Annotated in this window: 210 protein-coding genes, 9 tRNA genes, 1 other RNA gene and 3 pseudogenes (2 of these 223 running past the window's edge); 84 read left to right on the top strand and 139 right to left on the bottom strand. The window is 46.0% G+C overall.

Translation table 11 applies throughout. The features are described from left to right. Positions 1-1,181 carry the 3' portion of an aminoacyl-histidine dipeptidase gene (locus SDEN_RS05265; RefSeq protein ID WP_011495463.1) on the top strand. 280 nt of this gene lie to the left of the window's left edge, so the window shows 1,181 of its 1,461 coding nt (coding positions 281-1,461); its start codon lies off the left edge, out of view; the stop codon is at positions 1,179-1,181. A 177-nt stretch (positions 1,182-1,358) separates the two neighbouring features. Here SDEN_RS05265 and rpsO read toward each other — a convergent pair whose 3' ends face one another. From rpsO to rlmE, 14 genes are all read right to left on the bottom strand, one after another. Continuing rightward, entirely contained in the window at positions 1,359-1,628 is a 270-nt protein-coding gene (gene rpsO / locus SDEN_RS05260; protein ID WP_011495462.1) for a 30S ribosomal protein S15, read from the bottom strand. A gap of 161 nt (positions 1,629-1,789) precedes the next feature. Beyond that, positions 1,790-2,743 carry a tRNA pseudouridine(55) synthase TruB gene (truB, locus tag SDEN_RS05255; RefSeq protein ID WP_011495461.1) on the bottom strand — a complete coding sequence of 318 codons (954 nt, stop codon included), beginning with the start codon at positions 2,741-2,743 and terminating at the stop codon, positions 1,790-1,792. Then, positions 2,743-3,171, bottom strand: a complete 429-nt coding sequence (gene rbfA / locus SDEN_RS05250) for a 30S ribosome-binding factor RbfA (protein WP_011495460.1) — start codon at positions 3,169-3,171, stop codon at positions 2,743-2,745. The genes truB and rbfA overlap by 1 nt, the downstream gene beginning before the upstream one ends. Positions 3,172-3,242: 71 nt before the next feature. Continuing rightward, positions 3,243-5,897, bottom strand: a complete 2,655-nt coding sequence (infB, locus tag SDEN_RS05245; RefSeq protein WP_011495459.1) for a translation initiation factor IF-2 — start codon at positions 5,895-5,897, stop codon at positions 3,243-3,245. A gap of 25 nt (positions 5,898-5,922) precedes the next feature. After that, entirely contained in the window at positions 5,923-7,422 is a 1,500-nt protein-coding gene (gene nusA, locus SDEN_RS05240) for a transcription termination factor NusA (protein ID WP_011495458.1), read from the bottom strand. Positions 7,423-7,451: 29 nt separating this feature from the next. Beyond that, entirely contained in the window at positions 7,452-7,907 is a 456-nt protein-coding gene (gene rimP, locus SDEN_RS05235; RefSeq protein ID WP_011495457.1) for a ribosome maturation factor RimP, read from the bottom strand. 171 nt (positions 7,908-8,078) lie between these two features. Then, positions 8,079-8,155: transfer RNA gene (locus tag SDEN_RS05230), tRNA-Met, on the bottom strand. Positions 8,156-8,236: 81 nt separating this feature from the next. After that, a tRNA-Leu gene (locus tag SDEN_RS05225) sits at positions 8,237-8,323 on the bottom strand. Positions 8,324-8,332: 9 nt separating this feature from the next. Continuing rightward, positions 8,333-8,665 (bottom strand): preprotein translocase subunit SecG, encoded by a 333-nt coding sequence (secG, locus tag SDEN_RS05220; protein ID WP_011495456.1) that lies wholly within the window; start codon positions 8,663-8,665, stop codon positions 8,333-8,335. Positions 8,666-8,668: 3 nt separating this feature from the next. Then, positions 8,669-9,451, bottom strand: a complete 783-nt coding sequence (gene tpiA, locus SDEN_RS05215) for a triose-phosphate isomerase (protein WP_011495455.1) — start codon at positions 9,449-9,451, stop codon at positions 8,669-8,671. A gap of 171 nt (positions 9,452-9,622) precedes the next feature. Continuing rightward, positions 9,623-10,960, bottom strand: a complete 1,338-nt coding sequence (gene glmM / locus SDEN_RS05210; protein ID WP_011495454.1) for a phosphoglucosamine mutase — start codon at positions 10,958-10,960, stop codon at positions 9,623-9,625. 92 nt (positions 10,961-11,052) lie between these two features. Next, entirely contained in the window at positions 11,053-11,901 is an 849-nt protein-coding gene (gene folP / locus SDEN_RS05205; protein WP_011495453.1) for a dihydropteroate synthase, read from the bottom strand. Positions 11,902-12,002: 101 nt separating this feature from the next. Continuing rightward, positions 12,003-13,973: an ATP-dependent zinc metalloprotease FtsH gene (gene ftsH / locus SDEN_RS05200; protein WP_011495452.1), complete on the bottom strand. Its 1,971-nt coding sequence runs from the start codon at positions 13,971-13,973 to the stop codon at positions 12,003-12,005. A 45-nt stretch (positions 13,974-14,018) separates the two neighbouring features. After that, positions 14,019-14,648, bottom strand: a complete 630-nt coding sequence (gene rlmE / locus SDEN_RS05195; protein ID WP_011495451.1) for a 23S rRNA (uridine(2552)-2'-O)-methyltransferase RlmE — start codon at positions 14,646-14,648, stop codon at positions 14,019-14,021. A 90-nt stretch (positions 14,649-14,738) separates the two neighbouring features. Here rlmE and yhbY point away from each other — a divergent pair, with 90 nt between their 5' ends. Further along, a complete protein-coding gene (gene yhbY, locus SDEN_RS05190) occupies positions 14,739-15,038 on the top strand; it encodes a ribosome assembly RNA-binding protein YhbY (protein WP_011495450.1) in 300 nt (99 codons plus the stop codon). 150 nt (positions 15,039-15,188) lie between these two features. On the opposite strand, the gene greA is transcribed toward yhbY, so the two are convergent. The 20 genes from greA to SDEN_RS05090 form a co-directional block, all read right to left on the bottom strand. Beyond that, a complete protein-coding gene (greA, locus tag SDEN_RS05185) occupies positions 15,189-15,665 on the bottom strand; it encodes a transcription elongation factor GreA (RefSeq protein WP_011495449.1) in 477 nt (158 codons plus the stop codon). A 261-nt stretch (positions 15,666-15,926) separates the two neighbouring features. Continuing rightward, the gene (carB, locus tag SDEN_RS05180) at positions 15,927-19,154 is read right to left on the bottom strand and encodes a carbamoyl-phosphate synthase large subunit (RefSeq protein ID WP_011495448.1); all 3,228 of its coding nucleotides are present in this window, start codon (positions 19,152-19,154) and stop codon (positions 15,927-15,929) included. Between the two features lie 27 nt (positions 19,155-19,181). Beyond that, positions 19,182-20,339, bottom strand: a complete 1,158-nt coding sequence (gene carA / locus SDEN_RS05175; RefSeq protein ID WP_086022095.1) for a glutamine-hydrolyzing carbamoyl-phosphate synthase small subunit — start codon at positions 20,337-20,339, stop codon at positions 19,182-19,184. Positions 20,340-20,506: 167 nt separating this feature from the next. Beyond that, positions 20,507-21,319: a 4-hydroxy-tetrahydrodipicolinate reductase gene (gene dapB, locus SDEN_RS05170; RefSeq protein ID WP_011495446.1), complete on the bottom strand. Its 813-nt coding sequence runs from the start codon at positions 21,317-21,319 to the stop codon at positions 20,507-20,509. An 87-nt stretch (positions 21,320-21,406) separates the two neighbouring features. Continuing rightward, complete coding sequence (locus tag SDEN_RS05165) at positions 21,407-22,024, bottom strand: FKBP-type peptidyl-prolyl cis-trans isomerase (RefSeq protein WP_011495445.1); 618 nt, start codon at positions 22,022-22,024, stop codon at positions 21,407-21,409. 97 nt (positions 22,025-22,121) lie between these two features. Beyond that, positions 22,122-22,940: a M48 family metallopeptidase gene (locus SDEN_RS05160; protein WP_011495444.1), complete on the bottom strand. Its 819-nt coding sequence runs from the start codon at positions 22,938-22,940 to the stop codon at positions 22,122-22,124. Between the two features lie 171 nt (positions 22,941-23,111). Beyond that, the gene (bfr, locus tag SDEN_RS05155) at positions 23,112-23,579 is read right to left on the bottom strand and encodes a bacterioferritin (RefSeq protein WP_011495443.1); all 468 of its coding nucleotides are present in this window, start codon (positions 23,577-23,579) and stop codon (positions 23,112-23,114) included. A 64-nt stretch (positions 23,580-23,643) separates the two neighbouring features. Next, the gene (gene bfr, locus SDEN_RS05150; RefSeq protein ID WP_011495442.1) at positions 23,644-24,114 is read right to left on the bottom strand and encodes a bacterioferritin; all 471 of its coding nucleotides are present in this window, start codon (positions 24,112-24,114) and stop codon (positions 23,644-23,646) included. 215 nt (positions 24,115-24,329) lie between these two features. Next, a complete protein-coding gene (gene nqrM / locus SDEN_RS05145) occupies positions 24,330-24,554 on the bottom strand; it encodes a (Na+)-NQR maturation NqrM (protein WP_011495441.1) in 225 nt (74 codons plus the stop codon). A gap of 13 nt (positions 24,555-24,567) precedes the next feature. Next, positions 24,568-25,593, bottom strand: a complete 1,026-nt coding sequence (locus tag SDEN_RS05140; RefSeq protein ID WP_408640231.1) for an FAD:protein FMN transferase — start codon at positions 25,591-25,593, stop codon at positions 24,568-24,570. A 111-nt stretch (positions 25,594-25,704) separates the two neighbouring features. Beyond that, the gene (nqrF, locus tag SDEN_RS05135; protein WP_011495439.1) at positions 25,705-26,931 is read right to left on the bottom strand and encodes an NADH:ubiquinone reductase (Na(+)-transporting) subunit F; all 1,227 of its coding nucleotides are present in this window, start codon (positions 26,929-26,931) and stop codon (positions 25,705-25,707) included. Between the two features lie 46 nt (positions 26,932-26,977). Continuing rightward, on the bottom strand, positions 26,978-27,586 hold the full coding sequence (gene nqrE, locus SDEN_RS05130) for an NADH:ubiquinone reductase (Na(+)-transporting) subunit E (protein ID WP_011495438.1): 609 nt from the start codon (positions 27,584-27,586) through the stop codon (positions 26,978-26,980). 5 nt (positions 27,587-27,591) lie between these two features. Next, positions 27,592-28,224, bottom strand: a complete 633-nt coding sequence (locus SDEN_RS05125; RefSeq protein WP_011495437.1) for an NADH:ubiquinone reductase (Na(+)-transporting) subunit D — start codon at positions 28,222-28,224, stop codon at positions 27,592-27,594. Beyond that, positions 28,224-29,021: a Na(+)-translocating NADH-quinone reductase subunit C gene (locus tag SDEN_RS05120; RefSeq protein WP_011495436.1), complete on the bottom strand. Its 798-nt coding sequence runs from the start codon at positions 29,019-29,021 to the stop codon at positions 28,224-28,226. Before SDEN_RS05120 ends, SDEN_RS05125 begins: the two co-directional genes overlap by 1 nt. Further along, entirely contained in the window at positions 29,014-30,213 is a 1,200-nt protein-coding gene (locus tag SDEN_RS05115; RefSeq protein ID WP_011495435.1) for an NADH:ubiquinone reductase (Na(+)-transporting) subunit B, read from the bottom strand. The genes SDEN_RS05120 and SDEN_RS05115 overlap by 8 nt, the downstream gene beginning before the upstream one ends. Next, positions 30,213-31,547 (bottom strand): Na(+)-translocating NADH-quinone reductase subunit A, encoded by a 1,335-nt coding sequence (locus SDEN_RS05110; RefSeq protein ID WP_011495434.1) that lies wholly within the window; start codon positions 31,545-31,547, stop codon positions 30,213-30,215. Before SDEN_RS05110 ends, SDEN_RS05115 begins: the two co-directional genes overlap by 1 nt. Positions 31,548-31,771: 224 nt before the next feature. Next, positions 31,772-32,281 (bottom strand): S-ribosylhomocysteine lyase, encoded by a 510-nt coding sequence (luxS, locus tag SDEN_RS05105; RefSeq protein WP_011495433.1) that lies wholly within the window; start codon positions 32,279-32,281, stop codon positions 31,772-31,774. 177 nt (positions 32,282-32,458) lie between these two features. Beyond that, entirely contained in the window at positions 32,459-32,758 is a 300-nt protein-coding gene (locus SDEN_RS05100; RefSeq protein ID WP_011495432.1) for a BolA family protein, read from the bottom strand. A gap of 135 nt (positions 32,759-32,893) precedes the next feature. After that, complete coding sequence (locus SDEN_RS05095; protein ID WP_011495431.1) at positions 32,894-33,661, bottom strand: alpha-ketoglutarate-dependent dioxygenase AlkB family protein; 768 nt, start codon at positions 33,659-33,661, stop codon at positions 32,894-32,896. Between the two features lie 4 nt (positions 33,662-33,665). Continuing rightward, entirely contained in the window at positions 33,666-33,971 is a 306-nt protein-coding gene (locus SDEN_RS05090) for a winged helix-turn-helix domain-containing protein (RefSeq protein ID WP_011495430.1), read from the bottom strand. Between the two features lie 106 nt (positions 33,972-34,077). On the opposite strand from SDEN_RS05090, the gene SDEN_RS05085 reads away from it, so the two are divergent. Further along, positions 34,078-34,647, top strand: coding sequence for a DUF924 family protein (locus SDEN_RS05085; RefSeq protein WP_011495429.1), 570 nt, complete (start codon positions 34,078-34,080; stop codon positions 34,645-34,647). 130 nt (positions 34,648-34,777) lie between these two features. Here the strand turns inward: SDEN_RS05085 and SDEN_RS05080 are convergent, their stop codons facing one another. Continuing rightward, complete coding sequence (locus SDEN_RS05080; protein ID WP_011495428.1) at positions 34,778-35,209, bottom strand: universal stress protein; 432 nt, start codon at positions 35,207-35,209, stop codon at positions 34,778-34,780. Between the two features lie 250 nt (positions 35,210-35,459). On the opposite strand from SDEN_RS05080, the gene SDEN_RS05075 reads away from it, so the two are divergent. Then, positions 35,460-36,869 carry a coniferyl aldehyde dehydrogenase gene (locus SDEN_RS05075; protein ID WP_408640235.1) on the top strand — a complete coding sequence of 470 codons (1,410 nt, stop codon included), beginning with the start codon at positions 35,460-35,462 and terminating at the stop codon, positions 36,867-36,869. A gap of 73 nt (positions 36,870-36,942) precedes the next feature. Continuing rightward, entirely contained in the window at positions 36,943-37,560 is a 618-nt protein-coding gene (locus tag SDEN_RS05070) for a TetR/AcrR family transcriptional regulator (protein WP_011495426.1), read from the top strand. A gap of 53 nt (positions 37,561-37,613) precedes the next feature. Here SDEN_RS05070 and SDEN_RS05065 read toward each other — a convergent pair whose 3' ends face one another. Further along, positions 37,614-38,561 carry an alpha/beta hydrolase gene (locus SDEN_RS05065; RefSeq protein ID WP_232279929.1) on the bottom strand — a complete coding sequence of 316 codons (948 nt, stop codon included), beginning with the start codon at positions 38,559-38,561 and terminating at the stop codon, positions 37,614-37,616. A 173-nt stretch (positions 38,562-38,734) separates the two neighbouring features. Between SDEN_RS05065 and SDEN_RS05060 the strand changes: the two genes are divergently transcribed. After that, entirely contained in the window at positions 38,735-39,559 is an 825-nt protein-coding gene (locus SDEN_RS05060; RefSeq protein WP_198134629.1) for a GGDEF domain-containing protein, read from the top strand. A gap of 52 nt (positions 39,560-39,611) precedes the next feature. On the opposite strand, the gene SDEN_RS05055 is transcribed toward SDEN_RS05060, so the two are convergent. Genes SDEN_RS05055 through SDEN_RS05045 form a run of 3 tightly spaced genes read right to left on the bottom strand, consistent with a single transcriptional unit; the run spans position 39,612 to position 41,237 of the window. After that, entirely contained in the window at positions 39,612-40,409 is a 798-nt protein-coding gene (locus SDEN_RS05055) for a CsgG/HfaB family protein (RefSeq protein ID WP_011495423.1), read from the bottom strand. Beyond that, complete coding sequence (locus SDEN_RS05050) at positions 40,409-40,816, bottom strand: curli assembly protein CsgF (protein ID WP_011495422.1); 408 nt, start codon at positions 40,814-40,816, stop codon at positions 40,409-40,411. The genes SDEN_RS05055 and SDEN_RS05050 overlap by 1 nt, the downstream gene beginning before the upstream one ends. Positions 40,817-40,826: 10 nt before the next feature. Next, positions 40,827-41,237: a curli production assembly/transport protein CsgE gene (locus tag SDEN_RS05045; RefSeq protein ID WP_011495421.1), complete on the bottom strand. Its 411-nt coding sequence runs from the start codon at positions 41,235-41,237 to the stop codon at positions 40,827-40,829. A gap of 313 nt (positions 41,238-41,550) precedes the next feature. On the opposite strand from SDEN_RS05045, the gene SDEN_RS05040 reads away from it, so the two are divergent. The 3 genes from SDEN_RS05040 to SDEN_RS05030 all read left to right on the top strand — a co-directional run bounded on the left by SDEN_RS05040 (position 41,551) and on the right by SDEN_RS05030 (position 43,920). Then, on the top strand, positions 41,551-42,009 hold the full coding sequence (locus SDEN_RS05040; RefSeq protein WP_011495420.1) for a BufA2 family periplasmic bufferin-type metallophore: 459 nt from the start codon (positions 41,551-41,553) through the stop codon (positions 42,007-42,009). Between the two features lie 139 nt (positions 42,010-42,148). Next, complete coding sequence (locus SDEN_RS05035) at positions 42,149-43,108, top strand: MNIO family bufferin maturase (RefSeq protein ID WP_011495419.1); 960 nt, start codon at positions 42,149-42,151, stop codon at positions 43,106-43,108. After that, positions 43,105-43,920 carry an HvfC/BufC N-terminal domain-containing protein gene (locus SDEN_RS05030; RefSeq protein ID WP_011495418.1) on the top strand — a complete coding sequence of 272 codons (816 nt, stop codon included), beginning with the start codon at positions 43,105-43,107 and terminating at the stop codon, positions 43,918-43,920. The genes SDEN_RS05035 and SDEN_RS05030 overlap by 4 nt, the downstream gene beginning before the upstream one ends. A gap of 1,263 nt (positions 43,921-45,183) precedes the next feature. Here the strand turns inward: SDEN_RS05030 and SDEN_RS05020 are convergent. The 9 genes from SDEN_RS05020 to cobA form a co-directional block, all read right to left on the bottom strand. Next, complete coding sequence (locus SDEN_RS05020; RefSeq protein ID WP_011495417.1) at positions 45,184-45,576, bottom strand: hypothetical protein; 393 nt, start codon at positions 45,574-45,576, stop codon at positions 45,184-45,186. Between the two features lie 362 nt (positions 45,577-45,938). Continuing rightward, a complete protein-coding gene (locus SDEN_RS05015; protein WP_041405681.1) occupies positions 45,939-46,274 on the bottom strand; it encodes a hypothetical protein in 336 nt (111 codons plus the stop codon). Between the two features lie 1,444 nt (positions 46,275-47,718). Then, positions 47,719-48,327 (bottom strand): hypothetical protein, encoded by a 609-nt coding sequence (locus SDEN_RS05010; protein ID WP_041405680.1) that lies wholly within the window; start codon positions 48,325-48,327, stop codon positions 47,719-47,721. 214 nt (positions 48,328-48,541) lie between these two features. After that, positions 48,542-49,195: an MOSC domain-containing protein gene (locus tag SDEN_RS05005; protein WP_041405679.1), complete on the bottom strand. Its 654-nt coding sequence runs from the start codon at positions 49,193-49,195 to the stop codon at positions 48,542-48,544. A 515-nt stretch (positions 49,196-49,710) separates the two neighbouring features. Continuing rightward, complete coding sequence (gene cysC / locus SDEN_RS05000; protein ID WP_011495414.1) at positions 49,711-50,328, bottom strand: adenylyl-sulfate kinase; 618 nt, start codon at positions 50,326-50,328, stop codon at positions 49,711-49,713. 42 nt (positions 50,329-50,370) lie between these two features. After that, complete coding sequence (locus SDEN_RS04995; RefSeq protein WP_011495413.1) at positions 50,371-52,095, bottom strand: SLC13 family permease; 1,725 nt, start codon at positions 52,093-52,095, stop codon at positions 50,371-50,373. 3 nt (positions 52,096-52,098) lie between these two features. Beyond that, a complete protein-coding gene (cysN, locus tag SDEN_RS04990; protein ID WP_011495412.1) occupies positions 52,099-53,541 on the bottom strand; it encodes a sulfate adenylyltransferase subunit CysN in 1,443 nt (480 codons plus the stop codon). 64 nt (positions 53,542-53,605) lie between these two features. Further along, on the bottom strand, positions 53,606-54,514 hold the full coding sequence (gene cysD, locus SDEN_RS04985; RefSeq protein WP_011495411.1) for a sulfate adenylyltransferase subunit CysD: 909 nt from the start codon (positions 54,512-54,514) through the stop codon (positions 53,606-53,608). A 56-nt stretch (positions 54,515-54,570) separates the two neighbouring features. Beyond that, positions 54,571-55,392: a uroporphyrinogen-III C-methyltransferase gene (gene cobA, locus SDEN_RS04980; RefSeq protein ID WP_011495410.1), complete on the bottom strand. Its 822-nt coding sequence runs from the start codon at positions 55,390-55,392 to the stop codon at positions 54,571-54,573. 304 nt (positions 55,393-55,696) lie between these two features. Between cobA and SDEN_RS04975 the strand changes: the two genes are divergently transcribed. The 3 genes from SDEN_RS04975 to SDEN_RS04965 all read left to right on the top strand — a co-directional run bounded on the left by SDEN_RS04975 (position 55,697) and on the right by SDEN_RS04965 (position 57,989). Further along, positions 55,697-56,038, top strand: coding sequence for a hypothetical protein (locus SDEN_RS04975; RefSeq protein ID WP_011495409.1), 342 nt, complete (start codon positions 55,697-55,699; stop codon positions 56,036-56,038). A gap of 36 nt (positions 56,039-56,074) precedes the next feature. After that, positions 56,075-56,821, top strand: a complete 747-nt coding sequence (locus SDEN_RS04970) for a complement resistance protein TraT (RefSeq protein WP_011495408.1) — start codon at positions 56,075-56,077, stop codon at positions 56,819-56,821. Between the two features lie 295 nt (positions 56,822-57,116). Further along, positions 57,117-57,989 carry a phospholipase A gene (locus SDEN_RS04965; protein WP_049762949.1) on the top strand — a complete coding sequence of 291 codons (873 nt, stop codon included), beginning with the start codon at positions 57,117-57,119 and terminating at the stop codon, positions 57,987-57,989. Positions 57,990-58,126: 137 nt separating this feature from the next. Here SDEN_RS04965 and SDEN_RS04960 read toward each other — a convergent pair whose 3' ends face one another. The 7 genes from SDEN_RS04960 to SDEN_RS04930 form a co-directional block, all read right to left on the bottom strand. Continuing rightward, entirely contained in the window at positions 58,127-59,482 is a 1,356-nt protein-coding gene (locus tag SDEN_RS04960) for a S41 family peptidase (RefSeq protein WP_011495406.1), read from the bottom strand. A gap of 348 nt (positions 59,483-59,830) precedes the next feature. Further along, complete coding sequence (locus SDEN_RS04955; protein ID WP_011495405.1) at positions 59,831-61,033, bottom strand: DUF3103 domain-containing protein; 1,203 nt, start codon at positions 61,031-61,033, stop codon at positions 59,831-59,833. Positions 61,034-61,316: 283 nt separating this feature from the next. Further along, a complete protein-coding gene (locus SDEN_RS04950; RefSeq protein WP_011495404.1) occupies positions 61,317-62,399 on the bottom strand; it encodes an acyl-CoA dehydrogenase family protein in 1,083 nt (360 codons plus the stop codon). Beyond that, complete coding sequence (locus SDEN_RS04945) at positions 62,392-64,455, bottom strand: sensor domain-containing diguanylate cyclase (protein ID WP_198134628.1); 2,064 nt, start codon at positions 64,453-64,455, stop codon at positions 62,392-62,394. Before SDEN_RS04945 ends, SDEN_RS04950 begins: the two co-directional genes overlap by 8 nt. Beyond that, positions 64,418-64,681, bottom strand: coding sequence for a hypothetical protein (locus SDEN_RS04940; RefSeq protein WP_041405677.1), 264 nt, complete (start codon positions 64,679-64,681; stop codon positions 64,418-64,420). The genes SDEN_RS04945 and SDEN_RS04940 overlap by 38 nt, the downstream gene beginning before the upstream one ends. Positions 64,682-64,762: 81 nt before the next feature. Next, positions 64,763-65,038, bottom strand: coding sequence for a hypothetical protein (locus SDEN_RS04935; protein WP_011495402.1), 276 nt, complete (start codon positions 65,036-65,038; stop codon positions 64,763-64,765). Positions 65,039-65,158: 120 nt separating this feature from the next. After that, positions 65,159-65,959 carry an SAM-dependent methyltransferase gene (locus SDEN_RS04930; protein ID WP_011495401.1) on the bottom strand — a complete coding sequence of 267 codons (801 nt, stop codon included), beginning with the start codon at positions 65,957-65,959 and terminating at the stop codon, positions 65,159-65,161. A 155-nt stretch (positions 65,960-66,114) separates the two neighbouring features. On the opposite strand from SDEN_RS04930, the gene SDEN_RS04925 reads away from it, so the two are divergent. From SDEN_RS04925 to SDEN_RS04895, 7 genes are all read left to right on the top strand, one after another. Next, positions 66,115-67,974: an amidohydrolase gene (locus SDEN_RS04925; protein ID WP_011495400.1), complete on the top strand. Its 1,860-nt coding sequence runs from the start codon at positions 66,115-66,117 to the stop codon at positions 67,972-67,974. Positions 67,975-68,005: 31 nt separating this feature from the next. Next, positions 68,006-68,731, top strand: coding sequence for an oxidative stress defense protein (locus tag SDEN_RS04920; protein WP_011495399.1), 726 nt, complete (start codon positions 68,006-68,008; stop codon positions 68,729-68,731). A gap of 93 nt (positions 68,732-68,824) precedes the next feature. Further along, positions 68,825-69,553, top strand: a complete 729-nt coding sequence (locus SDEN_RS04915) for a DUF2927 domain-containing protein (RefSeq protein WP_269571449.1) — start codon at positions 68,825-68,827, stop codon at positions 69,551-69,553. A gap of 91 nt (positions 69,554-69,644) precedes the next feature. After that, positions 69,645-71,249, top strand: a complete 1,605-nt coding sequence (locus SDEN_RS04910) for a peptide MFS transporter (protein ID WP_011495397.1) — start codon at positions 69,645-69,647, stop codon at positions 71,247-71,249. Positions 71,250-71,455: 206 nt separating this feature from the next. Next, positions 71,456-74,851, top strand: coding sequence for a winged helix-turn-helix domain-containing protein (locus tag SDEN_RS04905; RefSeq protein WP_011495396.1), 3,396 nt, complete (start codon positions 71,456-71,458; stop codon positions 74,849-74,851). 70 nt (positions 74,852-74,921) lie between these two features. Beyond that, positions 74,922-75,329 carry a DP-EP family protein gene (locus SDEN_RS04900; RefSeq protein WP_011495395.1) on the top strand — a complete coding sequence of 136 codons (408 nt, stop codon included), beginning with the start codon at positions 74,922-74,924 and terminating at the stop codon, positions 75,327-75,329. Positions 75,330-75,866: 537 nt separating this feature from the next. Next, entirely contained in the window at positions 75,867-77,144 is a 1,278-nt protein-coding gene (locus SDEN_RS04895; protein ID WP_232279927.1) for a sensor domain-containing diguanylate cyclase, read from the top strand. Between the two features lie 45 nt (positions 77,145-77,189). On the opposite strand, the gene SDEN_RS04890 is transcribed toward SDEN_RS04895, so the two are convergent. Continuing rightward, positions 77,190-77,714 (bottom strand): DUF3087 domain-containing protein, encoded by a 525-nt coding sequence (locus SDEN_RS04890; RefSeq protein ID WP_011495393.1) that lies wholly within the window; start codon positions 77,712-77,714, stop codon positions 77,190-77,192. 380 nt (positions 77,715-78,094) lie between these two features. Here SDEN_RS04890 and rihA point away from each other — a divergent pair, with 380 nt between their 5' ends. The 3 genes from rihA (at position 78,095) to azu (ending at position 80,671) form a co-directional block, all read left to right on the top strand. Continuing rightward, the gene (rihA, locus tag SDEN_RS04885; RefSeq protein WP_011495392.1) at positions 78,095-79,030 is read left to right on the top strand and encodes a pyrimidine-specific ribonucleoside hydrolase RihA; all 936 of its coding nucleotides are present in this window, start codon (positions 78,095-78,097) and stop codon (positions 79,028-79,030) included. A gap of 69 nt (positions 79,031-79,099) precedes the next feature. Next, complete coding sequence (gene rbsK / locus SDEN_RS04880) at positions 79,100-80,008, top strand: ribokinase (RefSeq protein ID WP_011495391.1); 909 nt, start codon at positions 79,100-79,102, stop codon at positions 80,006-80,008. Positions 80,009-80,197: 189 nt separating this feature from the next. Further along, on the top strand, positions 80,198-80,671 hold the full coding sequence (gene azu, locus SDEN_RS04875; RefSeq protein ID WP_011495390.1) for an azurin: 474 nt from the start codon (positions 80,198-80,200) through the stop codon (positions 80,669-80,671). A gap of 173 nt (positions 80,672-80,844) precedes the next feature. Here azu and SDEN_RS04870 read toward each other — a convergent pair whose 3' ends face one another. The 6 genes from SDEN_RS04870 to SDEN_RS04845 all read right to left on the bottom strand — a co-directional run bounded on the left by SDEN_RS04870 (position 80,845) and on the right by SDEN_RS04845 (position 88,655). Then, complete coding sequence (locus tag SDEN_RS04870) at positions 80,845-82,563, bottom strand: hypothetical protein (protein ID WP_011495389.1); 1,719 nt, start codon at positions 82,561-82,563, stop codon at positions 80,845-80,847. A gap of 151 nt (positions 82,564-82,714) precedes the next feature. Further along, entirely contained in the window at positions 82,715-83,098 is a 384-nt protein-coding gene (locus SDEN_RS04865) for an MAPEG family protein (RefSeq protein WP_011495388.1), read from the bottom strand. A 97-nt stretch (positions 83,099-83,195) separates the two neighbouring features. Continuing rightward, the gene (locus tag SDEN_RS04860) at positions 83,196-83,612 is read right to left on the bottom strand and encodes a VOC family protein (protein ID WP_011495387.1); all 417 of its coding nucleotides are present in this window, start codon (positions 83,610-83,612) and stop codon (positions 83,196-83,198) included. A gap of 679 nt (positions 83,613-84,291) precedes the next feature. Next, entirely contained in the window at positions 84,292-85,071 is a 780-nt protein-coding gene (locus SDEN_RS04855; RefSeq protein WP_011495386.1) for a phosphoadenylyl-sulfate reductase, read from the bottom strand. Further along, complete coding sequence (gene cysI, locus SDEN_RS04850) at positions 85,064-86,752, bottom strand: assimilatory sulfite reductase (NADPH) hemoprotein subunit (protein WP_011495385.1); 1,689 nt, start codon at positions 86,750-86,752, stop codon at positions 85,064-85,066. Before cysI ends, SDEN_RS04855 begins: the two co-directional genes overlap by 8 nt. Positions 86,753-86,855: 103 nt before the next feature. Further along, complete coding sequence (locus SDEN_RS04845) at positions 86,856-88,655, bottom strand: assimilatory sulfite reductase (NADPH) flavoprotein subunit (RefSeq protein WP_011495384.1); 1,800 nt, start codon at positions 88,653-88,655, stop codon at positions 86,856-86,858. 343 nt (positions 88,656-88,998) lie between these two features. Between SDEN_RS04845 and SDEN_RS04840 the strand changes: the two genes are divergently transcribed. Then, positions 88,999-90,555, top strand: a complete 1,557-nt coding sequence (locus tag SDEN_RS04840) for a Re/Si-specific NAD(P)(+) transhydrogenase subunit alpha (RefSeq protein WP_011495383.1) — start codon at positions 88,999-89,001, stop codon at positions 90,553-90,555. Positions 90,556-90,566: 11 nt separating this feature from the next. Then, a complete protein-coding gene (gene pntB / locus SDEN_RS04835; RefSeq protein WP_011495382.1) occupies positions 90,567-92,051 on the top strand; it encodes a Re/Si-specific NAD(P)(+) transhydrogenase subunit beta in 1,485 nt (494 codons plus the stop codon). Between the two features lie 90 nt (positions 92,052-92,141). Here pntB and SDEN_RS20650 read toward each other — a convergent pair whose 3' ends face one another. Continuing rightward, positions 92,142-92,297 (bottom strand): hypothetical protein, encoded by a 156-nt coding sequence (locus SDEN_RS20650; protein WP_198134627.1) that lies wholly within the window; start codon positions 92,295-92,297, stop codon positions 92,142-92,144. 241 nt (positions 92,298-92,538) lie between these two features. Between SDEN_RS20650 and SDEN_RS04830 the strand changes: the two genes are divergently transcribed. Continuing rightward, on the top strand, positions 92,539-93,843 hold the full coding sequence (locus SDEN_RS04830; RefSeq protein ID WP_041405676.1) for an SIR2 family NAD-dependent protein deacylase: 1,305 nt from the start codon (positions 92,539-92,541) through the stop codon (positions 93,841-93,843). Between the two features lie 403 nt (positions 93,844-94,246). Further along, the gene (locus tag SDEN_RS04825; RefSeq protein ID WP_157599833.1) at positions 94,247-94,930 is read left to right on the top strand and encodes a hypothetical protein; all 684 of its coding nucleotides are present in this window, start codon (positions 94,247-94,249) and stop codon (positions 94,928-94,930) included. Between the two features lie 203 nt (positions 94,931-95,133). On the opposite strand, the gene SDEN_RS04820 is transcribed toward SDEN_RS04825, so the two are convergent. The 9 genes from SDEN_RS04820 to hemA form a co-directional block, all read right to left on the bottom strand. Next, positions 95,134-95,346, bottom strand: coding sequence for a transcription antiterminator/RNA stability regulator CspE (locus SDEN_RS04820; RefSeq protein ID WP_011495379.1), 213 nt, complete (start codon positions 95,344-95,346; stop codon positions 95,134-95,136). A 378-nt stretch (positions 95,347-95,724) separates the two neighbouring features. Next, entirely contained in the window at positions 95,725-96,234 is a 510-nt protein-coding gene (locus SDEN_RS04815) for a GNAT family N-acetyltransferase (RefSeq protein ID WP_041405675.1), read from the bottom strand. Between the two features lie 266 nt (positions 96,235-96,500). Then, positions 96,501-97,349, bottom strand: coding sequence for a 3-deoxy-8-phosphooctulonate synthase (gene kdsA / locus SDEN_RS04810; protein WP_041406065.1), 849 nt, complete (start codon positions 97,347-97,349; stop codon positions 96,501-96,503). A 24-nt stretch (positions 97,350-97,373) separates the two neighbouring features. Continuing rightward, positions 97,374-98,621: a DUF819 domain-containing protein gene (locus SDEN_RS04805; protein ID WP_011495376.1), complete on the bottom strand. Its 1,248-nt coding sequence runs from the start codon at positions 98,619-98,621 to the stop codon at positions 97,374-97,376. 103 nt (positions 98,622-98,724) lie between these two features. After that, positions 98,725-99,507, bottom strand: coding sequence for a tetratricopeptide repeat protein (locus SDEN_RS04800; RefSeq protein ID WP_011495375.1), 783 nt, complete (start codon positions 99,505-99,507; stop codon positions 98,725-98,727). A 9-nt stretch (positions 99,508-99,516) separates the two neighbouring features. Next, positions 99,517-99,903: a SirB2 family protein gene (locus SDEN_RS04795; protein WP_011495374.1), complete on the bottom strand. Its 387-nt coding sequence runs from the start codon at positions 99,901-99,903 to the stop codon at positions 99,517-99,519. A 119-nt stretch (positions 99,904-100,022) separates the two neighbouring features. Further along, the gene (prmC, locus tag SDEN_RS04790) at positions 100,023-100,877 is read right to left on the bottom strand and encodes a peptide chain release factor N(5)-glutamine methyltransferase (RefSeq protein ID WP_011495373.1); all 855 of its coding nucleotides are present in this window, start codon (positions 100,875-100,877) and stop codon (positions 100,023-100,025) included. Positions 100,878-100,886: 9 nt separating this feature from the next. Continuing rightward, positions 100,887-101,972: a peptide chain release factor 1 gene (prfA, locus tag SDEN_RS04785; protein WP_011495372.1), complete on the bottom strand. Its 1,086-nt coding sequence runs from the start codon at positions 101,970-101,972 to the stop codon at positions 100,887-100,889. 14 nt (positions 101,973-101,986) lie between these two features. Then, positions 101,987-103,237 carry a glutamyl-tRNA reductase gene (gene hemA, locus SDEN_RS04780; RefSeq protein WP_011495371.1) on the bottom strand — a complete coding sequence of 417 codons (1,251 nt, stop codon included), beginning with the start codon at positions 103,235-103,237 and terminating at the stop codon, positions 101,987-101,989. Positions 103,238-103,493: 256 nt separating this feature from the next. Between hemA and lolB the strand changes: the two genes are divergently transcribed. The 6 genes from lolB (at position 103,494) to SDEN_RS04755 (ending at position 109,978) form a co-directional block, all read left to right on the top strand. After that, positions 103,494-104,105 (top strand): lipoprotein insertase outer membrane protein LolB, encoded by a 612-nt coding sequence (gene lolB / locus SDEN_RS04775; protein WP_011495370.1) that lies wholly within the window; start codon positions 103,494-103,496, stop codon positions 104,103-104,105. A 77-nt stretch (positions 104,106-104,182) separates the two neighbouring features. Next, positions 104,183-105,037: a 4-(cytidine 5'-diphospho)-2-C-methyl-D-erythritol kinase gene (gene ispE, locus SDEN_RS04770; RefSeq protein WP_011495369.1), complete on the top strand. Its 855-nt coding sequence runs from the start codon at positions 104,183-104,185 to the stop codon at positions 105,035-105,037. A 91-nt stretch (positions 105,038-105,128) separates the two neighbouring features. Further along, on the top strand, positions 105,129-106,076 hold the full coding sequence (locus SDEN_RS04765; RefSeq protein ID WP_011495368.1) for a ribose-phosphate pyrophosphokinase: 948 nt from the start codon (positions 105,129-105,131) through the stop codon (positions 106,074-106,076). A 981-nt stretch (positions 106,077-107,057) separates the two neighbouring features. Then, a complete protein-coding gene (locus SDEN_RS20480) occupies positions 107,058-107,231 on the top strand; it encodes a hypothetical protein (RefSeq protein WP_157599832.1) in 174 nt (57 codons plus the stop codon). 482 nt (positions 107,232-107,713) lie between these two features. Then, on the top strand, positions 107,714-108,589 hold the full coding sequence (locus SDEN_RS04760; protein ID WP_011495367.1) for an immunity 49 family protein: 876 nt from the start codon (positions 107,714-107,716) through the stop codon (positions 108,587-108,589). Between the two features lie 618 nt (positions 108,590-109,207). Then, positions 109,208-109,978, top strand: coding sequence for an EAL domain-containing protein (locus SDEN_RS04755; protein ID WP_011495366.1), 771 nt, complete (start codon positions 109,208-109,210; stop codon positions 109,976-109,978). A gap of 66 nt (positions 109,979-110,044) precedes the next feature. On the opposite strand, the gene SDEN_RS04750 is transcribed toward SDEN_RS04755, so the two are convergent. From SDEN_RS04750 to SDEN_RS04710, 9 genes are all read right to left on the bottom strand, one after another. Further along, positions 110,045-110,359 carry a cupin domain-containing protein gene (locus SDEN_RS04750; RefSeq protein WP_011495365.1) on the bottom strand — a complete coding sequence of 105 codons (315 nt, stop codon included), beginning with the start codon at positions 110,357-110,359 and terminating at the stop codon, positions 110,045-110,047. Between the two features lie 227 nt (positions 110,360-110,586). Further along, positions 110,587-111,105, bottom strand: coding sequence for an avidin/streptavidin family protein (locus tag SDEN_RS04745; RefSeq protein WP_011495364.1), 519 nt, complete (start codon positions 111,103-111,105; stop codon positions 110,587-110,589). Between the two features lie 184 nt (positions 111,106-111,289). Beyond that, a complete protein-coding gene (locus SDEN_RS04740) occupies positions 111,290-113,407 on the bottom strand; it encodes a methyl-accepting chemotaxis protein (RefSeq protein ID WP_011495363.1) in 2,118 nt (705 codons plus the stop codon). A gap of 298 nt (positions 113,408-113,705) precedes the next feature. After that, positions 113,706-114,983, bottom strand: coding sequence for a 4-aminobutyrate--2-oxoglutarate transaminase (gene gabT / locus SDEN_RS04735; RefSeq protein WP_011495362.1), 1,278 nt, complete (start codon positions 114,981-114,983; stop codon positions 113,706-113,708). Between the two features lie 9 nt (positions 114,984-114,992). Further along, positions 114,993-116,459, bottom strand: a complete 1,467-nt coding sequence (gene gabD / locus SDEN_RS04730; RefSeq protein ID WP_011495361.1) for an NADP-dependent succinate-semialdehyde dehydrogenase — start codon at positions 116,457-116,459, stop codon at positions 114,993-114,995. 84 nt (positions 116,460-116,543) lie between these two features. Further along, positions 116,544-117,830 carry an NAD(P)/FAD-dependent oxidoreductase gene (locus tag SDEN_RS04725; protein ID WP_011495360.1) on the bottom strand — a complete coding sequence of 429 codons (1,287 nt, stop codon included), beginning with the start codon at positions 117,828-117,830 and terminating at the stop codon, positions 116,544-116,546. A gap of 268 nt (positions 117,831-118,098) precedes the next feature. Continuing rightward, positions 118,099-119,571, bottom strand: coding sequence for a carbon starvation CstA family protein (locus tag SDEN_RS04720; protein WP_011495359.1), 1,473 nt, complete (start codon positions 119,569-119,571; stop codon positions 118,099-118,101). A gap of 137 nt (positions 119,572-119,708) precedes the next feature. After that, positions 119,709-120,272, bottom strand: coding sequence for an NUDIX hydrolase (locus SDEN_RS04715; RefSeq protein WP_011495358.1), 564 nt, complete (start codon positions 120,270-120,272; stop codon positions 119,709-119,711). Positions 120,273-120,472: 200 nt separating this feature from the next. Beyond that, positions 120,473-121,084, bottom strand: coding sequence for an energy transducer TonB (locus SDEN_RS04710; protein WP_011495357.1), 612 nt, complete (start codon positions 121,082-121,084; stop codon positions 120,473-120,475). Positions 121,085-121,373: 289 nt separating this feature from the next. Here SDEN_RS04710 and SDEN_RS04705 point away from each other — a divergent pair. Further along, positions 121,374-121,619: pseudogene (locus SDEN_RS04705) on the top strand (M13-type metalloendopeptidase); the annotation flags it as partial. 99 nt (positions 121,620-121,718) lie between these two features. Next, positions 121,719-122,405 (top strand): hypothetical protein, encoded by a 687-nt coding sequence (locus SDEN_RS04700; RefSeq protein WP_011495355.1) that lies wholly within the window; start codon positions 121,719-121,721, stop codon positions 122,403-122,405. Positions 122,406-122,438: 33 nt separating this feature from the next. Here SDEN_RS04700 and SDEN_RS04695 read toward each other — a convergent pair whose 3' ends face one another. The 5 genes from SDEN_RS04695 to def all read right to left on the bottom strand — a co-directional run bounded on the left by SDEN_RS04695 (position 122,439) and on the right by def (position 128,216). Next, positions 122,439-123,251 (bottom strand): RecX family transcriptional regulator, encoded by an 813-nt coding sequence (locus SDEN_RS04695; RefSeq protein ID WP_011495354.1) that lies wholly within the window; start codon positions 123,249-123,251, stop codon positions 122,439-122,441. A 98-nt stretch (positions 123,252-123,349) separates the two neighbouring features. Further along, positions 123,350-125,557 carry a TonB-dependent receptor gene (locus tag SDEN_RS04690; protein WP_011495353.1) on the bottom strand — a complete coding sequence of 736 codons (2,208 nt, stop codon included), beginning with the start codon at positions 125,555-125,557 and terminating at the stop codon, positions 123,350-123,352. Positions 125,558-125,571: 14 nt separating this feature from the next. Then, entirely contained in the window at positions 125,572-126,657 is a 1,086-nt protein-coding gene (locus tag SDEN_RS04685; protein WP_011495352.1) for a PQQ-dependent sugar dehydrogenase, read from the bottom strand. A 261-nt stretch (positions 126,658-126,918) separates the two neighbouring features. Next, the gene (locus tag SDEN_RS04680; protein ID WP_011495351.1) at positions 126,919-127,524 is read right to left on the bottom strand and encodes a class I SAM-dependent methyltransferase; all 606 of its coding nucleotides are present in this window, start codon (positions 127,522-127,524) and stop codon (positions 126,919-126,921) included. 188 nt (positions 127,525-127,712) lie between these two features. Next, positions 127,713-128,216 carry a peptide deformylase gene (gene def, locus SDEN_RS04675; RefSeq protein WP_011495350.1) on the bottom strand — a complete coding sequence of 168 codons (504 nt, stop codon included), beginning with the start codon at positions 128,214-128,216 and terminating at the stop codon, positions 127,713-127,715. Positions 128,217-128,511: 295 nt separating this feature from the next. On the opposite strand from def, the gene SDEN_RS04670 reads away from it, so the two are divergent. Then, positions 128,512-129,177 (top strand): hypothetical protein, encoded by a 666-nt coding sequence (locus SDEN_RS04670; RefSeq protein ID WP_011495349.1) that lies wholly within the window; start codon positions 128,512-128,514, stop codon positions 129,175-129,177. Positions 129,178-129,241: 64 nt separating this feature from the next. On the opposite strand, the gene SDEN_RS04665 is transcribed toward SDEN_RS04670, so the two are convergent. Then, a complete protein-coding gene (locus tag SDEN_RS04665; RefSeq protein ID WP_011495348.1) occupies positions 129,242-130,051 on the bottom strand; it encodes a methyltransferase domain-containing protein in 810 nt (269 codons plus the stop codon). Positions 130,052-130,317: 266 nt separating this feature from the next. Further along, positions 130,318-130,728, bottom strand: coding sequence for a hypothetical protein (locus tag SDEN_RS04660; protein ID WP_011495347.1), 411 nt, complete (start codon positions 130,726-130,728; stop codon positions 130,318-130,320). 467 nt (positions 130,729-131,195) lie between these two features. On the opposite strand from SDEN_RS04660, the gene SDEN_RS04655 reads away from it, so the two are divergent. The 3 genes from SDEN_RS04655 to SDEN_RS04645 all read left to right on the top strand — a co-directional run bounded on the left by SDEN_RS04655 (position 131,196) and on the right by SDEN_RS04645 (position 133,579). Next, a complete protein-coding gene (locus SDEN_RS04655) occupies positions 131,196-131,603 on the top strand; it encodes a PadR family transcriptional regulator (protein WP_011495346.1) in 408 nt (135 codons plus the stop codon). After that, positions 131,593-132,477 carry a sensor domain-containing protein gene (locus tag SDEN_RS04650; RefSeq protein ID WP_011495345.1) on the top strand — a complete coding sequence of 295 codons (885 nt, stop codon included), beginning with the start codon at positions 131,593-131,595 and terminating at the stop codon, positions 132,475-132,477. The genes SDEN_RS04655 and SDEN_RS04650 overlap by 11 nt, the downstream gene beginning before the upstream one ends. A gap of 64 nt (positions 132,478-132,541) precedes the next feature. Beyond that, positions 132,542-133,579, top strand: a complete 1,038-nt coding sequence (locus SDEN_RS04645; RefSeq protein ID WP_011495344.1) for a CPBP family intramembrane glutamic endopeptidase — start codon at positions 132,542-132,544, stop codon at positions 133,577-133,579. Positions 133,580-133,698: 119 nt separating this feature from the next. Here SDEN_RS04645 and SDEN_RS04640 read toward each other — a convergent pair whose 3' ends face one another. Then, a complete protein-coding gene (locus SDEN_RS04640) occupies positions 133,699-135,120 on the bottom strand; it encodes a DEAD/DEAH box helicase (protein WP_011495343.1) in 1,422 nt (473 codons plus the stop codon). A gap of 152 nt (positions 135,121-135,272) precedes the next feature. Between SDEN_RS04640 and SDEN_RS04635 the strand changes: the two genes are divergently transcribed. Both SDEN_RS04635 and SDEN_RS04630 read left to right on the top strand, forming a co-directional pair. Continuing rightward, positions 135,273-135,935, top strand: coding sequence for a YceI family protein (locus tag SDEN_RS04635; protein ID WP_011495342.1), 663 nt, complete (start codon positions 135,273-135,275; stop codon positions 135,933-135,935). A 154-nt stretch (positions 135,936-136,089) separates the two neighbouring features. Further along, positions 136,090-136,566: an FKBP-type peptidyl-prolyl cis-trans isomerase gene (locus SDEN_RS04630; protein ID WP_011495341.1), complete on the top strand. Its 477-nt coding sequence runs from the start codon at positions 136,090-136,092 to the stop codon at positions 136,564-136,566. Between the two features lie 409 nt (positions 136,567-136,975). On the opposite strand, the gene SDEN_RS04625 is transcribed toward SDEN_RS04630, so the two are convergent. Further along, positions 136,976-138,235: a M24 family metallopeptidase gene (locus SDEN_RS04625; RefSeq protein ID WP_011495340.1), complete on the bottom strand. Its 1,260-nt coding sequence runs from the start codon at positions 138,233-138,235 to the stop codon at positions 136,976-136,978. A gap of 198 nt (positions 138,236-138,433) precedes the next feature. On the opposite strand from SDEN_RS04625, the gene SDEN_RS04620 reads away from it, so the two are divergent. The 6 genes and pseudogenes from SDEN_RS04620 to SDEN_RS04595 form a co-directional block, all read left to right on the top strand. Continuing rightward, a complete protein-coding gene (locus tag SDEN_RS04620; RefSeq protein ID WP_011495339.1) occupies positions 138,434-140,248 on the top strand; it encodes an aminopeptidase P family protein in 1,815 nt (604 codons plus the stop codon). A 371-nt stretch (positions 140,249-140,619) separates the two neighbouring features. After that, on the top strand, positions 140,620-141,921 hold the full coding sequence (locus tag SDEN_RS04615; RefSeq protein WP_011495338.1) for a DEAD/DEAH box helicase: 1,302 nt from the start codon (positions 140,620-140,622) through the stop codon (positions 141,919-141,921). Positions 141,922-142,121: 200 nt separating this feature from the next. Next, positions 142,122-142,766: a peroxiredoxin-like family protein gene (locus tag SDEN_RS04610; protein WP_041405674.1), complete on the top strand. Its 645-nt coding sequence runs from the start codon at positions 142,122-142,124 to the stop codon at positions 142,764-142,766. A 201-nt stretch (positions 142,767-142,967) separates the two neighbouring features. Next, positions 142,968-143,621, top strand: a complete 654-nt coding sequence (locus tag SDEN_RS04605; protein ID WP_041406059.1) for a DUF2913 family protein — start codon at positions 142,968-142,970, stop codon at positions 143,619-143,621. A gap of 108 nt (positions 143,622-143,729) precedes the next feature. After that, positions 143,730-144,476, top strand: a complete 747-nt coding sequence (locus SDEN_RS04600) for a substrate-binding periplasmic protein (RefSeq protein ID WP_011495335.1) — start codon at positions 143,730-143,732, stop codon at positions 144,474-144,476. A 60-nt stretch (positions 144,477-144,536) separates the two neighbouring features. Then, a pseudogene (locus SDEN_RS04595) lies at positions 144,537-145,424 on the top strand (carboxypeptidase M32); the annotation flags it as partial. Between the two features lie 267 nt (positions 145,425-145,691). On the opposite strand, the gene SDEN_RS04590 reads toward SDEN_RS04595, so the two are convergent. Then, on the bottom strand, positions 145,692-146,708 hold the full coding sequence (locus SDEN_RS04590) for an IS110-like element ISSde4 family transposase (protein WP_011495048.1): 1,017 nt from the start codon (positions 146,706-146,708) through the stop codon (positions 145,692-145,694). A gap of 89 nt (positions 146,709-146,797) precedes the next feature. On the opposite strand from SDEN_RS04590, the pseudogene SDEN_RS04585 reads away from it, so the two are divergent. From SDEN_RS04585 to SDEN_RS04565, 5 genes and pseudogenes are all read left to right on the top strand, one after another. Further along, positions 146,798-147,418 (top strand): annotated as a pseudogene (locus SDEN_RS04585) (carboxypeptidase M32); the annotation flags it as partial. A 567-nt stretch (positions 147,419-147,985) separates the two neighbouring features. After that, positions 147,986-148,684, top strand: a complete 699-nt coding sequence (locus tag SDEN_RS04580; protein WP_011495332.1) for a hypothetical protein — start codon at positions 147,986-147,988, stop codon at positions 148,682-148,684. A 1,170-nt stretch (positions 148,685-149,854) separates the two neighbouring features. Then, positions 149,855-150,406 carry a GNAT family N-acetyltransferase gene (locus tag SDEN_RS04575; protein ID WP_011495331.1) on the top strand — a complete coding sequence of 184 codons (552 nt, stop codon included), beginning with the start codon at positions 149,855-149,857 and terminating at the stop codon, positions 150,404-150,406. Positions 150,407-150,508: 102 nt separating this feature from the next. Beyond that, the gene (locus SDEN_RS04570; RefSeq protein WP_011495330.1) at positions 150,509-150,760 is read left to right on the top strand and encodes a DUF2960 domain-containing protein; all 252 of its coding nucleotides are present in this window, start codon (positions 150,509-150,511) and stop codon (positions 150,758-150,760) included. Positions 150,761-150,762: 2 nt separating this feature from the next. Beyond that, the gene (locus SDEN_RS04565) at positions 150,763-151,272 is read left to right on the top strand and encodes an RDD family protein (protein ID WP_011495329.1); all 510 of its coding nucleotides are present in this window, start codon (positions 150,763-150,765) and stop codon (positions 151,270-151,272) included. A gap of 83 nt (positions 151,273-151,355) precedes the next feature. Here the strand turns inward: SDEN_RS04565 and SDEN_RS04560 are convergent, their stop codons facing one another. Beyond that, positions 151,356-152,207, bottom strand: coding sequence for an HDOD domain-containing protein (locus tag SDEN_RS04560; RefSeq protein WP_011495328.1), 852 nt, complete (start codon positions 152,205-152,207; stop codon positions 151,356-151,358). A gap of 262 nt (positions 152,208-152,469) precedes the next feature. On the opposite strand from SDEN_RS04560, the gene SDEN_RS04555 reads away from it, so the two are divergent. Then, a complete protein-coding gene (locus tag SDEN_RS04555; RefSeq protein WP_011495327.1) occupies positions 152,470-153,612 on the top strand; it encodes a DUF3541 domain-containing protein in 1,143 nt (380 codons plus the stop codon). 96 nt (positions 153,613-153,708) lie between these two features. Here the strand turns inward: SDEN_RS04555 and lptG are convergent, their stop codons facing one another. After that, positions 153,709-154,767: an LPS export ABC transporter permease LptG gene (gene lptG, locus SDEN_RS04550; RefSeq protein ID WP_041405673.1), complete on the bottom strand. Its 1,059-nt coding sequence runs from the start codon at positions 154,765-154,767 to the stop codon at positions 153,709-153,711. Continuing rightward, on the bottom strand, positions 154,764-155,876 hold the full coding sequence (gene lptF / locus SDEN_RS04545; RefSeq protein ID WP_011495325.1) for an LPS export ABC transporter permease LptF: 1,113 nt from the start codon (positions 155,874-155,876) through the stop codon (positions 154,764-154,766). The genes lptG and lptF overlap by 4 nt, the downstream gene beginning before the upstream one ends. A 411-nt stretch (positions 155,877-156,287) precedes the next feature. Here lptF and pepA point away from each other — a divergent pair, with 411 nt between their 5' ends. Next, positions 156,288-157,796, top strand: a complete 1,509-nt coding sequence (pepA, locus tag SDEN_RS04540) for a leucyl aminopeptidase (protein WP_011495324.1) — start codon at positions 156,288-156,290, stop codon at positions 157,794-157,796. Between the two features lie 91 nt (positions 157,797-157,887). Here the strand turns inward: pepA and SDEN_RS04535 are convergent, their stop codons facing one another. Beyond that, on the bottom strand, positions 157,888-159,432 hold the full coding sequence (locus SDEN_RS04535) for a DUF2235 domain-containing protein (protein WP_011495323.1): 1,545 nt from the start codon (positions 159,430-159,432) through the stop codon (positions 157,888-157,890). Positions 159,433-159,767: 335 nt separating this feature from the next. Between SDEN_RS04535 and ybeD the strand changes: the two genes are divergently transcribed. The 3 genes from ybeD to lipA all read left to right on the top strand — a co-directional run bounded on the left by ybeD (position 159,768) and on the right by lipA (position 161,740). After that, a complete protein-coding gene (gene ybeD / locus SDEN_RS04530; RefSeq protein WP_041406054.1) occupies positions 159,768-160,034 on the top strand; it encodes a DUF493 family protein YbeD in 267 nt (88 codons plus the stop codon). A gap of 88 nt (positions 160,035-160,122) precedes the next feature. Continuing rightward, entirely contained in the window at positions 160,123-160,773 is a 651-nt protein-coding gene (gene lipB / locus SDEN_RS04525) for a lipoyl(octanoyl) transferase LipB (protein ID WP_041406053.1), read from the top strand. Between the two features lies 1 nt (position 160,774). Then, complete coding sequence (gene lipA, locus SDEN_RS04520; protein ID WP_011495320.1) at positions 160,775-161,740, top strand: lipoyl synthase; 966 nt, start codon at positions 160,775-160,777, stop codon at positions 161,738-161,740. A 62-nt stretch (positions 161,741-161,802) separates the two neighbouring features. Here the strand turns inward: lipA and SDEN_RS04515 are convergent, their stop codons facing one another. Together SDEN_RS04515 and SDEN_RS04510 are read right to left on the bottom strand one after the other, a co-directional pair. Further along, complete coding sequence (locus SDEN_RS04515; protein WP_011495319.1) at positions 161,803-162,345, bottom strand: GNAT family N-acetyltransferase; 543 nt, start codon at positions 162,343-162,345, stop codon at positions 161,803-161,805. Further along, positions 162,345-162,578, bottom strand: a complete 234-nt coding sequence (locus SDEN_RS04510) for a hypothetical protein (protein WP_232279926.1) — start codon at positions 162,576-162,578, stop codon at positions 162,345-162,347. Before SDEN_RS04510 ends, SDEN_RS04515 begins: the two co-directional genes overlap by 1 nt. A 362-nt stretch (positions 162,579-162,940) precedes the next feature. On the opposite strand from SDEN_RS04510, the gene SDEN_RS04505 reads away from it, so the two are divergent. Next, positions 162,941-163,384: a GNAT family N-acetyltransferase gene (locus tag SDEN_RS04505; RefSeq protein WP_011495317.1), complete on the top strand. Its 444-nt coding sequence runs from the start codon at positions 162,941-162,943 to the stop codon at positions 163,382-163,384. An 11-nt stretch (positions 163,385-163,395) separates the two neighbouring features. On the opposite strand, the gene SDEN_RS04500 is transcribed toward SDEN_RS04505, so the two are convergent. After that, positions 163,396-164,070, bottom strand: coding sequence for a nitroreductase family protein (locus tag SDEN_RS04500; RefSeq protein ID WP_011495316.1), 675 nt, complete (start codon positions 164,068-164,070; stop codon positions 163,396-163,398). 487 nt (positions 164,071-164,557) lie between these two features. Between SDEN_RS04500 and SDEN_RS04495 the strand changes: the two genes are divergently transcribed. Continuing rightward, complete coding sequence (locus tag SDEN_RS04495; RefSeq protein ID WP_011495315.1) at positions 164,558-165,004, top strand: hypothetical protein; 447 nt, start codon at positions 164,558-164,560, stop codon at positions 165,002-165,004. A 76-nt stretch (positions 165,005-165,080) separates the two neighbouring features. On the opposite strand, the gene SDEN_RS04490 is transcribed toward SDEN_RS04495, so the two are convergent. Then, positions 165,081-166,526 (bottom strand): methyl-accepting chemotaxis protein, encoded by a 1,446-nt coding sequence (locus tag SDEN_RS04490; protein ID WP_011495314.1) that lies wholly within the window; start codon positions 166,524-166,526, stop codon positions 165,081-165,083. 413 nt (positions 166,527-166,939) lie between these two features. Between SDEN_RS04490 and cydD the strand changes: the two genes are divergently transcribed. Both cydD and cydC read left to right on the top strand, forming a co-directional pair. Next, positions 166,940-168,781, top strand: a complete 1,842-nt coding sequence (gene cydD, locus SDEN_RS04485; RefSeq protein ID WP_011495313.1) for a heme ABC transporter permease/ATP-binding protein CydD — start codon at positions 166,940-166,942, stop codon at positions 168,779-168,781. Continuing rightward, entirely contained in the window at positions 168,781-170,577 is a 1,797-nt protein-coding gene (gene cydC, locus SDEN_RS04480; protein ID WP_011495312.1) for a heme ABC transporter ATP-binding protein/permease CydC, read from the top strand. The genes cydD and cydC overlap by 1 nt, the downstream gene beginning before the upstream one ends. Positions 170,578-170,704: 127 nt before the next feature. Here cydC and SDEN_RS04475 read toward each other — a convergent pair whose 3' ends face one another. Next, positions 170,705-170,881, bottom strand: a complete 177-nt coding sequence (locus SDEN_RS04475) for a helix-turn-helix domain-containing protein (protein WP_011495311.1) — start codon at positions 170,879-170,881, stop codon at positions 170,705-170,707. A 465-nt stretch (positions 170,882-171,346) separates the two neighbouring features. Between SDEN_RS04475 and rsfS the strand changes: the two genes are divergently transcribed. From rsfS to SDEN_RS04440, 7 genes are all read left to right on the top strand, one after another. Beyond that, complete coding sequence (gene rsfS, locus SDEN_RS04470; protein ID WP_011495310.1) at positions 171,347-171,676, top strand: ribosome silencing factor; 330 nt, start codon at positions 171,347-171,349, stop codon at positions 171,674-171,676. Next, entirely contained in the window at positions 171,677-172,147 is a 471-nt protein-coding gene (rlmH, locus tag SDEN_RS04465; protein ID WP_011495309.1) for a 23S rRNA (pseudouridine(1915)-N(3))-methyltransferase RlmH, read from the top strand. It abuts the gene before it with no gap. Positions 172,148-172,247: 100 nt separating this feature from the next. Further along, the gene (gene mrdA / locus SDEN_RS04460) at positions 172,248-174,104 is read left to right on the top strand and encodes a penicillin-binding protein 2 (protein WP_011495308.1); all 1,857 of its coding nucleotides are present in this window, start codon (positions 172,248-172,250) and stop codon (positions 174,102-174,104) included. Further along, positions 174,101-175,207 carry a rod shape-determining protein RodA gene (rodA, locus tag SDEN_RS04455; protein ID WP_011495307.1) on the top strand — a complete coding sequence of 369 codons (1,107 nt, stop codon included), beginning with the start codon at positions 174,101-174,103 and terminating at the stop codon, positions 175,205-175,207. The genes mrdA and rodA overlap by 4 nt, the downstream gene beginning before the upstream one ends. 9 nt (positions 175,208-175,216) lie before the next feature. Continuing rightward, positions 175,217-176,227: a lytic murein transglycosylase B gene (mltB, locus tag SDEN_RS04450; protein WP_011495306.1), complete on the top strand. Its 1,011-nt coding sequence runs from the start codon at positions 175,217-175,219 to the stop codon at positions 176,225-176,227. A 31-nt stretch (positions 176,228-176,258) separates the two neighbouring features. Beyond that, entirely contained in the window at positions 176,259-177,110 is an 852-nt protein-coding gene (locus tag SDEN_RS04445; RefSeq protein WP_041406049.1) for a septal ring lytic transglycosylase RlpA family protein, read from the top strand. A gap of 155 nt (positions 177,111-177,265) precedes the next feature. Next, positions 177,266-178,507 (top strand): serine hydrolase, encoded by a 1,242-nt coding sequence (locus SDEN_RS04440; protein WP_041405672.1) that lies wholly within the window; start codon positions 177,266-177,268, stop codon positions 178,505-178,507. A 488-nt stretch (positions 178,508-178,995) separates the two neighbouring features. On the opposite strand, the gene SDEN_RS04430 is transcribed toward SDEN_RS04440, so the two are convergent. Both SDEN_RS04430 and SDEN_RS04425 read right to left on the bottom strand, forming a co-directional pair. Continuing rightward, positions 178,996-179,631 (bottom strand): LysE family translocator, encoded by a 636-nt coding sequence (locus SDEN_RS04430; protein WP_011495303.1) that lies wholly within the window; start codon positions 179,629-179,631, stop codon positions 178,996-178,998. A gap of 199 nt (positions 179,632-179,830) precedes the next feature. Continuing rightward, positions 179,831-180,079 (bottom strand): DUF3297 family protein, encoded by a 249-nt coding sequence (locus tag SDEN_RS04425; protein ID WP_011495302.1) that lies wholly within the window; start codon positions 180,077-180,079, stop codon positions 179,831-179,833. A 231-nt stretch (positions 180,080-180,310) separates the two neighbouring features. Between SDEN_RS04425 and SDEN_RS04415 the strand changes: the two genes are divergently transcribed. The 3 genes from SDEN_RS04415 to SDEN_RS04405 all read left to right on the top strand — a co-directional run bounded on the left by SDEN_RS04415 (position 180,311) and on the right by SDEN_RS04405 (position 183,433). Then, complete coding sequence (locus tag SDEN_RS04415) at positions 180,311-181,291, top strand: sensor histidine kinase (protein ID WP_011495301.1); 981 nt, start codon at positions 180,311-180,313, stop codon at positions 181,289-181,291. Continuing rightward, positions 181,285-181,983, top strand: a complete 699-nt coding sequence (locus SDEN_RS04410) for a LytR/AlgR family response regulator transcription factor (protein ID WP_011495300.1) — start codon at positions 181,285-181,287, stop codon at positions 181,981-181,983. Before SDEN_RS04415 ends, SDEN_RS04410 begins: the two co-directional genes overlap by 7 nt. Positions 181,984-182,050: 67 nt before the next feature. Further along, positions 182,051-183,433 (top strand): amidohydrolase family protein, encoded by a 1,383-nt coding sequence (locus SDEN_RS04405; protein ID WP_011495299.1) that lies wholly within the window; start codon positions 182,051-182,053, stop codon positions 183,431-183,433. A 109-nt stretch (positions 183,434-183,542) separates the two neighbouring features. Here SDEN_RS04405 and SDEN_RS04400 read toward each other — a convergent pair whose 3' ends face one another. The 3 genes from SDEN_RS04400 to SDEN_RS04390 form a co-directional block, all read right to left on the bottom strand. Further along, complete coding sequence (locus SDEN_RS04400; protein WP_011495298.1) at positions 183,543-183,803, bottom strand: DUF5062 family protein; 261 nt, start codon at positions 183,801-183,803, stop codon at positions 183,543-183,545. A 253-nt stretch (positions 183,804-184,056) separates the two neighbouring features. After that, positions 184,057-185,205, bottom strand: coding sequence for an MFS transporter (locus tag SDEN_RS04395; protein ID WP_041406045.1), 1,149 nt, complete (start codon positions 185,203-185,205; stop codon positions 184,057-184,059). A gap of 32 nt (positions 185,206-185,237) precedes the next feature. Further along, positions 185,238-185,567, bottom strand: coding sequence for a hypothetical protein (locus tag SDEN_RS04390; RefSeq protein WP_011495296.1), 330 nt, complete (start codon positions 185,565-185,567; stop codon positions 185,238-185,240). 986 nt (positions 185,568-186,553) lie between these two features. On the opposite strand from SDEN_RS04390, the gene SDEN_RS04380 reads away from it, so the two are divergent. Beyond that, positions 186,554-187,261, top strand: a complete 708-nt coding sequence (locus SDEN_RS04380) for a DUF4386 domain-containing protein (RefSeq protein ID WP_011495294.1) — start codon at positions 186,554-186,556, stop codon at positions 187,259-187,261. A 6-nt stretch (positions 187,262-187,267) separates the two neighbouring features. Here SDEN_RS04380 and SDEN_RS21010 read toward each other — a convergent pair whose 3' ends face one another. Both SDEN_RS21010 and SDEN_RS04370 read right to left on the bottom strand, forming a co-directional pair. After that, positions 187,268-187,453 (bottom strand): type II toxin-antitoxin system RelE family toxin, encoded by a 186-nt coding sequence (locus tag SDEN_RS21010; protein ID WP_011495293.1) that lies wholly within the window; start codon positions 187,451-187,453, stop codon positions 187,268-187,270. Between the two features lie 186 nt (positions 187,454-187,639). Continuing rightward, positions 187,640-189,157 (bottom strand): Fic family protein, encoded by a 1,518-nt coding sequence (locus SDEN_RS04370; protein WP_011495292.1) that lies wholly within the window; start codon positions 189,155-189,157, stop codon positions 187,640-187,642. A 463-nt stretch (positions 189,158-189,620) separates the two neighbouring features. Between SDEN_RS04370 and SDEN_RS20470 the strand changes: the two genes are divergently transcribed. Continuing rightward, complete coding sequence (locus SDEN_RS20470) at positions 189,621-189,803, top strand: hypothetical protein (protein ID WP_157599830.1); 183 nt, start codon at positions 189,621-189,623, stop codon at positions 189,801-189,803. Between the two features lie 213 nt (positions 189,804-190,016). Here the strand turns inward: SDEN_RS20470 and SDEN_RS04360 are convergent, their stop codons facing one another. The 8 genes from SDEN_RS04360 to SDEN_RS04325 form a co-directional block, all read right to left on the bottom strand. Then, on the bottom strand, positions 190,017-191,387 hold the full coding sequence (locus SDEN_RS04360; protein WP_198134626.1) for a hypothetical protein: 1,371 nt from the start codon (positions 191,385-191,387) through the stop codon (positions 190,017-190,019). Continuing rightward, positions 191,380-192,453, bottom strand: a complete 1,074-nt coding sequence (locus tag SDEN_RS04355; protein WP_011495290.1) for a nucleoid-associated protein — start codon at positions 192,451-192,453, stop codon at positions 191,380-191,382. Before SDEN_RS04355 ends, SDEN_RS04360 begins: the two co-directional genes overlap by 8 nt. Before the next feature lie 797 nt (positions 192,454-193,250). Then, positions 193,251-196,139: an aminomethyl-transferring glycine dehydrogenase gene (gene gcvP / locus SDEN_RS04350; protein ID WP_041405668.1), complete on the bottom strand. Its 2,889-nt coding sequence runs from the start codon at positions 196,137-196,139 to the stop codon at positions 193,251-193,253. A 219-nt stretch (positions 196,140-196,358) separates the two neighbouring features. Further along, entirely contained in the window at positions 196,359-196,748 is a 390-nt protein-coding gene (gene gcvH, locus SDEN_RS04345) for a glycine cleavage system protein GcvH (protein WP_011495288.1), read from the bottom strand. Between the two features lie 78 nt (positions 196,749-196,826). Beyond that, the gene (gene gcvT / locus SDEN_RS04340) at positions 196,827-197,921 is read right to left on the bottom strand and encodes a glycine cleavage system aminomethyltransferase GcvT (RefSeq protein WP_011495287.1); all 1,095 of its coding nucleotides are present in this window, start codon (positions 197,919-197,921) and stop codon (positions 196,827-196,829) included. A gap of 237 nt (positions 197,922-198,158) precedes the next feature. Further along, positions 198,159-199,376 (bottom strand): FAD-dependent 2-octaprenylphenol hydroxylase, encoded by a 1,218-nt coding sequence (locus SDEN_RS04335; RefSeq protein ID WP_011495286.1) that lies wholly within the window; start codon positions 199,374-199,376, stop codon positions 198,159-198,161. A gap of 76 nt (positions 199,377-199,452) precedes the next feature. Next, entirely contained in the window at positions 199,453-200,718 is a 1,266-nt protein-coding gene (gene ubiH / locus SDEN_RS04330) for a 2-octaprenyl-6-methoxyphenyl hydroxylase (RefSeq protein ID WP_011495285.1), read from the bottom strand. A gap of 35 nt (positions 200,719-200,753) precedes the next feature. Further along, positions 200,754-201,329, bottom strand: coding sequence for a UPF0149 family protein (locus SDEN_RS04325; protein ID WP_011495284.1), 576 nt, complete (start codon positions 201,327-201,329; stop codon positions 200,754-200,756). Positions 201,330-201,691: 362 nt separating this feature from the next. Between SDEN_RS04325 and zapA the strand changes: the two genes are divergently transcribed. The 3 genes from zapA (at position 201,692) to SDEN_RS04315 (ending at position 203,001) form a co-directional block, all read left to right on the top strand. Then, positions 201,692-202,000, top strand: a complete 309-nt coding sequence (gene zapA / locus SDEN_RS04320; RefSeq protein ID WP_011495283.1) for a cell division protein ZapA — start codon at positions 201,692-201,694, stop codon at positions 201,998-202,000. 49 nt (positions 202,001-202,049) lie between these two features. After that, a non-coding RNA gene (gene ssrS / locus SDEN_RS20150) (6S RNA) lies at positions 202,050-202,231 on the top strand. Between the two features lie 8 nt (positions 202,232-202,239). After that, on the top strand, positions 202,240-203,001 hold the full coding sequence (locus tag SDEN_RS04315) for a 5-formyltetrahydrofolate cyclo-ligase (protein WP_011495282.1): 762 nt from the start codon (positions 202,240-202,242) through the stop codon (positions 202,999-203,001). Positions 203,002-203,378: 377 nt separating this feature from the next. Here SDEN_RS04315 and folM read toward each other — a convergent pair whose 3' ends face one another. Beyond that, positions 203,379-204,131: a dihydromonapterin reductase gene (gene folM, locus SDEN_RS04310; protein WP_011495281.1), complete on the bottom strand. Its 753-nt coding sequence runs from the start codon at positions 204,129-204,131 to the stop codon at positions 203,379-203,381. A gap of 81 nt (positions 204,132-204,212) precedes the next feature. Beyond that, entirely contained in the window at positions 204,213-205,148 is a 936-nt protein-coding gene (gene mdh, locus SDEN_RS04305) for a malate dehydrogenase (protein ID WP_011495280.1), read from the bottom strand. A 278-nt stretch (positions 205,149-205,426) separates the two neighbouring features. Between mdh and argR the strand changes: the two genes are divergently transcribed. Beyond that, positions 205,427-205,897: a transcriptional regulator ArgR gene (argR, locus tag SDEN_RS04300; protein WP_041405667.1), complete on the top strand. Its 471-nt coding sequence runs from the start codon at positions 205,427-205,429 to the stop codon at positions 205,895-205,897. Between the two features lie 321 nt (positions 205,898-206,218). Here argR and SDEN_RS04295 read toward each other — a convergent pair whose 3' ends face one another. The 14 genes from SDEN_RS04295 to SDEN_RS04230 all read right to left on the bottom strand — a co-directional run bounded on the left by SDEN_RS04295 (position 206,219) and on the right by SDEN_RS04230 (position 216,449). Then, a complete protein-coding gene (locus SDEN_RS04295) occupies positions 206,219-208,405 on the bottom strand; it encodes an OsmC domain/YcaO domain-containing protein (protein WP_011495278.1) in 2,187 nt (728 codons plus the stop codon). A 190-nt stretch (positions 208,406-208,595) separates the two neighbouring features. Then, entirely contained in the window at positions 208,596-209,888 is a 1,293-nt protein-coding gene (locus SDEN_RS04290) for an O-acetylhomoserine aminocarboxypropyltransferase/cysteine synthase family protein (RefSeq protein WP_011495277.1), read from the bottom strand. Positions 209,889-210,081: 193 nt separating this feature from the next. After that, entirely contained in the window at positions 210,082-210,891 is an 810-nt protein-coding gene (locus SDEN_RS04285) for a subclass B1 metallo-beta-lactamase SHD-1 (RefSeq protein WP_011495276.1), read from the bottom strand. 41 nt (positions 210,892-210,932) lie between these two features. After that, positions 210,933-211,280 (bottom strand): hypothetical protein, encoded by a 348-nt coding sequence (locus SDEN_RS04280; protein WP_157599829.1) that lies wholly within the window; start codon positions 211,278-211,280, stop codon positions 210,933-210,935. Between the two features lie 687 nt (positions 211,281-211,967). Beyond that, a tRNA-Gln gene (locus SDEN_RS04275) sits at positions 211,968-212,042 on the bottom strand. A gap of 114 nt (positions 212,043-212,156) precedes the next feature. Further along, positions 212,157-212,241 (bottom strand) — tRNA-Leu (locus tag SDEN_RS04270). Between the two features lie 93 nt (positions 212,242-212,334). Then, positions 212,335-212,411 (bottom strand) — tRNA-Met (locus tag SDEN_RS04265). Positions 212,412-212,429: 18 nt separating this feature from the next. Continuing rightward, positions 212,430-212,504 (bottom strand) — tRNA-Gln (locus tag SDEN_RS04260). A gap of 30 nt (positions 212,505-212,534) precedes the next feature. Further along, positions 212,535-212,609, bottom strand: a tRNA-Gln gene (locus tag SDEN_RS04255). Between the two features lie 48 nt (positions 212,610-212,657). Continuing rightward, a tRNA-Leu gene (locus tag SDEN_RS04250) sits at positions 212,658-212,742 on the bottom strand. A gap of 154 nt (positions 212,743-212,896) precedes the next feature. Continuing rightward, positions 212,897-212,973: transfer RNA gene (locus SDEN_RS04245), tRNA-Met, on the bottom strand. Positions 212,974-213,351: 378 nt separating this feature from the next. After that, positions 213,352-214,443, bottom strand: coding sequence for a redox-regulated ATPase YchF (ychF, locus tag SDEN_RS04240; protein WP_011495273.1), 1,092 nt, complete (start codon positions 214,441-214,443; stop codon positions 213,352-213,354). Positions 214,444-214,533: 90 nt separating this feature from the next. Then, positions 214,534-215,121, bottom strand: coding sequence for an aminoacyl-tRNA hydrolase (pth, locus tag SDEN_RS04235; RefSeq protein ID WP_011495272.1), 588 nt, complete (start codon positions 215,119-215,121; stop codon positions 214,534-214,536). Positions 215,122-215,213: 92 nt separating this feature from the next. Further along, on the bottom strand, positions 215,214-216,449 hold the full coding sequence (locus SDEN_RS04230; protein WP_011495271.1) for an FAD-dependent oxidoreductase: 1,236 nt from the start codon (positions 216,447-216,449) through the stop codon (positions 215,214-215,216). Positions 216,450-216,676: 227 nt separating this feature from the next. Here SDEN_RS04230 and SDEN_RS04225 point away from each other — a divergent pair, with 227 nt between their 5' ends. The 7 genes from SDEN_RS04225 (at position 216,677) to SDEN_RS20145 (ending at position 223,171) form a co-directional block, all read left to right on the top strand. After that, a complete protein-coding gene (locus tag SDEN_RS04225) occupies positions 216,677-217,063 on the top strand; it encodes a hypothetical protein (RefSeq protein WP_011495270.1) in 387 nt (128 codons plus the stop codon). A gap of 93 nt (positions 217,064-217,156) precedes the next feature. Further along, positions 217,157-218,581: a tRNA (N6-isopentenyl adenosine(37)-C2)-methylthiotransferase MiaB gene (gene miaB, locus SDEN_RS04220; protein ID WP_011495269.1), complete on the top strand. Its 1,425-nt coding sequence runs from the start codon at positions 217,157-217,159 to the stop codon at positions 218,579-218,581. Positions 218,582-218,746: 165 nt separating this feature from the next. After that, positions 218,747-219,820: a PhoH family protein gene (locus SDEN_RS04215; RefSeq protein WP_041405666.1), complete on the top strand. Its 1,074-nt coding sequence runs from the start codon at positions 218,747-218,749 to the stop codon at positions 219,818-219,820. Then, positions 219,810-220,271, top strand: a complete 462-nt coding sequence (gene ybeY / locus SDEN_RS04210; RefSeq protein WP_011495267.1) for an rRNA maturation RNase YbeY — start codon at positions 219,810-219,812, stop codon at positions 220,269-220,271. Before SDEN_RS04215 ends, ybeY begins: the two co-directional genes overlap by 11 nt. A 46-nt stretch (positions 220,272-220,317) precedes the next feature. After that, entirely contained in the window at positions 220,318-221,196 is an 879-nt protein-coding gene (gene corC, locus SDEN_RS04205) for a CNNM family magnesium/cobalt transport protein CorC (RefSeq protein WP_011495266.1), read from the top strand. 3 nt (positions 221,197-221,199) lie between these two features. Next, positions 221,200-222,825: an apolipoprotein N-acyltransferase gene (lnt, locus tag SDEN_RS04200; protein WP_011495265.1), complete on the top strand. Its 1,626-nt coding sequence runs from the start codon at positions 221,200-221,202 to the stop codon at positions 222,823-222,825. A gap of 187 nt (positions 222,826-223,012) precedes the next feature. Beyond that, entirely contained in the window at positions 223,013-223,171 is a 159-nt protein-coding gene (locus SDEN_RS20145; RefSeq protein ID WP_011495264.1) for a YqaE/Pmp3 family membrane protein, read from the top strand. Between the two features lie 205 nt (positions 223,172-223,376). On the opposite strand, the gene SDEN_RS04190 is transcribed toward SDEN_RS20145, so the two are convergent. The 8 genes from SDEN_RS04190 to SDEN_RS04155 all read right to left on the bottom strand — a co-directional run bounded on the left by SDEN_RS04190 (position 223,377) and on the right by SDEN_RS04155 (position 230,015). Beyond that, the gene (locus SDEN_RS04190) at positions 223,377-225,134 is read right to left on the bottom strand and encodes a GGDEF domain-containing protein (RefSeq protein ID WP_011495263.1); all 1,758 of its coding nucleotides are present in this window, start codon (positions 225,132-225,134) and stop codon (positions 223,377-223,379) included. Beyond that, a complete protein-coding gene (locus SDEN_RS04185) occupies positions 225,127-225,384 on the bottom strand; it encodes a hypothetical protein (protein WP_041405665.1) in 258 nt (85 codons plus the stop codon). Before SDEN_RS04185 ends, SDEN_RS04190 begins: the two co-directional genes overlap by 8 nt. Positions 225,385-225,457: 73 nt before the next feature. Continuing rightward, the gene (locus SDEN_RS04180) at positions 225,458-225,715 is read right to left on the bottom strand and encodes a hypothetical protein (RefSeq protein ID WP_157599827.1); all 258 of its coding nucleotides are present in this window, start codon (positions 225,713-225,715) and stop codon (positions 225,458-225,460) included. A gap of 61 nt (positions 225,716-225,776) precedes the next feature. Beyond that, positions 225,777-226,037, bottom strand: a complete 261-nt coding sequence (locus SDEN_RS04175) for a hypothetical protein (protein WP_011495262.1) — start codon at positions 226,035-226,037, stop codon at positions 225,777-225,779. Continuing rightward, entirely contained in the window at positions 226,034-226,894 is an 861-nt protein-coding gene (locus SDEN_RS04170) for an SAM-dependent methyltransferase (RefSeq protein WP_011495261.1), read from the bottom strand. The genes SDEN_RS04175 and SDEN_RS04170 overlap by 4 nt, the downstream gene beginning before the upstream one ends. 52 nt (positions 226,895-226,946) lie before the next feature. Further along, a complete protein-coding gene (locus tag SDEN_RS04165) occupies positions 226,947-227,462 on the bottom strand; it encodes a GNAT family N-acetyltransferase (protein WP_011495260.1) in 516 nt (171 codons plus the stop codon). Continuing rightward, positions 227,459-228,748 (bottom strand): pepsin-like aspartic protease, encoded by a 1,290-nt coding sequence (locus SDEN_RS04160; RefSeq protein ID WP_011495259.1) that lies wholly within the window; start codon positions 228,746-228,748, stop codon positions 227,459-227,461. Before SDEN_RS04160 ends, SDEN_RS04165 begins: the two co-directional genes overlap by 4 nt. 223 nt (positions 228,749-228,971) lie before the next feature. Beyond that, entirely contained in the window at positions 228,972-230,015 is a 1,044-nt protein-coding gene (locus SDEN_RS04155; protein ID WP_011495258.1) for an alpha/beta fold hydrolase, read from the bottom strand. 514 nt (positions 230,016-230,529) lie between these two features. Between SDEN_RS04155 and SDEN_RS04150 the strand changes: the two genes are divergently transcribed. Further along, positions 230,530-230,686 carry the 5' portion of a phosphoethanolamine transferase gene (locus tag SDEN_RS04150; protein ID WP_011495257.1) on the top strand. The gene runs 1,439 nt beyond the window's last position, so 157 of the gene's 1,596 nt are visible here — the first part of the coding sequence; the start codon lies at positions 230,530-230,532; its stop codon lies beyond the right edge, outside the window.

The raw sequence follows: 230,686 nt of genomic DNA, 5'->3' as shown, positions 1-230,686 counted from the left end.
ATCCTATCGAGGCTTATATCGATGGTGATTGGGTCAAAGCCAAAGGCACCACCTTAGGCTCAGACAATGGCATCGGCATGGCATCTGCCTTAGCCATTCTAGGTTCAGACAGCATCAAACATGGTCCGCTTGAAGTGCTACTGACCATAGATGAAGAAGCGGGCATGACAGGCGCTTTTGGTTTAGAAGCTGGCATGCTCGAAGCTGAGATTTTAATTAATACCGACTCAGAACAAGAAGGCGAGATTTACATGGGCTGCGCCGGTGGTGTGGACGGTCAAATAAGTCTGCCCATGTCTTGGCAGTCTCCTGAGCAAAGCAATTCAAGCTTCAACTTGACTCTATCCGGCCTTAAAGGTGGCCATTCTGGGGTCAACATACATTTAGGTCGCGGCAATGCCAATAAACTACTGGCACGTTTCCTGTTTGATTATGCCGATGACTTAGCCTTAGAGCTAGTCAGCTTTAGCGGTGGTTCACTGCGTAATGCGATTCCGCGGGAAGCCAGCATCAGCTTTATGCTTCCCCCTGAAAACTTGACCGCGTTAAATCAAGCAATTGCAGACTTCCAAGCGCTAGTACGTGAAGAGCTAGCCATTGCCGATCCAGGCATGCTACTGACCCTAGTTGAAGTTCCAGCACACACTAAAGTCATGGGCGAAGACTCACAAAACACCTTGATCGATTTGCTTCATGTCTGCCCTAATGGGGTGATTCGCATGAGTGATGAAGTTGAAGGGGTTACTGAAACCTCCTTGAACGTGGGCGTTATCAGTACCCATGATGACAGCGTAGAAATACTGTGTCTAATACGCTCACTCATAGACTCGGGTCGCAGCGAAGTGACCGGCATGATAACGGCCCTGACTCACCTTGCTGGTGCCGATGTTGAGTTTAGCGGCGCTTACCCAGGGTGGAAGCCAGACACTAGTTCACCCGTGATGGCCATAGTGCGTGAAACCTACAATGATATTTACCACAAAGACCCGACCGTTATGGTTATCCATGCTGGCCTTGAGTGTGGTCTCTTTAAAGAGCCCTATCCAGCTATGGACATGGTGTCCATAGGACCTACCATACGCTACCCTCACAGCCCAGATGAAATGGTGAATATCACCACTGTAGGCCAATATTGGCAGCTGCTGTTAGCCGTACTTGAGCGTATCCCAGTACGGGGTTAGTCTTGCCTGCTAGTTTTACGAACTAGTTGAAAATGCTGCCTTATGGCAGCATTTTTATTGGAAATAATGATAACTAACCAAAATGATTTATTAAAAATTTGCCAATAAAAAAGGAGGCCTAAGCCTCCTCTTTTACGGTTTAGCACGGGACGTTACCGCCCCATGACAAACATCGAATTAACGACGTAAACCTAACTTCTGGATCAACGCAGTGTAACGTGCATTGTCAGTACGCTTAAGGTAAGCAGTAAGCTTACGACGCGCACTAACCATACGTAACAAACCACGACGTGAGTGGTGATCGTGGATGTGCGTTTTGAAGTGACCTTGAAGGTGGTTGATCTGAGCTGTTAACAAAGCTACCTGAACTTCAGTTGAACCTGAATCGTTTTCACAACGGCCGAAATCAGCTAGGATTTTTGCTTTTGCTTCAGTACTTAGTGACATGTGTATCTCCAAAATATATAGAATGTATCTCCAGCCGATCACTAACTCAGCCAGAGGGCGCGTTATTCTACCCAGAAAGTGACTCAGGTGCAATTAAAAAAGCCCACATAATGTGGGCTTAATAGAAGCAACTAGCTAGTGTTTTCAGACTCGCTTAGATCTTACTCTGGTGATTCTTCCGCTGGAATAACAATCAAGCGCTTAGGCGCAAGCAAACCATCGTCATTCATTATCCCAATGCCCACAAACTTACGCTGTTCACCAATAGTGATACGCACTAATACGTCAATTTTAAGGCCAGACGCCTGCACAGCTTGACCTTGCATCACGTAATAAAGCATGGATTCTGGCAGGTTAATCTCAGGGAAATTAGCCACCGCGGTATCCATAGGCAATAGCAAGGGGTCGAGTAACTCGCCTACGGCCAATTCCTGCTGCTGCGCTTGAGTTACCAAGGCTTCAAGATCTGCAAGGCTCACCATTTTATCATAAGGATAGTCAGCCACTTGGGTGCGACGCAGCATGATAACGTGAGCACCACAACCTAGCATCTCACCTAAATCATCGGTGATGGTGCGAATATAAGTGCCCTTAGAGCAATGAATATCTAAGGTTAACTCATCCCCTTCAAGCTTAATAAAATTAAGCTCAAATACAGTAATGGGACGCGCTTCCCTTGGGACTTCTATGCCTTCACGGGCATACTTGTACAAAGGCTGACCCTGATGTTTAAGGGCTGAGAACATCGAAGGCACTTGCATGGTATCACCACGGAAATGCTCAAGCGCCGTTTCAAGCTGTGCCTGAGTAAAATTAATGTCCCGGGTTTGCACCACTTCACCGTCGGAATCGCTGGTGTCAGTACGCACCCCAAGTTTCGCCGTCACTAGGTAACGCTTGTCGGCATCTAAAAGATGCTGAGAGAACTTGGTGGCTTCGCCTAAACAGATAGGCAGCATACCTGTCGCTAATGGATCGAGCGCCCCTGTATGGCCGGCTTTATTGGCGTTAAAAAAACGTTTTACTCGTTGCAGTGCATAGTTTGAACTCATGCCCGTGTCTTTATCGAGTAAGACTATACCGTCGATTTGGCGACCTTTGGAGCGACGTGCCATTAATCTGTATCCTTCTCTTGCTCATCAACGCTTGGAGTGTCGTCTTCGCGGCCTGCTTGCTTTTGCTTAGCTTTGTCATTGGTAATAACCTGACTCACTAAGTTAGACATGCGCATACCTTCGACTAACGAACTGTCATAGATAAAACGCAGCTCAGGCATAACGCGCAGTTTCATGCGGCCAGCAACCAAGGTACGCACATAAGGCGCGGCTGCGGTCAAGGCGGCAATCTTCTGCTCAACCAAGGTTAAGTCTTCTTCGTAGAAGGTTACAAAGACTTTGGCATAGCTGAGATCACGGGAAACATCGACATCATTGACTGTGACAAATCCAATACGAGGATCTTTCATATCACGTTGTAAAATAACCGCTAACTCCTGCTGGAGTTGCTGGGCTATGCGTCTAGTACGACTAAATTCTTTTGCCATAATATTGTGCCATATTGTTTAATCAACAAGGGCGGCTAATGCCGCCCTTAGGATGTTACAAGTACCTAGAATTATAAGGTGCGTGCGACTTCAATGGTTTCGAAGACTTCAATCTGGTCGCCTACGCGAACGTCATTGTAGTTCTTCACACCGATACCACATTCCATGCCGTTACGGACTTCAGTAGCATCATCTTTGAAGCGGCGTAATGACTCAAGCTCACCTTCATAGATAACCACGTTGTCACGTAGAACACGGATTGGCGCGCTGCGCTTAACGATACCTTCAGTCACCATACAACCCGCGATTGCGCCGATCTTAGGAGACTTAAACACGTCACGAACTTCAGCCAGACCGATAATCTGTTGCTTAAATTCAGGAGCTAACATGCCCGTCATTGCAGCACGAACTTCATCAATTAGATTATAGATGATGCTGTAGTAACGTAGATCAACACTTTCAGCTTCGATAGTCTTACGCGCTTGTGCATCGGCACGAACATTAAAGCCAACCATGATAGCGTTAGAGGCTGCTGCCAATGTTGCATCAGTTTCAGTCAATGCACCTACACCGCGCGCTATGATGTTCACTTTCACTTCAGCAGTAGATAGACCCGTTAACGAATCACAAATTGCTTCCAATGAACCTTGAACGTCTGCTTTAAGCACGATATTAAGTTCTTGAACTTCACCTTCTTCCATGTTGGCAAACATGTTTTCAAGCTTAGACTTCTGCTGACGAGCAAGTTTAACATCACGGAACTTGCCTTGACGATAAAGTGCAACTTCACGCGCTTTACGCTCATCACGTACTACAGTCGCTTCATCACCTGCCGATGGCACGCCAGAAAGACCTAAGATCTCAACAGGGATAGAAGGACCCGCTTCTGTGATTGCATTACCGTTTTCGTCTTTCATTGCACGGATTTTACCGTACATTAAGCCACAAAGAACGATATCACCTTGACGCAAGGTACCAGACTGAACCAATACAGTTGCGACTGGACCACGGCCTTTATCAAGTTGTGATTCAATAACCACACCTGCTGCCATGCCTTCACGAACCGCTTTAAGTTCAAGAACTTCAGACTGCAATAAAATGCCTTCTAATAGTTCATCTACGCCTTCACCCGTCTTAGCTGATAGGTGAACGAACATGTTGTCGCCGCCCCAATCATCTGACATTACGCCATGCTGAGACAATTCGCTCTTAACACGCTCTGGATCAGCATCAGGCTTATCCATTTTGTTAACCGCGACGATTAACGGCACATTACCGGCTTTAGCGTGTTGGATTGCTTCGATAGTCTGTGGCATTACGCCATCATCTGCAGCAACAACCAAAATAACAATATCGGTCGCCTTAGCACCACGAGCACGCATAGAAGTAAACGCGGCGTGACCCGGTGTATCTAAGAAGGTGATCATGCCATTGTCTGTTTCAACATGGTATGCACCGATATGCTGAGTAATACCACCGGCTTCACCAGCAGCAACTTTTGCACGACGGATATAATCAAGTAATGATGTTTTACCGTGGTCGACGTGACCCATGATAGTCACAACTGGCGCACGTGTTTCTAACTTAACGTTGTCATCACGATCGCCAAGCACTTGCTCTTCTAGTTCGTTTTCACGAAGTAAAACAACCTTGTGACCCATCTCTTCTGCAACCATTTGCGCAGTTTCTTGATCAAGAATTTGGTTAATGGTCACCATTGAACCCATCTTCATCATCTGCTTGATGATTTCAGTGGCTTTAACGGCCATTAAATGAGCCAATTCAGCTACAGAAACGGTTTCACCGATGCGAACATCACGGCTTACGGCTGCCACTGGCTTGTTAAAGCCGTGCGCCATAGACTGAGGTGCAGTGCTGCGGTTACGCATGTGCTTTTCACGACCGTCACGGGCATCTTTACCGCCACGCTTCTTGTTGGTCGGCTTGTTACGGGCACGACGTCCACGCTTTTCATCATCCATATCTGAACTGTCTTCAGCGGCGCGAGCCACTTTAGAGGTAGTGACATGGTGATCGCCATTCTTTTCAGCTTCAAGGCGTAAACGCTCTTCTTCTGCCCAGCGCTTAGAGTTGACTTCAGCTAATTTCTTAGCTTCTTCAGCAGCTTGTGCCGCTTCCTCTTTTTGCTTTTTAGTTAGCACAGCTTCTTGAGTCGCTTTGATGCGCTCCGCTTCAGCGCGCGCTGCAGCAGCTTCTGGCGTTTCAGCTTTCAGTTCAGCTTTTGGCTTAGGTGCTGGCGCCTGTGGCGCTTTTTCCTTGGCTTTGTTAGCTTCAGCTTTTGCTTTGGCTTCTGCCGCCGCTTTAGCTTGTGCTTCGGCGTCAGCTTTTTGCTTAGCTTCTGCAGCCGCTTTTGCGTCTGCTTCGGCTTTAGCCTTAGCTTCAAGTTCCGCTTGGTCGACTAACTCGCTGTCATCGCGCTTAACGAAGGTACGCTTTTTACGCACTTCAACTTTAACGTCTTTTGACTGACCACCACCGGCGGGCACGCTTAAGGTCGACACTGTTTTACGTTGTAATGTCATTTTTGTTGGCGCTTTATCAGCACCGTGCTGCTTCTTTAGGTAATCGAGTAACTGTTGTTTCTCAGTTTCTGATACTGTATCAGCTTGACCTTTTTTAAGGCCTGCTTCAGAAAACTGCTCAATCAGTCGCTCAACACTTTTACCCACTTCCGCGGCTAATTTTTGTACGCTTGTATCTGCCATCAATTAAATCCCCCTGTTGATCGACTTATGCTTCTTCGCCAAACCAACAGATATTGCGGGCCGCCATGATGAGCTCACCTGCTTTTGCTTCTGTTAATTCTTCAATTTCGATCAAATCGTCTATGCCTTGTTCGGCTAGGTCTTCTAAAGTCACAACGCCTTTGCTCGCTAGAACATAAGCTAAATGCCTTTCCAACCCTTCCAATGCTAATAAATCTTCACTTGGCTCAGCGCCATCTAATGCTTCTTCCGTGGCTAATGCACGGGTAGAAATAGCCGCTTTTGCACGTTCACGTAATGTTTCTACTATGTCACTATCAAAACCATCGATAGCTAGTAATTCCGCTTCTGGTACGTAAGCGATTTCTTCTAATGAAGTGAAGCCTTCTTCTGCAAGCACAGTTGCAAAGTCAGTATCCACTTCCAGGGCGCTCACGAATAAGTCGATCACCTTGGCACTTTCTGCCTGGTGCTTCTTATTCATGTCTTCCACTGTCATTACGTTCAGTTCCCAGCCGGTAAGCTGAGTCGCTAAACGTACGTTTTGTCCATTTCGACCAATGGCTTGTGCCAAACTATCGGCTTCAACGGCGATATCCATAGAATGGTTATCTTCGTCGACTATGATAGAAGCCACATCGGCTGGTGCCATGGCATTGATCACATATTGCGCTGGATTCTCATCCCACAACACGATATCAACACGCTCACCGCCAAGCTCGTTAGAAACGGCTTGAACACGTGCGCCGCGCATGCCCACACAAGCACCGATAGGGTCGATACGTCTATCGTTAGACTTAACGGCTATCTTAGCGCGAGCACCAGGATCACGAGCTGCGCCCATGATTTCGATCATCTCGTCGTATATTTCAGGCACTTCAACACGGAACAGTTCGATCAGCATTTCAGGCTTAGAGCGAGTTAAAAATAACTGCGCGCCGCGTGCTTCAGGACGGACTGAGTAAAGTAATGCGCGAACGCGGTCACCTGGACGGAAAGACTCACGGCTGATCAAATCTTCTTTGAACAGCACGCCGTCAGCATTGTTACCTAAGTCGACAACCACGTTTTCACGGCTGCTTTTCTTAACAATACCAGTAACAATCTCACCTTCTTTTTCGATGAACTGTTCTACAACTTGGGCGCGCTCTGCTTCACGTACTTTTTGTACTATGACTTGCTTCGCGGTTTGGGTCGTAATACGGTCAAAAACCACAGAATCAATTTGGTCTTCTATGTATTGACCAGGCTCTATGCCTGGCTCTTCGTAACGGGCCGCTTCTAAGGTGATTTCACTGTACGGATTTTCTAATGCTTCACCTTGATCGTCAACCACCATCCAACGACGGAAAGTGTCGTAGTGACCCGTTTTACGATCGATAGCAACACGAACCTCGATGTCACCTTCGTACTTTTTCTTGGTTGCTGTAGCTAGTGCAATTTCTAGCGCTTCAAATATTTTTTCGCGGGGTACGGCTTTTTCATTAGAAACTGCCTCTGCGACTAGCAGGATTTCTTTATTCATATCGTCTTGCCTCGTTCACCTTGAAACCATCAAAACTTAGCGATAATGTTGCCTTTACGGATATTATCCAAGGCAATAATCAAGTCTTTACCATCAACGTTAAGTGTCAAGATCTGACCTTCAACTTTACTGATGACGCCTTTTAAATTACGACTACCCGCAACAGGCATAGTCAATTGAACTTTCGCATCCTCACCGATATAAGCCTGATACTGCGCGGCAGTAAATAAAGGCCTATCAACACCAGGTGAAGAAACTTCTAATGTGTATTCGGTCGTAATGGGGTCTTCAACATCCAGTACCGCACTGACTTGACGACTGGTTTCGGCACAGTCTTCAATAAATATGCCTTTTTCACTGTCGATAAAAACACGCACTATCGAGTGACGACCAGCATGAACGAACTCTATGCCCCAAAGCTCGAAACCCAAGGCTTCAACTGGCACAGTGAGCATTTCGACCAGTCTAGATTCTATTGTTGCCAAAAATGACCCCCAGAAAAACGAAAAAAGGGCTAATAGCCCCCGAACTTACCGCAAAAAACACGGTTTTTAAAAGTCCATATAACAAAAAACCCCGTAATCACGAGGTCTTCTTATTATAGAACCTGTAAATTGTAATATGCATTCGTTCGATGAATTTCATATTACAAAAGCTGGTTGCGGGGGCCGGATTTGAACCGACGACCTTCGGGTTATGAGCCCGACGAGCTACCAAACTGCTCCACCCCGCGTCAACTGGCTGCAAGTATATTGATTTCTCACTATGCTTGCAATCACTAATCATGTAACGCCTTACTTGATTAGTGTTTAAATGGTGCCGAGAGCGGGACTTGAACCCGCACGTCCGTTAGGACACAGCCACCTCAAGGCTGCGCGTATACCAATTTCACCACCTCGGCTAATCTTGCTTAATCAGGAATATTAGTTCCTGTTTCTTCTGTCACTGGCGCTTGTTCAACAACTTGCTCAGCAGCAGAATTAATTTCGTTCCAAGCATCGCCTTGCTTAACATGGTTAGCACTTAAGTTACCGATAATCAGGCTTAAGGCGAAAAAACCAATTGCTAGCACAGCCGTGCTGCGTGTCAGGAAGTTACCTGAACCGCTTGAACCGAACAAAGTGCCTGAAGCACCTGCTCCAAAAGATGCACCCATATCGGCACCTTTCCCCTGCTGGATTAAGATAAGGCCCACTAGACCTATCGACACCATCAGATATACAACCATTAATACTTCATACATAATCTAGGCACTCATCGCTATGGTACATAAGCTCAAAAACTCGCTCGAGTTTAAACTAGCACCGCCTATCAGTCCACCATCAACATCGGGCTGGGCAAACAAGTCTGCCGCATTGCTAGGGGTAACGCTACCACCGTATAAAATTCTGACATTCTCTCCAATAAAGGGAGACACTTCAGAGAGACGTTTGCGAATAAACGCATGTACTTCTTGCGCCTGCTCTGGTGTAGCGCTTTTACCTGTCCCTACGGCCCATAAAGGTTCGTAAGCGATAATGGCGTTATCAAAAGCCATGGTACCGTTTTTTTCTATGACTATATCCAACTCTTCGGCAATCACCTCAAAGGTGCGTCTTGCTTCTCGTGCTGGACCTGACTCACCGACACAAAGGATCGGGGTCAAACCATGTTTTTGTGCGGCAGCGAATTTCTCTGCCACTATGTTACTCGTCTCACCGTACATACGGCGGCGCTCGGAGTGTCCGATAATTACATATCGACATCCTGAATCTTTTAGCATCTGCCCGGATATCTCACCGGTATAAGCCCCAAAGTCATGTTGACTGACATTTTGAGCGCCCATTCTAACTAACGCACCATCTAAGGCTTGTTTATTATCTTCAAGCAGTTGCCTAACACTTTCTAGGTATATTGAAGGCGGGCATAGCACCACCTCAGCAGAATCATTTTGGAGCTTAGAAGCAAATTTCTTGAATAGCTCTTGGGCCAGTGCCGCATTGCCATTCATTTTCCAATTGCCCGCCACCATAGGACGCCTGAGTGCCATAACTGTCTCCTCCTGAAAGCGGCGTGAATAATAGCGAACCGCTTATCAAGTTACAATAGCTAACATGGGATTATTTGAAATATCGCGTCGATATGGATGTTTTTTATACTTCAACGTGATTTATCAATGAATTAGCCAAGGGAATCTGGCCCCTTGGCACTCGATTAACAATTAACAGCCTAATTTTACCGCAGCGGCGATCCGATTGGCATGGGCCAAGACTAAGTCATGGTCATCCCCTTCGACCATGACGCGGATCAAAGGCTCAGTGCCTGACTTACGTAATAACACACGACCACGAGCCCCTAACGACTGCTCAACTTCCCGTTGTGCACTCTTTACTAAGTCTGAATCCAGTGGGTTGTTACTGCCTTCAAAACGCACATTAATGAGCACTTGTGGCAACATTTTCATTGGTTCAACCAACTGCTCCAATGTGGCATTTTGACGACGCATTGCGGCTAAGACTAATATACCAGCCACTATGCCATCACCTGTCGTGCCATGATCTAGGTCTAATATGTGGCCAGAATTTTCGCCACCGATACGCCAATCATTTTTCTTAAGCATTTCCATCACGTATCTATCGCCAACATTGGAGCGAAGAAAAGGAATATCTAATGCTTGTAAGGCAAGATCTAAGCCTAAATTGGACATTAAGGTACCGACAACGCCGCCCTTAAGCTGGCCACGTTTTTGTGCGTCAGCAGCAAGGATATACAGAATTTGATCGCCATCTATGACTTCACCCTTGCGATTAACCATCATGATGCGATCACCATCACCATCCAGCGCTATGCCTAAATCGGCTCCTTCGGCCAATACAGTTTCACAAATTTTACCCATGGAAGTGGCGCCCACTTCATGGTTAATATTAGTGCCGTTTGGCTTGTCACCTATGGCAATCACCTCGGCACCCAGTTCACTGAAAACGCTAGGCGCTATATGGTAGGTCGCACCGTGAGCACAATCGACCACAATTTTAAGCCCTTCTAGGGTCTGATCCGCAGGAAAATTGCCTTTGCAATACTCAATATAGCGCCCGGCAGCATCATCGATGCGCTTCGCCTTACCTAGTAAGTGGGACTCTACACAGGTAAGGGGTTTTTCAAGTTCGGCTTCAATTTCAAGTTCGATAGCATCATCAAGCTTACTGCCATCGGTTGAGAAAAACTTGATGCCATTATCATAATAGGGGTTATGAGAGGCGCTTATCACTATGCCAGCTTCCGCCCTAAAGGTGCGGGTTAGGTAAGCCACGGCGGGCGTTGGCATCGGACCTACGAGCAAGACATTAAGACCCGCTGCCGACAATCCAGCCTCAAGGGCTGATTCAAATAGATAACCTGAAATACGGGTGTCTTTACCTATAATGACTTTCTTAGTGCCAGTTCGAGATAAAACTCGCCCCGCAGCCCAACCGAGTTTAAGCGCTAATTCTGGGGTCATTTTACCCGCGCCGACTTTTCCACGAATGCCATCGGTGCCAAAAAACTGTCTTTGTTTCACGTTTTCCTCGCTTAAGTGTTGCCACTTAGTGAAATAACTACTTCAAAATATCAAGATCTACTGTTGCTTTTAGTTCAAGCTAATAGACCTGCTTAATGACTGGCCATGGTCGCTGACATCACGCTTAGTACATCATGGGTCTCGGCCACATCATGAACACGCAAAATTCGTGCCCCTTGTTGCGCCGCAATTAATGCCCCCGCTAAGCTGCCTGCAAGGCGTTCATTAACCTCTCTTTGTAAAAGCTCGCCAATCATGCGCTTTCTTGATAAACCAATCAAGATTGGTAGATGAAAAGCATGCAATGCCGGCAATTGTGCTAACAGCTGATAGTTGTGCTCAAGGGTTTTGCCAAAGCCAAAACCTGGGTCGAGTAGGATGTGCTCCCTTTCAATCCCAGCGTCAAGGCAGGCATGGACTCTAGCATCAAAAAAATCACTGACTTCTAGAATGATATCTTGATACTCAGGTGAATCCTGCATGTCTTTAGGCTCACCTTTCATGTGCATTAAGCATACTGGGACTTGAAGAGTTGCCGCCATAGCTAAGGCGCCTTCGAGTTGCAATGCTCTGATATCATTGATCATATTGGCACCAGCATTGACTGCCGCCTGCATAACCTCAGGTTTACTGGTATCTATGGATATCCAGATTTTGTCTGCTGCACTGGCGTATTTTTTAGCGGCATATTCAATGACGGGAATAACCCGAGTAAGCTCCTGCTCAAGGGTGACTTCAGTCGCGCCAGGGCGGGTCGACTCACCGCCAATGTCTAAAATCATCGCGCCCTCTGCAACTAGTTTGTCCACCTGAGCACAAGCTGCATCGAAATTGTCGAATTGCCCACCATCGGAAAATGAATCTGGGGTGACATTCACTATGCCCATGACAACAGGCATACTTAAATCTAAAATTTTAGTTTTGCTCTTTATTTCAAACATCTTTTATCCATTGCGGCATTTTAAAGCCCATTAACCGGAAACTTTGATCTTTTAAAAACAAGAAAACCCCTAAACGGGGTTTTCTTTATTTATGCTACGCCCTACTTAGCAGGCGTACCATCGGCATCATCGACTTTTGGCTCAATTTCCGTATCTGAGTCAGATTTTTCTGGGCTAACGTCAGCTTTCTCGTCAGCACCAGCTTTTGGCGTATTGCCATCATCATCTGAGGTCTCATCTTTTTGCCATTCGGCAGGAAGACGAACTTCACGGCGATTCATTAAATCATCGATCTGCAATGAATCTATCGTCTCATACTTCATTAACGCATCTTTCATCGAGTGTAAGATATCCATGTTATCGTTGAGCAAACTTTGTGCTCTAGCATAATTCTTATCGATAAAGGCTTTGATTTCAGCATCTATGATCCTAGCAGTGTCATCAGACATAGCTTTAGATTTACCCATGCTACGACCTAAGAAAACTTCATTATCTTCTTCAGCATAAAGCAGTGGACCTAACTTGTCCGAGAAGCCCCACTGAGTCACCATGTTGCGCGCAATAGACGTCGCGTATTTGATGTCTTGTGATGCACCGGTCGACACTTTATCACTGCCGTAAATTAACTCTTCAGCAAGACGGCCACCATAGGCTACCGAAATTTGCGACTCAAGCTTTAGGCGGCTCTGACTAATGGCATCAGCCACAGGTAAGAAGAAAGTCACACCTAAGGCGCGGCCACGAGGAATGATAGTGACCTTGTGCACAGGGTCGTGCTCGGGGACTAGACAACCTACAATGGCATGACCGGCTTCATGATAAGCGGTCATTTCTTTTTCCGCTTCCGACATCACCATAGAACGGCGCTCTGCGCCCATCATGATTTTATCTTTAGCACGCTCAAACTCTTCCATGCTGACGACACGGCGATTACCACGGGCAGCAAACAAGGCAGCTTCGTTCACTAGGTTAGCAAGGTCTGCACCAGAGAATCCGGGTGTGCCACGAGCAATAACGCTGGCTTTAACATCATCAGACAAAGGCACTTTACGCATATGCACTTTCAAAATCTGCTCACGACCGCGTACATCCGGTAAGCCAACCACGACTTGACGGTCGAAACGGCCTGGACGCAATAACGCCGAGTCTAATACGTCTGGGCGGTTAGTTGCCGCGATGACGATAACGCCTTCGTTGCCTTCAAAACCATCCATCTCGACCAGCATTTGGTTAAGAGTTTGTTCCCTTTCATCATGACCACCACCGACACCTGCACCACGCTGACGACCTACGGCATCGATTTCATCGATAAAGATGATACAAGGCGCTGATTTTTTCGCTTGCTCGAACATGTCACGCACACGAGATGCACCGACACCGACAAACATTTCCACGAAGTCAGAACCTGAAATAGTAAAGAATGGTACCTTAGATTCACCGGCAATGGCTTTGGCCAGTAAGGTTTTACCTGTACCGGGTTGCCCTACCATCAAGACGCCTGTGGGTATGCGGCCGCCCAGTTTCTGGAATTTAGTGGGGTCACGCAGGTAATCCACTAATTCTTTAACTTCTTCTTTGGCTTCATCACAACCTGCCACATCGGCAAAGGTGGTTTTGATTTGATCTTCACTCATCAATTTGGCTTTACTCTTGCCAAATGACATTGCGCCCTTACCGCCACCACCTTGCATCTGGCGCATGAAGAATATCCACACCCCGATAAGCAGTAACATAGGGAACCAAGAAATAAAGATTTGAGTCAAGAAGCTTGATTCTTCCGCTTCTTGGCCTTTCATTGTAATGCCTTTACGGTCAAGGTCGTTGATCAAGTCTTGGTCATACATAGGCATGATGGTGACGAATTTCTCACCGGTACGCTTAGTGCCTTCGATAGTTCGCTGATCGCTTTTGATTTCAACCGTGTTAATTTGGCCACCACGAACACTGTCCAAAAAGGTGGAATAATCCATCTTCTGCGAATTCGAAGAAGAGGGGGAATAACCCTGAAATACCGACATCAACACTACGGCGATGACGACCCAGAGAATTAAATTTTTTGCCATGTCACTCAAATTACTAGACCTCGTTCAAGTCTTGCGATGATTAAGATTAGACTACTACAACTTGTATCCAGTCGCTACTAGATAGACTTCCCGAGAACGGGCGCGAGAGGAGTCTGGTTTGCGTGTTTTTACGGTTTTAAATGCTTGTTTGACTGATTTTATGTACTCATCAAAGCCTTCCCCCTGAAAGACCTTAACTGCAAAACAGCCATTAGGCGCCAATACTTGATGACACATTTCTAATGCTAATTCAACCAAGTACATAGCTCTAGGTTGATCGACGCCATCTGAACCGCTCATATTCGGAGCCATGTCAGATAGTACCACATCAACCTTGTCCTCACCTACCCTGTCAAGCAGCGCATTGAGGACATTTTCTTCGCGAAAGTCGCCTTGCAAGAAGTCGACGCCCACGATGGGATCCATAGGCAAAATGTCACAGGCAATGACCTTACCGTTGTCGCCGGCTAACTTAACCGCCACCTGAGACCAACCGCCAGGCGCGGCACCTAAGTCCACCACTGTCATGCCTTGGCGGATAAGATGATCTTTTTGCTGAATTTCTTCTAACTTAAATGCAGCACGTGACCTTAGCCCCCTTTTTTGTGCGAGTTTGACATAGTGATCATCAAAATGTTCTTGCATCCAGCGGGCTGAGCTGGCCGTTCGTTTTTTAGCTGACATTCAAATTCCATAACAATTGAGAGTTACACAGAGCTTATATAAGGGTAGAATAGCGGCTTTTCAATAGTAACTCAGCAAAAGTTGGTAGAAATGAACTTAACAACCAAACAAAAACAGCATTTAAAAGGCCTGGCGCATAATCTTAAGCCTGTGGTCATGCTGGGTGCCAATGGTTTGACTGAAGGTGTTCTAGCTGAAATTGACAGCGCATTAACACACCATGAACTTATCAAAGTTAAAGTAGCTGGCGCCGACAGAGAACTTAAAAATGCCATAGTCGATGCTATCGTGCGTGAAACTCAGTCAGCTAAAGTACAAGTTATTGGTCACGTGTTGGTGCTTTTCCGTCATTCTGCAGAAATGAAAATCGCCTTACCAAAAACCAAATAATCTTCGTGAGCTCAGGTTTAAGTTAAGTCACGACTTTACAACCTGAGGTATCAACAAGAAATAAGGCCACTGAATTCAGTGGCCTTATTGTTATCTTCCTCGGCAGAAAAGCCAAGTATTTATGAGCTAAACAGCCCCATAAAAGTGCAACTAAATGTACTCAACCGCAATAATTTCGTAATCCGTTAAACCACCAGGCGTAGTAATTGATACTTCATCGCCTTCATTTTTGCCAATAAGACCACGGGCAATAGGCGAGTTCACTGAGATCAAGTTCTGCTTAATATCAGCTTCATCATCACCCACGATGCGATACTTCACTTCTGCATCGGTTTCGACATTCAAAATTGTCACCGTGGTGCCAAAGATCACCCGCCCAGTGTTTTCTATTTTGGTGACATCAATGATCTGCGCGTTAGATAGCTTGCCTTCAATATCACGAATACGGGCTTCACAAATACCTTGATCTTCACGGGCCGCATGGTACTCGGCATTTTCTTTTAAATCACCGAGTTCTCGGGCCGATGCAATGGCTTCGGTGATCTTAGGACGACGATCAAATTTCAATAATTCTAATTCTTTACGTAGTTGCTCTGCGCCCACTACTGTCATAGGAACTTTACTCATAATTGCCTTAAGTCTCCTTGAGAAACAAAAACAGACTCTGTCGCTCTAATGAGCAACACAGTTTAGTCGTTCGGAATAACGCCGCCATGGCTTAGCTTAGATACACATTTTTATGGGAAATGATATTAGCGCTGGCAATGCCTTAATTTATACGATTGGTATAATTGCCGATAGCTTACCTAAGCTTTAGCAGACTTGCTAGTCATAGGGAATAAAAAAGGCCGCCCAGAGGCGGCCTTAATAATTAACCTCAGTGAAAGGTTAAGCTTTATTCAACACCCTTTGATGAAGCTCTTGCAAAGACGTCACATTGCTTCTGTCATCGGCTGAGTGCGCCATGCAAGTTGCAAATGCCGCATTCAGTGTGGTGGTGTAATTCACCTTGTAACGCAGTGCGCCGCGGCGAATTTGGCGTGAATCCTCAATGGCTTGACGCCCTTCGGTGGTGTTCACTATGTAGGTATATTCGCCATTTTTGATCCTATCAAGAATGTGCGGACGACCTTCATGGACCTTATTCACTAAGCGTGGGTTAATTCCTGCTTCACCAAGCACAATCGCAGTGCCGTGGGTTGCATCGATTTGATAACCAAGTTCAATTAACTTAGCCGCTAAATCTGCAACCCGTTTCTTATCGCTGTTACGCACAGAAAGTAAGGCGCGTCCAGATTTTGGCACTTCAGACGTCGCCCCAAGCTGCGCCTTGGCATAAGCTTCAGCAAAGGTATCACCCACGCCCATGACTTCACCCGTTGAGCGCATTTCTGGCCCTAACAGTGGATCGACACCAGGGAACTTGTTAAACGGCAATACCACTTCTTTAACTGAGTAAAACGGTGGGATGACTTCTGCGGTAAATCCTTGCTGCTTAAGACTTTGTCCCGCCATGACTCGCGCGGCAATCTTAGCTAATGGCACGCCAGTCGCTTTTGAAACGAAAGGCACAGTACGGGCAGCGCGGGGATTAACTTCAATCATGTAGATTTCGTTATCTTTCACCGCAAATTGCACGTTCATTAAGCCCACGACACCAAGCTCAAACGCCAATTTAGAGACTTGTACTCGCATCTCATCTTGGATAGCTTGGCTCAAAGTATAAGGTGGCAGTGAACAACCTGAATCCCCCGAGTGAACGCCCGCTTGCTCGATATGCTCCATAATGGCGCCAACTACTACGGTTTCTCCATCACAAATGGCGTCGATATCCACTTCGATGGCATCGTCTAAGAAGTGATCCAATAACACAGGTGACGCGTTAGACACGCTCACAGCCTCGTTGAAATAGCGCAATAAATCTTGTTTATCGTAGACGATTTCCATGGCACGGCCGCCAAGTACGTATGATGGGCGTACCACTAACGGGTAACCAATTTTTTCGCCTTCAATTACCGCACTTTCAACCGTAGTCACGGTCGCATTTTCTGGCTGCTTCATGTTAAGACGTTGAATGGCTTGCTGGAAACGCTCTCTGTCTTCGGCCCTATCAATAGCATCTGGGCTAGTGCCAATAATCGGCACACCTGCAGCTTCTAACTCGCGAGCTAATTTAAGTGGCGTTTGACCACCGTACTGCACGATAACGCCTTTTGGCTTCTCGATGCGGACGATTTCAAGCACATCTTCTAATGTCACAGGTTCAAAATAGAGTCTGTCCGAAGTGTCATAATCCGTAGATACGGTTTCAGGGTTACAGTTAACCATAATGGTTTCATAACCGTCTTCACGCAGGGCAAGCGCCGCGTGCACACAGCAATAATCGAATTCGATACCCTGGCCAATACGGTTTGGACCGCCACCTAAAATCATGATTTTGTCACGATTTGAAGGCAGTGCCTCACACTCATCTTCATAGGTCGAGTACATGTAGGCGGTATCTGTTGCAAATTCAGCAGCACAAGTATCGACGCGCTTGTACACAGGGTGAAGCTTGAACTTATGGCGCTGTTTACGCACTTCAGATTCACTCACGCCTAGTACATCGGCAAGACGCGAGTCAGCAAAACCTTTACGCTTCAATTTACGCAGAAAATCCGCATTTAAACCTGACATACCAGCATCTGCGACTTCTGACTCAAGTTTAATCAGCTCTTCAATTTGCACTAGAAACCAAGGGTCGATATTGGTCAGAGTAAAGACTTCATCGCTGGATAATCCGGCTCTGAACGCATCGGCTATATACCAAATACGATCGGCGCCTGGCTCTTTTAGCTCATGGCGAATACGTGTCATGGCATCCGTTGAAGCCAAGTCCACGATAGGATCGAAGCCATTACGAGACACTTCAAGGCCACGAAGGGCTTTTTGCAATGACTCTTGGAAAGTACGGCCAATGGCCATCACTTCACCCACAGATTTCATCTGAGTAGTTAATCTGTCGTTAGCACCGGCAAATTTTTCAAAGTTAAAGCGAGGAATTTTAGTGACCACATAATCGATGGCAGGCTCAAATGACGCTGGAGTACGACCACCTGTGATGTCATTCATCAATTCATCTAAGGTAAAGCCCACTGCCAATTTGGCGGCCACTTTGGCGATAGGGAAACCCGTGGCTTTTGACGCTAGCGCTGATGAGCGCGACACCCTAGGGTTCATCTCGATGATGACCATGCGGCCAGTTTCAGGGCAAATACCGAACTGCACGTTAGAACCGCCAGTTTCCACACCGATTTCACGCAATACCGCAAGTGAGGCATTACGCATCAGCTGGTATTCTTTGTCGGTTAAGGTTTGCGCTGGTGCCACTGTGATTGAATCACCTGTGTGCACGCCCATAGGGTCGAAGTTTTCAATGGCGCAGACTATGATGCAGTTATCATTTTTGTCGCGCACCACTTCCATTTCATATTCTTTCCAACCTATGAGTGACTCATCGATAAGCAGTTCATTGGTCGGTGACAAGTCTAAGCCTTGAGAACAAATCTCTTCGAACTCTTCCTTGTTATAGGCGATACCGCCGCCACTGCCGCCCATGGTAAATGAAGGGCGGATAATACAAGGGAAGCCCACCATGTCCAATACGCCATAAGCTTCATCCATATTATGGGCGATACCTGCGCGAGGACAATCAAGGCCGATGGCCTTCATGGCTTTGTCGAAGCGGCTTCTATCTTCAGCCTTGTCGATAGCATCGGCGGTAGCGCCAATCATTTCGACGTTAAACTCTTTTAACACCCCTTTGGCTTCAAGCTGCAAGGCGCAGTTAAGTGCGGTTTGGCCGCCCATGGTGGGTAATATCGCATCGGGACGTTCTTTGGCGATAATGTTACGCACTACTTCCCAGTGAATGGGCTCGATGTAGGTTGCATCGGCCATTTCTGGATCTGTCATTATGGTGGCTGGATTTGAATTCACCAGAATGACGCGATAGCCTTCTTCACGCAGCGCTTTACAGGCTTGAGCACCTGAATAATCAAACTCACATGCTTGTCCAATCACGATTGGACCAGCCCCTAGGATAAGAATACTTTTTATATCGGTACGTTTTGGCATTGCTTTTCTCTTCTCCCAGATAACGGATTACTTAACGTTGTGACGGTATTGTTCAATAAGCTCGATAAAGTGATCGAACAGTGGCGCGGCATCATTTGGGCCAGGGCTGGCTTCAGGGTGTCCCTGGAAGCTAAACGCCGGCTTGTCCGTTAAGTGAATACCTTGGAGTGAACCATCAAACAGTGACTTATGTGTGACTTTAATATTGGCAGGCAAAGTGGCTTCATCGGCAGCAAAACCATGGTTTTGACTGGTGATCATCACAGTGCCTTTTTCCACATTGCTTACCGGATGGTTAGCACCATGGTGACCGAATTTCATTTTTAAGGTTTTAGCGCCAGAAGCTAATGCAAGCAACTGATGACCAAGACAAATACCAAAAATTGGCACTTCAGTTTTTAGCAGAGCCTGAATGGCTTCAATGGCATAAGTACAAGGTGCTGGATCACCAGGTCCATTGGATAAAAATACCCCATCTGGATTCATCGCCAGTACTTCGCTTGCAGGTGTTTGTGCTGGAACCACAGTCACATCACAACCTCTGTCCACCAACATGCGTAAAATATTGTGTTTTACGCCATAGTCATAAGCAACGACCTTATATTTAAGCTCATCGCTTGGGGTATCATGAGGTAAACCGCCCACTAAACGCCAACTGCCATTGCGCCAGTTATAGGCTTTATCTGTAGTCACTTCTTTAGCGAGATCCATGCCCTTAAGACCTGGGAAGGCTTTAGCTTCAGCTAAGGCTTTGGCTTCATCAATATCGCCCACCATGATGCAACCGGCTAAGGCACCTTTTTCACGCAAAATACGGGTCAGCTTACGGGTATCTATATCGGCGATACCGACGACATTATTAGCAACCAGATAATCACTCAAAGACTGCTGATTACGAAAATTACTTGCCAGTAGCGGTAAGTCACGAATAATCAGACCACAGGCGTGAACCCCTGTGGATTCTGTGTCTTCATCATTGGTACCTGTATTACCTATGTGAGGGTAAGTTAAGGTAACGATTTGTCGAGAATAGGAAGGATCCGTTAAGATTTCTTGGTAACCTGTCATCGAAGTATTAAATACCACTTCACCAACAGACATTCCTTTAGCACCAATTGCTGTGCCAGAAAAAACGCTTCCATCTTCGAGTACGAGTAAGGCAGACTGTGTCAACGCGACCTCCAAAGAGCCAAAACATTAAAAGTAAATGATGTATTTTGTTACTAATTTACAACTTATGTCTAAGGATAAAAATTACACACATTTTATCGAGTCTACATAAGTTAGCACGTCTATTCCTTTAGCGTGTTTTCGTTTAAAAAAAAACCACCAATAGGTGGTTTTCAAAATGATCAACTAAGCCCTAAGACCTGCTGCATATCATAGAGACCCGCATTTTGATCGTAAAGCCAAAATGCTGCCCTCATCGCCCCATTAGCATAGGTCATACGACTCGATGCCTTATGGGTAATTTCAATTCTTTCGCCGATATCGGCAAACATTGCGGTATGTTCGCCAACAATATCACCGGCTCTGATCGTAGAAAAACCTATGGTATTTCTGTCACGAGCACCTGTGATACCTTCGCGGCCATAGACGGCGCATTCTTCTAAATCACGGCCTAAAGTGTTGGCGATGATTTCCCCCATTTTCAATGCTGTGCCAGAAGGCGCATCTTTCTTGTGTCTATGGTGGGCTTCAATGATTTCAATATCTGTGTCTTGACCCATGACGGCGGTGGCCACTTCCAGCAGTTTCCACATCAAGTTCACACCTACAGACATGTTAGGTGAAAATACCACAGGGATCTGCTCGGCGCAGGCACTGATCTGCTCTTTTTGCGCATGGTTAAAACCTGTGGTGCCGATTACCATAGGTTTTTTATGGCGCAGACACCATTCCAAATGCAGCATAGAGGCATCTGGCGAGGTAAAATCAATCAAGACATCGAAGTCGTCTTTGACATTATCAAGGGAATCACAAATGGCAACATTCACACACCCCACACCAGCAAGCTCGCCCGCATCGGCGCCAATCAAGGTTGAACCTTGACGCTCAATAGCGGCACCTAAGGTGATCACGTCCTGATGCTTGGCGGCTTCGATTAGTACTCGGCCCATACGGCCACTGGCACCAACGACTGCAACTCTTACTTTAGTTGTCATAAACGCTCCAGAGCTATGCTTACTAACACTTGAAAATTTAACCCTTGATACAAAAACGCCTAAGTAAACTTAGGCGTTTTGATGAACTTAGATAATATCTAATAACTCGACTTCAAATACTAATGTCGAGAATGGCGGAATGGAAGCACCCGCGCCACGCTCGCCGTACGCCAAGTGGTGAGGCACGAATAATTTAAGCTTAGTGCCAACAGGCATTAACTGAAGTGCTTCAGTCCAACCCGCGATGACACCAGAAACTGGGAACTCGGCAGGCTGACCACGTGTAACAGATGAATCGAACACATCACCGTTAATGAATGTACCGTGGTAATGAGTGCGTACAGTAGACTCGTGTGTTGGCTTCTCGCCTTCACCTTGTACTAATACTTCATATTGAAGACCTGAATCCGTCACTACTACGCCATCACGCTTAGCATTTTCAGCAAGGAAGCTTTCGCCTTCTGCGCTAGCGGCATCAGCGGCAGCTTCTTGAGCTTCTTGTAAACGACGGCTGATTTCAGTGAAGGCAACTTGAAGGTCTTCCATAGACACAGCACTTTCTTTACCTTCGAATGCATCGGCTAGGCCTGCTTGTACAGCAGAAATATCAATACCTTCAAATGGATTGGCGGCTAATTGCTCACCCATTTGACGACCTACACCGTAACTGGCTTGCTGCTCTAAAGTGCTGAATACATCAGACATAAATAGTTTACTCTCAATTCACGTTAAAAATTTCACGGGAGTTTATCACAGATTAATCACCAATGTTGGCAAAAAAAAAGCAATTTTTGCTATTTAGCTATTTTTTACCAGGCTGAATGCATTTGGCCAATTGGGTTTCACGGGCTGCGAGATACAGCGGCGCCACACGCCCTTGTAATCCTTGCAAGTCTTGAATACGGCGCTCATTGGACGGATGAGTCGAAAGCAATTCAGGCCCCTGAGCCCCACCGGCTTTAGCCATGTTCTGCCAAAGCGTGATGCTCTGGCTAGGATCAAATCCAGCCTTGGCCATCAACTCAAGCCCCATGACATCCGCTTCACTTTCTTGGGTTCGACCAAAGGGCAAGATGTAACCTACCTTGGCCCCTAATCCTAGGGCTTGCATATATAAGTCTTTATTAGATACGCCGCCAGCGCCAAGGGCAACATCCGCAAGCTGTATGCCTAACCCCGTCATCTGTGCACGGGACACTTGTTCATTACCATGATGAGCTAACACGTGGGCGACTTCATGGCCTAAGACTGTGGCTAATTGATCTTGAGTGTTAGCTACATTCAATAAACCCGTGTAAACCCCGATAAAACCACCAGGGACCGCGAAGGCATTCACTTGATCAGATTCAAACAAGACTAGCTCCCAAGGTTTAGCCTCGCCCGGCAACACATCCGTTATCCGCTTAGCGACACAATTAACATAAGTGGTTAAGGCTTTATCTTTACTGACTTTCTGCTCTTGCTTCATAGAGGCAAAAGATTCGGCGCCCATTTTTTGCATTTGAGCTTCAGAAAACAACAGGGTCTGACTGCGACCTGTGGGTGATTGAGTACTCACACAGGCACTGAGAACAGTTGCAGCGAATAGACTTAATAGGGAATTGGCGATAATGGGTTTCATGGTTCACCTTAAAGAGAGACGGCGGGAGAATTATTTGATTCTACACAAGCTAAGGCTTTGTAGAAAGTGTGTAGAGTTTACTGCTCAGCTAATAATTCTTCATACAACAGTCACAAAAAAGCCCAAGCGTAACTTGGGCTTTTAGATAAGACTAGCTGTAATAGCTCAAACTTACATCTTGGTCTGCAGGTAATTCTGAATACCGATACGTTCGATTAGGCCTAATTGCTTTTCTAACCAATACATGTGATCAGATTCAGTGTCATCTAACAAGACTTCAAGAATTTCACGAGTCTGGTAATCGCCTTTCTGTTCGCAAAGCGCGATGACTTCACGCAGATGATTGGCAACCTTGTATTCATAATCCAGGTCATTCTGCATCATCTCTTTGACGTCTTTACCTATGTTTAGCGCTTCACGGCTAGCCACATCCGGCGTGCCTTCCAAAAATAGAATACGCTGAACCAATTTAGCTGCATGAACTTTTTCATCATCCGACTCATGGGCAATACGCTCATAGAGGGAATCGAGCCCCCAATCTTCATACATGTGAGCGTGAACAAAATACTGATCCATCGCCGATAATTCGCCGGTTAACAGACTATTTAAGGCTGCAATAACTTCTGGGTTGCCTTTCATGGCTGACTCCTTATTGAGTATTCAAGAGTTTAGTCAAGAATGTAGTCGAGTTTTAGTCGTTAACTTAATCGTTTATCTGCGACTGTAGATAATTCTGAATTCCGGTTTGCTTAATCAATTCGTGTTGCGACTCTATCCAATCTAAGTGCTCTTCTTCATCTTCTAGCAAGTCTTCGAGCAAATCGCGGCTAACATAATCACGTTCGGCTTCACATAGTTTGATCGCATCTCTCAGTGCCACAAGCTGCTCAGTCACCATGGCTAGATCGCAATCGAGCATCTCTTGGCTATGCTCGCCTATTCTTAACTTGTCCAGCTGCTGAAGATTGGGCAGCCCTTCAAGAAACAACACACGCTCAATCAATTTATCGGCGTGCTTCATGTCTTGGATGGATTTTTTGTATTCTTTCTCATTAAGCTTTTCAAGCCCCCAATGTTTAAACATACGGGCGTGAAGAAAATACTGGTTAATCGCGGTTAATTCACAGGTAAGTATGCGGTTTAACTGACTAATAACTTTAGGATGGCCTTTCATTTGCTGTCCTTAGGAGGGAATTGTGATCCAAATCAATATCGAACAGCATAATACATGCGAGACAATTAATCAAATATCGTTTATTTTCATCAACTTAAATAGTGATAACCATTATCATTAACACTCAGCTTTTTAGATGGTTCTTATTCGCTACATATAAAAAAAGCCTGCAAGCAGGCTTTTTATTGACTAGAAATGGTTAAGTCGTTAAATAGTTAAATAATGCGATTCTTGGCGAGCTTTTCGTTGCGCTCTTCTTCCTTGGCCATACGGCGCTTACGCTTATCACAGGGATCGTCGCAATCGCAGGCCTTCTCTATGCCTAAGACGCCCAAGCCACCACAGCTTCCTTCAACCGCTTTCTTCTTAACGAGATAGCCTACCGACATTAATAGAAAAAACACCATCAATACTACAAATGTCGCGATAAATGTGCTCATTGCTCTGCTCCAGCTAGTTTACATACGCTTTAAAGGCTTCACTGTAGAAGACCTGAAAACCTTGTTGCTGCTTCTCAATCAGCATTATTGCTAAATTTTGCTCTTTGGCAAGCGCCAATGATGCTTGTGTCCCTAATACCATCATAGCAGTGGCTAGGCCATCGGCGGTCATGCATTCGGGATGTAACACAGTGACAGAGGCTAATGTGTGCTTAATCGGCATACCCGTACGAGGGTCGATAAGATGAGAGAAGCGCTGGCCTTCATCTTCAAAGTAATTGCGATAATCACCAGAGGTTGCCAGTCCCATGGTACCTGGAGCTATCACTTGCTGGATCTCTCGGCCATCCGTTGTTGGCTGCTCTATGGCAATCCGCCATGGGCTGCTATCGTTTTTGCTGCCCTTAACTCTAAGTTCGCCGCCTATCTCCACCAGATAACCACTGACCTGATGTTGATCTAATAAGCTGGCAATCTTATCGACTCCAAAGCCTTTAGCTATCGCCGATAAATCGACATATATGCCGTCTTTTTGCTTGAGCAGCGCACCTTGACTCTCGGTCGCTTGAATTGCAAAGCCATCCATACCCGTTTTAGCTTTTGCCGCGGCAATCTCTTCAACCGTAGGTACGGTCAGAGGTTTCTTATCTGGGCCAAAGCCCCACAAATTGACCAAAGGCCCTAAAGTGATATCCAGCGCGCCAGAGGTCAGTTCATGCAAACGCTTGCCCTCTGCAATCACCTTTATGGTGTCACTTGATACTTGCACAGTTTCACCAACAGATAATTGGTTGAACTGTGATAACTCAGACGTCTTTCTATAGGTGGACATCTGATCGTTAACTTGCTCCAACGCCAAATCAATTTCAGCTTGCAAGGCCTTAGCCTCCAGCAAGCCTTCATGAGCATTGAGTTTAATGTTGTATGTGGTTCCCATAGTATTGCCAGATAAGGCAATCACTTCATTGGGCTGGCTACAAGCGCTGAGCAGCCAAATAAGGGCTAATAAACTAAGATTTTTTAGAGAGGGAGTCATCATAATAAGGATCGTCTCTTTAATAAAAAAATTGCAGCTTGTGAATACTCTGTCACCAGAACATCCGCAAGACTGCAATTTTGTTTTCATGAATAACTGAATTGAGGCTAAGAATTAACCGCCAAAGTCATCCAATAAGATGTTTTCATCTTCAACACCCAGATCTTTAAGCATGCTGATCACAGCCGCATTCATCATAGGTGGACCACACATGTAGAATTCACAATCTTCTGGTGCATCGTGGTCACGTAAGTAGTTTTCATACAATACGTTATGAATGAAACCTGTGTAACCAGTCCATTCATCTTCGGCTTGTGGATCTGACAGAGCAACGTGCCACTGGAAGTTTTCGTTCTCAGCCGCTAGGCCGTCAAAATCTTCCACATAGAACATCTCACGCTTAGAGCGCGCGCCGTACCAGAAACTCATCTTACGCTTAGACTTAAGACGCTTGAGCTGATCGAAAAGGTGTGAACGCATTGGTGCCATACCCGCACCACCACCGATAAATACCATTTCTGCGTCAGTATCTTTGGCAAAAAACTCACCAAATGGACCAGAAATTGTCACTTTATCACCCGCTTTTAAGCTCCAGATGTACGAAGACATCTTGCCACAAGGCAGGCTTAAGTTACGTGGTGGCGGCGTAGCAATACGCACGTTTAGCATTATGATGCCAAACTCTTCTGGGTAGTTAGCCATAGAGTATGCACGAATGGTTTCTTCATCAACTTTTGACTCAAGTTTAAAGAAACCAAAATGTTCCCAATCGCCACGGTATTTTGCTGGTACGTCGAAATCAGCATATTTCACATGGTGAGCAGGGGCTTCAATCTGAATATAACCACCGGCGCGGAACGGCACAGATTCACCATCTGGGATCTGTAGCTTAAGTTCTTTAATGAAGGTGGCTTTGTTATCGTTAGAAATAACGTCACATTCCCACTTCTTGATGCCGAAAATCTCTTCATCAAGTTCAATTTCCATATCAGATTTAACGTTAACCTGACATGAAAGACGACAACCGCCGCGGGCTTCACCCTTGCTGATGTGATCAAGTTCGGTTGGCAGAATATCACCACCACCAGACTTAATATTCACGCGACACTGACCACAAGAGCCACCGCCACCACAGGCACTTGACACGAAAATACCGTTGTCAGCTAACACACTAAGTAGCTTGCCACCCGCGCCTGTTGTAATCGCTTTATCTGCATCACCATTGATGCCAATGATGATATCACCACTTGCCACTAGCTTAGATTTAGCGAATAGAATCACTAAGACTAAGACTAAGACAATGGCGGTGAACATACCAACACCTAGATAGACTTCTAACATTAACTTATCCTTAAAGGTTCAGTTTAATCTGTCGTAGATGGGTCCCTTAAAGAGACACACCTGAGAACGACATGAAACCTAATGCCATTAGGCCTGCAGAGATAAAGGTAATACCTAAACCACGTAGCCCATTTGGCACATCAGAATACTTCATCTTTTCGCGAACAGCGGCCAGTAGAACTATGGCCAGTGCCCAACCGATACCAGAACCTACACCAAACACTAAACTTTCTGTTAGGTTGTAATCACGCTCAACCATGAAAGCAACCGCACCGAAGATGGCACAGTTCACTGTGATAAGTGGTAAGAAGATACCTAAGGCGTTGTACAAAGGCGGGAAATACTTATCTAAGGTCATTTCCAGAATTTGCACCAAAGCCGCGATAACACCGATGAAGGTAATGAACTTCAAGAAGCTCAAATCTGCATCAGGAACACCAGCCCAAGCTAATGCGCCCGGCGCTAAAATACCTTGGTAGATGATTTGGTTAGCAGGTACAGAAATCGCAAGTACCACGATAACCGCCACACCTAATCCCATCGCAGTGGTGACTTTCTTAGACACAGCTAAGAAAGTACACATACCTAAGAAGAAGGATAACGCCATGTTTTCAATGAAGACAGAGCGAATTAATAAACTAATATAATGTTCCATTTCGCTTATCCTTTTGCTTCTACTTGCTCTGGCTTATAGGTACGGATCACCCAGATCAAACCACCGATCAAGAAGAACGCGCTTGGAGGAAGTAGTAACAGACCATTGGGCTGGTACCAACCACCGTCAGAAATTTTGCTGAGGATTTCGATACCGAATAATGAACCGTTACCGAATAGTTCACGGAAGAAGCCAACGCCTAACAAAATAGCGCCATAGCCTAAACCATTACCTATACCATCCATAAAGCTCATCATAGGCGGTGTTTTCATCGCATACGCTTCAGCACGACCCATTACGATACAGTTAGTGATGATAAGGCCAACGAATACCGATAATTGCTTAGCAATTTCATAGGCATACGCTTGAAGGACTTGATCAACAACAATAACCAAAGACGCAATGATCGTCATCTGCACGATAATACGCACACTGCTTGGAATGTGATTGCGAATAAGTGAGATAAACAGGTTAGAAAACGCCGTTACCACAGTTAATGCCAATGACATTACCAAGGCTGTTTCCATTTTACTGGTTACAGCAAGCGCACTACACACACCCAAAATTTGCAATGCAATTGGGTTGTTATTGATGATAGGTCCTGTTAGAACCTGTTTCAGTTCTTTAACATCGGCCATTAGCTTAGCCCTCCGTTACGTGCCTTCTCAATAAAGCGGGCGAAACCTTCTTCGCCTAACCAGAATGTCAGCGAATGCTGCACACCGTTACTGGTTAATGTCGCACCTGATAGCGCATCTACACCGTGTACAGAATTAGCAATAGCGGGATTCTTAGTCACCTTAATGGCCAAGTTGCCTTGCTCATCATAGAGTTTCTTGTCAGTCCACTTAGCAATCCATTTTGGATTTTGGACTTCTCCGCCAAGACCCGGTGTTTCACCAGAACCAGTAAAGTCATAGTAAACTAAGCTTTGCACTGTGTTCATGTCAGGTGCTACGGCCAAGAAAGCAAACATGGTTGACCAAAGACCATAACCTTTAACAGGCATGATCACAGTCTGCAGGCTACCCGCTTCATCATTAACTAAGTAGATAACCGCACGGTTAGCAACACGCTTAACCGAGGCGATGTCGTTCTCAGGTTTGAATGAACGGCTTGGGTCACGAGCGGCTTTCTCCATATCGAAGGTATTACCATCGATACCTTCCACATAATCACCACTGGCAAGGTCAACCACTTTAGCAGTCACTAGACGCGCATAAGTCTCTTGAATTTGAGCCTTAGACACTTCCTCTTGCTTAGTGTTGATTAAACCCGCTGCTTCAAGAATGTATTTTTGCTTATCAAGCAATTTATTTTCTTGTTGGGTTGGCTTTAGCACTACCGCTGCTGTCGATACAAAAATAGAGCAGATTAAGCACAAGCCAACAACGATAAATAGCGTTCTTCCGAACGAATCTTTATTACTAGCCACGAGCGATCCTCCGCTTGATATTTGCCTGGACCACAAAATGGTCGAACAGTGGCGCAAATAAGTTAGCAAACAAAATTGCCAGCATCATGCCTTCAGGGAATGCAGGGTTAACCACACGGATAAACACCGCCATAGCGCCGATTAAGAAACCGTAGCCCCATTTTGCTTTGTTGGTAAATGAGGCAGACACAGGATCTGTCGCCATAAACATCATACCAAAAGCAAAACCACCTAAGACAAAGTGCCAGTACCAGGGCATGGCAAACATAGGGTTAGTGTCGCTACCGATAGCATTTAATAGGAAAGCAACCGCCATCATACCTAGCAATACCCCACCCACGATGCGCCACGAGGCGATACGCGTGTAGATAATCACTAAACCACCGAGCAAAATTGCTAAGGTCGATACTTCACCCACAGAACCAGGAATGAAACCTAGGAAAGCATTCCACCAGTCTTGATTAAGCGAATAATCTAACGTGCCTTGGGCAGCTTGGCTTAAGTGCGTCGCGCCGGAGAAACCGTCTGCAACCACCCAAGAGGTGTCGCCAGACATGTTTAGCGGGTAAGCGAAGAACAAGAAAGCACGGCCTGCTAATGCTGGGTTTAAGAAGTTACGACCCGTGCCACCGAAGACTTCCTTGGCGATAACCACACCGAAGGTAATACCTAAAGCCACCATCCATAACGGAATCGTTGCAGGTAAAGTCAAAGCGAACAGGATAGAGGTCACGAAGAAACCTTCGTTAACTTCATGACCACGAACGGCCGCAAATAGCACTTCCCAAATACCACCGACAACAAATGTCACTGCATAAATAGGTAGGAAGAAACACATGCCATACCAAAGTAAGGCTGGGATGCCAGAGCTTGCTGTCAGCTGCGTACCAAATAGGCCAAATAGGCTGGTTTGCCACACATCAGGAACCGCAAAGCCAGCGGCTAATGCTTCTTGCGCTTGGAAACCTACGTTATACATACCAAAAAACATGGCAGGTAAGGCGCAAGCCCAAACGGTAATCATCATACGCTTCAAGTCTAAATTATCGCGTACATGGGTTGTGCCTTTGTTCACTTTACCCGGCGTATAAAAACCCGTGTAAACCGCTTCAAAAAGCGCATACCACTTCTCGTATTTACCACCCTTTTCAAACTGGGGTTCAATACGTTTGAAAAAATCTTTCAAGCCCATTAGCCTTCCCTCTCGATCGTATCTAAACAGTCGCGTAAATATGAACCATAGTCATACTTACCAGGACACACGAAAGTACATAATGCCAAATCTTCTTCGTCGAGTTCTAATGCGCCAAGGGTCACTGCGCTGTCAAAATCACCAGAAAGCAGATCTCTTAGTAACAATGTCGGTAACACATCCAGTGGCACAACACGTTCATAGTTACCAATGGGTACCATGGCGCGCTCTGAACCACCCGTGCTTGTCGTCATATTGAATAAACGAGAAGGACTTAAATGGCTTAGGAATGAACGAGTAATAGAGAACTTATCTCCACCAGGCATAGCCCAGCCGAAAAACTCTTGCTCACGACCTTCTTCTAGCACAGTGATCTGCTGGTGATAACGTCCTGCATAAGCGTGAACGCCTGCTGCAGTACGACCATTGAGCACAGAACCTGAAATCACACGCACGTCACCGGCTTGAGTCTCATCAGCCATAAGCTCAACCAAGCTTGCACCTAAACGGCTGCGCACTAGACGAGGCTTTTTAGCTTTAGGGCCACCAATAGCAAATACACGCTCAGTGTTTAACACACCTTGAGTGAATAACTGGCCAATGGCGATCACGTCTTGATAACCTATGTGCCACACACTGCGCTTGGCAGAGGCGGGTAAAAGATTATGGATGTGCGTTCCCACTAAACCTGCTGGATGAATGCCGGCAAACTCTTCAACTTGAGCATTGGCTGCTGGAATATCCGCACCCGGTGCTTTACAGAGGAAAACTTTACCTTCTGTTAGTTTGGCGAGTAAGGTTAAGCCATTGGCAAAGTCGTCTTTATGCTCGGCGATAACCACAGCAGGATCTGCCGCTAACGGTTGAGTATCGATGGCAGTAACGAAAATACCGGCAGCTGTCGCATCGACGGCTGGGACTTTACTGAATGGGCGGGTACGCAAAGCGGTCCATAAACCTGAATCAATCAGATTAGTACGAACTAGCTGAGCATCTAACGTCGCCAACGAGCCAGCATCATGCTTTGAGAACGCGACACTATCGTCACCCTCAACGGCAATCACCACTGACTGAAGTACGCGTTTTGCGCCTCGATTAATTTCTAATATAGTACCACTGGCTAAAGCCGTATATTTAACGCCTAAATTCTTCTTATCTTCAAAAAGAACCTGACCTTTTTGTACTTTGTCGCCCACTTTGATTTTCATCGTTGGACGTAAGCCAATATACTCTTCACCCAAAGTAGCTACATGGTTAATGGCTGGGCCATTATGGATAACTTGCTCTGGTCCGCCTGTTATAGGCAGTTCCAATCCTTTCTTAATTGTAATCATATCCACAAGCACTACGTTTGAAGGAAAGACAATGCGCCGCGTTCCTGCCCAAAAAACAAAATGTTTACAAACACTTCGGCATTGAGCTAGCGCAGATTTGTTTACTTAATGCGATCGCAATCACGCTGGTCGCGCGCATTTTACCCCAATTGCCTTACTATCGCCACGAAAATTATAGGTGTTTAAATCACTAAGGTAATTGTTTTATAACAATGAAGTTCGGCTTATCCTTTGGATAATAATGATTCATCTAAGGTTAACTCGGCGTTCTGATTCACCCCAATTCCCGCTGAAATGATGTCTTGAGCTATGGCTTTCGCTTGAGGTAAAGAATGCATTTCAAAGGTGCCACATTGAAACTCATTAAGTTCTGGAATATCTTCCTGTTTAGTGACTTGCAACACATCTTCCATGGCATGCAACCAAGCATTGGCCACCTCTTGCTCTTTGGGCGTGCCGATAAGACTCATGTAAAAACCCGTGCGACATCCCATAGGTGAGATATCTATGACTTCAACTGACTCACTATTGAGGTGATTTCGCATAAAGCCGGCAAATAAATGCTCTAAGGTATGTATGCCCCGCTCCGACAGTATGGCTTTATTAGGCACACAAAAACGTAAATCAAACACGGTAATCGCATCACCCTTAGGGGTGTTCATCTGTTTGGCAACACGCACGGCTGGCGCCTGCATACGGGTATGATCTACGGTAAAACTGTCCAATAATGGCATCATGCACTCCAGGAAATATTTAAGAAATAAGGTTTAAACAATAGATTAACCATCAAATAGGCATAAAACACCATAAAGCTTAGTAGATGAATAGATTTCAACAAGGTATTGAAAATAAAACTTATAGACAAAAAAGCCCACGTTAATGTGGGCTTTATCTCAACAGGGCTAACAGGGTTAGCCTTTGCAATTTGGGGTGCGCGGCACGGCATCGAGTGCTTGCCATTCCGCTTGGGTATAAGTATTAATCGACAAGGCATGCACACCATTTTCAAGTTCGAATGCCAATGCTTGATTCACTTCTCTATGGCGAGCCAATGGGCGTTTATCAGCAAAGCTGTCACTGACAATGACCACCTTAAAATGGGTTTCTGAGTTAGGCGGCACATGGTGACGATGGCTTTCATTGAGCACTTCTAAGTGCTCTGGATTAAACAACTGGCTCAGCTTTTCAGTTATAACGTGTTCAGTGCTCATGGCAAACTCAATTAAACGGCCTCTAATCCACGAAGAGTACTTATTCGGGGCTCAAAAATCAAACCTTGTGCCTTTGAATGCGAACTCACCGGCAAATCATTTAGGGCCAGGCCCAACTCAGGGCTGATGAAGCCGCTATATAAGATGATTATCCCTTTGGGGCACAAGCTCCCTAAACGTGAGGTTTATTCTCGGCGCTTTGACCTTAGCTCGCCTAGGCACGGCATGCTGCCAAGTTTGTTGCATGCCAGGCTGCATGATAAGCAAATCCCCCGAGACTAAAGGTAAGGTAAAGGTCTCTTGGCTGCGCTTGTGGCGAATTTGAAAGTCTCGCGTCGCACCGATACTGATAGACGCTATGCTGGAAGGTTTGCGAATTTCAGCTTCATCATCGCTGTGCCAGCCCACAGTATCTTGGCCATCAGCATAAAAATTCACTAACACGCCATTGAACACTAAGCCCAATTCGGCTTGCAATCTTTGCCTCAGCTGCATGAGCAATGCAGGCCAAGGTGTAGGGCTAATAAAGAGTGATGCATAGCGATAGCCACAGTCTTCATCGGCAAACCAAACTTGTTGACGAGGGATAGGATGAAGTTTGCCATAAACCTCAATCTGAGGGCGCTCAAAAGGATAGCTTTTAGCATCATCCAATAAAGCCTGCTGCTCTTGAACGCTCAAAAATCCCGTTAACCAAGTCACAGGCGGGGATTTCCTTACCTTGTGTTCACAACGTTCGCCTAAATCAGCTCCCTTAGCGCCACTGCCATGAGCATTGTTATGGCGCTCAATAAAGTCAAAGCTTACTTGCTGCAATGACCCATCTTGCCTCAAACTCGCAGGATTTGCGCCTGCAGAATTAGCATCAGCAGTTTGTGATTCTTTAGCGTGAATGGAAGACATTGTTTCAGCCATTGGCTGCTGGCGCATCTAAGGCTAACGCCGCTTGGATAACATCAAGGTGGGCGCTCACCCAAGCACTGCTGATAGGTCCCCAACTACAGATTTGATAATACCCTGCATTATGACGTTCTTTGGTCTGCACAAATTCAAACTCGATACCTATGTCACCAAAGGCTGCGATAGTGTCTTGCAGGGTGCGCCTTGGCATTTGAGTGAGTGCCTGCAAACTCGGCAGATTATGCCTGTCCTCAGTCATTAAATGAGCCAAATACAATTTGCGGTAAAATGCTTTCTGGGATTTAGTGGTCACTTAATCCATCCTATATCGAGGAAACTGAGTTAATGTTAAGTTTAATTCCCTCTAATCTATATCAATCCAGAAGAATAATGAAACCTCTTCTGCAGTGGAGATAAGCATGACGAACTTAACCACCCAAGGCCGGCAAGCCACAAGCCCTGAGGCAATACTGCAGTTTTGGTTTGAAGACATAAGCCCCAAGCAATGGTGGGTAAAAGATCTGCAGTTTGATGCCCTACTGCGCCAAGATTACCAAGGGTTATTGCAGCAAGCTATGGCGGGAGAATTGTGGCAATGGCGCACTAGCGATGGGGGGCGTTTAGCGGAAATTATTGTATTAGATCAATTCTCCCGTAATATTTATCGCAATACCCCACAAGCGTTTGCCGCCGATGCTCAAGCGTTAACCTTGGCACAAGAAGCCGTCACCGCAGGCTGCTTGACCCGTTTATCCCCGTTGCAAGCCCCTTTTATGCTAATGCCCTACATGCACAGTGAGTCAGTGCTTATCCACCAGCAAGCTGTGCCCTTGTTTGAGCGATATGCCCAAAACAACCTCGACTTTGAGCTAAAGCATCAAGCCATTATTCATCAGTTTGGTCGCTATCCCCACAGGAACGCTATCCTCAATCGAAGTTCAAGCGCCGAAGAAACTGAATTTTTACAACAACCGGGTTCAAGTTTTTAAGCGAGTGAGCAGGCGCTCACTCTGGCACAAAGCCTCATTAAATCTGTACTAAAACAGTAGTAAAACAGTATTAAAGCTGCGAGGCTTAAGCACTGCACGACTTGACCCCTGCCTTATTTGACCACCAACACTATTTGACCACCAGCACTGGGCACTTAGCCAAATTCGCCACAGCTTCGGCGACATTCTCATGGAGAAAGTGGCTAAAACCGGTTCGACCGTGGCTCGCCAGCACCACCATGCCAACGTCGCCCGCATTGGCTTCGGCGATGATTTCGGTGGCCGCATCACCGCGGCGAATTTGAGTTTCAACGCTTAAGTTAGTGTCTAATTCAGAGAGTAATTGCTGCATGCGATTAGCGGCAGCAAGTTCCATGTTTTGGGCCAACTCTTCTGGACTAATGGATAAAATCATGTAGTTCTCGTCCCCAACGGGCTGAGGCACCACATGTAAAATTTTGATCCCAACTTGATATAAGTTGGCCATTTCGATGGCATAACTGAGTGCATGGGACGCCGTATCAGAAAAATCCGTTGGCCATAAAATCGTACCTTTACGCATATTCACCTCCAATTATTGCAAATCCGGCATCTCGCCCACTTAAAACCCATTCATTGATAGTAATCCGTTTACCCCAGCTTGCGTAGCTTTGCTCAAATTATACCTAGAGTGTATAAGTCATCGACGAGGTAAAATGTGACCAATAACGGTATTTACCTTGCTACTACGGCCATTTTGTACAAAAATACCCCAAACCCGACTGATTAGTCGGTTTGCCATTAATCAAAAGGAATCGCAAATGAATTTGGCCATAGACTCAGCAGCGGCGAGCATTAACGCAATGCAAGTCACCTTTAACGAGCAGCGCAAGCATTTCAATGCCTCCTTAGCCCCCAGCTATGAATTAAGGGTGGTGAAGCTCACTCAGCTTAAACAACAGATCATCAAGTACCAGACTCAGTTAATCACAGCGCTGAGTCATGATTACGGCCACAGATCTCACCATGACAGCCTAATCGCAGACATCTTGCCTTGCATTAATCACATTAATTACAGCCTCAAGCAGCTTAAATCTTGGATGCGTCCCAGCCGGCGACACGCGGGATTGTTACTGTCTCCCGCCAAAGTCACAGTGCAATATCAACCTCTTGGCGTCATTGGCATCATAGTGCCATGGAATTTCCCTGTGATGTTGTCCATGGGGCCATTAGTCACAGCCCTAGCGGCAGGCAATAATGCCATGTTGAAAATGTCTGAGTTCACCCCTGAGACTAACAAGGTCATTCATCAATTATTGGCTGATATTTTCGCCCCTACAGAGGTCGCCATAGTAGAAGGCGAAGCCGAGGTTGCAGCGGCATTTTCATCCTTGCCGTTTAATCATTTGCTCTTTACCGGCTCCACTCAGGTGGGCCGTCATGTAATGTGCGCCGCCGCCGAAAACTTAACCCCTGTAACCTTAGAACTTGGCGGTAAATCGCCGACTATTATTGCCGATGACATGCCCATCGAACTTGCGGTAGAGCGGATGATTTACGGAAAATGCCTTAATGCTGGGCAAATTTGTATCGCGCCGGATTATGTCCTCTGTCCAAGAGACAAGCTCGAGTCCTTCATTCAGGCCTATTGCAAGCACTTCCAAAAAATGTACCCGGATTTTGAGCATAATCAGGACTATGGCAATATCATCAACGCCAGACAATTGCAGCGCTTACAAGAAACCCTTGCTGATGCCAAGGCCAAAGGCGCCACCATAATCCCAGCGGCGCCATCTGGCTCAGGCAGTAAATTAGCCACTCAATTGATCACTGACGTTACCCCAGAGATGACTGTGATGCAGGCAGAAATCTTCGGCCCATTATTGCCAATTATTCCTTATGATGATCTCGATGACGCCATCCATTATATAAACGCCCACGACAGGCCGCTGGCGCTATACATCATGAGTTTAAGCAAACAAGTGCAGCAAGCTATTTTGACTAAGACTCATTCTGGCGGCGTATCCATCAATGAAACCTTGCTTCACGTCGCCGCCGATGATGCGCCTTTTGGTGGTATCGGGCCTTCTGGCATGGGGCATTATCATGGCAAAGAAGGTTTCTTAACCTTCAGCCATGCTAAAACTGTGCTTAATAGTGGCCGCTTTAGCACAAGTAAATTTGTCCACCCACCCTATGGCAACAAACTGCAAGCCTTACTGTTGAAATTTTTCCTTCGATAAGGATTTCGCCCCTAGAGATGAGCCTTGTGGCTCATCCTTAATACCTGTCTCTCGATACAAAAAGGACCATTCCTTGACCAGTCGCGCCCTTGAAAATAAACCCGCCACCAATAAGCGCCAAGCCATTTTAGATACCGCCTTGAATTTGTTTGTCACTCAGGGTTTTCATGGCAGCTCGACCGCGCAAATAGCCCGTCAGGCTGGGGTTGCCACAGGGACCTTATTTCATCACTTTTCATCGAAGGAAATGTTATTAAACGAACTCTTTCTATCGATTAAACAAGAGTTTGCCGAAGACATCTTGCAGGTGTTTCAAGGATTGGATTTAGATACTCATCCGCAACGAAGCCTTAAAGCTTCTGCTCAAAAATTGTGGAACAGGGCCATAGACTGGGCCATAGCCAATCCCATCAAACAGCGATTTTTCTTACTTTATGCCTTATCCCCTGAACTTGCCGTTGATGTACGTGAGCAAGCCATGAACTCTATATTGGGCTTTATTTCGAAGCTGTTGACCCAAGGGCAAGCCATGGGAGAAATTGTCACTTTCCCCCTAGGGCTGATGCTAGACAATTGCCATGGCCAATACTTGGCCAGCATTCGTTTTTTTACCGACTATCCCGCACTTGGCCAAGACCCACTGCACAGAGAAGCAAGCTTCGAACTGTTTTGGCGCTCCATTAAAGCCTAAGCTCGCCCATGAACCCTCAAGTTAGTTAGTTAGTTAGTTAGTTAGTTAGTTAGTTAGTTAAGATTTCCCTGCAAGCAATTCCCCTTGGGTGGGCATTTGCCTAATATCCACTGCAGTCCATGGATGGCCGTAGTAGGAAACGCCGTTTGATGATCCGCCTCGGGGATAATCAATAGCTTAGTCTGCGGCCTTGAGGACCATTGTTGCATCAAGTCATAAAAGGCTTGAGCCTCCTTGACCATGTCTTCCCCTACCCCGTTAACTTTCTTTTCTAACTCGCCAATGCCGATAAATACCTTGGCTGAGACAGGTTTAGCGCTTTTCCTGAACTGCTTTTCTAATTCAAAAATGTAGCCTTTATCCCACCAGTAAGACGGGCTGCCGAGAATATAGCTGTCAAACATCTCAGGTTTGCTCATCAAGACATAGGTGCCAAAAAGGCCGCCAAAAGAATTGCCGACAAAAATCCTGCTGCCAGCTTCGGCTCGATAATGACGTTCGACATAATCAAACACCGTCGTTTCGATAAAGTCCCTGTGGGCTGCTGCCCCGCCGGTAATGTCTTTCCATGCTGGATTGACACTTGGGGTGTAATCACGATTACGGCTCGAGCTGCCCCGACTTCCTTCGGAATAGGAGATAGCAACAATAATGGCTTCATCCATTTTATTAAAATTCATCGGAAAGCGGGTCGCCCCAGAGACAATTTGAAAGCTGTACCAAGAGTCAGTTAAATAAATGACGGGATAGCGTTTATTTGGCTGACTGCGATAAGACTTAGGTAACTTGATAAATAGCGGGTAGGTTCTGCCGCTAATTGAGTCTTTAATATCAATCACTGCGCTTCGTGGGATCTCAAAGGCGGCAGGATGATCTAAGGCATTGGCTTGTTGCGCCTCTTCCACTATCCCTTGAGCGCTTTGATTGGCTGAGAAAACATCCATTGATATAGCAAGAGAGAATGTGGTGAGCAAGAAGAGAAAACAGTTTTTATACTTCAAAATCAATGCCTTTATAAAAATAGGCTAGCTTAGCAAACGGGTAACTGATTTGTAAACAGACTTAAGCTGCACAACTTGTAAATATGACCCCAAACTTAACCGCTGGCTTTTGTCGCTCCCTTGCTAGGTCTTTAGTCGTCACCTATAGTTTAAAAAAAACTCGCTGGAATAACATGACAAGTCTAGCTCAAGCCCTTATTGCTATAGGCCTTGTACTCTTACTGTTATCACTTAAACCTACATTTGCCATTAGCCAGCTGCCCACAGAGCAACAAAAAGGCTGGCGAATACTGTTTATGCTTATTTGCTGCTTTGTTTTGGGTTATTTAAGCTTTCTTTTTATGCTGATGAATCAAGCGATCACCCCACTAGAGATGGTGGTCGCTTGGGTTTTTTGTGGCGGCGGCGCCTTCGTTTATCTCATCACCAGAATGAGTCAAAAAACCATTCACCTGCTCATCATTAACGCCAACACTAACCTTCATAGGGCTCATCATGATGAACTCACCCTGTTGCCCAAACGGCAACTCTTATATCAGGCAATGGATCAGCATATACAAGCAAACAAGCCGTTTTGCTGCATGATGCTGGATTTAAATGATTTTAAGCAAATTAACGACCGCTTGGGTCATGATTGTGGCGATTGGGTTCTGATCTCAGTGGCCAAGCGTATTCAAAGCATCATGCCCAAGGATGCCATGGTGTCAAGGCTTGGTGGTGATGAACTGGCGGTGATTATTAACGGCCGCTATAGCGAATGTGGCGAGGATATGGCCAAAGACATCCAATTAAGCGTTAGCCAAGCGATTTCCTATAACGAAGAATCGCTAACCATAGGTGTCAGTATTGGCATCGCCGAATTCCCCCTCCAAGGGCAAACTCGTGAACAATTGCTCAAGCAAGCCGACATCGCCATGTACCATGCTAAGCGCAACAAAAAAGCTTATGCCTTGTATCAGCAAACATTTGAAGTAGAACTTGAAAAAAACGACGCCTAAACTGAGTTAGGCGTCGTTTGTTTGGGGGATTTATACGATTACTAGTTAAGGCCTAAGAGGCATCCAAGAGCGCACCTTGACCGTTATTGGTACCATTAATCGGCTTCCAAAAACCTTGGCTAATGCCCTTGTCTATCATTTCAGACACTGCTAGCTCGATGGCTTGTAGCACACAAAATTGCACAGGCTCATTGGTGGTGAAGCCAAATTCCGCTTCAGCGAGGCGATTAAGGCTAGTGTACCTGAATAATCCAGCACGCATTTCTTGAGACAAGACACGCTTAGTGGTAGACACTGACATCATCACTTTACCCGTATGAACATCCACAGCGCGCAGATAAATCGTCACTTGGTCTTCACGGTACATTTCAGAGGCGCCAATGCCATAATACTCAACGCCAGCGCCGCCCGTGCTGGTATTAGTCTCATAACTGATGATGCCGCCTTCCAGTAGCAATCTCGCATCCGAAAGCCCTGGCATATCTTCTTTGCTGCCTTGTTTAGCGCTTATTTTTCTTTCTGTAAGCAGGTTCTGCAAGCCCTCACGTTCAACCGGAGTAAACCATTTAGAGTCCAGTAGCGTCTGCACTAACATGGATGTTGCGCCTTGGGTCACTGCAGTAGAGAAAGAGCTGACATTGGCCTGGGGCTTATATTGCCCGGTCTGATCGCGAAACGAATACACAGCCACAGGAATGGCATACTTGGGACCAGGTTTTGCTTGCAATGAGCGCATGGTTTCGCTCATAGGGTTGACTTCGGCTTCGCTTAGATTCAAATCAGGCTTTGGGATTAGACTGCAGGCAGATAAACCCAAGCTCAGGGCGAGTATTGTGATGAATGACTTCATTAATTAGCCCCCGTAGTTGGGGCCGTAGGAAAAGTCGGCATTTCGATGACAGTCACATCACCGGTTTCTAAGTTAGTGATGGTCAGCATTACCCCATTAGCCGTCGGTGACACTTCAACCCTAAAGTCACCGGTATCGTAAACGCCATCGGTAATTTCGCCATTGGCAACTCCGCGAGTAATGGAATTGATGATATTACGCTCTAAGGACTCCTGAAAACGAGTGACAAAATCTTTGTCATTGGTTCTGGCATTGTCGTTTTGCGCTTGGGCTTTATTAAGTAAAAATGAGCCATTTAATGCTGAACCGCCAAAACTTGGATTAACTGGGGTATAGACTAACTCAGTAGCCTGAGTCAAAGCGGCAAAGCTAATTAAGCCGCCCGCTAATAACATCCTGTTTTTCATTATTATTATCCTAAAATCCGTCGTAGTTACTCGATAATTCACCGGTTAATGCTTGAGCCTTCACTTGCGCTATGTAATCAATACTGATCAATACCGCCTGCTCGGCTTTTTCTTTTACGGGTGAAGCTCGCCTGCCAAAGTGGGTAGAATAAATTTTTGTGCCGTTAATTTCCAAGGTCAATAGAGTGCCTGCCTGAGGAAAAACAGTTTCATTTAGGGTGACGTTAAAACCTTGAGTGAAAGATAAATCACGCCAATAGCTTGAATAATAAAAACTGAAATCCTTGCCGAAGCGAGTCAAGGTTCTATCAATCACTAAACCACTGATCTCGATTTCATCTTCCGCCATCTGCCCAGCCAAGGTACTAGGCGCACAGCACAGAATTGTGAGGAACAAACTTATTATCGCCAGTGCTTTCATTGGGCCAGTACTTTCATGGGGTTAGTCCGTCTACTCATTAAACTTGCTAATTTAGTGCAAACCTTAACTTAGTTGTTAAAAAAACTTAGTTGTTAAAAATTCGCGACACCAGAGTAACAGCATCCCCCTGATATCGTCACTGAAGAAAGCCATTTGCAGGCAAAATTAGCCCCTTTGGCTAATGCGAAAGTCGCAGGACTAATCCTTTTGTCTAATAAACGTGAACGTTCAAAATTGAAATAAAAACGTTATTTCTTAATAGCCGACTAGGCTTAACCCAGTTGTACTCTCATTAACACTAAGGAAAGTTCTCATGAATAAGAATGCACAAAGTACCCTCACAGGCGCGGCATTAGCCATGGCTATGGCCAGTATGTCTGGTTACGCCACTGCAGGTGAAACAGCCACCGCACCCGCGGCTGGCAGCGCAGATTTGGTCCATTGCTATGGCGTTAACGCCTGTAAAGGCCACAACGATTGTAAAACCGCAGACAATGCCTGTGGTGGCCAAGCAAGTTGTAAAGGTAAAGGCTTTGTTAGCCTTCCTTCAAAAAGCTGCGGCGATGTCGGTGGTGATGTCAGAGATGCTTGGGTCGGCAGTATAGTTCAAGCCGATCTTGTCCACTGCTATGGTGTTAACGTCTGTAAAGGCCATAACGACTGTAAAGGCGCCGATAACGCCTGTGCTGGACAAGCAAGCTGTAAAGGCAGCGGTTTTGTTGCCGCGTCGGCAAAAGCCTGTGGTGACATTGGCGGTAAAACTGGCTCTTAAGTCAAAAATGCTTGTCTGCGCTAAGTGGCAATGATTAGCCTTGTTGTTGCGCAGACAAGGTCATTTAGCTCACGCTTTTTCAAGCCATGGCTATCCACATTGTCATTAGCCATGTCACTAACATTAGTAAGGAGTTTTCATGGATGATGCTGTCATTACTCAGCCTTTCTTAGGATTCGGCTTGGGTCTAAGGACCGATCATTTTGAACATATTTTGCAGCACCAGCCCGATATCGATTGGTTTGAGGTGCTCAGTGAAAACTACTTAGTCGCTGGGGGCAAACCTAGGTACTATCTTGAGGCCATCGCCGAGCAATATCCCGTCGTCATGCATGGCGTGTCCATGTCCATTGGCAGTAGCGATCCCTTAGATATGACGTATTTAACAGCCCTTAAAAAGCTCAGCAATGACATTAAGCCCAAATGGATCTCAGATCATATCTGCTGGACCTCCATTCACGGCATTAATAGTCATGATTTACTGCCACTGCCCTACACAGACGAAACCGTGACTCATGTGGCCGAGCGTGTCGCCCAAGTGCAAGACTTTTTAGGGGAGCGCATTCTGCTTGAAAATGTCTCCAGTTATTTATCTTACAAGGACTCCACTATGGATGAGTGGCAGTTTTTAAGCCGAGTCGCCGAGGAAGCAGACAGCTTAATATTGTTAGATATCAATAACATTTATGTTAGCGCTCGCAATCATCACTTCGACCCCATGACCTATCTTGAGCGCATTGATGCTCGTCGAGTCCAGCAATTTCATTTAGCCGGCCACAGCGATTACGGTGATTATGTCATCGACACTCACGACCACGATATTCCCACCAGCGTGTGGGACTTATATCAAGCAGCCTTGAAACGTTTTGGCCCTGTCAGCACCATGATAGAAAGGGATGCCAACATCCCAGCCTTTCCCGCGCTTTATCAAGAGCTGCGCCACGCACAAGCCTTAGCGAACCAGACCTTGCCAGGCAACCCTGAATTACAGCGTTCACGCTTAGGCAGCCAGCGATGCAGTAGTACTGAAAACACCAACACCAACACTCATATAAAGCCATTAGCGTATCGAAAGCCATTAGCGGGTGAGATGTCATGAGTGAACTTGCCAAACTTCAAAGCCAATTTATGGACTACCTGTTAACGGAGAGCCTTGATGGCCAAACGCCCCTAAGCCAAGGGGCTGCAGAATTTCAGGCTAGAATAGCCGACCAACAGGGGATCGGCGCCGACGTGCGCTTGCAAATTTACGCTAATGCTTATCGCATTCGCCTAAAAGAGACCATGGAAACCGATCATGAAATGCTCGGGCTATATCTCGGGGATGAGCTCTTCGACAAACTCGCCGCGCAATACACTCAAGCTAATCCATCTAGATTTCGCTCCCTGCGGGAATTTTGCGATGCCTTGCCTGATTTTTTACAGCAAGACAGTTTTTTCAGCCAATATCCCATATTGGCAGACATCGCCCGTTTCGAGCGCCGCTTGCTCAGTGCCTTCGCTGCCGCCGATACTAGCAGGGCAAGCTTCAGTGAACTGCAAGCCCTAGCGCCAGAATACTGGCCAAATTGCCGCCTGCGCTTTCACCCCAGTGTGCAAATTTTTATCTGCCACAGTAATGCGGTTGAATCTTGGCAGGCTTTAAAACAAGCCAAGGCGCCAGCCGCTGCTGAATATCAATCCAGACGAGCGTGGCTGCTATGGCGTGGAACGAGCCGTTTAACAGAATTTATTTCCTTAACCGAGGAGCAATTACTGCTACTCCAAGGCTTTATTCGAGGGGAAAACTTTGCCAGCCAATGCGAACTCATGCTCGAATTTCACGATGAACAGCTCGCACCCTTGAAGGTATTACAAGCCCTGCAAGCCTGGTTCACCATGGGGATCATTCGCAGTGTGGAAGTAAGTTAGAGATGCTAGCTTTTATTTTTCTAGGTAAAAGCAAACTTAGAGATGTTGAGATAAAAGGTGAGGTAACTCTGTTGTTAAAACAGCTTTAAAAACCACGTCAAGACACTGATTTATATTAAAAACACATCCACATCAAAGTTCGGTCAATGTAACTCTAGCATACAGGCTTACCATGGCATTCGTTCTACGACACGCAGCAAGTCCGTCCTTGGATGCTCGAACATCCCGTCCATGGGATGGACGGTCGTCTCGCAAACACTCATGGTTCACCTTCTTAGCATTTGTGTTTCTGTTAGCCTTAAAATCTAGACCCAGACTTATGTAAACCCTAACCGTACATTCACAGGGTACATCAACTCCCCTCGAAGTTGCCGATTTATTCACCTAAAAATACCGTACAACCATCAGGGATGATGGTTAAGGCTCGTTGGGCACATGGATGTGCTGTCGAGCCGTTAGGTATTTTTAGGTGAATATGAGGATCAACAACTTCGCGGGCGGCACAGGGGTGTTCCAAGAGGGGAGAATGCTGTTGTTTTCCCCTCTTGGCCAGTGCAGAGTGGAACCCTGCGACTTTGATCCAAACGAAGTTTGGACATAAACGCGTCAGAATTTAATCATGAAGCACAAACAGAAACATGCTGGATCTTTATCTAAATGGTAGCTCTGATGCCAATAAGAGGGTGTTGGGCTAAATGGCTCGAGTGCGTGAGCAGCAGGGATGCTGCGCCCGAGCCCATAGGGATATGTTCACGGCGTCACTCGGGACGTTAGTGCAATGGCCGAAGTCGCCAATTGAGCTTATCAAAACACTCTTTGGGGCATAAATCAGCTGGGTTGAAACTCAGCCTTACAGGCTTGCCATGGCCCATTTTTGTCATAAAAAGTCTCGAAGACACGCAGCCCTTTTGATTTAAACCAGAGTCGTCCATGAGGGCTCGAACATCCCGTCCATGGGATGGACGGTCGTCTCGCAAATCGCCATGGCTCACCTTTTCAGTTTTTGTGTGCCCATTAGCCTTAAAAGATAACAGCCTATCTTTAGTAATCGGGTAGCCGGTAATCCACCTAGTCATCAACCCCAACTCATTTTGGGATAGAAGTTTCTAAGATTTTTAGCACTAATTCGTGAATTGGGGATTAGCATTGAAAACTAACGCTTAACATATGGGGTAATTACTTGCTGGCTATACTGCGTGAAGCGCCAGCCAGTGAGTAATTGTCCCAGCGAACTTGTGAGTGAAATAATGTTTTTGTTAGGCATCATCGAGCGCCCCTCTCTCTAAGTAGCGTATGAATCTCATTAAGTGTGGCGATTTGCCTATGCTCAAATGGTGTTTGTTTATCTGCTTGTTGTAATGTAGCCATTCCAGTCATTACGCCAGCTGCGCCTATAAGAAAAGTTACAGCATTCATTGTCCCTTGGATGTAGAACCAGCCTGCGGCTATAAGCAATAATAATGCTGAGAAAGCAAGAAACTTCCACGTAACCCCATTTTTCCTAGAGCACTCATTCCTTAACAGTTCCTTTCTGTGTGTTTCCTCATGAAAAAGCTCTTCATTGTTGCAATGGATCAGCAACTTATATTCATTATTTTCAGAATTATCATTGATAGTGACATCTCCATGGATATCACCAGAATTGAAGTCTCTCAATATTACTTCCTCTGTAAAGATGCCTAACGCCTAAATCTAGGGAATCCCAGATAATCCCTATAAATATCAAAATAGTAGACACGCATGGTGCTATCTGAACTAATCAATTTCGCCACTCTTACTCATGATGGCTACTAAAACTAACACCATGTGTACTGTTTCTCAACTGGAGCATATCTTACTCGACTTAATCAAAAAACAATGCCCTTATTCTTATAATATAAGCATCAAAAACGCCTTAGTTCTCTGATGGTTGCCACTGATTCCTTGCTCGGTGGTGAACGTTTTATGCCAGCGTAGAGTACAAAACGAGCACCGGAACGAAGGTCCAATCCGCGAAGCGGCTTAACCTGATGCACCTTTTATGTGTTTTCAAGTTTACGCCACACTGATTGTGGTACCGCCGAGTAACTGCCATTAAAAAAGCGATACTTTTCATAAACTCCAAAATTTTTAAGATACTTTAAAGCCTCTATAAATTCTGGTTGATCAATTAGATTGTTGTTGTAAGAAGATCGTTTGCCATCTTTTTCATATGCAAAGAAACTGACTTCTTTAGGTGTATCAGAGTAAGACCTTGCATGAAGCTTAATACTACCGAACGAAAACTCGTACAAGTCATATTCGTAGTACCATTCATAGTAACCATTCTCGTCTTGCTCGCTACAATCTATTTCGTAAACTTTAGATACTTCCATACTAGTCTTAAACATAACGTCTTAGTATTTATGCCTTGTGCTGTTTGCAAGGCATAAATTCCGTGTTGACTCATTCCCAAATATGGCCAATGCCACATCCATGTTATTTGGCTTTTATGCTATAGGAATTTGCTTTTGCGGGGTAGTTGTTTTTTACAGCGCACTTCGGCTAATCGGTTGTTATAGATAGATCTTTTAAGATCTAAATGGTAACTCTGATGCTAATGAGAGGGTGTTGGACTAAATGGCTCGAGTCTATCTCTTGAATGAGGTTGCAGGGATGCTGCGCCCGAGCCCATTGGGACCTTTTTACCGGTAAGAATACGGCGTCACTCGGGACGTTAGTCCAATGGCCGAGATCACCTTGAAGCTAATTCCAGTACATCAAACAAGCTTTGGGGCATAAATCAGCTGGGTTGAAACTCTGCCATAGAGGCTTACCGTGGCATTCGCTCTACGACACGCAGCAAGTACGGTCCCTGTATGCTCGACTGCCCCGTCCATGGGGCAGACGGTCGTCTCGCAAACACTCATGGTTCACCTTTTTAGCATTGGTGCAATCTGTTAGCTCTTAAAATCTAGTCCCATGCCTATGTTAACCCTAACAGTACACTCCCAGTGTTGCACTAATTACCCTCGAAGTTGCCGAAATACGACGATTAAAATACCGTGCAACCATCAGGGATGATGGATAAGGCTCGTTGGGCACAGGGATGTGCCGTCGAGCCGTTAGGTATTTTCTTCGTCGGATGAGGAACAACAACTTCGCGGGCGGCACAGGGGAGTTCCAAGAGGGGAGAATGCTGTTGTTTTCCCCTCTTGGCCAGTGCAGAGTGGAACCCTGCGACTTTGATCCAAACGAAGTTTGGACATTCATTGTCTAACTTTAGAGTAAAATGTGTCAGCACTTAATCATGATGCATATACACAAACATGCTGATTTTTTTATCTAAATGGCAACTCCGATACTGATGGGAGGGTGTTGGACTAAATAGCTCGAGTCTATGACCCCATAGGGACCTTTTTATTCGTATGAATACGGCCTCATTCCGGAGTGAACCCAATGGCCGAGGTCACCACCAATCGAGCTTATTCAAAACACTCTTTGGGCCAAAACAAGTTAATTGAAACTCTGTCATGCAGGCTTACCAATTGTATGCCAGTGCTATTGCTAGGCTTTTACTCAGGGTTGGCTTTCCGCTGCTAGGTTTACCAAAAACGGTGATTTTCTTTATACACGCTCCATTCATTAAGGTAATTCCCATGAAGCCATAACAGAAAACCCGCCTCTTAGGCGGGTTAGACAAATTTAAAATGGATCAATAATCCCAGTATTTTTTGCAGTGATGCTAGATGCGATCCCTAGGGACCTTATTATAGATAAGAAGATTGAATAACTTGAAATCTTAGCTCAACCACTCGATCTTCAATATCCACTAATTTTCTACATCATTTTCCTAAAGCTTGCATTAGGTGCTAGGTACATAAGCGCTGTCACTAGCTTGTCCCCATCGGAATCATTGAGGTCATAATACAAAAATATCTTATCATTGTGTTCAGCAATATAGTTTGTAACTATTTTAAAGGTATTGCTTTCATTTGTGTGCTTACATTCTTTTAATGCATCTACTCCGAGTTTGTCGACAAATTTGATATCTTTATAATAGATTTTTATCTCATCTGAATAGTAAGACTCGCAGTTATGTTTCTCTTCCATTGCACTGCCAGTCCAACTTGTTTTGGTTGTATCAACAAGCGAGCAATTTCTTTGAGAAACAACATAAATTTCGAAAAAATCCTCATGGACCGATTTTATTTCTGCTGTAGGTGTATTATATAAAGCATCACCGCTACTAGAGGTGACTTTATTCAACGTCGCGCCAGGGTAACTGCAAATACCATGACCGTTTTCATTGAGTTTTGAGACTTCAAGCAAACTCTCACGTGCTTGCTCGAAACTCATCTTACTTAAGCTTATCTGGCTTTCAGAGCTTAAGTTATAACTAATGCAACCCGTTAAAAAAAGCATGGCACTTAAGATTAACACTCTCAATAGGAACTCCTTGTATTAAGTTAACAAACTGAAACAGTTACATTTATACACAAACTTCATCTAGACGTATAATTATTTTTAAATAATACGTTAGAAAATTTTACTATTTTAGTAGTGAAATGGACGTTCCCTAATATGGCGTTAATACGGGGCAGCACGGTTAATTCTTATTCCGAGCGGGTCTCGTACTAGAGGCTAATGACCTTTGGCTGCCCTAGTCGCTTGTTATTGACAATCTTTTCGCCAGTTTATCTTTCCATTCTGGAGCAAGCGTTTCTAAGTCTAAAGCTTTGGAAAACACCCTCTCTAAACCCACATAATTTCTATCAAAATATGCCTGAAAAAGTTTTTTAATGCTGATATCGTGGGTAGCATGTTTCTCAATTGATACAGTATCCCCAGTTTGGGCGACCCCAGGCTCTAGCACCCTAAAATACACGCCGGTACAATAATTTTTTGTAAAAAGCTTAACGGCATTAGCATTATTAAGCGCTATCCCAAGTTTGAAACAAGGCACCCTTGGCTGACTCACTTCAAGTAGCGTTGAACCGAAGCGAAACTGATCGCCAATTTTCACATCTTCTTCAGATAAGTTTGATACGCTAAAGTTTTCACCGAACGCCCCATATGAAAGATTTTTATTAGCTAAAATCCCCTTCCAGTAGTCATAATGATTAGATGAAAAAGCGTAAACGGCTTTATGCTCACCACCGTGATGAATAAGATCTGCTTGCTCGTCGCCAACAATGTTGAACGTATCAATAGTCACTTCATCGCAAGTCGGTACTTTAAATATCCCAGTTTTGACGTCTTTTCCGTTATACGAAATGGTTTTTGATTTGGAAATGTTTGTTGATATTATTTTCACACTAAAATCCATATATGAAGAAAAGCTAACGTCTTACTACACTGAGTGGCTGATAACACCCTAGGTGTAAGTAATTGATTAACTTAATCCTACATTTCCTGAGCGCTTGAAGTAAAGCGCTTAATTCACGCTCGTTTAGCTATAGAACCGAATCAGAGTCTAGTGGCATAGCCCATTTTGGACAAAATTTTGTCTGCAAAAGGAAAATGTCCAAACAATAACATCCATATTAAAAAGCCAGCTCGGCATCCTTGCCTCTCGCTCATAAGCGCAATCACCTAAGTGCCATGGGGCGCTTTTACGCCAGCCTCCAATTACCCTGCTGTTAATCTCTAATCATTCAGTGAAGATGTAATGATTAACCTAGGCTACTGATATGAAATCTAGCCATAAAAAAACGAGACTCGCGTCTCGTGTTTATGGCCTGCTTTTAAGCGACTAAGAATAGTCGCCTATGCCCTAGTGACTTGCACCAAGCACTGGCTTATATCAACTCTGATTTATGCAAACCAAGCTTATGCCAATGCGCTGAGCTTATTGGCATCGATGACTTCAATGGCAGTTAAGTAGGCTAGCATGGCTTGTACCTGAGTGGCTAAGTCGCCTCGGCTGGTGTCTATGGTGAGTTCTGCTGCCGTTGGCGCTTCATAGGGTGATGATATGCCAGTGAATTCTTTAATCTCGCCGCTGCGGGCTTTGACATATAAGCCTTTAGGATCACGGGCTTCACACACGCTAAGGGGCGTCGATACGTGCACTTCGATAAAGCGCCCTTCGGGGAACAAGGCCCGCACCCGATCGCGCTCGGCGCGGGTTGGCGAGATAAAGGCAGATAACACCACAAGGCCGGCATCCACCATCAATTTAGCCACTTCACCCACGCGGCGTAGGTTTTCGTCTCTGTCAGAGAGGCTAAAGCCTAAGTCTTTGCATAAACCGTGGCGCACATTGTCGCCATCGAGCAAATAGGTATGAAAGCCTGCATCAAATAAGGCGCGTTCTAATGCCCCAGCAAGGGTCGACTTACCCGCGCCAGAAAGCCCAGTAAACCAAAGTAGCACAGGATTTTGACTCTTCTGCGCCCCGCGGGCCGCCTGATCAATGCTATGTTGATGCCACACTATATCTGTCATAAAAACTCCAACGCTCATCAAAATGAGTCTGTGCCATAGGGCCTAAAACGGGAAAAAGTAAGGCACGGCAATAATTACCGCTGCCGAGTACACTAAGGACAAAGGCAAGCCTAAGCGTACAAAATCACTAAACTGGTAATTACCGGCATTAAACACCATTAAGTTGGTCTGATAACCATAGGGTGAAATAAAGCTGGCACTGGCACCAAACACCACGGCCATAATAAAAGGCCTAGGGTCGACGCCGTAACTCATGGCTAAGGCATAGGCGACGGGGAACGACAAGGCCGCGGCGGCATTATTGGTAATGATTTCAGTGACGATAACTGTCATCAAGTACACACCCACAAAGGCGGCAAACACCCCGTAACCGTCAAATACTTCCAGCAAACCTTGAGCCATCACATCCGCAAGCCCTGTGCTTATCATCAAGTTGGCAAGCCCCAAGGCACTGCCAACAATCACCACTAATTCTAGTGGGAAGCGGCGTTTAAGCTCGCTGACAGTCACTGCGCCTATGGCCAGAAAACTCAGCAGCAACACCACTAAGCCTTTGGCTAAAGGGATGATCCCAGCAATACTTGCGATAATGGTTAGCGCAAAGCCAAATAATACCCAATGACCGCGCTTGTTATCTAAACGCACGCTTAAATCTAGCCCGCTTATGGCGGCAAAATCATCGGCGAGGCGTGGCTTCTTGGTAAAACTGTCCCCAGGGGTTAGCAATAACACGTCACCGGGTTGCAGTTCGATATCCCCAAGGCCGCCCTTTAATGGCTGATGACCACGGCGAATGGCCATCACGGCGGCATCGAATTCTTCACGAAAACGCGAGTCTTTAAGGCTAGTGCCCACCAAGGAGGAGGATGGCGCTAACACGGCTTCAATCAAATTCTGCCCTTTGGCTTGCTGCTTGCCAAACCAATTGAGGCCATCGAACTGATGCAATAACTCCACCGACTCCACAGCGCCACTAAAGCGCAATACATCATCGGCTTGCAAGACTAATTGCGGCGGTACAGGGCAAATTCGAATGCCGCTACGCTCAAGTTCGACTAAATACAATTTTTTTAAGGCGCGCAAGCGGTTGTCTTGCACGCTTTTGCCCACTAACTTTGAATTTTTAGCAATGTGAGCCTCAAGCAAATAAGGCAAGGCTTCATCATCTGTCTCATCGCGCCTATCAGGCAATAGATGGGCCAGCGGAATAAGTAGCAGCAAACCCGATATCACGACTATGATGCCAACCGAAGTGAACTCGAAAAAGCCTAATGGCTTAAGGCCAGCGTTTTCGACGAAGGAGTTAACGATTAAGTTTGTCGAGGTGCCAATTAGGGTTAAGGTGCCGCCTAAAATGGCAGCATAATTTAATGGCAATAATAACTTAGTGGGCGCATGCGCCTGATTGCGCCGTACCACACCAATTAACGAGGCCACCACAGCAGTATTGTTAGTAAAAGACGACAACACAGCGGTAGAAACCCCAAGTTTAGCCAAGGTCAAGGTTAGCGACCCCTTACTAATGGCTTGGCTGAGTTTACCCAGCAATGAGGTTTTCTCAAGGGCTGTGGCGGCGAGCACCAATAACACCAGCGTGATCAAACCATTATTAGTAAAGCCTGCTAGGGCAGTATCTAAACTCACTAAACCTAATAAATAGCTTGCCAGCCCCGCGAAAAAAAACAAACTCGCGGGATTGGCGCGGCCGCTAACAAGCCCAGCCACCAAGGCAACTAAAATTGCTGTTAACAGCCAAAGTTCGCTCATAGGCTAGTTACCTAACACACTAATATCGCGGGCATTCCAGTGAGGAAAATGCTTACGTACTAAGGCATTAAACTCAAGTTCAAAGGCGCTGTATTCACCCGTAGCTTTTGCTTCACCTAAGTGACCACTGACGACCATCACAGCGGCAACTGTGGCATTACTTAAGCGGTCGATTAAGATCATCCCGCCAGTATCACGCACTAAGCTGTAGGCATCGACCACAATCGCTTCTGTCAGCTCAAGTTTGACTCTGGCAATGGTATTTAAACTTAAGCTAGTGGCGCCGCTGCGGGCCATAGTATTCACGTCAGTAACATATTCAATCTCACTCACCTTGGCCTGAGTTTTCTTACCGGCCACTTTTAAATCGTATAGTTGACCCAGTTGTAATGGTTTCTCATCCATCCATACCAAATCGGCGGTGATATGATCCCCAAGGGCTGGCGCCGTCTCAGGTTGGGCCAATAAATCGCCCCTTGAGATATCGATTTCATCTTCTAAGGTGATGGTCACGGCTTGGCCGGCAACCGCTTGAGCTAAATCACCATCGAAAGTGACGATGCGCTCAACCTTGCTGCGCTTGCCCGACGGCAAGGCCACCAGCTCGTCACCCACTTTAATCACCCCAGATGCCAAAGTACCGGCAAAACCGCGGAAATCAAGGTTTGGCCTTTGCACATATTGCACAGGGAAGCGCACAGGAAGCTGAGTCAACTCACGCTGAGTGTCTATGGTTTCAAGCAGTTGCAACAAGGTGCCGCCTTGATACCAATCACAGCGCTCACTGGGGTTAACCACGTTGTCGCCATTTAAGGCAGAAAGCGGCACATAGTGAATATCTAAGTCGCCAAAGTCTTTCACAAAGTCGGTAAAGTCGGCTTGGATTTTATTGAATACTTCTTGGTTAAAATCCAATAAATCCATCTTGTTTACCGCCACAACAAAGTGGCGAATACCCAATAAAGAGGCAATAAAGGCATGGCGCTTAGTTTGAGTCTGTACCCCATAACGGGCATCCACTAAAATCACCGCTAAATCACAGGTCGAGGCACCAGTAGCCATATTGCGGGTATACTGCTCATGGCCTGGGGTATCGGAAATAATAAATTTACGCTTATCACTGGAGAAATAACGATAAGCCACATCGATGGTAATGCCCTGCTCACGCTCGGCTTGCAGACCATCCACCAGCAGGGCTAAATCTATGGCTTCCCCTGTGGTGCCCATTTTAGTGCTGTCGTTTTTAAGGGTGGCCAGCTGATCTTCATAAATTTGCGCACTGTCATGGAGCAAACGTCCAATTAAGGTGCTCTTACCGTCATCGACACTGCCACAGGTTAAAAAGCGCAATAGGCCTTTTTTCTGTTGTAAGGCTAAATATTCTTTTACGCCATGCTGCTCAATTTCTGCCGCCATGCGGCTAGTGTTACTCGCTGCTTTGTCCATCTTAATTCTCACTCTCTATGCTGCTTGCTCGAAGACTTCTGTAAAGGGTTTTCCTTGGCAAGCCTTAGAAGTAACCTTGACGTTTCTTATGCTCCATGGAGGCACTCTGATCTGAATCTATCAGTCGCCCCTGACGCTCACTGGAACGTGTTAGCAGCATTTCTTCGATAATCTTTTCTAAGGTGTCGGCCTCTGAATGCATAGCCGCAGTTAATGGGTAACAACCTAAGGTTCTAAAGCGCACTTTCTCGGTTTTCACCGCTTCGCCCGCCTCAAGTGGCATGCGGTCATCATCCTTAAGGATAAGTTGACCGCCCTTTTCCACCACCTGACGGTCGGCAGCAAAATACAGTGGCACTATTTCGATATTCTCTTGATAGATGTATTGCCAAATATCAAGTTCAGTCCAGTTAGATAGCGGAAACACACGAATGCTCTCGCCCTTGTTGACTGCGCCGTTATAGGTGCGCCACAGTTCTGGACGTTGATTCTTTGGATCCCATCTGTGGTGACGATCACGAAACGAATATACACGCTCTTTGGCGCGGGATTTTTCTTCATCACGGCGAGCACCACCAAAGGCGGCATCGAAACCATGTTGATTTAGAGCCTGCTTTAATGCTTGGGTTTTCATGATGTCAGTGTGCTTCGCACTGCCATGGGTGAAAGGGCCAACGCCTTGCTCTACCCCTTCTTGATTGGTGTGAGTTAACAACTCAAAACCAAACTTTTTCGCCTGTGCATCACGAAAAGCAATCATCTCTTTAAACTTCCAACCTGTATCCACATGCAGTAAAGGGAATGGGATTTTGCCAGGATAAAAAGCTTTGCGGGCCAGATGCAACATCACAGAGGAATCTTTACCTATGGAATACATCATCACAGGATTATCAAATTCGGCGGCAACTTCACGGATGATTTGAATACTTTCCGCTTCTAACTGTTGTAAATGGCTTAATACCTGCACGGCCATGATGCTTCTCCACTTAACATGCTGTTTCCAGCATAAATATTGACTGAAAACGAGGTTTAATTACTGCTCGTTTTTACATTTGTGTGTGTTTGTTGCTGACTTAATGCCGCAGGTTCAAACCAATTGAGCGTATCGGCAAGTTGCACCACTTCGCCTATGATCATCAAGGCTGGCATCTCTAAGGCAGGATCTGCCGCCAATTGGGCTAAGTCGTTTAAGTTACCGATAAATCGCTGCTGGGATGCAGTGGTGGCTTTTGACACTATCGCTACCGGTGTGTCTGGGCTGCGGCCTGCGTTAATTAAGCCATCGCGAATAATATTGGCGTTCAAAATCCCCATATACACCACTAAGGTGTTATTGGGATTGGCGTAGCCTTGCCAGTCCATAGGGCGGCTGGCTAACTGACAATGGCCAGTAATAAAGCTCACCCCTTGGGCATAATCTCTGTGAGTGAGTGGAATGCCAGCATAGGCTGAGGTGCCACTTGCCGCTGTAATGCCAGGCACCACTTCAAAGGCGATGCCACTGGCCACTAAGGTTTGCAATTCTTCACCGCCACGACCAAATATAAAGGGGTCGCCGCCTTTTAGACGCACCACGTTTTTACGGGTATATGCCTTAGTCACCAATAACTGATTAATATCATCTTGGGGCGCACTGTGCTTACCCGCACGCTTACCTACGGCAATTTTTTCGGCACTTGAGGGGATTAAATCTAAGATATCTTGGCTTACTAGGGCATCATAAAGCACAGCATCGGCACTTTTTAGCACCCGATACGCCTTCATGGTCAGCAATTCAACATCGCCTGGGCCTGCGCCCACTAACCAGACTTTACCTTTAGCCACTTGACCTGGCAGTGAAACAACTTCCATGACTAACCCCCACAATATTGACTATGACTCAATATAGCGGTTTCCATATGCCTTATATAATAGATAATAGTTAGTTTTTATACCTTAAAGTTATAAGTAGGATTGTATTTTTGTTGCTTCTATAAACCTTGGTTTAATTACTGCGGTTTACGTCTAGACGTGAAAAAAGCTAAATGTTAATGTAGTCAGCTTGTTACAGCAGAGTTATTCAGGCCTGCACTAATTATAAACCTGTTATGCCTGAAAATAGCGTTAGGAACACGCCTTACCAATTCTGCTATTTCATTTATTAAGGACGAATGGAATGAAAAAAAATCCCTTTCTTGGGTTAAACCTAATATTTATCATTTTCAGCTGTTATCTCACGCCCGCTGATGCTCGCTATGACAATGCCGAAGAAGATGAACTTGCACTTATGCAAGCTCAACTTAACTCAGAGGTCATGTCACAACCTTTTTTGGCTGAAAAACCAGAGGAGGTCGATGCATATATAAAAAGCATGCTAGATAAAAATGTCACTCCTCCTGAATATTCGGGCTCTCACTGGCGGCCTGGCTATACCTGTAGAGATTTACTCCGATATGATTGGAGCGAATATCGCAACTGTCGTTATTATCACCGTTATCACGGCAGATATTATTACTAATAACTCAACTATTTATTTTTTATAAGGAAATTATCTATGACAATCAGGACTTCAACGATTACCGGCGTGTTTGCTGCAGCTGCCCTATTAGCACTTTCAGGATGTGCCGCAATTCACACCTCAATAGCAAAAAAAGATCTAGATGTTCAGACCAAACTAAGTACCGCTATTTTTGTTGATCCCGTTGCACCAGAAAAACGCAAATTATACTTAGAGATGCGCTCTGCTGTCATGGAGTTTGATCGCAATGCATTCCGTTCATCACTAATATCGCAAATTCAAAACAGTGGTAACTCTTATGTATTGGTCGATGACCCTGACGAAGCTCAATATACTATGAGTGTATTTGTGAGAAATCTAGAAAAAGCGTCTCCTACAGCCGCAGACAACTACCTAAGAACTGGCTTTGAAGGTGTTGCAGCAGGATCTGCGATAGGGTATGCCGTTGGTAGCGATTTTGGTGATGTGGCTTTAGGCGGAGTAGTCGGTGGTTTAGCTGCGACGGCAGCAAACGCTTTTGTTAAGGACGTCACTTATTTGCTCGTAGCTGATATACAAATTAAAGAACGTGCTAACAAAGGGGTTATGGTTCGCAAAGACTCTAAAGTTAACACCAAAATCTCCGATGATGGTGCATCAACTCAAACTTACTCTGAAGTCAGTAACAAAAAAGAATACCGCACTCGGGTGGTTACTACAGCCAACCAAGTTAACTTGGAACTCGCAGATGCTCAACCATTAATGTTTGAAAAAACCGCTTATGCAATGGCGTCGTTTTTCTAACTGACTTTAAGTTGAGTTAAGTGGCTAACGAACTAGGTTGTAATCGTTAGCGCTTGACGCTGACAAGCTATCTAAAAACCGTTGAACGTTAAGTTGTACGTTCAGCGGTTTTTTCTATTTATCGTTCACAACTAAATCCCTTTTATCTTTAAAATTATGCTCTAATATCCTCATATAAATCATCCATCTTTCTCAGTAACTAGCAAGATAGAAGATGCTGTTAATAACACCTACAGGGTATGAGCGAACCATGAAAAAGAGACTACTATTTATCACACTTTTCTATTCATCATTTATGCCACAATCACTTGCACAAGACCTTGTCATTAGCGAGCAAGCAGAACCTGAAACCTCCCTCGTTGAAGAGCGAGTAAAAGATGAGTTGGCCACCTCTGAAAGCCCCTTTGTACTGACTCCTCATAGGGTCAATTATTTCTTACCTGTGACCTATAACACTAACCCCAACAACACGCCCTTCGTGGATCAGCTAGGCCAAGCTGACGAAGAGCTTGATAACTTGGAGGCTAAGTTTCAAATTAGTTTTAAATTTCCTTTAGGTTACAACTTGTTTGGCAACAATGGTCACCTATTCTTGGCCTACACCAACCAATCTTACTGGCAGGTCTATAACCAAGAGATTTCCTCACCGTTCCGTGAAACCAATCACGAGCCAGAAATATTCATGCTATTCAATAATGATTGGCAGATTGCAGGGTTTACTAACTCCTTTATTGGCGTTGGCGCCGCCCATCAGTCGAACGGCAAGACTCCCGGATTATCGAGAAGTTGGAATCGCCTTTATGGCACGCTGATTTTTGATAAGGGCCCCTATGCCCTGGCTGTGAAAGCGTGGTGGCGTATCCCAGAAGATGAAAAAGAAACCCCTACTTCATCTAAGGGCGATGATAATCCAGATCTCACCGATTACTTAGGTCACATGGAACTCACAGGCGTTTATGGCTTAGATAAACACAGATTCAGCCTGTTACTGAGAAACAACTTTAAAAACCCTAACCGCGGGGCCATTGAGTTTACCTGGAGCTACCCCATCATGGGGAATTTGCGCTTTTATACTCAGTATTTTAATGGCTATGGCGAAAGCTTAATTGACTACAATCACCATAACCAGCGCATAGGCATCGGCTTCTCAATTAACGATATTCTCTAGCAAGGTCTGAGAAGCACAGAAGATGCCAATCTATTTATACGAGTAGATTGGCATCAACAACTCATATCGCAATATTCACTCAAGTTGCTATGCCCTAGATTCAAAAGACTGTCACGCACCAAGAGTCTCTCAAGGACTCATTTAAGCCTATTGATGGCTTCCTCAAGCATAAAGTCTTGCTCGGCAATTAAGCGCTCAGCAGTGATTGTCATTAACACGTCAGGAGTGATGCCATAGCCCACAAACTCACGGCCATCGGGATAAGTATCTCGTTTAGTGCATATTCTAAATGATCCTCCACCGGGCAAATCGAAGAAGATGGGCTGACCTGTGCTGCCATAGGTTTTTTCCCCAAGCACAGTGAAATGGGCTAAAGGATCGGCATAGATAAGGAAGTCTTCAGCCGCTGACGCCGTGTCCCTGCTGGTGAGCACATAAGTGGGCACTATAATGGGGTTTTCTTTAGAAGGGAAGATTTCCATCTCGCCACTTTCCCAAGCATTATCATCAGCATAGACTTTATAGTTAGCATCATATTTCCCCCAAGCCTTGAAAGCTGCAATGTGCTTGCGAGTCTTCCAAATCGCACCTTTCAATTCAGTTTCGCTAAAATGAGATAATATTTCTGCGGCAATGAGCGAGTCTCCCCCGCCATTGAAACGCAAATCGATAATTAAGCGTTTAGCTTTGCGAATATCGTCTAAGGCGGCGTAGAAATCCGTTAAAATTTGCTTGTCATGAAATCCATTTAAGGCTAAATAGCCCATGCCAGGCTCTAGCCATTTAAACTCGAATAATTCGCCATTAGACTGAGCACGCTTAAGGGAAATTCGCTCACTCTCCTCAGGATTAGCGCGCTTTCTCAAATTATTATCTCGTGTTAGCGTCAGCTGCTTTATTTCACCTTGTGGTGTTTTAAGGGTGAGTTTAACGTGAGAGCCAGGTTTGCCATCGAGTGCATCCCGCACGGCGCTGTGCCACAGTATGTGCTCGGTTGAGCTGGCAATATAGGGCATGACGGACGCTTCAAGATAAGTGGCGAGCTCGACATCATCCAGTTTCACTAAGGTCGAACCTAAGGGAATACTGTGCTGCAACGCTAAGCTAGTAGAGATAACAACCGCTTCTTTATTCGCTTCATAAAGCCCAATGCTCGGCCAGTCAATGTGTCCTTGCTCCAAGCCTTGCGGTAAATAAACATTGGTATGGCCATCTTTGAGTAAGGCATTAAAGCGCATTAATTCTCGATAATACTCATAGTCTGATTGTGTCGCCAATACTCGAGGGATAAAGCCTTGATAAGCAGCGTCAAAGTCCAATTCGGGGACTTGATCAAAATAGGCGAAGTTATCACTGGCTTCTTTCCAAAAAAGTGATAATCCGTAGATTTTATCTTCATGGGTCAGCTTGTTATCTTCCCCCGCCAACACACTTGTGCTCATCACAATAACGAGTGCTGTAGACAGCACTTGTGATAGGTATCTTCGAGACATTAAACATCCTTATTGATAGGTTAATCAACACAAAAAACACAGTAGCTAAAGCGAATGAGAAGATATCATTTAAGCTATGAATGGCAAATTATTTCAATAGGTAACTGGGGTGAAGTCATTTTGGCGGGTTTTGAACTGCGCATGGTTAAGACTTAGGGAGGTTACATAAAAAAGGTCAGCAAACCTTGGCATTATGCCTTGGCTTGCTAACCTAATGTACAGAGCGAGTATGATGTTCTGAGCTTATGCGCCCAGACTTTTGTAAACCTAGGCCTTAATAAACATAGACTTTGATAAACCTAGCCCTTGTTCATCCTTGATTCCTCATCCGTGTTGCTCTTGCAAAACCTATCTTGGGTTGATCAGCAGCGGGGCAAAACTTGTGGTGGCATTGCCACTGGCGCCTCTATGGTTGTGATAATACTGACCTTCTTGCAAGGTGTAATACACGTCGACAAAGTCATCATCATTGGTGAACCAGGCATCGGGCATTACGGCTAAAATACCATTGGTTATCTGGGCTATCACAGCCAAACCTTGCACTTCAGGATCTGGGATCATCCGCAATATTTGCTCCGCAGCTTCCAGTAACTTAGTCGCTAATGCCTTGTAGTTAGTGCCATCATCATGCTCCATCAGCACCATATCTGCCGCCGCCCAGCGATAGCGCTGCCAGTGGATCACTATCTGATTTGGGTAATATTGAGTATCGGCATAATCCAAATAGGGCATTTCAACGATATCTAGCACTGGAGTATCGCGGCTCGGTGATACTCCGGTCACTATGCCATACACTTCGGCTTTACCCGAGATCCACGGCTCCATATCATCATTAAGAGAAATTTGCTTAATCACAGTGGTGGAAAGCGCTGCATCGGCGCTGGTAACGGCCTCCTTCTCAACAGGATCAAGCCCTTTAATGGATTTATTAAGCAAGTTACCTTTTCTAGCTGCGGTTGCAAACTCGGCCTTCATCTGCGCTATACCAGCCATCATGGCTTTCTTGCTGTCTAAGCCAACCACAAATACGGGTTGTTGTGGCAGAGTATAGACATCCAATAAATGAACATTACCTTGAGTATCAAAGGCTTCAACATAAGCCCATTGACTATCATCGCCATCGGGTTCGAAGGCAAATAAGGGCAACTCCCCCTGCTGCCAAGATGCCAACATACTGGTATCTGCTAAGCGTAACTGCACTAGCTCAGTACGAGCTGGTAAGCCTTTTTGTTGGCTAATGGCTGCATCAGTTTGCCTTAGTACCTTGGCATCAAACTCAGCTTGCTGCACCATTTCACGGGTATTCACTGCCAGTTGATATTGGTTAATATTCTGCTGTAGCAAAGGTTTAAGCTGCTGATATTGACGACTTAAATCCAAGGCAATCTGCCGTTTAGATTGAGCCAAAGGCACCAACAAACCGCTATCGCTTACAGAGGCAGCACTCAGGCCTTGTGTATCCAAGGTATGAGCCTTAGCTTGTGCAGTACCACTTGCCGTGGCAGTTAACATCATCATTGTCGCAGTGATTATCTGAGTTGTAGCTTTCATAGGCATCCCCTTTCCATAGGTTATTAATTCAAACGCTCGCTTGAATTAACCTAATAACACCACAGCCCAAAGGGAATGTAAATAAAAATGTAAACAGAATGTTAATCACATTTTCAGTAATACGACGAATGTCTGATAGGACGACGTTAGATCCTATGCAAAAGTCTGGTTTAACCATTCATAACAGCTTGAAGAGACTTACGAATATCCGTGAGAAGACTTGGGAGGAGCGTGAGTCTGAGACAATTGCGCCAAGGTTAACCCTAAGCGCTCAAGGCCGGCATTAAGCGCTCGGAAAGTGTGGCATGTAATCTCTGAGGCATTGTTTCTCACCCACAGGGTGGAATCTGAGCATCATCAAGGTATTCATCAAGTGTAAATAATCTTCATCCATCACTAAGGCATAGGCGCTCATATGTTTATAAATTAAGCTCACCAACTCGCTTAAATCACGCTCCAAGCTGTAACGGCATGTCTGCACAAAGGCGAGTGCTCCTGCATCTGTGTCAGCCTTAAAGCCTTGCTCATAAAGTACCGGCAGTACAGTTTCATTGAACATATTAATCCGCGCCATGCTCGCTCTTAGCTCATAATAGGGCTTAAATTGGCTGCTAATTTTTGCTATCAAACATTGTGCTATGCCCAAATAGCAGGCCATGGTCATCACTTGAAATGTGCCCAAGGCAAGGGAGGTGAAAGGGGTTATTTTTTTAACATCCAATGCAATCTCATCTGAGCTTATGATCACTTCATTAAAACTCACACTGTGACTATCCGCGGCATTGAAAGGAATAATTTTCCACAGGGTTTGATTAACTGTGACGGCGTGACTTCGCGGGATCAATACTATGGCTGGCGCAGAAGAGTCTGGAGTTAACTGCTTGCCCTCAGTTACCTTCCCTGCCCGTGAAACGCAAATGAAAAAATCGGCCATATGGCTCAGTGATGCGGGTTTTTTAACGCCGTTAATCAAGTAGCTATCTTCACTGACTTTATGGTGCAACAAGGGCGCATGATTAGCATCCACAGAGCCTTCCGCTGACAATGATGCCAACAAGGCTTGCTTGGTTTCCACTTGTGCCAATACCTGTTTAGCCGAAGGTATCATGGTTGAATAACGGCTCAGCGCCAGCAGCACATGCATGTGCATCACAGCCACGAGACCTGCCGACGGCCAAGCCTTAGCGATATCAACAATGGCCTGACATTGTTGTTTAAACCCAGCCTCACTGTTGGCGGAATTTAATTTAAGCCCTAAGGCGGGTATGCCTAAACGCTGCAACTCAGTCTTTACAATATCGGCGGGCAATTGATCCAGTTGACTTAAGGTTTCAATCCCTAATTCTGCTTTTAATCCCTTAAACATTCACTGTTTTTCCTGTTGTCGCATCTGTGGCTTCACCGATTTTAACAGATGTTGTGCCATCGGTTGTTGCATCCGATACGCCTTCCCTTACCTCATCTCTCGCTGCATCGGTTGCAACATCACTTTCATTAGTAATGGGATGTGCTTCAAATTTCACCACACAATTTCGTTGACTGTCTTTGGCTTGATAGAGGGCTTGATCGGCATCAGAAAGTAAGCCTTCTAAATCATAGCCTGATAAGCCTGTTTCTGTGACACCAAAACTTGCGGTGAGACTCAAGGCCCCTGGAAATAAACTGTCAGACACATCTATGGTGGCAATTTCATTTCGGCATAATTCTGCAAAATCTAAGGCTTGTTCTAGAGCACAATCACTTAACACAAAGGCAAATTCCTCCCCGCCTAAACGGCCAAAGACGTCGCTCTTGCGGCCCAAAGCGTTCAAGGTCTCTGCCACCCGCCTCAAGGCCCAATCACCCACATTGTGACCAAATCTATCATTGATGGATTTAAAAAAATCTAAGTCCACCATGATAACGCTAACCTTGGTTTTATTACGCTCAGCCAATGCCAACACTTGTCCGCCAAGCAGCACCAATTGACGGCGATTAAAGACTTGAGTGAGTTCATCCACCTGTGCTAGACGGGCTAGTTCGCTTTGTATGCGTTTGGAACGATAAGCCCAAATACAGACTGACAGCAAACACAGCAGCAACACGACAATCAGTAACTGCACATTGACATTCTCTTTGCGCTCAAGCGCTTGCGCCAAGGTCAGCAATTGATTTTCTCGTTTGAGTATTTCAATGCGCTGTTGTTGTTCTAGCATCTCGGCCTTATTCATTTCTAGGGCCATCGCCTTGACACGCAATTGATTTAAATAACCTTTATCCGCTTGGGCATATTGCTCTGCATACTGGAGTGCCAGTTCGAAGTCACCCCGCTGCTTGGCCATCTGATAGCTAAGCTCCAGGCTCAAAGTCAGTGGTAAGGAATACTGTTCGCTGACGCTAGTCTCAAGGGCACGCTCTGCAAATAGCGTCGCCTCAGCTTCATTGCCTAACAACCAATAGGTCTTGGCCATCAGATAATAATATTCTTGAATAATGAGCTTATATTGGGTCGACAGACTGGTGGCAAGATGGGCTTCAAGCTCAGTTTTGGCCTCCATGTATTGACTGTTAGCCAATAAGAAACGCACATAATACAGCCTAATAAAAGATTCATATAAAGGTTGCCCTGCTGAGCGGCAAAGAGCTAAACCTTGCTCAAATGGCAATACCTTATCTGAGGGGCCAAGATTAGATTCGGCTCTTATAAGGAACGCATCCGCCTTACAGCGCAGGCCCTCTGAGAGGGTTGCCAAATCTGAGTGCTGCCTTATTGAAATGACTCTTTCATAGTCGCCTAATTCATTAAACAACATCATGCCAGCAAACAATGATGTCGCTCTCAAGCCGCCATCGCTAACTTGTGAATATAAGGCCATGGTCTGATTATAGTAAGACAGCGCTTCGACAAAGCGCCTAGATATGGCCAGCACATTGAAAATGGTGTGCCCAGACTGAAACTTAAGCTCTGTACTTTGAGTGTTATTAAACACATTCAGCAGTGTATTTAGAGCTATGTCATGCTTTCCCAAAATACCTTGCTGATAGGCCTGCAGATAATCTAAATAGTAGGCCTGCTCTTGACTGAGATTGTGTCTTAGCTTCTCCAATCGCTGAAGAATGGCGCTAGATTTGGCACCGTCTGTGCCACGGTAACGCTGCGCCTCATCAAATAACAAAGCAATCTCAGCTGCAGCTGTTTCTTGGCTTGTTTCTTCGATAATTTCTTCAATAGTTGCTTGATTTGCTTCGAGGATGCTGATGCTGGGCGCATCCTGGGTTAATTCTGTATGAATTAACTGAGCTGGAGTTTGAGTAGCGGGTAAAACGTTAGCAATAGCCTGATTTGCAAGTAACAAACAGCAGCCCAATCCAAGAATAAGGCTGCAACATAACCAACTAAAGATGTTAACCGGCCATTTGTGTAAGCTGGGCATCGTCTTCATCTTCATTGTCCGGCGTTTCATCCTGAGGGATAGCTATTGCGCAAACAATTTTATTGCGAACCTGCATAAGGGCATTTAATGCCTCATTGTCTTTATTCAACAAGGCTTGCTTCACCGCCTCATCTAAGCCCACGGTATCATTCACAAGCTTTCGCTGTTGCACGGCATGTTCGCCAAAAGTTGCGCTGGCCCCTAAACGTTCAATGACATCAATAATATTACTCATAGCTTCCTTTTCTCATTTTAGTTTTAGTTTTAGTTTTAGTTTTAGTTTTAGTTTTAGTTTTAGTTTTATAAAGTTAATCACTTAACAAGATGCCTGCCGAGCTTGGATGATAAACGCTTCGTCCTGCTCCTCGGCTTCAAAGCCGCCATCATCCTGAGGAATAGCAACAGCGCAAACAATTTTATTGCGAACCTGCATAAGGGCATTTAATGCCTCATTGTCTTTATTCAACAAGGCTTGCTTCACCGCCTCATCTAAGCCCACGGTATCATTCACCAACTGGCGCTGCTGAATCGTTTGTTCGCCAAAAGTTGCGCTGGCCCCTAAACGTTCGATTAAACTGATTATTTCTGACATCCTTTTCTCCCTGAGTGACTCAATTGACATTAATATGACTTATTTGGTTTATGTGACTTATGAGAACAAAAGTGCTAATAAAAACAGCACAACTCAATCACATTGAAGTAACATGATAGCCTATTGTGCTAATGTTTCCAACGCGTTTAATTTTGCCAAAAGTGTTTCATTTTTAACTAATTGAGTCGAAGGTGGAATGACTAAAGTGGTGTGTAAATGAATAGTCGCCTTGGCGAGTTCGCCCAAGGGCAAGGTGTCTATCCTCGGGTTATTAAAGGCTAAGGTCTTGGCCTCATATAATATGACTTGATGATCTTTTGCATAATACTCGCATAATAGTTCCACTAACACGGCCCTAAAGCTCTCGGCGGTAGCAAAGCGGGCTAAGCTTTGATCCCCGGCTATGCCTGGTTGCCACAAAATTAAATAGGCGGCGGTATCTATAGTGCGGCGATAAAACATAAATTGGCTGGCTTCATACTGCTGGCAGCCCAAACGGCCGGGATCTATCCCAAGATCTGCAATCAAGCAATCTTCTGCTGAAATTCCCGCTTCCATATGGCAATAAAAGCCTTCTTTTTTGCTTTGGGCGATAAGCTTATGTGTCACCATGGCAAACACCCCGGGGTGACCATAAAATGCCCCCACCACGTTCTTGCCTTGCCTAACTTCATCAAGCACGGCATTTATCATGTTTTGATATGAAATCAGCCTTGAGGTGCCTTCTTGATAGAAGGGCTGCAGACTGCGCACATCAGGGTTCATGGTCTCGACCCATTGCTCGACTATGCCATCGGACATTAACGAGAACACCACATCGGCGGTCTCTATATAGTTTCTGCTAAGGGGCGTTAAATGCGATCCCATAGTCATGCCGACCCCAACACAGACTAAGCTTCCTTTTTTATTCGTTGACACCATAACGCGGCGACTCCCTGAGTTGTTAAGCAATATCATTGCTTTTTTATTGTTATTTGAACTTAGCTTACCACTGTTTGCCGATATTTTTGTTGCTAAAATCAGTCACTCACATACTCTATAACCATCTCAGATTAAGGATGCGATAGGGATAGACTATGACAATGACAATGACAATGACCAACACAGCCTCGCGCTCACTAGGGCAAAAATACCGCCGCAGTTTGCTAAAGCCATTCGTTAGCCTAGTCGTTGGCGCAGCGGCGCCTCTCGCGTTATTACTCAGCCCAGCCCTGATGGCGCACACTTCCCTAGTGAGTAATATCCAAGGTTACAGCATGGCGGCTGGCAAATTGAGTCGCTTTAACGCCATCTTGTTCACCGATGATAAAATTGATGCCCTTTACGGCCATGACTTCCCTGCGGCGCCTGAGTCTTTCGAGCACTTATTAAATGAGAAACACCATGTCGATGACCTAAGCCATAGCAGCCGCATCGATAACAATAAAGTTAACCATATCGACGGCCAAGGCCTGACCTTATTGCCCGGGCTTATCGATGCCCACGGCCACGTATTGGGTTATGGCTTAAGCTTGTTGCAAGCCCAGCTCAGAGACAGCCAAAGCGAGCAAGATGCGGTCGCTAAAGTACAAACCTTCAGAAAAGCCCACCCGCAATTGACTTGGGTTCAAGGCCGAGGCTGGAACCAAGTGCTGTGGCCGAGTAAAGCCTTCCCTAGCAAAGATTTGTTAGACAAGGCTTTTCCCGACACCCCTGTGTGGCTAATACGCATCGACGGCCATGCTGGCTGGGCCAATAGCGCCGCCATGAAACTGGCTAACATCAGCGTAGACACCCAAGCACCAGAAGGCGGCGAAATCATTCGCGACAGTCAAGGCCAAGCCACTGGGGTATTTATCGACAATGCCATGGGACTCATAGCAGCTAACATTCCCCCACTCACCTTGGATGAGCAAAAAGCCGTGTTACTGAGTTCCTTACAACAACTGGCAACACTTGGTCTCACCAGTGTGCATGACGCTGGCATTGGCAGCACCACAATCAAAGCCTATAAAGAGTTAGATCAAGCGAAGCACTTGCCTATTCGTGTCTATGCCATGATAGATGCCACCGATGAGCACTTCAGCGACCTCATTAAAGCGGGGCCCACCCTGAGCGACTTAGGCCACAGCGATATGCTAGCCATCAACAGCGTTAAAATCTCCGCCGATGGTGCCCTAGGCAGCAGAGGCGCGGCGCTCATCAGCGACTACAGTGACAAAGCAGGCCATAAAGGCTTGTTGTTGTATCCTGAAGCCAAACTCACTCAGACCATGGAAGCCGCCATGGCGGCAGGATTTCAAGTCAATACCCATGCCATTGGTGATGAGGCCAATAAACAGGTCTTGGATAACTATCAAGCCTTGATCGCCAAAACCAAGACTAAAGCCTTAAGGCACAGAGTTGAACATGCTCAAGTGCTGCAACTGGCCGACATTCCTCGCTTTTCAGCCCTTGGGGTTATTGCCTCCATGCAGGCAACCCATGCCACCAGCGATAAAAACATGGCAGAAGACAGATTAGGGCCTGATAGAATCAAGGGTGCCTATGCTTGGCAGAAACTGATTAAAAGCGGCGCAATAATCGCAGCAGGATCAGATTTCCCCATAGAATCCCCCAACCCTTTCTTTGGCCTGCATGCATCGGTAACACGTCAAGATCAACAAAATCAGCCTCTTGGTGGCTGGCACAGCATTGAGCGCATGAGCCTTGCTCAGGCCTTTGAAACCTTCAGCTATAATGCCGCCTTTGCCGCCCATCAAGAACAGATCATCGGCTCATTAGCCCCGGGGATGAAAGCCGATTTTATTTTAATCGATAAAAACATCTTTACCTTAGCCCCAGAACTTATCTGGCAAACCCAAGTCCAACAGACGTGGGTCAATGGCAGGCGCCTATATCAGACCCACGCAGACCTAAAAATGTCAGAGACTCAACACACTCATCCAGCCAATTAACCCAGTAATAAAAAATAAGCGAGAATTCATTATGTCCATCCGCATCCCAGCTTCGAAAGCTCTCTTAGCAGCCTTCTCTTTCAGTGCTTGTTTACTTGCCATGACGCCCGCCGTGGCCGATAACCTCAACTTTGCCCATATCCAAACCATAGGCGTCAGCGAACTCACCATGGCACCTGACATGGCAGAAATTCAAGTGGAAGTCAGCCTCACGAAAGACAGCGCCAAAGCCGCTAAAGATGCCTCAGATAAGGCCATCAGCGAATTTATAGGCCGATTGCTAGAAGCTGGCATAGACAAAAAACACATCGCCAGCGCCAACCTTCACTTGCAACCAGAATACCTCTACGAGCAAAACAAGGCCCCTAAACTCATTGGCTATCAGGCCAGCAGGCAAGTCACAGTCACCTTAGTGCAACTGTCACGGCTTAACGACATCTTAGACACCGCCCTCGCCGAGGGACTCAACCGAGTGAATAATATTGTCCTTAAATCCAGCAAGGAAGATGAATACGTGCTCAAGGCCCGCCAAGCGGCAATCAAAGATGCTCAAGCTAAAGCGCGCTCCTTAGCCGAAGGATTCAATCAATCCTTAGGTGACTTGTGGCAAGTGCGTTATTTAGACAGACGTTCAGTGCAGCCCATCATGTTACAGCGCAGCGAAAAAATGGCCTTCGATGGCGGCCAAGCAGGCTATGAATTTGGTGAAGTGACAGTTAGCGACAGCGTCGAAGTCATTTACAAACTGAAAAACTAACCTAAGCCAATGCGATTAACAATTCAAAGGCTGCAAGCCCTGCTATTTGCGGGGCCATGTTTCGGGCTATGTGTCGGGCTATGTACAGGGCTATTGACAAGTTCAAGCCAGGCAAGCCCTTGGCTTGAAGCTGACTTCATTCAGCAGGCCTTTATGGAAGTCGCCCTCAAAAGTGAATACCAGCAAGGGGATAAAACCCTCAGAAAATGGTTAACACCGATAAAGGTGGGGCTCGAGCACCATGTGGGCAACGAAGCACTGCACACTAGACTGGTGCAATTGCATTTAGCCCACCTTAAGCAACTGAGCGGTCACGATATAAGCCTTGCCACTAACCAACAAGAGGCGAATGTCAGGCTACTCTTTACCCGGCAAAATCTGTGGCAGCAACAAGCCCAGCAGCTGATGGGTAAGGCCAGTGCGGCTCACCTTCATGGGGCGGTCTGCATCGCCCATATGGAAACAACCCGAGATGAAATTACCCGCGCCTACATCATCATTCCTGTAGACCAAGCACAGATGCACGGTAAATTGGTCGCCTGTATTGTGGAGGAGCTGACCCAAATTTTAGGTCTGCCTAATGACTCTGAAAAAGTCTTCCCGTCGATTTTTAATGACAGAACCCCACAAACCTTACTGAGTGGCTTAGATGCCATATTAATCAAAGCCTTGTATTCGCCCTCGCTCAAGGTGGGCATGAACGCCGCTGAGGTCAAAGCCCCACTGCAGGCGCTACTTCGCGCTTGGCAAGCCGATGGCAGCCTAGCCAATGCCGATGCTTGGGTGCGTCAAGGCAAGCTTTATCCATTACTGGGGTTTTAGTAACTAACCAAAAACCTAGCCAATTTGATCTCTGGCTTGTTGATTAAGCAGTTGATATTCTTGAGCCACTCATACAGTTAAGGACGCTCGAATGCCCACCACACTATCAGATGCTGAACGCCACGCCAACATGCAGCAGGACACCTTTTTAGGCCACCCCAAGGGGCTGTTCGTGTGTTTTTTCACCGAGATGTGGGAGCGTTTTTCCTTCTACGGCATGAAAGCCCTGCTGTTTTTATACCTGATCAAATACCACCTGTTTACCGATGAACAAGGCTACAACCTTATCGGGGCTTATGGTGCCCTCGTCTATGCCGTGCCTGTGGTGGGTGGTTTATTAGCCGACCGCTATTTAGGCATGCGCAAGGCGGTCATATTCGGCGCCTGTTTGCTGGTGCTCGGCCACCTAGGCATGGCATTTGAAGGCCACCAAGCGGCCCGAGTCGCTGGGGAAGTGGTGCGTGATGAAGGTGCCTTGCAAGTATTTTACTTCTCTTTGGCGTTAATTATCATGGGGGTGGGCTTCTTAAAACCCAATATATCCACCATAGTCGGTCAACTCTACCCGCCGCAGGATCCCAAACGTGACTCGGGCTTTACCCTCTTCTATGCTGGAATAAACTTAGGGGCCACCCTAGCGCCGCTTCTCTGTGCTTACCTTGGTGAAACCTACGGCTGGAAATATGGCTTTGGTCTAGCAGGCATAGGCATGCTGGCAGGGCTTATTGTGTTTATCCGCGGGCAAAAATACTTGTATGGCGTCGCCGAAGCTAATGACCCTGAAAAGCTTGCCAAAAAGCGCTTAGGCATCAGCACAGAAGTCTGGATATACCTAGCCGCCAGCTTAAGTGTGCTGCTTATTTGGGGGCTTGTTCAAACCCACTCATTGGTGTTACAACTCAGTGAGATGTTACCCAGCGCCAGCCCAGTGCTCTGGACCTTGCACGGCATATCATTAGTGCTCGCCATTGGCATAGGCTGGTTTATGCTAAAGCATTGCAACAAGATTGAGCGCCAGCAGATGACGGCCTTATTGGTGTTTATTGTGGCGGGGTTAATCTTCTTCGGCCTCTACGAGCAGACCTACGGCTCTTGGGTCGCCTTCTCCGATCGCGTCATGGACAGAAACATGCTCGGCTTAGAATGGAGCGCCGGCCAGCTCACCTTCCTCGGCGCCTTCTTCGTCATCTCTCTATCGCCCTTGTTTGCTTGGCTGTGGCCAAAGCTTGCAAGTAAAGGCTTAGATCCCAGCAAACCAATAAAAGTTGCCTTAGGGATCTTATTCGCCGGTTTGTCATTCCTAGTGTTAGTGCTAGGCATTCAAACGCCGCTAGAAAGCGGTTTAGTCAGCATCTGGTATCTAGTGCTCGCTTATTTAGTGCTGGAAATTGGTGAATTGTTATTGTCGCCCATAGGCCTGTCTGCGGTCACCGAATTATCGGTCAAACGCGTGGTGAGCCTGATGATGGGCGCTTGGTTCCTCGGCACCTCATACTCTGAGATTTTAGCCGCTGAGCTGAGTAAACTTGCCGCCATTGACACCCATGGCGGCGTGATAAGCGATATCCCAAGTGCCATGCAGCTCTATGAAGAACTGTTTATCTTCTCGGCCCAGATAGGCATAGCCATGGCAGTGGTCTTCTTCGCCATCAGCCCCTTGGTAAAAAAACTGATGCATCAGCAGGCTGCAGCTTAAAACTCAGCCTAAAAAGCTTTACATTCACAACGTTGACTTGCATGCCACCGAGCTTTAAAGTGGCGTGTAACTCTGATGCGGCGGCCATTTTGGTCAGTCTCAAGCAGCGGAGTTAACAGTTAAGCCAATAACCCAACAAAGACACTAAAACCATACAGAAATCACAACAATAATAATCAGCAGTTAAAAAACTTGAGTGGTGCAACATGAGTGACAACATGTTCTTTTTCGGCGACTGGCAAATCAACCCTGAGTCAAACAGCCTGCGTTGCGGCGATGTGGTTAAACAGCTCGAGCCTAAGGCCATGGATGTGCTGTTATTACTATGCCAAAGTGACGGCGATGTTTTAAGCAGCGACGACATAGTTAAGCTCTGCTGGGGCGATATTCCCATGGGCGATAACCCAGTACATAAAGCCATCACTCAGCTACGCAAAGCCTTAGGCGATAAAGCCACCGCCCCCACCTATATTGAAACTATCCGTAAACGCGGCTATCGCACCTTGGCATCGGTTGAATTCCCCCTAGGGCATCAAACCCATGCAGAAATAGCCAGTTGGCAAGGTGAGTCTCCCTTCCCGGGCCTTAGGCCCTACCAAGCCAAAGATGCCCAGGTATTTTTTGGCCGTAGCGCCCAAATTAGCACCCTGTTGGGGCGCATTGCAGAACAAGTCAAATTCGGCCGCGCGTTTTGCCTGTTATTAGGCCCAAGTGGCAGCGGTAAATCATCCTTAGTCAACGCAGGCGTCTTGCCTAATTTAATGGGCCACAATGGCTATGATGGCATAGGGGTTTGCAGCCATACCACGCTGGACTTAGCCGACGTCAGTAAAGACAGGCTAATGACAGATCTTGCCAGCGCTATGCTCGACTGGGACATCAATGATGAGCCTGTGTTTGATGGCTTTTCCGCCGACCGCTTAGCTGCGCTGCTTGAAGAAGATATCGATGCTGTAATAAAACTCTGTAAGGCAGCCCTGCTCTCGACAAACTTAGCGGCCAGCTTAACTTCCAGCAGCGAGAATACTGACACTAGCACCGCGCCTTGCCATGCGACATATGCAACTCCTTTGCTGGCGCTGTTTGTCGATCGCCTCGAAGTGTTATTGTCATCACCGCAGTTTAGCCAGCCCCAGCGTGAGGCCTTTGTTGCACTGCTAGAAACCTTAGCCAATAGTGGCGCTATTTTAGTCTTAAGTGCTTGTCGCAATGATTTCTACCCGAGCTTAGTCAATTACCCTAGCCTAATGGCGGGTAAGTCAAGCGGCGCTCATTTCGATTTAGCCCCGCCTACTCGGGCCGAATTACTGCAAATGATCCGCCTGCCCGCAAGTGCTGCCGGCTTAAGCTGGCAACAGGATAATACCAGCGCCATGGGCCTAGATGAGTTGCTCTGCGTTGAAGCTGCAAGTAACCCCGATGCATTGCCCATGCTGCAATATACACTGCAAGAGCTGTATCTGCAGCGCAGCGAATCTGGCGAGCTAAAACTTGAGGTGTTTCGCGCCCTTGGCGGCATAGAAGGCTCCATTGGTAAAAAAGCCCAAGAAGTCACCAGTCAGTTAAGCCAAGCGGATAACGCCAGTCTTGCCAAGGTATTATCCTTGCTAGTGACCCTAAGTTTAGATGAGAGCAATATCACCAGCCGCGCCGCCCGCTGGTCACAACTCGAGGACAAGCACCAAGTCGCCCTAGTGAAAGCCATGGTGGAAAGTCGGCTGTTTGTGTCTCACCTGCAAAATGGTGAACCTTGCTTTAGCGTCGCCCACGAGGCGCTGCTGCGCCGCTGGGATAAAGCCAAGCTGTGGATAGACGATCATTTAGACAGCTTAAGCATTAAGAGCCGCATTCATCACCTTGCCAAACGCTGGCGCGATGAAGCCAAGGGAAAAGCCTATTTACTGGCAGAAGGCAAACCGTTGCAAGAAGCTGTGGCACTTTCATCCAACCCATTGTTTAGTTTAGACAATCAAGAGCAAGGCTTTATTCAGACCTCCATCAAGCGGGCGCAAATTAAGCGCTGGACCCGCCGCATCACCATCAGCCTCTTGTGCCTACTGAGTTTCACTTCTGTGCTAATGAGCCTTAAGAGTTTAGATGCCGAGCAGCAAGCCTTAGAGAAACGCCTAGAGGCTGAAAACTTGCTGGGCTTTATGGTGGGGGATTTTGCCGACAAACTCAGAAGCGTCGGCCGCATGGATTTACTCGATGGCATCAGTAACAAGGCCTTAGAATATTTCAGTCGCGACGACGCAAATCCAGAATCAAAGTCAAATGCCAACAGCCTGCTGCCACACTGGCTAAGTACCTCCCTTGGTTTCACTTCTAGCAAAGCCAGCTTCGAGGCCAGATTTCAACACGCCCAGACCTTAGAAGCCATGGGCGAAGTCGCCTATTCTCGCGGCAAATTGGATGAAGCCATTAAAGCCTTTGAGGCTGCCAAACTGCTGCTGGATAAGCTCTACACAGAAGATAAAGCCAACCCAACTCTGCTCAAAGTCCTCGGCGCCAACGCCTTCTGGCTCGGGCAAATACCTTATGCTCAAAGCAATTGGCCGCTCGCGGAAAAATACCTGACTTTATACCGTGATTACAGCGATGCCTTGATGACACTGACACCCGATGATGTCGATGCCTGGGTCGAGCTTTCCTATGCCTTGAACTCTTTGGGCAGTCTGGCGTTAAAACAACTAGATTATCAAGCAGCCAACACCGCCTTTAATCGTTCGCTATCGTTAAAAACTCAGGCACTTGTTAAAGATCCAAAAAATGATTATTTACGCTCAGATAGAGCCGATACCTTGAATTGGTTAGCCAAGATTAATATACCAATAGGAAACATAGACGAAGCTTTAACACTCTATAATGAAGCTCAGTTAGAACTTGAAATGCTGCTGACTAAGGCTAATGATGATGCCAATCTGATGAGCCGTTTATCCTATATCTACACTAATCAAGCTCAATTACTTCGCTATCAAAGTAAGTTCGAGCAAGCCACAGTAAAGGCAAAAAAGTCAGCCCAATTACTAAAGAAAGCGCTAAAACAAGACCCAAGTAATGAACAGTGGAAGTCCGATTTAACCCATGTTAGAGCACTCTCTTTGGGGATTAGAACCCATGCTCCCTCGTTTCTAATGCAAGAGTCTGACGCATTATTTCAGCAACAGATAAATACAATAAATGCTACCTTGCTAGACACCTCTTCTAAAATAAAAGCCATTACTATAGAACTAGAGATAATAAGGTCTCTACAAAAAACTAAAGCATTATCCGAAGCTGAGATTTTAATAGAGCAAGTTGAACAACAGCTAAACAGTATAGCGAATGTAAGAAGCCGTGATTATGTAATCTCAAACGTTGAATTTAGCATACTCAAAGCCTACCAATTGCAACAACAAGCCCAAGCTGAGTTATCATTAGCACTATGCCAAAATACAATAGATGAACTTGCACCTATTATCCAAGAGACTACTGAGATACAGCTTATCTTAGCTTTCGTTCAAGCGAATTCATGTGTTGGAAAAACAAAGCCTATCACTCAAGAATGGCTACGCCTTCAAAGTATGGGAATTAGTGGCAAAGGTTTTATTTTTATTGAGTAATCACATTCGAACATGTAAAACAATTCAATCGCTAGGGAATTCCCTTAATCAACATAAAAAAGGAAGCACTATGAGCACAGTACAGGCGCTAAACACTGAGACATTAAGCAAAACCAATGAATACGTCACAGTCACAGTCACACTACCTACCAATCCCAATGAACCAGCCACATTTGTATTTAATCCGTCGACGCCAGTCGTGTTAGATGGCTCTGGTAAGGTTAAATATATTATCACTAATGAAGATGTGGTCTTCGTCGGTGCTAAATTTTATAGGGATGATGATGATAGCCTGCAATCAGTCAAGATTGAGACCAATGCGACTCAGTCTATATTAACTATCACGGCTGAAAATGAGAGTAAAACCACCGACGATGATATCGCCTTTAAGGTGGTGGTTGCCGCCCGAGATTGCGATGCTGATGGAGCGATTTTTCAGAGTCAAGATCCACAAATCATCTGCAGACCAAATGAATAAGACATCTAATATAGTCAAACGAATTTAACAATAATCGCCGTAAATTAATCGAGCTTTAGCTTTGTTAACCATCCCTTAAATGCCAACGCGTTTAGGGGATTTTTTTGGCCTTTTTTCTTACCTTCTGAACTCAAAGCTCTCACCTTCTCTCCAGAAATTTTATTTCCACTGACTCAATTTCTGTAATTTTCAGCCTGCAATTACTGCGTTAATCACCACTAAAGTTGTCTGCTTCCGCTATCAATTGTTTGCACGACTTCTTGCTCCAAGGCTGGCTAGAACCCTCTAACACTGTCTAATTCTGTATCAGCCAAGCTTCCGCACTTAAGCTTTTTCACATAATACCAAAAATAAATTAAAAATAAGACAAGTTAAATCAATAAGATAAAACCAGAAGATTACCAGAAGGTAACTTGTGAGCCCATTGAATAGAGTTAAGCTCACAAGTGCTCAGAACCATTGAATAAAGCACTGAAGAATAATGACGATAGCGCTCAATTTATCGGGCAAATTAATTTAACGGTGAAGGAAGATCCCATGACACAAGTCGATACGTTCGCTGATATTCAGCAAAGCCTGACACAGGCGACACAAAGGGCAACGGATCTTGCCAATGCCTTCAATGGCAAATCCACCGATGCTAAGGTTAATGCTGCTGCATTAAAAAAGGCTCAAGCCGATGCTATCGACCCTAACCCACTGACTGCGAATGAAAAACTAGCCGTTGAAACACTAGCTGTTAAAAAATTAGCCGCTGAGAACTTATCGATTAACAACAAAGACAATGAAGCATCGACCACTAAGCTTATGTCCATACCGCATACCCCAGCGCAAACATCTCAATCCGAAGTCATTAACACTATAAGCTATGACATCAGTAGCAATGACCCAAGCTTCCCTTTACCGGCGAGCCTTGCAGAAAGCTTGCTACACACCTTAGTGTCTCATATCGCCGAAGCCATGTTCTTGGTCAATAGTGCAGGCGTGATTGAGATGATAAACCCCCAAGGGGCCAAGTTATTTGGCGCGCCAAAGGATAAAATCGTGGGCAAGAAACTGTCTGAGTTTTTTTATCGGGACGCGCAGGAAGAATACGACAACCTATTTCAAGGTTGGCACATGACAACTGAAACTCAGTTAAACCATGGCCCAAAAGAGGTGTTATTAAAGCGTAATGATGGCCAGCCATTAGAAGTGGATTTATCCCTCTCTTGCTTGCCTGCCAGTGATAGCAACCCCAAAGCCGTGTTTATCGGCATTATGCATAACCTCAGCAGTCATAAGGCAGAATATAAGGAGCTGCGCCGTCTCGCACGCACAGATTCCTTAACCCAGCTGGCTAACCGTCATGCTTTTGATGAAGTATTACAGCGCAACTGGCAAGAATGTGTCAGCCATGGCCTGCCCTTAAGCTTAGTGATCATAGACGTGGACTATTTCAAGTCATTCAACGATGCCCACGGCCATGTGCAAGGGGATGAGTGCTTAAAACGCATCGCACAGGTTATCCAAGCTGCCCTGCCGTCTCGCCATTGTCTGGCAGCCCGTTATGGCGGTGAAGAGTTTGCGCTAATCTTACCCGGCTGCAATGCCCATATTGCAGAGGCGACGGCAATGAGAGTGCAACAGCAAATCAATAAACTCTCATTTACCGCTCAAGGGTTAGACGCCAGCGTAAAAATAAGTGTCAGCCAAGGTATTGCCTGTGAACGCAATGGTCAATTTAGAACTCCCACCGCACTCTTGTGTGCTGCAGATACCGCCCTTTATCGCGCTAAATCTGATGGCAGAGACAGAATTAACCTAAGCCAATAGCGCTTCAGCGGTTCAGCGGTTCAAAACTTAAGTGCTTCAATCTGTTTAGAATGCCTTTAATTGCTCAAGGCTTAGGCTTTGACCTTCTAAGCTTAAGCCGAGGCGCTGCAACTTATCATTTAACTGGCTGATATCAGCGTCCAATTTCGCCAAGGTTAAGGTGTTATCATCCAGTAGATACACTTGCCTTAGACTCTGATAATAAAAGCTTAATATGCTCAATGCTTTAGTATCATCTTGCTTCGCTGCCAGTTTAATTTTTGCAAGCTTACGGTAAATTTGATTCTGCAATTGCTTTAACCGCCAGACATAATAAGCCTCTTTCATGAACGCATGCTGTTTAAGATGATTCATCCCCAGGGCGCAGCTCACAACCCCAGCAACAACGCCCAATAAGTTCCAATGAAAATTACCCGTGGACTCGATGCCCTCGACACTCCCTTGGCCGAACAGGGCGATAAGTATGGCCCCATAAGCTAAGGAAGATAAAGACAAAGCAGCCACTAAGGCCATCATGATTTTGTTACTGCGTTGACGATAAATGGCCTTGTCTATGTGTTGCAAATTCATAATGACTCGAGCTTAGGGAAATAAAGTGAATAGCGGGCCATTTTATGATGTTTTCATCCTAATACCAATCCTATTAATTATCTTGTCATTCAGCGGGAGTTCAAAGGGGAGTAATCAAGGTGCAGGCTATCAAACTTGAGTCCAACCCTGAGCCTTCAAGGCTAACCCACACTCGCTACTATAGGCACGGCTCTGGATATTGCGGCCAGCAATGCTGTCAGGGCTATGCATATCAAATATTGGCACTTAATGCTGACCTAACATGCCACCCAGCTTACATCTTAAGCAAAGGCGACTTTAGGGCCATATTTTAAGATGACAAACAAATTCAAAGTGTTACTCTAAATTTCTATCGACGAATGGAATTACTGACTATGCCGATGAGCCGTTCTATTATCCTTGATTGCGATCCTGGCCATGATGATGCCATTTCGCTTATCTTGGCCCTAAGCACTACAGCCCTCACTCCCTTGGCTGTGACCACAAGTGCGGGCAATCAAACCCCAGATAAAACCTTATACAATGCGCTGCGCATTTTAACCTTGTTAGCGCGAAGCGACATCCCAGTGGCAGGTGGTGCGCTTAAGCCGCTGGCACGCGAGCTTATCATCGCCGACAATGTCCACGGTGAAACCGGGCTAGATGGTCCAACTCTGCCTGAACCTGGCTTCGCGGCCCAGCCCATTACAGCGGTTGAGTTGATGGCAGAAAAGCTGCGCCTAAGCCCAGTCCCTGTGACCTTAGTGCCCTCAGGGCCTCTCACCAATATTGCGCTGTTATTGGCCGCTCACCCCGAGCTTCACCCTAAGATTGAACGTATAGTGTTAATGGGCGGGGCAGCCGGAGTTGGCAATTGGACGCCGGCCGCTGAATTTAACATCTTCGTTGACCCAGAAGCTGCCGACATAGTGTTTAAGTCTGGCCTTCCCATTACTCTTTGTGGTCTCGATGTGACCCATAAGGCGCAAGTCATGGCTGAGGACATTGAGCGTATTCGCAACATTGGCAATCCTATTGCGCTGTGCGTTGCCGAGTTATTGGACTTCTTCCTTATTTATCATAAAGATCCAAAATGGGACTTCACAGGTGCGCCTCTGCACGACCCTTGCACCATAGCTTGGCTGCTTAAGCCGGAACTGTTCACCAGCCAAGATTGCTGGGTCGGCATAGAAACTAAGGGCGAATATACCCAAGGCATGACTGTCATCGACAAGTATCAGTTCACTGGCAAGCCTGCCAATGCCACTGTCTTATTTGATATCGACAGACAAGGCTTTGTGGACTTTATCGTCGAGCGGTTACACGCCTATGACTAACACTAGCGCTAACATTAGGACTAACCCTAGCGCCAGGGCGAGCACCCAAGCTATGCAGAGGGAGACACTATGAGCCGACTCGTTATTTTAGGCAGTGCCAATGTGGATCATGTGATGAGTTTTGAATACCTGCCCACCACAGGCCAAACCTTAATGAGCCAAAATTATCGTATCGAGCACGGCGGCAAAGGCGCTAACCAAGCGGTGGCTGTCGCTAGGCTGTGTTCCCCTAGTACCCGAGTGGATTTTATCTGCCATTTAGGCAATGACACTCTGGCCCATGATATGTGTCATAGCTGGAAACTCGATGGTATTCACAGCGATGGCGTGAGTAAAATTGATAATCTAAGTACCGGCAGCGCATTGATTTTCATAGATAAAAATGGTGAAAACTCCATAGGGGTCGCCCCTGGCGCTAACGATAATTTATCTGTCAAAGCGCTTATGGAACATCAAGAACTCCTTAGCCGTGCCGACTGGTTATTAACCCAACTGGAAAGCCCAACGCCTACGGTTATCGAAGCCCTAAAGCTTGTTAAACAGCAAGGGGGCAAGACCATACTCAACCCGGCGCCGGCAAAAAATATCGGTACTGAGATATATAAATGGGTGGATATCATTACCCCCAATGAAACCGAGGCCGAAGCCATCACAGGCATAGAAGTCCATGATGAAGACAGCGCCGCCTTTGCAGCACAAATTCTTCATAGCCATGGCCCTAGCATAGTGATCATTACCTTAGGTGCACGCGGTGCCTATGTGAGTAGCGCTGAATTTAGCGGCCTAGTTGCCGCGCCGAATGTGATGGCCATAGACACAGTCGCCGCTGGTGATACCTTTAATGGCGCCCTTTTGGTCGGTTTAAGTCAGGAGCATGCATTATTTGATGCCGTGACCTTTGCCAACAAGGCCGCAGCGATCACTGTGACTCGCCAAGGGGCGCAGCGCAGCATTCCTTATCGAGACTGCCTTGTTTGATGATTTGCATGAGCGAATAGTGCAGATAGTTGATTTTACCTCGCCTAAAAGTATGAATGCGTTCAAAAACTAGGCGGATGAATAATAATTAATTGTAAAAGGCACCACACTTTAAGCTCGGATGGTTTATCATCTACCCCTGATATACCCCACATCCCAGTCAATTGTTTTATCAGAGGATAAATTCAGATGAAAATTAACACATCAGCAAGTGCTCGCCTATTACAAGTTATCACCTTAGCCGGTGCAGCTTTCTTCGCAACATCTGCAAGCGCTAATGAGTGTGAGCTTAAAGTCGGTGCTAACGATGCTATGCAGTTCGACACTAAAGAATTAAGCGTGCCAGCAAGCTGTAAAGAAGTCACAGTAACTTTGACTCACACAGGTGCATTACCAAAAGCGGCTATGGGCCACAACTGGGTATTAACCAAAGCTGCTGACATGGCTGGTGTTGCTACTGACGGTATGCCAGCTGGCGCTGACAATGCATTCTTAAAAGCCGGTGACACTCGCGTTATCGCTCATACTGCTCTTGTAGGCGGCGGCGAAACTGTTAGCGTTAAATTCAGCACTGCTGGTTTAACTGCAACTGACAGCTACAACTTCTTCTGCTCATTCCCAGGTCACTGGGCAATCATGCAGGGTACCTTCAGCATCAAATAATGCGAAAGGTTTACGGCTCGCTTGATGTTAAATCTTATTTAATGACGAGCGGCCATAAAAAAAGCGGATCATCTGATCCGCTTTTTTATTGGGCTAAATTTATAATGCCTAGTTTATAGCGCCTAGTTTTTAATGCCTAGTTTATAACCCCTAGTTTTTAACTCATCATCTTATTATTGCGCGGCCTTGGTTTCCATGGCAGAGCGCAACACTATGCCTTTGTCACCAATATCTAAGCTCATCTGCATTGTCATATTGTAGTCTTTAAGCATCTCAAGCTCTTGTGGCATCTCTTCGCCACTTTGCTCAATTACCGTTACTAAGGGTGACAGTAATTTGCCATAATCGGCCCCTAGGCTAAATAAACCATTATTGCTCAGAGGCTGCTGCCCCAGCGTATTGGCAAGTGCCTCACCTTTACCCGTATATAAGAGTAAATGCTGACCCTTTATCGCTAAGGATGCCCGTAACTTAACCTGAGGCGGCAACATAAGTAGCTCTGTGATATCCACGGCTTCGCCACCATCCACAAGGTCCACATTAGCAAGTTGAGGCACAAAACCTTTAGCCATATTGACTAACACAGCAGGCTTTTCAGCGCTTAGGCTAAACAAGGCATCCAGACCCGCAAGGGTTGGCTCACCCGTGTCATTGCTAAGTTGGTAATCGCTTACGGTCAAACTCACGCCTTTGACGCCTTGTACCATGCCCGTCATCATGCCTAGCATAGCGGGGTTCTGCCCACTTAACTCGGCTTGCATTTGCTGAAGCGGCGCACATTGATATTCAGGGGTTTGCAACTCTTGCCATACTTTAGACAAGCTAGTAGCCAGATTATCCACATCTAACCCTAGGCCTAAAGCGAACACCTTACCCTCCAATTGCTGGCTAAAGCTTGGGATAAAACCTCGCATTTGCTGCAACGCCGCAAGGATCACTTGATTGCGAGACTCAACGACTACAGACATGTCCATGGCGCTACGCTCACGGCTTATCTCAAGGCTGTTGTAACCGACCACAGTTTTGGGCCAATTATTGGCTATGCTCAGTAGCTCAGTTTGGCATTGTAGGCTTTTAAGCTCATCGAAGGGATCTTCACCCATAGCATCGGCTAAGCTGGCCAATTGCTTAGCAAGCATATTGGCATCACTTGAGGTGATGGCTTTGACTAGCTCCACATGATTAATAAAGCCAAGACCATCGTTAGTAAAACCGTGCTCATTAATCATCTCTTGGATCATCGCCGTCTCAGAGATAGGATTATCCACAGGCGTTAAGCCTAAGGCTTTTTCTAGCAAGGCAAGCTCATTAAAGGAGCTGTTTAAGGTCACTGTCACCCAGCCATTTCGCTCGGCAATCACTAACTCAAGGCGCTCAGCGTCATCCACATCTGTCAGTAAGTAAGCGCGATATTCGGCGCCGGCGACCTTCTTCAGTTTGTGTTTCAGGCCGCTGTCTTGCTCGAGGGCATCGAAATAAGCCCAAAATGCTGACGGGTTCTGGATGTCAAACTTAAACACGGGCAGCGCACCTAAGGTATAGAAATAACTCTTTAGGGTGTCGCCTAAACCTAAGTCGGCGAGCAAACGCTCAGGCTCTTGAGCACGCTCAACATAAGCCTTGAAGAAACTTAAGAAAAATCGCTCTTGAGCCGAGGCCGCATCAAAAATAGTGTTCAGTTCATCCAGCGGCGCATATTGCTGAGTACTGGCCGCCGAATACAAGTAATCCTTGATGGGAAACGGGCTGAATTGAGCAGAAAAAGCCAAAGTATCCGCAGGAATGTAAGCCAACATAGGATCGGTTATTTTCTCTGGGCTATTCCCCCCTGCCAGCCAGTAACCACCAGCCCCCACAGCCACGACAAGTGCAGCGGTCGCAAATTTATTCATCCAAACAACTCCATTTAACAGATCAAAAAAAGTACTGCACATCCAAGGCAGCAAAAAACCATTACTAGCTTAGGAATAGCTAACTAACGGAATAATCTAACATTAAAGCCAAGTCTTAGCACAAAAAAGATTGCTTAAAGGCACTAACCTATTACAGCGCTTGGGCAAAGATCCCTAGGGATGCGCCTATGGCGATGAACCATGAAATCGAGCGTAACGTGCCGTAGTTATACAAGTAGAGCAAATGGTAGGCAAAACGAGCCACCACATGCACTATGGCTAAGATAACCACCACATCTGTCACCTTATTCGTAGCAATGACAGTGAGGACCGCAATGCCAAATACCAGCAAAGATTCGAAGGCATTTTGATGGGCCGCAAGGGCGCGGGCCCCATAGCCAGTCAATTTTGCCTGCTGCGCACGAGGATGTTGATTGTCATAGCCGCCAAGCTTGGCCATAGCCGCAGCCACTGGGCCCTTGGCGAGATAAGGTAATAAGATGGCGAGCAGTAAACAAATAAGTAAGCTTGTCATAGGAAGTCCATTTAACAGTGAAAGTGGGTTTCTTGTAAGCCGTTATCCTGAAGCCCAACAAGCCCTTAGTCAATGGTCAATGGGCTAACACTGGCAATTAATCTATCGCCTCACTATCCACCACCCGCCAAGGTGGATTGAGTCTATTTTCCCCCGCCCAGTAGAGCTTTATTCTGTTTCCAGCAGGATCTTTAAGCATGGCTTCCCGCCAAAGATAGCTTTGATATTGCGGTTGTTGTTCAAATACCAAACCTTTAGCTTCTAATTCCTTAACCCAAACATCCAATGCTTCATGTTCAAAATAGAGGGTGACGCCTTGGGTTTCGGCCCTGGATGCCAAAGATGCTGGCATAAGCGAAAGTGAAAAACTGCTGCCAAGATTGCCCGACTCATCTTGACAGGCGAAGCGGACATAATGCGGGGTGTCCACGATTAATACTGCCCCCAAGGTGAGGTAAAACTGCTTGGCTTTAGCCATATCCGTCACTGGCAATGTTAGTTGATTTAAGTTCATCATGACTCCTAGGTTTATTGTCATCAGGCTCTCATGATAAAGCTAAAGTTAAGTTGAGGTTCAAGTGAAAAATAACATAAATATTCACAGCTTGAATGCGCCAACATATTGCAAAGCCAGAATGGGGAGAGACAAAAAAGAGGGGCAATGAAGAGCTTTGAAACTTGGGGATCCAACTGTGACTGGCGTTTTAGTCTTCCCAATCGGCCCAATATGGGCCGATTGGGTAGGCTGAATATGATGTCGCTTACGCTAGCAAGGTCAATCATACTGGCTCTAGGAGCCTTTGTTCTGGCGTTCTTGGAGGAACAAAATTGCTAGGGAGTTAATGCGTCTTAAACAGGCCGATTTAATCGTGCTGTCTGGCAAAAAATCCAGCGGGGTATTCCCAAATAAGAACCGCCAAAACCATCTACGGGAACGTCTAACGTTAGTCTATTTCAAGGTTTTTTGCTGGGGATTTTTGAAGCAGAACTAATCGAAAGTCCAGTATTATTAACTGAGTTCATCAGCAAAAAGATGGCTTAAACAGAAATATATACGCTTGTTTTAAATAGATTATTCTTTAAAACAAGCGTTTTTTAGTTAAGCCTTACCACAGAGCTGCAAGGCCTAAAAATCAATCTAAAGTATTAGATTTTAAATTGATTGCGCAGGGGACGAATAAATTAGCTAAACACTAGATCTCATAGTGCAGCCCACACTCACGCTTTAGGCCGTTAAAGCGAGTGTCTTCCTCACTCATACCCAGCTCCAGCGGCTTTGTGGAATGGGTATCCCCCACTGACACATAGCCCTGCTCCCACAAAGGATGGTATGGCAAACCGTGCAAAGTGAGATACTCGTGCACGTCTTTGTTGCTCCACTCAATAATGGGCAGCAGCTTAAAACGGCTGCCATGAATGGCTAAAATGGGCAGTGCTTCACGGCTACTGGCTTGGGTGCGGCGAAGGCCGGCAAACCAAGTGCCAATATTAAGTTCACCCAATGCCCGCTGCATGGGCTCAACCTTGTTGATCCGGTTGTATTGCTCAAGCCCATCTAAGCCTTGCTCCCACAACTTGCCAAAGCGGGCTTCTTGCCAGGCGCTGGTCTGCCCCGCTTGATACACCTTAAGGTTTAAATTAAGCCGCTCGGTTAACTCATCAATAAAACCATAAGTCTCAGGAAACAGGTAGCCAGTGTCGGTCAAGATAACTGGGATATCACTTTGCACTTGGGTCACAAGATGCAGCATGACCGCCGCCTGTATGCCAAAGCTTGATGATAAGCCATGCTCGCCAGGCAAATAGGCAAGACCCCAGGCCACTCGCTCCTGCGCACTTAGGCTAGATAAAAAGCCATTAATGCGCTCAAGTTCGCGTACTTGCTCATCCTTGGGGGCCAGCAATAATTGCTTCAGCGCCTCTGGGCTGATAACCGCATTATTGCTGCTGTTTGATAAGCCGTCTTTATCCATGAAAATCCTTAGCGGCGTCATTCACCGCCTTCACTACGCCTATGCGCACCGTGAAGTTACCAAAGGTTTCGCCCGCATCACGCTCGGTGGCATAGCGGCCAAACAGGGTATCCAATTCCGCAAGAATTTCTGCCTCTTGGATGTTTTCTTTGTGCATTTTATTCAGGCGCGTGCCTTCAAAGTTCGCACCTAGGTATAAATTGTAACGCCCAGGCGCCTTACCCACTAAGCCGATTTCAGCGGCAAAAGGACGGGCACAGCCGTTCGGGCAACCTGTCATACGCACCACTATCGATTGATCACTAATGCCATGTTTGGCTTGCAGCGCATCAATATGGTCAATAAATTCAGGGAAATAACGCTCAGCTTCCGCCATCGCCAATGGGCAGGTTGGCAGTGCCACACAGGCGATTGAATGCCCGCGAGTGCCAGTTAATACTTGACCCATTAGACCATGCTTGCGCGCTAGGCCTTCAATCTCGGCTTTATCTTCAGCCGCCACGCCTGCGATGATCATATTCTGGTTTGAGGTCATGCGGAAATCGCCTTTGTGGATCTTGGCTATTTCACGCAGACCCGTTTGCAGCGTCTGACCTGGCAAGTCTTTAATACGGCCACTTTCGATAAACAAGGTTAAGTGCCACTTGCTGTCTATGCCTTCAACCCAGCCATAACGATCGCCGCGATCGCCAATCACTACATCGCGCTTAGGGGCAAACTTAACCCCTGCACGGTTTTCAACCTCAGCTTTAAAGGCATCGAAACCGTGATCGACAATGGTATATTTAAGGCGGGCGCGTTTGCGTACCACCCGGTTGCCCCAGTCACGCTGCACTGTCATCACAGCTTCGGCAAACTTGATCACATCAGCTGTTTTAATAAAACCGAAATCATCGGCCAAACGTGGGAAGGTTTCGACTTCGCCATGGGTTGAGCCCATGCCGCCGCCAGCCACTAAGTTAAAGCCGACCAGCTGGCCGTCTTCTGCAATGGCAATAAAGCCTAGATCGTTGGTGTACACGTCCACATCGTTATCCGGCGGCACTGATACTGCCATCTTAAATTTACGTGGCAAATAAGTGTTGCCATAAACAGGCTCCACGGTTTCACCCACCAACTTTTCTTCATCTAACCAGATTTCGGCGTAAGCACGAGTGTGTGGCAATAAGTGATCGGACAATTCCTTCGCCACCGCATAAGCCTGAGCATGCAGCTTAGACTCAACCGGATTTGGGTTACACATCACATTACGGTTCACGTCACCACAGGCTGCGATGGAGTCCAGTGCGGCCTTGTCTAAGCCTTGAATAAGGGTCTTCAAATTACGCTTAGGAATGCCATGGTACTGGAACGTCTGGCGGGTGGTTAAGCGTATGCTGTTCGAAGTGGTCAGTGTCGATGAGATTTTATCTACATCTAACCATTGCGCTGGGGTACAAATACCGCCTGGCACACGGGCGCGCAACATAAAGCTATATAGAGGCTCAAGTTTTTGCTCTTTACGCTCGTTGCGTAAATCCCGATCGTCCTGCTGATAAAAGCCGTGGAATTTGATCAACTGCTGATCGCCGTCGCTAAAAGAGCCCGTCACTTGAGTGTCTAGGCCTTCTTGGATAGTGCCGCGCAGGTAATCACTGTCGGTTTTTAAATATTCGTTTACTGCTAACTTTTGCTCACTCATGGCAATGCCTCTTATCAATTCTGTTTTATGCGTCATGATTAATCATTTGACTTAATTGCTGCTTAGCACGACTTCTTTGTGCTTTGTTCAACAGCATTGGTGATTAATAGACGTCTTTTTGGTAGCGCTTCTGGCTGCGAAGCTCATCAAGGTAAGCCGCCGCGTCATCCGCGCTCAGGCCACCAAATTCCATTGCCACTTCAATTAATGCCTGATGCACGTCTTTGGCCATGCGCTCTGCATCACCACAGATGTACAAATGAGCGCCATCTTGTAGCCACTGCCATACGTCACGGCCCTGCTCTTTAATGCGGTGCTGCACATAGACCTTGTGGGCTTGATCCCGTGAGAAGGCCACATCAAGACGAGTTAACTCGCCATTTTTAAGGTGTTGCTGCCACTCAGTTTGGTACAAGAAATCTTGCTCAAAGTGCGGGTTGCCAAAGAATAACCAGCTGTTGCCACTAACACCATCCACTGCGCGCTGCTGCATAAAGGCGCGAAATGGTGCCACGCCAGTGCCAGGTCCCACCATGATAACTGGGGTGTCAGGGTTTTCTGGTAGGCGAAAATGCTTGTTCGGCTCCACATAAACCTTAACGCTTTGACCTTCCTGCGCTGAAGCTAAGAAGTGCGAGGCGCCGCCAAAACGGGTTTGACCTTGACGCTCATCTTCAACCAGCGCCACAGTTAAGTGCACCTCTGCTTCTACTTCAGCTTGGCTTGAAGCAATAGAGTAAAGACGCGGGGTTAATGGGCGCAGTAACTCAACAAACTGGGCCGCGTCCACCTTGGCAGGATAAGCCGTGACTAAATCAATCACCTGATGACTTAAGATAAATTGGCGCAGGGCGGCTTTATCATCCTGTAGGCTAAGTAACTTGGCATTCACGCTTAGCTCGGCCCAGGCTTTTACGAAGGCTGGGTTTAGCTGAGTGAGTTCTTTATGTTCAATTAAGGCTTGCTTGAGACTCATGCTGTTATCGCCGATAGTCACAGGCTCATCGGCGCTTAATGCCAATGATGAAATAATTTCATCAACTAAGGCTTCATTGTTAGTAAACCAAATGCCTAAGGCATCACCCACTTCATAAGTGAGGCCAGAATCGGCTAAATCGATTTCCACATGGCGCACGTCTCTGTCTGAATCACGGCCGGTAAGCTTCTGGCTCACTAGCACTTCGGCGCTGTATGGGGCTTGCTTGCTAAAGATGCTCTCTTGAGCGCTATTGATAGACACCACACTGGCGCTGCTAACACTTGTGCTAGCAAGGTGCGGCTTGATGGCAGTGATGACTTGCTCTTGCCATGTATCCGCGGCTTTATCGTAATCCACGTCACATTCAACCATAGGCAGGAGTGACTTGGCGCCAAGTGCGCTTAAGCGGGCATCAAAATCTTTGCCGGTTTGGCAGAAAAACTCATAGCTTGAGTCGCCCAATGCCAACACTGAGTAATGCAGTTGATCTAATTTAGGGGCACGCTTAGAGCCTAAGAACTTGTGCAGCTCCATGGCATCATCTGGCGCTTCGCCTTCACCATGGGTGCTGACCACAAGTAATAGCAAGGTTTCTTGCTTTAACTGGCGACTGTTGTAATCCCCCATAGAAGTGAGATTAACCGCATAGCCTTGAGCCTGGGCTTTAGCGGCTAACGCTGTGGCGACGCCGCGCCCGTTTCCGGTTTGGCTACCGTAGAGTATGGTCACGGTTTGCTCAGGGGCAGCTTGAGCTAATGCCCCTGCGCCTTGGCCTACGTTGGCTCCCGAGTTTGCACTGGCCGCTAGATAACCACTCACCCAAGCAAGTTGTACGGCAGAAAGCTCTGCGGTGAGTTTTTTAAGCTGGTCCACTTGTCCTTGAGACAAAGGTGAAGCCAGTGATGAAAGTTCGTTTAACAACATGAGACGGCCCTATATCAGTGTAATCTTGTTAGCTTATCCTTATAGTTAAAAAGCAAAAAAGAATAAAAGATGATTTTTTATTCCATTTAGGAATATGCAAAGTCTATTTTTTAAGCTACAAATGAGAGACTGATTTAAACTAGCGTTTAGATTTGTGCTTAAACCAATGAATTTAATCAATGATGGAACAGGCAATTCATCCATTCATTGATAGAAATTGGTAGCTATCAAAATTAACCATGTGCGCTTGTGCCTAACGCCTGTCTTACCACATGCTGATAGCTTGTTATTGCCGTTAAAACCCCTTTAGCGGCTTGGTCTTTTAACCATCAGGGATAAAGTCATGCAGATAGGAATACCCAAAGAGAGCCTAAGTGGTGAAACTCGGGTCGCAGCCACACCAGCGACCATAAAACAGCTCAGTAAACTGGGATTTGACCTAGTCGTTCAGGCAGGTGCAGGACAGTTATCTAGCTTTGATGATGCCGCCTACCGTGAAGCTGGCGCGCACATTGATGACAGTGACAGTGGCAAAGCTAAAGAGGGCAACACTGTCTGGCACAGCGATATTATTTTTAAGGTTAATGCCCCAAGCGAAGATGAAATCGCGCTACTTCAAGCCGGCACCACCTTAGTCAGCTTTATCTGGCCAGCGCAAAACCCAGAGCTAGTCGCCAAACTTGCAGAAAAACAAGTGACTGTGATGGCCATGGACATGGTGCCGCGCATTTCACGGGCACAATCTTTAGATGCCTTGTCTTCCATGGCAAACATTGGCGGGTATCGCGCCGTCGTCGAAGCCGCCCACGAATTTGGCCGCTTCTTCACCGGACAAATCACCGCCGCAGGCAAGGTGCCACCTGCTAAAGTGTTAGTGATTGGCGCAGGTGTCGCCGGCCTTGCCGCTATTGGCGCAGCGGGCTCTTTAGGGGCCATAGTGCGCGCCTTTGATACCCGTCTTGAAGTAGCCGAACAAATCGAGTCCATGGGCGGTGAGTTTTTAAAACTTGAATTTGAAAACAGCGAAGGCGGCTCGGCAGACGGTTACGCTAAAGTCATGAGTGATGAGTTTATTGCCGCCGAAATGGCGCTATTTGCAGAGCAAGCCAAAGAAGTGGATATCATCATCACCACTGCGCTTATTCCAGGGCGCCCAGCACCAAAACTCATTACCCAGGCCATGGTCGATTCCATGAAAAGTGGCTCTGTGGTGGTGGATTTAGCCGCCGCCACAGGGGGCAACTGTGAGTACACAGTCACAGGCGAGAAAATTATCACCGCAAACGGGGTGAAAATCTTAGGTTATACCGACCTTCCCGGCCGGTTAGCGGCCCAATCTTCCCAGCTTTATGGCACTAACTTAGTCAATCTGATGAAGCTGATGTGTAAAGCCAAAGACGGCGCCGCCTTACTGGACTTAGATGATGTGGTGATGCGCAATATGACGGTCGCAAATTTGGGTGAAGTCACCTTCCCGCCGCCCGCCATTTCTGTTTCCGCGGCGCCGCCAAAGCCTGCTGCCAGTGTTGATACTAAACCTCAGCTTGACGCTAAACCATCAAAACTCAAGTGGGTTTTAGCCGCCTTAGGGGTTGCAGGTTTTGCCGCTGTGGCGTCTGTGGCCCCCCCTGAGTTTTTATCTCACTTCACTGTGTTTGTGCTCTCTTGCGTGGTGGGTTATTACGTGGTGTGGAACGTCTCCCACTCATTGCACACGCCCTTGATGTCGGTCACCAATGCCATTTCAGGCATTATCGTGGTGGGCGCACTCTTGCAGATAGGCCAAGGCTCCACACTCGTCACTGTACTGGCCTTTATTGCCGTACTTATCGCCAGCATCAACATTTTTGGCGGCTTCACCGTCACTCAGCGCATGCTGAAGATGTTCCGTAAAGATTAAGGGGTCGTATCGTGTCTCAAGGATTAGTAAGCGCATCGTACATCATCGCCGCCGTGTTTTTTATTTTAAGCCTGGCGGGCTTATCGAAACAAGAAACCGCCAAACGAGGTAATTGGTTTGGCATTATAGGTATGGCGGTTGCTCTTGGCGCCACCATTTTAAACCCAAGCACCACAGGGGTGGCTTGGATTATTCTAGCTATGGTCATAGGCGCTGCCATAGGTATTCGCTTAGCCCTAAAAGTTGAAATGACCCAGATGCCAGAGCTTGTGGCCATTTTACACAGCTTCGTCGGCCTTGCCGCCGTGCTGGTGGGCTTTAACAGCTTTATCGACCTTCATCCACAGGCTGTGAATGAAATCGTACTGGTATTGGGGGAGGATTTATCCACGACTTTAGAGAGCGCCAAAGCAGCCTTTATGGAAGTCAGTACTCAAGATAAAGGGCTGCACTTAGAAGGTGCCATGCTCAATATCCATTTGGTGGAAGTGTTTTTAGGCATCTTCATTGGCGCTGTGACCTTTACTGGCTCCATCGTCGCCTTTGGCAAGCTTAATGGCAGGTTGTCCTCTAAAGCCTTGGCGTTGCCCCACAGACATAAGCTTAACTTGCTGGCGGTACTGGTCTCTATTGGCTTAATGCTCATGTTTGTACAAGCAGGCGGTGCATTAATTCCGCTTATCATAATGACCTTAATTGCACTCGCCTTTGGCTGGCATTTAGTGGCCAGCATAGGCGGCGCAGACATGCCAGTAGTGGTGTCGATGCTCAACTCCTATTCGGGTTGGGCGGCAGCGGCGGCAGGTTTTATGCTATCAAACGACTTGCTGATTGTTGTGGGTGCACTCGTAGGCTCATCCGGCGCGATTTTATCTTACATCATGTGTAAGGCGATGAACCGCTCGTTTATTTCAGTGATAGCTGGCGGCTTTGGCAGTGATGGCGTTGCCAGTACGGCAAGCGATGAAATGGGCGAATACCGCGAAACTAACGCCGAAGATGTGGCTGATTTGCTCAAACACGCAGATTCTGTGGTTATTACCCCAGGCTATGGCATGGCGGTCGCACAGGCTCAGTATCCGGTGGCTGAAATTACCCGCAAGCTTCGCGCCATGGGTATCAAGGTGCGCTTTGGCATCCACCCTGTTGCTGGGCGTCTGCCTGGCCACATGAACGTGCTGTTGGCTGAGGCCAAAGTGCCCTATGACATAGTGCTGGAGATGGATGAAATCAACGAAGATTTCAGTGACACAGACGTGGTGCTTGTTATCGGCGCTAACGACACTGTGAATCCTGCCGCCATGGAAGACCCTGGGAGTCCGATTGCTGGCATGCCAGTATTAGAAGTCTGGAAAGCCCAAACCGTGATCGGCTTTAAGCGCTCCATGAACACAGGTTATGCCGGCGTGCAAAACCCTTTGTTCTTTAAAGACAACACCCAAATGCTATTTGGCGATGCTAAAGAGTCAGTTAATCAAATCTTGGCACATCTTTAAACTGCTAGAGGCTTAGCAGCTAGACGCTGGCTGAAAGAGCGACGGCAAGTAAAAGTAGCCTTAAGAAAACATTAGCAATACCAAGCCCTGTTAACGCAGGGCTTTTTCTTTAAATTTGTTTAATAGCTGGCTGAAAAACATGGCATACAGGCTCGCCATGACACTTCTCTTATCGACACGCAGCAAGTCCATCCGTGGATGCTCAACCGCCCCGTCCATGGGGCGAATGGTCGTTTCGCGAAGCATCAGGGTTCACCTTATTGGATCCTGTGTTGCCTTTTAACTTTCAAGATTAAACCATTTGGGAGCAGCATTAACTCTTGAGTACAACATTTTTAGCAAGTAGTATCAGTGATTTGGATGAAACATGGTTTAAACTAGAGCAACCAATATTTAGACGTACTTATTATTTAGATAAGAACGAGCATGCACATAATACAAAGGTTATAGGCCTAGACTCGTATGTTTATAGTTAAAGAGGTGGCAATTGGAACCATATTTCGAATTAGCTTATGCACTAGAGTCAAAATCATTGTGCTTTTTTGTTGGGACAGGTTTCTCAATGCATATAACAGCCCAAAAAGCCCCTAACTGGCTAGATTTACTTAAGAAGAGTGTAAATGAAATTGAAGGAGGAAATAAACTATTAGAACAATTATTCCCTGATGACAAGCCAATAATGCCGTTAGAAGAATGTGCAAGTATAATTCAAGTAAAAATGCATTCTGAAGGGAAATGCTTACATACTGAATTAGCTAAAATAATCAAAAAAGTAAAACTCTCAGACAAAGCAGATAAAGTAAAAAGTTTTGTAAATAGGTTTAATGATTTGAAGTTCATAACAACGAATTATGACCTGTTGATTGAGAATGAATTACTTGGTTTGGATAAGGCTACATCCTATGCAATTGGCTATCCAGTGAACAGACAGCCAATTGGTGTTCAGGTATATCATATCCATGGCTCCGTTAAGTTTCCTAAAAATATGGTCGTCACGGCCGATGATTACTTTAAATTTATTAATAAACCAGATTATTTTTCAAAAAAGGTTCAAACCTTAATTGAAGAAAACACAACGGTTATTATTGGTTACTCTCTAGCTGATATTAATTTCAAATCTATTCTTAATAATTTAAGAGCAAATAGAGCTCACGACATTAACAGGCAACATCTATTTTATTTATCTCGTTCACCAGTCGATAAGCATGTGAAAGATTATTACGATAAAAGCTATGGGTTGAGAGTTATTGATAATACAAATATAGATAATTTTTTTGCAACTTTATTACAAAAACACAAAGCTATCGAAGACTGTGTTTCTGATTCAAAGAAGCTACTAATATCAGTATTAGATGGGAGTGAGAAATATACGGATGAATACCTTAAATCATATAACTCATTCTTTGAAATAATTGCTACCTTGTCATCTAATGGAATACTAGCATCCCATTCAAAGGTTATTAAATTTATCAAGGATATTCTTCAAAGGAAAAATGATTTTACAAGTGAAAATGGGGCATGGGTTCAATACGACCATTTAGCTAGTTGGCTCATTCATTTGGGGTCAATTATGGATATGAAGAACACTTTACTAGAAAAAACATACTTGGACGCAGTAAAGACCTCATTTGGAAATATGTCTAAAATCAAGTACTACGGCTGCTCATGGGATGCCTTTCAAACATGGAAAACTCATTGGAACGATTTAACCTATGAAAATAGAGTTATGATTCGAGAGTTTTATAAGAACGAAAGCCCAAGTGATGACGCTAAAGAAGTCATGACACAGTGAGCTTAACCATGCCAGCCATTGTAAAAAAATCGGACAGTAACACATTAAAAGCAAACACTTCATTGAGGCCGTTGAAAACTCTTTACTCTAGAAGGCGAGAGCCTGCCAGGGCGAATGCTCGATTACGACTAGCTTATGAGCTAGAGTCAGGGATTGCTAAGGTGGACTAGGACGAGCAGTCCTCCTTGACCACTCTTTATAAAATAACTGAGGGCTGGAAGCTCACGACCTTGATTTTGATTTTAATTCAAAAGCCCAACACAGCTTGAATAACTTAAACGTGCCAGCTGTTCTAAAAGCTTGAAGTTTTTGGCTTGTGATTATTGTTTGTAACTCGAAAATGTATGGGATTGAGATGTAAAGTGGGCGTTTAAATATGATTTTTCAGAAGCAAGGAGGTTTTGTGTCCAAGTTAAGTGTGTTGTTACTCTGTTTGCTTAGTGCAGTGGTCATTGTCTTTGGTGTCACTCAGCGTCATGCCTTGGCTTGTGAACTCATTGAATATGCTAAACATGCCGAATATTCAGAAATAGCGCCGAATGTGTTCGCTAGCAACGCTTTTAGTAGTGAGCAAAACGAAAAGCTACTTACAGTGATTGAGCTGGGGAAACGTCGAGTTAACCAGACGTTTGGCAATATGATTGCTAACCCTAAAGTGGTTATTGCAGCAAATGACATTGAAGCCGCTGATTTTGGCGCTAACCCCTTTGGCAAAGCCTTGCTGACGCCTCTGGGCCAATGCCTTATTTTGGGTCCCAAAGGGCAGAATATTGATGTGATTGCCCACGAATATACCCATGCTGAAGTCCACCATAGAGTGGGTTGGTTAAATCACCTGTTAAATGTGCCGATTTGGTTTAATGAAGGAGTCGCGCTGTTAGTTGATTTCAGGGAGCCTTATCTTTTAGAAAATATCCAACTGTCTGTTGATCAAATCAATACTGTTAAGAGCAATCCATTCGAATTTTCCATTGCCAGCTATAAAGCTGCCAGAGTGCTAGTGGAGCCGGTCGATAAAGCCACTCTCTATGAAAATTTAGAAAAACTAAAACAAGGACAAGACATCAAGAGTGTCTTTGCATTGTAAGTATCAATGAGTTAGCCAATTAAAATATAAACTTTTGGAATTGGGGACGTAATTGTTGAGGCTTTGGAGCGAGGATATTGTATCAAGCTATTGCGCTAGAAGGTGGTGCTGTAGAGCAAGCTGTGGGGTTATTTTTATCAAATTACAGGCAAAAAAAAGACGCAAACGGCGTGAACCATTTGCGTCATTCTAACAAAGTTAGATTAGATAGCAGAAACGTTAGCTGCTTGAGGACCTTTTTGGCCCTGCTCTACTTCGAAAGAAACTTTTTGACCTTCAGCTAAAGTTTTGAAACCTTCTGAAGTGATTGAACGGAAATGTACGAATACGTCAGCGCCGCCATTGTCTGGAGTGATGAATCCGAAACCTTTATCTTCGTTAAACCATTTTACTAGACCAGTTGTTTTGTTAGACATGTTATGTCCCCTATATAATTAAAGTTAATAAATCTACCGCGAAATGCGATGCACTGAAGCTTGAATTATTAAATGTGACGATGAAAGCTAAGGGAAACACAGAAGATAACAACGTTAACGCAGATTCTGAGGCTTTACTTTTACTTTTGATGTTCATTAATAACTCTGTATGCCAGAGCAAGGCATATACTACATCAGTCTAGGATATTGTAAAGCCTTAATTGATATTATTAATGAAATTCTCGCTAGTTTTACAAAAGTAATCTTGACCAGCCACATGTAACCAACTAACGACCATATGTATTTCGCGATTAATTACAATGGGTTAAGCGCAATTAGCCACTGAATTTACGGCTGACACTGATTATAAACGCTGTGCTATAACAGCACCTTGTACTGGGCTATGTTATAGCCATCTTGCTGATATTGCTTAACAAACTCCATCCCCAATTTTTTAATCACCTTTATTGAGTCAATATTTTCCGTTACAACTTCACCGAAGACTTCAACCAACGCCATATTAGTGCGTGCATACGCGAAACACGCCAGATTCGCCTCAGTCGCTATGCCCTGCCCCCAATAGTCTGGATGAAAGCGGTAGCCAATATCGACGCCCATAAGGCGCGGCTCATGTTTAAAGCCGCAAAAACCTATTACCTTCCCCGTCTCTTTTAACACCACAGCCCAGCGGCCGAAACCGAACTGCGCATATTCTGTCAGCCAAATGTTTTCTATTATGCTTAAGGCATCTTCGAGGCTATTACAGCAACCCACATCACCCGTGTATCGGTTGACGGCTTCTGGCGCATTAAAGTCATACACTGCTTGAGCATCCTCCCGAGTAAATTCGCGGATGACCAACCTAGTTGTTTCTGTGATTATGCTCATTTTGCTTATTCTCATTCTTGTATGCACTTGAGCCCTAATCAGTCCCGCTGAAATGAATAGTGAGACTGGGCGAGCAAGATAACTGATTGTTGCAGAAACCCTAACATACTGGCTCACAATGAGCACTCGGAACAAATATGGAGTGGTGTGAAAAACTCTATGACTTTTCATTACTTTATGACATAAAAAAGCCCCGAGTTGCTTCCAACTCAGGGCTTTTGATATTAAACCTGACAATGCAGACGCCTTATGGCGAATGCCTTGGTTTATTTACTGGTGTCGATGGGCGCGAATGATTTAACCAAATCATCGACCGCTTTCATCTGCTTGAGGTAGTTTTCGAGCTGATGCAGCGGAAGCGCACAAGGGCCATCGCACTTAGCGTTATCGGGATCCGGGTGCGCTTCGATAAAGAGTCCCGCAATACCCAAAGCCATACCACTTCTTGCAAGCTCGGTTGCCTGAGCGCGGCGTCCACCGGCTGAATCTGCGCGCCCGCCTGGACGTTGCAGCGCGTGGGTGGCATCGAAAATCACTGGATAACCGGTTTTTTTCATGTCATCCATGCCCAGCATGTCCACCACTAAGTTGTTGTAACCAAAGCTTGAACCACGCTCACAGAGGATAATCTTGTCGTTACCCGCTTCATTAAACTTAGTCACTATGTGGCGCATCTCATGGGGCGCAAGGAACTGCGGCTTCTTCACATTGATGATGGCGCCAGTTTTAGCCATGGCCACCACTAAGTCAGTTTGACGAGCCAAAAATGCCGGCAATTGAATGATATCAACCACTTCTGCCACTGGGGCACATTGGTGCACTTCATGGACATCGGTTATCAAGGGCACATTAAAGGTGCGCTTAATTTCCTCGAAGATTTTAAGGCCTTCTTCCATACCAGGACCACGGTAGGAGTTCACCGATGAGCGGTTAGCTTTATCAAAAGAGGCCTTAAAGACATAAGGAATACCCAGCTTTTGGGTCACTTCCACATAATGCTCGGCGATTGACATGGCAAGATCTCGAGACTCGAGCACATTCATGCCACCAAACAGCACGAAGGGCTTATCGTTAGCGATTTCGATAGCGCCAGCTTCAGTGGCTAAGTTAATCATTTTTTGATCCATGTTGAACCGTCCTTAAGCTGCAACAGCTTGTAATAACTGACCACATAGCCATGCCATGTAAGTCCCTAATGCATAACCAAATACCGCGAGTAGCACGCCAACAGGGGCTAATGCCGGATGAAAGGCTGCGGCAACAACAGGGGCCGATGCAGCGCCGCCGACATTGGCCTGACTGCCCACCGCCATGTAAAACAAGGGGGCGCGAATAAGTTTAGCCACCAGCAACATCAAGCCCGCATGCACTAACATCCACACTATGCCCACAAGGAAATATAATGGCGTTTCGGCAATCTTGCTGATATCCATGTGCAGACCAATGGTGGCCACCAAAATGTACAAAAATGCGGTGGCAACCTTTGAGGCGCCCGCGGCTTCTAAATGACGTACTGGGCTAAAGGATAGTCCAAGACCGACAGTCGTCACGATAACCACTAACCAGAAGAAGTTTGAGGTTAGGCTGTAATCGGCCGTCCAAGGGTAGTTAGTGGCAAAAAATGGCGCGAGGAAATCTGCGGCGAAGTGGGCTAAACCTGTGATACCAAAGCCCACGGCCACTATCATCATAAGGTCGCGCAGAGTGGGAATACGGGCATTTTCGGCCTGATATTTCTCAACCTTCTGCTTTAACACTTCAATCGCGCTGGTGTCGGCGCCGGTTCTGGCATCGATTTCCTTGGCCTTAGAAGCCATAAACAACAGCACCGCCATCCAGATATTGGCCACAATCACATCCACAGTCACCATGACTGAGAAGATATCGCCGCCTACTTCATAGATTTCTTTCATCGCCGCTTGGTTAGCACCGCCGCCAATCCAGCTTCCCGCTAGGGTTGTCATGCCGCGCCAAACCGCATCCGGGCCGTTATTGCCAAGTAAACTTGGGTCGATAACAGACACAGCCAATATGGCGATAGGCCCGCCTATGACAATACCTAAGGTACCGGTTAAGAACATTATGATGGCTTTAGGGCCTAAATTTAGAATGGCTTTTAAGTCCACACTTAAGATAAGCAAGACTAGACAAGCTGGCAGCAAGTAGCGCGAGGCGACAAAATACAGCTGTGAAGTATGGCCATCGACGATACCGAAGGTGTTGAGCAGTGACGGTAAGAAATAACACAGCAATAACGCTGGAATGTATTTATAAAACTTCTGCCAAAATGGGTGCGTCGATGAATTAGTGTAAAAAACGCCTCCCAAGATAACGGCCAAAATACCCAGTGCTACGGCATCATTGGTCACCAGTGCGGCTGTGGTCATAGTGTTTCTCCCTAATAGCTATCAATATCTATTTATTATTTTGTTTTATTGCCTAAGGCTTGTGGCTGCTTGAGCCAATGTCCCTTAGCGAAACCATTCAGACTTAATGATAGGTCTGTGCTTGTTGGCTCAACTCTTTTAACTGTATTTTGACCAGTTCTATCACAGGATCGTGGGGACTGTTGTCAATAAAATGTTGAAGATCTGACATGGCCACCTTAATGCAACCCAGTTGTTGGGCGATAAAAGCCCGCTCACGGTTTAAATGCACATCATCAGGGTGCCATTGCAGCAGTAGACTGCAGCACTCCATGGCAGGTTCAAACTTGTGTTTTACTATGGAGCCGGCTTTAAGTTCGTGGATCATTCGGCTCAGTAAACGCTTAAGAGTCGCAGGCTTTAGATGGCTCGGCTTTAGCCTAGCTTCATTGCCTAACTCGCCGCGAACGAGGGATTTAAGCCCATGTTTAGTCAGCTCGCCCCCCGTCAGTGGGTCATGATACTTGATCACCCCATTAACGGTACTTTTCAGCACAGTATTACCAGGCAACAGCACGGCTTCTAGCTGTAAATCCAGTTGCTTGGCCAGTAACACCAGCACAGTCGCTAGACTGGTACTATTGCCTTGGCGGGTCATTATGCACTGGCCTAAGTCAGCGGCTTCAATGCTGAAATAGTCATCGCGAACTCTAAAACCTAAGTCTTGATAAAACCATCGCAGCAAACCATTGAGACGCTGCTCTTGATTAACCACATAATGACTTAATACGGCGCCAGCAAGCTCAAACCAGGCCCATTGAGCCGATTTCGCCTGCGTAAACCCTAAGTGTTCACAAATTTCAAATGCGCTTTCTGGGATGCGTATGTCATCCATAAGTTTATCCATGACGACGCATTAACCTATCAGAGCGACTTGTTTAAACACTGCCATTTTGGCGGCAAACACTACCCAGCCTAATGCACCAATAAAGGCGAATACTTTAAACAGTTTATTTCTATCGGTTCTCAGTGCCATATAGCCAAGCAGAATGTAGGCACCCACGGCGATTATTTTCTCAGTGAGCCAAGGATCGACAAACGGAAATTGCTGAATAATAAAGCACAGGGCTAACCCAGATAAAAGCAAAAATGTATCAATAACATGAGGAGCGACTTTGACAAACTTCTTATCCATAATGCTCGACTGGCGCAGTTGTAAAACGAAACGCACAATGAAAAATATCACACTGGTAGCCACTAAGGTTAAATGCAGATGCTTAACGGCAAAATATACGGTTTCCATGTTTTGATTCTCAAATATAAGGGGAATAAAATTGGCGGCTAGTTTATATCAATTTGGGTAAAGTGAATATGAACTAGCCTCAAATAGCGGATGATAATTCAGACTGGCTGAAATCAGGGTTAACTCAGCCAATGGCCCAAGGTGCACCTGTCGTTGCTACCAAAGTCACGCACTGTGGCGACCTGTTGATAACCTAACTCGATGAGTTTTTCACGCACCTTGATGGCTTGTTCAAAGCCATGTTCTAGCAGTAAATAGCCCCCATGGACTAAATGTTCGCGGGCATGTTCGGCAATATGGAACAAGTCCGCATAACCATGTTCACCCGCAGTTAACGCACTCTGAGGCTCGAAGCGTACATCCCCTAAGTTAAGGTGCTCATCTTCTGCATCGATATAGGGTGGGTTGGAAACGATTAAATCAAAATCCCTGTCTTTAACTGCACTGAACCAATCTGATTGTAAAATTTCCACTTGGGGCAGGTTAAGGTTTTGCCGATTAGCCTTAGCCAGCTCCACCGCCTCATCCACTTTATCGATAGCGGTGACTTTCCAGTCAGGACGCTCAGAGGCTAACGACAAGGCAATCGCCCCCGTGCCTGTACCTAAGTCCAACACCTTGGCATGAGGGCTTAGGGTTAAATTCAAGGCGGTTTCCACTAAGATTTCGGTGTCAGGCCTTGGAATTAGCGTTGACTCATTGACGATAAATGGCAATGACCAGAACTCACGCTCGCCAATAATATGCGCCACAGGTACGCCCTGCTGGCGCTTAAGCACCATATTATTGAATGCCCTAAACTGCTGCACAGATAAGGCTTTTTCAGGCCAAGTGTAAATAAAGCTCTTGGGCTTATTGAGACAATGCAGTAACAAGACTTCTGCATCCACATGGGCAGTATCTGAGCTTGAGGCCAACTGAGAGTAGGCCCATTGCAGCACTTCGGCTATTGTCGAGTATGAAGATTTAGTCAAATCTTATCCTTATTCATCGGCAAGGGCGGCAAGAAGATCCGCTTGATGCTCTAGCATAATAGGTTCGAGCAAGGCATTTAAATCCCCTTCCATGATTTCGTTTAAGCGATAAAGGGTCAAGTTGATACGGTGATCGCTCACTCGTCCTTGAGGGTAATTATAGGTGCGAATGCGCTCAGAGCGATCGCCACTGGCCACAAGACTACGACGCGTCGTCTCTTCTGCGCTGCGACGCTTCTCATCTTCAATCGCTTGAATTCGGGCCGCTAACACGCTCATGGCTTGAGCACGGTTCTTGTGCTGTGAGCGTTGATCCTGACATTCGACTATGATCCCCGATGGAATATGGGTAATACGAATGGCAGAATCTGTCTTGTTCACGTGCTGACCACCTGCGCCCGAGGCGCGGAAGGTGTCTACTTTTAAGTCGGCGGGATTAATAGAAATCGCTTCGGCTTCAGGGACTTCATGAAGCACCACCACAGTACAGGCAGAAGTATGAACTCGGCCTTGAGATTCAGTCTCAGGCACACGTTGTACCCTGTGACCGCCAGACTCGTACTTTAACTTGCCATAAACGCCTTCACCGCTAACTTTAACGATAATTTCTTTAAAGCCACCTAAGTCGGCTTCATTGACGTTCATCACTTCCACTTGCCATTTATTGGCTTCGCAGAAGCGGCTGTACATGCGGAATAAATCCCCAGCAAAAATCGCCGCTTCATCACCACCGGCACCGGCGCGAATTTCTAAGAAGGCGTTGGTGTCATCATTAGGATCTTTGGGTAGCAATAGAATTTGCAGCTCATCTTCGAGTTGCTCAATCACTTTCTTGGCCGCTTTCATTTCTTCTTGGGCCATCTCACGCATTTCGGCGTCGTCTTCTTGCAGCATTTCTTTCGCCGAGGCTAAGTCTAGCTGGGCTTGCTGGAAGGCCTTGAAGCTTTTGACTACATCTTCAAGTTGAGAATATTCTTTCGATAAGGCGCGAAAGCGCTCTTGATCTGAGATAACCGTTGCATCGCCTAACATGGCCAATACTTCTTCATTACGCTCAAGCAAGCCTTCAAGCTTGCCAATAACCGATTGTTTCATTTAGCTCACTAACCTTAGTGTTTATCTAATCCAAGGGCTGCTCTTAATTGACCTAATGTCGTTAAGTCTCCCTGGCGACTCGCGACGGTAAGCGCTTGCGTTGGCGAATGGATCAAACGATTCGTCAGCCTGTTGGCTAACTCGATTATCACTTGTTCACTGTCTCCACCTTGAGCTAATTTGTTCAAGGCACGCTCCACTAATTCGTCTTTTATCACCAAGCTCTGAGTACGGTACTCACGAATACTGTCGACAGACTCTAACGATGTCAGCCACTCCATAAACAGCAGTGATTGATCTTCAGTAATTAATTCAGCTTGTTCTGCGGCTTCTTTGCGAGAAGCCATGTTTTGTTCAATTATGCTATGCAGATCGTCCACAGTATAAAGGAAGGCATCGTCTAACTCACCCACCTCGGCCTCGATATCACGAGGAACCGCTATATCCACCAGCAACATGGGCTGATGGCGGCGGGTCTTTAAGGCTTTTTCCACCATGCCCTTACCCAGTATAGGTAAAGGAGAGGCGGTAGAGGATATCACGATATCCGCCTTAGGTAGAAAATCTGGAATTTGTTGCAAGGTAATGGCGGTCGCATCGAACGCTTGGCACATAGCTTGGGCCCGCTCTAGAGTACGATTGGCGACCACGATTGACGCCACGCCATTATCTTTAAGGTGTTTTGCCACCAGCTCTATGGTTTCACCTGCGCCTATGAGTAACACTTTAGTGGCTTTTAACGAGGAGAAAATGTGTTTTGCCATACTCACTGCGGCAAAAGCCACCGACACTGCGGCGGCGCCAATTTCGGTTTCGGTGCGCACTTTCTTGGCCACCGAAAAGGTGTTTTGAAACAGTCTGTCTATGGTCAGCGCCGTGGTGCCCGCTTCTTTGGCTTTGACAAAGGCTTGTTTTACTTGGCCTAAAATCTGCGGCTCACCTAAGACTAAAGAATCAAGCCCAGCTGCCACCCGCATCAAGTGTTTCACTGCGGCTTGGTCTTCATGTTGATAGGTACAGGCCAGCAAATCTTGCAAATTCAAGTCATGATAGTCTGCCAACCATTCGATCACTTCAGTGGCAACGGCATCGTTGCAATACAGCTCAGTGCGATTACAAGTAGACAAGATCACAGCTTCCCCCGAGCGAGTGCGACTCGCTAGGCTTTTCATGGCGTCATGAATGCTGTCTGGGGAGAAAGCGACTTTTTCTCGCAGGTCTACCGTGGCCGTTTTATGGTTGATCCCGATTGCTACTAAGCTCATCTGACTCGTTTTGGATCCTGACTCATACCGTTAATCGGCACATTCTACTCAATTGCCGCCACTAAAAACACAATTGGCTTAACAAAAGCGAATAAAAGCAGACCAATATCACTGTTTTATTGTTAACTGTGTTGTTTTACGGGATTCTAGCGGCTAGTTGTCGGAGCGCAAAGTGTGATTATTGCGATTAAAGATTTTTACAAAAACTCATGACCTAAGTATCATGAGGCCAACTCACAGCCAAAAATGATGCCTGATGCCCGTTAATTTAAATCATACTCTTCTGCTCTGCCTGCTCGTTGCTGCAAGCCTATTATCAGGCTGTTCCAGCACCTTAGGCGAGCAATACCAAACCTTAAACGTGAGCCAAAGCAAGCAGGCTAAGGCGTGGGAGTTGCAAGGTAAGATTGCGGTAAAATCCCCCACAGACAAATTCAGCACCAACCTTTATTGGTTTCATCTAGGTGAAGAAAATCAACTGAGCTTAACCACTATGCTTGGCACCACAGTGCTAACACTCAACAGTAAGCCAGGCCTTGCAAGACTCGAAGTCGACGGTAAAGAATATGTGGACAGCAATCCCCAGGACTTATTAGAAGCCGTCAGTGGTTGGTCTATTCCCTTAGATAACTTACCCTTATGGATCACAGGTCAAGTGGGGGTTAATGATGAAATCAGCGCCTATCATGACGATGGTTTGATTAAGAGCTTGATAAGCCCAGCCCCTGAGCACAACTGGCAAGTGAGCTTTTTAAGCTGGCAGCAACAAAGCGGCGCCAGCGTGCCTAAGCAAATTAAAATTGAGCGTGCAGGCGTACAAGTAAGAATTCAGATAAATCGCTGGCAAGCGCTCAAAACTCAGCAATAATGAATCATCAACAGTTAACCCTATTAACTGCAGCCGACTCTTATAAATCGTGAATAAAACCTAGGGACAATACACAGATGAGACCCCCAATTTCAAAGAGTTGGCCAGCTCCTGCTAAACTGAATCTGTTTTTGCATGTCACAGGCCAAAGAGACGATGGTTATCACGAGTTGCAAACCTTGTTTCAATTTATCGATCACTGCGACTATTTAGACTTTCAAGTGAATCTTTGCGGTGAAATTAAGCTGCACAGCGAATTATCCAAAGTTGTCGCTGATAAAGATAACTTAATTCTTCAAGCCGCAAAATCCTTACAAAAACACGCAGGTGTCACCCAAGGCGCCGACATTTGGCTGGAAAAATTATTGCCTATGGGCGGTGGTTTAGGCGGCGGTTCGTCCGATGCGGCCACCACATTAGTGGCCTTAAACGCCCTGTGGAATATTAATTACCATGTGGATATCCTGGCCGAAATCGGCCTCAAATTAGGCGCGGATGTCCCTGTTTTTATTCATGGTTTAGCTTCTTTTGCTGAGGGCGTTGGCGAACAACTTAAGCCGGTATTACCGGCTGAGAAATGGTACCTAGTACTAGTGCCCAATGTGCATGTGTCGACTCAAGCCATCTTCCAATCGCCCGAGTTAACCCGTAATACCCCAAAGCTTTCGTTAAGCAATTTAATGAGCCAACACTGGTCAAATGACTGTGAAAAACTCGTGATAGCGCACTACCCTCAAGTTGCCAATGCCTTAAGCTGGCTGGTAGAATATGCGCCGTCAAGAATGACCGGAACGGGCGCATGCGTGTTCGGGGAATTTGAACAAGAACAGCAAGCCTTAGCTGTTTTGGCAGAATTACCGCCGAACATGACAGGTTTTGTTGCCAAAGGCATGAATAGATCGCCGTTGTTAGAGCGACTCGCTAACGCCTAAGGACTCTTCTGAAAAACGCATGTGTTTTATGCAGTAAACTGATAACAGTTTTTCAGCCACTTACTTTAAGCATACTTCTGAGGTTCATAAAGTGCCCGACATCAAGCTCTTTACTGGTAACGCTACCCCTAATCTAGCCAAAAAGATCGCCGACCGTCTATTTTGCAAACTTGGAGATGCCGTTGTAGGCCGTTTCAGCGACGGTGAAATCAGCGTTCAGATCAACGAAAATGTACGTGGCGCGGATGTCTTCATCATCCAATCTACTTGTGCACCGACAAACGATAACCTAATGGAACTCATAGTGATGGTCGACGCCTTGCGCCGCGCCTCCGCTGGCCGCATTACTGCGGTAATCCCGTATTTTGGTTACGCCCGTCAAGACCGTCGCGTTCGTAGTGCCCGTGTGCCTATCACAGCTAAAGTGGTTGCCGATTTCCTTTCAAGCGTGGGTGTAGACAGAGTATTAACCTGTGACTTACACGCTGAACAAATTCAAGGTTTCTTCGATGTGCCAGTAGATAACGTATTCGGTAGCCCAGTGCTATTAGAAGACATGCTAGCCAAGAAGCTTGATAACCCTGTGGTTGTCTCTCCTGACATCGGCGGCGTAGTGCGCGCTCGCGCGGTTGCTAAGTTACTTGATGACTCAGATCTTGCCATCATAGACAAACGTCGCCCTATGGCGAACGTGGCTCAAGTCATGCACATCATTGGTGATGTACAAGGCCGTGACTGCATCATAGTCGATGACATGATTGACACTGGTGGCACACTTTGTAAGGCAGCAGAAGCCTTAAAAGAGCACGGTGCTAACCGCGTATTCGCTTACGCCACTCACCCAGTGTTTTCTGGCAAAGCGGCTGAAAACATCGCCAACTCAGTGATCGATGAAGTGATAGTAACCGACACTGTGCCATTAAGTGATGAGATGCTCGCCGTCAGCAAAGTCACTCAGTTGACTATGTCAGGCGTACTTGCAGAAGCCATCCGCCGCGTCAGCAACGAAGAATCAATCTCGGCCATGTTTAGTCACTAAGAGTTTAGTCACTAAGAGCTCAGCCACTAATCGGTTAGTGACTCAGTTCGAACAGAATCGCTAACACTAAAAACGCACTCCCAAGGAGTGCGTTTTTGTTTGCAGCTTTTAAAACAGTTGAAAGCGGGTTCAGTTCCGTGAGCTTAAACATAAGCCTAGATTGGATAGTTAAAAGCCAAATAACCTAAAGCTGCCTAATCGTTTGCTGGGCAGGCGGGCATACAAGATGAACCACAGACCAATTCTTGCATAAAAAGTCTCAATCACACGCAGCAAGATGTCCAAGCTTCGCTTGGAGCAAAGTCGCAGGGTTCCACTCTGCACTGGCCAAGAGGGAAGATTCAACAGCAAATCCTCCCTCTTGGATCTCCCTCCGTGCCGCCCGCGAATTTGTTTTTCCTCATATGACGAAGAAAATACCTAACGGCTCGACAGCACATCCATGTGCCCTACGAGCCTTAACCATCATCCCTGATGATTTCACGGTATTTTAATCGTCCTATTTCGGCAACTTCGAGGGAAGTTGGTGTAACCTATGAGTGCACTGTTTGGGTTAACATCAGTATGGTTCTAGATTTTAAGAGCTAACAGGTTATACCTAAATATATAAGGTGAGCCATGAGTGTTTGCGAGACGACCGTCTATTCCTTATTTAAGAGAATTGGACGTCGAAGCGAGCTACAAGGATGTATTTACGCGTGTCGATGAGTAAATTCCTTGGCAAGCCTGTACTCGAAATAATGAAATTAAGTTATGTTGGTTTTGTTTAACACAATTCTGTCCAAAAGCGAGTTTGAGTTGAATACAGAGGGAAGGCTTACAGCTCGTTAACGTCAGGTTTGTAATCTTTAAATGCTAACAGGTACATAAATACTGAAAAGGTGAGCCATTAAGTGTTTGCGAGACGACCGTCTGCCCCATGGCAGCTCTATAGCACCATGAGTTATCATATGCCTTTCGAATATTGGAGTTTAATCGTAAATGGAAGCTGATTTAGATAGAGAAGCAAAACAAATTCAATCATTATTAAGTGGAAAGTCGATTGCCAAAGTTTTTCGACCTACCGCAAATGAAATTTGCATTCAATGTACAGATAAAACTCGATTATTTATTGAAGTGAACCAAAGTGGTAATTTAGAGTTTTCAATCACTTAAATAAAAAATATGTTTACATTGCATATAACCTGAAAGCTTTATGCTTTTAAGTTAACAGGTTACAAAAATGCTAAAAAGGTGAGCCATGGGCGCTTCACCACGATAGGGCGAGACGACCGTCTATTTTTTGTTTAAGAGAATAGGACGTCGAAGCGAGCTACAAGGATCTTTCTGTTTTAAAAGAGCACGTGTGTCGATGACACTTTTGATGAAAGAAATGGGCCATGGCAAGCCTGTATACGGAGATTAACGCTGCCACACACAATAAAAACACTACGAACCCAAAATGTCGAATTTCATGTATTCTCACAGCCACTGACAGATGTACATCTGTACACTGTCACAGATGAAGTGCTGTCGTTATCAACGATTTAATCCCCTCAGGAGGATAAGACATTATATAGTTTTCACTGGCGTTAGCAGTCAGCTATCGCCATCGATATAATCGATGAACTGAAAATGAATAATAATCTGGCGTAGCTATGGAACATGTGAAAGTACATTATAAAAAGATCAATCCGGGGACAGATTACTTGCAGCGACAAGCCCATCAGCTCAATGTTAATGATGAAAGGTTCGCTGTCGATATTTGTGAGCCAATTTATCAGCAACTTTTTTTCAGGCAAAAGAATGCTTATTGGATGTTTGCAGAGGCAATAAAGTTGCATGGACTCACTGCTGACCAGAGTTACTTTAGTCGCGGACTTGATTATATTGACCTTGCAGTGCACACAGCAGAGACACTGATGCAAGGTATGCTTAATCGCAGTGGCGAGCCCATCGTGGTTACTCATCAGAGCCAGCAGCTAAGCTTGCCCTATTGGCAGCTCAATAAGCGTATTGGCTGGCTAGATTGGAGCAACTATCTTTGTCAAGCGATATCGAGGCGAGCCCACAGCAGTGTTGATTTGTTGATGAAGTTTACCCCACAAATGGCGGCCGAGTACACCAGTGAGCCTAGGGAGTACACCGCATTTTATGTGCGTTATCTGCAGGGGATGCTTGATCCTGCAGCGGACCATGATGCTTTGCAGCAGGAGTTTACCGAGGTTCACGCCCGCGAGTTTCACTTAAGGTTCAGAGCGGCATTAGCACCGTTTTACTGCCTGGCTAAAGAAGATGAAGCAGGCTTTGAAGCGGCTATTTTGCACGGCAGTAAGATACATCGGGCCTATGTGAAAAAGGTGAGTAATAAGATGGATATGGATCCCTTGGGATTTTATCCACCGCAATTAATTGCCGCCGCCAGTTTAGCTTATGATCGCCATGGCTGGAGGCTACAACATAAAAACGACTACCTTCCTGAATGGTGGATTTACAATACTTTTACCGCGCCAGAGTTAGCGGAGAAAGGATAAGCAAATCCAACTTCGCATTTAGGCAGTTATTTAGTTCATGTGAATGGTAAGGAGATTCACGGTGCGATTCACACGCCATATAGGGACGCTTCTGGTGAGTCAAGGTAATAACCTGCTCAACGAAGGCTTTTAGCCTTTTTTTTCTGTTCAACGGCTGACACCTGCCATTGTTTTTGATTTGACTCATTACCGCAAAAAGCAGTTGTACTTCCCTGATGTTTAGCAAGAGACGGGCTGTGCATCTGTATGAATCTGCGTCCCTAATGACCCCTTAGCTTTATGCTTTTAAGTTAACAGGTTACAAAAATACTGAAAAAGGTGGTGCTGTGTGCTGGCTTTTCAGTGCCTGTGGCACATAGTCCATGTTTTCGGGGAGGGTTAATCGTTCAGCATAAACTCAATGCTCTTTATTTTCAGCCCACTTAGCTTGCAGAATTAAATAATTAAGATATCGTTACAGTTGATGAGTCGCTTTAAAAATCATTAATTCAGCACTGGTTTATCAGGGGCTTATCAGCGGGTTTGAAGCACGCCAACTAAACGCCTTTAGTATCATGGGATATCTTAGTGTGTTACTGAAAAATTTCAGCTTACGTTGTATTTTTTTAAGGTTTATGAATGGACACTATACCGATAATTTACGACCGATTTTCTTGCAACAATTGTGCTGATAAAGGCAAGCTTGATTTCGATTTTACCATGGCCTTTCAACCCATCATTAACTGTAAAACCCGCAGCATATTTGGCTATGAGGCATTGGCGCGAGGCTTAAATAACGAGTCTGCATTCTCTGTGATATCTCAAGTCAATGATGACAACCGCTATCTATTTGATCAGCTGTGCCGAGTGAAAGCCATTGCCCTAGCCGCTAAGCTTAAGCTCGATACTATCCTGAGCATAAACTTTCTTCCCAACGCCATCTACAAACCTGAACGCTGCATTAGAACCACCTTAGAAGCCGCCAAACTGTATAATTTCCCCACCAATAAAATCATGTTTGAGTTTACGGAGAGCGAGAACATGGGTGATGCCAATACTGTTAAACGTATCCTCGAGTACTACAAGGATACAGGCTTTATCACCGCCATTGACGATTTTGGCTCTGGCTATGCTGGCTTGGGATTACTGGTAGATTTTCAGCCCAAGATAATCAAATTTGATATGAAGCTTATTCGTAATATTGACCAAGACAAAGTTCGCCAGGCTATCGTTCACAATTGTCTGAATTTATTTCGACAACTCAATGTAACTCCGTTAGCTGAAGGAGTAGAAACAATTGAAGAAATGGTGTGGCTACGAGATGAAGGTATAGAGTTAATGCAGGGTTACTTGTTCGCCAAACCCGGTTTTCAATGCCTACCTCAAGTCAATTTTAATGAATTACCTTAATAACCTCAGCTCGGGTTAAGTAACAAATATGATGCTCTGTCTATCACTTCCTAGCAGTGCTAGCTCTTAAACCACAGCCTTAAACCACAGCTCGATTTCATCGGTTTCTACCTCAAACTCGGCGCTATGCTCTGCAAAAGCGGGCACGTGATACCACTGGCCCACGCCAATGCGGGTTTGCTCACCCTTTAAGGTCAGTATTAACTCGCCGCGGGTAATCACGCCATAGTTATCGGTATCATGCTGATGGGGTGGGATTTGGGTTCCTGCGGGGTAGGAGGCAAACAACACATCGGCACCTTGCGCCGCTAATTTGTAGGCATCGAAGCGGCCATCATAAAGTGGCAAACTCTTTATTTTATCTGGATACTGACCCGGCATAAGCATTTCCCTATTTTTGATTTTGACTCCCATAGCTTCAAGCAAACGCCTTGCCTAATAAGACTCGCTGGAGTACAAGCTGTAGCTATAACTATGCCATTAGCCCAATATAAAAAGAAGCCTAGCTATTGGCTTCTTTTTATCAATTTTTCATTCACTAAGCTCTTACTAAGCTCTGACTAAGCTAAGCGCTTAAAGCTTAATATTTGATGCTTAAGGTTTAATGCTTAAGGTTTAAGTGACAGGGATTTATTTTCGATGGCGCTGGTTTGCGAAAATACGTCCTGACCTTTAAGGATCTGCGACGGGCTGCTTGAGCCATTCACCACCAATTGCCACAAAGTGCTAATTTTTCCCTGACCGCCAGTATTGATATAGAAACCACTCCAAGAAGTGATTGAATTGCACGACTCTACCGAGTTAAGCCATTTAGTGCTAAAGCTGATGGCCGTGCCAAACACCCAACCATTGACGGGATAGGGGCTATTTTGACAGGCAAAGCCAGCGGCCCTGTTGATGTAGCTGCCAGTCAGCTCACCTTGGGCGTTAATGCTATTGATATAGAGGGTTGAGCCATCTTGATTGACCCAGGCAGACATTGCCGTCAACTCTTGGGCCATCAAGGTGCCACTCATCCCACAAAGGCAGAGTAGAAAAGCCCCCACCTTGAGATGATGAAACGATGATATTGTGACTTTCACTTTATTGAGTAATTGCATTAGGGGAGATAATAGAGAAGTGTTCATGGTAATCATTCCTTAATTAATTGACGTCATCCATAAAAGGCTGAGCATTCAAGCAATATCCATGCACAGCCCTTACCCCATAAGCATAGTTAATAACTGTCTTTTTCGGGCAACAAAAAAGGCTAAATCCTGTTTAGCCTTTCATCCTTTGCCACAGTAATGGCGTCATTTATGCCTTCAATAGCTAGGTTTTTAAGCGCCCTAACTGCTCGTGTTGGCGGGCAACCAGTTTGGCTAAGCTTTGACTGCTCTGCTGCGCTTCATCGGCGAGGCGTGAAAGCTCGGCTGCCGAGTCTGAAATGCCGGTGATATTACGGCTCACTTCTTCAGTCACAGCGCTCTGCTCTTCCGCGGCGGCGGCAATGTGAGTCACTTGACCTGACACTTCACTAATCTGCACTACTATGCTGTTAAGGTAAGTTAAGGCTTTGTCGGTTTGCTCCACCGCTTGCTGGGCGCCAGCGACGCCTTTATCTATGACGCTGGTGGCACTCAGTACTTCTTTTTGCAGCGAACTAATCAAGGCGCTGATGTCATTGGTCGAGCTTTGGGTTTTTGAGGCCAATGAGCGCACCTCATCGGCGACAACAGCAAAGCCTCGTCCCTGTTCACCCGCCCTGGCAGCTTCAATAGCCGCATTCAATGCTAACAGGTTTGTTTGCTCTGCAATCGCGCTAATCACCTCCAAAATACGGCTAATATTGTTGCTACTTTCAGATACTTGACTGACTGCCTGCTTCGCTAGCAAAGAGTCTTTTGACATGGCCTCAACAAAGGCCATCGCCTGTGCTAGGCTCTGCTCGCTGGACTTAACATTTTTAGACATGGCCTCGGTTTCCAGCGCCGTCTGCTCGGAGGCTTTGGCTACCTCCTGCGCCGTGGCACTGAGTTGATTCACTGCTGTCACGACACTGTCAATTTCACCGTATTGGCGATTCACGCTGTCACGGGTTAAGTTGGCAATCTTAGCCGAGGTGCGGCTTTCATCTTGGGAGCTGTCAGCCAAGACTTTTAAATCGCCGATCAATAGCCGCAGCTTAGTAATAAAGGCACTAAAACCCTTGGCTAATGCAATTAATTCTGCGTGTGAATCGACCTCTATGGTCTGGGTGAGATCCCCTTCGGCGCTGCTGAGACTCTCCACTCTTTGCTGAATTTTCTTCAACGGCGATATGATGCTAGAAATAACCACTCTAATCGTTATCACAGCAAACACAGAGGCCGCTATTCCAACCATCAATAATAACGTGCCTAAAGAGGCGGCCGAATCCGACATGGCTTTATCCATGGCAAACACAGCTTCAAATGCTTGGGCTTTGGGTACTTCTATTACTAGAGACCAACTGGTATTCGCTAAAGGAATGGATATAGGATAAGCCACAGCAATATCCTCTCCCATATCAACAAAACCTTGTTGACGGCTTAAATTAATCAATAACTCCGCTTTTGCTTTGGGAATAGATTCGCTCAAAGGTCGCGCTTTCTTATCATAATGACTGGCTGCCACCACCAACCCTAAATGGCTTAATAAGGTCACTTTGGCCTTACCTTGGTATAAACTGTTGGACAATTTTTCAATCAAGGTTTGAAATACGGGCAAATTCACATCAACCCCTGACATGCCTTTAAACACGCCATCGACCACAACAGGCACGGTTAAAGAAGTCATTAAGGCATTGTTGCCTGGGGTGATCTCATACAGGTAGGGTTCCATTAAGCAGGGCTTTTTGCTGTCTTTTACGCACAGATACCACTCAGCTTCACGCAAACCAAACTCATTGAGTGTCGCATTGTATTTTTCTTGTGACTCCTCAACTTGAATGTGCTCTGCTTGGCCTTTATCGTTACGGGCATAATACACTTCAAGGGTGCCAGAATTCGGTACACTGTGGCTAGCGCCAGCAAAGTATTCTGCATCTTGGCCATCATATCCATTAGGCTCAAACTGCGCATACATGGATGAAATTTGGGTATTTTTATCTAACATGGCCGCGACAGACATTTCTAATCGAGAACGCTCTAAGGGATCCTCTTTGGAAGTACGCTCTAACATGCCAGAAAAAGAGAAAGGGATCCGGTAGGCTTCATTGATAAATGCCGCGACTTGTTGACCGTATTCCCCAGCTCTGGCATCGAGTTTACTTTTTATTTCACTGTGAAGCGCTTGCTGGACTTGCTGTGATAACTGGGTATTTTTATCCGTTAATGCCCACAATAAGCTCAGTGACAACACGGCGACAGTCACCAAAAACAGACCCGATGTGATCCACAATAATTTAGAGCTAATAGACAAGCTTTTCATGTATTGACCTCTGTGAACAAAATATCGATATAAGCGATGCGTCCTCCATGACCCGTACTAGAATGTGATTGGTACAATCATCACTGACAAGTAGCTCCCAATACTGTCATTGAGCATAGCTTAAAAAATACCAATGTCTCTGCTTTGAAGCCATCACTGGATAAAATAGCTAATGCACTCAATGGTAAACTAAAAAGCAAGCTAAGACGACAACTCAAGAAGGCGTCTCAAAATAGGAAAGCTTGAATATTATCCACCAATCCCTAGCCCTCCATCGAGCTAGGGCCAAGTGAACAGGTTAAGGTTTAAAAACTTTATCGAAGCAAGTTGCCATAATATCTAGCCCTGCATCGAGCTGCTCATCGGGCGCAGTTAGCGGTACGAGAACTCTAAGCACGTTGCCATAGGTGCCGCAGGACAATAAGATCAAACCAAGATTTCTCGCCTCGGTTAATATTTTCGGGCAATATTCAGGGGCAGGTTTACCGTCTTCCATCAGCTCGATGGCAATCATGGCACCAAGGCCTCGTACCTCGGCAATTTGCTTATACTTAGCCTGCATCACCGCCAGTCGCGCTTTGATATGCTCGCCCATTCTGTTAGCCCGCTCGAGTAAGTTCTCTTGCTCAAACACCTCAATGACGGCCAGTGCTGCGGCGCAAGCAATAGGGCTACCGCCATAGGTGCCGCCTAGGCCTCCAGCTGCGATGGCATCCATGACACTTGCTCGTCCTGTGATCCCTGAAAGCGGAAAACCGCCGGCAATGGATTTGGCGAAGGTAGTGATATCCGCCGCCACCCCCATTTGTTCCATGGCGAAGAAAGTGCCGGTGCGACCAGCCCCCGTCTGCACTTCATCGGCAATAAGCATGATGCCTTCTCGATCGCATAAATCCCGAAGGCGCTTCATGAAGGCTGGCGTCGCGGCATAGAAGCCACCTTCCCCTTGCACAGGTTCTAAAATGATCGCCGCAATATCGCTGGGCTCAGCATCATTTTTAAAAATTTGCTCGATGGATGCCATGGCATCGTCTTCAAACACCCCATGAAGCTCACAAGGGAAAAGCGCCCGATACACGTTAGCCGACATCAGCCCCATGCCCTTGCTGTAGGGCGCCACTTTGCCAGTCAATGCCAGCGTTGCCATAGTCCTGCCATGATAAGCCGAGGTAAAGGCAATTACGCCCGCGCGCTTAGTATGAGCCCTGGCCACCTTGATGGCATTTTCTACCGCTTCAGAGCCACTGGTAAACAGGGCGCTTTTCTTAGGGAAATCCCCTGGCACCAGTTGATTCAGCTTTTCGCACACTTGGATATAACTCTCATAACCTAGCACCATAAAGCAGGTATGGGAGAAGTCCTCAAGCTGAGCTTGCACCGCCGCCTTGACCTTAGGGTGAAGGTGACCAGTATTGAGCACGGCAATCCCGCCTGCAAAGTCGATATACTCGCGCCCTTCCACATCCCATACTGTGGCGTTTTCTGCCCTTTGGGTGAAAATGGGATGAACATGGCCGACTCCCGGCGCCACAGCCGCAAGGCGGCGGGCCATCAAAGCTTCATTTGTTGTACTCATTAGCGGCTCCTATACCGACATACAGATGTATTTCATTTCTAAGTATTCTTCGATGCCATATTTTGAGCCTTCACGGCCAAGGCCCGATGATTTAATCCCGCCAAAGGGGGCCACTTCTGTGGAGATAAGCCCAGTATTCACCCCCACCATGCCGTACTCTAGGGCTTCAGCCACCTTATAAACTAAGGAGATATCGCGGCAATAGAAATACGCCGCCAAACCAAATTCTGTGTCATTGGCCTGAGCTATCACATCATCCACATCATCGAATTTAAACAAGGGCGCCAGTGGGCCGAAGGTTTCTTCCTTGGCGACCCGCATACTGGCGTTCACTTGGCTAAGCACGGTCGGCTCAAAGAAGTTACCGCCTAACCCATGGCGCTTGCCGCCCACTAACACCTTAGCGCCTTTATCTAGGGCATCATTGATATGTTCAGTCACCTTAGCCACGGCCGCGGCATTAATCAGTGGCCCTGTGGTCACCCCGTCTTTGAGCCCATTACCTAAATTGAGCTTATTCACCGCGGCAACCAGCTTAGTGGCGAAGGCATCATAAATCCCTGCCTGCACATAGATGCGATTAGCACACACACAAGTCTGCCCCGCATTACGGTATTTGGCTATCATGGCGCCTTCTACCGCTGCATCAAGGTCCGCATCATCAAACACGATAAAGGGCGCGTTACCGCCAAGCTCCAAGGAGAGTTTTTTAAGGGTCGGCGCACACTGTTGCATCAAGGTGATGCCCACTGGCGTCGAGCCGGTAAAGGATAATTTGCGCACTATGGGGCTCTCGCACAGCACATTACCTATGGCGATAGCATCCCCCGGCACCACATTGAATACCCCTTTGGGGATCCCCGCTCTGTGGGCAAGCTCTGCAAGCGCCAATGCACAAAAAGGCGTCTGCTGTGCAGGTTTTACCACCATGGTGCAACCTGCCGCCAGCGCTGGTGCGGCTTTACGGGTGATCATAGCTAAGGGGAAGTTCCATGGGGTAATGGCCGCCGTCACCCCCACACCTTGGCGTATGACAGTGATGCGTTTATCTGCTTGATGGCCTGGAATGGTATCGCCATAGACTCGCTTGGCCTCCTCGGCAAACCATTCGATAAAAGCGGCACCATAGGCCACTTCGCCCTTGGCTTCAGACAGTGGCTTACCCTGCTCATGGGTCATGATAAGGGCAAGATCGTCTGTGTTCTCAATAATCAATTCAAACCAACGCCTAAGCTTGCTACTGCGCTCTTTTGCCGTCAGCGCTCGCCACGCGGGCAAAGCTCCTGCAGCCGCATCAATAGCAGACTGAGTTTCCTTTGCCCCCATATGCGGCACACGAGCCAGAGGCAACTGGGTTGCAGGGTTGAGAATAAGGCTAGTCTCGCCGCTAAGGGCATCACACCAAGCCCCATTGATATACGCTTGCTGACGAAACAAACTAGGATCTGATAATTCTTGAATGCTGGATAGCTGCACACCTGCCTCCTTCCGAGCGTGCTTTTATGTCAGCACGCTGTGGGGTAAAAAATGGCCTAAGCCAAAGTGGAATAACGTAAATGGTTAGATACCAAACTTATCTCTTAAGGTGTAATACCAAGCGCCCAGTGCACTAAAGGGGACTCGCAGGGCATGACCGCCGGGGAAGGGATAATGAGGCAGACTCGCAAACGCATCAAAACGGGTCGCCTGACCGTTGAGCATCTCGGCGATTAACTTGCCCGCAAGGTGCGTATAAGTCACCCCGTGGCCGCTACAACCTTGAGAATAATAGATGTTATGCCCAATGCGCCCCACTTGAGGTAAACGCGATAGGGTCATCAAAAAGTTACCTGTCCAAGCGTAATCGACTTTGACATCTTTAAGTTGGGGGAAGGTTTTAAGCAGTTTAGGCATGATAAGCGACTTGATGTCCGCAGGATCGCGGGCGCCATACACAACGCCACCACCAAATAGCAGGCGTTTATCGCCAGATAAACGATAATAATCAAGAAGATAATTACAATCTTCAACGCAATAATCTTGTGGTAACAGACTCGCCGCTAACGCATCATCGAGGGGCTCGGTGGCGATCACTTGGGTGCCACAAGGCATAGACTTAGCGTGGAGTTCCGGCAGCAATTTACCTAAATAAGCGTTGCCCGCCACCACCACAAATTTGGCTTTAACTTGGCCAAGGGCGGTGTGAACCACAGGATTTTGACCATCATCGACCTTGATCACCGCCGAGTCTTCAAAAATCAGACCTCCTAGTGACTCAACCGCCCGCGCTTCACCTAAGGCGAGATTAAGCGGGTGAATATGTCCGCCACTCTTATCCAGTAAGCCGCCGACATAGATCTCAGTGTCAACCACCTTGCCTATGGCCGCTTTATCTAGCATCTCTAAATGGCCAAGATGACCGTGCTGCTCCCACAGCTGCTTTTGCCCTTCAAGATGGCCCATTTGTTTAGCATTGAGCGCCGCAAACACGCCGCCATCTTTGAGATCGCAGTCGATATTGTATTTTTTGATCCGCTCGCGAATGATGCGACCGCCTTCAAAGGCCATTTGACCGAAGAGTTTGGCCTGCTCTTTACCGACGACTTTCTCAATGGAGTCGATATCCCGGCTAAAAGAATTAACAATTTGGCCGCCATTTCTGCCTGAGGCGCCCCAACCTATTCTAGCGGCCTCCAATACCACCACCTTCATGCCACTTTCCAGTAAATGCAGTGCTGAAGATAAACCGGTATAGCCGGCGCCAATAATACAAACATCGGTTTCAATTGAAGATTCTAAACGTGGGCGCTCAACTTTATCATTGGCTGACGCCGCATAATACGAACTAGCATGGGGTGTGGTAGACATAGAACTTCCTTTGTAGGGTCAAAGCGAAACGGCACTAATTCATCCTACACTCAAGCAGCGCCATTTTAAAAGAAGAATAACCCACAGGCTTAAATTAACTTTTAGTTAACCATGAGTTAACAGTGCAATAGCGATAAATAATGGCCTTAATGGTTAGATTAAGGCCATGAGATTGATACTTACGTCACAGCTTGTCTCAACAAACCCAAAGCTGCAGCAAAGTCGCGCCTAAAACCACAACAACCACAGCCCCCCCAAAAAGCCACAGCTAAAGCACTTGCCGTTGACGCTTATGCTTAACATGAGTGAGTGTTAAGGCCATCAAACCAATCACAGCCACAGCTATCCCCACAGGCTGGCTCAATGATTGCGGTAAACCTAGGCCTATGCCGGCGGTGACTATGTAAGAGACAGTCACGCTGGTGCCCATAATAGCCGGCAAGCTCACTATCCAATGGAAGGCACCTCGATCAAATAAATATTTAGTGGCAAGCCACAGGACGCTAGTGGATAACAGCATGTTAGAAAAGGCAAAATAGCGCCAAATCAAGGAGAAATCGATTTTTGTCATTAAGTAAGCGATAACCAAAATGGGAATCGCCACCAGCAAACGATTACGCACACTCTGGGGAATATTAAAGGCATCTATCAGGGTGAGGCGCAGCGATCTAAAGGCGGTATCGCCCGACGTAATAGGGAACACGGCCACGGCAATAATGGCCATCACGCCGCCAGCAACCCCTAAATAACTGCTGGCCACTTGGTTAACCACTAAACCTGGGCCGCCTTGATCAAGCAAAGTTTTGAGCTCAAGATAACCACCGGGAAATGCCGCCATGCCCGCGGTCGCCCAAACACAGGCCACCACACCTTCAGAAATCATAGCGCCGTAATATACAGGCCGCACATAACGCTCATTGGTTAAACAGCGCGCCATTATCGGCGCTTGAGTGGAATGAAACCCACTGATAGCGCCGCAAGTGATAGTCACAAACAACAAGGGCCACACAGGCAAGCCATCGGGATTAGGCGCCAACAACTCATTGTTATAATGGCTATGATCAAAGTAAGCCAGCACATCTCCCATCACAGGTAACTCTGGTGCATTAAAAAGAATTGCCAGCCCAATAGAGACTGTCATGACTATCATCAAGAGGCCAAAAGCGGGATACAACTTAGTGATAATTTTATCAATCGGCAGTAAGGTCGCCAAAAAGTAATAGGCTAAAATAACCAACACCCAAAAGGTGTTATTGGCCAGTATTGTGCCTTCAAACAGTGCTAGATTACTGAGTAATCCCGCCGGGCTCATGATAAACACCACCCCGACGAAGAACAGCAGCATGGCGGTGAACAGCAGCATGACGGCTTTAAAGTAGCCATTAAAGTAATGACCGGCGATTTCAGGCAGGCTCTTGCCATCTTCCTTAATGCTCAACACACCCGAGAAATAATCATGCACTGCGCCGCCGATGATATTACCCAGCACAATCCAGACTAAGGCGATAGGCCCATAAAGTGCGCCTAAAATCGGGCCGAAAATAGGCCCGACCCCAGCCACATTAAGAAATTGAATAAGGTAAGCTTTAAGGGGATGCACTTTGACATAATCCACCCCATCATCAAACCGTGCCTGAGGCGTTTGAGCCTTGGGGTCTATGCCCGCTTGACGCTCGACAAAGGGGCTGTAAAACTTATAGGCGAGTAATAGCAGGCCAATACAAATCAAAAAAATCAACATATTGCGTATCCATACTTGGAATATCTGAAACCTCGAGTGTTATTCAGTTAGCAACTCAGGTCAATAGTTCCTCTGGCATACTAAGCCCAGTAACCGCTCCCCTGTCACTGCTAAGTCGGTTATCTCAAAGTCGTTTGTTATTTCAGCGCATTAGCATGCAAAGATGACGGCTGGATCAGCTCATCCCTTATCAGTTGCAATAAGAAGGTTTCTCGCTCGATTGATAAGCCTTTCTTTTCACTATTGGCCATAGTGCTAAGGTTGTGATTGATGGCTTCATCGATATCGACCCAGACTGGGGTCATGCCATTGTTGATTTCGTGGGGTTCAAACTCAGTGTCACCCAGCTCGGCCTCTATCTGGCAAGTAAAGCAATAAGACAGCATTTTCAGCACACTATAGCCGTCGCGACGCCATGGACGGTATTCTTCATAGACGCCAAAGGGGCGAATTTGGCTCACGCCTTTGGCCCCCGTCTCCTCCCGTAACTCACGAATGAGCCCAAGTTCAATGGCTTCGCCTTCATCTACGCCACCGCCAGGCAAACTGTAATCATGATAGCGCTCAGTATAGAGGAGTAATATCTGCTGCCCCTTGAGCACGATAGCCCGAGTGGCAGGCCGAGTTAGCATGGCTGATTGATGCAGGGCGACGAACTCTTTAGGCGTGTCGTGATGATAATTGGTGGCTAAATGGCGCATGACAATACTTCTAAGATTTAAGTGGAATAAGGGAAATAAGCACAGCCAGGCATAATACTCGCCTTGCCGAGGCGCTTCAACCTAGGTGCCACAAGCGCTACAACCTAGGCGCATTGCGGCGCCATGGAAAAAGGGCAATGGCGCAAAAAATGGAGGGAGCCAGGCTCCCCCCATTAAGCTCATACCTAGTCCCTTGAGTCTTATTGAGCCTGATCTAATGAAAAGTCTAACCTGACTTTCTGTTTGCGAACTTCTACTGGGTTACCTTGCTCCATTTTAGGCTTATATTTCCAACCCTTAATGGCATGGATAGCCGCTTTATCGAAAATACGTTTTGGTTCGGCATCTATGACCTTAGCGTTAATCACAGCACCTAAGGTACTGATATCAAATTCGACAACCACAAAGCCTTCTTTGCCATCTCTGGCGGCCGCGATCGGGTATTGGGGTGAAATTTGGATAACTGGCATAGCATCGGCAGAAGCCGCCTCACGGCCAAAGGTTTCGGTTGGCGTAGGCATGACAGGTGGCGCAATACTGGTGATAGAGTCTACACCAGGCGTTGTGTTTTGCGGCACGCTAGTGGGCACAGGTCTTGGCGTTACCGCAGGAGGCTGAAGCCGTTGGATTTTCTGCGGCGCTGTAGGCTCGGGAATGTCTTGCAAAAAATGCAGTATTGGCGCTTCTGTCGCTGTGCCTGTGAATATTTGATCATTTTTAACAAGCTGCGACATAAAAATAAATAAAATCAGTGTTATGAAAGCACCACTCATGGTTATGGCACTGCGGCTAAACAGGTTATTTTGAGTCATAGACGATCCTTTTCAGTGTAGGTTGCTATAAATCCCAGCCCAAGAAAAGCAACCTGCTATATTTCGCCGCTATTCCGAGTTAAGGTTATTTATCATTAGCAGCATTCACTCACACTTACCAAACATTTTGTTACATTTTAAAAATAAAACCCCATATTTTACAAATATTTAACCAGATAAAAACCATAAAACAACAGTTGCACCTTAACACTTACATCATTGAGTGGAATTACATCTTAAATTCATTAGCCTTTATTTGAATAATAAAGCCAGCCCAGCACCTTACTAGAACCGTTCATTTAACGAAATCGTGTTTCCGGCCGCTATCTTACAGCCGCCATTCTTCGACCCCAATGCCGATGCAGCCGTTAACTATGGTGGTATTGCTGCTGTGATTGGCCATGAAATGGGCCACGGCTTTGACGATCAGGGTTCAAAATCTGACGCCAATGGCATTCAGCGCAACTGGTGGACAGACAAAGACAGAGCCGCTTTTGAAGCTAAGGCCGACATACTAGCCAAGCTAGTACAGCAAATATGACTGGCATATTTTAAGTGGACATTTGGTAATGAAATATTAATAATATCATCAATGATTTATTGAAAAGCATTTGAATTTATTGGGAGCTAAAACATGAAAGCCTTCACTGTCGTTGTTTTGATAATAATGATGTTGTTTCTTTCAGCATGCCAACTCAATAAACGAGTTAAGTCTCACACATCAATAGCTCAAGCAGAACAAATGTTTAATCAGCGGGTTCCCATAGCTGTCACTAATTTAGCACTTTTTAATAATGCGTATGAACATAAAAAAGGGTCCTCTGGCGTATTAGGGATTTTTCCTGACACAGCTACGCTAGTCAATTTTGATACTTATCTCTCACCCGCAAAAGTGGTGATCTTGCCCCATAATACCAAAAACATCATCATTCAAAGCTACGTCTCATCTGCTTCAAACGGAGCTATGTTTTTGTTTTACCCTCTAATCACCGCTTTTGATAATGACAAAAGACAACTTGCTCAAATCAAGCCTCGTTACGAATTTGAATTCGATAAAAATGTACTTAGTAATCAATTTGTTCTCCCTGAAAAAACTCGCTACATTCTCATCCACACAACACCTGAATTTACAGGCATGTCATTCACAGAGTCGAATGCAAACTACAAGGTGTCTTTATTAAATTCAGAAGCCATTATGGTTGCCAGTGCTGTTGTTACAGGCATACCCCTTGCATCCACCGCTGGCCCTACAACATATCTACCAGAATATGCCGACTTCAACTTAGCAATTATCGGCAATATAAAATTAATAATTCCTTAGTTTTGATTTTAGAGATGGATAGGCCGTCACTTTCTATGAGTCGTCACCTAGCGCCATGGCCTCTTTTATTTCATCACTGCTAAAGCCTTTTCGGGATAAATAGCCATAGGCTTTTGACTTGTCTTTATAGTCCGATAAGTCATAGCGTTTTTTTGCCAGCTCATTTTTACAGCTTCGATAAAAGTCGATTTCCTCTGTCAGACTCAGTTGATACAGCGTCTCTTCAAAGTCGCTCACATCAATCAACCGCTGTTTAAGTTCCTGCAAGATGAGGGTCTTGCCCTTGCCTTTATTAAAGAGTTTGATGATCTCAGTGGCTAAGTTCACCTTGTCGGCTTTTACGGCTAATTTACTGCGCAGTGTGTCTTGGGCTGGGTGCTGTGAGATGGCATGTTCTATTTCGGCCCGCGAGAAGCCTTTAGTGGTCATCTGGGCATGAACTTTCTCTCTATTGGTGCCATAAAAATTATCATATTTATTAAGCAGCCTAGCAGCCGCCATCTCGAAGGCATCGACGTTTTGCTCATCCATCACTTGTGCTATGGCGGCATCGATTTCGGCTTCCTTGATGCCCCGCAGTTGTAATTTACGTTTTATCGCACCTTTGCCTAGCTCATTACTGAAGGCCATTTCACAATATCGCACGGCAAAGTCATGGTCACTTTTTAAATAACCGTTGTCTATGAGTTTAGCCAGTACTTCGTCAATCCATTGTTGATTGTCGGTTTTACGCTCAAGTTTGGCGCGAATTTCATTAATGGTGAAATCTTGCTGACCAAGGTGCCAATAAGCACTGTTAAACACATTCTCTATGGTCTTGGCTTGTCGTAGGGTTGGGCGCTGCATAACAAATTGATCTTAAATTAAAAGTCATCACAGCAGTGTACCAAAGCCTAAAGTGTTGAGTAATACCCATCTGATTTATTTAATGGATACAGGCTCATTTAGTCCATTTGATAGCGCAGGGTGAGGAAAACTGATCTAGGCTGCCCAACGAAGTAACGGTAGGAGCCAAAGGCAAAGTCGGCCCGCTCGGCATAATCCTTATCTAACACGTTGTTCAGTCGCAGTGACAGCGCAAGCTTATCGCTTATTTGAACTTGGCCGCGTAAATGAAGCAGGTCATGACCGGGATAACTGGCGCTATTCTCTGGGTTTAGGTAATACTCGCCCAAGTGCTGCCATTCTAACTCCAGTTGCAGATTGGTGCTGGGCGTCCAACTTACACGGGTATTGAGCATTTCCTTCGGCGCGGTATCAATCTGATTACCCTCAATGCTCTCATCAATTAGCCGCAGGTCATTGGCGTATTCATGTTCGGCAACACTGCCCCCTAATGAGAGCATCCATTGGTCGTTAAATGCGTAAGAGAGTGAAAACTCAAACCCTAGATGCTGAGTTTCCCCGTTGCCGACATATTGACTCTGGCTATCTTGAAAAATGAAATGACTTTTATGCATTTGGTAGAGACTAAGCTCATAGGAAAAACTGTCTAAATAGCCTCTGAGGCCAAATTGAATGCTGGTTAATTGCTCAGTATCCAAATCGGCACTGATTTGCCCTGCCTGTAATCGGTACAGTTCACTAGTATGGGGGGCTCGAAAGCCTTGGGCTAATTCCCCATACAGGTTCAATTGCTCATTAACTTGATATACCAAGCCTAAACGGGGCGACCAGTGGCCAAAATTGCGAGTTTCATCTTCGGGGCGGTAGAAGCGACAGTTTGAAACCCCTAAGTCACAAGCACTGCCTGAGCTTAAGCGGTTATCATAGTCGTAAACAATATGATCATAGCGAACCCCTAGGTTGACTGTGAGGACTTGAGTGGCAAACCAGTCGACATCGACAAAAGGAGACATGCTGCGACTATCGACGCGATAATCATAGTGTGCCCCTTGGGGAATACTCGCAGAGAACGCCCCTTTTTGAGTTTCTTGTAGCTGACCTTGGGTAAATTCCAGATCTAGCCCTCCATGCCAGCTGAACTCGCCTTGGTGTTGCGAGTAAACACTCTTGATGCCCATACTGCGATGACTGTTGTCTTCCTCTGGCTGCCAAGGGAAATAATGCTGCAGGAAGGTCATCTTGTTATAACGCAGATAAGGGGTAATGTTCAGTTCGCTATCTTGCTCGCTACCCGGCATTTCCCAGCTAAGCCGGCTATAGGCACGCCAAGATTGGCTATGGCGAAACGCCTCTGGATTGGAGTTTTGACGCTTTAACGCCTCATCTTTATAGGCGAATTTACCGCGAATAAACCCGGCGGTTTGTTGGTTAATGTGGCTGGTGCTCAACATGCTTTTTACCGAGAACGCATCCTGCATATACTGATGAACCAAATTAAGCTTTTGCTGTTCATAGCCACTGCCCTCTTGGTAGCCACCATCATGGCTCGCATTAGCATACACTCCTAAGGCATGGTTATTCTTGACACTTTGAGTGCTGACACTGCTGCGCCAGTAATTGTCTGGGCCAATTTCCTGGCTTAAATATTCATCCCTTGGCACAAACATATCCGGGCTAATAATATTGATGGTGCCGTGCACGGCATTGGCCCCATAGAGCACGCTGCCAGGCCCTCGGATGACTTCGATACGGCTCGCTTGCTCGGTATTAGTATCAAACAGCTGATTGACGTTACAAAAGCCCGCAGCTCTTAGACTAATGCCATCTTCTGCCATGAAGAATGCCCCACAAGCCCCTGCCCCAGTTAACACTGGCGATCGTATCGCGCTTAAATGTTCTTGACCATTTCCCCTGCTTATCCAACTGCCGGGAACCCGAGCTAGGGTTTGATTGATGTGTTGGTGACCGATAGCTTGTAGTTGGTGTTCATCGACCACACTGATGCTAGTGCTATTGTGTTTGATTGCCATAGCCTGGCGGCTTGCGGTGATGGTTAACACTTCAAGAGGGCGTGGTTTGATAGTCTGTGCTGTGTGTTTTGTTTCTGAAGCAGGCCTGCTAGCTTGCTTAACCTTTGCGTTAGCGTCTGTCTTAAGGCCAGCATTAAGGTCAGCACTTGCGTCAGTCTTAGCGTCAGTTGCCAAAGAGTGCTGTGGCACTAAAGCGAGTACCAAGCTGGCGAGTACCAAGCTGAGCACTCGCCCCGAGACTTGAGGCGAGACTAGTTGAAGGATACGTCTTATCACGAGTGCATTAGACCTTAATCGCCATAAGTCACGCGATAAATCACGTTAGCAAAGTCATCGGCGACAAGCAGGCTGCCATCGCCAAGCTCCATTAGCGCTGCGGGACGGCCTAAGGTTTTTTCATCCTTCATAAAACCGGTAATAAATGGCTCATATTTAACGACCGTCGAGCCATTAAGTGTGACCATTCCAACTTTATAGCCAGACTTTTTACTGCGGTTCCAGGAGCCGTGTTCGGCCACGAACAATTGCTGCTGATAGGCCGCTGGAAAGTGTTTTCCAAGATAGAAATGTATCCCAAGTGGCGCCACATGGGCACCGAGCTTGAGTGCTGGCTGGACGTAATCGGTACTTTTTTTCCCCTCTGAAAAATTTGTATCGGCAATTGTGCCTTCATGAAAATAGGGGTAACCGAAGTGAGAACCCGGCTTGCTAAGGCGGTTAATCTCATCGGCGGGCACGTCATCACCTAGCATGTCGGCGCCATTATCACTGAACCATAATTCGCCGCTGCTAGGATGAAAATCAAAGCCAACACTGTTACGCACCCCTTGGGCGAGTTCGGTGAGGGTTTTGGTTGCCATGTTCAAGGAAAAGAGTCTGGCATGCTTGTCGGTCGGGGCTTCACAGATATTACAGGGGGCACCCACAGGGATTATCAGCTCGCCATTGGGGGCGAAGCGCAGAAACTTCCATCCATGATGGCTATCATGGGGTAAATCTGAGAAGAAAACCTCAGATTTAGGCTGATCGAGATGGTCGTCAATCTGGCTAAATTTAAGTATTCGATTAATATCTGCCACGTACAGGTCGCCGTCTTTAAAGGCGATACCCGAGGGGCGTTTCAACCCTTTGGCAATTAACCATCGCTTCTCTGCCTTACCGTCATTATCCTTATCTTGTAAGGCATAGACATTGCCAGCATTCATAGAGCCAACATAGACTATGCCTTTGTCGGACAAGGCCATTTGCCTAGCACTGACGACATCTTCTGCAAAGTAATCAATCTTAAACCCTGGCGGCAATGACAATTGATCTAGGCTAATCGCCTCGGCGCCGTGACTGGCGAGAAATATAATGGCAAAGAGTAAGTGCTTCATTAATCAATTCCTTGATAAGTGGAAAAAGACAAGCATAAACCATAAAACATCAAGACTATCATATTATTGAGTCTAGTTTGCTTGGCGCTACTTGCTTGAGCTTGCTTGAGCTTGTTTGAGCTTGTTTGAGACAGCCTGAGCTTGTTTGAGACTGCTTGTTTGAGAAAGCAAGCTCACCTTTAGCCCCCCAGCACTACATCATTGGCTCACAGCCGGAAATAACCGAAAACACCATTTAACTGTACTGTAAATGACAGTACTTTACGCTGAGTTTCGCTGAATAATCAGGTATAGGTGGGGGTTAGGCCAATCATCATTTTCCAAGTGCCTGCAAATGCAATTGCATTCAGTGACAGTCTTTAGCACTGCGGGTATGCCCATCGCTGAGTGATAGAGCATTTGGCCAAGAAACTCATTACTCCCTTCACCTGGTTCATCAACGGCGCCAGTGGTATAAATTAACACCCCATTAGGCGTTAAGGCATTGCAGAGCTTCTTAAGTATGTTCGATTGTTCAGTTAAAGGCGCATGCCAAACGCTGTCCCATGCTGAGATAAAATCATATTGTTTAGGGAAATCCCAGATACAAATATCCCCATGATAAAACTTAACATTGGGATGGTTTTCCTTAGCAAGCTTAAGCATTTCAATTGAAAGGTCTAGCCCTTCGACCTCAAAACCCTCCTTTAATAAAAGATCGATAATGCGGCCACTGCTTCCACAACCTATGTCTATCGCGATTTGTTTATGTTTGACGCTTTGCAGCGCACGCTTGTGCTGCGCTATACCATTATCACGATTAAACTTATCGCTAGCCCAATGCGCGGCGATCTGGTTGTAATTGTCAGCTTGCTTCAATGGGTCCATATCCATGACTCCGTAATAAATGCCATAGCCTTAGCTAACCGTCATCCTTGGCAAACCAAAACCATCTAACAACTTGAATTAGTTAGCATTTTAATCCAATCACAACCAAGCTAAATGTTACCGAACTCAATGTTACCGAACTAAGTGTTACCCACGCATAGCTAACACTTGATGCAAAATCCCTATGATTAGGCCGCCGCTTTGATCGCCTTCTTGACCTTTTTTAACGCCATGCTTTGCTTTAACGGCGACAGGTAATCGATAAAGAGCACGCCTTTTAAGTGATCGATTTCGTGTTGCAATACGATGGCAAGAAAATCATCATTGTCGATAATCACTTCGTTGCCGTGTCGATCTAAGCCTGTCACTTTCACGCGGCTAAAACGCTCCACATCGGCATAATAACCAGGTACGGATAAGCAGCCTTCCTGTCCTTTCTCGATATTCGTACCCTCGATGACTTCTGGGTTGATGAGGATCAAAGGGGAATCTCTAGTTTCTGATATATCTATGATGATTATGGCTTCGTTTCTGCCCACCTGAGTCGCGGCTAAGCCTATGCCATCTTCAGTGTGATACAAGGTATCCAGCATGTCATCGATGAGACTCTGCACCTGTTCAATATTGCTCACTTTTTTCGCTGTGACTTTTAGCTTCTCATTTGGAGCTTTCAGAATGTCTAAAACGGCCATTTTTTCTCGCTATTTAATTTAGGTTCAGGCTTAGGTTTGATGTTATATCGACTATCATAAGTGGCTTATGATAGTTTGCACAAATGAGTAAATTAAAGTGACTGAGCAAGCCGTTACGAGTTTAAATCGGGGCGAGCCAATACACTTAATATCCAATCTAGGTAGTTTGACACTCTGACTTGTTAAAACTCATCCTACATTGACTAAATCCTTGATGCAAAGCACTTAAACCTATCACCCAGTTCGCAAGGGTTAACCGTTCAACCCTTATTCGATTAGCTAACAGGAACGTCAAATGAAAATACCCACGGTTTTTATCAGCACCACGCTCGGCGCTAAGATATTTTCTATCACTACTTTCATCACTCGCATCACTATCACGGCATTCGCTACATTCGGCGTATTTCCAACTTATGCAGCCAGCAATGAAGTGAAAATCGATGAGCAAAGTTTTAGCTGTATTCGAGATATGACCCCAGTGCGTCACTTTTATGTTGATAATTTACTTGGCGATATGGAAGGTACCTTAACGTCGGCCAATGCACCGCAAGGGGCTGTTTATCCCGCGGGGTCTGTGGTGCAATTGGTGCCAACAGAAGCCATGGTTAAGCGAGAGGCCGGCACCTTCCCCGCCACGGGAGATTGGGAGTTTTTTGAATTAACAGTAGATGAGCAAGGCTCAAGCATTGCAAAACGCGGCTTTGTGGATGTGAATAATCGTTTTGGCGGCAATTGCTTCACTTGCCATGTTCCCGCAGCAAAAAAGTGGGACTTCATTTGCGAGTCAGATCATGGCTGCGAGCCACTTCCAATCGATCATAAAATGACAGGGGCGCTGCAACGCTCAGATCCCCGTTGCGGCGATGCGGCCCTCGAGTCCGGTGACACCTTAGCCTTAGTTAAACTTAAGCTTATGATCACCTTTGGCATAATTAACAAATGGTTTGAAGACCTTTTTTAACCCGTATACTGCTATATGAGCTTAGCTTATGGCTTACTTTTTAAAGCCTAGGGTTAGTCACATTCTATTGGCTGTGAACGCCTGCACATGAGTCTGTTGCCTTATTAACACTTGTAATGGGTTTTCTCGCTACGATAAACCTCACGTTCTGTCTTTTTTCGTGAGTGTCTGAGCTAAGGTTAGCAAGTAGCTCATTGCAAAAGTCTGGGTATTCTGCTCCTATCTCATCTTTAAGCCTGTTCATTCGATTTAAGCGAGCCGCCCAGCCATGGATAATTTCTGCAGAAGCTGCACCAGTAAAGTTTAACTCTGGATCCGTCACATCATTATCAAGGTACACTATGTCAAATCCAGCATTTTGCAACATGCTCAGCATCTTAGAGCCAAAATCGAAATCATAAATACCAGACTTGTATGATTCAAGCTCAAATTTCAAGACTTTCTCGTAGTACTGACTCTTTTTCGCGAGATTGCCGGAAATAAAGCAAGAAATATCGAGTAATGCGATCCAGCCTCCTTGCTTCATCGATGCATTTAAATAAATTAAAAAGTCCAGTGGATTGCGAAGATAGGATAGAGAAAAACTGCTCCAAATTCCGTTTGTGGATTCGATAAGCTGACTATCAAGGCTCAGAAAATCTGAGCATATGAAAGTTTGATTGACGCTTTTTTGTGACTCACAGATATCAATGAAATCCTGATTAACATCAATGCCAATGACATTTTTCACTCGGAGCGAAAAAAGCTGGGATACATCACCGACTGAGCAACCAAGATCAATAACCGTGTCTTCACCACTATAGGGGATAGACTCAAGGTAGCGCTCCCAGTCCCTCCAATTTTGTTGTTTTTTATATTCTTGAATGAGGCTCACTCTTCGCCCCCCGGTACTTTTGGGTTCTAACAGCTGAATACACTGAGTGCTAGATAAAACCCGCGATATAAGTGATTGATAAATATCATCCTACAATACCTAAATCATTGATGTAAAGCGCTGTTGTCTGCTTTCTTTTTGCACGAATTTAACCATGGCTCGTTAATCCGCTTACCTAGGCGGGATTCATGCGACCTGGCAATGTTCCCCTAAAGTACCACTACTGAAGGGGACTGCTCCTTAACATCCAAAAGGCAGTGGCCAGCCTAGTCGTGATGCTTGTCTTTATGTCCTTTGTCCTTGTGCCCTTTATCCTTATGGCCTTTGTCTTTTTTGCCGCTGTGCTTATGATGATGAGGCTCATACTCGTTAACATACCAGCTGTCCTGAACAAACATCACCCGCTCACCGCACGCCTGATATTTATGGCAATGCTTGTGCCAATTTTTGGCATGTTTATCGGGTACGCGCAAATAAATCACTTGCTGAGAGAAGGCTACAGCCTCCACCAATATAGGCTGTTCATAGATGACTCTTGGCTGTGGAAATCCACCAATATCGATACGGCCAAAGAAACCTGGCTGATCCACACTGATGGAGACGCCAACGTCGGCAGCCTGCGCTGGAAAAATAAGGTTGCCTGTGAATAACAGGGTGGCAAGTAGTAAAGGCTTCATGGTGGAGCTCCTTTGTAGTCATCAGTGCCAGTAGGGATCAATTCTTCACCGCCAATCATCACAAGCCATCTGCACAAGCCATCTGCAGCACCATTGTCATCATGGTGTGCCGCAAGCTTAAGCAATTAGAGTGGGTGGATTAGATCCATCTTGGACGGGCGACTAATGCGATTGGTATAAGGTTAACTAACTTGAACTAACTTGAGCTTTACGAGGATCACCCAGTGAATTTACGCCTCAATCGCATTTATTACAAGTGAATTGAATATGGCGTGCAATGAGGCGTTTACATTGAGCATGAGAACCGCGATCGACAAATAAGCTTAAGGCTAGGTTGCCCTTACCAAACCACTCTGAAAATACCTATCCAAGACTGAAAGCATCAACCTGTTTTTAAGATCACTAGTGTTTAGTAAATACTAGTGATATGCTGTCGCTACTGTTAACTGAACACTAGTGAGGGTGCCATGGAAAAAATGGATGAAAAAGATATCGAAACTAATGATCAGCTTATTGATCCTTTAGTTAAGAAATTTAGCAAGGAACTCAGCTCAGGTACCTCAGCACTGGTGTTGCTATGCATTTTAAACCATGCCGCAACGCCACTTTATGGGTATCAAATTGCCCGGCTATTAGGTCACAGCAATACCGATAAGCAAGGGGCTATCTACCCAATATTACGAAACATGGAGGCCAAAGGCTTATTAACAAGCCAAATGCAAGCATCCGAAAGCGGCCCACCAAGGAAGTACTTCAAGATATCAATGCTTGGCAAAAACGTACTGAAAGAATGGCTAGCTGTGTGGCATCGCACTCAGTCTTTCGTTAATCAGACAATCGCAGGTCAAACAAAGGGAGAGAACGATGTTAAATAAAGCCATAGAACAGGATATTCAAAATTATCTGCATCAACTCGTCGCAGAACTTGCGGGGCAGGATGCTGCGCTCATTCAAGATGCAAAATATGATGCAGAAAGCCACTTTCGTGCTGCTGTGGAAGAGGCTGATACCCAGACTAATCCTATGCCTGAAATAATTGAGCATTACGGTAGCCCTGTGGAGGTAGCCCAGTATTATCGCGAAATGGAGTTAACCGTTAATTGGGCGCTACACGGCCACAAAAAGCCCAAAAGCCTTAATAAATCGCATCCTGTGTTCTCAATATTAATCGATATGTCAGCCTATAAAGCGCTAGTTTATTTCCTCCTAAGCCTGCCACTCGCTATCGCTTATATGGCATGGACCGTAATGCTTGGCTTCAGTAGCGCCGCAGCATCCATAGTCTTGATTGGGATCCCAGTATTTATATTATTTATCAACTCAATGCATTTTTTTTCTTTGTTCGAAGGCCGATTAATCGAAACCTTTCTAGGTGAGCGCATGCCCCGCAGGCCCATCTATCCGCAGAAACAACCGACATTACTGTCCTTGGACGCCATTAAGGCCCTTTTTCAAAACCGCCGTAATTGGACATCGAGCTTGTATCTGATGCTGCAACTGCCGCTGGCAATTGTCTATCTTGTGGTTATTGTTGTGCCCGCCTTGCTTGCAGCGGTTTTGTTTTTGTCACCTATTGTCGACCCCATAATGCACGCCATAAATCCTTCCCTAGACATAGATATTAATTGGTATTGGTACCCTATTACCGCCCCCTTAAGCGCGCTTTGCTTACTGCTGTCATTGCATTGTGCAAAATTTATTGGCAAACAACAGGCAAGATACGCTAAGTCAATGCTGGTCTCGACTTAGGCCTAATTTATACCAATCCTATTAGTCAGTGTTCACATTCAATTTCTACTCGTAGAGGGATCCTATGAAACATATAAAGTCATTGGCAGATAACTACCCTATCAGCGCCTTTTTGCTGCTTTGTTTTGCTATTACTTGGACAGTTTGGTTTAGTGTTCCAGTCATTGCTAGCACTGACTGGGCATTGGGTAAAATCATCGTTGGTGCGGGTTTTGGGCCTGCACTGGCGGCCATTATTTTGGCTCAGTTAAATGGCACTGGCTGTAAAATAGCCTCAAGGTGGTGGGGGTGTTTTGCTGTTGTGTTTACCCTAATGGCCAGCATTTACAGCTCGATATTAATGACTGGCGATGCCATCACAGCAACAGCATTTCAATCGGCTGTGCCTGTGGGCTTCTCATTTGCCAGTGTCTTGTCGGTAATACTGTCCTCGGCAATGGCGGCCTTTATCGTTTCCTGCCTGGTATGCAGTCGCGATCCTAGATTAAACAGCATTTTAAGCTGGCGCGTTCCGTTGAGATACTGGTTAGTTGCGCTATTTTTACCAGCTAGCTGGATGCTATTAGGCTTACTCAGCGCATATTTAATGGATAGTCCAATTCCATTATCCATCGACGGTGATGCGCCAGGGCTTTCAAATGAACTATTTTTGCTGCGCAGTTTACTCTTTACCTTTTTGGTGGTCGCCATTGGTGAAGAGGCTGGTTGGAGGGGGTGGTTATTGCCCGCGCTGCAACGACGTTTTAGCCCATTAATGAGTTCTTTTCTCTTAGGGCTGGTATGGGGAGCCTGGCATTTTCCGCTGTTTGTTATCGGCCAATACGCCGAATCACCCGTGGCGACCTTTGCTAAAATGGGAGCCTGCGTCATGTTAGCGACCATGTTTACTTGGCTATACAACCGCGCTAGTCACAATTTGCTACTTGCCGTAGTGCTTCATACGGCGTTTAATAACACGCCGCGACTATTACCACAGACAGAACAAATGGCCTTGTTCTTGATGGCAATCCTAGCGAGCATGATCATTTACGACAAAATGTGGCGGCCCATACCTTATCCCAACCTCACTTTGCACCATGCTAAGGAACGCACGCCTTGTTAATCACGTTTGCCTGTAAACATTAGCGAAGTATTAGAACAAAAAAAGACCTAACACTATGTTAGGCCTTTTTGTTCAGCAAGATATCGACAATCCCTAGGGATAAAACCTAAAGCTGGCAGCTATTTTTTATCTGTTTTGCTGTCTCTGTTGCCCCATATCGCTTGATTAATGGGGTTACTGTTGCCGGTATTCGAACTTGGATCCCGGCTTTTTTGAGTTCTGCCCTGGGTTTGCTCTGCGCTTCTGCCTTGACGAGGCTCAAATGGCACACCCTCTCTTGGGGCTTTAGGCTTGACTGGGGTGCGCGCTTTAGTGGTGTGGCGCTCGCTAGTGCGTGGCTGATGACCGTCACGCTTGTGGGCTGGCACGAAGCTTAAGTTTGATGCTGGCAAGGGCCTTTTCGGCTCAAAACCTGCAATGACTCTACGCTCTATTTCATGGCCTAATAAACGCTCTATAGCGCACAGGTTTTTAAAGTCATCATTTGACACAAAACTGATGGCCTCGCCCTGTGCACCAGCGCGGCCGGTTCGGCCAATACGGTGAACATAATCTTCTGGCGGAAACGGCAAATCGTAATTAACCACCCTAGCTAAATCATCAATATCTAAACCGCGAGAGGCGATACCTGTGGCCACAAGATATCGCACTTTGCCGCTTTTAAAGTCGGCTAATACTTGCTCACGTGAAGCTTGGCTGCGGCCACTGTGAATAGCCTCGGCTTGAATATCACGCTTCTCAAGTTGGCTCACAAGCTTGGCGGCGCCATGCTTGGTTTCGATAAATATCAGCGCCTGTGGCCAATCATTTTCTTTAATCAGTTGGCTTATTAGCGCCGACTTCTTCTCTTTATCTACCGCCGTGAGCCACTGCTCAATCTTGGGCTTACCTACCTTGGCTGAAATAGCGATTTCTTTCGCATGCTGAACTGCGGTTTTAGCAAGGAAGCGCACCTGAGGCGACAAAGTCGCCGAAAACAACAGGTTTTGTCTCTCTTGAGGCAACTTATCGATGATTTTATTAATGTCTTCGATAAAGCCCATGTCTAACATTCTGTCGGCTTCATCTAATACAAGGTGAGTCAGCTCATCGAAATGCACCGCCCTTTGGGTGTACATGTCCAGCAAACGCCCAGGGGTTGCCACCAGAATATCCACCCCTTCTATCAAGCGCTTCTTATGGGGCGCAGCATCGACACCCCCATAGATGGCAAGGGAGGTCAGGGAAAGATGCTTACTGTATTGTTCAATATTCTCAGCAACCTGCACAGCAAGTTCACGAGTGGGGGTTAAAATCAGTGCACGAATACGCTTAGGGCGCACTTTCACTGTGTTATCAAGACTGGTGTTATTAATCAGCTCAAGCAGCGGCAGTACAAAACTTGCCGTTTTACCTGTGCCGGTTTGCGCCGCCGCAATCAGGTTGTGACCTTCTAAAATTACCGGGATGGCCTTTTCCTGAATGGGGGTCGGTGTTTGATAACCTAACTCCTCCAAGGCTAATAAAATGGGTTGGCTCAATCCAAGTGTTGAAAAAGGCATGTTGGGTCTCAATGAGTGAAGTAAACGAAAAAAATAGGGCAAAGATGCGCTGTGACGCCGATTATAGCAGGACTTAAGTCAGCGACAGAGATTAAGTTTTACTTTATGCTAGCAATCGCATCATTCGTCATACGTATTACTGGGACTTATCTATGTTTATCAAATTACTAGCCAGCATTTCTTCAAGCATTAGGAGCGCCTCCCTCAACTTGAGCCTGCTGTTATGCTTGTCCTTAGGTTTGTCTTTAACTGGCTGCATCAGTTTAATTGCCCCGAAAGTCACTCCTGAGCTTGCCGCACTTAAACCAGGGCAATATAAACTCGACCCAAACCATGCCTCATTGGTGTTTAAAATCCAGCATTTAGGGCTTTCAACCTATGTGGGCCGATTTAACCAATTACAGGCCAACTTAGATTTTACTCCCGAGAATATGGCTGCCGCCAAACTCGAAGCCGAAGTGATTATCGCCTCAATCGATGTTAATAATCTAACACTCGAACAAACCCTGCAAGACAGCACTTGGTTTGACAGTGAGCAGTTCCCAAAGGCGCATTTTATCAGTGAGTCTGTGACCCAAACAAGCAATGGGGAATTTGTGTTTCATGGCAAACTGACTTTGCATGGCATAACGAGGCCCATAAGCTTTAATGCTCGCTTTCATGGCGGCGCCGATAATTGGATGACGGGAAAATACACCTTAGGTTTTAGCGCTAATGCCAGCATCAAGCGCGCCGACTTTGGCATGACAAGTTACATCCCCATAGTCGGCAATGACGTCCAACTTGAGATCCATGCCGAATTCTTGAAGGAATAAGTTGAGGAAATAAGTTAAGGGAATAACTTCATCGAGTCGCGCAACCCCATGAAAACCATCAGCACTTTACCCGCTGAGCAACTATGGGTAACATGCCAGCAAGCGTTAACTTCCTATTAATTTAATCAAGGTCATAAGACCCAATGAGGCTCAAATGAAAGTATTACTCGCCGCGATAGTGATTGCCTGCGTGATTTTTTATTTTTACAGCAATGCCAATAATCAAAAGCTCGCCGCCGCCAACATAGAAGCTGGCAAAGTCTTTCTCGCCGACAATGCCAATAAAGAAGGGGTATTCACAACCCTTTCTGGGCTGCAGTTTATGGTACTCACGCAGGCTGACACCCAAGAGGCTATCAAGCCTAAGGCCAGCGATACCGTCACAGTGCATTATCACGGCACCTTGATTGATGGCACAGTGTTTGACAGCTCAGTGGAGCGCGGAGAACCTATCGCTTTTCCACTTAACCAAGTGATCGCAGGTTGGACCGAAGGGTTGCAACTCATGAGTGTTGGCGACAAGTATCGTTTCTTTATCCCAAGCACCCTCGCCTATGGCAACCGCTCCACAGGTAAAATTACCGGCGGCTCAGTACTGATTTTTGATGTAGAGCTACTCAAGATTAACTAAGCCCTTTATTTAGCCCCATATGGGATCAGAAATTATCTTGTTCCAAAGCTTAAGTGTTGAGCATCACAGTTTGCTCTAATGACTTACACCTAAGAGTTGATTTGAATCTATTGAAACTTTAATCACAACACAGCTATTAAGAGGCATATCATGGCAAGTTGCGAGAAGACCGTCCATCCCATGGACGGGATGTTCGAGCATCCAAGGACGGACTTGCTGCGTGTCGCAGAGGGACATGCCATGATGAGACTGTACGCCAATATCAATAGGCTGGTATTTTCAAGGTGATTGTAACTCTTCCACAACACCCCAAATTAAGAACCTAGCGCTTTCAACCATGGTTTCGCTGAAAACTAGGAAAAAACAAAAGCCTCCAGATGGAGGCTTTTGTTTGTTAGCGGAACTTGTTTTAGCAGGCTAAGGCGAAAGGGTCATCGATTGAGTGAGCTGGCTCAGTGAACCACTTAGGGCCAGTGTCCGTCATGTAGAAGTGATCTTCGTGACGAATGCCAAATTCTCCAGGTACGCACAGCATGGGCTCGTTGCTAAAACACATGCCAACATCAAGTGGCGTCAAGTCATTGAGCACTAAGTACGGCCATTCATGGATGTCTAAGCCTATGCCATGACCCGTCCGGTGGGGCAGCCCTGGCACCGCATATCCTGGACCAAAACCTGCGGTTTCTAATACCCTGCGCGCAGCTAAATCCACCGCCGCACAAGACACCCCTAGATTTGCCGTATTGAAGGCGGCCAGCTGGGCCGCTTGCTCCAATTGCCATAACTCGCGCTGACGCGGACTGGCTTCACCAAACACATAAGTGCGAGTAATATCTGAGTTATAACCTTGTAATTGACAGCCAGTGTCTATCAGCACAGTGTCATTGCGTTCAAGTGATTTGGGCGACTTAACTCCATGGGGGTAAGCCGTATCTTCACCAAAGAGTACAATGCAAAAATACGAGCCTCTGGGTGCGCCGACCGCGTAATGGGCACGGTCGATAAAATCTTCTACCTCAGCAGTAGTTATCCCCTCGACTAAGATACTTGCCACTGCCTTATGCACCTCAAGGGTCATGTCCATGGCCCGTTGGATTAGCGCAATTTCGGTGGCTGATTTTAGCATTCGACTGCCTGCAGTGACGGCTTTAGCACTAACAAATTTAACCTCAGCGGCTGCTTGAGCTATGCCATCTGTGATAAAAAAGGGCGTTGATTCATCCAAGCCGACCTTGAGTGGCTCGTTGTCGTTTATTGCCGCGCCTCGCGTCTCCAGCAGATTATCTAGCCGCAATTGGGTAATAACCCGCTCCACCAGCTCATAGGGACTTTGATCTTCATGCCAAGTATGCACAGGGCCTTTGATGGTCATGTAACCTTGCAAGGTATCAAGCTCAAAAGCGGGTGCTATATACTTAACCTCGCCTTTTGCCGGGATGATGGCCCCTACAAGACGCTCACTTGAAAACCAACGGGTGCCGGTAAAATAATACAGATTAGTGCCAGCGTTGACATAAATGGCCCCCAAGCCCTGCTGCTGCATTAATTGCTGCGCCCGCTCGATACGCTGTAAAAACTCTGCTTCCGTGACTGGCGCTATATCTTGAGTCATATCAGCTAATTTAGCTAAGGCTGCTTGCTGGCTCACACCACCGACACCGATTGTCATATTTTCTCCCAGGGTTAATTTGATTGAATTACTTTGGTATTGTATACAATATCACGTTACCATTTGCGCCATAACATTCAGCAAGAATACTCAAAGAGTCAATATCAGTTAATCTTTCGCCTCAATGCCACATAGGGCAAGGTTAAATTAATTAAAGGCTAGAGAGCCCTTTCATTCGTCGCCTTCCATGGAGTCAGCATGTCAAACCCAAGCAGCCAAGTAATCGCCGAGCGCCTAAGCGCCATACGCCGCCAATTAAAATCAGCCCAAGTCGATGCCTTTATTATTCCCCGTGCCGATGAATACCTTGGCGAATACGTGCCTGAGCGCAACGAGCGTCTGTACTGGGCCACTAACTTCACCGGTTCGGCCGGTATGGCCATTGTACTAACGGATAACGTACTTGCGGGCAAAGCCGCTATTTTTACCGACGGCCGTTATACAGTGCAAGTCCCCAAACAGGTGGATGCTAGCTTGTATGAGTACCTAAGCCTTACCGACACACCGCAAATTCAGTGGTTAATCGATACCCTAAGCCCAGGTGCCAAAATTGGTATAGACAGCCGTTTGCACACCTTAGCCTGGTTTGATAACGCCAAAGCCCTGCTTGAAAAGCATCAAATGAGCCTAGTGGAATTGGCCAGCAATCCAGTGGATGACAACTGGCATGACAGACCTGCGCCTTCTAAAGCCATGATAACCTTGTTTAGCCATCAAGGCGCTGGCAGAGACAGTGTTGAAAAACGTCTGCAAGTGGGTCAATTAGTCAAAAAGCAAGGCGCCGATGTGGCGCTGATTTCGGCGCTAGATTCGTTTTGCTGGCTGCTGAATATTCGTGGCGGTGATGTGCCGCGCTTACCCGTCACTTTAGGCTGCGCCTTATTGTCAGCCAATGGTGATATGAGTGTGTTTGTTGATTTAGACAAGTTGCCAGAAGGTATTCATGAGCATGTGGGCGCGGGAGTGAGCTTTAGGCCTGAAACTGAGCTTGCCCAAGCCCTAAGTGATTTAAACGGCGTGAAGTTACTTGCCGATCCCAATTCTGCCAATGCCTGGTCTCAACGTTTAGCCCTTAAAGGCGGCGCCAAATTAGTCGCTGGACTCGATCCTGTCGCCCTGCCTAAGGCCCAGAAAAACAGCGCCGAGCTTGCTGGCATGCGCGCAAGTCATGTACGTGATGGCGTTGCCGTGAGCCGCTTCTTAGCTTGGCTGGATGCCGAGGTCGCTAACCATAAATTACACCATGAAGGCGTGCTGGCGGATAAATTAGAGAGCTTTCGCCTAGAAGACCCGCTATATCGTGAGCCAAGCTTTGATACCATTTCAGCCACAGGCGCCAATGCCGCCATGTGTCACTACAACCACGCGGATGGCACCCCAGCTCAAATGACCATGGACAGCATCTACTTAGTGGATTCTGGCGCCCAGTACTTAGATGGCACCACGGATGTGACTCGCACCGTCGCTATCGGCAAGGTCACCGATGAGCAACGTAAGATGGTGACCTTAGTGCTTAAGGGCCATATTGCCTTAGATACTGCCCGCTTCCCCAAAGGCACTAGCGGTCAGCAGCTGGATGCCTTGGCGCGTCAATACCTATGGCAGCATGGGTTTGATTACGATCACGGTACGGGTCATGGCGTAGGGCACTTCTTAAATGTCCATGAAGGCCCCCAGCGCATAGGTAAAAATGTCAATAACGTGGCCTTGTTGCCTGGCATGGTGCTCTCCAATGAGCCTGGCTATTACCGCGCTAATGAGTTTGGTATTCGCATCGAAAACTTAGTGGCCATCATTCCCTGTGAAGCCCTTAAGGGAGCGGAGCGTGAAATGTATCAATTCGATGCCTTGACCTTAATCCCCATTGATGTGCGCTTAATTGATAAAACCCTGCTGACAGAGTTCGAGGTGAACTGGCTCAATGATTATCACAGCCAAGTCTTCACCACGTTAGCGCCATTAATGCCAGAGGCAGAACTTGGCTGGCTAAAACGTGTGACCAAAGCCATTTAACAGCGATTTATCAATAACTTCACACCAGATGAGTCCATTCCTTTGGTGTGTTGTTTAAGTACTTTTGTTACCCTTTAATTCCCCGCCCCACTAGCATAATCGGTTAAACACTTCATTAGCCTGCCCTTGCTGTTAAAATAAGCTCTGACTCAGGCTAAAACTTTGCTATACTCCGCCGCCGCTTAACTGCAACAAATTGCGGCACTGCTTGGGTAGGATATCTTGACCCAAAGCAGAGATTAGCCAGATTAACAGCCATCTTGATTTACTCTGTTGGCTGGCACATTCGAGACCGCACATTCGAAACAGATATATTCGAGAAATAGCCCTCGACCCTTTGCTCCATTTGACGTACATACAGGACCCACAAGATGAAATTCGAATCTTTTAGCTTCGCCCCAGAAATTTTACGCGCGATCGCTGAGTGCGGTTATCAGAATATGACGCCAGTGCAGCAACAAGCTATTCCAGCTATTCGCCGCGGTGAAGACGTATTAGCCAGCGCACAAACCGGCACAGGCAAGACAGCCGCGTTCGCCCTGCCTATTCTGCAAAAAATGCATGAAAGACCTATGACGGTGCAGCATTCAAATGCCCGCGCGCTTATTTTAACCCCAACTCGCGAGCTCGCCGCCCAAGTTGCCGACAATATCAGCGCCTACAGTAAGCACATGAACATCAGCGTGCTCACCATCTACGGCGGCATGAAAATGGCCACCCAAGCGCAAAAGCTTAAGCAAGGCGCCGACATCATAGTGGCAACCCCAGGTCGTTTACTCGAGCACATAGTGGCCTGTAATTTAAGCCTGTCAAATGTGGAATTCTTAGTATTAGACGAAGCCGACCGCATGCTCGATATGGGTTTCAGCACAGATATCCAAAAAATTCTTCAAGCCGTGAATAAGAAAAGACAGAATCTGTTATTTTCAGCCACCTTCTCAACGGCGGTTAAAAAGCTTGCCAATGACATGCTGGACAAGCCAAAAATTATCAGCGCCGACAAGCAAAACACCACGGCTGCCACCGTAAGCCAGGTGGTTTACCCCGTTGAGCAGCGACGTAAGCGCGAATTATTATCAGAACTTATTGGCACCAAAAATTGGCAGCAGGTACTGGTGTTTACCGCCACCCGCGCCGATGCAGACAAATTAGTCACAGAGCTTAACTTAGATGGTATTCCGTCGGCCGTAGTGCATGGCGAGAAAGCCCAAGGCAGCCGTCGCCGCGCCCTACGTGAATTTATTGAAGGCAAGGTACGGGTCTTAGTGGCTACCGAAGTTGCCGCCCGTGGTCTAGACATTCAAGGTTTAGAATACGTGGTCAACTATGACTTGCCCTTCCTTGCTGAAGATTACGTGCACCGTATTGGCCGTACCGGCCGTGCGGGTAAGACAGGGGTTGCCATTTCATTCGTTAGCCGCGAAGAAGAGCGCACTCTTGCTGACATCGAAAAGCTTATCGGCCAGAAAATTCGCCGCATTACCGTGCCAGGTTATGAAGTCAGCAGCCGCGAGCTACTGCTTAAAACCATAGAGAAGCGTCGCAGCTTTGGTAAGAAGCAGGAGCGTAACGATAACGTCGGCGCTCAGGTTGTGGGTGAGAAAAACATGCAAGGTCGCCGCGTCAAAGTAGGCAAACCTACCAGCACAGTAAAATACAAGAAGATTAAGTAACTTCCCTTTGGGTAAACACTTAGCTTAAATACCAACAAGGCGCCTAGGGCGCCTTTTTTATTACGTTAGTACTTTGCTTTTTTTATTGTGTTTTTTATAGGGTTCATACCAATCACATTAATTATGTGATTGGTATGAAATACAAATTGCCATCCGCAGGTCTTATTCGGCTCATGTATTCAGATAAAGGTCATTACTCGATGAAATCCTTATTACGCGCCCTCACCTTAGGTGCAGTTTGCACCCTACTCAGTGTCAATGTTCTCGCCAAACCCATAGCTATGGATGAGCTATCTGTCATGCCCTTGATGAATGGGCAAACTTTACCTGAGCTCACACTCAATAATATTGACGGTAAAGCGGTCAACTTAACTGAACTCGTCAGCCAGAAACCCACGGTATTTTTCTTTTATCGCGGCGGTTGGTGTCCATTTTGTAACGCGCAAATGGGCCAATTGAAAGCCATTGAGCCAAAGTTGATTGAGATGGGATTTCAATTAGTGGGGATTTCACCGGACACGCCGGCGCAATTAAAAGCCTCAGTAAGAGATAACAAGCTGGATTACTTGCTCTTGTCTGATGCCAATATGGCGGCGTCACAAGCCTTTGGTTTGGCGTATTTCACAAGTGCCGAGGTTACTCAAATTTATACCCAGAAAATGAAACTTGAAAACCCACTCTGGGTTACCCCTCTTGGTGAAAAACGCTTAGTCTTGCCTGTGCCTGCGGTTTACTTGATTGACACAAACGGACTGGTGCATTTTCAATACATCAACCCAAATTTTAAAGTCAGGCCTGCACCAGAGCTTATTTTAACCGCTGCCAAGTTGCTCAACGCTCACTAGTACTGGCACTGAGGTTAGTCAAATCCCTAAGATAAAGCGTCGATAGCATAAAAACTATCACGCTTTATTTCGCTTCTTGATACAATCACTTTGCCGCAACTTTTCCCTTTCCTTCGCGGCGGAGTGACTATGCCATCTGAAACCCCAGCGCTACCTGAAACAACAGTGCCGACTGCAACAACTGTGCAATCTGAAACCACTATGCCAACTGAAGCAGTAGCGCAACCTCTAACTTACAATCAAGCTATGCTCGTTTTAGCTCAGGCTGGGCTTGAGGCATTGGCTACTTCAGCATCCCAGCACAAAGCCAAGCGGACTCCTGCTCAAGAAAGCCATTTCCTCTGCAGTTGGATGGTTGAATCTTTAAAAGAAAAACGTTTCTCAAAGCTTGTCGCCGATGATCTCACCCAATGGATCCGCGATGCCAGAAGCCAAGGCGCAGGGGCACAGCTACCCGACCTATTCAGCCGCATAGTACGTCAGTATCAAGTGGCCACCAGCAAGACTCAAGATTTAGGTGACGCCCTAGGGCAACTCATCGAGGCCATGAAAGCGTTAGATTGGTTGGTGATCACTGACTCAGACATAGATACCAAGCTCAAGCTCGATGGCCAAGGTCAGTCTAGCCTGATTATTAGCGCAAAAGCCCTCGCAGGGCATATCGCCAATGGCGAACTCATCAAGCCCATAAGTTTGTACCTCAGAGGCGATGAAAATGTACTCGCACAGCAAGCGCTTGCCCAAGGATTAATCGTCAGTCAAGGCAATAAAAAGACTTCTTTGATTAAACATCATAAAGCCTATATTTTGACACCGAACAATAATTTGGCACAATTGTGCCTATTAATTAAATAACTTATCTCGCTGATATAAAATTGAATACTTGTTCTCATTAAGCCTTTTATATCCAGTGAACATCTGATATACCTGACGTTCACTGTTCTATTTTTCAAGGTAATAAAATTGCATTTATTCAAATTTTCTTTACTGTTCAATTTTGCGATCTTTTATTGCCTATTTTCAAACTCAAGTCTGGCCGAAACCGTACTTAATTATAATGTTAACGGTTCAAATAGCTGGTACCCCTATTCCATTGCTAATAATCTACAAGAGCCTGGGATCCTTAGCGAGAGTATTCCCAAAATACTCGCTATGGCTAAGATAAAATCTAAGGTAAACAACTTTCCTCCTAAACGGACTAACCAAGCACTTAAAAATGGCGATCTGGATTTCGATGTTGTCAGTCCTAGCTGGTTTGCAGGGGAGGAGATTAACCCGCAATTTGTGCAGTCGATTCCAATTATGCCCATCGTCGAGAACATCATAGTATTGCCTGAAAACGCTGCCAAGTGGCAGTCATTATCGGCGATAAAGGGTCAGCCAATAGGCACAGTGTTTGGCTACTTATATAAGGATGACGCTGACTTTGTTCGAGTGGATTTCAAATCTGAACGAGAGCTTATCCTCGCATTGCAAAAAGGCAGAATTGAAGCCGCCATATCAGGGGATTATCCTGCGCGCTATTGGGCCAAAAAATTAGATTTACCCATTAGTTTAGCGGCCATTCATTCCAGCGGCGATCTGGTGATACGCCTAAGAAAAGAGCATAGCCATTTATTACCTTCAATTAATAGCGCGATTCAAACACTCAAACAAAGCGTTGAAATACAGCGCGTTATCGATAAATACACCCAAAATATGGCACCATAAGCCAACATCATCACAGCGAGTCGGTACAAAACCGCCATTGCCTGCCTAGGACCATTTAGTATGTCGCCAGTATCAAGTTCTCCTCAGTATCATTTTCTTGAGGCCCACTATCAAAAAATCGCCCGTTTTGAGCATTTTAATGCCCTAGGAGATTGGGACCAAGCCACCATGATGCCCATGGGCGGCAGTCAAGGCAGAGCTGCTGCCATGGCGGAGTTAGCCTCGCACATTCATGAGCTTAAGACCCACCCCATGCTTGAAGATGCCATACATAGCGCACTCGGTGAGCCGCTTTCAATGATGCAAAAAGCAAACTTAGCCGAGATGCAGCATCAATATTTACAAGCCAGTGTTATTCCCAAAGAATTAGTCGAGGCCAAGACACGCATTGGTTATCAGTGTGAGAATGCTTGGCGAGAGCAGCGAATAAACAATGACTGGCAAGGCTTTAAACCTAACCTTGAAGCCGTTATTGCCATCACCCGCGAAGAGGCGCATATTCGCGCTAAGGCCCTCAATGTCAGCCCCTATGATGCCCTGCTCCAAAGGTTTGAATCTGGCACATCAAGCACTCAACTTGCCCAAACCTTCGATAAAATGAAACTCTGGCTGCCAAGTCTTATCGATGATGCACGCACTCGCCAGTCGAGCCACACCATCACAGCGCTTGATGGCCACTATGATATTGGCGCCCAAGAGACCTTAGGCAGGGATGTCATGAACACCTTAGGCTTTGATTTTAATCAAGGCAGGCTGGACAGCAGCAGCCACCCATTTTGTGGTGGCATTCCCGGGGACATTCGCCTAACCACTCGCTATCAAAGTCATGACTTTACTAGTGCTTTGATGGGGATCATCCATGAGACAGGCCATGCCCGTTATGAACAAGGTTTACCCCTTGAATGGCGCGGTCAGCCCGCAGGAGCGGCCCGTTCAATGGGCATATATGGACCCATCCGGTTTGCAAGGCATTCGATATTAATTTTGAGAAGAGTTCATTGCACCCATATATTCGGCCTATTTATGAGATTACCTCTGGCCCTGATGGATATGTGCTTCTACTTTCCTTATCATCCTTACGGCTTCTTTAGAGCCTATGCCGAAAAAAGGTTTTAAGTAGATCAGTCTGACTGTCTCATCATCAAATCAAGTGTCTAAGCAACTTGGTGGTTGGTAAAAAATTATCGTTAAAACATCAACATCGGCTTTGGATCTTTATACTGCCATCCGATATTCATCCTCTCTTGCTGCAATGACCCATGCTATTCGCGCTAGCTTGTTAGCCACTGCAACGCAAGCTCTGTTAAATCCTCGCCTTTCTGCAAGTGCTATTGCCCAGCGACTAAATCTATCTCCTTTACCATCACTATGGTAAAGGACAGCTCTTGCTCCATGGATAAATAAAGTTCGAAGATAAGCATTGCCGCGTTTACTGATCCCCAGCAAATTATCTTTACCGCCACTGCTGTGCTGTTTTGGCACTAGGCCGCACCATGCAGAAAAATGCCTGCCATTAGTAAAGTCTTTGCCTTCTCCTACTGCGGCATAAAATGCAGTTGCTGTTACAGGACCGATACCTGGTACACTTTCTAAACGCTGACATACATGATTGTTCTTCGTCTCTTGCTGCACCTGATTGTCACAGCGTTTAAGCCGCTCCTCGATACCGTTAAACTCTTCGTACAGTTGATAGAAAATGCTTCTACCTTTGGCGGTTAACTCATTGTCGGCGTTTTCTAGAATATCTGGCAGTTTTGACCTAAAAGACGCTTTTCCTTTTGTGATGACAATCCCGTACTCAGCGAGCATTCCTCTGACCTGATTAACCAGTGCAGTAGACTGCTTGCTAAGCCTTTCTCTCATTCGGTGTAACATCTGAATATCTTGTTGCTCTGCGGGCTTAGGTTGTACAAAGCGCATGTTAGGTCTTTGGGCTGCTTCCGCTATAGCAAGTGCATCGTTATAGTCATTTTTATTTCCCTGCCTGTAGGGAACAACATACTGAGGTGCTATTAATTTGACTTGATGGCCTACTTTCTCAAATTCCCTTGCCCAGTAATTTGCTCCACCACAGGCTTCCATGACGACCAGGCAGGGCTCTATCTGAGCAAGAAAGTGGAGCAAGTCTTTACGCTTTATCATCTTCTTTTTGACTAGTTTTCCCGCTTTGTTTACACCAACAAAATGAAAAACAGACTTTGCGATATCTAAACCAACTGTAGTAATCTTCATGGTGGACCCGTCCTCTTTGTTGATGAGTTTTAGCAACTACATCGTGGCCCATTGCGAGGCCGATTAAAAGTGGATGGGTCCATTCCATTATCCATGAGAGCCAAAGCCTGTTTTTTGAAATGCAGCTGGGTCATAGTCAAGGTTTCCTGAGCTTCATTGCGCCAAAAATAAACCAACACTTGGGCTGTAATTTTTCAGCCAATACACTCGCGGGGCTGTACAACAAGGTAGAACCTAGCCGCATTCGTATCGATGCCGATGAAGTCACCTACCCTTGCCATATTTTACTGCGCTTTGAAGCCGAGAAAGCCCTCATTGAAGGCAACCTTGAAGTCAGCGAGCTGCCAGATTTTTGGTCCAGCCAGATGCAGTCGCTATTGGGTATTAATACCGATGGCGATTATAAGAATGGCTGCATGCAAGACATTCATTGGACCTTAGGCGAACTGGGTTACTTCCCTAGCTACACCTTAGGGGCTATGTATGCTGCTCAATTACGTTTTGCGATGGAGCAAAGCATAGGTGAACTTGAGCCTATGCTGCGCACAGGTCAATTTGAGGCTATTTTTACTTGGCTAGATAAGCATATTTGGTCAAAGGGCAGTTTATTGAGTACCGATGAATTAATGCGCCAAGCGACAGGAGAAATCTTAAACGGGGATTATTTACGCCAACACTTGAGCCAGCGCTACCTAAGTGTGAGTCGTTAATAGAGTTTGATAACTGACAATACAATGGTCACTTTGGCGCTTGTGTTCGTTACAAGGTGACCTCGACCATTGGGCTAACGTCCCGAGTGGCGACGCCTCTTTGTCAGGTAAGCAGATGCCCCTATGGGCTCGGGCGTATCATCCCAGCTGCCTAATTCAATAAATCAACTCGAGCCATTTAGTCCTACACCCTCTCATTAGCATCAGAGTTACCGTTTAGATAAAAATCACTGTTTTTGAAGGAAATCCGCCGATTTAGCCAATCCGTTTCCATAAACTCCAGCGATATCGGCTTTCTAGCAACACACCCTCACAATCTCGCTTGAGCACATGCCGAAAATGCATTATGTTATTGTTTTTGTAATGACTGGCCACATTTCTTTCTGAAGAACTGCCTGAATACGCTATATCGCAGTTAAATGGTTTGTAACAAGGCATTTAAGAGTGACATCAACGCTTGGCCGTTTCACTTCTAGTCAACTATTGTACCTATCGCTCAATAGTTTAGGTTAGCGTAGCTCGTACCTTGATGCGGAGTTAGCCATTTCAAAGTAGTTTGGAGTATCGATGGAAAATACGTGGGCTTCTGGAGCATTAGAATTGCTCCGTCATGCAGACTCGCATATCGAATTAGGTTCTGCATTTGATTCGAGAATAGCTTTCATTAGCATTGATAACTCGGCAGAAACATCAATACGAACCTTTTTATCTCTGCCCGAAAAACTATCAGGGTTTAAATTTTCTCGAAAGGAAAAAGATGAAGCAGGTAATAGCTTTCCAAAAATGGTCGAGTTGCTGTTTAAAAATGCTTCGTCCAAGCTAATAGGTCTAGATGAGGGTGATATTGAACATTACCATCGAATCCGAAATCAACTTTATCATGATGGAACAGGGTTATCTGTCGATCGTCGTTACTTAAAGGCATATAGACAGATAGCAGCGGTTTTACTGAACAATTTATTTGGCGTTGAAACAGAAAAGGTAAACAAAGCGGTCAGTATTGAGAATCTAATACTGCTTTGGAACCAACTAGAGTCAAGTATCCATGAAAAGTTCAAAATACATAAGATTTCAGCTGGCCATACGTTCAAGTGGGAACAGCTTGAAAAAACGGGCGAAATCAGTTGGGAACAATTTGAAAGATTAACCAAGTTACGAATGATTCGAAACCATCAGGTCCATTCAACGACTGAAAATTTTGACTATGAACAACTGGAAATTGGTGTTGGTTTAGCTGAAGTACTTTTACGTGAGTTAAATAGCTAACAAGTGCTTTAAGAGAGCATTAATACATATTTGACTGCCATACTTTCTCTAATGCAAACAATCATTTTCAGAGTTTTAGCGCTGACTCATTTATGTCAAAAAACGAGTTTAATCTGATCGCGCTGGATGCTTATCGATAGCTAAAATCAGGTTGGCAATCTTTTCAGGCTAACAGATACGCCAATGCTAAAAAGGTGAACCATGATGATTTGCGAGACGACCGTCTGAGACAGGACGTCGAAGCGAGCTACAGGGATGTATTTACGTGTGTCGATGAGTAAATTACATGGTAAGCCTGTACTCGCAACACTGGAATTAAGTTATTTTGGTGTATAAAAACTTTTGTCCAAAAATGTGCCACGGAGCATAAATCATTTATGCCCCAAAGCTTGTTTGCAAGATGTCCAAACTTCGTTTGGATCAAAGTCGCAGGGTTCCACTCTGCACTGGCCAAGAGGGGAAAACAACAGCATTCTCCCCTCTTGGAACACCCCTGTGCCGCCCGCGAAGTTGTTGATCCTCATAAGACGAAGAAAATACCTAACGGCTCGACGGCACATCCATGTGCCCTACGAGCCTTAACCATCATCCCTGATGGTTACACGGTATTTTAATCATCGTATTTCGGAAACTTCGAGGGTAATTGTTGCAACCTGGGAGTGTACTGTTAGGTTTAACATAGGCTGGGACTAGATTTTAAGAGCTAACAGATTGCACGAATGCTAAAAGGTGAGCCATGGTAATTTGCGAGACGACCGTCCATCCCATGGACGGGATGTTCGAGCATCCAAGGACGGACTTGCTGCGTGTCATTGAGCGAATGCCATGGCAAGCCTGTATACAGATATTTCAGCGACTGGTTTTCAAGCGTTCAGCGACGAGTCTTGACCTCATAAAAGTCGTTGTATCTACGAGACTTTTATGAAAAAACGGGGCATGACAAGCCTGTATGCAGAAATTTCAGCAACTGGTTTTTTCAGACAAGTTCAGTGTAAATTTTCTAGCTCATTTTTATCCAAAAACGAGTTCAAAAGCGATCGATTTTCACTCGCTTCTTACACTTGGTCGTGCACTTGGGCTGTAATAGATAAATCAATGATCGCAAGTTACCAAAGCCTAGTCTTAATCAGTTGAAGGCTGGGCTTTGGTTATTTGCACGCTTTAGTTATAATGAGCGCCACGCTTTCAATAACGACTGTCTCTCTATTCATCATGCAGCTGCGCCCTATACAGATAACGGATTGGCCTGACATTTTAGCCATTCAAGCTCAGTGCTACACAGAGCTTGAACCTGAATCATTAGCCGTATTGCAAAATAAGCACCTGCTGGGGGCCGACACCTGCCTGGTTATACTGCACAACCAGCGATTAGTGGGTTATTGCCTCGCGCACCCTTGGAAAGAAGGGGTAAGTATAGGTTTAGAACAGCTGCTCTCCCCCATGGCAGAGCCTGACTGCCTGTATTTACACGACATAGCAATATTGCCACAGGCTCAAGGTTTAGGCATAGGCAAACGGGTTCTTAGTCGATTAATCGATGCCGCCCATGGCTTAGGCCTCACAAGTCTTTGCTTAGTGGCAGTGCAAGGTGCCCAAGGTTATTGGAGTCGACAAGGATTTAGTCGGCAAGATGCAACACATTCATTAGCGAGTTATCCACCCGGCGCTTGCGCCATGCGTTATCGCTTGAGCGAGTCCTTCGACACAACCGCTCAACAATAGGTTGGTAACTGTGGTTCAAGCAGACAATGGCAGCATATTTGTAATAAACTCCGCGGTTCCAAGGCCGCTTTAGCACAAATTCAGTATTATTTAGGAGCCACAATGGCACGCACAGTTTCATACACCTTTAAAGGCAAAACTAAAACCATGGCCTTTAGCTATGACAAGCACCATGATTTATACGAGGCGGTAGCCGAAGCCGAAGGTATAGACTTAAAAGGTTTTTTGGCCATGGAGCAACAAATTGCTATGACCTCTAGAAAAGGCGCTAAGGCTGAAAAAGATTACCGTAAAACAGAATTTGCTCGCTTTGGTTTTACTAACATTCATTTTGTCCGCGACGAGGATGAATAAGCATGAGAACCCCTGAACACGCCAATGCCCCCAGAGCCAGTTTTATGCGCCGTTTAGGCGCCGCGGTATACGACTTATTGCTGGCAGTCGCAGTGTATATGTTCTCTGGCGCCCTAGGCTTTGGTGTTTTTTTCCTGTTAACCTCATCTGGAATGATTGCCATGGCGGGCCATGAGCATATTTCCGATTTGTTGAACGCCACCCCCCTGTATCACGGCCTATATCAATTGTGGCTCGTCTTGTGTGTGGGTAGTTTTTACGCCCTGTTTTGGAGCCGAGGAGGACAAACCTTAGGCATGCGCGCCTGGAGACTTAAAGTGCAACACCCCAACGGGCAAAACTTAAGTTTCATTACCGCTTGCGCCCGAGTGATATGGTCATTATTAGGATTGGGTAATCTGTGGATTTTAATTAATCCCGATAAACTGGCCTTGCAAGACAGTTTAACTCGCTCAGAAGTGGTGTTATTGAGCATAGAAGAAAACCAGATGCGCAACTGGCACGGTGCTTAAGCGCCGTAGTCGCACTCAGTCGCATTAATGAGTTCCTCAAGTTTGATTATACAAGGCCTAGTTAATTCTTCTAGGCCTTGATATTAGCCTTCACTGCGTAATTTCTCCGCCACTTCCTCCCTGAATTCATCCAGTTGAACTTCATCCAGATTCAAGAATGCGAGTAAAGGATCTTGAATTTTAAGCCACTCATCGGTGTTGCACTCCCCTCTTATGACACCATCCACTGAGGAGCGAGCGAGCTTGAGTATGGCTAATAAATACAAGCCCACCTCGGACAACTCACCGGAAGTAAAAATACCGTCAATGTCATGGAGATAATAAATCACCTCTACCATGGGCTTGGGCAACTCCCACTGTTGAGCCAGTAAGGCCCCAAGGGTTGTATGAGACGTTTTAAACTCCTGAACTTCAAGGCTTGCGACCTCCCCCCATCCTTCTGTAATACCTCTCATAAGGAGCGCTTGGTACGCGGGAAAGGCTTGCAGCATCACAGGAACACCTGCGTTGTGAAATAGCCCCAACATATAGGCATTATCGCTAAGGTTAGCTTTACCCAGTAAATTAGCATAGAGGGTACAAGCACTGGCGACCATGGAGGATGATTGCCAAAACTCATTCAACATGGGGTTTTCGGGCAAGGCCCCCTTGATGGCTACGGCTTTGACCAAAGGAAATATACGCTTTATCCCTAAGGTCATCACAGCTTGATGAATCGATGAAATCTGATTGTTTCGCCTAAAAGCCACCGAGTTCACCACCTGCAATACTGCTGCAGAAATTCCCACATCTTCAGAAATCGCCTTGGCAATTTTACTCACATCTGGGTATTCCTGTTTGGCTTCCTTGGATATATCCAGTAATGCCTGCGGTCTTGGCGGAATAGTAACCCCAGCCAATATTTGCTTTTCTTCTGCGGTAACTGAAATTGCCATATTTCTCCTTTTGCATAACAATGAATTTTTACTAACTTATTAAGGTCTTAAACATCAACAAACACGCATTTCGGCTGCATGAGCATTAAGCCTAGTCAAAAGATTACATTTCCTCCGAGAATATTTACTGGCCCTAGCTGCTTAATGATTTAAAATAGCGCATAGTACTGAAATCTGTCTCTTAGACTGATAAATTTAGATTTCCTGTTGCAATCAGTGCTGCTGGAGATCAATTCGCCCGCTTGGGCGCACAAGGAGTTCCATGAAACCATTGTTTTCCCTTGTACTTGGCTTAAGCCTTGTCATGACCCCCTTGGTACACGCCAAGGAGCCTACTACCCCCATTAGTAAGCAAGAGCAAACCAAGTCTGTCCCCCTTGATAGAGCCGCCATCGAAGCTAGCTTTAAAGCCGATGCAGAGCTTATTCGTAATACCTATGAGCCAAAGCTGTTTTCTTTTCCTGCTTATGTCATAGGTCATTACGGCTTAAGGATGTACCGACAAACCTTAGACCCTAAATATGCCATGTCAGTCTGGATGGACATGGCGCGCTTAACCACACGTTTAGATAAATTTGAAGCAGAAGTACACACACCAGAGCAAATTCAGAAATACATTGATAAGCGTATTGGCGCTTATGAAGCCATTTACGGCAAAAGAGGCAAGCGTGGCCAGTTAAGGTACAAGGTCACCAAGAAAATGCCTGAGTATCTTTTCGTTGCCTTAGACTTACTCAGTCCTTTGGCACGCGCCAACGAATACGGCCTAAAACACAAAAACGATGCTAAGTTTCGCGAAATCTTGCGTCGTTATGACTTTAAGAAGTTTGCCACTAACAAGGACATGATCAGAGCCTGGGCTGCTCAGCTGGCTAACCAAGTCTATTGGTTACGCCAAATGGGCGAGCAAGATGTGGTCGATGATTTTATTAAAGCCTTCAAAAAGACCTATCCAGACAGTAAAGATAAAAAACTGTCGAAGAAGCAATTCAACAATAAAATCTATGGCATGACACACATCATCTTCGCCGCTTCTGAATATTATAAGAAGCCGGTTTCGCAGCAAGAGTTCCAATGGATCTTCGATTATTATCGTAAGCACTTTGACTATATTGCTGCCAATTCAACCAAAGACGTGGTTGCGGAAGTAGGCATTAACTTCTTGTTAGCAGGATTGGAAGACGACCCTGTGGTATTTAAGGCTCGTCAAACCGTCCAAAGCTATATCGATAGAAAGCACTGCATGGTGCCTTCGCCAAGAGGTAATCCAGATCTTATCAGCGGTGAGCACAGAAATACATTATCAATCATGCTATTAGATTGGAGAGGCGTGCATGATGCCCCTACCTATCAAAACAACCCTAAAGTGTTTAAAGAAATACCTTATGGTTTAGAACCACTGTAAAATTCAGTATTAACAAACAATAAAAAAGACAGCCTGGGCTGTCTTTTTTTTTGCCATATGAACCTAGACTCTGGTTCAAGCTTCTAGCTTCTAGCATTATTTTCGAATGTAATAGACGGCTGCCGTGGTAAATAACAGGCTAGGTGCTATGGCGCCTACTGCGGCGGGCAGTTCATAGACTATGCTCATGGGGCCGAAGATTTGATTGCTAATGTAGAAGCCAAAACCTGCCACCACGCCCAGCAATACTCGAGCCCCCATAGTCACAGTTCTCAGTGGACCAAACACAAAGGATAGTGCCACCAACATCATCACGGCTATGGTCACAGGTTGCATGATTTTACGCCATAGCGCCAAATTGTAGCGACTTGGGTCTTGCTGATTCACTTCTAAATAATCTAAATAATCCAACAAGCCTTGTATCGATAACGCCTCAGGTTTCACCGACACTACCCCTAACTTATCTGGGGTTAAACTTGAATTCCAACTCTGCAGAGGCTGCTCCACCAAGGTGATTTTTTCGTCGCTAAACACTGTGGTTTTCACTTGTTGTAATTGCCATGCCTCATCCTTAAATTGAGCTTCCTGCGCATGGATAACTTTAACTAATTTCATCGCCTCATCAAACTCATACAAGGTGATATTATTTAATGAATTTACCGTTTCCACTTCGCCAATATTGACAAATAAATCGCCGTCTTTTGCCCAAATGCCGCGGTGAGACTTGATTAGACTCCCGCCAGAAAGTTTTGTTGCTTGCAGCTCTTTAGCACTTCGCTCGGCGACTGGCGCGCCCCACTCCCCTAGAACCATGACTAACAGCATTAAGGGAACTGCAGTTTTCATCGCCGACATGCTTATTTGTAACCGTGACATACCTGAAGCCTGCATCACCACTAATTCAGAGCTAGAAGCCAGCATGCCCATGCCAATCAAGGCCCCTAACAGCACGGCCATGGGGAAAAACATTTCAATATCACGTGGGATAAGGAACAACACATAAATGCCAGCATCTATCATGGTATAACTGCCGCGCCCCACAAGCCTAAGCTGGTCGACCCACTTAATAATGCCGGACAAACCCGTAAGAATAAGTAAGCACAGTGATGATGTCGCCAATATCGCTCTGGCAATATACAAGTCTAAAATCATTATGCTGGCACCTTATTCTTTTTCAGCGACAAGGAAAATTTCACAAATAGCGGCCGCTCTTTACCTAGGAGGAATACGCCCATGAGCAAGACAGAAATATGGATCCACCACATGCCTAAGTACTCAGGTATCACTTCATCTTCTAGTGCCTTACGACCGGCGATCATCAGGCCGAAATAACCCAAGTAGAGTAAAATCGCTGGGAACATTTTGGCAAATTTACCTTGGCGTACATTCACTCTAGCTAGCGGCACGGCAATCAGGGTTAATAATGGGATAGATAATGGAATAGCGAAACGCCAATGAAACTCTGCCGCGGCTTCAGGACCTTGGGTGTCATTGAGTTGCTCCATCGACAGGGCCGACAATTTGCGCCGACGCTCATCCACTTCTTGCTCTTTTATCTCCATTCGGTAACCACCGAATTCGATGACTTGATAGGCCAGCCCTTGCGGACTGCCTTGGTAACGCACCCCACGCTCCAGTTGCAACTGTTGACTGCCAATACTGTCTTCTATCACTCGCCCTTGCTGGGCGACGACAACATTACTCATGCCTTCTTTATCGTCGGGATCCGGTAACTGAGCAACGAACACTTTACTCAATTGATTGTCTTTACTAATTTTTTCCACAAACAACACGGCGCGGCCATTGGGGCTTGCCTGGAATCGTCCTTGCACTAAGGCGGCAAGTCCTGCTTCAGATTGGGCTTTTTCTAATACTTGATTCTGCCTTTCTTCCGCCCAAGGGCTCACATACATGGATAGCACGCAGGTAAACACTAAGTTAGCTAACGCGATTAATAAGGTGACACGAGCCACATACCATTCACTCACGCCAACGCTGTGAAGCACCACCATTTCGTTTTCGGCGTACATGCGTCCATGAGCCAATAAAATCCCTAAAAAGAAACTTAATGGCAAAATGAGTAAGGTTAATTGGGGCAAGTTCAATCCCAATAAAGTCAGGACTAAAGAGGCAGGAAACTCGCCATTTGAGGCGTCAGCTAATACTCGAACAAATTGTTGGCTAATAAAAATAGTTAACAGCACTAAAAGTACCGCAAATTGTGCCTTTAAAACTTCAGCTATCAGGTATCTAAATACAATCACAAGTGGGATCCGCTGGGTTAACTTATCTTTTTACTGGTATCAGAGTAACTTTCATGTAAACTGTGTTTTTTAGCAGTTTTTGAGAGTTTTCCGACCAGCTCGTAAGGTCTCTTGCTAAGCTAAGTCTTTGCCTACAAAGGGCGGCGATAAACTAAGATGCATTAACACATCATTGCCGAAAAATGTACTCAGACTCAGATGCAAACACTGAACTCGACTATAATGATCCAACTCGTTACGCGTTAAGATACACCAGTATGGTTAACATCTTGCTGCAAGTTTTTGAAACCAGTTGTTGAGTCAAACAGTGTAAAGATCACGACCTTCAGGTGGTTCTCTTGGCTATAGTCGCCAAATGCTAACATTATCTAATAAATATAAAATTTTGTCTTTAAGAATCTAGGAGTGCTCATGGAGTTTAGCGTAAAGAGCGGCAGCCCAGAAAAGCAACGTTCAGCTTGTATCGTTGTTGGTGTCTACGAACCTCGCCGTCTGTCAGGTATTGCCGAGCAGTTAGATAAGATCAGCGAAGGTTATATCAGTAACCTACTACGCCGCGGCGATCTCGAAGGTAAGCCAGGACAGATGTTATTACTGCATCATGTGCCTAATGTATTAAGCGAACGGGTGTTACTTGTAGGTTGTGGCAAAGAGCGTGAGCTCGATGAGCGCCAATACAAGCAGATTATCACCAAAACCATCAGCACATTAAACGAAACTGGCTCAATGGAAGCCGTGTGTTTCTTGACTGAGTTGCATGTAAAGGGTCGTGATACCTATTGGAAAGTACGCCAAGCCGTTGAAACCACGCAAGCCAGTCTTTATAGCTTCGACGCGTTAAAAACCCGTAAGGGTGAAACTCGTCGTCCACTGCGCAAGATGGTGTTCAATGTACCGACACGTAAAGAATTAACCATAGGTGAGCGCGCCGTGGAACATGGTATGGCTGTGTCTGCGGGCATGCATTTATGCCGCGATGTCGCCAATATGCCGCCTAACATCTGTAATCCAGCCTATTTAGCCTCTCAAGCGCGTCAAATGGCTGAAACCCATGACAAGCTTAAAGTCACCACCATAGGCGAAGAGCAAATGGCCAAACTGGGTATGAACTCATACCTTGCTGTGGGCCGTGGCAGTAGCAATGAATCCATCATGACTGTGATGGAATATAAAGGCGCTGTGGACAGTGCTGACAAGCCGATTGTATTGGTGGGTAAAGGGTTAACCTTCGACTCAGGCGGTATTTCATTGAAGCCTGGCGAAGCCATGGATGAAATGAAATATGACATGGGCGGCGCTGCTGGCGTTATTGGCGCCATGAAAGCATTGTGCGAAATGAACTTACCCATCAATGTAATAGGTATTCTTGCTGGCTGTGAAAACATGCCATCTGGTAACTCTTACCGTCCCGGCGACATCTTAACCACTATGTCAGGCCAGACGGTTGAAGTACTTAATACCGATGCCGAAGGACGTTTAGTCTTGTGTGACGTATTAACCTATGTTGAGCGTTTCGAGCCTGAACTTGTTATCGACACAGCAACCTTAACCGGTGCTTGTGTCATTGCCTTAGGTAAACATGCATCAGGACTGTTCAGCTCTCACAATCCACTGGCACATGAACTATTAAATGCCGGCGAGCAAAGTGGCGACCGCGCATGGCGCATGCCACTGTGGGAAGAGTATCAAGATATGCTCGACAGCCCATTTGCCGACATGACTAACTTAGGTGGCCGCCCAGCAGGTTCTATTACTGCAGCTTGTTTCTTATCGCGTTTTACCAAGAAATATAACTGGGCCCATTTAGATGTGGCTGGTACCGCTTGGAATAGTGGCGCAAACAAAGGCTCTACCGGCCGTCCTGTGCCTATCTTAAGCCAATTCTTGATCAACCGCTCTGGGGTTGAAATCAGCGAATAATCGGTTTTCGCCATTCAATATCGGCGTTAACAACAAAAGGGTGAAGCATAACTGCTTCACCCTTTTTTATTACTTAAATTAACACTCGAGTTTATTCGATGCGCGTGATAGTAAGCGTAATGCTGCCATGATTGTTGTTATACAAAGACCAGACATCGTTAGCGAAAGCATAAAAATAGCCGCTATTTTTCACCTCTAAGCCATGCTGCTCATGGTCAGGCAAAGCAAAATACTTATGGGGTTCTGGACTGCCGTCGTTATTAACCGCATTGAGTACACCATCATCATTGGCGATACAACCTACGGCAACAAACCACTCTAAGGATTCGACTCGCTTGGTGCCCCAGAAATCCGTGAATTTGTTTTTGGTGATTTTCATAAATGCCCGCTCGGTAATCCCCCATAAGGATGAGGCAGCGCGAACGATATCCCCGCCAGTGAGGTTACCGTGTTCAGTGCCTTTCCAATCGCAGGTATCTTTACTGTCTTGCCATTGACCCGTTGCACTAAAGCAATATTTTTGACCTTTTTCCATATACAAATTAGCCGGGTTCCAGTGTTTTTTAGCAAACACATCCACAGCCAAAGACTCTCCCACCGCCAGTGACTGAGTTGGCCAATAGGCAGGATAGGCTAATGGAGATGAGGCTTGACGGGCAAAGACACTGGAATGAAAATAGGCTTCATTCGCTGGAAGCACGGCACCTATATTGCGAGGTCTTGAACGTAATTTACTAAAAACACCTTTATAAGAATTATGTAACACAGCGTTAGGATCCGGTTTCATCAGTGCAGAAATGCCCGGCCTAAACGTTAGCTTATTGCCTTGTTCACTGACCTTAGTCGCTTCTTCGATCATCCAGTTAAGGGATATGTCTGCCAAACCGCAATCCGCATAACCGCCGCCGACATCACTGTGCACCCCAGAAAACCACATTTCTTTGGCATTGTTATGGCTGTCCGCATTACTCCAGCGAGTCACAGTAAAACTGCTGCGTTTTTCATCCAAAGCCATGGCATGGCGCGCGATGCTAACATTATCCCCAAGCACAGTGTCATGAAAACGCCAGCGTTCAGGGTCATCAAACAAATTTAAAAATTCTAAATCGTTAGGGATCCCTAAGGCGCCAACTGTGTCCCACACCCCCAGAAAATGCACCTTGAAGGGGGCAGCATTATCCATAAAGAAGCTAGGTGTGAGTGCGGCGCCCACCCTTTTATAGAAATCATATAAATCATGAGTGCGCTGCCATGACTCTTTCTCTGATAAACCTTTGAAGTCCAACAAGCCCTGTTTTAATAACCCACAAAGACTGCGCGCCGTGAACGCGCCGCGGCTAAAACCAAAAACTGAGACACTATCACCAGGCTTGTAATGGGTAGCCAACCAATAATAAGCACTGGAAATATGACGCTTGATACTGACGCCAAGTGCTCCATCAACTATGGCATCTTTAAGGCCAGAATCTTCACCACCAAGGCCTGGGTGATAATAAACCATCTGCTTATCACCGTTATTGTCCAAAGGAGCGATGGCATTGGCGAGCTTATACACATTGGTTGGGGACGGTACTCCGTTATCTTCTTGCTGTGGATTGTTCCACGTTCCATCACAGCAAATCACTAAATTAGCCATTTCGGGCCTCCATGCAAAAAATGAGTAAACCCTTAACCTATAGCCCAAAGCTTAAGTTAAGTAAATTAACCCAGAAACGATAGACCATGCTCTACATCCCTGCTGTCAAGATTAACCACCTAAAAATGACAGTCCAGCATCAAAGATGTGAATAAAACAAGGAGGAGTTTAAGCAAAGCATGGCTAAATAATCCGTTTAAACAGCCACTTAAGCTATCACTAAAAACTCTCCTCAACAAAGTGCAATTAATTCAAACTACACTTGTCTTGAAATAGGTATAATTAGCACCATATTGTTAACCATGTTTACGCTTAAGCCCCAGAGAATTCAGATTATGCTAAATACAACGTTCGATGAAGTCATGGAGTTCCCTAACTCTTGTCCCTTTAAAGTCATAGGCGATGCAGACGATACCTTAATCGATCGCGTGGTAGCGGTAGCCCAGCAGTTAGCGCCTGGTGATTACGCACCAACCACCAAAGCCTCCAGTAAAGGCAGTTATTACTCCATTACCATACGCATTACTGTCACTAGCAAAGAGCACATAGAAAGGGCTTATATGGAGCTTGCGGCGATTGAAGGTGTAAAGAGAGTTTTATAGCACTGGACTCGCCAGTGTTGACCTAGGACTTACATTTACTCAAGTGACGAGTATAATGAGCCAACTTTTTTACAAGGGAGAGGCACTGTTGCTACCTCAAACGCTACATATCAGGCACCTTGGTCAGCAAGATTACCAGACAGTTTGGCATGCGATGCAAGCCTATACCGACAATCGCGGCGCAGACAGTCAAGATGAGCTGTGGATTGTGGAGCACACACCCGTGTTCACCCAAGGGCAGGCAGGCAAGAGCGAGCACATACTAAACCCGGGTGATATCCCTGTCATTCAAGTGGATAGGGGCGGTCAAGTGACCTACCATGGCCCGGGACAATTAGTCGCCTACCCTTTGATTGATATCAAGCGCGCCAAATTAGGGGTGCGCCAATTGGTTAATCATATCGAGCAAAGCATAATCGATATGCTTTCCCCTTATGATATTAAGGCCTACGCCAAAACGGATGCCCCTGGGGTGTATGTCGATGAGCGTAAAATAGCCTCTTTAGGCCTTAGAATTCGCAAAGGCTGCTCTTTCCACGGTTTGGCATTAAATGTCGACATGGACTTAGCTCCTTTTAGGCGCATCAACCCTTGCGGCTATGCAGGGCTTGAAATGGTGCAATCGAAAGCATTAAATGGACCGCAAAGCGTGGTGGAAGCCGGAGATAAACTTATCGACACTTTCACTAAAACCTTAGGTTACCAAGAAGTTATCCACCACCAAGGATTAGCAGAATAAAATGAATAGGCCTGAAAGATTACAACCTGGTGTCAAGCTGCGCGATGCAGACAAAGTGGCACGTATTCCGGTGAAAATTGTTCCTTCTGAGCGCGAAACCATGTTGCGAAAGCCCGATTGGTTAAGGGTAAAGTTACCGGCATCGAATCAACGCATCTTAGAAATTAAGGCCGCATTACGTAAAAATGGCCTGCACTCTGTATGTGAAGAGGCCTCGTGCCCGAATTTATCTGAGTGCTTCAATCACGGCACTGCGACCTTTATGATCTTAGGCGCCATCTGTACTCGCCGTTGCCCATTTTGTGACGTTGCCCACGGTCGTCCACTTAAGCCTGATGCCGAAGAGCCAGTCAAATTGGCGCAAACTATCCGCGACATGAAGCTTAAGTATGTGGTGATCACTTCAGTTGACCGTGATGACTTACGCGATGGCGGTGCCCAACATTTTGCCGATTGTATTCGTGAAATTCGCAAGCTCAATCCAGACATTAAAATTGAAACGCTAGTACCCGATTTCCGTGGCCGTATCGATGCCGCACTTGATATTCTGTCTGCCGAGCCGCCGGATGTATTCAACCACAACCTAGAAACGGCGCCAGCTCATTATCGCAAGGCAAGGCCTGGGGCTAACTATCAGTGGTCATTGGATTTACTTAAACGCTTTAAGGAGCGTCACCCACATATTCCTACTAAGTCGGGCTTGATGATGGGCCTAGGTGAAACCAATGAAGAAATCGCCGAGGTATTACGTGACTTAAGAAGCCACAATGTGGAAATGTTGACTTTAGGCCAGTACTTACAGCCATCGAAGTTCCATTTACCTGTGGTGCGCTACGTACCGCCCGCAGAGTTTGACGAGTTAAAAGTCTTGGCCGATGAGCTAGGTTTTACCCACGCCGCCTGTGGCCCTATGGTACGTTCGAGCTACCATGCCGACTTACAAGCTCAAGGGAAAGAAGTGAAATAGCCCTTCGTAAACAGTTCATCGTAGACAAAAAATAGCGCCTATGGCGCTATTTTTTGTCTAATTCAAATGTGTTTAAGTAACAGATAATAATCCCTTCGCTCAAAACTAAAAAAATCCACCACTTGCATATTGGCTTTGGCGGTATGAGCTGCAAAAGAGCGGGCATTATCTTCGGCAATGAATGTCAGAATATAAGGAAATTGACTGCGCACTTCTAGGGCGAGCTTAGCCACCAACTGAGCAAATATGCCCTTACCTCGGTACGCTGGACTTATCCAAATCGGGCCATATTGGCAGCAGTTTTTAATCGTCAATTTAGGTCCATCATGTTCAAGTGTGCCGAGTCGATTTTCTAAGGCACGGTAAATACCTTGCTGACCAAAAAAATCCCAGGTAGCGGCAATGACGTAGCCAATGATAACCCCGTCATCTTCCGCTAACTGCAGATAATGCCGATTAACCAAAGTAGTAAGTTCCTGACTATTGAAGCCTTGACCTGCTAATTGGCTGATGTCGGCGCCAGCCAACTCATCACTGACGTGTTGAGCCTCGAGTCTTGCTAATGCAGGTACATCATCGGATGTCGCTTTACGGTAGGTTAACATCAATATTTCTCATTCTGGTTTTTACTATCTGGGGTTTGATTGGCAGTAGAGTTCGCACTTTGATTGGCTGCTTGATTGTCAGCCTGCTGCTGTGCCCATTGCAAAAATAACACTATAGGGTATGGACTCATTAACATCAGCCCGAGACCAATCAAGCTTGAAAGCACTAGCATGCCTGATAATTCAAGGCTTATTTGAGTAAAAAAATAGCCGCAAAGTCCTAGAAAAAACATAGCTAATCCAATGAAATGCAATGCAATGCAATGCAATGCAATGCTTTAAAGAGTGTTAACAACTTCATTGTTATTACAACCACTAGGGAGGAATTAAGCCGCTATGATAATCTAGGAAAGTTATTCTAGGTAGCTATTCATAACGCTAAATAATACTTCACTAGCATGATGAAGCGTCACCCAAGCACTATCTCATGACTTGGGGTTAGCGCCGCCACTGTTTGGCTAGTGATATTCATGATGTTTATGTGATAATTTAGCTAAGCCTCAGCGTTTGTTTACGCAATTTGTTCAGCTAAATATTGATAACGCCAAAACCTAACGATAACGGCGACCCACACTCTCCAACATATAGGTTCACAATGAAAATAAGAACAGGCCAACACACAGATTTGATTGCACTGGTTAATTTCAATCAGGCGATGGCATTAGAAACTGAAAACCTGCAACTCGATAGCGAAACCTTAACCTTAGGCGTGAGTACCTTATTAGCGCATCCAGATAAAGGCTGCTACCTAGTGGCTGAAATCGATGGTGAAATCGCAGGTTCCTTGATGGTGACGTTCGAATGGAGTGACTGGCGAGCGAAAAACTATTATTGGATCCAAAGTGTGTATATCTTACCTCAATACCGTCGCCAAGGGATCTACGCCAAACTCTATCAAGCAGTGAAAGACTTAGCCAAGGAGCAAGGCGGCGCGGCCAGCTTCCGTCTTTATGTGGAAAATGAAAATACTCCAGCCCAGCGCACTTATGAAGCCCTAGGCATGGAGCAAAGCCACTATTTGATGTACGAAGAAAAGTAAATGAAGAGTGTTTACTCGATAAAATCACAGATTTCATCTAAGGATTTTTTGTTTACGGCATGAGCTGGAATGGTGGCATCCTCGCTTGGGTATCCGGCAATGATAAGCATATAAGGCCTTTCATTATCGTTATCTCGCTTGCATATTTTTGACAAAAAACTCATGGGTTTAGGCGTGTGAGTTAAGGTGCCAAGCCCTGCATTGTGCAGGGCTTGAATAAGAAAGCCTGTGGCTATCCCTACCGATTCATGAACATAATAGTTACTTTTTTCTTGCCCAGCTTCTTGCAAACGTTTTTGGCTAAAAACAGCAATTAACCAAGGTGCGTGTTCAAGGTAGGCTTTATCCGCATCTGTCCCTAAGGGCTTTAAGGCATCGAGCCATTCCTCCCCCGCTCGTCCCCCATAAAAAGCCTGCTCTAATGCCTCCGCTTGCTGGCGGATTTGCGCTTTAACCTGCGGTTGACTAATGGCAACAAAGTGCCAGGGTTGATGATTGGCGCCATTTGGGGCGGTGCCGGCGGCTAAAATACATTGGGCGATAATATCTTTTGGCACAGCGCGGTCAGAAAAATTACGAATAGAATGGCGGCGTTTAATCTCCGTGTAATGGGCTTGGGCGCGACTCAACATTTCATCTTGTGAATATTCAATAAAATCGGTTAACGGCAGGTGTTGCTCTTTCATATCAATCCCTTAATTTCAGTTTTTGCGCAAGTCCTAGTCCCTTAGCACCCAGGTATCCAACGCTTTTGTCATTCAATGAACCGTTACCACAGGTGGTTTGCAACATAAATCTAACCACTGGCAGATATAAGCGCAAGTGAGACATTAAACAGTCATGACTTTGGGCACTATTTCAATCTCAGCCTTTAGGGTTTAATAACCACACATTAGCAAGAATTAACTTCTAACAGCCTAAGAAGCGACAATTTAAGGGAACACTTATGAATAACATGATCAGCCACACTCCAGCTTGGGTTTTTATGTTGTTTTTTGTGTTAGTTTTTCTGCCCGATTAATCGCTGTGTTTCATGCTATGGGAGCCGCTGAAAAAAACTCAATAAAAGAGCCCACCAGCCGATAAACCTTCATTAGCTATGAGTATTTGGATGCCTGCACTTCAACGTCAAAGGCTGCAAAGGAATAGAATCTAAGGCTTAGAGGGCATTCAATGGAAATTTCAGGCGCAAAACTCACTTTAGCAAGTCAAAACCCAATTAAGGTTCAAGCTCGCCCTCAAGCTACTGATGGGACGATAACGACTGCCTTGGCCGCTAGTCAAGGGGCTGCTGATACTGTCTCCATTACCCAAGCGGGTATGGATGCCCTCGCCGCTTCCACTGGTGCAGCCCTGCATAAACAAGGCACTTCTGACACCAAAGCGCCTCAAGGGAGTGATAGTGATGAAGTGCTTTCTCCCATTGAAAAGCAAATTAAAAACCTGAAAGAAAAAATTAAACAGCTTAAAGAGCAGCTCAGGGAGTTAAAAGGCGATAATTCCGAGCAGGCAGCTGAAAAAAGGGAACAAATCCAACAAGAAATCTTGATCAATAACGGTATGATAGCGGCGTTAACCAAGAAGCTCGATGAAAAAAGTGTCACTAACCCATTAAAGTAAACCCTTTCATTCTGTGTGAAAAAACCGGCTATTGCCGGTTTCATGGTGAGATAATCTGAAGCTAACCTCAGTCCAGTTACAATTTATACTGCACTAATAGTTGCTCCAAGTCCTTCGAGGCCGTTTCTAAGCTGCTTGCCAAGGCTTCGGCTTTTTTAGCATTAGCTAAAATCGTATCTGATTGTTTGCGAATATCTGAGATCTGAGCTGACACGCTTCGAGATGAGGCGCTCTGCTCTTCTGCCGAGGTCGCTATTTGACTGCTCATGTCAAACACCGCATTGATAGATTCGGCCATCAAAGCCACATCATCACCCACCCCACTGATACTAGTGCGGCCCTCTTCGGCTTGTTCGACAATCATATTGGTGATGCCGCTGAGCTTGACCGATCCCGCTTGTAATCCTTCAATCATTTTCTGAATTTCTACCGTCGCCTGTTGAGTGCGTCCAGCTAAAGTACGTACTTCATCCGCCACCACAGCAAAGCCTCGCCCTTGTTCACCCGCTCGCGCCGCTTCAATGGCCGCATTCAAGGCTAACAAGTTGGTTTGCTCTGAAATGCTGTTAATCGTGGTCACTACAGCATTAATTTGAGTGGCATCTTTTGACAGTTTTTCTACCGAGGAGAATACTTCGCCAATACGCTCAGAGAGGCTGCTGATGCTCTTCACCGAGCCACTGATCTGCACTAGGCTAGAGTCCACTTGCTTAGCGCTTTCTTTAGTTCGTGTTGAGGTATCACTGGCATTATGAGAGACATCGGCAATGGCCGCGGTCATTTGCTCCATGGCATGGGAAACTGAATCTAGAAAATGATGCTGCTGGCTTATCAACTGACCGTTGGTATTAGCCTGCTTATTAAATTCGCTTGAGGCAAGTTCTAAGGTATGAGCATTGCTTCGAATCGCTTTGACCATTTCACTCATATTATCGGCGCTGCGATCGATTTCATTGGCTATCATGCTGAAATCATCAGTGCCAAAAAAATTCAATCGACAGCTTAAATCACCATCAGCCAAGCGCTTAATGGCAATATACATGTCCCAAAGCCCGCCCCCCAAAGAGGTTGAGATCCAGTAACTTAACTGAAATAGCGGTAAAAGCCCGATAAGTGCGAGCCACAGTAATAACTGAGTGTCCCCCCGAGCATCCTGCTCCCAAGCGGTAACAATTTGAGTTTGTTGTAAATACTGTGTCCCTGCTGCTGCGCTAGCGGTCACTGAATCCCCCATACGGCGATTCACTAATTGCGAAGCTAGTTGAAAATTATGTTGCTCGGCAAAAGCCTCGAGGTTAGCACCCGTGAGATTTTGCTTGCTGGCAACCCCTGCTACGGCTTCCACTGCGGCACTCACTCTTGCCATGGACTGCGCTTCTATGAGTTGGTTAGCATGTTGATAATTCATCAAGGCAATCACACTAGTAATGGCTGTAACCATAGAACATACAATCCAAAATTTACCATTCAAGCTAAATTTAATCAGTATTGCATCGATTTTTCTAAACTCTATTGGCTTCATGCTTTATATTCCTAAAATAGCGGATACCGTGACCCCAGATCCGCTGCACAATTGAAAACTCAGCGTAAAATTTACATAAAATTCGCTGTTATTTAGCGACTTAGTTAAATGAGCGCGCCTATTTAAGTTAGCTCATTAAGCTTAGTGCTTTTTTATCATAATGCTTATCACTATCGTGATAGAGTGTATCCCTGAGCTAAATCAAATCCTACGCCTTAGTCATTCTTTATCAAGCAAAATAAAATAAAATAAACCATTGGCCAGCAGACCAACTTCACAGCTGAATTAATGCTCCATATAGACACAAACTTAAGTCTAGTGCTGCTGTTGAGTACAGCCCAAGCTTCTAGGTTATAATGCTAAGCCGCTTGATACCAATCGTATTAATTATCTGCTCATTCAGTGGGAGTATCATGGATAAGTCGTTAGAGAAGTCATTAACCCTGTGGCTTAAGCAGCAACAGGCTGCCTGCTCTGGGTACCTTAAACTCACAGTCTTATTTGGCGTTTTCACCGGCCTTTGTCTGCTTGCACAAGCCTATCTACTGGCCAAGGTGCTAGATGGCCTTATCATGCAAAACATGCAAATAACCCGCTTTTACCCTGAAATTGCAAGCTTACTGCTACTGACGTCATTTCGGGCCTTACTCGCCTATGCAAGGGAGCGTTCTGGTTTCATAGCGGGTCAACGCCTTAGGGCTCAAGTGCGCCAAACTGTGCTCAATAAACTTGTCGCCTTAGGCCCAAGCTTTATCAAGACAAAACCCGCTGGTACCTGGGCGAATATCGTGTTTGAACAAATCGAAGATCTGCAGGATTTTTATGCTAAATACCTGCCTGCCATCTTATTAGCCGGGTTTACTCCGTTAATTATTCTTGCAGCCATAGTGCCGGTCAACTGGCTAAGTGCCATCATCTTATTGGTCACAGCCCCCTTAATCCCGCTTTTTATGGTGCTGGTCGGCATGGGCGCCGCCGAAGCTAATCGTAAAAATTTCTCAGCGCTGCAACAATTAAACGGCCATTTCCTCGACAGCTTAAGAGGCCTTAGAACCTTAATTCTGTTTCATCGCCAGCAAGATGAAATAGCCAATATTGCCAGTGTCTCTAATGACGTTAAGCAACGCACCCTATCTGTGCTTAGCCTTGCCTTCTTGAGCTCAGCCGTACTTGAATTTTTCGCTGCCATCTCCATCGCCATCTTGGCGGTGTATTTTGGTTTTAGCTACTTGGGCCATTTAGATTGGGGAAATTTTAGCCTGCTTCCATCGAGTGAGCAGCAGTTAAGTTTATTTAGCGGCTTATTCGTATTACTGCTGGCTCCTGAGTTTTATCAGCCACTTAAAGATCTTGGCAGCCATTACCATGCCAAGGCCAAAGCGATTGCCGCAGCAGAAAGCCTGGTCGCCTTGCTTAGTATTCAAGAAACTGCCCTTCCTCTTAAGGGTGTCCCAGTGCAACAAGATTCGAGTACATCACTTGCCAAGATTGAGTTCACCACTTGGGAGCTTGAGGCTAATAACCTAACGGTGTTAAGCCACGAAGGTCAATGCCTATTAGGGCCACTTGACTTCAGCATTAGCGGCCTTAAAAAACTGGCTGTCGTCGGGGCTAGCGGCTCAGGTAAAACCACCTTAGTAAACTTACTATTGGGCTTTTTACCCTATGAAGGATCACTCAAAATCCAAGGTATTGAATTTAACCAGCTAGATTTAACCGATTGGCGGCAAAAGCTTGCCTGGCTTGGGCAGGAGCCACAATTGTTTCACGGCACCTTAATGGAAAACTTAAGCCTTGGGGACAAAGCGCTAACCCCAGAGAAAGCTTGGGAATTACTAAGAAAAGCCAATATTGATCAATTTGTCGCAGCCCACCCACAAGGACTTGATTTAACCATAGGCGAACAAGCCATTGGTATTTCAGTGGGCCAAGCCCAGCGGTTCGCTCTGGCTAGAGCCTTAAACCATGATGCACAGGTATTTATGTTAGATGAACCCACTGCCAGCTTAGATATCTCCAGCGCGGAGGCGATATCCCAAAGCATTGCCAAAGAAACTGCGTCAAAGTGTTTGTTACTGGTGACTCACAAACTCAGTCAATTACAAAATATGGATACCATACTCGTGCTTGAGAAAGGCCGCTTAGCCAGTCGCGGGACATATGATGAGTTGATGGCCGAACAGGGATTATTTTATCAGCTCAATTTAGAGGCCAGCTATGACATCAACTTACAGACAAGCATAGGGCTAAGTTAATGAAAGCATTACTGCCTTATTTGCGCCTATTTAAGCAACACTTCTTAATCATGGGTCTGGGTTTTTTATTGACTCTTGTGAGCCTTTTAGCCGCCATGGGGTTATTGTCTTTATCAGGCTGGTTTATTTCGGCGGCGGCCCTCGCCGGCCTTACCGCAGCCAGTGCCGCGGCGTTTAATTTTTTTACTCCAGCTGCAGGGGTCAGGTTCTTCTCTATTTTACGTACCGTCAGTCGTTATGGCGAACGCATGACCACACATAATGCCACGTTTAGCTTACTTGCAGACCTTAGAGTCTGGGTGTGGAAACAGATACTACCCTTGAGTCGCCAACAACTTAAGGGCATACGCCAAGGTGACTTACTCAACCGCTTAATTGCCGATATCGATACCTTAGATCACCTTTATTTACGCTTAATCACCCCTATGGCGGCCGCATTAGTGATGATCTTAAGCCTGTACTTTTTTGTGGCTTGGTTTCATTTAGGCATAGCCTTAGTCTTGAGCGGATTTTTACTTGCTAGTTGGTTTATCTTACCTTGGATTTTTTATCAAATAGGCATAAAAGCCGGCACAGCATTACCCCAAGCTAAACAAACGCTTCGAGTGCAATTAATTGATTTGCTTCAGGGCCAAGCAGAGTTGAGTCTTTTTGACGCCAATAGGGATTATTTACAGCGTTTTTACCAAGGCGAATCTCGCTTGTACGCCAATCAATATACCCTTGCCAAGGTTGCTGGGTTGAGCCAAGCCATGATCATTCTTTGTCACGGTGTCGCTGTGCTTGGGGTGTTAATCTTGGCAGGTTTTGCCATGGAAAATGCTGTACGCACTCAGCCCCTAGCTTTGTCGCAACTCATGAATCATGAGCCAATCACGGGGGCCGTGTTGGCTTTATTAGTTTTTACCGCCATGGCTAGCATAGAAACCTTGCAGCCCATTAGCCTTGCTTTCAATCAATTGGCGTCGAGTATCGCCTCGGCAAAACGATTAAATAGCTTAGTCAACCAGACCCCCGACATTATTTTTACAAAGCAAGAACTCGCGCCACTTAGCAATACTGCAGAGATAACCTCTCCAAGCTTAAGCTTAAGCGGTGTTTGTTTTGGCTATCCCCAAGGACTGCACCTGTTCGAGCAACTTGAGCTTGTAATACCTAAGGGACAAAAAGTGGCGCTATTGGGGCCAACGGGCTGCGGTAAATCCAGTTTGTTAGCACTCATTAGCCGTGAATATCAAGCAAACTCTGGGGAGATACGCCTCAATGGGCAGAATATTAACTCACTCTCTCAATGCCAATTGAGAAGTGCGATGAGCATAGTCAGCCAGAGAGTCGATATCTTTAGTGCTAGCCTGAAGGACAATTTGGCCCTCGCCATTAACGCTCACACTAACGACTCAAAAGAAATCGAATCTCGAATTCATCAAGTCTTGCAGCAAGTTGGGCTTGAGTATTTAGCTCAGACAGAAAAAGGCTTATCCCTTTGGCTGGGTGAAGGGGGCCGTACACTTTCAGGGGGGGAGCGTCGGCGCATAGGCATAGCAAGAGTGCTGCTACACGATGCTGAACTGCTATTACTCGATGAGCCGACGGAAGGTTTGGACAATAAAACAGAAAGGGAGATGTTAGCTTTACTGTTCGAATTTGCCAAAGACAAGAGCCTACTATTAATCAGTCACAAGCTCACCGCAATGGAGCAAATGGATCATATCTACCTGATGAATAATGGCAAAATTGCGCCATTAGCTAAGGATACGCTACCCGTAACGCCATTGCCCATGGAGCACTCTCTTTGAGTTAACCGCTCTGCACGCCTTAAAATTGCAGCAACACGGGCAACAAAAACGGCTTATGCAGACACATAAGCCGTTTTAGCTATCAAGCCAATAATAAAATACAAACTGAGCTTAATTGAAGCTAGCGTTAGCCCAATTTTTTAGAAAATGATAAATAGCGTAGCACTTCTGACTCAGGGAATGTCAGCACTTCACCTTCTTGCTTGCTGCTTAACAGGTTTTCTCTCGCGTAGCGCTTAATGGTGGCGGGGCTTTTATCTAGAAGTTTACACACTTCCTCTAGCGTTAAATATTTATCGCTCATTGTTGTCTCCTATTGACAGAGTATTGCTCGGGGATAAATACAGCTTAGCTGATTTTTAACCAAGTGAGCTAAGAAAAGTTTTCAACAAGCCACACGACTTTATACCAATCGTATTAATAATCTGGTCATGCAGCGGGAGTTAAAATGATGTTAATCAAGGCGGAGGTTTGAAGGCATAGTGGTGCTATGTCGAGAGTCTCTAACGCAGAGTAACATCATTTGAAACCCGCCCTATGGGAGCGTCTCAAGCATTCCACTTCTGCGTTGCATTCCTGTGTAAGAATGAGGTTTGAAAGGGAATAACCCTTACAGCACTAATGCGCCTTGAATTGAACAGCTTGAAAGGCTCTGATTGACCAGATAATTAATGTGATTGGTATTAGACTAATCATCAGTGAACAATTGCGCCTGAGTAGGGTTTTTGAGTATAATGCTCCGTTATTTAAAATACTGAGGTAAGTCGTCGTGCAGAGCACGGAATTAAAAGCATTTGTTGTCGATAAAGTCGATGATCTAAAAGCCAAAGACGTTGTTGTTTTAGACGTTACCAATCAATCAAACATTACCGATTACATGGTGATCTGCTCTGGCACATCAAAAACCCATGTACGCGCTATCGCTGAAAACTTAATTGTTCAAGCAAAAGCGGCTGGCATTCAGCCATTAGGCGTTGAAGGCCGTGATAGCAGTGAATGGGTATTAGTAGATTTAGGCGATGTGATCCTGCATGTGATGCAAGAAAGCAGCCGTGATTATTACCAGCTCGAAAAACTCTGGTCAGAACACAACGCTTAAATGAAGCTACAACTTATCGCCGTTGGCACAAAAATGCCCGATTGGGTCACCCGAGGTTTTGAAGAGTACCAGCGTCGTTTTCCACGGGATATGGCACTCGAACTCATAGAAATCCCAGCAGGTAAGCGCGGGAAAAATGCAGATATCGCCCGAATTCTCCAAAAAGAAGGCGATCTCATGCTAGCGGCGGTCGCTAAAGGTAATCATATCGTTAGCTTAGATCTTCCCGGTAAGAACTGGACAACCCCAGAACTTGCCGAGCAGCTAAGCAAATGGCAACTCGATGGACGAGATGTCAGCCTACTTATCGGCGGGCCGGAAGGTCTATCACCCGCCTGTAAAGAGGCCGCGAGTCAAAGTTGGTGCTTATCGGCATTGACCTTGCCTCATCCCTTAGTGCGCGTTTTGGTTGCCGAAAGTTTGTATCGTGCTTGGAGCATTAACAACAACCACCCCTATCACAGAGAGTAGCCCTGAGCGATCAATTAGCGCTGAGCTTACTCTGTTGACATGGACTTGTTTATAGCACTTTGGCTATAACCGAAAAATGATTAACTCGGAGAAAGCATAAGTGTCGCCAAAGAAGCGCATAACCATGCATGACCACGCCGCCGAGGCGTCCCTATTTAAGCGTCGTGCTCTGTTTACTTTTATCTGTGTCTTTGCGCTATTAGGCTTATTACTGTCAAACTTGTATCAGCTTCAAGTCGTTTCCTTTGCCGATTACGAAACCCGCTCCAATGATAACCGCATACGTATCGTCCCTATCGCTCCTAGCCGCGGACTCATACTCGACAGGAATGGTCAACTTTTGGCGGAAAATCAGCCGTTTCATTCCCTAGAACTTATTCCGGAAAAAGTCGCCAATATCGATGAGGCCTTAGATAAACTCAATCACATTTTGCCCATTAGCCAAGATGAACGAGACACTATCGCCGAAACCCTCAAATTTCATCGTCGATTTAAGCCGATGACAATCAAAGCTAAACTGACCGAGGAAGAGGTCGCGACATTCACAGTAAACCAACATGCATTCCCCGGTATTTATGTGGATGCCGGCCTTAAACGTCATTACCCTTATGATGAATTATTGACTCATGTGTTAGGTTATGTGGGTAAAATCAATACCAAAGACAGGGCCGCATTGGAAGCGAGTAACCTATGGGCTAATTATGCCGCCACTAAGGACATGGGTAAGCAAGGGATTGAAAAGTTTTATGAAAACTTACTCCACGGTCAACCAGGACATGTTGAAGAGGAAGTGAATAACCGTGGCAGAGTCATCCGCACCCTAAAGGTGACCGAACCCACTCCAGGCCAAGATATCTACCTCACACTGGATCTCAAACTTCAACAAAAAGCCGTCGAATTACTAGCAGGGAAAAAAGGCTCCATTGTGGCTATTGACCCTAAAGATGGCGGCATCTTAGCCATGGTGTCTAGCCCAAGTTACGATCCTAATCAGTTTGTTCATGGGATCAGCAGCAAAGCTTATAGCCAACTGCTCAACGACAAGTCTCGCCCCCTGATTAACCGGGCAACTCAAGGACAATATTCGCCAGCGTCCACAGTAAAGCCCTTCATTGCCTTATTGGGCTTGGACGATCAAATAATCAATGAACGCACCCGAGTTTGGGATCCTGGTTTTTGGCAAATTCCAGGGGTTGAGCGCAAATACCGTGACTGGAAAAAATGGGGCCATGGCTGGGTCGATGTTTACCATGCCATCATAGATTCCTGTGATATTTTCTTCTACGACCTGGCCTATAAAGTCGGCGTGAATAAGTTGGCCAACTTTATGGATCAGTTTGGCTTCGGGCGCAACACTGGCATAGATATTTTCGAAGAAGCCACTGGCAATATGCCCTCAAAAGACTGGAAACGCCTCAAATACAATCAGTCTTGGTACATAGGCGACACCATTTCTGTAGGGATCGGCCAAGGTTACTGGACAGCGACGCCACTGCAACTGGCCAATGCTACAGCAATTTTAGCAAACAAGGGCCAACGTTTTACCCCGCACCTATTAAAAGCCTTTAAGGACAGAACCGCCCTGATTGCTGCGCCCATCGATGAACAGCCACCTATCGAGCTTAAAAACCCCCGCAATTGGGACATAATCAATGAAGCCATGCGCCAAACCGCGGATAAATCTCGCTTTACCGATGCGCGCTATACCGCAGCAATGAAAACCGGTACCGCACAAATTGTGGGCATAGCCCAAGATGCGAAATACGATGCCAGCAAGATCTCTGAACACTTAAGAGATAATGCCCTTATCGTCGCTTACGCCCCCTATGAAGATCCAAAAATCGTTATCGCCTTAGTGCTTGAAAATGCCGGCTGGGGTGGCGCCAACGCTGGGCCAGTTGCTAGAGAATTGTTTGATGAATACCTGCTTAGGGATGAATGGATGACAGCCAAATGAGAATGCACTCCCACAGACAAACTCTCTGGCAACGCCTGCACATAGACCTGCCCTTATTATTAGGGCTATGTGCACTCATGTGCTTTGGCTTATTTGTGATCTATTCTGCCAGTGGTGAAGACCTTGCCATGATGGAGCGCCAACTTGTGCGCATGGGGCTGTCACTTGGGATCATGTTTATTTTTGCTCAGATAAACCCTGAGATGTTACGCCGCTGGGCGCTGCCCATTTATATCGCTGGCATTATCTTACTCTTAGGGGTGCATTTTTTCGGCACCATAAATAAAGGGGCGCAGCGCTGGTTAAACCTTGGTTTTATGGAGTTTCAACCCTCTGAGCTTATCAAGCTTGCCTTCCCTATTACCATGGCCTGGTACATAAGTAAGTTCCCCTTGCCGCCGAAAAAGCGCTATTTAGCTGGCGGGGCGATCATCTTGTTGATCCCAACCTTGCTTATCGCAAAACAGCCTGATTTGGGCACCTCTATTTTAGTGGCAGCATCTGGGGTCTTTGTGCTGTTTTTATCCGGCATGAGCTGGTATCTCGTGATTGGTTGCGGCGCCGCCCTGTTAGCCTTCTTGCCCGTGCTCTGGTACTTCTTGATGCACGATTATCAGCGCACCCGGGTACTGACACTGTTTAATCCAGAACAAGACCCCTTAGGGGCTGGTTATCATATTATCCAATCCAAAATTGGTATTGGCTCAGGGGGAATGTGGGGCAAAGGCTGGTTACAAGGCACCCAATCTCAGTTAGAGTTTTTACCTGAGCGCCATACTGATTTTATTTTCGCTGTTATAGGTGAAGAATTTGGCCTAATGGGCAGCTTGTTTTTATTGTGCATGTATTTGTTTGTTATCGGCCGTGGCCTCTATATCGCCTCCTGTGCCCAAACCAGTTTTGCTCGCCTGCTCGCAGGCAGTATTACCCTGACATTTTTCGTTTATATTTTTGTGAATATTGGCATGGTTTCAGGTATCTTACCCGTGGTTGGCGTGCCTTTGCCGTTAATAAGCTACGGCGGCACCTCCATGCTGACCTTGATGACTGGGTTTGGGATATTAATGAGTATCCATACCCATAGGCGTTTTATCGATAGATAGGATGGTGTAATGCGTTCAAACAATAGACTAGTTGCAGCCTTGATATGCGTATTGGGGTTATCAAGTTCCTTAGTGCATGCCCTGCAACCGGCAGACACCAAAGAAATAACCGAATTGAAAAAAGCCTTTATTAAGGAGCAAGTAAGTAAAGGCGTTAGCCAGCAGCAAGCACAAGCTTATCTTGATGGCGCTAACTATAACCAAGCCGTGATCGATGCCATCACTAAACCTTGGGAAGCCAAACCTTGGCACCAATATTTTCCTATTTTTCTTACTGAAAAACGGCTTCAAGCTGGGTTAGCATTTTGGAAAACACATCAGAAAACCATTCAACGCGCGGCCGATAAGTTTAATGTCGACCCTCAGATCATCGTCGCTATCATAGGCATTGAAACCTTTTACGGCGGCTACATGGGCAACTATGCGCCTCAAGATGCGCTTTATACCTTAGGTTTTTATTACCCACCAAGAGCCACATTTTTCAGAAGCGAATTTGGTCACTTGATGTCGCTAATTAAAGAAGAAAAACTCGATGCCGCCAATCTCAAAGCCTCATATGCGGGTGCCATGGGCTTTGGTCAGTTTATTCCTTCAAGCTATCGTCACTATGCGGTGGATTTCGATGGTGATGGCAGACGCGACTTACTCACAAGCCCCGCCGATGCCATTGGCAGTGTCGCTAATTACTTTCATCAACATGGCTGGCAACGTAATGCCGATGTCGCCTTGCCACTGACCAACACTATGGCAAGCCCACCTATGGCTAAAGTCTGGAGCGGCGAAAAGCTTAACTATAAGGTGTCGGATATTCTTAGCCCTAATTTAAGCCTGGCCCAGGCAAAAGATATCGATGCAAGTCAAAGTGCCCTGCTGATATCCCTTGAGCAGGCAGACAAGACTGAGTATTGGTTGGGTTTGAAAAACTTTTATGTGATTACTCGCTATAATCGCAGTCCCTTGTATGCCATGGCCGTTTACCAATTTAGTCAACAACTCAAAGCCCATCACAATGCAAACTAAGTGTAACCTAGCCTTACCCTTCACTGGGATCATGAGTTCGCGGCTAAAGACCAGGGGTTTAAACCTCAAGCAATTGGGGGTGTTAGCCATATGCAGCGTTTTAGTTGCCTGTTCAAGCTCACCTTCAAGCTCTAAAGGGGCAAAGAGGGACAGTCAGAGTGGCCGTTACCAGATGGCCAATGACAGAGCCCCTGATAATGCGCCCGACGTGAGCAAGGTGCCCAATGCTGTGCCTAAATATGAGCCCTACAGTCGTCAAGGCAATAAAGACTATAGAGTGCTAGGTAAGAATTATGCGGTATTGAACCACGGCAAAGATTTCCGTGAACGGGGTATCGCCTCTTGGTACGGCTCAAAGTTTCATGGCCACCTTACCTCCAACGGTGAGGTCTATGATATGTATGCCATGACTGCCGCCCATAAAACCTTACCTATTCCAAGCTATGTCAAAGTGAGGAATGAAGATAACAATAAGGAAATCATCGTCAGGGTTAACGACCGTGGCCCGTTTCACGAAGGGCGAGTGATAGATTTATCCTACGCGGCGGCCTACAAGTTAGGGGTGCTCAGTACTGGTACTGCAAGAGTCAATATTGAAGCCATTTATTTCCCTACTCCCTCATCGAGGGCATTAGCCGAACTTGCCGACCCTCATGTGAATTTTATTCAAATCACAGCATCGCGAGATAAAGTAAGAATTAATCATCTGGCACAGAAATTGGAAGCTAAATACGGCATCTCATCGAACATAGAACCCGTAAACGGCTTCTATCGACTCAGGCTGGGCCCAATAGGTCAACGGCATATTGCTGATAAGCTGCTGCAAAACCTAAAGCGCGACGGTTTTCCTGATAGTTTTATGGTTGAGCAAGCTAAACCTTGATCAATTAACACAAAATCAGTCCAATTAAGTAAGCTTAATGTTTTTTAGTTACCGACTAATGATATATTAACCACAATTAACGCGTTTTAAGCTGGGCGAAAGCCCAGTTTATGCATCCACTCCCCCCTTCGACTAACCAGAGACGTGCTACTTTCATGATAAATTCAGTTAATACACAGTTTAAATCTTTGCTGCTTCTTTCCTTTGTTTCGCTTTCAAGCATTGCAGCCCCGGACGCTCCTCAACCCGATCAATCGACATTACCGCAAGCCAATCGTGCCCCACAAGCCAACCGCGCCCCTATGGTTATTCCTGATGCACCGAGTGTTGCCGCTAAAGCTTATGTATTAATGGATTATCATTCAGGCCAAGTGATTGCTGAAGGTAATTCCTATGAAAGTCTAAACCCTGCAAGCTTAACTAAGATGATGACAAGCTATGTCATAGGTCATGAGCTCAAAGTGGGCAACATTTCCTTAGAAGATGAAGTCACCATCACCAAGAACGCTTGGTCGAAGAACTTCCCTGACTCATCTAAAATGTTCATCGAAGTGGGTAAAACTGTCAAAGTTGACGACCTAAATCGCGGCATCATCATTCAATCCGGAAATGATGCCTGTGTTGCCATGGCTGAGCACATCGCTGGCACCGAGGGCGCCTTCGTCGACCTAATGAACTCTTGGTCTAAACAGCTTGGCATGAATGACAGCTACTTTGAAAACTCCCACGGTCTAGACTCTGAAAACCACAAGACTACTGCCTATGATATGGCCTTGTTGGGTGCAGCTCTTATCCGTGATGTGCCGCAAGAGTATCGTGTATATGCAGAAAAATCATTCACTTACAATGGCATCAAACAGTATAACCGCAACGGTCTGTTATGGGATAACAGCTTAAATGTCGATGGCATTAAGACGGGTCACACCTCAGGCGCCGGTTATAACTTAGTGGCCTCAGCCACCAGTGATGGCATGCGCCTTATCTCTGTCGTGCTAGGCACCAGCAGTGAATCGGCTCGTAAGGCTGAAAGCAAAAAACTGCTTAATTATGGCTTCCGTTTCTTTGAAACCATCAGTCCTTATAAAGCCGGTGATACCTTCACCAATCACGCCATTTGGTACGGTGACAAAGACACAGTGAACTTAGGTGTGACCACAGACACGGCAATCACCTTAGGTCGCGGTAAAGCCAAAGACTTACAAGCCAACTTCGAGCTCACTAAGCAACTGACAGCGCCACTAGCGAAAGGCGAAGTGGTTGGCCGAGTATTTTTCCAACTCGAAGGTAAAGACATCGCCCAGTTCCCCTTGGTTACACTAGAGGAAATCAATGAAGGTAGCTGGTTCAGCCAGTTAGTGGATTATTTCAAGCAGATGATTTCAGGTTGGTTAAGCTAAGACTTATTAGCATCTAAACATAAAAAAACGGCCCTCAATGGGCCGTTTTTTTTGCTTTGCAGACGCCATGGGATGGCCGTCTCGCAACACCTCATGGAGAAACGCCATAGCTCACCTTTTTAGCTTTTGTGTTTGCTGTTAACTTCAAAATATACTTTTTTATAAACTTGATAAATATTAACTGACCACAACCCATCTACCACTATTAAAAGCAACAACCCATAGAAAATATAAAAAACAAAGCTAGCTGCATTGATAAAATAGGCATCACAGCTATTCTCATCAAAAAAATGGACCAATAAATTCAGTGTTATTATATGGATTTATTTTATTCACAACATGGCAACATACAGCTTAACCACATGAATAATAACACGAATCCCGGTAATGAAACATGCTAACTTCAGATCTAAATGGCGACACCAATACCAATGATAATCATGCTTGGCAGCGTTAAGCGGTGCTTAACACTGTGGCAATTAATTTACTCAATATGGCACTTGGGAAGCCAGCAACCAGATAGCCAAGGCAAAAAATATCATCCCCATAAACTTGTTCTGATAGGTGCGAAACTTGTCATTGTGAAGTAAGGGCTTGCCTAAGGTGCCCACCAGGGCCACCAGCAGCAAGTTGAAGCTTAAGCCCATCACATTCAGTAACAGGCCCAGCGCCAACATTTGTTCGCCAGAACTAGCGCTCAGCTGGGTAGAGACAAACTGAGGTAAAAACAAAACAAAAAAGATCAATGCCTTAGGGTTAAGCAGGTTGCTCATCACCGCGCGGCGGTAAAGCAATTTAGCCAGGTTATGCTGTTGTTCAATTTCTGGGGCATCGCTGCCGCTGCTGCGCATGCAATCCCAGCCCATTTTGAGTAAATACGCCCCGCCCAATACTCGCAGTATTTCTAAAGCCAGAGGATGCATGGCCACTAAGGCTGAGACCCCCATTGCGGCAAGCAAGGTTAATATCAGTCCAGAGGTGGCATTGCCTAAGCTTGCATACACGCCCACTTTGCGGCCATAGCTCAGGCTAGAGCTGGCGATAAGCAGCATATCGGGACCAGGAATTAACAACAGGGCCACCACTGTGGTCAAATAAACAGGAAGCAGAGCCAAATCAATCATAATCACACCAACACAAATCTAAGACGATAAAACAAGGCGCGGATTCTACAGCGTTCGAACATGAAAGAAAGTCATCTTAGGTTTCAATCACTATCACCCTTGGCAGGGTTTGTTTACGAGTGTGGTTAATCACAAGCACAAAACAATAAAGGCCAGCCTGATGGCTAGCCTTTAATTTTCACTGGTGTTAAAACAGCAATTACTTGTAAAAAGCTTCTACTGTGCCTTTTACTGTGGTCAATAGCGGTTGACCACGACGGTCTAATGCCTTGTGCGCAGCAACTTTTACCCAGCCTTCACTGATGCAGTATTCTTCGACGTCAAAACGCTCTTTGCCATTAATTTTAATGCCAATATCATGTTCGAAAATAGCGGCCACATGATGTGGGCTACGTGGGTTAACCGATAAACGGTCTGGTAATGTGGGTTTAGCTGTTGTGTCGTTCATTTTCTTAGTCTTTGATGAATAAAGCGTGCGCTATTGTAGGCAATAGCCGCTTTATGCTCAAGAGCGGCGGCAATAAATGTTATTTTCCCTTTAAACAACCCATACTCGCAGATCTACACTTCAAGCGGCAATATTATCAGTTCAGCATCTTGGAGCTTGTGCACAAGCAAATCTTTTATATAGTGACTCTCTTATTTTAAAACCACAGCGATAGATAGCAGGAAGCGATACATGCGGCTAAGCAAGCACCATTCTTTTCTTATCAGCCTATTCTTGGCATTTTTATATGTGTTACCTGCAATTAGCGAATGGCTGAAAATGGGTGAGCCAGATGAAACCCTGTTCATTTATAGCGCCCCTATTTGGCTGACATTTTTCTATATAGGGCCATTTTGGATCTATTATTTTCTGCAGCTATTGCCAACCATAAACCAAAGCGCTATCCCGTTAAGATTCATGCTGTTTTGCCTAATCATGTGGGGAGGTACCAACATAGTGGCCGAGCTACATTTACTATTATTCTCCCAATTTGCATTTCCGCCTTTTGAGCGATTCTATTCTGCATTTCTCTGGGGGGTGTTCATATTTACCCTGTGGGAAACCTATTGCCTGAGCTTACGTTATTCCCATGAAAAAGACTTGAGAGAGCAAGCGCAACTGCAGAATTTAACCAATCAATTAAACCCGCATTTTTTATTTAACTCGCTCAATACGATTTCTGCACTTATGGCCACAGATACACAAAAAGCCGACAGTATATTGCACAGTTTTTCAGATATTTTAAGGGCCAGTCTTGATATCAAAACACCGCTAATCCCCCTTGTCCAGGAAATCGAAACCTGCAAAAAATACCTATCGTTGGAACAAGCCCGCTTTGGCGACAGAATAACCGTCTACTGGCAAATAACCGCCAGTTTGGACGCCATTAACATTCCACCTTTACTGCTTCAGCCTATTTTTGAAAACGCCATAAAACACAATAAAGGTTTCAAACTTGAAATCAAGGTTGAGATCACCCCTAGCCCAAGGGGATTCGACATCAGCATAAGGGATAACGGCAAAGGCTTTTCGCAAAAAGTACTCGACGGCCAGCGTAACGGTCACGGATTAAGCTTGATTGAAAAACGTTTAGCCTTGCATCAGTTAGGCGAACTTAATATAAAAAATGACAACGGAGCAAGTTACCAAATTGCATTGGAGGCGAAATGCTAAGCGTATTTATTGTTGAAGACGAGTTTCACGCCCGTGAGAAATTAAAACTGCAGTTATCACAATTACCCGATATCACCTTGCTCGGGGAAGCTGAGCACTTAACGGATGCCATTGAACGCATAAACCAACTGGCACCCAATGTGGTGTTTCTGGATATTGAGCTTGGTGAGCACAATGGCTTTTCTTTGTTCGATAACTTAAATATTAAAACCCAGGTTATCTTTACCACGGCTTACAGTGAATTCGCCCTTAAGGCCTTTGACAATGGTGCTGTAGATTATTTGCTTAAGCCATTTAACTTGGCAAGACTCTCTCAAGCCTTGTCACGTATTGCCGCAGAAAATATACAATTAGCGGCAGAGAAAGTAAAAATTCATGCTAAATCAGGCAATAAAACCTACATACTCGAACAAGAAAACATCGTCTTTTTTCAAACCAATCTCAACATGACTATCGCTCAAACAAAAGCGCGAAACTATGTCATTGATAAGACTTTAGAGCAGTTGGACTTAGCCCTAGGTAGCCACTTTGTGCGAGTGCACAGAAACGCCATCATCAACACCCAACGTGTAGACAATCTAATGAGACTAGAAAATGGTAACTACCAAATTCATTTTATTGATTGTGATACCAACGTCATCACCAGCCGCAGCGGTACCAACAAGATTAAACAGTATTTCAACTTAACCTAACCATATATCAGTGGCAGCTCTTGCTGCCACTGCCTTAAGCCAACTCCAACAACAAAAGGAAAATGCCATGAAATTATTATGGAAGCATTCGCTCGCCTTCATTTTACTGCTCAACTATTTAGTACTAAATTCAGATGCGAGCGCCGCAGAGCGTTGGTTCTTAAACGCCTCTGTACTTGACCCTAACTCTAAAGACGTCATATTAAGGCAGGTGTTAGTCCGTGATGATCAAATCATTCAAGTGATTGAGACTGTCCCAGAAGATGACGGTATTGCGCGGGAGGACTTGGGCGGCGATCTTATGTTGCCCGGCATGATAGACATGCACACCCATGCCTGGGGAAATGGCTCACTTACCCATAATGAGGGTTACCAATACATAGGCATAAGAGGTACTTTAAACGCCATGCTTTACGCTGGAGTGCACGGTGCGCTGGATTTATTCGGCAAGGAAGATCAACTGCTTGATTACCGCGATAACCAATACTCAAGCATAAGGGATGAAGCACAGCTGTTTGCCGCAGGCCCTTGCTTCACAGTCACCACTGGTCACTGCTCCATGATGGGCATTAAGACCCGCATTATAGATTCGCCCGAGCAAGTCGTGCCTGAAGTACAAGAGCTTGCAGCTAAACAGCCCAATGTACTCAAAGTCGTCTTAGAGCAGGAGCATCCTAGAAGACCCACTGTATCCAAAGAAACCCTGCAAGTATTTCTGGCCGAAGCAAAGAAACTCAATATCCCCTCAGTGGTTCACGTGGGAAGCTGGGCTGATGTGCGAACCGCGAGTGAACTTGGGGCAAATGCCATTACCCATCTCCCCCTTACACCTATGCCAGAGGATATCCCTGCGTTGCTAAAGGCCAACGACACCGCAATTATTACCACTGTGGGTGTGATCCTTGAAACTCAGAGATTATTCAAAGAAGTCCCCAAGAGTCATACCGATGAGTTAACCCGAACCTTGGTTAAACCCGCCATACTTGAGCAGTTTCCCGTTGAGAAAAACAGTAAAGGTCAAGTTGACTGGCTAAGGTCTGAAAAGTGGTTGCACGCCAAGGTTAATGCCACGCATTCGCTTACTACACTTGTTGCCCAAGGAGTCACCATCATTGCCGCCTCAGATAGCGCCAACTTAACTATGTATCAAGGGGTTGGTCTGCACACTGAGCTATTCCATTTACAGCAATTAGGCATGTCAGCTAAAGACATTTTACTCTCCGCAACCCATGAGGCTTATCAGTTTTTGGGGATTAATTGGGGCATTAAAGCGGGCGCTAAGGCAAACTTTATCATTTTGCCCTTAGAGGTGACCCAAGACATAACAAAAACCGTTGAATTTAAACGCATTTATTTAGAAGGTCGTGTGGTCGATAGAGAAAAATTACTCACCTACGCCATCCCAGATTGGTGGCAATACAGCAAGTTGCTTATTGGGGTAGAAGATTAACTGATAAGAAAAGTGACAGTATCCATTACTGTCACTCTTTTTCTAGAGATGAGGTCAGAGTAATCTCGCACCTCATTGATGACGTTTCACTGTTGTTCTGAATAGTGGGTTAATTTAACAACTCATGCTCTTTAGGCAATTGCTTGCTGATCCATAATATCAATTTATGTTTTCGATTCGGGCCATCGTCTTTATCTTCGGCTAAGGGCTGAATGAGCTTATCTTCAACTAATAATCGATAAATACATTCCACTTTATCTTTGGGTGAAATCCCTTGGCCGAAGTCATCAAAGCCGCGCTTCTTCGCATACCCTACGCCAATTTCCATCGCAAGCTTTAACAGTTTAGTGTCGTGTTTACCCGCTTTCATTTACTAGCCTCATGGTGCATACATATCGCCTTTAAACTACGCGAATATTCACAAATAGCCACTAGAATTACGGTTAAAGCATGCCAAATTTAACCAACAAAAAATTCCCAGCTTAAATAGAACAATCACATCCATCTCATCAATAATATGTTAAGCCTTTAGAAGGTAGTGTTCAAAGTCGTTGTTATTCTTCCCTTTAAGACCACAGAAAATATAACAAACACGATTAGATTTAGACATATTGCAACGGGTATTATGGACGGGTTCGCATAATAACCACAAGTGCGGCCATTGCCAGCGCGCACATCAACCCCGTGCTCATCCAAATGTATTCCCCGGGTAATATACTCGCTACAACACCGATAACGGCGGCCATAAGTTGATGCATGAATCCACACAAAGCCATAGCATAAGGGCCCTTTATGGGCGCATTTTCAGTAGCAATAGCCATACTGACGGGATAGTTCATCGCTTGTCCAGCGACTCCCAGACAATAAGGAACCCATAGCAACAAAGGCAATAGCAAGATACTGCCAAATAACATAACCGTACAACTGAAGAGCAAGATGCTTAACCCCATTAAGACAAAAAAAGTGTTGCCTTTTCTTATCACATACCGATTAACCAGCCATGCACCAACTAAGTAGGCAAGGCTTATTGGCCACCCCAACAGCCCGTACTCTGATGCACTCCAACCGAAGGCCCCCTGAAATATAAATGGCGCATTGGTATTGAAGACGATGATCACCCCGTAACCTAGGCCACCTGCAAGTGCAGGTAAAAAAAAGTCTCTGCTGTGCAATAGCTTAGCGTAAGTGGCAAGAAATGATAATGAGTTACTGGAAGGCTGTACATTTGGAGATGGTAGCCTTATAAGGACTAAAAATAACAATAATGTAGCAATTGCAAGGCTGAGAAAAATAGCTTGCCAGCCCAAGCTCACCAAAAGTACTGCTCCCAAATATTGGCCCACGCCAAGTGAAACAACAAATGCAATAGACAGCCAAGACAGACTCTTAGACAGTAGTGCACCGCTGAATCGGTCACGGATCATAATCCGTGACATAACTGACATACCACTAGCCCCCAAGCCTTGTAGGAAACGAAGTAAAATAAACATTTCTGTGTCATATACTAAAGATATGCCAGCGCTACAGATTGCATATGATAAAAGAGATACCGAAAGCATCGTTTTCCGACCATATTTTTCACTTAAGCTTCCCCAGACCAGCATAGGTGCCGCCATTCCTATCAAAAAAGCGGGTAAGGAAAGAGAGACATCTTGTGCTGGGCTAGAGAATGCTTCTGCAATAATAGGCAGAGCCGGTAGATACATAGTCATTCCCAGCTGTGCCAAGAATACCGTGATACAGGCAATAAAAATGATAGACTCATTCTTCATAGAAAATCCCAAGCGATTAAATTCAAGACGCATTAATGCAGTAAGGAAAGCTCCTGCTCGAATTGGTCTAAAATGGCAAGTTTACAGCGATTTTTAGAATTGGCGATACGTAGAGTACCAGTTTCACGGATTGCACTGATGGCGCCGTTCAATATTGCATTATGGTAGTCTAGGCCGAGATAGGAAGTCGTACAAAAGTGGTGGAAACTTCTTTGATACTGATCTGTCAGATAATTGGTTCCGCTAATATCGACATTCAAACCCGAGATCCGGCTTGCTTCAGCATCTTGCCAATCAGCATTAGCCAAATTAATCACTTTTTTGTAATTGATAACGTGATTTTTTTCTAGAGTAGAATTCATATATATCCTTATAAGTCATGACAATAGAGTTCCTCCCTGAAACTCAGTGCGTGAATTGTAAGCCATAAACATTTGATTGCAATATTTATTTTTAAGATGAAAAACCTAGCAGATCAAAAAATGATTTTCCCACACATGGCATACAGCTACTGGTAACAGTTGTACTAAACATGACCTAAAATGTCAGTCCGCTTAAATACACTGAAAATGCCAAAATCATGAAAGCAAACAGCAACAAGGTAAGTACGCTTGCATTATCAAACTCAAACTCAGGTAAATGTATCAAGCTAAAGAGAATGGCATTCGCGCCAATGAGCGGCGCTCGAAATACTTAACCCACAGCAAGACTAGACAGAGCGAGGCGGTAAACCTCGCCGTTAAGGTGTAGAGAATATTCGGATATATTTCGAAACTCTCAGTGTCAATGAACCCAAATTCCAACATTAAAAAGATCTGCTACTGAAACTCCAGCGAACAGGCTCCAACACCTCTGCTAGCCACAAGACATTGCCATGATGAAGTTGGGAGTTCGTGGTGAATGGCACAGTGACTATGTATGAGCATAATGCAAAATACTGTTGCTGCTGCTCATGCATACTAGATAAGAGGCTGTCGATATCGATTTCGGTTCGCAGAAAAATGAAAAAATGTAAATAAATTCACTGTGACATGTTTGTGGCAACCCAAACGACTTGCCTGAAACGAATAACAGAGTCATTTACCCCTAGCGGGTTAGTGCAGCCCCTCATGCAATATTTCATGGTGAATGGTGCAGTTAACTCACTAAAAATTGATGAAAATAACCATATAATATGGCTTCTTTACCCCTTCAATATTTTGAAAAAAATTAAACCACTGTTAGATAACAAGTTATTAATTTGGCATGCTAGTTGCTGTGTTAAATCTTATGCTCATGATTATTAAGCAAGAAAATTAAGTAAGAAAATTAAGCAAGAAAATGAACACTAACCCAAAGAGAGTCTAAAATGATTGATAAATCAACGACTAGTTCAACAAACATTTATACAAAAGTGGCTGGAATAACATACATATTAATTATCATACTCGCGTTAATTCCCTCGAGCATTTTTGATATTGGATCAATGTTGAAAGCAAAGGATGCGGCTAAAAACCTCGTAGGCCACGAGGGTATATTTAGAATAGGTATTGCCATCGAATTTATGATGTTCCTGCTCGTCATGGTGCTTTCATGGGCGCTGTACGTCATTTTGAAACCGGTGAACAAGAACCTTGCATTGCTAGGACTCATTTTTAGATTTGGAGAAGCGATACTCGGATGCGTCATCATAGTTTTTTATTTGATGGTATTAATGTTTTTAGGGGGCGCTGAATATTTACAGGTTTTTGAAGCTGAGCAATTACAGGCGTTAGCTAGATTTTCCCTCATCTTAAGTGGCGTTGGCTATCACATTTTGTTGACCGTAATGGGTATTGGTGGCCTTGTATTTTGTTACTTATTTTATATTTCAACATATATCCCTCGTCCGTTAGCGGCTTGGGGGATTATTACGTATTTAACCATGATTATTTATGGTTTCATCAATATTGCCTTGCAAAACCCTCAGTCAGAATTAGCCTACGCTATGGCGCCTGGCGCCTTATTTGAAGTTATCATTGGCTTTTGGCTGCTGTTTAAAGGTGTCAATGTCAATCAGCAAAAGCAGCCGCAGTAGAGACGGCTAACTAAATAACATAACAGAGAAGGTTTTCCAGCAACTCGGTGTGCTCATATCAAGTTTAACCATGGCAGCCATGGTTAAACTAAGAATTTCAGCCAACTTCTTTTTAAATTGCTGCCGAACTGTATCACCCAGCTTATGCCATTCTTTGAAAGCCCGAGGATCGAACGTCAAATCATAGGTCATCCAGCGTAACCTTCACACTCGATTGTGGATCAAGTAAACGGGATCTTGCCAGCTCAATAAGTGCGTGATCTTCATCGGTTAGCAACATAGGTTTAAAGGGGGAGTTTTCCTTGCTGTGCTACATACTTTAATGTCTAGCGAAGCAAGTCTGAAGCTGTCACCCCCAGTTTTTCTAAAGCAGTATTTCTAAAGTAATAGTGATGCCAGAAACTGAGTGAAAGGCACAATATCCTGTTTAACGCTGGCCGATTCCAATGCCTGCATATATTCACTGCGTCGTTCGACTGGTACGACAGTCCAGGGGTAAGCCCCCGAGGCCATCATTAAGTTCATAATAAACCTTCCCATTCTGCCATTGCCATCAAAGTAAGGATGAATATACACAAAAATAAAGTGCCCCAGCACAAGCCTTACTGCCGCATTTTCTTCCTGTGCCAGTAAATCAAACAATGTCGGCATCATTGTCCTAACGGCATCCCGACTAGGAGGCGTATGCATAGACTGGCGAATATACACAGGCCCCGTTCGGTAGCCAGCGAGATCCGATTGTTTAATGATACCGGCAGCAACACTTGGGCCAAATAAAGCTAAATACCAGTCACTATGTGCTCGCTCCAACATATCACCTGGATTCTTGCCCTCCAAGACAGCTCTAACGGTTTTTTTCACTTCCCCAAATGCATCCCAGTAGCCTTTAGCAGCCATGGCATCTAAGTATTTCTTACTTTCGCCTGACCCGTCGTCGGCCTGCCAACTTCCAGAACGAACCAGTTCGATGAGTTCACGAGTGACTCGATAACCTTCAATGGACAATGAGTGATAGGCGTCAGTGACGTATTGCTCTTCCACCTCGGCCATGTAAGTGTCGATATCGACGGTCTGGTTCATAGGCTCTGGAAAGTGTGCGATAACATCTTCACGCATCTGCGCCCACATCAGTCGAATTCGATTAACATAGGGTGAGACATCGCGGCGACCCAAGTTTAGTTGCACTTTTTCTACGAAAGGATCCTCTTCTAGCACAACTAAGTCGGCCGCGTTCATGCCTTTTAGTATGTTGTCCGCAATAAGATCCCGGCCAATGTTCCTAAAAGCGCCCACTAATCGGCCCGCTATAACACTATGATTAGCGGCCAATAATATGGACAAGAGATCCGAGGCATCAGTCACCATTGACAGCGCCGTGCGCATTTGGATAGGAGAATTAACAAACGACTTAGGCGAGCAATAAACTACTGCCGCTGGCAAACTATAGATATTAAGCCCAGCCAGGCTTTGGATATGTTCGACATCAGGCAAATTTAGTCTAACGTCAAAGATAGAAGTGTTATACAAGAAGTCAGTCGGCTTATTGTTACCCTTTGGAGAACGCACCAGCAACTGTTGGGGAACCGTTTTGTCACCAATATGGTGATTTATAGACTGCTCAGGCGATAAGCACCAAGATTGGTCGAACCGCTCTGACAAATAGGCACCGCAGAAATCCCAGAAGCATGTGTACCAAGACGTGCTGTCACCTAACTTTTCATCGGGCATAGCAGGAATATACCAACCTCGAATAACTTCGCGGATGAATCCGTGCTTAAGTAACCGCTCACGATGTAAGCGGCTAAGTTGCTTTGATTGTATGGCAACAGAGCCTGATTCCTGAAGCAGTTTCAGCTGTTCGAGAGAATCCGCTAGCTTTTGTGATACAGGGTTCATTTGAGATCCTAATGGCTACGCACAATTTATATTAAACCTCGGTTTTAATGTTGTACCATTTATAGGTTTTAATGTCATTTGATTTATAGGTTTTAATGCCACGCCTTTTATAGGTTTTAATGTTGTTCCATTTGTAGGTTTTATGATTTTTTGACTATGACATAAAAGCGTTTAGTTCCGTATCTAGCCACTAGGATGTGACATGAAAGACTTCAAGATCAAAAAGGTCATTACACACCACAGCAATTAAGCATGGCATGGTTAAAAGGGGGCAATAAAGGCTTACATTTTTTCAAAACTGAGAGTATATTATTCACGCATTCATGGATTTAGAACGAAATTTTTTGCCATTAGCCATTAGCGGCTTCACCGATTAGCTGATTAGCCATTGGCTGGTTGCAGCGCAGCAGATTAGCGCTTAGCTCGTTGAAGCTCTACAGGTTAACAGCCAAAGATATAGCGCGTGGCTCACATTGCCTTCAAGGATGAAAATGATAACCCTACTCTCAGCACCACTCCCCCAAGCTTACTCGCTTCTAAGCGCATCGCTACCCGAAGTAGCCGCGCTTGCATTTGTATTAGCGATCACACTAGCGATGGCACTTGTATTAGCCGCACTGGTAGTAGCAATGGCTGGCACGGTTAACTCAGCATCAGCTCGCAAGCTGCAAAATTTAACAAAACCAAGCTTAGCTAATCGTGTAATTGAAACTCCAGCGAACAGGCTCGCCATGCCCTTTACTCATCGACACGCAGCAAGTACCTCCATGTATGCTCGAACATCCCGTCCATGGGATGGACGGTCGTCTCGCAAAGGATCATGGTTCACCTTGGCAGCCGCAGTGTCGCCCTTAAATATTCAAACATTAAGCATGCCTGGCACTGTTAATTCTCGTATAGCATCACAAATTCCATATATAAAATCGATTATATTATAATTAATAACATTTATATAAATTAGGATCTCTTTCGACTCTTTAAAAAACAAAAGAATTATAGAAATAATAGTGGGAACCCAACAAAACAACTTGTAATATGTAATCTTTGTATTTCTATCAGCAACTCTACTTTTAATGTTTCCTACAATTTCTTCTAAGTTTTTAAGTGTGTCACATGATTCTAATTTTTCATTCCCCTGCACTCTCAACTTTTCAAAAGTAAAACAACAACTTTTCTCTATTTGTTCCAATCTTAAAACCTGATCATTGATCATCCAGTGATTAAATAAAGCTGTAATTATCACACCACTTATTATGAACAAATAGCTATAAATATCATCAACCTTTGCCAAAGCTCCCAAGCTGACTAAAACGACTGGAATTGCGTATAATCGAATTTGGATATCATTCAAAACCGCACTTACTTTTTCTGCATAATCGAATCCTTTCTCTTCTACTTGCAGTTGAAATTCACCAATAGCGAAATTATGAATAAAAATATCATAATGTTCATAATAAGTGTTTTTTATTTTATCTAGGTTGCTGAATAAAATCACCGACTCAGCTTGCTTTGTTGAATCATCTTTCACTAGTCTTCTTAGTGTATCGACCAAAGCCAATTTGAAAAAAGATTGTCTATCTCTGTGATGCAAGTTTCCACTTTCATCTTTTGATATTAAGTTTGAAATATCTTCAATAGAAGATATTTCACCAATATTAACCAAATCAACAAACCTATTTAGCTTTACTTCCAATGGCTTTGCAAATTTATCACCCTCACCTTTTATAAAATAATATAGAGCGATGCCATCATCTGTTTTTTTATCAATATCTGAAATTTTAGTTAAGAACTCAATCCACTTAGATATTATTTTCAACTTAATTAAAGAAGGATAAACAAGTTCGCTATCACTCCTAAAATCATCCTCAATGAAGTAATAGTAATCCGGAAGAGATTTACCCTGGATCAAAAATACTGAAAGTTTTTCAAATAAATCAGCTTCATTTTTATAAAAACAAAATCTATTTCCAGCGTACAAATTAAATTCAATTTTTAGAGCTGTACACTCTGCACTGGGTACTATATGACTTACATCCGCCTCAGCCCAATCAACTTCCACCTCAAACTTTCTAAACTTATCTTTGTGTTCAAACAAATATCTTAAAAAACAAGCCTGCTCACTAGAAAGGTTGATTTCTTTTTTTAAGCATATGATACCATTTTCATAAGATATCACATCTTCGAAAGATTTAAACAACTTAACAGTTTTATCAAATAAAATATCAATCATTTTCATCTTCATTAAGCAAGGTAACTTGAATAATTGCAGCTCTCACTTCTGGGGTTATCATTCGACCTCTGATAATCACATCATCATTGTCTTTGTTGAATAATATAGGCTTATTTGAATCAGCTTCCACCCCAACCAAACCTATATTTTCTAGATCAAAGTTAAAGTTAAATGCGTCTGTTGCATAATAAATTTTCGCTAACTTTTCTACATTACTTTTTCTAGCTTCAAAAGTCGCTGGCATTTCATACTTATCTTGTTTACTAAACGCTATAAAACTTTGTTTTTCTTCATCAGTGCAAGATGCTGGTAAATTAGATACTGCAATTTCATCAATTTTAGCAAGATGTACTTCTTTTCCAATATTATCCGATAAATACTTTACAAGCTGCGCTCTAGCACTTTTTTGCGTTGTATTATCAACATAAAACTGTGCTAAAAAATCCTTTAACACTTCAGGGGCTTTATTAACCGCTTTTGCGGGGGTGATTTTATTAATACAATCAAAAGCATTTGTAAAATAATCTGTATGCGTACCTTTACCTATAAAACTTAAGTAGTTTTTCTTGAAGTCACCTTTTATAGATTTGGAGTAACCACTTACATTTATATCTACTGCTTGATGCAACTTACTTAAATCAACATGAACCTCTTTAGTAGGTTTTAAGTTGGTTAACTTAACTCCTGCCGTATTAGTTATCATTGCAGCCATTAGTCGACAGTCAAGAAACGATTCATATTCAATAAAACAAATATAACCACCTTTACTGTTCGTATGAACAATTTCTTCATATAAAGCACCCATAGTGTGCTCTGTGAGTTCAAGTAATTTAACACTCCTCTCGTCTTCCTTTAGCTCTGCATCTAATTCTTTGAGTTTTAATGGAAAATCACCACTCCCTTTAAATTGCCCCCAAAGAACAGCAGTCCTGCCATCCTTGATTTTTACTAAATCTTTAGCAAGCTTTAGAATTATCTCATTATCTAAATTTAAAAGTTCACCAGCAATATCTGGTTTTTTATCTTTAAATAGCTCATGAATTACGAAGCGCTTAATTGACGCCATTGTATATCCTTATAATGTACCAGTCCTATAAAGTAGTTCTACAACTCTGGTAAGTCATCATCTTGAAAATAGGTTCATCAAGATAAAATTCCTTAACAATAGCGCATACCATGATTTTTTATATGGCATTTTTTGAATTCATACTTTCTCTCTTTCTATATAAAATGAGAAACTAATTCAATATACCTAAAAAAACTAACCAAAGTATATACTATTTCATCTACAAAAAAACGACCAAAAGGTTGCTTTTTAATGCTTTAACTCAATAAAACCACTTGAGGCTAACCATTACACATGGCGTTTCTACCGATGATAACTCTCTACAGAGAATAAAAACCTACGCTTTTCTTCTCAAGAAAAGCGGGGGCGGTTATCAATGATCTTAAGTTTCGCCTACATTGAGGTCGTCGAAGAAAATAGCGTGAGCCTGACAGGACGTCAGGCTAGCTTTCGGGGGGAAGGGACGCCCCATCGGAAGCGTTAGCATTTTCGAGTAAGGCCGAGGCAAGGTACCAATAAAGGTGGATGCTGGATCAATTTCCGTCGCGACATTTTCGCTTCCTTGCCTTAAGTAACTAGGGAAAATTGTTGCCGGAACGTCTTAGGTGGATGCAAGGAGGACTAGGACGAGCAGTCCTCCTTGCCCGGGTGTGGGCTGGAAGCCTACGACTTTGTTCCAAGCGAAGCTTGGACATCTAGTAAACACACTTTGTGAAAAGCAGATTATAAAAAAGGCGAACCACTCAGGGTTCGCCTTCATATCAAGGTTCCTATTCAGGAACCTCTAGCTCTAATGATTATTCATAATCACTCAAAGGGACGCAACTACACATCAGATTCCTATCGCCATATACATCATCAATACGGTTAACCGTTGGCCAGAACTTATTGGCTTTCACCGCGGCACTTGGGAACACCGCCACTTCACGGCTGTAAGGACGTGAATCAAACTCTGGGTCCATAATGTCCGCCATGGTATGCGGTGCATTGTGCAGTGGGTTGTTGTCCACTGGCCACTCACCAGACTCCACCTTGGCGATTTCGCCGCGTATGGACACCATGGCCTCGATGAATCTGTCTAATTCAACCTTAGATTCAGACTCGGTTGGCTCTATCATCAAGGTGCCTGCCACAGGGAAACTCATGGTTGGCGCATGGAAGCCGTAATCGTTAAGGCGCTTAGCAATATCCATCTCGGTGACGCCTGAGGCTTCTTTGAGTGGGCGCAAATCGATAATACACTCGTGAGCGACGCGATCGTTGCGGCCAGTAAACAAGACTGGGTAATGCGCCGACAGCTTCTTCATCACATAGTTAGCGTTTAATAGCGCGGTTTGAGTCGACTGCTTAATGCCTTTGGTGCCTAGCAGCTTGATGTACATCCAGCTGATGGGCAATATGCTGGCGCTGCCGTAAGGCGCTGCCGACACTGCGCCGTTATGGTCACTTTCGCGGCCAGGTTTTACCACAGTGTGGCCGGCGACAAAGGGCGCCAGATGAGATTTCACCCCGATTGGGCCCATGCCTGGACCACCGCCGCCGTGCGGGATAGCAAAAGTCTTGTGTAGGTTCAAATGCGATACGTCGGCGCCGATAAAGCCAGGTGACGTTAGGCCCACCTGAGCATTCATGTTAGCGCCATCTAAGTACACTTGACCGCCGTATTGGTGGACTATGTCACACACTTCACGGATGGATTCTTCATACACGCCGTGGGTCGAAGGATAGGTGATCATGATGCATGACAGGCTATCGGCAAGCTCGCTTGCCTTAGCGCGCAAATCGTCTAAATCTACGTTACCTTGCTTATCACAGGCGGTTACCACGACTTTCATGCCAGCAAGCTGAGCCGACGCTGGGTTTGTACCGTGAGCAGATTGTGGGATTAAACAAATATCCCTATGGGCATCGCCGCGAGACTCATGGTATTTCTTAATGGCCAGAAGGCCTGCGTACTCGCCCTGCGCGCCCGAGTTTGGCTGGATACACACGGCATCGTATCCTGTGATTTTCACAAGGTATTCAGACAGTTCATTGATTAACTGAGTGTAACCTTCTGCTTGATCTAGCGGGCAGAATGGGTGCATGTTGGCAAATTCTGGCCAGCTTACCGGCAGCATTTCTACGGCAGCGTTAAGCTTCATGGTGCATGAACCCAGTGATATCATCGAATGGTTCAAGGCTAAATCTTTGTTTTCAAGGCGCTTGATGTAACGCATCATCTCGGTTTCGCTCTGGTAGCGATTAAAGGTTGGATGAGTTAATACGGCATCTGTTCGCACTAATGCCGCTGGGATTGAGCTGCTGTTCGCCGCCACAAGCTGTGCATCAATTGCCGCCACATCTAGGCCATGGCCTGCGCCTAAAATGGCATCGAATAAATCGGCGATATCGCTTCGCAGTGTGGTTTCATCAAGGCTTATGCCAAACACGCCATCGGCATCGATGCGCAAGTTAATGCCAGCTGCGATGGCGCGCGCTTGAATGGCGCCAATGTCTGCGCCTTTCACCGACACGGTATCAAACCAAGCGTCGTTCACTAGGCTTAGGCCCTTGGCTTTAAGGCCAAAAGCTAAAATATCTGCCAGACGATTGATGCGCGTCGCTATGGTCTTAAGGCCTTGTGGGCCATGGAATACGGCGTAGAACGAGGCCATGTTGGCTAATAGAATCTGCGCAGTACAAATGTTTGAGTTGGCTTTTTCGCGGCGAATATGTTGCTCGCGCGTCTGCATTGCCATGCGCAGTGCCATGTTGCCACGGGTGTCTTTAGACACACCGATAATGCGCCCAGGCATAGAACGCTTGTGCTCATCACGGGCCACGAAGAATGCCGCGTGTGGGCCGCCGTACCCCATAGGTACGCCAAAGCGCTGGGCACTACCGAAGACCACGTCTGCGCCCATGGCGCCTGGTGATTTAAGTAGCATTAACGCCATCAAATCTGCTGCCACTGTCACTACCACGTTTTTAGCGCGAAGTTCGCTAAATAGCGCTGTGAAATCACTGATTTGACCATGACGGTTCGAGTATTGGAACAAGGCGCCAAACAGCTCGTAGTTAACGGCATCGGCGGCAGGCCCCACCACCACTTCAAAACCGAAACATTCGGCGCGGGTTTGCACCACATCTAAGGTCTGCGGGAACACGTCATCGGCAACGAAGAAGATGTTGGCTTTTTTGGCTTTAGAGACACGCTTTGCTAGCGCCATGGCTTCGGCGCCGGCGCTCGCTTCATCCAGTAAGGATGCCGAGGCAAGATCTAGGCCGGTTAAGTCCATCGACATCTGCTGGAAGTTAAGAATAGCTTCTAAACGGCCCTGAGCGATTTCTGGCTGATAAGGGGTATAAGCTGTGTACCAACCTGGGTTTTCAAACACGTTACGCAAGATGACGTTTGGCACTTGCACCCCGTAATAACCCATACCGATATAGCTCTTAAAGACTTTGTTCTTGTCGGCTATGTTGCGGATATAGGCTATGCCTTCGGCTTCACCACAAGAATCACCTATGGTGAGATCTTGAGGTAGACGAATGGCACCCGGCACAGTTTGTGCGGTGAGATCGTCTAAGGACTCTGCGCCGACAAAACTCAGCATTTCTTGCTGCTGAGCAGCATTTGGGCCGATATGACGGGTTAAGAAGAGTTCGTGTTGCTCTAGCTGGGTAAGCGTTTGCTTGGTCATGATAAACTTATATTCCAAATCTGCCAGTCTTAGTCTTAGGCGTCTTAGTCCTATGCGTCTGGGCATGTAGGGCACAGGGCGCTCGAAAAAACTGGAATGAGTACTGATATTTAAATACAGCTTGCTGTCAGGCGATGTCCGCTCTAAAACAGCCGTTTAAATACCTCAAAGCAAATAACAAAGAAGCTCCCAAGGGAGCTTCAATGTAGACAAATATGACTAGGCTTCGTCAATCACATCTTGGTAGCCTTCAGCATCGAGCAATGCATCCACTTCTGACTCGTCAGATGGCATGATGCGGAAGAACCAGCCGTCACCGTATGCGTCGCTGTTCACTAATTCTGGTGAATCTTCTAATGAGCTGTTCACCGCAACCACTTCGCCTGAAATCGGCGCGTAGATGTCTGATGCGGCTTTTACCGACTCAGCAACGGCGCATTCTGCACCCGCGCTGACTGAATCACCCACTTCTGGTAATTCCACGAATACCATGTCGCCTAACAGCTCTTGAGCATGTTCTGTGATGCCCACTGTATAGCTACCGTCGTCTTCCTTGCGAACCCATTCGTGTGAAGAGGCAAATTTTAAATCTGTCGGGATAGTGCTCATTGTGTTTGTTCCTTAAGTTCAGGTACTTTTTATATTTTTAGAATGTCTGTTAACTATCAACGGTTCGTGAGCCAATGCCTAAAAGGCTTGCTTACCGTTGCGCACAAAGCTAGGGGCAATCACTTTTACGGCAACGCGCTTCTTGCGCATTTCCACTTCGGCTATGGCGCCTATGCCCGCGGGCACCCGTGCCATGGCAATAGAATAGCCCAATGTTGGCGAAAAAGTCCCGCTAGTAATATAGCCTTGCTGCTCAACGCCGTCACTGTCGGTGAAGAATACTGGCATATCATGGCGTAAAACGCCCTTTTCTTCCATCACCAAGCCGACTAATTTTTCTGTGCCTTGGGCTTTTAATTCGGTCAGTGCAGCGCGGCCAATAAAGTCGCGATCGCTAGGCTCCCACGCGATAGTCCAGCCCATGTTGGCGGCTAGCGGGTTGATGCTTTCGTCCATGTCTAGGCCATAGAGGTTCATGCCTGCTTCAAGACGCAAGGTATCACGAGCACCAAGGCCACATGGCTTAACGCCGGTATTCAATAGCGCTTGCCATAAGTCTTCGGCGTCTTGCTCTGGGACGATAATTTCGTAGCCCGCTTCACCTGTGTAACCTGTGGTGGCGATAAACAAGCTGCCTGATTGCAAGCCAAAGAAAGGCTTCATGCCTTCTACTGCGCTGTTTTGCTCAGGGGTAAATACTGTGGCGGCCTTGGCTTTGGCGTTCGGGCCTTGCACTGCGATCATCGCAAGCTCTGGGCGCTCTGTGATGGTGACGCTAAAAGGCGCCGACTGCTTGGCTATCCAGGCTAAGTCTTTTTCACGGGTGGCCGAGTTCACTACTACGCGGTAGTGAGTGTCGCTTAAGTAATAGGTGATCAAATCATCGATAACGCCGGCGTTGTCATCCAGCATACCGCCGTAAAGGGCCTTGCCTGGGACAGTCAATTTGGCAACATCATTGGCTAATAATTTACGTAGGAAGTCACGGGCGTCTTGGCCGGTCACGTCCACTACTGTCATGTGAGACACGTCAAACATGCCTGCGTCTTGACGCACTGCGTGGTGCTCTTCAATTTGTGAGCCGTAGTTCAGCGGCATATCCCAGCCGTGAAAATCCACCATTTTGGCGTTAGATTCGAGATGCTTGTGAAACAGTACAGTTTTATTAGCCATTGTAATCCCTTTTTGGGGCCTCTTACTGGTATTAACCATGGGTCTGCTTTTGATAAAATCTGCGCAAAAGTATACCCACCAAGATTGAATTGTATAGAGAAAAATTTTCTAATCCATTAGTCTGAACATTAGTTTTACTAATGATTAATGCTTACTTAATTCATAACTTAATCAGCAGCTTCCGCTCATCCACTGATATTAAAGCAGTTTCTGCTTATCGGCTCAGCTTGGCTAAGGTTAATTTGAAGGCCTACACAGCTTAGGCAAGTCACTTTTGTAGCCCATAGCCTGTTTGATGAACACTGTTTTCAGCCCAGCGACATTATCCACTAGGTTTAATCCCAGATCGCGGATGGCTTTTTTAAGGGGATTACTGCCTTCAAAGAGGCGTTTAAAGCCTTCCATTGCCGCTATCATCTCCATGGCTTCAGCCTTGCGCCAACGCTCTAAGGGCCTAAGGTTAGCGTAATCGCCTAAGTCTCGGCCCTGCTCATTAAGCTCAGTCAAGGTTTGTACTATGCTGGCGGCATCGAGAAAGCCTAAATTAACCCCCTGCCCCGCCAAGGGATGAATAGTATGGGCCGCATCCCCTGCCAGTATCAGCCTATGGCGGGCAAAGTGGCGCGCATAGCGCATTCTTAGCGGGTGGCTTTGACGCTCACTCACAAGCGTACACACCCCAAGGCGTGCATCGAAGGCGGCGGTTAAGGCCTTAGAAAACTCATCCTTGTCCATGTTCAGTAATCGGCTGGCTTGCTCCGGCGGCACCGACCAGACGATAGAGTGTAAATTCGCCTCAAACAGCGGCAATAAGGCCAAGGGGCCATCGGGAAGGAAGACTTGCCTTGCGGTGTCTTGATGTGGCTCAGCGGTGCGGACTGTCGCGACTATGGCATGGTGGCCGTAATCCCAAAATGTTTGCGGGATTTTGCATTGCTCTCGCACCCAGGAATGGGCGCCATCGGCGGCAATCACCACAGCGGCGCTGATGCTGTCGCCATTGTCTAAGGTCAGCCAGGCTTCGCGCTCGCCAAAGGCTAAGCGCTCTAGCCGCTGGCCTTGAATATGGTGCAATGAGCTTAATTCACTGGCGCGGCTGGCAAGAGCGGCGCTAATGGCCTGATTCTCCACTATGGTGCCAAGGTGAGCTTGAGCTAAGGTATGGGCATCGAAGCCGATTTTCCCTAGGCCGTCCTTATCCCATACCGCCATCTTGCTGTAAGGGCTTAAGCGCGACGAGTCTAAATAGCCCCAAGCGCCTAAGTTTTCCAACAATTGCTGGCTGGCATGATTGATGGCACTGACCCTAAGTTTTGGCTCACCGCTGACGTCCAGGGTATGACCTGCGTCAATGACCACCACATTCATGTCATTGAGCGCCAGACCTATGGCGGTGGCGAGCCCCACCATGCCGCCACCTACTATGGCAACATCAAAGGTTTGCGTTGAAAACATAGTCATTCCTTCACTCTTTATGGCGATTAAGCACTGAGTCAGCATTTATAATAAAAGTACTGACCACATAAGCCGATTAATACTTGTGCCAACCCATGGCGCGTTGGCCTACGGGTTGTTTTAGCGGCGGGCACCATGACAATAGTCTTAGTCCCAAATTGCGCCCCGCCACTAAGGGCCAGTGTTGATTCGAAAAACCGCGCACTAAGAACTCGATATAACTTAAGGTGCTGCGCCTATCTGACTCACGGGCCAGGCTGTACTGATGCAAGAGTTTACTGTTGCCGCAATCCAGTTCCTTGGTCGTCTGAGTCAACTGACACTCCTGAGTCGCCATTGACTCGGCAAGGGCATCAGCGAGCATATCAATTAGGCTCACCACGTCTCTAAGGCCTAAGTTAAACCCTTGGCCCGCAATGGGGTGCAAGGTTTGCGCAGCGTTACCGACAAATAAGCACCTGTGATGTTGCGGCCTTGGCATATAAGACAGGCTCAAGGGATAGCTCACCCGCTGGCCCACATCGATAAACTGACCCGCCCGATATCCAAAAGCCTGTTGTAATTGGCTGAGAAATTCATCCTTTGGTGCGTCAGCTAAGTGCGCGGCGCGCTGTGGCTCCAGCGCCCACACTAGAGAAAACCTGTGCTTGCCAGCGTTATCCGCCATGGGCAACAAGGCCAAGGGGCCTGTGTCGGTAAAGCGCTCAAAGGCCTGGTGTTGATGAGCGTCTTGGCTGACGATATTGGCAACCAGCGCAGTTTGATTAAAATCCACTTGGGTGCGCGGAAGCTTGAAATGCTGCGCCACCACAGAGTTAGCGCCATCTGCGGCGATTAATAATTTAGCCTGAATGCGCGCACCACTGGCTAAGGTGAGTAATTGATGCTCAGGCTCGGCCGCAATACTGATTAAGGTATCCGGGCAATAGAGGCTTATATCGCTTTGGCTTAACTCATCGAACAGCACGCTGCCTACTCGGGATAGCTCAACCACTTGGCCCATGGCGGCGAGGTTAAACTGCGCCGCATCAAGGCATGTCATGCCCAAATGGCCTCTGTCAGACACATGAATATGCTCAATGGCGGTGCCAAGGGGCGCAAGCTTTTCCCACAGCCCAAGTCGAGTCAATTCGAAAATGGAGCCATGAGAAAGCGCAATTGAGCGAGCATCAAAACCTGGATGGCTAGCGCTTGGCTCGAATGCTTCGATAAGGGCTATTTTCAGTGGCTGCGAGCCCTTAAGTTTGCGTAAACCTAAGGCCAAGATACTGCCAGCCATAGCACCGCCAACGATGGCGATATCCACAGCATTTATTTGTGACTGTGCCTGTAACTCTGACATTGAGGTGACCTTAAGCTTGCCCTATGGGATTGAGATTAGTGGAGCGCCGCGCTCTGCTCGTTGTCACCTAGCTCTGGCTCTGGGCCAAATTCGGAATAACACAAGATGGCCGCCATGCGCACAAATTCATGTAGCTCGACAAAGGCCGCTTCTGATTCTTCATCATCACTGACATCAAACTCCACCTGAGCGATTTCCGCTAAGTCTTTGATCACTTCCTGGACATCTGCCGACGCCGAATTGAGTTTAGGCTGAATAATGGCAAGCCCTGTGAGGAAGCTCTGGGCCCATAAAGATAAGGCTTCTACCCGTTCACTCAATGAGGCTTCTTCTTCGGGTAATAATGGCGTGAAGCCAAAATCCATGTCCCCAAGGCGCGCGACTGTGTCTTGGAACAAGTCGATAATTAACAGCTGCAATTCTTGAGGCAGGGTCTCACCGTCATTCATCAGATCGAGCAAAGGCTTAACCCAAGCAAAGCTTTCTTGCTCCACACCACCACACACCAGCCCAACCAAAGCCCCATGAACTTCCACTGGGTGCTGACCTATGTCGGCCTTGTCTAATGCTTGTTTAAGATTGTCGATACATAATGAAGGGGGGGTAGCCATAATGGGTTCCAATTTATGGGATAACTTATGCAATGCTAGCAGAATTAGCCGCCTGCAAGCCAGACTAAAGTCAGCATAAGCGTGATCTAGGCCATACTTGTGGTCATCTGTAATCCGTAATCTGTAATCTGTAATCGGTTGTCGGTTGTCGGTTGTCGGTTGTCCAACATGGCAATCGCTCACTCAAGCAGCATCATCTGTAATCTGTAATCTGTAATCCGTAATCCGTTATCGGTTGTCCAACATGGCAATTGTTCACTCAAGCAGCAAATGGTACTCAATGGGCGGGCACAGCTTGCACTTTTAAGATCAGCCCTATATAGTCCGCCTTGTGTCGAGAATAAGGATCCTAAGCCGCCATTATGAGTAACAGTGCCATTGATATCACCCTTTTGGGTCGCACCTACTCTATCGCTTGCCCACGGGGTCGCGAGGAAGCCTTGCGCGCTGTGGCTAAAGAGGTTGAGCAGCAGCTGGCCACACTTAGGACTCGCACCAATAATTTAAGTCGCGAAGAATTAGCCATCATGGCTGCGCTAAATATTGGCTATGAACTGTTTGAAGAAAAACAAAAAAATAAACAATATATGGCGCAAATGGATGAGCGTATTTCTTTGCTTCAGGTCACGTTGGAATCAGCTTTGGTTGAGCGGACCCGTAAAGAAGACTAAACTCTAGTTAATTAGGACAGTGTCCATGACACTTTTCTAAACCCAGTTTTGCTCCCTGGGATATTCGCCAGCTGGTAATGTCCCTGTGCCGATAATTTTTAAACCAGGGTGAATGTTTTTACTGACATTGCGCATGCTCAGCTTGTACTGAGAAGCCTTAGGAGGTAATCATTTACCCGCCTTGAACCTACGGTTCAAGGGCTACACCGGCAGCGGTATTTTGGGGAGCATCTTATCTTATGAATCACAATGCACAAGCGCAACACGCCATCGATTTAATGGGCCGTGTTGCTAATCCAACGCCCGTTATGGCAGCCAGTGATCCTATCTCAAATGTGGCGTATTTTTCCTCCAGCGCCGCCAACAGCCAAGCCTTAGACACTACTGACTTAAGCCGTAATGAAATACGAAAACTCGTCAGGCAGAGCCGCAACTGCATCAATCAAGATGAACAAGAGCAATTAGCCCTTATCGCCAGTCGCCATATTTTGGCTGAAATTCAAGCTTCAAATGCCAAGCATGTGGCCTTGTATCGCGCTAATGATGGCGAGCTTGCCACTGATAAACTCATCGAGACCTTATGGCAAGAAGGGGTCACCACCTATCTGCCACGCCTGCACCCGTTTCGTGAAGGCCAGTTGATCTTCCTGCATTATGATAAGCAGACTCAACTTGAAGCCAATCAATTTGGTATTTTAGAGCCAAAACTTGATGTGACTCAGCTGATGCCAGCCTTTAAGCTGGATGTGATCTTAACGCCACTGGTGGCGTTTGATATCCATGGCAACCGCATTGGCATGGGCGGCGGTTATTATGATCGCTGTTTAGGCGCGTTAACCCCCCAAGCATTAGCCTTCGGCCCACCGGCCTTTCAAGCGCTCACGCCACCTATCGCCATCGGTTTTGCCCACGATTGCCAGCAAGTGAGCCATATCCCCGTTGAAGCCTGGGATATTCCCTTGGCGATGATCATCACCCCCACAAGGCGCATCACGCCGTAAGACTCTGAACTCGCAGGCGATCTAGAACGGCTCTTTGAGCCTACTGAACGCCCTTCGGGCTACGGAATGCGGTTCCGTTATCCGTAAGCGCAGCGTTCCGTTATCTTAATCTTTTACATCTTCAAACTAATACCAATCGTATTAATTATCTGGTCATTCAGCGGGAATTCAAAGGGGATTAATCAAGGCGAAGGCTTGAAGGCATAGTGGTGCTATGTCAAAAGTCTTCAACGCAGAGAAACCCCCTTTGAAACCCGCCCCTTGGGAGCGTCTCAAGCGTTCCACTTCATCGTTGCATTAATTTGAAAGGGAATAACCCTTACTGCATTAATGCGCCTTGAATTGAAAAGCTTGAGGCACTCTGATAGATCACATAATTAATGTGATTGGTATAAATGTCTGCCGCCATCCACGGCGAAGCTGCGGCCAGTGACATAGTGACTGCCCAGCAAATAATCCACTACCGCGATAATTTCTTCAGTGCCCGCCTCTTTTGGCAAGATGGCCTTGGCCAAAGTCTTGGCTTGATAAGCTGCATCATCCCCTTCATTAAATAGAATCATCGCTGGGGCAATGGAGTTCACTTTAATTTCTGGCGCGAATTTAGCGGCAAAAGATAAGGTCATATTGTGCAGCGCCGCTTTACTGGCCGCATAAGCTATGTGCTTCTTACTGCCCTTCTCTGCCACATAATCTGTGATATGTATGATGTTGCTGGCGCCAATCGCCGCGCTTTTATCTGTGCTCGAGGCCCCGAGCGCCGCCTGAGTTAATAAGGGTGCAAGGCTTAAGTTAATCTGATAGGGCGCCGTAACATGGATTTGCATCATGCGCGCCATGGTGTCAGCTGGGCTTAAGCCGTTATTATCCCCAAGCCAGTCTGAAGCGTTATGTATGATGCCATCGAGCTGTTGATGCTGCTGTTTGATGCGGTTAAGCACCTCATCTAAGGCTGCCTCATGGGTTAAATCGCATTGGTACACACTTGCACCTAATTGCCCTAACTCATCGATACTGGGGTAATGACTGCGATAGGTGCCTATGACCCTATGGCCTTTGGCTAATAAGTCCTTGGCGAGGGCATAACCTATTCGCTTGCCAACGCCAGTGATTAATAGGGTTTGACTCATACTTGGGCTCGCCTTTTCTAAGGTAAAAAAAACGCTAAGCCGAGGCTTAGCGTTATTATCTAGGTTAATTCACTAAGTGGATTACTTAACGAATTCAACACCCAGTTTGATATCAGCATTTAGCGTGTCTAACATGGCATCGCGAGCGTTAGCTTCGAATGCACTGACTTCACCATAAGGCATGACTTTTTCAACGCCATTCTTACCAAGAAGTATGGGCTGTGCGAAGAACTGAGCGTGTTCACTGCCGCCATCGACATAGGCACATTCAACCACGTTCGCTTCACCTTGAAGACCACGAACTAAAGACAGGCCGAAACGACAAGCGGCTTGCCCCATAGATAAAGTTGCGCTGCCGCCACCGGCTTTAGCTTCAACCACTTCAGTGCCCGCGTTCTGGATACGCTTAGTTAACGCAGCAACTTCTTCATCTGTGAAGCTTACGCCCTTAACTTGAGACAATAATGGCAGAATAGTCACGCCGCTGTGGCCGCCGATCACATTGATGTTCACGTCAGCAACATTCAGGCCTTTTAATTCAGCGATGAAGGTTTCAGAGCGGATAACATCAAGGGTAGTCACACCGAATAAACGGTTCTTATCGTAAACACCGGCTTTTTTCATCACTTCAGCGGCAATAGCCACTGTGGTGTTCACTGGGTTAGTGATAATACCCACTAAGGCTTTAGGGCAAGTTGCTGCCACTTTTTCCATTAGGTTACGCACGATACCGGCGTTGATGTTGAATAAATCAGAACGGTCCATACCCGGCTTACGGGCAACACCTGCAGAGATTAACACTACATCAGCATCGACGAGGGCTGGAGTGGGATCTTCACCGGCAAAACCTTTGATTTCAACGGCTGTTGGTATGTGGCTTAGGTCCACTGCAACACCTGGAGTAACAGGTGCGATATCATACAGAGACAACTTAGAACCCGCAGGCAGTTGAGTTTTTAACAATAAAGCTAATGCCTGGCCAATACCGCCAGCAGCACCAAGAACGGCAACTTTCATGATTATCTCCATCTAGTTTTTAAGTGTGTGACTTAGAGCCACATCAATTGTGGCGCCACATTACTGCATAGTAACAATAATTTCAATTATACCTTGGTAGACTTGAGTAAATTCTAAGGTAAATTTGTCATTAAGATGTAGCCCATATGTGAGGGTTTAGCCAGCCAACAGGCCTTAAGTGAATTTTTATTCACTGATAACGACTTTTCTTGACCAAATCACTTTATTTATTCACAATGCCTAAGATTTTTGAATAATACAACAAGATGAAAATACCTATGTCAGCACCGAAACAACAGGACGAGCTAGTCAGGACCTTTAAGGCATTATTAAAGGACGAAAGCTTCGCCAGTCAAAGCGAAATAGTCACAGCACTACAAGCCGAAGGGTTTGGCAATATTAACCAGTCTAAAGTCTCCCGCATGCTGAGTAAATTTGGCGCCGTACGCACCCGTAATGCTAAGCAAGAGATGGTTTACTGCTTACCTGCAGAGCTTGGCGTTCCCACTGCGGGCAGTCCGGTGAAAAACCTAGTACTCGATGTTGATCACAACCAAGCCATGATAGTGGTGAGAACAAGCCCAGGTGCGGCCCAGCTTATTGCCCGTTTATTGGACTCTATAGGTAAACCCGAAGGCATTTTAGGTACCATAGCTGGGGATGACACCATCTTTATTTGCCCTGCCAGCATTAAAACCATCGATGATACCTTGGAAACCGTTAAGTCATTATTCAACTATACCGAATAGGCCTTAGCGCGTAACTTGGGCTGAGATACCAATGCATCCTCTATAAACTCAAGGCAATAATTGGCTTAGGCTTTCAACATTCTTTGGTTTCCAATCATTGATAATCTCCGGCGCAATAGATACGTCTATAAAAATCCGAGTGTATTGATTACACTCGGAGTCTGATGGCTATTTTAGATCGATCAACCGATCAGTTTATGGTTAACTAATCGGCATTAGCGGCAAGGTTCACTTTTGATTTACTGCATGTCACTAGTACGACTCAGCACGTTTCACTAACTACTGATGACTCACATAGCGACATTTCTAATATTAACCATATTACAAGCCAGCTTTGATTTTGCGGGCTTGATGGAGCTTTTTATAGCTTTCTATCAAGCGTAAATGCGGCTCTATGCCTTCAAGTTGCATGCTGGTCTTGGTGAGGCCATAAAAACGTACCGTGCCATTGACTGAACCGACGACATTATCCATGACGTCTTTGCCATACATTCTGTTAAAGCTTTCGATAAAGTGCTCAAGCTCGAGATCTTCATCTAAGGTGACTTCAAGTACGGCGCTCACCGCTTGATAGAACAAGCCCCGCTGGACGGTATTGTCATTAAACTGCAGGAATTCGCCCACCAGCTCTATGGCATCTTCATGTGAGCCAAGTGCAAGATAAATCATTATCTTAAGCTCGATTATCGTAAGCTTACCCCAAACCGTATTCTCATCGAATACGATGCCAATTAAGGTGCGGATATCCGTGTGGTTATCCAGCTGGCTCTCTTCTAAACGATTGACTAACTTCACCAAGGCTTTAGTGCTCAGTGAATGCAGGTTTAGGATGTCTTCACGGTAGAGTAACGCTTTATTGGTGTTGTCCCAAATAAGGTCATCCACTGGGTACACTTCAGAATAATCGGGAACTAACATACGGCAAGCACTGGCGCCAAGCTCAGTAAATTCGGCGATATACACTTCCTTGCCCATGGCTTCTAAGATGGCGAATAAGCCCTTGGCTTCCTCTTCGCTAGTGCCTGAAAAATCCCATTCGCAGAAATCATAGTCATGCTTGCTGCTAAAGAATCGCCACGAAATCACCCCAGTTGAGTCGATAAAGTGCTCAACAAAGTTCTCAGGTTCTGTCACCGCCATGCTGTTAAAGGTGGGCTTAGGCACATCGTTTAAGCCTTCAAAGCTGCGCCCTTGCAATAACTCAGTCAGGCTGCGCTCTAGTGCCACTTCAAAGCTTGGATGAGCACCGAAAGAGGCGAATACACCGCCGGTTCTTGGATTCATCAAAGTGACGCACATCACAGGGAATTGCCCGCCCAATGAGGCATCTTTCACCACGATTGGAAAGCCCTGCTCCTCCAACCCCTTGATGCCGGCTAAAATGCTAGGGTATTTCTCAAGCACGCTCATGGGCACGTCAGGCAGGACAATTTCTTGCTCGATAATTTGGCGTTTCACCGCCCGCTCAAAGATTTCCGATAAGCACTGCACCTCGGCTTCTTGCAGGTTATTACCCGCGCTCATGCCGTTACTTAGGAATAAGTTTTCAATCAGGTTTGATGGGAAATACACTGTCTGCCCATCAGATTTTCTCTTATAAGGAATGGCGCAAATACCGCGCTCACGGTTGCCTGAGTTGGTATCAATCAGGTGCGAGCCTTGAAGCTCGTCATCTTGATTGTAAATCTCTAAACAGTAGTCATCTAACATGCCTGCTGGCAGGGCGTCGTCATCTTCTAATGGGAACCATTTTTCATTGGGGTAATGAACAAATTCGCTGTTGGCAATCTCAGTGCCAAAGAATTGATCATTATAGAAAAAGTTATTATTAAGACGCTCAATAAACTCACCAAGTGCCGAACATAATGCGCTTTCTTTGCTGGCGCCTTTACCGTTAGTGAAACACATGGGCGAGGCCGCATCACGAATATGCAGCGACCAGACATTAGGCACTATGTTACGCCATGAGGATATTTCTATCTTCATCCCAAGCTCGGCAAGCATGGCGGTCATGTTGGCTATGGTCTGCTCTAGGGGTAAGTCTTTACCTAGAATAAAGGTACTGGCGTCTTGGTCGCTAGACCCCATTAACATGGCATTGGCGTCGGCACTTAAGTTTTCAACGGTTTCGACGTTAAATTCAGGCCCGGTTTGGATCACTTTTTTCACTGTACAGCGATCGATTGAACGCAGTATGCCTTCCCTGTCTTTATCAGAAATATCATCAGGCAGTTCAACTTGAATTTGGAATATCTGGTTGTATCTGTCTTCGGGATCGACAATGTTGTTCTGGGACAGCTTAATATTTTCAGTGGAAATATCCCTAGCCTTGCAGTACACCTTGATGAAATAGGCGGCGCACAGAGCTGAGGATGCGAGGAAATAATCAAAGGGGCTAGGCGCTGAACCATCGCCTTTGTAGCGGATGGGCTGATCGGCGGTGACGGTGAAATCATCAAACTTGGCTTCAAGTCTAAGATTGTCGAGAAAGTTAACTTTGATTTCCATTACTTTGTACCCATTGCTTTATATCTAGAGTCGGCTGCTAAGCGCCATATCGGCGAGCCAAATTATTGAGGGGAATTATCGGTGTTTTTGGCCCAATAGTCTTGGGTTAATTAGCAGATTGATGAATAAAGCGCCCGTAGGCGCCTTTTGTTATGGCTTTCGTTATAGAGGTAGACGCTTACTTAAAGCTTTAGCTTACGCTAGCGGCGAGGGCCTGTTCAACATCGGCTATGATGTCGTCTATGTGCTCTATACCCACTGAAATACGAATTAAATCCTCACTCACGCCAGCTTTGGCTAATTCCTCGGGGCTAAGCTGCCGATGAGTCGTGCTTGCTGGGTGACAGGCGAGGGATTTAGCATCACCAATATTCACTAACCTTAAAATCATCTTAAGGGCATCGATAAAGCGCCCACCGGCAACTGTACTGTTTTGATTCGCTTGAGTCTTAATGCCAAAGCTCACGATCCCCGACGCCTGACCTGAGGTAATTTTATTGCAATTGTCTTTATAAGGGCTGTTTTCTAAGGCGCCATAATTAACCCAGCTGACATTGGGGTGCTGCTGTAAATATTGGGCTAAGGCTAAGGCATTACTGCAATGGCGCTCCATCCTAAGGCTCAAGGTTTCCAAGCCTTGCAACAATAAAAAGGCACTATGGGGCGCAAGTGCTGCGCCAGTATTTCTTAAGGGGACAACTCGGCAACGGCCGATAAACGCCGCAGGGCCAAAGGCCTGGGTATAAACAACTCCGTGGTAGGATGGGTCAGGTTCATTAAGCAGGGCAAACCTGTCTTTGTTGGCAACCCAATCAAACTTACCCGAGTCAATAATCGCCCCGCCAATCGTGGTGCCGTGACCGCCTATGTACTTAGTTAATGAATGGATAACAATATCGGCGCCATGCTCGAAGGGGCGGCACAATACTGGAGTCGCCACTGTATTATCAACGATTAACGGCACCCCATGACGGTGAGCTATCTCGGCTAAGGCTTGCAGGTCGACAATATTCCCCGCGGGGTTACCGATAGACTCACAAAAAAGTGCCTTGGTTTTATCATCAATTAGCGCTTCCAGCTCATCGAAGGCATCGAAGGCTGCCATGCGTACTTCAACCCCTTGGCGCGGCAAGGTATGGGCAAATAAATTATAGGTACCGCCATAGAGCTGACTGGTACTGACAATATTGTCGCCGACTTGTGTCAGTGCCGCGATAGCATAAGTGATAGCGGCCATGCCAGACGCCACTGCAAGCGCCCCTATGCCACCTTCGATGGCGGCAAGGCGCTGCTCTAACACGTCTGTGGTGGGATTCATGATGCGGGTATAGATGTTACCCGCCACTTTCAGGTCGAATAAATCGGCACCATGCTGGGTATCATCGAAGGTATAAGAGGTGGTCTGATAGATGGGGACAGCCGCAGCCTTAGTGCTTGCCTCTGATGTATAGCCGAAATGCAGTGCCAGTGATTCAAGTTTCATTGCGCCATCCTCTTATGCTATTGGTGTTTTATTAGCTTGTACTAAAGCCGCTTGTGTTTAAGCTGCTAGTGATTAAATTAGGGCTTGAATTCAACCTTTGAATTCAAGCCCTAATGACTTAAGTGCAAATCTAACAAATAGCCATCTAGATGTCCAAAGCTAATTCGTATTACTGCTTTTCCATATTCCTGCTTTATTTAGCTGACGCTTGCTTCGCCCCAGATTCGGCCAAAGCCTTTGTGTGAATTAACAGCTGTTTATCACCAGGCTCACCATGGCCTGGCACCACAAGTTCTACATCAGGGAATTTAGCGAGCACTTTCATCGCAGATGTCGGCCATTGTTCTAACACCGCTTCTCCCGTGTAGCCTAGGCTTGTTGAGTCTAAGCTGCGAACTAAACAGCCGCCAAAGAGAATATTTGATTTAGGCAACCAGACCACTAAATTATCTAGCGCATGCCCACCACCGGGATAAAATGCCTCCAGCTGGCCATCAAACAAACTCGCCTGTGGCAGTGCAAAAGGATGGCTTGCCAGCGGCTTTTCCGATTCTTTTAAAATCTGATTGGTTAATTCAGAGGCAAATGTCGGAATACTGTGAGCATTGAGCCAGCCTATGCCTGCTGTTCTGTCTTCATGTGAGTGAGTTGATACACTGCCAACCAATTGATAACCTTGTTCTTTAATCCAATCAACCAGCACCGCAGTGTCACTTTCAGACCAAGGGGTATCGACGATAAAGGCCTTTCCCTCATTAATCACCACTAAGCCATTGGCGCCGACTAGGCCAAAACTTTCAGTCTGTTGAAAGGACTGGTGCAAATACACATTATTGGCTAATGGCTCAATGCTAAATTTCGGTACGCTTTCCTCGCTAGTCACAGCCTGTGCCAAGTTTATGCCTAATACGTTAACACTTAGCAAGCTGACAACACTGAGCACTCTGGGCCCCGTAGTGAACACCTTGCGCACTAGATTTAACATCATTCTTGAAAACTCCATGTTGAACTCCATAATACTGATTTATTGAACTTTATTCTGCTTCATTCCGCAAGAAAAGGCATAAAACTACGAACCAACAAAACACTTATTAGGCCTAATCCCAGGACGATATAAGCATTGAGCTTGGTATTGGTTTGTATTGCGTCGATGACGAACACCCGAATGTTCAGCAGTAGCGCGATGATGCCGAGCAAGATGGGGATTTCAATCAGATGCGTCAAACTTTGATGGCCGACACCCGCCACCACTAAAGCCACCCAAAATAGGGGGATGAGTACTGGCGCACTGAGATCGCACCAATGCAAGCTGCCACGACGGCTGGCATTAAACCAAGCCACCCCAGCCAATAGCAAGTACCCAATAAGGAAGATAAGTGAAATAGTCATCATAAACACGACCCACAAGCGGTTTTTATCCAATACAGACAGCATGCCCGATGAGATACAGAAAAACTAGCCTTGTTATAGCGTTACGCTGGATGGCATGGTTTTTTTAAACAAATTTCAAGGACTTTAGTCGTCTAATGAAACTCACCTGACACAGAATTATGAATACCCTCAAAAGTCAGTCTTTCACTTGCATCCCTGTGCTCATTCATACTCTTATCTCAAGACTCATAGTGTCTAGGATTGATGCCTTGTGCTGCTTTCCAGGCATAAATCGCCTGTTGACTCATTCCCAAATATGGCCGATGCCACATCCAGATTAATTGGTAGGCTTCATGCTATAGGAATTTGCTTTGCTTCGGTAGTTGTTTTTTACAACACTCTTAGGATAATCGGTTGTTATGGATAGACTTTTTAAGAACTTAATGGCAACTCCGATGCTAATGGGAGGGGGTTGGACAAAATGGCTCGAGTTGTTCTAGTGCTCTTCTATCACGTTAGTGCAGCAGGAATTCTACACCCTAGTCCATAGGGATATCTTCTTACAGGAAAAAAGTCGGCGCCACTCGTAACGCCAGTACAATGGCGGAGAGCACTTTGAGATATAAATGAAAAAGTGAGTGCTATACATAAAAGTGAAATGACACAAAGCAAAAAGCCCGTCTCTATTGAGACGGGCTTTTCAGAATTTGGCTGGGGTACTAGGATTCGAACCTAGGTATGCTGAGATCAAAACCCAGTGCCTTACCGCTTGGCGATACCCCAATTGTAAGTTGTGCTAAACACTTAATTTGTTTTAATACTATTGGGTTTGATTCTAACGAATCTTACTGCAAAAGGAAATAAAGAATTATAACAGAGTGTTAAGCTAAAATTTGATGGTACGGGAAGAGAGACTTGAACTCTCACACCTCGCGGCACCAGAACCTAAATCTGGCGTGTCTACCAATTTCACCATTCCCGCATCAAATTTGAACTCAGAGTATACTCTTTTCGATAAAGAGTAAACTTTGACTTATTAGATAGTGGTCAGTCTTGCCATCTCTGCCATAAAATATGGTAGCAATGGCGGGACTTGAACCTGCGACCCCAGCATTATGAGTGCTGTGCTCTAACCAGCTGAGCTACATTGCCACATTTTACAACAAAAGTTGGCTGGGGTACTAGGATTCGAACCTAGGTATGCTGAGATCAAAACCCAGTGCCTTACCGCTTGGCGATACCCCAATAATCTCTATCTAACAGTACAACAAAAAGTGGCTGGGGTACTAGGATTCGAACCTAGGTATGCTGAGATCAAAACCCAGTGCCTTACCGCTTGGCGATACCCCAACAGCAAACTTTTTTGAAAAACCCGCCTAAGCCAGCCTTTCTAATAAATGGTACGGGAGGAGAGACTTGAACTCTCACACCTTGCGGCACCAGAACCTAAATCTGGCGTGTCTACCAATTTCACCACTCCCGCACAACATCTCACTTTACATCTGAGAAGATGAATAGCTTGTCGCTAAATCTCATTTTACATCTGAGAAGATGAAGAAATGATAGCCATTAAAGCCGGGACTTGCCCTACCTAACAACTTCACTTCACTCGTTTAACATCTGAGCAGATGAAGAAATGGTAGCAATAGCGGGACTTGAACCTGCGACCCCAGCATTATGAGTGCTGTGCTCTAACCAGCTGAGCTATATTGCCACTTCAGTATTTCTTTTTTGCCCTGTAAGTTTAGCAAGAAACTTATCCTACCTCACTGCGAGGAACGGGGCGTATTATGCTTATTCGAGGTATCTAGGTCAACAGCTTTTTTTCGCTATTTTTCTATTCGTGGAGCGTTCGCCTATAACTTCAGCAAAATGTTTACCGAATCGACAAATTCAGCCATTTTTGACGACACTGGAAGAAAAAATGGGCCTGATGCTAATCATATTAGTCATCAAGGCCCATTTTTCAATTTCAACGCAATACGCTTAGCCTAACTCTCTTAAGGTCTAAAACAGTCAGCCTGCGCTTATAGGTCAAACTTACACATTAAGCTTATACGTTGAACTTATACGTTGAACTTATACGTTGAACTTATACGTTGAACAGGAAGTGCATCACATCGCCGTCTTTAACGATATAAGTTTTGCCTTCCACTTTAAGCTTGCCTGCATCTTTAGCGCCCGCTTCACCTTTATAGGTAATAAAGTCGTCATAGGCCATCACTTGAGCACGAATAAAGCCGCGCTCAAAGTCAGTGTGAATAACGCCGGCGGCTTGAGGGGCACTGGCGCCGATTGGCACAGTCCAAGCACGCACTTCTTTTACCCCAGCGGTAAAGTAGGTTTGCAGATTAAGTAGCGAGTAACCGGCGCGAATAACCCGGTCAAGACCTGGCTCTTCTATGCCTAAGTCAGCCATAAATTCATCACGCTCATCGGCCTCCATTTCGGCAAGCTCAGATTCGATAGCGGCACATACGGCAACGACGACGGCATTCTCAGTGGCAGCAATGGCGCGAACCGCATCAAGATGCGGGTTATTTTCAAACCCATCTTCGGCTACGTTTGCAATATACATGGTTGGCTTTAAGGTTAAGAAGTTAAGGTAGGCCACAGCCGCCAACTCTTCTTTGCTTAAGTCTAATGAACGCAGCATTTTCGCTTCATCCAAGGTTGGGCGCATTTTCTCTAGCACCTCAATTTCAAACTTAGCGTCTTTATCGCCACCTTTGGCTTTCTTTTGCTGTCTGAACACGGCGCGCTCAAGGCTATCAAGGTCCGCTAAGGCCAATTCTGTGTTGATCACTTCGATATCGCCAGCAGGGTCGACCTTGTTCGCCACGTGAACGATATTAGGGTCTTCAAAGCAGCGAACCACGTGACCGATTGCGTCGGTTTCGCGGATGTTAGCCAGGAACTTGTTACCCAGACCTTCACCTTTAGAGGCGCCAGCCACTAAGCCTGCGATGTCCACAAACTCCATCGAGGTCGGGATCACACGCTGTGGGTTCACAATGGCGGCTAACGCGTCTAAACGCGGATCCGGCACTGGCACTACGCCTGTGTTTGGCTCAATAGTACAAAACGGAAAGTTTGCCGCCTCGATACCCGCTTGTGTCAGTGCATTAAACAGGGTCGATTTACCCACGTTTGGTAGACCAACAATGCCGCATTTAAAACCCATATCTGTACCTTTCTATAAAAGTGATTGACCAAATGATTTGGTAAAAGTGTCAATGTTTAATTAATGCCGAAGCTTATGGCTTTCGCAAGGCTATTCGGCTTTAAAACTGTGTAATCTGTTCATGGCTTTCACCATGTCTTGTTTAAATAATATTTCAGTGGCGCGCACGGCCTCATCGATTGCCGCATCCATTTTTTCTTGCTCACTGGCAGGAGCTTTACCTAGTACATAGCCGCTGACTTTATTCTTGTCGCCTGGATGGCCTATGCCAATGCGCAAACGGTGAAAGCCTTTATCGTTCCCCATCTGAGCTATGATGTCTTTAAGGCCGTTGTGACCGCCATGACCGCCGCCAAGTTTAAATTTGGCAACCCCAGGCTCTATGTCTAATTCATCATGAGCCACTAAGATTTCTTCTGGCAAGATGCGAAAAAAGTTTGCTAATGCCGCCACTGACTTGCCGCTTAAATTCATAAAAGTCGCTGGAATAAGCAAGCGTACATCCCGGCCATGTAGCGTGGCTCTCGCCGCCAAACCGTAATATTTACTCTCTGGCACTAAGGTAACATTGCAGACTCGGGCCAATTCATGCACATACCAGGCACCCGCATTATGTCGAGTCTGGGCGTATTCGGCGCCGGGATTAGCCAATCCGACGATAAGTTTTATATTGCTCATTGGCACTCAAATCTAGTCATTAGGGCGGTAATATCAAAAGCGCGGCATTTTAGCACTCAAAGCCCTTAGCAACAAATCGTCATTTCATATCATTAGAGCCCCAAGGCATGCTTCAGGACTCGCCGTTTAATGGGAGAGTCGATATTCGCCACTTTCAACAAGCCATTACGTAAGAGTTTAAGGGGCAATAAATCATTGCTAAAGGCGCTGTAAAACCCGTCCATTGCCGTCATCATCAAGCGATTTTCAGCTCGCCTTACTTGCTGGTATTTCGCCAAGGTATCAAGCTGCCACCATATTTCCCCCTCGCCTATGGCGCTGGCAAGCGTGTTCAATAAGGCGTCCACATCCTTAAAACCTATATTGACTCCCTGCCCAGCTAACGGGTTAATGGTGTGGGCCGCATCCCCTAAAATCACAAGATTAGCTTGATAATACGCTTGGGCATGTCTGCGAGTCAGTGGGAAACTGCCGCGGGCGCTGACACTAAACTCTGGCGCTAGGCGGCTGGGAAAATGGGCTCTGATTTGCTCAGCCAATTGCTCATGATTCAGCTGCATTAGTTGACTAATGCGGTTAGCATCATCGTACCAAACAAGGGAGGCATGATTGCCAGGCAGCGGCAGTAAGCTGCGCGGCCCTTGGGGAGTAAAGTGTTGCCAGGTGATATCTTGCTGGGGAGCCTTGGTATCAATATTAATCAGCATGGCCGCTTGTGCGTAATCCCAACCCGTTACGCCTATACCTGCCCACTGGCGCACTTGGGAGTTGGCCCCATCGGCGCCGACCAATAATTTAGCCTCAAGTTCAGTGCCATCATCAAGGCTCACGTAAATGCTATCGTCATGGCTGCGGCTAATTTGCTTCACCTTGCTCGGGCAATGCAGGCTCAGCTGACTTAACTGTGCTATCTGCTGCCACAGGGATAACTGAATAAGCCGATTCTCGAAGAAGTAACCTAAGTGAGGGACGTTAATATCTTTTGCGTGAAAGCGTGTGATGCAGTCTGGCATTTCCCAGGTTTCAAGCCCAAGGTAGGGAGCATGGCGCCACTGTTTCAATTGATCCATTGCCCCTAAACGGCTAAGCAGTTGCTCAGAGGCAATATTGATGGCGCTGACTCTTAAATCTAGCGCTTGGCTGGGATCATAAGCCTGGGGTCTTCGAGACTCTACCAAGGCCACTTTAAGCCCAAGCTGACCCAGCCCAAGCGCCGTTGCCGCGCCCACCATGCCACCGCCAATAACGATAACATCGACCACTTGGCGCTCTAAAGCCTGGCCTTGTTCGTCTTGTCCCTGTCCATCTTGCCCCCGTCCATCTTGCATAGTGTGCTCCGTTTAGCGGCTCTCTAAATGTAACCAAAACTGTGTATAAACATGTCCAAAATAGGCCAAGGGTGAGCAAATGTAACCAATCCCGCTTTTACTCACACTTACTTACAAGCCCATCAGCAATTCACTCAATGAGGCATTTATACTCAATCCATCGTAAATCAGTCCAACTGTGAACGAGTCACTTTTTAATCTGATAGGCCAAAAGGAGAGAGAATAGTATGAATACCTTATCAAGCTCAAGTTCTACCTTAATACGCGCCTGTAAAACCACAGGCTTTGCCATCACCCTAGGATTGACTGCAGCCCTAAGTGCATTTACTGTCAACGCCGACTTTGTCAGCGCCCAGGCGACCTCGACCCCAGCCAGTGTGATGGAAAGGATAGCCGTGGGTAATCGCACCCCTTTCGAATACGCATTATACCTAAGAACCACTGAAATGCTGGCCGACTTCCACGCTAGCCTAGAACAAAAAAACCATCAGTATGTGCGCAGTCAAAACCTAGCCATGGCGGTAGAATTTGGCCGATTAACAAGTGGTTCCGCTGTCTTGACCGCTGAAAATAAACACTTAGATAAAAAGCGGGTATTGCAGGCCGCACAATAAAAGCCGAATAAAGCAGCATGAGTGCTAGCCAGCGCGCCGAACAGCAGTTAAAATATTGCGCTATTTTTACTGTGGTACTGGAACGGCGAACTGATGAGTAAAAAACTACATATTAAAACCTGGGGCTGCCAAATGAATGAGTATGACTCATCCAAAATGGCGGATTTGTTAGACGAATATCAAGGCTACACCTTGACCGACGATGCAACAGAAGCAGACGTATTGCTGCTGAACACTTGCTCGATCCGCGAAAAGGCGCAAGAGAAGGTATTCCACCAGCTTGGTCGCTGGAAAACATTGAAAGATAAAAAGCCAGGTTTAATCATTGGTGTCGGTGGCTGTGTGGCGTCTCAAGAAGGCAAAGCCATTAAAGACCGTGCCCAATGCGTAGATATCATCTTTGGCCCGCAAACCTTGCACCGTTTGCCTGAAATGATAGATCAAGTCCAGCGCGGCGAAAAAGTCGTTATCGATGTGAGCTTCCCTGAAATCGAGAAGTTCGATCGCCTGCCAGAGCCACGCGCCGACGGCCCAACTGCGTTTGTGTCTATTATGGAAGGCTGTAGCAAATACTGCTCATTCTGTGTAGTGCCATATACCCGCGGTGAAGAAGTCAGCCGTCCTCAGGATGATATTATTCTTGAAATCGCTCAACTTGCCGAGCAAGGCGTGCGTGAAGTGAACCTATTAGGTCAAAACGTCAACGCCTACCGCGGTGCAACCCATGACGACCAAATCTGTACTTTCGCCGAGTTATTGCGTCTGGTTGCCAGCATTGACGGTATCGACCGCATTCGTTTCACCACCAGTCACCCGATTGAATTTACCCAAGACATTATCGATGTCTACGAAGACACCCCTGAATTGGTGAGCTTCCTGCATTTACCGGTTCAATCAGGCTCAGACAGAATTCTGACTCAGATGAAACGTGGCCACATGGCTATCGAATATAAATCGATTATCCGTCGTCTGCGTAAGGCCCGCGAAGGCATTCAAATCAGCTCTGATTTTATCATCGGCTTCCCAGGTGAAAGCGCTGAAGACTTCGCCGACACCATGAAACTGATTGAAGATGTGGCCTTTGATCACAGCTTTAGCTTTATCTATTCGGCACGCCCAGGCACACCAGCTGCGGATCTGCCCGATGATGTCAGCGATGAAGAGAAAAAGCAGCGCCTGGCCATCTTGCAAGACCGCATCACTCAACAAGCCATGCGCTACAGCCGCCAGATGTTAGGCACAGTGCAGCGTATTCTGGTTGAAGGCCCCTCGGTTAAAAACCCAATGGAGCTACGCGGTCGCACAGAAAACAACCGTGTGGTGAATTTTGAAGCGCCGCACACTCACATCGGCAGTTTTGTTGATGTGGAAATTGTCGACGTATACACCAACTCACTTCGGGGTATCTTTATCCGTGGTGAAGCTGAGATGGATTTACGTCGCAGTTTACGTCCAGCGGATATCTTGGCTAAACATAAGCAAGATGATGTGTTAGGCGTCACCCAGTTTACCCCATAGGCTAACGGGTCTATTCATCTGTGTAATCAAAAGGCGGCGTTGTCGCCTTTTCTATTACATCGCCTTTTCTTTTTGCGCCACTTGTGCGCCTCGGGCACTGGTATTTCCCAGTAGACGAACGTACACTGTTTTTAATTGCTAATGAAACCCGTTTTGGAGTCTTATTTGTCCACCAAAGTCACCACGATGAACCTGTATCTTGAACCTTCCGATACGCGCCGCCTCGCCTCTTTATGTGGCCCATTTGATGATAACGTTAAACAGATGGAACGTCGCCTAGGCGTTGAAATAATACATAAAAACAATCACTTTACTATTGTTGGCCTACCTAGAAACGCACTTAACGCTAACAATCTATTAAAGCAATTGTATATCGAGACTCAAACAGTTAAAGGCAGCACGCCGGACTTAGAGCCTGAGATGGTGCATCTGGCCATTCAAGAAGCGGTTTCATTAGAGGCAGATGACGGCATCGATGACTTAGGCTTAAACATCAAGACCAAGCGCGGGGTGATAAAGCCGCGCACCCCCAATCAAAGCCTGTATATGCACAATATCAGCCGCCATGACATCAGCTTTGGCATTGGCCCTGCTGGCACAGGTAAAACCTACCTTGCCGTCGCCGCTGCTGTGGATGCCTATGAGCGCCAAGAAGTGCGCCGAATTTTGCTGACCCGTCCTGCAGTTGAAGCCGGCGAAAAACTCGGTTTCCTGCCTGGGGATTTAAGCCAGAAGGTCGACCCGTATCTGCGGCCACTTTACGATGCGCTGTTTGAGATGATGGGCTTTGAAAAGGTCGAGAAGCTTATCGAGCGCGGGGTGATTGAAGTGGCACCACTGGCCTACATGCGTGGCCGCACCTTAAATGATGCCTTTATTATTCTCGATGAAAGCCAGAACACCACAGTTGAGCAGATGAAGATGTTTTTGACTCGCATAGGCTTTAATTCCCGCACTGTGATCACCGGCGACATTACCCAAATTGACTTACCTCGAAGCCAAAAGTCTGGCCTTAGACACGCCATCGAAGTATTAAGCCAAGTGCCCGACATCAGCTTTAACTTCTTCGTAGCCCAAGATGTTGTCCGTCACCCTATTGTTGCCAAGATTGTCGAAGCCTACGAGGCATTTGAGCAGCAAGAACAAATCATCAAGGCCGAAAAAGAAGCCAATTACAAGTTTCAGCAACAAAGGCTGCAAGCCCAAACCACGCAGGAAAACCCCAGCCATGAGTCTTAGTCTCGACCTAGATTTACAAATAGCGGTAGACAGCAATCAACTGCCAAGCCAAGCCGATTTTGAAACTTGGGTGAGAACCGCCTTGGGTAACACCTTAGACACGGCCGAGCTCACCATACGTTTGGTTGAAATTGCCGAAAGCCAGAGCTTAAATCATGACTATCGAGGAAAGGACAAACCCACCAATGTGTTGTCCTTCCCTTTTGAGGCGCCGCCAGGCATGGAGCTACCACTGCTTGGGGATCTGGTGATCTGCGTTGCCGTGGTAGAACAAGAGGCGCTTGAGCAAAATAAACCTCTTCAAGCCCACTGGGCTCACATGGTTATTCACGGCTGCTTGCATTTGCTGGGTTATGACCATATTATCGACCAAGAAGCCGAAGAAATGGAGTCATTAGAGACTCAACTTATTGAAGGCTTAGGTTTTTCAAATCCCTATAAGGAAGCATAAATAAACTCACGTTTTGCCTAAGGCAACACAGGTTTAGAAAATTACTATGAGCGATGACAACCCCCCGAGTACAAACGCCTACAAGAAAAACTGGTTCGAACGTGTTGGTCAGTTATTTCAAGGCGAACCTCAAAACCGTGAAGATTTAGTCGACGTGATCGATGGCGCCGAAATGCGCGATCTCATCACTGAAGATACCCGAGAAATGATCAAAGGCGTGTTAGAAGTATCAGATCTTAGGGTTCGGGATATCATGATCCCCCGCTCACAAATTGTGACTATACAAATTAACAGCAGCGTCGAAGAATTACTCGACACTGTCATCAACTCTGCCCATTCCCGCTTTCCCGTTGTCAATGAAGACAAAGATCATATCGAAGGCATACTACTTGCTAAAGATTTGATTAAATACGGCTTTAACCATGCCGGCGAAGATTTCTCCATCGAGAAAGTGATCCGCCCCGCCGTGGTTGTCCCCGAAAGCAAGCGTGTTGATGTACTGCTAAAAGAATTCCGCTCTCAGCGTTACCACATGGCCATCGTTGTCGATGAATACGGCGGCGTGTCGGGTCTTGTGACCATCGAAGATATTCTTGAAGAAATCGTCGGTGAGATCGAAGATGAATTCGATCACAGCTCGGCCGAAGACACTGAAATCAAGCGGATAAGCAATACTGTCTTTATGGTCAAAGCCTTGACCCCCATCGATGATTTCAATGATGCCTGCGGCACTCAATTTAGCGATGAAGAATTCGATACCGTCGGTGGATTAATTTCTCATGCCTTTGGCCATTTGCCAGAGCGTAATGAAATCATAGTCATAGACAATATTGAATTTAAAATCACCAACGCTGACAATCGCCGTTTGATCCAGCTTAGGGTCAAACTGCCCGATCCCAATAATACTGAAGAACTCGGCATTTAATCTGTGCAAACACTCCCCACGTTAGGCCCTAAACAGGGCCTTATAAGACTGGTATCGGCTTTTGCAGCCGGTGCCAGCACTGCCTTAGCCTTCGCCCCTTACGGCTTTTGGATAATCTACCCTATCGCCCTTGGGCTCAGCCTATTTTTAGGGAAAAACTTAAGCCCCAAGCAAGCCTTTAACCACTGGCTCTGTTTCGGTTTTGGCAGTTTTGTATTTGGCATTAGCTGGGTGCATGTCAGCATAGATACCTTCGGCGGCATGCCACTTATCGTCTCCATGAGTTTAATGGCATTGCTGGCCTTGTATTTGGCGCTCTATCCCGCCCTTGCCGGTTACTTAATGGCAAGGCTTGAGAGTCACAAAAACACCAGCATTGGCAAACTTAGTAATTTAGCCTTATTTCCCGCCCTATGGGTACTCACTGAGTGGCTGCGTGGCTGGGTGATGACAGGGTTTCCTTGGCTGTGGGCAGGTTACAGCCAGACCCAAGGGCCCTTGAGTGCCCTTGCCAGTGTCATAGGCGCCTTAGGCTTAAGTTTTGTGATTGCGCTGGTTGCCGCAAGCCTTGCTTATGCCTGCGCCCGGCCAAAATCCCTCAGCCAGCTATTACCCTGTATGGTTATTCTTGCAGTGTTAGCCCTTTGTACTTGGCTTACCCCAAAGCTTGAGCAAACAAGCCCCAGTGGTGAAACCGTCAAGGTTGCCCTAGTGCAAGGCAATATTGCCCAGAGCATGAAATGGCAGCCCGATGCGCTGTGGCCCACCATGCTTAAATACATGGATTTGACCCGCACAAACTTCGACGCCGAGATTATTATTTGGCCCGAAGCGGCCATTCCTGCCCCAGAATCTCTAGTGGGTGACTTTCTTGCCAATGCCAATCAAGTGGCCAACATGCATGACAGCGCCATCATTACCGGCATTATCAGTCATAGAAACAAAGACTTCTATAATTCATTGATAGTATTAGGTAATCATAATGAAGCCGTGCAAGAAAGCGGTGATTATATCTCTGCCAATATCCAAGCTGATGTTGGTGTTGGTGTTGGTGTTGGTGTTGAACCTGAGGCAAACAAGGGCCGAAATGAATTTAAAAAGCATCACTTGCTGCCCATAGGCGAATTTGTGCCCTTCGGCGATTTATTGCGCCCCATCGCGCCGCTGTTCAATTTACCCATGTCATCTTTTACCCGCGGTGACTATTTACAGCCCAACTTAAATGCTGTGGGTTATCAAATTAGCCCAGCGATTTGCTATGAAATTGTCTTCCCTGAACAGGTACGCGCCAACGTCAATGATGATACTGACATGCTGTTAACGGTTTCCAACGATGCCTGGTTTGGCAGTTCCAATGGGCCATTGCAACACATGGAAATTGCCCAGATGCGCGCCATAGAAATGGGCAGACCGCTGCTTCGCGGCACCAACAATGGCGTTACCGCCGTGGTCGATCACCTTGGGGTTATTCAAGCCAAACTGCCACAATTTGAAACTGGGGTATTACGGGCCGAGGTCGTCTTGGTCACAGGGCAAACTTGGTTCCATCGCATTGGCCAAGCCCCATTGCTATGGCTATCAGCATTGATAGCCCTAGGGGCCGCTATTATCAGACGCCAAGGAAGGTGATTGAAAAGTGAATGCCATAAGCCCGCTACATGGACAAATTATCCATACAATTGGTATAAATGGCTAACAGCGGTTAGGCTAACAGCTGTGACCATTCCATTTTCAATGCTCAATGCTCAATGCTCAATGCTATAAGATGCCTAATGTGGCCTTGTTTATCGTTACAGACTGTTAACCGGAGAGAATTATGGACTTAATACGGATTTTAATCGCTATCTTTATCCCGCCTCTGGGTGTGTTCTTACAAGTCGGCATAGGCAGGGACTTTTGGATCAATATCATCTTGACCTTGCTGGGCTATATTCCAGGCATAGTGCACGCGGTATGGGTGATAGCTAAGCGCTAATCTTTGAAAGCCTTAGCTTTTGAAAATCTTAGCTTTTTTAAATATTAGCCTTTGTTTAGGCATTTACCCGCCCATGCGGCGGGCCTAAACCTAGGCAGTCAATTAAACCGCTGTTTTCTTTTCGTTATTTAGTGTTATTTAGCCTCTATGCCCGCCCCCAAGAGGATTGACCACTCATTACCGCTAACGCTGTACAACTAAAACCTTAAACACTGACTTTTAGCTCACTATGGTAAACCTGCACACGATTACGGCCAGCATGCTTGGACTGGTACATGGCGTTGTCGGCGTGTTGCATCAATTTATCCAATTTATAACCTGAGATGGTCGAACAACTGACCCCAAAACTGCCACTTAAGTCAAACTTATGCCCGCTGGCACTGGTGTCCAACTGAGTTAAGCCTTGACGCAAGCTTTGGGCTAACTGGCTGGCGTTGTCTTGATGGCATTCAGGCAGCAGGAAGCAAATTTCTTCCCCCCCTATGCGGCCAATAATTTCATGCTCACGGCACAGTTCCCGGCACATTTGCGCCACGGCCCTTAACGCCCAATCTCCCGTGGCATGGCCAAAGGTGTCGTTAATGCATTTAAACTTGTCTATATCCAATAAGATGCAGCTGATCGGCGCCTTGAGCGCTTTGGCATAATCCACAGCGCTCAAGGCCACTTGGGTAAAGTGACCGCGGCTAAACAGCCCAGTGAGGCCATCATACTCGGCCAATTGACGCAAACGTTGCTGGTTCTTCCATGAATGCCAACCCCAAGTCCCAAGGCCCAAGGCGATGCACAGGAGCACGACAATGAATAAACGGTTATTGAAGGCTTCGGCCTTGTCCAGTTGCTGCTGCACTGTGAGAAATTTATTCTGTTCATCGAGCAAGGCGATGCGATTCTGCTGCTCTAGGCTCTGATGCTGAGCCATTTGAAAGGCTAGGGTCTTAGTTTTGACTTCATCCAGATTGGCCTTTTCGGCCTCGGCGTATTTGATATAGGCCTCTAGCGCCTTAGCAGTATCGCCTTTATCTAAGTAATAATCATACAGGACTTGCTGGGCGCGAATTTGCGCTTCAAGGGTGGCCATAGAGGCTGGGTTAATAGACAGCGAGCTGGCAATGTCAAAGGCCGCTTCCTTGTCGCCCACTTGCCAATTGGCTTTGGCGATAAGACTCTGATAAATCGCTATGATCGGGGCGTATTTTGCCGAGAGCACCAACGCTTCATGTTCATCCAACAATGCTTTCGCATCTTGAGGTTTCAACAACGTTTCTAGCAAATATTCGGCGTACAACTTAATAATAATTGCCTGAAGTACTTTTTCTCCCGCAATTTCACATTGCCGCATGCCTTTATTATAAGTTTCGTCTAATTCCTCTGGCGAACGCTTCAATTGCAACACAGCTTCAAACTTAAGCTGTTCAGCAAAACATATACTCCTGGGATCGATATGCCCTTGCTTTAAACGATCACTGTACTCAAGACCTAATTCATGCTGACCCAATTGGTTGTAGAAAATGCTAGCAACCATCAAGCTTTGCCCTTTGATGTCTTGATTGCCAATAGAAGGGAGTAAGCTCAAAACATTATTCAATACCAATAAACCTTCATTCCAGCGTCGTTGTATTGCATAAGCATTAATGAGCGACAACATAGAACGAAATTTTATGTCTGAATTAACTGCAGCATGCGATAGCTCTTCAAAAATCTTAAGAGCCTCTTGAAAATCACCTTTAAAAATAAATTCATAAGCTTGGAGATATTTAAAATAATCTGCTTCATTATCATTAAGTGATGTGCTTTGTTCACTTATTGCTTTAAGTTTTTGGCCGAAATCAAGCGAATCACTAGAGCGAATTTCATCAGCAGCTTTTAGCTGAGCTTGACAGCATTCTTCATCCGAGTAATTAGCAACGGCTTGGAAGCAAAGGCACCAAGCCGTTAACAAGAACCACAGTTTTTTAAGCACAAGCAGCAATTTCACTCTTAGATGGATTTTGTTCCTGTTCGTTTTCACTTTGCTCATTGTCATCTTCTGCAGGAGCGAATGCACAAACAATATCGCTAACCACATCCAGCTCAGCTTTTAGCGCTTCTATATCATTAGCTTGGATCATAGCTTTGATATGGGCTGGCAGCTCGGCGTGATTAATTGCATCTGCAGCTTGCAGCATGGCATCGCTGCCCATTTGGGCAAGAAATTGAATTGTAGGCTTCATAGTGAGTTCCTTTTTTTTGTTCTAATTTATTGTGAAAAGAGGCAACACCAATGCGGTGTTACCCTGGAAATAGTTAGCCATTAACGGCAATTTTTAATGGCGCAGGGCTGTTGTCCTGAAGCTGATCAACTTGCTCCTCGTCATCTTCTGCAACTAGCAATGCGCAAACTATATCGCTAACCACATCCAGCTCTGCTTTTAGCGCCTCAATATCGTTAGTTTGGATCATAGCGCCGATGTGGGCTGGCAGCTCGGCGTGATTGACGGCATCTGCAGCTTGCAGCATGGCATCGCTGCCCATTTGGGCAAGAAATTGAATTGTTGGGTTCATAGTGAGTTCCTTTTTTTTGTTATAAAAAGGCAACACCCCTGTGGTGTTACCCTGGAAATCGTTAGCCATTAGCGGCAATTTTTAATGGCGCTGGGCTATCGTCCTGAAGCTGATCAACTTGTTCGTCGTCATCTTCATCAGCAACAACTAAAATACAAACAATATCAGGCACCACATCCAGCTCGGCCTTTAACGCTTTTATGTCATTGGCTTGGATCATGGCGTTAATGTGGGCTGGCAGCTCGGCGCGATTGACTGCATCTGCAGCTTGCAGCGCCGCATCGCTGGCTAAGTTAGCAAGAAATTGAATTGTTGAGTTCATAATAAGTTCCTTTTTAGTGTGGTAAAAGGCAGCACTTGGGCTGTGCTGCCCTGATGAAGAGCTTGATCTTGCTGCAGAGCCAATGCCTGTAATTTAGTGCGCATCTCATTATTGGGACTCAAACGTTGAGAGGGCGGCAAGACTAAAGTGGTGTGCAGCGCAATTTGAGCTAAGGGCAGATGATTCAATGGCAGCCGCTCAATTCTGCCACTTTGCAGTGGCATGGTCGCGGCTTCATAGAGGATGCATTCATGCTCCAGTGGGTAATCTTTACTTAGCAGCTCAACCAATAGCTGACGCTCGGCCCGTCCCGTGGGTTTGATGCCATAGGTTAAATCCCCCGCCAGCCCAGGTTGCCACAATATCAGATGGGCGCTGGGATCTAACTGTCTGTGGTAGAGCATAAATTGAGTGGTTTCAAAATGCTGACAACCGACCTTGCCAGGATCTATGCCTAAATCGGCATAGAGGCAGCTTTCCGCTGAGATCCCTGGGATCATCTTAGCCGCAAACCCTTCCTCTTTGGCTTTGGCTATCGCCTCGTGGGTCGACTTAACAAAAATTCCCGGGTGACCATAAAAGGCACCGACCACTTTTTTGCCAAGGCGCACCTCGGCCAGCATGACCTGCACCATTTCACCATAGCTAATATTACGGGATTTACCTTCGCCGTAATGCACTTGCAGGCTGCGAACATCAGCATTGAGTCCTGAGAGCCACTGCTCGACAAAACCGTCTGATACGCCGGAGAATACCACGTCGGCTTGTGTGATATGGCTGTGAGCAATAGGGCTTAAATGGCCGCCGAGCATCATGCCGACACCGACGCAGGTGAGGCTACCTTGTACTTGAGTCATGTTATTCAGTTGTCATCAATTTGAGTGGAATTTAGCAGAATTTTGTTGAATTTTAAACATTTAATTCGGGCTTAGGGTAGAGAAAGCACTCCTGCCAGCCTGCTTTGCCTGCCAACTGCTGTGGCTCACTAAAACCCAGCTTACGAGTAATACGTTTAGTGGCTAGATTAGAGCACTTAAATTCTGCCCTAATAAACTCGAGTCCCATCATGTTAAAGCCAAAATCAGCCAACATGATTACCGCTTCATCGGCAATGCGTTTTCCATGAGCACCACGACTGAGCATGATGCCCATATCAGCGCCTGCAGACTGACTTAAGCCCGAGAAAGAAATCAGCCCTAACGGCCTAGGGTCTTGCTGACAAAATACGGTCCAGCTGCGAATATCGCCATCCTCTTTCCTGCACACCTTTAAGGTTGTGGCGAATGCCCGTTGCGCTCGACCCGTTTCAAAACTGTCACCTATGCAGGACATTATCCTATCCGAACAAAACAGCTCCACAAATAAGACTTCATCGGACTCTTCCATGGGTCTGAGAGTTAGTCTTGCTGTGGTCAATGGGCTCATGATTTTTGCCTATGGGCGGCAAAGCGCACTGTGCCAAATTCGCCGCTATCGCGCTGAAACAACACAAAGTATGGGTTGAGTAGCGGCAGTCCGAGTATGCTCTGGGCCGGCCAGCCTGCCAGTTGACCCATGAGTTTAAACACGGCGCGACCTGGGGCTGGGCTATTGAGCTGCCAATAACATTCGGCAGGGCAACTAAGGCTTGCTCGCCCATCCGCGGCGCCTTCAAAGTGAAACTCTAGTGCTGGCCAAAGGGCTAAATTAAGCTCACTCATGGCAATACCTTGACTCTGTGCCTGTGTGACCTTGTTAATATCACCAATAAAAGGCGCCAATAACTTAGCGGCCTGTGGCACAGTTTGGCTTAACTCTGCGATAACTTGAGTGAAGGCTTGGGAGGGCAAAGACACTAAGGAGGCGCCCGTGTCTATGATGGCATTGCTTGAACCGCGACTAAGCTGGGCCTCAAGGGCGCTGGGTAGCTTGATAGGCGCTCCACCAGCAAGGCTTAAACTCAATAAGTTCACATTGTAATACCTGTCGTGCACCACCTTAAGATCGGTAAACTCGCCCTGAAAATACTGACTCAGGCGCTCATCGCCGCCTAAAATCAACATCCCTTGATTTAGAGGGTCCAGAGCCAGTGACTCAGGCGTCATATTGGCTTTTGCATGATGAATGCTAGAGCGGTGGGCGATAAAGGCAAACCTATTACTCACTAAACCTTGCTGCTCCATCAAGGTAAACGCAGTGGCGACATCTTGTTCTGGCAGCCCATGGATAAGCTGCTTAAAATCACTAGCTTCACTCTGAAACTCTGGCAATGGAAATTGGGGCTGGTCATTCTCAGGAAAGGGCCAAGGGTAAGTGGCTGGCGGCGCTATGGCATTGGCTGTCAAATATTCGCTCATATCATAGCTGCGGTTTAAGCTGTGGTAGGCCATGCCCCAAATGCCATCGGCGTTAATAAAGCTGTGTTCAGCCTCGTGATGAACCAGTGCCAAGGGCATGTCATCCACACTGACATCTAAGATATTAAAACGGGTGTGAACCACAGAACCAAACCAGCCACCGACACCATAACTCACTTGCTGGGCTAAACTTGTGCTCTGCAGGCGAGTGTCATGCATCCCTTGGTAGCGGTTTTCATGTACGACTAAAGTGGAGCTGCCCGTGTCTATGATGAGATTGACCTTGGCCAGCTGACTGCCAAGACATACGCTAGCGCTGTAGCCACCGTCGGCCAAGACATTGGTCAGGGGTAGGGGAATAAAATGCTTCGACATACATCACGCTTGGTATCCATTATAAAACAACACGATAATGTGCTTAAGCCGAATTATCAAGCCATGTGAGACTCATTGGAGCGTATTCCACAGTTCTTCAGTCTCTTGGGCAAGCAGCTCCAAACACTCCCTTGGGCAAACTGCACCGAACACTGGCATTGCTAGGCTTCATTCGCAGAGACATGAAGTCAGGGGGCTGATGCTGGCCCCTGATTAGCACTTGTTAGCGTTTTCTTAGCAGCCACCTAATGGCTTTCTTGATCCTTCTGGGGTGCTCAATCGGCACTAGATGATCGCTGTCTGTTAAGGGGATATATTGCCCGTCGCTCACACTCGCCACCTGCTGACTCCACGCTGTGCCCTCTTCCATCCAGCGGGTCAAACGCGCTATTTGCTCAGGTTCTGTGGCCTCGGCGATATCTTTTAACTCAAAATCACTGTCAATGACGCTCACAGGGATGCTATTGAGCAGTGGTAAGTTTCTCACGGCTTCTAAATCATCATGATAGTTTGCTATTTCTATGGCACGAGTTTGTTGGTTTTCTATCAATAGACGCCGCTGGGTCACGCGATCAAAATAGGCCCAATCCAGCTTTTTGTTCGAACACGCTAAGCCCTTAGATGACACTAATGCCTGCACTTCTTCTCGTTCTAGATTGATTTTATCCATGGTTCTCTCAAGCCAAGCCCCAGTCTCTATATGAGGCAATAGCAAATCTAAGTATTCACGATACCAACTGACGGGATAGTCTTGATATAAGGCAATGGAGTGAGGCTGGATAATATCAGGGTCAACCCATAACATGCCTTTGATATCCATATTGGCATTGTTACTGTATTTCTCCACGAAGAGTCGAGTGGTAATATTCGCGCTGCTAAATGCCACAAAAATTACCTGGCTTTCTCCAAGCTGAGCCAATACCTGATAGAGATCGTCAACAAATAGACGGTAAGAGGCGTTTTCATCAAAATCACTCCATGCATTACCCGCCCTGTCGATAGCATAAACCTTGTTATGTCTGGCCAAGGTTCCCTGTAGTGCTGAAAACCACGCGCTATCGCTGTGAAAATTATAATTGGGTCCCGATAACAGCACTATGGCTGGACCCGCTTTATCTAGGCCCATGGCACGAACATGAAGGCGTTTATTGCCGATATCCACCAGCTGTGAATGCTCAGGTAAATCAGCGGCTTGAATAGGACTGATCATGGTTACCGATAGCGCCAATAGACCGAGTTGAGTGAATGTTTTTAACTGTCGTAACATAATGTGCTCCTGTTATGGGTTAAGACAAACTAGCAATAACCAAACACCCGCCAGAATACCAAGCCCAAATGATTATTTTTTGATAACCATTTCATTAGGGAATTATTTACTTCATTAAAAACAGCTTATTACACATAACAGTAATGAATCCACAAACTCAATTAGACTGCGACATATTGGCTAGCAGCTCCCTCTTGTAAGTTCATCTGGAAACTAAAGATGCACATGCATCACAGCGACACAAAAATATTTACAGGCTCGAATTGAATGACCCGAGGGTTAAGGCAATACCCTATTAAGGTGAGCGACAATGCTCAGCTTATGCCCGAATGCAACTCCACAGCCAAGATTCAGTGTTTCTTCAGCCTTCCTTAAGTTTGCGCTGGTAAATTTCGCTCATTCTGTGCCAAGACGAGATTAAACCGTGAGAACTTCCCCGCTTTTATCATTAAACTTACCCGCTTTCAGCTTGCCCATCATCAAATTTGCAAGGCTTGGTTTTGGGTCGCTGGAAATGAGCGCCAGTCATTTTATTATTGCCTTATCCGCATACTATGCATTGGTGCTGAACTTCCCCGTGATCAGTAAGATAAGCGAGCTGGCCGCTAAGGGCCATGTACTGTTTATTGCCTCGTCAGCCTTGCTCTTGTTTGGCTGTTTTTTATTGATAT

The organism is Shewanella denitrificans OS217 (genome assembly GCF_000013765.1).
GTDB classification, from domain to species: domain Bacteria; phylum Pseudomonadota; class Gammaproteobacteria; order Enterobacterales; family Shewanellaceae; genus Shewanella; species Shewanella denitrificans.
This window is presented reverse-complemented; position numbering and strand designations above follow the sequence as displayed.

Bases quoted from the DNA above. Each gene is read 5' to 3' on its own strand.
- SDEN_RS04895 (WP_232279927.1), top strand. From the start codon at position 75,867: ATGACACAAGTCGATACGTTCGCTGATATTCAGCAAAGCCTGACACAG.
- miaB (WP_011495269.1), top strand. From the start codon at position 217,157: ATGAGTAAAAAACTACATATTAAAACCTGGGGCTGCCAAATGAATGAG.
- truB (WP_011495461.1), bottom strand. From the start codon at position 2,743: ATGGCACGTCGCTCCAAAGGTCGCCAAATCGACGGTATAGTCTTACTC.
- SDEN_RS04855 (WP_011495386.1), bottom strand. From the start codon at position 85,071: ATGGATAAAGACGGCTTATCAAACAGCAGCAATAATGCGGTTATCAGC.
- corC (WP_011495266.1), top strand. From the start codon at position 220,318: ATGAGCGATGACAACCCCCCGAGTACAAACGCCTACAAGAAAAACTGG.
- SDEN_RS04965 (WP_049762949.1), top strand. From the start codon at position 57,117: ATGCCACAATCACTTGCACAAGACCTTGTCATTAGCGAGCAAGCAGAA.
- luxS (WP_011495433.1), bottom strand. From the start codon at position 32,281: ATGCCATTATTGGACAGTTTTACCGTAGATCATACCCGTATGCAGGCG.
- greA (WP_011495449.1), bottom strand. From the start codon at position 15,665: ATGAGTAAAGTTCCTATGACAGTAGTGGGCGCAGAGCAACTACGTAAA.
- SDEN_RS05100 (WP_011495432.1), bottom strand. From the start codon at position 32,758: ATGAGCACTGAACACGTTATAACTGAAAAGCTGAGCCAGTTGTTTAAT.
- SDEN_RS04920 (WP_011495399.1), top strand. From the start codon at position 68,006: ATGTCCATCCGCATCCCAGCTTCGAAAGCTCTCTTAGCAGCCTTCTCT.
- SDEN_RS04695 (WP_011495354.1), bottom strand. From the start codon at position 123,251: ATGCAGCGCCCAACCCTACGACAAGCCAAGACCATAGAGAATGTGTTT.
- SDEN_RS04560 (WP_011495328.1), bottom strand. From the start codon at position 152,207: ATGGCAATTTCAGTTACCGCAGAAGAAAAGCAAATATTGGCTGGGGTT.
- SDEN_RS04430 (WP_011495303.1), bottom strand. From the start codon at position 179,631: ATGATTGATTTGGCTCTGCTTCCTGTTTATTTGACCACAGTGGTGGCC.
- SDEN_RS04380 (WP_011495294.1), top strand. From the start codon at position 186,554: ATGATTGATAAATCAACGACTAGTTCAACAAACATTTATACAAAAGTG.
- SDEN_RS05140 (WP_408640231.1), bottom strand. From the start codon at position 25,593: ATGATGACTCCCTCTCTAAAAAATCTTAGTTTATTAGCCCTTATTTGG.
- SDEN_RS04890 (WP_011495393.1), bottom strand. From the start codon at position 77,714: ATGAATTTGCAACACATAGACAAGGCCATTTATCGTCAACGCAGTAAC.
- SDEN_RS05165 (WP_011495445.1), bottom strand. From the start codon at position 22,024: ATGTCTGATGTATTCAGCACTTTAGAGCAGCAAGCCAGTTACGGTGTA.
- SDEN_RS04390 (WP_011495296.1), bottom strand. From the start codon at position 185,567: ATGAATTCTACTCTAGAAAAAAATCACGTTATCAATTACAAAAAAGTG.
- folM (WP_011495281.1), bottom strand. From the start codon at position 204,131: ATGAGTCAAACCCTATTAATCACTGGCGTTGGCAAGCGAATAGGTTAT.
- azu (WP_011495390.1), top strand. From the start codon at position 80,198: ATGAAAATTAACACATCAGCAAGTGCTCGCCTATTACAAGTTATCACC.
- SDEN_RS04640 (WP_011495343.1), bottom strand. From the start codon at position 135,120: ATGCCTTTTTCAACACTTGGATTGAGCCAACCCATTTTATTAGCCTTG.
- SDEN_RS04475 (WP_011495311.1), bottom strand. From the start codon at position 170,881: ATGAGCGATAAATATTTAACGCTAGAGGAAGTGTGTAAACTTCTAGAT.
- SDEN_RS04315 (WP_011495282.1), top strand. From the start codon at position 202,240: ATGAATCACAATGCACAAGCGCAACACGCCATCGATTTAATGGGCCGT.
- SDEN_RS04515 (WP_011495319.1), bottom strand. From the start codon at position 162,345: ATGTTAACCTACCGTAAAGCGACATCCGATGATGTACCTGCATTAGCA.
- SDEN_RS05030 (WP_011495418.1), top strand. From the start codon at position 43,105: ATGAGTGAACTTGCCAAACTTCAAAGCCAATTTATGGACTACCTGTTA.
- SDEN_RS04490 (WP_011495314.1), bottom strand. From the start codon at position 166,526: ATGAAGCCAATAGAGTTTAGAAAAATCGATGCAATACTGATTAAATTT.
- SDEN_RS04405 (WP_011495299.1), top strand. From the start codon at position 182,051: ATGAAATTATTATGGAAGCATTCGCTCGCCTTCATTTTACTGCTCAAC.
- SDEN_RS04670 (WP_011495349.1), top strand. From the start codon at position 128,512: ATGAAAATACCCACGGTTTTTATCAGCACCACGCTCGGCGCTAAGATA.
- SDEN_RS04715 (WP_011495358.1), bottom strand. From the start codon at position 120,272: ATGCGCCATTTAGCCACCAATTATCATCACGACACGCCTAAAGAGTTC.
- SDEN_RS04805 (WP_011495376.1), bottom strand. From the start codon at position 98,621: ATGACCACAGCCGCACTGGTGACCAATGATGCCGTAGCACTGGGTATT.
- mltB (WP_011495306.1), top strand. From the start codon at position 175,217: ATGCGTTCAAACAATAGACTAGTTGCAGCCTTGATATGCGTATTGGGG.
- SDEN_RS04910 (WP_011495397.1), top strand. From the start codon at position 69,645: ATGCCCACCACACTATCAGATGCTGAACGCCACGCCAACATGCAGCAG.
- SDEN_RS04710 (WP_011495357.1), bottom strand. From the start codon at position 121,084: ATGACTCAAAATAACCTGTTTAGCCGCAGTGCCATAACCATGAGTGGT.
- SDEN_RS05125 (WP_011495437.1), bottom strand. From the start codon at position 28,224: ATGGCCGATGTTAAAGAACTGAAACAGGTTCTAACAGGACCTATCATC.
- SDEN_RS04725 (WP_011495360.1), bottom strand. From the start codon at position 117,830: ATGTCTACCACACCCCATGCTAGTTCGTATTATGCGGCGTCAGCCAAT.
- nqrF (WP_011495439.1), bottom strand. From the start codon at position 26,931: ATGTTAGAAGTCTATCTAGGTGTTGGTATGTTCACCGCCATTGTCTTA.
- SDEN_RS04995 (WP_011495413.1), bottom strand. From the start codon at position 52,095: ATGAGCGAACTTTGGCTGTTAACAGCAATTTTAGTTGCCTTGGTGGCT.
- lolB (WP_011495370.1), top strand. From the start codon at position 103,494: ATGCCCGTTAATTTAAATCATACTCTTCTGCTCTGCCTGCTCGTTGCT.
- hemA (WP_011495371.1), bottom strand. From the start codon at position 103,237: ATGAGCTTAGTAGCAATCGGGATCAACCATAAAACGGCCACGGTAGAC.
- rbfA (WP_011495460.1), bottom strand. From the start codon at position 3,171: ATGGCAAAAGAATTTAGTCGTACTAGACGCATAGCCCAGCAACTCCAG.
- SDEN_RS04575 (WP_011495331.1), top strand. From the start codon at position 149,855: ATGAGCGCCACGCTTTCAATAACGACTGTCTCTCTATTCATCATGCAG.
- SDEN_RS04175 (WP_011495262.1), bottom strand. From the start codon at position 226,037: ATGAACTCAACAATTCAATTTCTTGCTAACTTAGCCAGCGATGCGGCG.
- SDEN_RS04280 (WP_157599829.1), bottom strand. From the start codon at position 211,280: ATGATGACTATTTCACTTATCTTCCTTATTGGGTACTTGCTATTGGCT.
- SDEN_RS05055 (WP_011495423.1), bottom strand. From the start codon at position 40,409: ATGAAGTCATTCATCACAATACTCGCCCTGAGCTTGGGTTTATCTGCC.
- SDEN_RS04680 (WP_011495351.1), bottom strand. From the start codon at position 127,524: ATGGACCCATTGAAGCAAGCTGACAATTACAACCAGATCGCCGCGCAT.
- SDEN_RS04605 (WP_041406059.1), top strand. From the start codon at position 142,968: ATGCCAACTGAAGCAGTAGCGCAACCTCTAACTTACAATCAAGCTATG.
- tpiA (WP_011495455.1), bottom strand. From the start codon at position 9,451: ATGGCACTCAGGCGTCCTATGGTGGCGGGCAATTGGAAAATGAATGGC.
- SDEN_RS04370 (WP_011495292.1), bottom strand. From the start codon at position 189,157: ATGAACCCTGTATCACAAAAGCTAGCGGATTCTCTCGAACAGCTGAAA.
- SDEN_RS04185 (WP_041405665.1), bottom strand. From the start codon at position 225,384: ATGAAGCCTACAATTCAATTTCTTGCCCAAATGGGCAGCGATGCCATG.
- SDEN_RS04925 (WP_011495400.1), top strand. From the start codon at position 66,115: ATGACAATGACAATGACAATGACCAACACAGCCTCGCGCTCACTAGGG.
- SDEN_RS04655 (WP_011495346.1), top strand. From the start codon at position 131,196: ATGGAAAAAATGGATGAAAAAGATATCGAAACTAATGATCAGCTTATT.
- SDEN_RS04645 (WP_011495344.1), top strand. From the start codon at position 132,542: ATGAAACATATAAAGTCATTGGCAGATAACTACCCTATCAGCGCCTTT.
- SDEN_RS05040 (WP_011495420.1), top strand. From the start codon at position 41,551: ATGAATAAGAATGCACAAAGTACCCTCACAGGCGCGGCATTAGCCATG.
- SDEN_RS04945 (WP_198134628.1), bottom strand. From the start codon at position 64,455: ATGAAGACGATGCCCAGCTTACACAAATGGCCGGTTAACATCTTTAGT.
- SDEN_RS04290 (WP_011495277.1), bottom strand. From the start codon at position 209,888: ATGAAACTTGAATCACTGGCACTGCATTTCGGCTATACATCAGAGGCA.
- SDEN_RS04565 (WP_011495329.1), top strand. From the start codon at position 150,763: ATGAGAACCCCTGAACACGCCAATGCCCCCAGAGCCAGTTTTATGCGC.
- secG (WP_011495456.1), bottom strand. From the start codon at position 8,665: ATGTATGAAGTATTAATGGTTGTATATCTGATGGTGTCGATAGGTCTA.
- SDEN_RS04445 (WP_041406049.1), top strand. From the start codon at position 176,259: ATGAGTTCGCGGCTAAAGACCAGGGGTTTAAACCTCAAGCAATTGGGG.
- ubiH (WP_011495285.1), bottom strand. From the start codon at position 200,718: ATGTCAGAGTTACAGGCACAGTCACAAATAAATGCTGTGGATATCGCC.
- cysN (WP_011495412.1), bottom strand. From the start codon at position 53,541: ATGGACAAAGCAGCGAGTAACACTAGCCGCATGGCGGCAGAAATTGAG.
- SDEN_RS04625 (WP_011495340.1), bottom strand. From the start codon at position 138,235: ATGACAATCGGTGTCGGTGGTGTGAGCCAGCAAGCAGCCTTAGCTAAA.
- SDEN_RS04970 (WP_011495408.1), top strand. From the start codon at position 56,075: ATGACAATCAGGACTTCAACGATTACCGGCGTGTTTGCTGCAGCTGCC.
- SDEN_RS04400 (WP_011495298.1), bottom strand. From the start codon at position 183,803: ATGAAAGCGGGTAAACACGACACTAAACTGTTAAAGCTTGCGATGGAA.
- SDEN_RS05035 (WP_011495419.1), top strand. From the start codon at position 42,149: ATGGATGATGCTGTCATTACTCAGCCTTTCTTAGGATTCGGCTTGGGT.
- SDEN_RS04685 (WP_011495352.1), bottom strand. From the start codon at position 126,657: ATGAAGCACTTACTCTTTGCCATTATATTTCTCGCCAGTCACGGCGCC.
- SDEN_RS04975 (WP_011495409.1), top strand. From the start codon at position 55,697: ATGAAAAAAAATCCCTTTCTTGGGTTAAACCTAATATTTATCATTTTC.
- SDEN_RS04500 (WP_011495316.1), bottom strand. From the start codon at position 164,070: ATGAAAGAGCAACACCTGCCGTTAACCGATTTTATTGAATATTCACAA.
- SDEN_RS04750 (WP_011495365.1), bottom strand. From the start codon at position 110,359: ATGCCGGGTCAGTATCCAGATAAAATAAAGAGTTTGCCACTTTATGAT.
- SDEN_RS04860 (WP_011495387.1), bottom strand. From the start codon at position 83,612: ATGAACTTAAATCAACTAACATTGCCAGTGACGGATATGGCTAAAGCC.
- SDEN_RS04635 (WP_011495342.1), top strand. From the start codon at position 135,273: ATGTTTATCAAATTACTAGCCAGCATTTCTTCAAGCATTAGGAGCGCC.
- SDEN_RS04755 (WP_011495366.1), top strand. From the start codon at position 109,208: ATGGACACTATACCGATAATTTACGACCGATTTTCTTGCAACAATTGT.
- SDEN_RS04660 (WP_011495347.1), bottom strand. From the start codon at position 130,728: ATGAAGCCTTTACTACTTGCCACCCTGTTATTCACAGGCAACCTTATT.
- SDEN_RS04740 (WP_011495363.1), bottom strand. From the start codon at position 113,407: ATGAAAAGCTTGTCTATTAGCTCTAAATTATTGTGGATCACATCGGGT.
- ybeY (WP_011495267.1), top strand. From the start codon at position 219,810: ATGAGTCTTAGTCTCGACCTAGATTTACAAATAGCGGTAGACAGCAAT.
- SDEN_RS04410 (WP_011495300.1), top strand. From the start codon at position 181,285: ATGCTAAGCGTATTTATTGTTGAAGACGAGTTTCACGCCCGTGAGAAA.
- SDEN_RS04295 (WP_011495278.1), bottom strand. From the start codon at position 208,405: ATGGAAATCAAAGTTAACTTTCTCGACAATCTTAGACTTGAAGCCAAG.
- mdh (WP_011495280.1), bottom strand. From the start codon at position 205,148: ATGAAAGTTGCCGTTCTTGGTGCTGCTGGCGGTATTGGCCAGGCATTA.
- SDEN_RS04900 (WP_011495395.1), top strand. From the start codon at position 74,922: ATGAGCACAGTACAGGCGCTAAACACTGAGACATTAAGCAAAACCAAT.
- cydD (WP_011495313.1), top strand. From the start codon at position 166,940: ATGGATAAGTCGTTAGAGAAGTCATTAACCCTGTGGCTTAAGCAGCAA.
- SDEN_RS05060 (WP_198134629.1), top strand. From the start codon at position 38,735: ATGACAAGTCTAGCTCAAGCCCTTATTGCTATAGGCCTTGTACTCTTA.
- SDEN_RS04940 (WP_041405677.1), bottom strand. From the start codon at position 64,681: ATGAGTAATATTATTGATGTCATTGAACGTTTAGGGGCCAGCGCAACT.
- cysI (WP_011495385.1), bottom strand. From the start codon at position 86,752: ATGAGTGAGCAAAAGTTAGCAGTAAACGAATATTTAAAAACCGACAGT.
- bfr (WP_011495443.1), bottom strand. From the start codon at position 23,579: ATGAAAGGCAACCCAGAAGTTATTGCAGCCTTAAATAGTCTGTTAACC.
- infB (WP_011495459.1), bottom strand. From the start codon at position 5,897: ATGGCAGATACAAGCGTACAAAAATTAGCCGCGGAAGTGGGTAAAAGT.
- SDEN_RS05015 (WP_041405681.1), bottom strand. From the start codon at position 46,274: ATGGAAGTATCTAAAGTTTACGAAATAGATTGTAGCGAGCAAGACGAG.
- SDEN_RS05160 (WP_011495444.1), bottom strand. From the start codon at position 22,940: ATGAAACCCATTATCGCCAATTCCCTATTAAGTCTATTCGCTGCAACT.
- SDEN_RS05080 (WP_011495428.1), bottom strand. From the start codon at position 35,209: ATGCGTAAAGGTACGATTTTATGGCCAACGGATTTTTCTGATACGGCG.
- SDEN_RS04230 (WP_011495271.1), bottom strand. From the start codon at position 216,449: ATGCAAGATGGACGGGGGCAAGATGGACAGGGACAAGACGAACAAGGC.
- prfA (WP_011495372.1), bottom strand. From the start codon at position 101,972: ATGAAACAATCGGTTATTGGCAAGCTTGAAGGCTTGCTTGAGCGTAAT.
- SDEN_RS20650 (WP_198134627.1), bottom strand. From the start codon at position 92,297: ATGCTTCGCGAAACGACCATTCGCCCCATGGACGGGGCGGTTGAGCAT.
- rlmH (WP_011495309.1), top strand. From the start codon at position 171,677: ATGAAGCTACAACTTATCGCCGTTGGCACAAAAATGCCCGATTGGGTC.
- pth (WP_011495272.1), bottom strand. From the start codon at position 215,121: ATGAGCAATATAAAACTTATCGTCGGATTGGCTAATCCCGGCGCCGAA.
- SDEN_RS04285 (WP_011495276.1), bottom strand. From the start codon at position 210,891: ATGGAGTTTTCAAGAATGATGTTAAATCTAGTGCGCAAGGTGTTCACT.
- pepA (WP_011495324.1), top strand. From the start codon at position 156,288: ATGGAGTTTAGCGTAAAGAGCGGCAGCCCAGAAAAGCAACGTTCAGCT.
- SDEN_RS04225 (WP_011495270.1), top strand. From the start codon at position 216,677: ATGAATACCTTATCAAGCTCAAGTTCTACCTTAATACGCGCCTGTAAA.
- lipA (WP_011495320.1), top strand. From the start codon at position 160,775: ATGAATAGGCCTGAAAGATTACAACCTGGTGTCAAGCTGCGCGATGCA.
- SDEN_RS04905 (WP_011495396.1), top strand. From the start codon at position 71,456: ATGAGTGACAACATGTTCTTTTTCGGCGACTGGCAAATCAACCCTGAG.
- zapA (WP_011495283.1), top strand. From the start codon at position 201,692: ATGAGTAACAGTGCCATTGATATCACCCTTTTGGGTCGCACCTACTCT.
- SDEN_RS04495 (WP_011495315.1), top strand. From the start codon at position 164,558: ATGGAAATTTCAGGCGCAAAACTCACTTTAGCAAGTCAAAACCCAATT.
- ychF (WP_011495273.1), bottom strand. From the start codon at position 214,443: ATGGGTTTTAAATGCGGCATTGTTGGTCTACCAAACGTGGGTAAATCG.
- cysC (WP_011495414.1), bottom strand. From the start codon at position 50,328: ATGACAGATATAGTGTGGCATCAACATAGCATTGATCAGGCGGCCCGC.
- SDEN_RS21010 (WP_011495293.1), bottom strand. From the start codon at position 187,453: ATGACCTATGATTTGACGTTCGATCCTCGGGCTTTCAAAGAATGGCAT.
- SDEN_RS04950 (WP_011495404.1), bottom strand. From the start codon at position 62,399: ATGTTTAAGGGATTAAAAGCAGAATTAGGGATTGAAACCTTAAGTCAA.
- bfr (WP_011495442.1), bottom strand. From the start codon at position 24,114: ATGAAAGGCCATCCTAAAGTTATTAGTCAGTTAAACCGCATACTTACC.
- SDEN_RS04615 (WP_011495338.1), top strand. From the start codon at position 140,620: ATGAAATTCGAATCTTTTAGCTTCGCCCCAGAAATTTTACGCGCGATC.
- SDEN_RS04440 (WP_041405672.1), top strand. From the start codon at position 177,266: ATGATAAATTCAGTTAATACACAGTTTAAATCTTTGCTGCTTCTTTCC.
- nqrM (WP_011495441.1), bottom strand. From the start codon at position 24,554: ATGAGCACATTTATCGCGACATTTGTAGTATTGATGGTGTTTTTTCTA.
- SDEN_RS04845 (WP_011495384.1), bottom strand. From the start codon at position 88,655: ATGTTGTTAAACGAACTTTCATCACTGGCTTCACCTTTGTCTCAAGGA.
- rlmE (WP_011495451.1), bottom strand. From the start codon at position 14,648: ATGTCAGCTAAAAAACGAACGGCCAGCTCAGCCCGCTGGATGCAAGAA.
- SDEN_RS20480 (WP_157599832.1), top strand. From the start codon at position 107,058: ATGGAAGCTGATTTAGATAGAGAAGCAAAACAAATTCAATCATTATTA.
- SDEN_RS04955 (WP_011495405.1), bottom strand. From the start codon at position 61,033: ATGAAAGCTACAACTCAGATAATCACTGCGACAATGATGATGTTAACT.
- ispE (WP_011495369.1), top strand. From the start codon at position 104,183: ATGAGACCCCCAATTTCAAAGAGTTGGCCAGCTCCTGCTAAACTGAAT.
- gabT (WP_011495362.1), bottom strand. From the start codon at position 114,983: ATGAGTACAACAAATGAAGCTTTGATGGCCCGCCGCCTTGCGGCTGTG.
- rbsK (WP_011495391.1), top strand. From the start codon at position 79,100: ATGAGCCGACTCGTTATTTTAGGCAGTGCCAATGTGGATCATGTGATG.
- SDEN_RS04360 (WP_198134626.1), bottom strand. From the start codon at position 191,387: ATGATTGATATTTTATTTGATAAAACTGTTAAGTTGTTTAAATCTTTC.
- SDEN_RS05095 (WP_011495431.1), bottom strand. From the start codon at position 33,661: ATGTCTTCCATTCACGCTAAAGAATCACAAACTGCTGATGCTAATTCT.
- SDEN_RS04760 (WP_011495367.1), top strand. From the start codon at position 107,714: ATGGAACATGTGAAAGTACATTATAAAAAGATCAATCCGGGGACAGAT.
- gcvT (WP_011495287.1), bottom strand. From the start codon at position 197,921: ATGGCTAATAAAACTGTACTGTTTCACAAGCATCTCGAATCTAACGCC.
- SDEN_RS04395 (WP_041406045.1), bottom strand. From the start codon at position 185,205: ATGAAGAATGAGTCTATCATTTTTATTGCCTGTATCACGGTATTCTTG.
- SDEN_RS04700 (WP_011495355.1), top strand. From the start codon at position 121,719: ATGAAAGCCTTCACTGTCGTTGTTTTGATAATAATGATGTTGTTTCTT.
- SDEN_RS04630 (WP_011495341.1), top strand. From the start codon at position 136,090: ATGAAAGTATTACTCGCCGCGATAGTGATTGCCTGCGTGATTTTTTAT.
- SDEN_RS04165 (WP_011495260.1), bottom strand. From the start codon at position 227,462: ATGAGCCCATTGACCACAGCAAGACTAACTCTCAGACCCATGGAAGAG.
- cysD (WP_011495411.1), bottom strand. From the start codon at position 54,514: ATGGCCGTGCAGGTATTAAGCCATTTACAACAGTTAGAAGCGGAAAGT.
- SDEN_RS04815 (WP_041405675.1), bottom strand. From the start codon at position 96,234: ATGAGCATAATCACAGAAACAACTAGGTTGGTCATCCGCGAATTTACT.
- SDEN_RS04800 (WP_011495375.1), bottom strand. From the start codon at position 99,507: ATGGATAAACTTATGGATGACATACGCATCCCAGAAAGCGCATTTGAA.
- SDEN_RS04355 (WP_011495290.1), bottom strand. From the start codon at position 192,453: ATGGCGTCAATTAAGCGCTTCGTAATTCATGAGCTATTTAAAGATAAA.
- kdsA (WP_041406065.1), bottom strand. From the start codon at position 97,349: ATGATTAACTTAGCCACTGAAGCTGGCGCTATCGAAATCGCTAACGAT.
- folP (WP_011495453.1), bottom strand. From the start codon at position 11,901: ATGTTTGAAATAAAGAGCAAAACTAAAATTTTAGATTTAAGTATGCCT.
- SDEN_RS04180 (WP_157599827.1), bottom strand. From the start codon at position 225,715: ATGAACCCAACAATTCAATTTCTTGCCCAAATGGGCAGCGATGCCATG.
- SDEN_RS04795 (WP_011495374.1), bottom strand. From the start codon at position 99,903: ATGGAAACCGTATATTTTGCCGTTAAGCATCTGCATTTAACCTTAGTG.
- rpsO (WP_011495462.1), bottom strand. From the start codon at position 1,628: ATGTCACTAAGTACTGAAGCAAAAGCAAAAATCCTAGCTGATTTCGGC.
- SDEN_RS05045 (WP_011495421.1), bottom strand. From the start codon at position 41,237: ATGAAAGCACTGGCGATAATAAGTTTGTTCCTCACAATTCTGTGCTGT.
- yhbY (WP_011495450.1), top strand. From the start codon at position 14,739: ATGAACTTAACAACCAAACAAAAACAGCATTTAAAAGGCCTGGCGCAT.
- SDEN_RS04570 (WP_011495330.1), top strand. From the start codon at position 150,509: ATGGCACGCACAGTTTCATACACCTTTAAAGGCAAAACTAAAACCATG.
- SDEN_RS04960 (WP_011495406.1), bottom strand. From the start codon at position 59,482: ATGTCTCGAAGATACCTATCACAAGTGCTGTCTACAGCACTCGTTATT.
- gcvH (WP_011495288.1), bottom strand. From the start codon at position 196,748: ATGAGCACTATCCCGACAGATTTAAAATTTGCCTCTTCACACGAATGG.
- ybeD (WP_041406054.1), top strand. From the start codon at position 159,768: ATGCTAAATACAACGTTCGATGAAGTCATGGAGTTCCCTAACTCTTGT.
- SDEN_RS04170 (WP_011495261.1), bottom strand. From the start codon at position 226,894: ATGACTCAAGTACAAGGTAGCCTCACCTGCGTCGGTGTCGGCATGATG.
- SDEN_RS04935 (WP_011495402.1), bottom strand. From the start codon at position 65,038: ATGTCAGAAATAATCAGTTTAATCGAACGTTTAGGGGCCAGCGCAACT.
- SDEN_RS04325 (WP_011495284.1), bottom strand. From the start codon at position 201,329: ATGGCTACCCCCCCTTCATTATGTATCGACAATCTTAAACAAGCATTA.
- rodA (WP_011495307.1), top strand. From the start codon at position 174,101: ATGAGAATGCACTCCCACAGACAAACTCTCTGGCAACGCCTGCACATA.
- SDEN_RS04650 (WP_011495345.1), top strand. From the start codon at position 131,593: ATGTTAAATAAAGCCATAGAACAGGATATTCAAAATTATCTGCATCAA.
- SDEN_RS05110 (WP_011495434.1), bottom strand. From the start codon at position 31,547: ATGATTACAATTAAGAAAGGATTGGAACTGCCTATAACAGGCGGACCA.
- cobA (WP_011495410.1), bottom strand. From the start codon at position 55,392: ATGGAAGTTGTTTCACTGCCAGGTCAAGTGGCTAAAGGTAAAGTCTGG.
- SDEN_RS04610 (WP_041405674.1), top strand. From the start codon at position 142,122: ATGAAATCCTTATTACGCGCCCTCACCTTAGGTGCAGTTTGCACCCTA.
- SDEN_RS05050 (WP_011495422.1), bottom strand. From the start codon at position 40,816: ATGAAAAACAGGATGTTATTAGCGGGCGGCTTAATTAGCTTTGCCGCT.
- SDEN_RS04510 (WP_232279926.1), bottom strand. From the start codon at position 162,578: ATGTTTTTTCTAGGACTTTGCGGCTATTTTTTTACTCAAATAAGCCTT.
- dapB (WP_011495446.1), bottom strand. From the start codon at position 21,319: ATGACAACTAAAGTAAGAGTTGCAGTCGTTGGTGCCAGTGGCCGTATG.
- SDEN_RS04555 (WP_011495327.1), top strand. From the start codon at position 152,470: ATGAAACCATTGTTTTCCCTTGTACTTGGCTTAAGCCTTGTCATGACC.
- def (WP_011495350.1), bottom strand. From the start codon at position 128,216: ATGGCCGTTTTAGACATTCTGAAAGCTCCAAATGAGAAGCTAAAAGTC.
- SDEN_RS05115 (WP_011495435.1), bottom strand. From the start codon at position 30,213: ATGGGCTTGAAAGATTTTTTCAAACGTATTGAACCCCAGTTTGAAAAG.
- nqrE (WP_011495438.1), bottom strand. From the start codon at position 27,586: ATGGAACATTATATTAGTTTATTAATTCGCTCTGTCTTCATTGAAAAC.
- SDEN_RS04160 (WP_011495259.1), bottom strand. From the start codon at position 228,748: ATGTCGAAGCATTTTATTCCCCTACCCCTGACCAATGTCTTGGCCGAC.
- SDEN_RS04820 (WP_011495379.1), bottom strand. From the start codon at position 95,346: ATGTCTAACAAAACAACTGGTCTAGTAAAATGGTTTAACGAAGATAAA.
- SDEN_RS04840 (WP_011495383.1), top strand. From the start codon at position 88,999: ATGCAGATAGGAATACCCAAAGAGAGCCTAAGTGGTGAAACTCGGGTC.
- SDEN_RS04745 (WP_011495364.1), bottom strand. From the start codon at position 111,105: ATGAACACTTCTCTATTATCTCCCCTAATGCAATTACTCAATAAAGTG.
- SDEN_RS04415 (WP_011495301.1), top strand. From the start codon at position 180,311: ATGCGGCTAAGCAAGCACCATTCTTTTCTTATCAGCCTATTCTTGGCA.
- SDEN_RS04620 (WP_011495339.1), top strand. From the start codon at position 138,434: ATGTCAAACCCAAGCAGCCAAGTAATCGCCGAGCGCCTAAGCGCCATA.
- SDEN_RS04930 (WP_011495401.1), bottom strand. From the start codon at position 65,959: ATGGTGTCAACGAATAAAAAAGGAAGCTTAGTCTGTGTTGGGGTCGGC.
- SDEN_RS04870 (WP_011495389.1), bottom strand. From the start codon at position 82,563: ATGAATAAATTTGCGACCGCTGCACTTGTCGTGGCTGTGGGGGCTGGT.
- SDEN_RS04425 (WP_011495302.1), bottom strand. From the start codon at position 180,079: ATGAACGACACAACAGCTAAACCCACATTACCAGACCGTTTATCGGTT.
- SDEN_RS04505 (WP_011495317.1), top strand. From the start codon at position 162,941: ATGAAAATAAGAACAGGCCAACACACAGATTTGATTGCACTGGTTAAT.
- gcvP (WP_041405668.1), bottom strand. From the start codon at position 196,139: ATGACCAAGCAAACGCTTACCCAGCTAGAGCAACACGAACTCTTCTTA.
- SDEN_RS05085 (WP_011495429.1), top strand. From the start codon at position 34,078: ATGACGAACTTAACCACCCAAGGCCGGCAAGCCACAAGCCCTGAGGCA.
- SDEN_RS04155 (WP_011495258.1), bottom strand. From the start codon at position 230,015: ATGTTACGACAGTTAAAAACATTCACTCAACTCGGTCTATTGGCGCTA.
- carB (WP_011495448.1), bottom strand. From the start codon at position 19,154: ATGCCAAAACGTACCGATATAAAAAGTATTCTTATCCTAGGGGCTGGT.
- rihA (WP_011495392.1), top strand. From the start codon at position 78,095: ATGAGCCGTTCTATTATCCTTGATTGCGATCCTGGCCATGATGATGCC.
- SDEN_RS04720 (WP_011495359.1), bottom strand. From the start codon at position 119,571: ATGTTGATTTTTTTGATTTGTATTGGCCTGCTATTACTCGCCTATAAG.
- cydC (WP_011495312.1), top strand. From the start codon at position 168,781: ATGAAAGCATTACTGCCTTATTTGCGCCTATTTAAGCAACACTTCTTA.
- SDEN_RS04335 (WP_011495286.1), bottom strand. From the start codon at position 199,376: ATGTTTTCAACGCAAACCTTTGATGTTGCCATAGTAGGTGGCGGCATG.
- SDEN_RS04590 (WP_011495048.1), bottom strand. From the start codon at position 146,708: ATGAAGATTACTACAGTTGGTTTAGATATCGCAAAGTCTGTTTTTCAT.
- SDEN_RS04865 (WP_011495388.1), bottom strand. From the start codon at position 83,098: ATGACAAGCTTACTTATTTGTTTACTGCTCGCCATCTTATTACCTTAT.
- nusA (WP_011495458.1), bottom strand. From the start codon at position 7,422: ATGAATAAAGAAATCCTGCTAGTCGCAGAGGCAGTTTCTAATGAAAAA.
- argR (WP_041405667.1), top strand. From the start codon at position 205,427: ATGTCAGCACCGAAACAACAGGACGAGCTAGTCAGGACCTTTAAGGCA.
- SDEN_RS04535 (WP_011495323.1), bottom strand. From the start codon at position 159,432: ATGGCTAATTTAGTGATTTGCTGTGATGGAACGTGGAACAATCCACAG.
- SDEN_RS20145 (WP_011495264.1), top strand. From the start codon at position 223,013: ATGGACTTAATACGGATTTTAATCGCTATCTTTATCCCGCCTCTGGGT.
- SDEN_RS04580 (WP_011495332.1), top strand. From the start codon at position 147,986: ATGGAAAATACGTGGGCTTCTGGAGCATTAGAATTGCTCCGTCATGCA.